208 protein-coding genes, 5 tRNA genes, 1 pseudogene and 1 riboswitch (1 of these 215 only partly in view) are annotated in these 230,686 nt (G+C 56.0%); of the genes and pseudogenes, 88 read left to right on the top strand and 126 right to left on the bottom strand.

Features of this window, described 5'->3' with window-relative positions:
* From ycaR to AC4OVS_RS14770, 11 genes are all read right to left on the bottom strand, one after another.
* Window positions 1-52, bottom strand: partial view of a protein YcaR gene (gene ycaR / locus AC4OVS_RS14720; RefSeq protein ID WP_003858220.1) — the 5' end (the start) only. It extends 131 nt beyond the left edge of the window; 52 of the gene's 183 nt are visible here — the first part of the coding sequence; its start codon is at window positions 50-52; its stop codon lies beyond the left edge, outside the window.
* A gap of 45 nt (window positions 53-97) precedes the next feature.
* Window positions 98-1,327: a winged helix-turn-helix domain-containing protein gene (locus tag AC4OVS_RS14725; protein WP_491922526.1), complete on the bottom strand. Its 1,230-nt coding sequence runs from the start codon at window positions 1,325-1,327 to the stop codon at window positions 98-100.
* Between the two features lie 43 nt (window positions 1,328-1,370).
* Window positions 1,371-2,348, bottom strand: a complete 978-nt coding sequence (gene lpxK, locus AC4OVS_RS14730) for a tetraacyldisaccharide 4'-kinase (RefSeq protein ID WP_491922527.1) — start codon at window positions 2,346-2,348, stop codon at window positions 1,371-1,373.
* Complete coding sequence (msbA, locus tag AC4OVS_RS14735; RefSeq protein ID WP_069596409.1) at window positions 2,345-4,093, bottom strand: lipid A ABC transporter ATP-binding protein/permease MsbA; 1,749 nt, start codon at window positions 4,091-4,093, stop codon at window positions 2,345-2,347. Before msbA ends, lpxK begins: the two co-directional genes overlap by 4 nt.
* Window positions 4,094-4,129: 36 nt before the next feature.
* Window positions 4,130-6,394 (bottom strand): ComEC family protein, encoded by a 2,265-nt coding sequence (locus AC4OVS_RS14740; protein ID WP_491922528.1) that lies wholly within the window; start codon window positions 6,392-6,394, stop codon window positions 4,130-4,132.
* A gap of 211 nt (window positions 6,395-6,605) precedes the next feature.
* Window positions 6,606-6,893 (bottom strand): integration host factor subunit beta, encoded by a 288-nt coding sequence (gene ihfB, locus AC4OVS_RS14745; protein WP_003858233.1) that lies wholly within the window; start codon window positions 6,891-6,893, stop codon window positions 6,606-6,608.
* 170 nt (window positions 6,894-7,063) lie between these two features.
* On the bottom strand, window positions 7,064-8,737 hold the full coding sequence (rpsA, locus tag AC4OVS_RS14750; protein ID WP_003858235.1) for a 30S ribosomal protein S1: 1,674 nt from the start codon (window positions 8,735-8,737) through the stop codon (window positions 7,064-7,066).
* Between the two features lie 111 nt (window positions 8,738-8,848).
* Window positions 8,849-9,532 (bottom strand): (d)CMP kinase, encoded by a 684-nt coding sequence (cmk, locus tag AC4OVS_RS14755; protein WP_015570968.1) that lies wholly within the window; start codon window positions 9,530-9,532, stop codon window positions 8,849-8,851.
* A gap of 185 nt (window positions 9,533-9,717) precedes the next feature.
* Window positions 9,718-11,001, bottom strand: a complete 1,284-nt coding sequence (gene aroA, locus AC4OVS_RS14760) for a 3-phosphoshikimate 1-carboxyvinyltransferase (protein WP_022647628.1) — start codon at window positions 10,999-11,001, stop codon at window positions 9,718-9,720.
* Between the two features lie 68 nt (window positions 11,002-11,069).
* Window positions 11,070-12,158 carry a 3-phosphoserine/phosphohydroxythreonine transaminase gene (gene serC / locus AC4OVS_RS14765; RefSeq protein WP_022647627.1) on the bottom strand — a complete coding sequence of 363 codons (1,089 nt, stop codon included), beginning with the start codon at window positions 12,156-12,158 and terminating at the stop codon, window positions 11,070-11,072.
* A gap of 162 nt (window positions 12,159-12,320) precedes the next feature.
* Window positions 12,321-13,013, bottom strand: a complete 693-nt coding sequence (locus AC4OVS_RS14770; protein ID WP_023299721.1) for a DUF421 domain-containing protein — start codon at window positions 13,011-13,013, stop codon at window positions 12,321-12,323.
* A gap of 127 nt (window positions 13,014-13,140) precedes the next feature.
* Between AC4OVS_RS14770 and ycaO the strand changes: the two genes are divergently transcribed.
* The 4 genes from ycaO to pflA all read left to right on the top strand — a co-directional run bounded on the left by ycaO (window position 13,141) and on the right by pflA (window position 19,442).
* Complete coding sequence (gene ycaO, locus AC4OVS_RS14775) at window positions 13,141-14,901, top strand: 30S ribosomal protein S12 methylthiotransferase accessory factor YcaO (RefSeq protein ID WP_022647625.1); 1,761 nt, start codon at window positions 13,141-13,143, stop codon at window positions 14,899-14,901.
* A gap of 405 nt (window positions 14,902-15,306) precedes the next feature.
* Complete coding sequence (focA, locus tag AC4OVS_RS14780) at window positions 15,307-16,164, top strand: formate transporter FocA (protein WP_017384832.1); 858 nt, start codon at window positions 15,307-15,309, stop codon at window positions 16,162-16,164.
* Between the two features lie 51 nt (window positions 16,165-16,215).
* Window positions 16,216-18,498 (top strand): formate C-acetyltransferase, encoded by a 2,283-nt coding sequence (pflB, locus tag AC4OVS_RS14785; RefSeq protein ID WP_022647624.1) that lies wholly within the window; start codon window positions 16,216-16,218, stop codon window positions 18,496-18,498.
* 203 nt (window positions 18,499-18,701) lie between these two features.
* Window positions 18,702-19,442 carry a pyruvate formate lyase 1-activating protein gene (gene pflA / locus AC4OVS_RS14790; protein WP_003858250.1) on the top strand — a complete coding sequence of 247 codons (741 nt, stop codon included), beginning with the start codon at window positions 18,702-18,704 and terminating at the stop codon, window positions 19,440-19,442.
* Window positions 19,443-19,478: 36 nt separating this feature from the next.
* Here pflA and AC4OVS_RS14795 read toward each other — a convergent pair whose 3' ends face one another.
* The 10 genes from AC4OVS_RS14795 to lrp form a co-directional block, all read right to left on the bottom strand.
* The gene (locus tag AC4OVS_RS14795) at window positions 19,479-20,000 is read right to left on the bottom strand and encodes an anti-virulence regulator CigR family protein (RefSeq protein ID WP_022647623.1); all 522 of its coding nucleotides are present in this window, start codon (window positions 19,998-20,000) and stop codon (window positions 19,479-19,481) included.
* 123 nt (window positions 20,001-20,123) lie between these two features.
* Window positions 20,124-21,272, bottom strand: coding sequence for an MFS transporter (locus AC4OVS_RS14800; RefSeq protein ID WP_022647622.1), 1,149 nt, complete (start codon window positions 21,270-21,272; stop codon window positions 20,124-20,126).
* Between the two features lie 274 nt (window positions 21,273-21,546).
* On the bottom strand, window positions 21,547-22,410 hold the full coding sequence (locus tag AC4OVS_RS14805) for a dimethyl sulfoxide reductase anchor subunit family protein (RefSeq protein ID WP_023299719.1): 864 nt from the start codon (window positions 22,408-22,410) through the stop codon (window positions 21,547-21,549).
* 1 nt (window position 22,411) lies between these two features.
* Window positions 22,412-23,029 (bottom strand): DMSO/selenate family reductase complex B subunit, encoded by a 618-nt coding sequence (locus AC4OVS_RS14810; protein ID WP_017384545.1) that lies wholly within the window; start codon window positions 23,027-23,029, stop codon window positions 22,412-22,414.
* Between the two features lie 10 nt (window positions 23,030-23,039).
* A complete protein-coding gene (gene dmsA, locus AC4OVS_RS14815; RefSeq protein WP_023299718.1) occupies window positions 23,040-25,484 on the bottom strand; it encodes a dimethylsulfoxide reductase subunit A in 2,445 nt (814 codons plus the stop codon).
* A gap of 211 nt (window positions 25,485-25,695) precedes the next feature.
* A complete protein-coding gene (gene serS / locus AC4OVS_RS14820; protein ID WP_003858266.1) occupies window positions 25,696-26,988 on the bottom strand; it encodes a serine--tRNA ligase in 1,293 nt (430 codons plus the stop codon).
* A gap of 92 nt (window positions 26,989-27,080) precedes the next feature.
* Complete coding sequence (rarA, locus tag AC4OVS_RS14825) at window positions 27,081-28,424, bottom strand: replication-associated recombination protein RarA (protein ID WP_032624539.1); 1,344 nt, start codon at window positions 28,422-28,424, stop codon at window positions 27,081-27,083.
* A 9-nt stretch (window positions 28,425-28,433) separates the two neighbouring features.
* Window positions 28,434-29,048, bottom strand: coding sequence for an outer membrane lipoprotein periplasmic chaperone LolA (gene lolA / locus AC4OVS_RS14830; protein WP_022647618.1), 615 nt, complete (start codon window positions 29,046-29,048; stop codon window positions 28,434-28,436).
* 127 nt (window positions 29,049-29,175) lie between these two features.
* The gene (locus tag AC4OVS_RS14835; protein ID WP_199125614.1) at window positions 29,176-32,841 is read right to left on the bottom strand and encodes a DNA translocase FtsK 4TM domain-containing protein; all 3,666 of its coding nucleotides are present in this window, start codon (window positions 32,839-32,841) and stop codon (window positions 29,176-29,178) included.
* 135 nt (window positions 32,842-32,976) lie between these two features.
* Window positions 32,977-33,471, bottom strand: coding sequence for a leucine-responsive transcriptional regulator Lrp (lrp, locus tag AC4OVS_RS14840; RefSeq protein ID WP_000228469.1), 495 nt, complete (start codon window positions 33,469-33,471; stop codon window positions 32,977-32,979).
* A 543-nt stretch (window positions 33,472-34,014) separates the two neighbouring features.
* On the opposite strand from lrp, the gene trxB reads away from it, so the two are divergent.
* The 5 genes from trxB (at window position 34,015) to infA (ending at window position 39,838) form a co-directional block, all read left to right on the top strand.
* Window positions 34,015-34,983: a thioredoxin-disulfide reductase gene (gene trxB / locus AC4OVS_RS14845; RefSeq protein WP_022647616.1), complete on the top strand. Its 969-nt coding sequence runs from the start codon at window positions 34,015-34,017 to the stop codon at window positions 34,981-34,983.
* 114 nt (window positions 34,984-35,097) lie between these two features.
* Window positions 35,098-36,864 (top strand): heme ABC transporter permease/ATP-binding protein CydD, encoded by a 1,767-nt coding sequence (gene cydD / locus AC4OVS_RS14850; RefSeq protein ID WP_225303543.1) that lies wholly within the window; start codon window positions 35,098-35,100, stop codon window positions 36,862-36,864.
* The gene (cydC, locus tag AC4OVS_RS14855) at window positions 36,864-38,585 is read left to right on the top strand and encodes a heme ABC transporter ATP-binding protein/permease CydC (RefSeq protein ID WP_491922529.1); all 1,722 of its coding nucleotides are present in this window, start codon (window positions 36,864-36,866) and stop codon (window positions 38,583-38,585) included. Before cydD ends, cydC begins: the two co-directional genes overlap by 1 nt.
* A gap of 45 nt (window positions 38,586-38,630) precedes the next feature.
* Window positions 38,631-39,335: a leucyl/phenylalanyl-tRNA--protein transferase gene (gene aat / locus AC4OVS_RS14860; protein WP_491922530.1), complete on the top strand. Its 705-nt coding sequence runs from the start codon at window positions 38,631-38,633 to the stop codon at window positions 39,333-39,335.
* A gap of 284 nt (window positions 39,336-39,619) precedes the next feature.
* Window positions 39,620-39,838: a translation initiation factor IF-1 gene (gene infA / locus AC4OVS_RS14865; protein WP_002211347.1), complete on the top strand. Its 219-nt coding sequence runs from the start codon at window positions 39,620-39,622 to the stop codon at window positions 39,836-39,838.
* 71 nt (window positions 39,839-39,909) lie between these two features.
* Here infA and AC4OVS_RS14870 read toward each other — a convergent pair whose 3' ends face one another.
* From AC4OVS_RS14870 to clpS, 3 genes are all read right to left on the bottom strand, one after another.
* Complete coding sequence (locus AC4OVS_RS14870) at window positions 39,910-40,359, bottom strand: hypothetical protein (RefSeq protein WP_045309092.1); 450 nt, start codon at window positions 40,357-40,359, stop codon at window positions 39,910-39,912.
* A 253-nt stretch (window positions 40,360-40,612) separates the two neighbouring features.
* On the bottom strand, window positions 40,613-42,892 hold the full coding sequence (clpA, locus tag AC4OVS_RS14875) for an ATP-dependent Clp protease ATP-binding subunit ClpA (RefSeq protein ID WP_022647611.1): 2,280 nt from the start codon (window positions 42,890-42,892) through the stop codon (window positions 40,613-40,615).
* A 27-nt stretch (window positions 42,893-42,919) separates the two neighbouring features.
* A complete protein-coding gene (gene clpS, locus AC4OVS_RS14880; protein ID WP_006174393.1) occupies window positions 42,920-43,240 on the bottom strand; it encodes an ATP-dependent Clp protease adapter ClpS in 321 nt (106 codons plus the stop codon).
* A 267-nt stretch (window positions 43,241-43,507) separates the two neighbouring features.
* Between clpS and cspD the strand changes: the two genes are divergently transcribed.
* Window positions 43,508-43,729, top strand: a complete 222-nt coding sequence (gene cspD / locus AC4OVS_RS14885; protein ID WP_006174390.1) for a cold shock-like protein CspD — start codon at window positions 43,508-43,510, stop codon at window positions 43,727-43,729.
* 70 nt (window positions 43,730-43,799) lie between these two features.
* Here the strand turns inward: cspD and macB are convergent, their stop codons facing one another.
* Window positions 43,800-45,740 carry a macrolide ABC transporter ATP-binding protein/permease MacB gene (gene macB / locus AC4OVS_RS14890; RefSeq protein WP_058676869.1) on the bottom strand — a complete coding sequence of 647 codons (1,941 nt, stop codon included), beginning with the start codon at window positions 45,738-45,740 and terminating at the stop codon, window positions 43,800-43,802.
* A complete protein-coding gene (gene macA, locus AC4OVS_RS14895; protein WP_022647609.1) occupies window positions 45,737-46,852 on the bottom strand; it encodes a macrolide transporter subunit MacA in 1,116 nt (371 codons plus the stop codon). The genes macB and macA overlap by 4 nt, the downstream gene beginning before the upstream one ends.
* A 159-nt stretch (window positions 46,853-47,011) precedes the next feature.
* Here macA and AC4OVS_RS14900 point away from each other — a divergent pair, with 159 nt between their 5' ends.
* Window positions 47,012-47,968, top strand: coding sequence for a VirK/YbjX family protein (locus AC4OVS_RS14900; protein ID WP_063138164.1), 957 nt, complete (start codon window positions 47,012-47,014; stop codon window positions 47,966-47,968).
* Here the strand turns inward: AC4OVS_RS14900 and AC4OVS_RS14905 are convergent.
* Window positions 47,965-49,623, bottom strand: coding sequence for an ATP-dependent endonuclease (locus AC4OVS_RS14905; protein ID WP_023299709.1), 1,659 nt, complete (start codon window positions 49,621-49,623; stop codon window positions 47,965-47,967). The two genes, AC4OVS_RS14900 and AC4OVS_RS14905, sit on opposite strands and share 4 nt — an antisense overlap.
* Before the next feature lie 291 nt (window positions 49,624-49,914).
* Here AC4OVS_RS14905 and aqpZ point away from each other — a divergent pair, with 291 nt between their 5' ends.
* The 8 genes from aqpZ (at window position 49,915) to AC4OVS_RS14945 (ending at window position 59,926) form a co-directional block, all read left to right on the top strand.
* Window positions 49,915-50,610 carry an aquaporin Z gene (aqpZ, locus tag AC4OVS_RS14910; protein ID WP_026080729.1) on the top strand — a complete coding sequence of 232 codons (696 nt, stop codon included), beginning with the start codon at window positions 49,915-49,917 and terminating at the stop codon, window positions 50,608-50,610.
* Between the two features lie 176 nt (window positions 50,611-50,786).
* A complete protein-coding gene (locus AC4OVS_RS14915) occupies window positions 50,787-51,686 on the top strand; it encodes a LysO family transporter (protein ID WP_232934316.1) in 900 nt (299 codons plus the stop codon).
* Between the two features lie 144 nt (window positions 51,687-51,830).
* Window positions 51,831-53,483, top strand: coding sequence for a hydroxylamine reductase (hcp, locus tag AC4OVS_RS14920; protein WP_491922531.1), 1,653 nt, complete (start codon window positions 51,831-51,833; stop codon window positions 53,481-53,483).
* Window positions 53,484-53,493: 10 nt separating this feature from the next.
* Window positions 53,494-54,462, top strand: a complete 969-nt coding sequence (gene hcr, locus AC4OVS_RS14925; protein ID WP_023299707.1) for an NADH oxidoreductase — start codon at window positions 53,494-53,496, stop codon at window positions 54,460-54,462.
* A 152-nt stretch (window positions 54,463-54,614) separates the two neighbouring features.
* Window positions 54,615-56,333 (top strand): ubiquinone-dependent pyruvate dehydrogenase, encoded by a 1,719-nt coding sequence (poxB, locus tag AC4OVS_RS14930; protein WP_023305792.1) that lies wholly within the window; start codon window positions 54,615-54,617, stop codon window positions 56,331-56,333.
* Window positions 56,334-56,371: 38 nt separating this feature from the next.
* Window positions 56,372-57,373, top strand: coding sequence for a low-specificity L-threonine aldolase (gene ltaE / locus AC4OVS_RS14935; RefSeq protein WP_063199556.1), 1,002 nt, complete (start codon window positions 56,372-56,374; stop codon window positions 57,371-57,373).
* 10 nt (window positions 57,374-57,383) lie between these two features.
* Window positions 57,384-58,820, top strand: coding sequence for an SDR family oxidoreductase (locus tag AC4OVS_RS14940; protein ID WP_063163398.1), 1,437 nt, complete (start codon window positions 57,384-57,386; stop codon window positions 58,818-58,820).
* A gap of 92 nt (window positions 58,821-58,912) precedes the next feature.
* The gene (locus AC4OVS_RS14945; protein WP_022647600.1) at window positions 58,913-59,926 is read left to right on the top strand and encodes a 3-beta-hydroxysteroid dehydrogenase; all 1,014 of its coding nucleotides are present in this window, start codon (window positions 58,913-58,915) and stop codon (window positions 59,924-59,926) included.
* Between the two features lie 144 nt (window positions 59,927-60,070).
* On the opposite strand, the gene AC4OVS_RS14950 is transcribed toward AC4OVS_RS14945, so the two are convergent.
* From AC4OVS_RS14950 to gspC, 15 genes are all read right to left on the bottom strand, one after another.
* Entirely contained in the window at window positions 60,071-61,897 is a 1,827-nt protein-coding gene (locus AC4OVS_RS14950) for a chitinase (RefSeq protein WP_032624555.1), read from the bottom strand.
* A 134-nt stretch (window positions 61,898-62,031) separates the two neighbouring features.
* Window positions 62,032-62,472, bottom strand: a complete 441-nt coding sequence (iagB, locus tag AC4OVS_RS14955) for a type III secretion system invasion protein IagB (RefSeq protein ID WP_023299704.1) — start codon at window positions 62,470-62,472, stop codon at window positions 62,032-62,034.
* 102 nt (window positions 62,473-62,574) lie between these two features.
* Window positions 62,575-65,298 carry a glycosyl hydrolase family 18 protein gene (locus AC4OVS_RS14960; RefSeq protein ID WP_058646187.1) on the bottom strand — a complete coding sequence of 908 codons (2,724 nt, stop codon included), beginning with the start codon at window positions 65,296-65,298 and terminating at the stop codon, window positions 62,575-62,577.
* Between the two features lie 253 nt (window positions 65,299-65,551).
* Window positions 65,552-66,349 carry a prepilin peptidase gene (locus tag AC4OVS_RS14965; protein WP_023299702.1) on the bottom strand — a complete coding sequence of 266 codons (798 nt, stop codon included), beginning with the start codon at window positions 66,347-66,349 and terminating at the stop codon, window positions 65,552-65,554.
* Window positions 66,346-66,831 (bottom strand): type II secretion system protein M, encoded by a 486-nt coding sequence (locus AC4OVS_RS14970; protein ID WP_022647595.1) that lies wholly within the window; start codon window positions 66,829-66,831, stop codon window positions 66,346-66,348. Before AC4OVS_RS14970 ends, AC4OVS_RS14965 begins: the two co-directional genes overlap by 4 nt.
* Complete coding sequence (gspL, locus tag AC4OVS_RS14975; protein ID WP_491922532.1) at window positions 66,828-67,961, bottom strand: type II secretion system protein GspL; 1,134 nt, start codon at window positions 67,959-67,961, stop codon at window positions 66,828-66,830. The genes AC4OVS_RS14970 and gspL overlap by 4 nt, the downstream gene beginning before the upstream one ends.
* Before the next feature lie 15 nt (window positions 67,962-67,976).
* Window positions 67,977-68,987, bottom strand: a complete 1,011-nt coding sequence (gene gspK / locus AC4OVS_RS14980; protein ID WP_491922533.1) for a type II secretion system minor pseudopilin GspK — start codon at window positions 68,985-68,987, stop codon at window positions 67,977-67,979.
* Window positions 68,984-69,637 carry a type II secretion system minor pseudopilin GspJ gene (gene gspJ, locus AC4OVS_RS14985; protein ID WP_045623355.1) on the bottom strand — a complete coding sequence of 218 codons (654 nt, stop codon included), beginning with the start codon at window positions 69,635-69,637 and terminating at the stop codon, window positions 68,984-68,986. Before gspJ ends, gspK begins: the two co-directional genes overlap by 4 nt.
* Window positions 69,634-70,014 (bottom strand): type II secretion system minor pseudopilin GspI, encoded by a 381-nt coding sequence (gene gspI / locus AC4OVS_RS14990; RefSeq protein ID WP_022647591.1) that lies wholly within the window; start codon window positions 70,012-70,014, stop codon window positions 69,634-69,636. Before gspI ends, gspJ begins: the two co-directional genes overlap by 4 nt.
* Window positions 70,007-70,492: a type II secretion system minor pseudopilin GspH gene (gspH, locus tag AC4OVS_RS14995; RefSeq protein ID WP_023299697.1), complete on the bottom strand. Its 486-nt coding sequence runs from the start codon at window positions 70,490-70,492 to the stop codon at window positions 70,007-70,009. Before gspH ends, gspI begins: the two co-directional genes overlap by 8 nt.
* Window positions 70,492-70,941 carry a type II secretion system major pseudopilin GspG gene (gene gspG / locus AC4OVS_RS15000; protein ID WP_023299696.1) on the bottom strand — a complete coding sequence of 150 codons (450 nt, stop codon included), beginning with the start codon at window positions 70,939-70,941 and terminating at the stop codon, window positions 70,492-70,494. The genes gspH and gspG overlap by 1 nt, the downstream gene beginning before the upstream one ends.
* Before the next feature lie 3 nt (window positions 70,942-70,944).
* Window positions 70,945-72,153, bottom strand: a complete 1,209-nt coding sequence (gene gspF, locus AC4OVS_RS15005) for a type II secretion system inner membrane protein GspF (protein WP_032624561.1) — start codon at window positions 72,151-72,153, stop codon at window positions 70,945-70,947.
* Window positions 72,153-73,631 carry a type II secretion system ATPase GspE gene (gene gspE / locus AC4OVS_RS15010; protein WP_023299694.1) on the bottom strand — a complete coding sequence of 493 codons (1,479 nt, stop codon included), beginning with the start codon at window positions 73,629-73,631 and terminating at the stop codon, window positions 72,153-72,155. Before gspE ends, gspF begins: the two co-directional genes overlap by 1 nt.
* Before the next feature lie 14 nt (window positions 73,632-73,645).
* A complete protein-coding gene (gene gspD, locus AC4OVS_RS15015; protein WP_023299693.1) occupies window positions 73,646-75,568 on the bottom strand; it encodes a type II secretion system secretin GspD in 1,923 nt (640 codons plus the stop codon).
* A 13-nt stretch (window positions 75,569-75,581) separates the two neighbouring features.
* Window positions 75,582-76,313 (bottom strand): type II secretion system protein GspC, encoded by a 732-nt coding sequence (gene gspC / locus AC4OVS_RS15020; RefSeq protein ID WP_032677223.1) that lies wholly within the window; start codon window positions 76,311-76,313, stop codon window positions 75,582-75,584.
* Window positions 76,314-76,613: 300 nt separating this feature from the next.
* Between gspC and AC4OVS_RS15025 the strand changes: the two genes are divergently transcribed.
* Together AC4OVS_RS15025 and AC4OVS_RS15030 are read left to right on the top strand one after the other, a co-directional pair.
* Window positions 76,614-78,176: an ExeA family protein gene (locus tag AC4OVS_RS15025; protein WP_271075033.1), complete on the top strand. Its 1,563-nt coding sequence runs from the start codon at window positions 76,614-76,616 to the stop codon at window positions 78,174-78,176.
* Window positions 78,176-78,808: a type II secretion system protein GspB, cryptic system variant gene (locus AC4OVS_RS15030; protein WP_045623349.1), complete on the top strand. Its 633-nt coding sequence runs from the start codon at window positions 78,176-78,178 to the stop codon at window positions 78,806-78,808. Before AC4OVS_RS15025 ends, AC4OVS_RS15030 begins: the two co-directional genes overlap by 1 nt.
* 3 nt (window positions 78,809-78,811) lie before the next feature.
* Here AC4OVS_RS15030 and AC4OVS_RS15035 read toward each other — a convergent pair whose 3' ends face one another.
* The 3 genes from AC4OVS_RS15035 to AC4OVS_RS15045 all read right to left on the bottom strand — a co-directional run bounded on the left by AC4OVS_RS15035 (window position 78,812) and on the right by AC4OVS_RS15045 (window position 80,846).
* Window positions 78,812-79,435: a helix-turn-helix domain-containing protein gene (locus AC4OVS_RS15035; protein WP_022647582.1), complete on the bottom strand. Its 624-nt coding sequence runs from the start codon at window positions 79,433-79,435 to the stop codon at window positions 78,812-78,814.
* Between the two features lie 260 nt (window positions 79,436-79,695).
* Window positions 79,696-80,526: an N-acetylmuramoyl-L-alanine amidase gene (locus tag AC4OVS_RS15040; RefSeq protein WP_023305777.1), complete on the bottom strand. Its 831-nt coding sequence runs from the start codon at window positions 80,524-80,526 to the stop codon at window positions 79,696-79,698.
* Complete coding sequence (locus AC4OVS_RS15045) at window positions 80,523-80,846, bottom strand: heavy metal-binding domain-containing protein (protein ID WP_003858361.1); 324 nt, start codon at window positions 80,844-80,846, stop codon at window positions 80,523-80,525. The genes AC4OVS_RS15040 and AC4OVS_RS15045 overlap by 4 nt, the downstream gene beginning before the upstream one ends.
* Before the next feature lie 97 nt (window positions 80,847-80,943).
* On the opposite strand from AC4OVS_RS15045, the gene AC4OVS_RS15050 reads away from it, so the two are divergent.
* From AC4OVS_RS15050 to artJ, 6 genes are all read left to right on the top strand, one after another.
* Window positions 80,944-81,462 (top strand): lipoprotein, encoded by a 519-nt coding sequence (locus AC4OVS_RS15050; RefSeq protein ID WP_022647580.1) that lies wholly within the window; start codon window positions 80,944-80,946, stop codon window positions 81,460-81,462.
* Between the two features lie 226 nt (window positions 81,463-81,688).
* Entirely contained in the window at window positions 81,689-82,417 is a 729-nt protein-coding gene (artP, locus tag AC4OVS_RS15055) for an arginine ABC transporter ATP-binding protein ArtP (protein ID WP_006809439.1), read from the top strand.
* 18 nt (window positions 82,418-82,435) lie between these two features.
* Window positions 82,436-83,167 carry an arginine ABC transporter substrate-binding protein ArtI gene (gene artI, locus AC4OVS_RS15060; protein WP_491922534.1) on the top strand — a complete coding sequence of 244 codons (732 nt, stop codon included), beginning with the start codon at window positions 82,436-82,438 and terminating at the stop codon, window positions 83,165-83,167.
* Window positions 83,168-83,173: 6 nt separating this feature from the next.
* Complete coding sequence (artQ, locus tag AC4OVS_RS15065) at window positions 83,174-83,890, top strand: arginine ABC transporter permease ArtQ (protein ID WP_491922535.1); 717 nt, start codon at window positions 83,174-83,176, stop codon at window positions 83,888-83,890.
* Window positions 83,890-84,558: an arginine ABC transporter permease ArtM gene (gene artM, locus AC4OVS_RS15070; RefSeq protein WP_022647579.1), complete on the top strand. Its 669-nt coding sequence runs from the start codon at window positions 83,890-83,892 to the stop codon at window positions 84,556-84,558. Before artQ ends, artM begins: the two co-directional genes overlap by 1 nt.
* A 173-nt stretch (window positions 84,559-84,731) precedes the next feature.
* Window positions 84,732-85,463 (top strand): arginine ABC transporter substrate-binding protein ArtJ, encoded by a 732-nt coding sequence (gene artJ / locus AC4OVS_RS15075; protein ID WP_015571008.1) that lies wholly within the window; start codon window positions 84,732-84,734, stop codon window positions 85,461-85,463.
* 75 nt (window positions 85,464-85,538) lie between these two features.
* Here artJ and AC4OVS_RS15080 read toward each other — a convergent pair whose 3' ends face one another.
* The 11 genes from AC4OVS_RS15080 to nfsA all read right to left on the bottom strand — a co-directional run bounded on the left by AC4OVS_RS15080 (window position 85,539) and on the right by nfsA (window position 96,254).
* Window positions 85,539-87,008, bottom strand: a complete 1,470-nt coding sequence (locus tag AC4OVS_RS15080; RefSeq protein ID WP_023299687.1) for a sensor histidine kinase — start codon at window positions 87,006-87,008, stop codon at window positions 85,539-85,541.
* On the bottom strand, window positions 86,992-87,699 hold the full coding sequence (locus AC4OVS_RS15085) for a response regulator transcription factor (protein ID WP_058676903.1): 708 nt from the start codon (window positions 87,697-87,699) through the stop codon (window positions 86,992-86,994). The genes AC4OVS_RS15080 and AC4OVS_RS15085 overlap by 17 nt, the downstream gene beginning before the upstream one ends.
* Window positions 87,700-87,771: 72 nt before the next feature.
* Window positions 87,772-88,899 carry a 23S rRNA (uracil(747)-C(5))-methyltransferase RlmC gene (gene rlmC / locus AC4OVS_RS15090; RefSeq protein WP_046618486.1) on the bottom strand — a complete coding sequence of 376 codons (1,128 nt, stop codon included), beginning with the start codon at window positions 88,897-88,899 and terminating at the stop codon, window positions 87,772-87,774.
* 40 nt (window positions 88,900-88,939) lie between these two features.
* On the bottom strand, window positions 88,940-89,437 hold the full coding sequence (locus tag AC4OVS_RS15095; protein ID WP_087878582.1) for a YbjO family protein: 498 nt from the start codon (window positions 89,435-89,437) through the stop codon (window positions 88,940-88,942).
* Between the two features lie 42 nt (window positions 89,438-89,479).
* Window positions 89,480-90,325, bottom strand: coding sequence for a putrescine ABC transporter permease PotI (gene potI, locus AC4OVS_RS15100; protein ID WP_022647574.1), 846 nt, complete (start codon window positions 90,323-90,325; stop codon window positions 89,480-89,482).
* Window positions 90,322-91,275, bottom strand: coding sequence for a putrescine ABC transporter permease PotH (gene potH, locus AC4OVS_RS15105; protein WP_022647573.1), 954 nt, complete (start codon window positions 91,273-91,275; stop codon window positions 90,322-90,324). Before potH ends, potI begins: the two co-directional genes overlap by 4 nt.
* A 9-nt stretch (window positions 91,276-91,284) precedes the next feature.
* The gene (gene potG / locus AC4OVS_RS15110) at window positions 91,285-92,418 is read right to left on the bottom strand and encodes a putrescine ABC transporter ATP-binding subunit PotG (RefSeq protein ID WP_006809449.1); all 1,134 of its coding nucleotides are present in this window, start codon (window positions 92,416-92,418) and stop codon (window positions 91,285-91,287) included.
* 143 nt (window positions 92,419-92,561) lie between these two features.
* On the bottom strand, window positions 92,562-93,674 hold the full coding sequence (gene potF / locus AC4OVS_RS15115; RefSeq protein ID WP_063163409.1) for a spermidine/putrescine ABC transporter substrate-binding protein PotF: 1,113 nt from the start codon (window positions 93,672-93,674) through the stop codon (window positions 92,562-92,564).
* A 350-nt stretch (window positions 93,675-94,024) separates the two neighbouring features.
* Window positions 94,025-94,501, bottom strand: coding sequence for a YbjN domain-containing protein (locus AC4OVS_RS15120; RefSeq protein ID WP_022647571.1), 477 nt, complete (start codon window positions 94,499-94,501; stop codon window positions 94,025-94,027).
* Between the two features lie 63 nt (window positions 94,502-94,564).
* Window positions 94,565-95,467: a 30S ribosomal protein S6--L-glutamate ligase gene (gene rimK / locus AC4OVS_RS15125; protein ID WP_032621711.1), complete on the bottom strand. Its 903-nt coding sequence runs from the start codon at window positions 95,465-95,467 to the stop codon at window positions 94,565-94,567.
* A 64-nt stretch (window positions 95,468-95,531) separates the two neighbouring features.
* On the bottom strand, window positions 95,532-96,254 hold the full coding sequence (nfsA, locus tag AC4OVS_RS15130; protein WP_023299683.1) for a nitroreductase NfsA: 723 nt from the start codon (window positions 96,252-96,254) through the stop codon (window positions 95,532-95,534).
* Window positions 96,255-96,439: 185 nt separating this feature from the next.
* Between nfsA and AC4OVS_RS15135 the strand changes: the two genes are divergently transcribed.
* Window positions 96,440-96,709 (top strand): GrxA family glutaredoxin, encoded by a 270-nt coding sequence (locus AC4OVS_RS15135; RefSeq protein ID WP_014169305.1) that lies wholly within the window; start codon window positions 96,440-96,442, stop codon window positions 96,707-96,709.
* 30 nt (window positions 96,710-96,739) lie between these two features.
* On the opposite strand, the gene AC4OVS_RS15140 is transcribed toward AC4OVS_RS15135, so the two are convergent.
* Window positions 96,740-97,114, bottom strand: a complete 375-nt coding sequence (locus AC4OVS_RS15140; RefSeq protein WP_023299682.1) for an inner membrane protein YbjM — start codon at window positions 97,112-97,114, stop codon at window positions 96,740-96,742.
* A gap of 274 nt (window positions 97,115-97,388) precedes the next feature.
* On the opposite strand from AC4OVS_RS15140, the gene AC4OVS_RS15145 reads away from it, so the two are divergent.
* On the top strand, window positions 97,389-99,074 hold the full coding sequence (locus AC4OVS_RS15145) for an aspartate:alanine antiporter (protein ID WP_001024855.1): 1,686 nt from the start codon (window positions 97,389-97,391) through the stop codon (window positions 99,072-99,074).
* Window positions 99,075-99,496: 422 nt separating this feature from the next.
* Here the strand turns inward: AC4OVS_RS15145 and AC4OVS_RS15150 are convergent, their stop codons facing one another.
* Window positions 99,497-100,141, bottom strand: coding sequence for a hypothetical protein (locus tag AC4OVS_RS15150; RefSeq protein WP_046618550.1), 645 nt, complete (start codon window positions 100,139-100,141; stop codon window positions 99,497-99,499).
* Window positions 100,142-100,338: 197 nt separating this feature from the next.
* On the opposite strand from AC4OVS_RS15150, the pseudogene AC4OVS_RS15155 reads away from it, so the two are divergent.
* From AC4OVS_RS15155 to arsC, 4 genes and pseudogenes are all read left to right on the top strand, one after another.
* Window positions 100,339-100,640: pseudogene (locus AC4OVS_RS15155) on the top strand (tlde1 domain-containing protein); the annotation flags it as partial.
* Window positions 100,641-101,046: 406 nt separating this feature from the next.
* Complete coding sequence (locus AC4OVS_RS15160) at window positions 101,047-101,367, top strand: metalloregulator ArsR/SmtB family transcription factor (protein WP_023299680.1); 321 nt, start codon at window positions 101,047-101,049, stop codon at window positions 101,365-101,367.
* 40 nt (window positions 101,368-101,407) lie between these two features.
* The gene (locus AC4OVS_RS15165; protein WP_063149647.1) at window positions 101,408-102,697 is read left to right on the top strand and encodes an arsenic transporter; all 1,290 of its coding nucleotides are present in this window, start codon (window positions 101,408-101,410) and stop codon (window positions 102,695-102,697) included.
* Window positions 102,698-102,709: 12 nt separating this feature from the next.
* Entirely contained in the window at window positions 102,710-103,135 is a 426-nt protein-coding gene (arsC, locus tag AC4OVS_RS15170) for a glutaredoxin-dependent arsenate reductase (protein ID WP_491922536.1), read from the top strand.
* A 27-nt stretch (window positions 103,136-103,162) separates the two neighbouring features.
* On the opposite strand, the gene AC4OVS_RS15175 is transcribed toward arsC, so the two are convergent.
* On the bottom strand, window positions 103,163-103,714 hold the full coding sequence (locus AC4OVS_RS15175) for a TetR/AcrR family transcriptional regulator (RefSeq protein WP_032624580.1): 552 nt from the start codon (window positions 103,712-103,714) through the stop codon (window positions 103,163-103,165).
* 82 nt (window positions 103,715-103,796) lie between these two features.
* On the opposite strand from AC4OVS_RS15175, the gene AC4OVS_RS15180 reads away from it, so the two are divergent.
* On the top strand, window positions 103,797-105,011 hold the full coding sequence (locus tag AC4OVS_RS15180; protein ID WP_023299676.1) for an MFS transporter: 1,215 nt from the start codon (window positions 103,797-103,799) through the stop codon (window positions 105,009-105,011).
* Window positions 105,001-105,813 (top strand): Cof-type HAD-IIB family hydrolase, encoded by an 813-nt coding sequence (locus AC4OVS_RS15185; protein ID WP_491922537.1) that lies wholly within the window; start codon window positions 105,001-105,003, stop codon window positions 105,811-105,813. The genes AC4OVS_RS15180 and AC4OVS_RS15185 overlap by 11 nt, the downstream gene beginning before the upstream one ends.
* Before the next feature lie 524 nt (window positions 105,814-106,337).
* On the opposite strand, the gene AC4OVS_RS15190 is transcribed toward AC4OVS_RS15185, so the two are convergent.
* On the bottom strand, window positions 106,338-107,570 hold the full coding sequence (locus AC4OVS_RS15190) for an MFS transporter (protein ID WP_022647557.1): 1,233 nt from the start codon (window positions 107,568-107,570) through the stop codon (window positions 106,338-106,340).
* A gap of 167 nt (window positions 107,571-107,737) precedes the next feature.
* On the opposite strand from AC4OVS_RS15190, the gene AC4OVS_RS15195 reads away from it, so the two are divergent.
* The 3 genes from AC4OVS_RS15195 to deoR all read left to right on the top strand — a co-directional run bounded on the left by AC4OVS_RS15195 (window position 107,738) and on the right by deoR (window position 109,908).
* Window positions 107,738-108,466: a phosphatase PAP2 family protein gene (locus AC4OVS_RS15195; protein WP_032624581.1), complete on the top strand. Its 729-nt coding sequence runs from the start codon at window positions 107,738-107,740 to the stop codon at window positions 108,464-108,466.
* A gap of 7 nt (window positions 108,467-108,473) precedes the next feature.
* On the top strand, window positions 108,474-109,082 hold the full coding sequence (gene ybjG, locus AC4OVS_RS15200) for an undecaprenyl-diphosphate phosphatase (protein WP_045308522.1): 609 nt from the start codon (window positions 108,474-108,476) through the stop codon (window positions 109,080-109,082).
* A gap of 67 nt (window positions 109,083-109,149) precedes the next feature.
* The gene (deoR, locus tag AC4OVS_RS15205; protein WP_022647554.1) at window positions 109,150-109,908 is read left to right on the top strand and encodes a DNA-binding transcriptional repressor DeoR; all 759 of its coding nucleotides are present in this window, start codon (window positions 109,150-109,152) and stop codon (window positions 109,906-109,908) included.
* A gap of 86 nt (window positions 109,909-109,994) precedes the next feature.
* On the opposite strand, the gene dacC is transcribed toward deoR, so the two are convergent.
* On the bottom strand, window positions 109,995-111,200 hold the full coding sequence (gene dacC / locus AC4OVS_RS15210; protein WP_023299674.1) for a serine-type D-Ala-D-Ala carboxypeptidase: 1,206 nt from the start codon (window positions 111,198-111,200) through the stop codon (window positions 109,995-109,997).
* A 243-nt stretch (window positions 111,201-111,443) separates the two neighbouring features.
* Here dacC and AC4OVS_RS15215 point away from each other — a divergent pair, with 243 nt between their 5' ends.
* Window positions 111,444-112,070 carry a glutathione S-transferase family protein gene (locus AC4OVS_RS15215; protein ID WP_063841944.1) on the top strand — a complete coding sequence of 209 codons (627 nt, stop codon included), beginning with the start codon at window positions 111,444-111,446 and terminating at the stop codon, window positions 112,068-112,070.
* On the opposite strand, the gene AC4OVS_RS15220 is transcribed toward AC4OVS_RS15215, so the two are convergent.
* The gene (locus AC4OVS_RS15220; RefSeq protein ID WP_491922538.1) at window positions 112,071-113,189 is read right to left on the bottom strand and encodes a PQQ-dependent sugar dehydrogenase; all 1,119 of its coding nucleotides are present in this window, start codon (window positions 113,187-113,189) and stop codon (window positions 112,071-112,073) included. It lies immediately after the preceding gene.
* A 106-nt stretch (window positions 113,190-113,295) separates the two neighbouring features.
* The gene (gene bssR / locus AC4OVS_RS15225) at window positions 113,296-113,679 is read right to left on the bottom strand and encodes a biofilm formation regulator BssR (protein WP_038415734.1); all 384 of its coding nucleotides are present in this window, start codon (window positions 113,677-113,679) and stop codon (window positions 113,296-113,298) included.
* A 217-nt stretch (window positions 113,680-113,896) separates the two neighbouring features.
* Between bssR and rimO the strand changes: the two genes are divergently transcribed.
* Window positions 113,897-115,222, top strand: coding sequence for a 30S ribosomal protein S12 methylthiotransferase RimO (rimO, locus tag AC4OVS_RS15230; RefSeq protein ID WP_022647549.1), 1,326 nt, complete (start codon window positions 113,897-113,899; stop codon window positions 115,220-115,222).
* 119 nt (window positions 115,223-115,341) lie between these two features.
* Here the strand turns inward: rimO and gsiD are convergent, their stop codons facing one another.
* The 5 genes from gsiD to iaaA are packed head-to-tail and all read right to left on the bottom strand — an operon-like array spanning window position 115,342 to window position 121,564.
* Complete coding sequence (gene gsiD, locus AC4OVS_RS15235) at window positions 115,342-116,253, bottom strand: glutathione ABC transporter permease GsiD (protein WP_023299670.1); 912 nt, start codon at window positions 116,251-116,253, stop codon at window positions 115,342-115,344.
* Window position 116,254: 1 nt separating this feature from the next.
* Window positions 116,255-117,175: a glutathione ABC transporter permease GsiC gene (gene gsiC, locus AC4OVS_RS15240; RefSeq protein WP_006809475.1), complete on the bottom strand. Its 921-nt coding sequence runs from the start codon at window positions 117,173-117,175 to the stop codon at window positions 116,255-116,257.
* Window positions 117,176-117,180: 5 nt separating this feature from the next.
* The gene (gsiB, locus tag AC4OVS_RS15245) at window positions 117,181-118,719 is read right to left on the bottom strand and encodes a glutathione ABC transporter substrate-binding protein GsiB (protein ID WP_491922539.1); all 1,539 of its coding nucleotides are present in this window, start codon (window positions 118,717-118,719) and stop codon (window positions 117,181-117,183) included.
* A gap of 23 nt (window positions 118,720-118,742) precedes the next feature.
* Window positions 118,743-120,614 (bottom strand): glutathione ABC transporter ATP-binding protein GsiA, encoded by a 1,872-nt coding sequence (gsiA, locus tag AC4OVS_RS15250; protein WP_063138196.1) that lies wholly within the window; start codon window positions 120,612-120,614, stop codon window positions 118,743-118,745.
* An 11-nt stretch (window positions 120,615-120,625) separates the two neighbouring features.
* Window positions 120,626-121,564 (bottom strand): beta-aspartyl-peptidase, encoded by a 939-nt coding sequence (gene iaaA / locus AC4OVS_RS15255; RefSeq protein ID WP_126503625.1) that lies wholly within the window; start codon window positions 121,562-121,564, stop codon window positions 120,626-120,628.
* A gap of 189 nt (window positions 121,565-121,753) precedes the next feature.
* On the opposite strand from iaaA, the gene moeA reads away from it, so the two are divergent.
* Complete coding sequence (moeA, locus tag AC4OVS_RS15260) at window positions 121,754-122,986, top strand: molybdopterin molybdotransferase MoeA (RefSeq protein WP_491922540.1); 1,233 nt, start codon at window positions 121,754-121,756, stop codon at window positions 122,984-122,986.
* Window position 122,987: 1 nt separating this feature from the next.
* Complete coding sequence (gene moeB, locus AC4OVS_RS15265) at window positions 122,988-123,740, top strand: molybdopterin-synthase adenylyltransferase MoeB (protein ID WP_038415730.1); 753 nt, start codon at window positions 122,988-122,990, stop codon at window positions 123,738-123,740.
* A gap of 98 nt (window positions 123,741-123,838) precedes the next feature.
* Here the strand turns inward: moeB and fsa are convergent, their stop codons facing one another.
* Window positions 123,839-124,501 (bottom strand): fructose-6-phosphate aldolase, encoded by a 663-nt coding sequence (gene fsa / locus AC4OVS_RS15270; protein WP_491922541.1) that lies wholly within the window; start codon window positions 124,499-124,501, stop codon window positions 123,839-123,841.
* 127 nt (window positions 124,502-124,628) lie between these two features.
* On the opposite strand from fsa, the gene AC4OVS_RS15275 reads away from it, so the two are divergent.
* From AC4OVS_RS15275 to AC4OVS_RS15290, 4 genes are all read left to right on the top strand, one after another.
* Entirely contained in the window at window positions 124,629-125,528 is a 900-nt protein-coding gene (locus AC4OVS_RS15275; RefSeq protein ID WP_023305754.1) for a glycyl-radical enzyme activating protein, read from the top strand.
* A gap of 4 nt (window positions 125,529-125,532) precedes the next feature.
* Window positions 125,533-127,965 (top strand): formate C-acetyltransferase/glycerol dehydratase family glycyl radical enzyme, encoded by a 2,433-nt coding sequence (locus AC4OVS_RS15280; RefSeq protein WP_491922542.1) that lies wholly within the window; start codon window positions 125,533-125,535, stop codon window positions 127,963-127,965.
* A 166-nt stretch (window positions 127,966-128,131) separates the two neighbouring features.
* Window positions 128,132-128,947 carry a Cof-type HAD-IIB family hydrolase gene (locus tag AC4OVS_RS15285; protein ID WP_032624595.1) on the top strand — a complete coding sequence of 272 codons (816 nt, stop codon included), beginning with the start codon at window positions 128,132-128,134 and terminating at the stop codon, window positions 128,945-128,947.
* Between the two features lie 150 nt (window positions 128,948-129,097).
* Window positions 129,098-130,354: a DUF1479 domain-containing protein gene (locus AC4OVS_RS15290; RefSeq protein ID WP_038415728.1), complete on the top strand. Its 1,257-nt coding sequence runs from the start codon at window positions 129,098-129,100 to the stop codon at window positions 130,352-130,354.
* On the opposite strand, the gene AC4OVS_RS15295 is transcribed toward AC4OVS_RS15290, so the two are convergent.
* The gene (locus AC4OVS_RS15295; RefSeq protein WP_491922543.1) at window positions 130,351-131,424 is read right to left on the bottom strand and encodes a LacI family DNA-binding transcriptional regulator; all 1,074 of its coding nucleotides are present in this window, start codon (window positions 131,422-131,424) and stop codon (window positions 130,351-130,353) included. The two genes, AC4OVS_RS15290 and AC4OVS_RS15295, sit on opposite strands and share 4 nt — an antisense overlap.
* Before the next feature lie 285 nt (window positions 131,425-131,709).
* On the opposite strand from AC4OVS_RS15295, the gene AC4OVS_RS15300 reads away from it, so the two are divergent.
* The gene (locus tag AC4OVS_RS15300; protein ID WP_023299659.1) at window positions 131,710-133,011 is read left to right on the top strand and encodes an MFS transporter; all 1,302 of its coding nucleotides are present in this window, start codon (window positions 131,710-131,712) and stop codon (window positions 133,009-133,011) included.
* 17 nt (window positions 133,012-133,028) lie between these two features.
* Window positions 133,029-135,392: a glycoside hydrolase family 31 protein gene (locus AC4OVS_RS15305; RefSeq protein WP_023299658.1), complete on the top strand. Its 2,364-nt coding sequence runs from the start codon at window positions 133,029-133,031 to the stop codon at window positions 135,390-135,392.
* A 92-nt stretch (window positions 135,393-135,484) separates the two neighbouring features.
* Here AC4OVS_RS15305 and AC4OVS_RS15310 read toward each other — a convergent pair whose 3' ends face one another.
* Window positions 135,485-137,080 carry an ABC-F family ATPase gene (locus AC4OVS_RS15310; RefSeq protein WP_023299657.1) on the bottom strand — a complete coding sequence of 532 codons (1,596 nt, stop codon included), beginning with the start codon at window positions 137,078-137,080 and terminating at the stop codon, window positions 135,485-135,487.
* 222 nt (window positions 137,081-137,302) lie between these two features.
* On the opposite strand from AC4OVS_RS15310, the gene ldtB reads away from it, so the two are divergent.
* On the top strand, window positions 137,303-138,223 hold the full coding sequence (gene ldtB, locus AC4OVS_RS15315) for a L,D-transpeptidase (RefSeq protein ID WP_003858435.1): 921 nt from the start codon (window positions 137,303-137,305) through the stop codon (window positions 138,221-138,223).
* A 41-nt stretch (window positions 138,224-138,264) separates the two neighbouring features.
* Here ldtB and AC4OVS_RS15320 read toward each other — a convergent pair whose 3' ends face one another.
* The 9 genes from AC4OVS_RS15320 to mntR form a co-directional block, all read right to left on the bottom strand.
* The gene (locus AC4OVS_RS15320; protein WP_015571043.1) at window positions 138,265-138,981 is read right to left on the bottom strand and encodes a GntR family transcriptional regulator; all 717 of its coding nucleotides are present in this window, start codon (window positions 138,979-138,981) and stop codon (window positions 138,265-138,267) included.
* Window positions 138,982-138,995: 14 nt separating this feature from the next.
* Entirely contained in the window at window positions 138,996-140,318 is a 1,323-nt protein-coding gene (locus AC4OVS_RS15325) for a PTS sugar transporter subunit IIC (protein ID WP_023299655.1), read from the bottom strand.
* A 51-nt stretch (window positions 140,319-140,369) separates the two neighbouring features.
* Entirely contained in the window at window positions 140,370-141,746 is a 1,377-nt protein-coding gene (locus AC4OVS_RS15330; protein WP_023299654.1) for a glycoside hydrolase family 1 protein, read from the bottom strand.
* A 161-nt stretch (window positions 141,747-141,907) separates the two neighbouring features.
* Window positions 141,908-142,948 (bottom strand): aldo/keto reductase, encoded by a 1,041-nt coding sequence (locus AC4OVS_RS15335; RefSeq protein WP_058646138.1) that lies wholly within the window; start codon window positions 142,946-142,948, stop codon window positions 141,908-141,910.
* A 102-nt stretch (window positions 142,949-143,050) separates the two neighbouring features.
* Entirely contained in the window at window positions 143,051-144,574 is a 1,524-nt protein-coding gene (locus AC4OVS_RS15340) for an efflux transporter outer membrane subunit (RefSeq protein ID WP_058646137.1), read from the bottom strand.
* Window positions 144,574-146,145, bottom strand: coding sequence for a DHA2 family efflux MFS transporter permease subunit (locus AC4OVS_RS15345; RefSeq protein ID WP_022647529.1), 1,572 nt, complete (start codon window positions 146,143-146,145; stop codon window positions 144,574-144,576). The genes AC4OVS_RS15340 and AC4OVS_RS15345 overlap by 1 nt, the downstream gene beginning before the upstream one ends.
* Complete coding sequence (locus AC4OVS_RS15350; protein WP_022647528.1) at window positions 146,142-147,236, bottom strand: HlyD family secretion protein; 1,095 nt, start codon at window positions 147,234-147,236, stop codon at window positions 146,142-146,144. Before AC4OVS_RS15350 ends, AC4OVS_RS15345 begins: the two co-directional genes overlap by 4 nt.
* Before the next feature lie 101 nt (window positions 147,237-147,337).
* On the bottom strand, window positions 147,338-148,447 hold the full coding sequence (locus AC4OVS_RS15355; protein WP_045308536.1) for an anion transporter: 1,110 nt from the start codon (window positions 148,445-148,447) through the stop codon (window positions 147,338-147,340).
* The gene (gene mntR, locus AC4OVS_RS15360; protein ID WP_022647526.1) at window positions 148,444-148,917 is read right to left on the bottom strand and encodes a manganese-binding transcriptional regulator MntR; all 474 of its coding nucleotides are present in this window, start codon (window positions 148,915-148,917) and stop codon (window positions 148,444-148,446) included. Before mntR ends, AC4OVS_RS15355 begins: the two co-directional genes overlap by 4 nt.
* Before the next feature lie 182 nt (window positions 148,918-149,099).
* Between mntR and mntS the strand changes: the two genes are divergently transcribed.
* Both mntS and AC4OVS_RS15370 read left to right on the top strand, forming a co-directional pair.
* Window positions 149,100-149,228: a manganase accumulation protein MntS gene (mntS, locus tag AC4OVS_RS15365; protein WP_022647525.1), complete on the top strand. Its 129-nt coding sequence runs from the start codon at window positions 149,100-149,102 to the stop codon at window positions 149,226-149,228.
* Between the two features lie 268 nt (window positions 149,229-149,496).
* Window positions 149,497-151,080, top strand: coding sequence for a phosphoethanolamine transferase (locus tag AC4OVS_RS15370; RefSeq protein ID WP_022647524.1), 1,584 nt, complete (start codon window positions 149,497-149,499; stop codon window positions 151,078-151,080).
* 116 nt (window positions 151,081-151,196) lie between these two features.
* Here AC4OVS_RS15370 and ompX read toward each other — a convergent pair whose 3' ends face one another.
* Entirely contained in the window at window positions 151,197-151,715 is a 519-nt protein-coding gene (ompX, locus tag AC4OVS_RS15375; protein WP_003858450.1) for an outer membrane protein OmpX, read from the bottom strand.
* 355 nt (window positions 151,716-152,070) lie between these two features.
* On the opposite strand from ompX, the gene rhtA reads away from it, so the two are divergent.
* The 6 genes from rhtA to ybiO all read left to right on the top strand — a co-directional run bounded on the left by rhtA (window position 152,071) and on the right by ybiO (window position 158,668).
* The gene (rhtA, locus tag AC4OVS_RS15380) at window positions 152,071-152,958 is read left to right on the top strand and encodes a threonine/homoserine exporter RhtA (protein WP_491922544.1); all 888 of its coding nucleotides are present in this window, start codon (window positions 152,071-152,073) and stop codon (window positions 152,956-152,958) included.
* A 298-nt stretch (window positions 152,959-153,256) separates the two neighbouring features.
* Window positions 153,257-153,760, top strand: coding sequence for a DNA starvation/stationary phase protection protein Dps (dps, locus tag AC4OVS_RS15385; RefSeq protein ID WP_000100801.1), 504 nt, complete (start codon window positions 153,257-153,259; stop codon window positions 153,758-153,760).
* A gap of 361 nt (window positions 153,761-154,121) precedes the next feature.
* Window positions 154,122-154,865: a glutamine ABC transporter substrate-binding protein GlnH gene (glnH, locus tag AC4OVS_RS15390; RefSeq protein ID WP_003858455.1), complete on the top strand. Its 744-nt coding sequence runs from the start codon at window positions 154,122-154,124 to the stop codon at window positions 154,863-154,865.
* 93 nt (window positions 154,866-154,958) lie between these two features.
* A complete protein-coding gene (glnP, locus tag AC4OVS_RS15395) occupies window positions 154,959-155,618 on the top strand; it encodes a glutamine ABC transporter permease GlnP (RefSeq protein ID WP_010428919.1) in 660 nt (219 codons plus the stop codon).
* Complete coding sequence (glnQ, locus tag AC4OVS_RS15400; RefSeq protein WP_022647522.1) at window positions 155,615-156,337, top strand: glutamine ABC transporter ATP-binding protein GlnQ; 723 nt, start codon at window positions 155,615-155,617, stop codon at window positions 156,335-156,337. The genes glnP and glnQ overlap by 4 nt, the downstream gene beginning before the upstream one ends.
* A gap of 120 nt (window positions 156,338-156,457) precedes the next feature.
* The gene (gene ybiO / locus AC4OVS_RS15405; protein WP_155019058.1) at window positions 156,458-158,668 is read left to right on the top strand and encodes a mechanosensitive channel protein; all 2,211 of its coding nucleotides are present in this window, start codon (window positions 156,458-156,460) and stop codon (window positions 158,666-158,668) included.
* A 43-nt stretch (window positions 158,669-158,711) separates the two neighbouring features.
* Here the strand turns inward: ybiO and rlmF are convergent, their stop codons facing one another.
* Window positions 158,712-159,623, bottom strand: coding sequence for a 23S rRNA (adenine(1618)-N(6))-methyltransferase RlmF (rlmF, locus tag AC4OVS_RS15410; RefSeq protein WP_045621950.1), 912 nt, complete (start codon window positions 159,621-159,623; stop codon window positions 158,712-158,714).
* A gap of 242 nt (window positions 159,624-159,865) precedes the next feature.
* Between rlmF and mcbA the strand changes: the two genes are divergently transcribed.
* From mcbA to ybiJ, 3 genes are all read left to right on the top strand, one after another.
* On the top strand, window positions 159,866-160,129 hold the full coding sequence (mcbA, locus tag AC4OVS_RS15415) for a DUF1471 family periplasmic protein McbA (protein ID WP_022647519.1): 264 nt from the start codon (window positions 159,866-159,868) through the stop codon (window positions 160,127-160,129).
* 118 nt (window positions 160,130-160,247) lie between these two features.
* Window positions 160,248-160,514 carry a DksA/TraR family C4-type zinc finger protein gene (locus tag AC4OVS_RS15420; protein WP_022647518.1) on the top strand — a complete coding sequence of 89 codons (267 nt, stop codon included), beginning with the start codon at window positions 160,248-160,250 and terminating at the stop codon, window positions 160,512-160,514.
* Between the two features lie 285 nt (window positions 160,515-160,799).
* Window positions 160,800-161,060 (top strand): DUF1471 family protein YbiJ, encoded by a 261-nt coding sequence (gene ybiJ / locus AC4OVS_RS15425; RefSeq protein ID WP_003858474.1) that lies wholly within the window; start codon window positions 160,800-160,802, stop codon window positions 161,058-161,060.
* A gap of 116 nt (window positions 161,061-161,176) precedes the next feature.
* On the opposite strand, the gene ybiB is transcribed toward ybiJ, so the two are convergent.
* Window positions 161,177-162,139: a DNA-binding protein YbiB gene (ybiB, locus tag AC4OVS_RS15430; RefSeq protein ID WP_022647517.1), complete on the bottom strand. Its 963-nt coding sequence runs from the start codon at window positions 162,137-162,139 to the stop codon at window positions 161,177-161,179.
* 256 nt (window positions 162,140-162,395) lie between these two features.
* Here ybiB and AC4OVS_RS15435 point away from each other — a divergent pair, with 256 nt between their 5' ends.
* The 5 genes from AC4OVS_RS15435 (at window position 162,396) to AC4OVS_RS15455 (ending at window position 167,763) form a co-directional block, all read left to right on the top strand.
* Window positions 162,396-162,932, top strand: a complete 537-nt coding sequence (locus AC4OVS_RS15435) for a fimbrial protein (protein ID WP_022647516.1) — start codon at window positions 162,396-162,398, stop codon at window positions 162,930-162,932.
* A 69-nt stretch (window positions 162,933-163,001) separates the two neighbouring features.
* Window positions 163,002-163,676: a fimbrial biogenesis chaperone gene (locus tag AC4OVS_RS15440; RefSeq protein WP_022647515.1), complete on the top strand. Its 675-nt coding sequence runs from the start codon at window positions 163,002-163,004 to the stop codon at window positions 163,674-163,676.
* 22 nt (window positions 163,677-163,698) lie between these two features.
* Window positions 163,699-166,242 (top strand): fimbria/pilus outer membrane usher protein, encoded by a 2,544-nt coding sequence (locus AC4OVS_RS15445; RefSeq protein WP_139153951.1) that lies wholly within the window; start codon window positions 163,699-163,701, stop codon window positions 166,240-166,242.
* 22 nt (window positions 166,243-166,264) lie between these two features.
* Entirely contained in the window at window positions 166,265-167,254 is a 990-nt protein-coding gene (locus AC4OVS_RS15450; protein WP_022647513.1) for a fimbrial protein, read from the top strand.
* A gap of 5 nt (window positions 167,255-167,259) precedes the next feature.
* On the top strand, window positions 167,260-167,763 hold the full coding sequence (locus tag AC4OVS_RS15455; protein WP_023299643.1) for a fimbrial protein: 504 nt from the start codon (window positions 167,260-167,262) through the stop codon (window positions 167,761-167,763).
* On the opposite strand, the gene dinG is transcribed toward AC4OVS_RS15455, so the two are convergent.
* Entirely contained in the window at window positions 167,750-169,927 is a 2,178-nt protein-coding gene (gene dinG / locus AC4OVS_RS15460; RefSeq protein ID WP_038415719.1) for an ATP-dependent DNA helicase DinG, read from the bottom strand. The genes AC4OVS_RS15455 and dinG overlap by 14 nt on opposite strands.
* A gap of 96 nt (window positions 169,928-170,023) precedes the next feature.
* Complete coding sequence (rhlE, locus tag AC4OVS_RS15465) at window positions 170,024-171,406, bottom strand: ATP-dependent RNA helicase RhlE (RefSeq protein ID WP_491922545.1); 1,383 nt, start codon at window positions 171,404-171,406, stop codon at window positions 170,024-170,026.
* 204 nt (window positions 171,407-171,610) lie between these two features.
* Here rhlE and cecR point away from each other — a divergent pair, with 204 nt between their 5' ends.
* The 5 genes from cecR to AC4OVS_RS15490 are packed head-to-tail and all read left to right on the top strand — an operon-like array spanning window position 171,611 to window position 177,299.
* The gene (gene cecR / locus AC4OVS_RS15470) at window positions 171,611-172,288 is read left to right on the top strand and encodes a transcriptional regulator CecR (protein ID WP_022647510.1); all 678 of its coding nucleotides are present in this window, start codon (window positions 171,611-171,613) and stop codon (window positions 172,286-172,288) included.
* Window positions 172,285-173,280 carry a secretion protein HlyD gene (gene hlyD, locus AC4OVS_RS15475; protein ID WP_491922546.1) on the top strand — a complete coding sequence of 332 codons (996 nt, stop codon included), beginning with the start codon at window positions 172,285-172,287 and terminating at the stop codon, window positions 173,278-173,280. Before cecR ends, hlyD begins: the two co-directional genes overlap by 4 nt.
* Window positions 173,273-175,012 carry an ATP-binding cassette domain-containing protein gene (locus AC4OVS_RS15480; RefSeq protein WP_199159775.1) on the top strand — a complete coding sequence of 580 codons (1,740 nt, stop codon included), beginning with the start codon at window positions 173,273-173,275 and terminating at the stop codon, window positions 175,010-175,012. The genes hlyD and AC4OVS_RS15480 overlap by 8 nt, the downstream gene beginning before the upstream one ends.
* The gene (locus AC4OVS_RS15485; RefSeq protein ID WP_022647507.1) at window positions 175,002-176,135 is read left to right on the top strand and encodes an ABC transporter permease; all 1,134 of its coding nucleotides are present in this window, start codon (window positions 175,002-175,004) and stop codon (window positions 176,133-176,135) included. Before AC4OVS_RS15480 ends, AC4OVS_RS15485 begins: the two co-directional genes overlap by 11 nt.
* 57 nt (window positions 176,136-176,192) lie before the next feature.
* Window positions 176,193-177,299, top strand: coding sequence for an ABC transporter permease (locus AC4OVS_RS15490; RefSeq protein WP_022647506.1), 1,107 nt, complete (start codon window positions 176,193-176,195; stop codon window positions 177,297-177,299).
* Here the strand turns inward: AC4OVS_RS15490 and AC4OVS_RS15495 are convergent.
* Complete coding sequence (locus tag AC4OVS_RS15495; protein WP_003858499.1) at window positions 177,261-177,671, bottom strand: YbhQ family protein; 411 nt, start codon at window positions 177,669-177,671, stop codon at window positions 177,261-177,263. The genes AC4OVS_RS15490 and AC4OVS_RS15495 overlap by 39 nt on opposite strands.
* 133 nt (window positions 177,672-177,804) lie before the next feature.
* Here AC4OVS_RS15495 and AC4OVS_RS15500 point away from each other — a divergent pair, with 133 nt between their 5' ends.
* Genes AC4OVS_RS15500 through AC4OVS_RS15510 form a run of 3 tightly spaced genes read left to right on the top strand, consistent with a single transcriptional unit; the run spans window position 177,805 to window position 180,763 of the window.
* Entirely contained in the window at window positions 177,805-178,566 is a 762-nt protein-coding gene (locus tag AC4OVS_RS15500) for an endonuclease/exonuclease/phosphatase family protein (RefSeq protein ID WP_022647505.1), read from the top strand.
* Window positions 178,563-179,801, top strand: coding sequence for a cardiolipin synthase ClsB (clsB, locus tag AC4OVS_RS15505; protein ID WP_022647504.1), 1,239 nt, complete (start codon window positions 178,563-178,565; stop codon window positions 179,799-179,801). Before AC4OVS_RS15500 ends, clsB begins: the two co-directional genes overlap by 4 nt.
* On the top strand, window positions 179,801-180,763 hold the full coding sequence (locus AC4OVS_RS15510) for a lysylphosphatidylglycerol synthase domain-containing protein (protein WP_023299637.1): 963 nt from the start codon (window positions 179,801-179,803) through the stop codon (window positions 180,761-180,763). The genes clsB and AC4OVS_RS15510 overlap by 1 nt, the downstream gene beginning before the upstream one ends.
* Window positions 180,764-181,295: 532 nt before the next feature.
* Here the strand turns inward: AC4OVS_RS15510 and AC4OVS_RS15515 are convergent.
* The 6 genes from AC4OVS_RS15515 to moaA form a co-directional block, all read right to left on the bottom strand.
* Window positions 181,296-182,003 carry a Bax inhibitor-1/YccA family protein gene (locus AC4OVS_RS15515; protein ID WP_015571081.1) on the bottom strand — a complete coding sequence of 236 codons (708 nt, stop codon included), beginning with the start codon at window positions 182,001-182,003 and terminating at the stop codon, window positions 181,296-181,298.
* Between the two features lie 58 nt (window positions 182,004-182,061).
* On the bottom strand, window positions 182,062-182,514 hold the full coding sequence (gene moaE, locus AC4OVS_RS15520) for a molybdopterin synthase catalytic subunit MoaE (protein WP_022647503.1): 453 nt from the start codon (window positions 182,512-182,514) through the stop codon (window positions 182,062-182,064).
* Between the two features lies 1 nt (window position 182,515).
* A complete protein-coding gene (gene moaD, locus AC4OVS_RS15525) occupies window positions 182,516-182,761 on the bottom strand; it encodes a molybdopterin synthase sulfur carrier subunit (RefSeq protein WP_022647502.1) in 246 nt (81 codons plus the stop codon).
* Complete coding sequence (gene moaC, locus AC4OVS_RS15530) at window positions 182,754-183,239, bottom strand: cyclic pyranopterin monophosphate synthase MoaC (protein ID WP_032624619.1); 486 nt, start codon at window positions 183,237-183,239, stop codon at window positions 182,754-182,756. The genes moaD and moaC overlap by 8 nt, the downstream gene beginning before the upstream one ends.
* A gap of 3 nt (window positions 183,240-183,242) precedes the next feature.
* Window positions 183,243-183,755 carry a molybdenum cofactor biosynthesis protein B gene (gene moaB / locus AC4OVS_RS15535; RefSeq protein WP_022647501.1) on the bottom strand — a complete coding sequence of 171 codons (513 nt, stop codon included), beginning with the start codon at window positions 183,753-183,755 and terminating at the stop codon, window positions 183,243-183,245.
* Between the two features lie 24 nt (window positions 183,756-183,779).
* Window positions 183,780-184,769, bottom strand: coding sequence for a GTP 3',8-cyclase MoaA (moaA, locus tag AC4OVS_RS15540; RefSeq protein WP_017384935.1), 990 nt, complete (start codon window positions 184,767-184,769; stop codon window positions 183,780-183,782).
* Window positions 184,757-184,890: riboswitch (molybdenum cofactor riboswitch) on the bottom strand. It overlaps the preceding gene by 13 nt.
* Window positions 184,891-185,116: 226 nt before the next feature.
* On the opposite strand from moaA, the gene yvcK reads away from it, so the two are divergent.
* The gene (yvcK, locus tag AC4OVS_RS15545) at window positions 185,117-186,025 is read left to right on the top strand and encodes a uridine diphosphate-N-acetylglucosamine-binding protein YvcK (RefSeq protein WP_023299636.1); all 909 of its coding nucleotides are present in this window, start codon (window positions 185,117-185,119) and stop codon (window positions 186,023-186,025) included.
* A gap of 516 nt (window positions 186,026-186,541) precedes the next feature.
* On the opposite strand, the gene uvrB is transcribed toward yvcK, so the two are convergent.
* A complete protein-coding gene (uvrB, locus tag AC4OVS_RS15550) occupies window positions 186,542-188,557 on the bottom strand; it encodes an excinuclease ABC subunit UvrB (RefSeq protein ID WP_003858519.1) in 2,016 nt (671 codons plus the stop codon).
* 748 nt (window positions 188,558-189,305) lie between these two features.
* Between uvrB and AC4OVS_RS15555 the strand changes: the two genes are divergently transcribed.
* Window positions 189,306-190,028, top strand: coding sequence for an ABC transporter ATP-binding protein (locus AC4OVS_RS15555; protein ID WP_023299635.1), 723 nt, complete (start codon window positions 189,306-189,308; stop codon window positions 190,026-190,028).
* Here the strand turns inward: AC4OVS_RS15555 and bioD are convergent.
* Genes bioD through bioB form a run of 4 tightly spaced genes read right to left on the bottom strand, consistent with a single transcriptional unit; the run spans window position 189,991 to window position 193,618 of the window.
* Window positions 189,991-190,692, bottom strand: a complete 702-nt coding sequence (gene bioD, locus AC4OVS_RS15560) for a dethiobiotin synthase (protein WP_074148407.1) — start codon at window positions 190,690-190,692, stop codon at window positions 189,991-189,993. The genes AC4OVS_RS15555 and bioD overlap by 38 nt on opposite strands.
* Complete coding sequence (gene bioC, locus AC4OVS_RS15565) at window positions 190,685-191,440, bottom strand: malonyl-ACP O-methyltransferase BioC (RefSeq protein WP_353416908.1); 756 nt, start codon at window positions 191,438-191,440, stop codon at window positions 190,685-190,687. Before bioC ends, bioD begins: the two co-directional genes overlap by 8 nt.
* Complete coding sequence (gene bioF / locus AC4OVS_RS15570) at window positions 191,424-192,581, bottom strand: 8-amino-7-oxononanoate synthase (protein WP_491922547.1); 1,158 nt, start codon at window positions 192,579-192,581, stop codon at window positions 191,424-191,426. Before bioF ends, bioC begins: the two co-directional genes overlap by 17 nt.
* On the bottom strand, window positions 192,578-193,618 hold the full coding sequence (gene bioB, locus AC4OVS_RS15575; RefSeq protein ID WP_017384942.1) for a biotin synthase BioB: 1,041 nt from the start codon (window positions 193,616-193,618) through the stop codon (window positions 192,578-192,580). Before bioB ends, bioF begins: the two co-directional genes overlap by 4 nt.
* An 86-nt stretch (window positions 193,619-193,704) precedes the next feature.
* Here bioB and bioA point away from each other — a divergent pair, with 86 nt between their 5' ends.
* Both bioA and AC4OVS_RS15585 read left to right on the top strand, forming a co-directional pair.
* Window positions 193,705-194,994: an adenosylmethionine--8-amino-7-oxononanoate transaminase gene (gene bioA, locus AC4OVS_RS15580; RefSeq protein ID WP_058677404.1), complete on the top strand. Its 1,290-nt coding sequence runs from the start codon at window positions 193,705-193,707 to the stop codon at window positions 194,992-194,994.
* A 47-nt stretch (window positions 194,995-195,041) separates the two neighbouring features.
* Window positions 195,042-195,518, top strand: coding sequence for a kinase inhibitor (locus AC4OVS_RS15585; protein WP_003858531.1), 477 nt, complete (start codon window positions 195,042-195,044; stop codon window positions 195,516-195,518).
* A 103-nt stretch (window positions 195,519-195,621) separates the two neighbouring features.
* Here the strand turns inward: AC4OVS_RS15585 and hutH are convergent, their stop codons facing one another.
* From hutH to hutI, 5 genes are all read right to left on the bottom strand, one after another.
* On the bottom strand, window positions 195,622-197,142 hold the full coding sequence (hutH, locus tag AC4OVS_RS15590) for a histidine ammonia-lyase (protein ID WP_491922548.1): 1,521 nt from the start codon (window positions 197,140-197,142) through the stop codon (window positions 195,622-195,624).
* Entirely contained in the window at window positions 197,139-198,827 is a 1,689-nt protein-coding gene (hutU, locus tag AC4OVS_RS15595; RefSeq protein ID WP_003858533.1) for a urocanate hydratase, read from the bottom strand. Before hutU ends, hutH begins: the two co-directional genes overlap by 4 nt.
* A 127-nt stretch (window positions 198,828-198,954) precedes the next feature.
* Window positions 198,955-199,689, bottom strand: a complete 735-nt coding sequence (locus AC4OVS_RS15600; RefSeq protein WP_046618841.1) for a histidine utilization repressor — start codon at window positions 199,687-199,689, stop codon at window positions 198,955-198,957.
* Between the two features lie 19 nt (window positions 199,690-199,708).
* Window positions 199,709-200,647, bottom strand: coding sequence for a formimidoylglutamase (hutG, locus tag AC4OVS_RS15605; RefSeq protein ID WP_491922549.1), 939 nt, complete (start codon window positions 200,645-200,647; stop codon window positions 199,709-199,711).
* Window positions 200,644-201,867 carry an imidazolonepropionase gene (hutI, locus tag AC4OVS_RS15610; protein WP_023299627.1) on the bottom strand — a complete coding sequence of 408 codons (1,224 nt, stop codon included), beginning with the start codon at window positions 201,865-201,867 and terminating at the stop codon, window positions 200,644-200,646. Before hutI ends, hutG begins: the two co-directional genes overlap by 4 nt.
* A gap of 223 nt (window positions 201,868-202,090) precedes the next feature.
* Between hutI and AC4OVS_RS15615 the strand changes: the two genes are divergently transcribed.
* Window positions 202,091-203,374, top strand: coding sequence for a putative acyl-CoA thioester hydrolase (locus tag AC4OVS_RS15615; protein ID WP_017384948.1), 1,284 nt, complete (start codon window positions 202,091-202,093; stop codon window positions 203,372-203,374).
* A gap of 103 nt (window positions 203,375-203,477) precedes the next feature.
* Here AC4OVS_RS15615 and pgl read toward each other — a convergent pair whose 3' ends face one another.
* A complete protein-coding gene (gene pgl / locus AC4OVS_RS15620) occupies window positions 203,478-204,473 on the bottom strand; it encodes a 6-phosphogluconolactonase (protein ID WP_491922550.1) in 996 nt (331 codons plus the stop codon).
* 119 nt (window positions 204,474-204,592) lie between these two features.
* Here pgl and AC4OVS_RS15625 point away from each other — a divergent pair, with 119 nt between their 5' ends.
* Entirely contained in the window at window positions 204,593-205,411 is an 819-nt protein-coding gene (locus AC4OVS_RS15625; RefSeq protein ID WP_022647486.1) for a pyridoxal phosphatase, read from the top strand.
* On the opposite strand, the gene modC is transcribed toward AC4OVS_RS15625, so the two are convergent.
* The 4 genes from modC to AC4OVS_RS15645 form a co-directional block, all read right to left on the bottom strand.
* Window positions 205,412-206,470, bottom strand: a complete 1,059-nt coding sequence (modC, locus tag AC4OVS_RS15630; protein WP_491922551.1) for a molybdenum ABC transporter ATP-binding protein ModC — start codon at window positions 206,468-206,470, stop codon at window positions 205,412-205,414.
* Window positions 206,470-207,162: a molybdate ABC transporter permease subunit gene (modB, locus tag AC4OVS_RS15635; protein WP_045309132.1), complete on the bottom strand. Its 693-nt coding sequence runs from the start codon at window positions 207,160-207,162 to the stop codon at window positions 206,470-206,472. The genes modC and modB overlap by 1 nt, the downstream gene beginning before the upstream one ends.
* Entirely contained in the window at window positions 207,159-207,935 is a 777-nt protein-coding gene (gene modA / locus AC4OVS_RS15640; protein ID WP_023299624.1) for a molybdate ABC transporter substrate-binding protein, read from the bottom strand. The genes modB and modA overlap by 4 nt, the downstream gene beginning before the upstream one ends.
* A gap of 178 nt (window positions 207,936-208,113) precedes the next feature.
* The gene (locus tag AC4OVS_RS15645) at window positions 208,114-208,266 is read right to left on the bottom strand and encodes an AcrZ family multidrug efflux pump-associated protein (protein WP_003858549.1); all 153 of its coding nucleotides are present in this window, start codon (window positions 208,264-208,266) and stop codon (window positions 208,114-208,116) included.
* Between the two features lie 127 nt (window positions 208,267-208,393).
* On the opposite strand from AC4OVS_RS15645, the gene modE reads away from it, so the two are divergent.
* From modE to gpmA, 7 genes are all read left to right on the top strand, one after another.
* Window positions 208,394-209,182 carry a molybdenum-dependent transcriptional regulator gene (modE, locus tag AC4OVS_RS15650; RefSeq protein WP_491922552.1) on the top strand — a complete coding sequence of 263 codons (789 nt, stop codon included), beginning with the start codon at window positions 208,394-208,396 and terminating at the stop codon, window positions 209,180-209,182.
* A gap of 67 nt (window positions 209,183-209,249) precedes the next feature.
* Window positions 209,250-210,722, top strand: coding sequence for a molybdate ABC transporter ATP-binding protein ModF (gene modF, locus AC4OVS_RS15655; protein WP_491922553.1), 1,473 nt, complete (start codon window positions 209,250-209,252; stop codon window positions 210,720-210,722).
* A gap of 201 nt (window positions 210,723-210,923) precedes the next feature.
* Window positions 210,924-211,940 carry a UDP-glucose 4-epimerase GalE gene (gene galE, locus AC4OVS_RS15660; protein WP_023299622.1) on the top strand — a complete coding sequence of 339 codons (1,017 nt, stop codon included), beginning with the start codon at window positions 210,924-210,926 and terminating at the stop codon, window positions 211,938-211,940.
* Window positions 211,941-211,949: 9 nt separating this feature from the next.
* Complete coding sequence (gene galT / locus AC4OVS_RS15665) at window positions 211,950-212,996, top strand: galactose-1-phosphate uridylyltransferase (protein WP_022647481.1); 1,047 nt, start codon at window positions 211,950-211,952, stop codon at window positions 212,994-212,996.
* Window positions 212,997-212,998: 2 nt separating this feature from the next.
* A complete protein-coding gene (gene galK, locus AC4OVS_RS15670; protein WP_045309135.1) occupies window positions 212,999-214,147 on the top strand; it encodes a galactokinase in 1,149 nt (382 codons plus the stop codon).
* Window positions 214,141-215,184, top strand: a complete 1,044-nt coding sequence (gene galM / locus AC4OVS_RS15675; protein ID WP_491922554.1) for a galactose-1-epimerase — start codon at window positions 214,141-214,143, stop codon at window positions 215,182-215,184. Before galK ends, galM begins: the two co-directional genes overlap by 7 nt.
* Window positions 215,185-215,457: 273 nt before the next feature.
* On the top strand, window positions 215,458-216,210 hold the full coding sequence (gene gpmA, locus AC4OVS_RS15680) for a 2,3-diphosphoglycerate-dependent phosphoglycerate mutase (RefSeq protein WP_003858562.1): 753 nt from the start codon (window positions 215,458-215,460) through the stop codon (window positions 216,208-216,210).
* 61 nt (window positions 216,211-216,271) lie between these two features.
* Here gpmA and aroG read toward each other — a convergent pair whose 3' ends face one another.
* On the bottom strand, window positions 216,272-217,324 hold the full coding sequence (gene aroG, locus AC4OVS_RS15685) for a 3-deoxy-7-phosphoheptulonate synthase AroG (RefSeq protein ID WP_022647478.1): 1,053 nt from the start codon (window positions 217,322-217,324) through the stop codon (window positions 216,272-216,274).
* A 304-nt stretch (window positions 217,325-217,628) separates the two neighbouring features.
* On the opposite strand from aroG, the gene AC4OVS_RS15690 reads away from it, so the two are divergent.
* Together AC4OVS_RS15690 and zitB are read left to right on the top strand one after the other, a co-directional pair.
* Window positions 217,629-217,988 (top strand): protein YbgS, encoded by a 360-nt coding sequence (locus AC4OVS_RS15690; RefSeq protein ID WP_023305715.1) that lies wholly within the window; start codon window positions 217,629-217,631, stop codon window positions 217,986-217,988.
* A gap of 99 nt (window positions 217,989-218,087) precedes the next feature.
* Window positions 218,088-219,026, top strand: a complete 939-nt coding sequence (gene zitB, locus AC4OVS_RS15695) for a CDF family zinc transporter ZitB (RefSeq protein WP_022647476.1) — start codon at window positions 218,088-218,090, stop codon at window positions 219,024-219,026.
* Here the strand turns inward: zitB and pnuC are convergent.
* The 18 genes from pnuC to cydA all read right to left on the bottom strand — a co-directional run bounded on the left by pnuC (window position 219,023) and on the right by cydA (window position 230,655).
* Complete coding sequence (pnuC, locus tag AC4OVS_RS15700) at window positions 219,023-219,742, bottom strand: nicotinamide riboside transporter PnuC (RefSeq protein WP_479426546.1); 720 nt, start codon at window positions 219,740-219,742, stop codon at window positions 219,023-219,025. The two genes, zitB and pnuC, sit on opposite strands and share 4 nt — an antisense overlap.
* 22 nt (window positions 219,743-219,764) lie before the next feature.
* Window positions 219,765-220,808, bottom strand: coding sequence for a quinolinate synthase NadA (nadA, locus tag AC4OVS_RS15705; RefSeq protein WP_126314717.1), 1,044 nt, complete (start codon window positions 220,806-220,808; stop codon window positions 219,765-219,767).
* 330 nt (window positions 220,809-221,138) lie between these two features.
* Window positions 221,139-221,214 (bottom strand) — tRNA-Lys (locus tag AC4OVS_RS15710).
* Window positions 221,215-221,245: 31 nt separating this feature from the next.
* A tRNA-Lys gene (locus tag AC4OVS_RS15715) sits at window positions 221,246-221,321 on the bottom strand.
* Window positions 221,322-221,362: 41 nt separating this feature from the next.
* Window positions 221,363-221,438: transfer RNA gene (locus AC4OVS_RS15720), tRNA-Lys, on the bottom strand.
* A 3-nt stretch (window positions 221,439-221,441) separates the two neighbouring features.
* Window positions 221,442-221,517: transfer RNA gene (locus tag AC4OVS_RS15725), tRNA-Val, on the bottom strand.
* 27 nt (window positions 221,518-221,544) lie between these two features.
* Window positions 221,545-221,620 (bottom strand) — tRNA-Lys (locus AC4OVS_RS15730).
* 161 nt (window positions 221,621-221,781) lie between these two features.
* Window positions 221,782-222,570 carry a cell division protein CpoB gene (cpoB, locus tag AC4OVS_RS15735; protein ID WP_003858574.1) on the bottom strand — a complete coding sequence of 263 codons (789 nt, stop codon included), beginning with the start codon at window positions 222,568-222,570 and terminating at the stop codon, window positions 221,782-221,784.
* A gap of 9 nt (window positions 222,571-222,579) precedes the next feature.
* Window positions 222,580-223,101, bottom strand: coding sequence for a peptidoglycan-associated lipoprotein Pal (pal, locus tag AC4OVS_RS15740; protein WP_003858578.1), 522 nt, complete (start codon window positions 223,099-223,101; stop codon window positions 222,580-222,582).
* 34 nt (window positions 223,102-223,135) lie between these two features.
* On the bottom strand, window positions 223,136-224,428 hold the full coding sequence (gene tolB, locus AC4OVS_RS15745) for a Tol-Pal system beta propeller repeat protein TolB (protein ID WP_022647472.1): 1,293 nt from the start codon (window positions 224,426-224,428) through the stop codon (window positions 223,136-223,138).
* Window positions 224,429-224,557: 129 nt separating this feature from the next.
* The gene (gene tolA / locus AC4OVS_RS15750) at window positions 224,558-225,811 is read right to left on the bottom strand and encodes a cell envelope integrity protein TolA (protein ID WP_023299616.1); all 1,254 of its coding nucleotides are present in this window, start codon (window positions 225,809-225,811) and stop codon (window positions 224,558-224,560) included.
* Between the two features lie 28 nt (window positions 225,812-225,839).
* Complete coding sequence (gene tolR, locus AC4OVS_RS15755) at window positions 225,840-226,268, bottom strand: colicin uptake protein TolR (RefSeq protein WP_003858589.1); 429 nt, start codon at window positions 226,266-226,268, stop codon at window positions 225,840-225,842.
* Between the two features lie 3 nt (window positions 226,269-226,271).
* Window positions 226,272-226,964, bottom strand: a complete 693-nt coding sequence (gene tolQ, locus AC4OVS_RS15760) for a Tol-Pal system protein TolQ (RefSeq protein WP_022647470.1) — start codon at window positions 226,962-226,964, stop codon at window positions 226,272-226,274.
* A complete protein-coding gene (ybgC, locus tag AC4OVS_RS15765) occupies window positions 226,961-227,365 on the bottom strand; it encodes a tol-pal system-associated acyl-CoA thioesterase (protein ID WP_003858593.1) in 405 nt (134 codons plus the stop codon). The genes tolQ and ybgC overlap by 4 nt, the downstream gene beginning before the upstream one ends.
* Before the next feature lie 148 nt (window positions 227,366-227,513).
* Entirely contained in the window at window positions 227,514-227,804 is a 291-nt protein-coding gene (gene ybgE / locus AC4OVS_RS15770; protein ID WP_003858596.1) for a cyd operon protein YbgE, read from the bottom strand.
* A complete protein-coding gene (gene cydX / locus AC4OVS_RS15775; protein ID WP_014169181.1) occupies window positions 227,804-227,917 on the bottom strand; it encodes a cytochrome bd-I oxidase subunit CydX in 114 nt (37 codons plus the stop codon). Before cydX ends, ybgE begins: the two co-directional genes overlap by 1 nt.
* Before the next feature lie 14 nt (window positions 227,918-227,931).
* On the bottom strand, window positions 227,932-229,071 hold the full coding sequence (gene cydB, locus AC4OVS_RS15780; protein WP_491922555.1) for a cytochrome d ubiquinol oxidase subunit II: 1,140 nt from the start codon (window positions 229,069-229,071) through the stop codon (window positions 227,932-227,934).
* Window positions 229,072-229,086: 15 nt separating this feature from the next.
* Window positions 229,087-230,655, bottom strand: coding sequence for a cytochrome ubiquinol oxidase subunit I (gene cydA / locus AC4OVS_RS15785; protein WP_023299615.1), 1,569 nt, complete (start codon window positions 230,653-230,655; stop codon window positions 229,087-229,089).
* Window positions 230,656-230,686: the final 31 nt, after the last annotated feature.

Genomic DNA, 230,686 nt, shown 5'->3' on the forward strand with positions numbered 1-230,686 from the left:
GTTTGCCGTTGCACACCGGGCAGGCAATAATTTCAAGTAAACGGTGATCCATAGTTCCTCCGTATGGGTAATTGCTAAAGCTTACCACATTCTTTTTTCAGGGAGTGCCTGTTTCCCAGCCACCTCGACAGGTCGTAAACAGCCCCGCAGGCACGCGACCGAGTACTATTTCATACGCCCCCTGCCAGCGCGCAAATTCACCGAGCGCAGACGTTAGCCCTTTTTCCAGGCCTGCCGTCACTTTTATGCCCTCTGCCAGCCAGAGCGCGATAATTTCAAGCGTGCCGGTTTTACGGTGCATTTTAGCGTCCATGCGCCCGACAAGCTGCCCTTTATGAAGCAACGGCAAAACAAAATAACCGTACTGACGTTTTTGCGCCGGGGTGTAGCATTCCAGACGGTAGCTGAAATCAAACAGCTGTTCGGCCCGCTTTCTGTCCCAGACTACGGGGTCGAATGGCGAGAGCACGGCACTGTGGGTCGCGTGGAGTTTGCCCTCTTGCGCCTGCGCCAGCAGAGGGAACAAATCCGCATGCAGCCACATTTCACCTAACGACTCAACCGAGACCGGCATCACGCGCTGTTCACGCTGCCACGTTTCCAGCAGCGGTTTTAGCTGCGGTTGACGCAGGCGATAATAATCCGCCAGCCACTGTGGGCGGAATATGCCCAGGCTGCGGGCGCTGTTCCCGAGCATGATGGCTTCGGCTGCGTCCTGAGACAGCAGGTCACGCGTATCGTCCCAGTGAGGCATAACGCGGTGCGTGAGGTCATAGACGCGCTGAAAGTTGCGGCGCTCGACCACCATCACTTTGCCCGACGTAAACAGCCCTTCAAGATGGCGTTTGTGCGGTTTCCACTCCCACCATCCGCTTGCGCCTTTTCGCGGGTGTTCAAAATCCGCGGAGCGTACCGGACCGTTTTTCTGAATATGGGCAATCAGTTGCTCTATTTCATCCGCGTGTTCCGCCATCCATTCCTGGCGGTATTTCCAGCCCATTTTGTCCGGGGCGAGCATGCGGTGACGCACCAGTGCAAAATCGCTGCGCGGGAGAAAACAGGCTTCATGCGCCCAGTATTCCATCAGTTCGCCCTGACTTAGCGCATTATCCAGCCACTGCGGAGGATAGTTTCCCAGGCGGCTAAACAGGACCAGATACGGGCTACGCGCCACGATGTTAATGGTGTCGATTTGCAGCAACGACATGCGTTGCACGGTAGAGAGGATATCAGCTGGCTGCGCGCGGCGGCGGGGCTTTTTCAGAAGCCCCTGGGCGGCAAGATGCAAGTTTCGTGCGGCTGCAAGTGAGAGTTGCGGTAGAGACATGCGTTTTCCTGTCAGTCAAAGCGCCACCGGAACCGCGTAGAAGTTACTGCACTAACGCGAGCAGTTCCTTGAGCAAATGTTCCGGCTGTTCGCCGCTGAGTTCAGCGTCAACCGGCAGATACCACCAGTTTTCTTTCGCAAAGGCCCGGCATTTTACCGCGTCTTTTTCCGTCATGATCAGCGTCTGGCCCGGCGCTGCCAGCCTTTCAACCTCTTCGGCAACTAACGCCTGGTGATCGGCCAGCGGCACCCGTTTTTCCAGCCGAGCGCCGCACTGCTCCAGCGTCGCGAAGAAACGCGGCGGATGACCAATCCCAGCCATCGCAATCAGATGATCCAGTAACGCGACGTCTTTACGCTCGCCGGTCAGCATATTCACTGCCTTTCCGGGACGAAGATGCATCGGGATCTCACCCGCTCTGGCTTCACCACCGTTTACAATCACGGCATCGACGCTCTTCAGGCGCGACGCACGCTCACGCATTGGACCGGCTGGCAGCCACCAGCCGTTGCCAAAACGCCGCACGCCGTCAATAACCACGATCTCTTTGTCACGCGCCAGCGCGTAATGCTGCAAACCATCATCGGTAATTATGATTTGTACGTCATGCTCTGCAAGCAGTGCCTTTACGGCATCACTGCGCATCGGCGATACCGCAACCGGCGCGCCAGTACGTTGGTAAATCAGTACCGGCTCATCACCGGCTTCAGCGGTTGTCGTAGCTGGGCTCAGCACCAGTGGATACTGCGCCGCTTTACCACCGTAACCGCGTGAGACAACTCCCGGGCGGATACCGCGCTTCTGGAGCTGTTCTACCAGCCAGATCACCACCGGCGTTTTGCCGTTTCCACCCGCCGTCAGGTTGCCGACCACCACTACCGGTACCGGTGCGCGCCAGGCGCGCTTGATCCTGAGGCGATAAAGCAGACGAATAGCACCGCTCACCAGGCCATACAGCCAGGAGAGCGGGAGAAGCAGCACCCACAGAGGGGATTCACCCGACCAGATGCGTGCAATCATTGACCGAACTGCATTTTATGAAGCTGCGCGTAAACACCACGTTGTTCCAGCAGGTCCGCATGGCTGCCGCGTTCAACGATAACGCCGTCTTCCACCACCACGATTTCGTCAGCCTGTTCGATGGTCGACAGACGGTGCGCGATAACCAGCGAGGTACGGTTTTTCTGTAATTCATCCAGAGCCGACTGGATAGCGCGTTCAGATTCCGTATCCAGTGCGGACGTTGCTTCATCGAGGATCAGAATCGGGCTGTTGCGCAGCAGCGCTCGGGCAATCGCGATACGTTGACGCTGACCACCGGAGAGCAGCACCCCGTTTTCGCCAATGATCGTATCCAGACCGTTATCCATTTTGTTAATGAAGTCCATCGCATAGGCCATACGCGCCGCATTCTCGATCTCTTCACGGCTGTACTCTTCGGTACGGGCATACGCAATGTTGTTCGCCACCGTATCGTTGAACAGATGCACGTTCTGCGAAACCAGCGCGACCTGGTTACGCAACGACTGTAGGGTATATTCCCGCAGGTCGTGACTATCAAGCAGGATTTCGCCCTGGTCGATATCGTAGAAACGGGTAATCAGGCTGGCAATAGTCGACTTGCCCGAACCGGAACGACCGACCAGTGCAACGGTCTTACCCGCCGGGATGGACAGGCTGATATCACGCAGCGCCGGCACTTCACGGCCTGGATAGGTAAAGGTCACGTTGCGGAATTCCAGGTCACCTTTAGCGCGCTCTATCACGCGTGTACCTTCATCTTTTTCTTGTTCGGAATCGAGGATGCTGAACAGCGTCTGACAGGCTGCCATCCCGCGCTGGAACTGGGCGTTGACGTTAGTCAGCGATTTCAGCGGACGCATCAGCGCAATCATGGATGAGAACACCACGGTAATGGTACCCGCAGTCAGGGTTTCCATGACGCTCGGGAAGCTTGCTGCATACAGGACGAAGGCCAGGGCCAAAGAGGCAATCAGCTGAATGATCGGATCGGAAATCGACGAGGCCGATACCATTTTCATCCCTTGCAGGCGCATTTTGTTGCTGACCTTGTCAAAGCGTTTGGTTTCGACTTCCTGACCGCCGAAGATCAACACTTCCTTATGGCCTTTCAGCATCTGCTCGGCGCTGGTAGTCACCTGCCCCATCGTATTCTGCATATTTTTACTGATGTTACGAAAACGCTTTGATACCACGCGGATCGCGATGGAGACAATCGGCGCCAGCACAATAAGGATCAGCGACAGTTGCCAGCTGTAATAGAACATCATCGCAAAAAGACCGATGATGGATGCGCCTTCACGCACAACGGTAATCAGTGCGCTGGAAGAGGACGACGCCACCTGCTCTGAATCGTAGGTAATACGCGACAGCAGGGTACCGGTTGACTGTTTGTCAAAGAATGAGACTGGCATCCCCATCATGTGGCTGAATAACCGACGGCGCATGGTCATCACCACTTTACCGGATACCCAGGAGATGCAGTAGCTGGATACATAGCTGGAGATTCCGCGTAAGATCATCAGCCCAATAACCACCAGCGGCATCCATAGCAGCACTGAACGATCCGTTTTACCAAAACCGTCATCCAGTAACGGTTTGAGAAGCGATAACATAAACGTATCGCTGGCTGCGTTGAGGATTAACGCTACGCCCGCCACGATCAAGCCTGCTTTGAAAGGTGCAATCATCGGCCAGAGCCGGCGGAACGTTTGCCACGTGGAGAGATCTTTGTCGTTATGCATTCAAAAAACCAGCATTTGTTGAAATAGCCGCATATTCTACCCGTTATCTACGGGCGCGCCAAACCACTGATGATACCAACGCGGTAAATAGTGTTCACGTAAGCGGCGAATTTGCCGACTTTGGTGCGAAAACGTCACAGTTATCTGTCCGGACTGCGGGGTATCAAGCCAGAGATATCCCTCAGTTCGATAGCGCCTGACTACTTTGATGGAAGGGAAACGCCACGCGTTATAGCGGGCCATCGAGGCCAGCGAAACCTGCCCCTCCACGCGCTGTAGCAGCGGTGTTGAAGATGAAGTGTTACTCCCATGATGCGGCACCTGAATCAGTGTAGCCGCAAGTTGACGCCAGCGGTGGCTCATCATTGCCAGTTCTGCCTGCGCTTCAATATCTCCGGTCAGTAAAACGCTCTGTTCGCCGTCATCGATTTTTACCACACAGGAGCGGTTGTTACCTTTCGCCGAGGTGTTTTCGGGTGGCCAATGCACGGAGAACGTTAACCCATGCCACTGCCATCGCTGTCCACGAAAGCACGGAAGATGTCCGGTCCAGGCTAAGGGGCTTCTGATCCACATTGCAGGCCAGGCAGCTTTTAGCGATGCCAGTCCCCCCGCGTGGTCGAGATGTTCATGGCTCAGGATCACCCCTTCCGGCCTCAGATGATGCCAGCGTAGCCAGGGGATAATCAGCTGCTGCGCGCTGTCCCCACCGGGCCATGCCAGCCCGGTGTCATACAGAATGGCCTTCCCGTGACGCTCAATGACCATCGCCAGCCCTTGCCCTACATCCAGCATATGCAGGGACCAGCTGTCAGTTTTAATCCTGTGCCAGAGGGGAAATGCCATCACCACGCTGCCTGCCAGACAGACTGCGGGTACTGCGCTGAAGGCCCTGAATCGCCAGCCAATGATCAGCAGCCACGGCAGTAACGTCAGGTATTGCCAGCGTTCATCCACGTCCTGCCAGCCATTCGGTAAACGCATCAATAGCCAGAAAAGTCCTGCCAGAGACTTATCGGCAGCCAGCCAGACGATACTTTCCAGCGTCGCCACCGGAAACAGATGCAGAAACATGCCGAGCAGGATCAGTGGAACTGAGATAATCGTTACCAGAGGAACAGCAAACAGATTCGCCACCAGCGAGGAGAGACTGAAACCATGGAAAATCAGTACCTGAAGCGGCAACAGGAGCAGCAGCATTCCAACCTGCAAATACAACAGCGTAACCAGCGGCCGCAGGCACCGGCCACGTTGCCAGTGCGGGAGAGGCAACCACTGATACCAAAAAATAAGCGCGGCGACCGCAAACGCGGATAACGCCAGGCTTTGTGACAGTACCGCCAGCGGATCGAAAAACAGGATCGCCGCCACGCAGGTAAGCCATACCTGCCAGGGCGACCACTGGCGACCACTCATTTTTAATGCAGCCAGTACCACAAGCGCCATAACCGTACGCAGCGCGGGCGGCTGCAATCCCGTTAGCCATGCGTAAAAGGCGGCAAAAAGCAGACCTGCCAGTAAGGGCACTTGCCAGATAATCCAGCGGCCCGGCAGGAAAAACTGGATGCCCCGAGCCAGTAGCCAGACAGCAGAAGCTGCCAGCGCAATATGCAATCCCGAAATGGCCATGAGATGCATCGTTCCGGTCTCACGCATCAGGTTTTTTATCTCCCGCGAGACCGATAGCCGCTCCCCCATTCCCAGCCCCAGGATCACGGGCCCCCACTGATATGCTGAAAGCGTATTCTGTAGTGATGTCAGGTATTGCGAACGCAGGCTACAGCGTGCGTCGATAATCTCCGCATGGGTAAACCGTCCGCTCAGCGTCTGGTGTCGGGCAAAGGCGTTTTTCTGCGAATCATAGCCGCCATCGTTGAGTTCTCCGTGTACCGCCCTGAGCCGCAGGGTCATCGCCCAGCGTTGACCCACGCAGACATTTTGAGGCAGGTAGTTGCCGTAGAGTGACACGCCCATGGCAGCCCACACGCGTTCTCCATTGAGGCTGATAATCCTTCCCTGATGCATCGTTGCGCCGTCCGTTGCGGTAATGACCACCTCGGCCTGCTGAGGTGCTTTCGTTAAATGGTTCATCGGCCACACGCTTTCCTGAGCGGCCAGGATCCCCCAGCACATAAAAAGCAATGCGAGGCCTGAAAACCTGAGCCATTTTCTCTTCTGTACGGATAACGCAACTCCTGCGGCAATCAGCAACCAGACAATATGCAAATCTGGCAAAACGGGTAACCAATAGAGCGGGATTATGGCCAGAATGGCGCACATACTGATAACGTGGATCCCCATCTTCACCTCCATGTTTCAGGCGATTATGCGGCGGGACTGATGCGTCGTCAGACAGAAAAGGCGTGATTTACAGCGGGCGCTGCAACGTTTTTAAGCGTTTACAGCAAAGAGGAAATTTAAATGCGGCGCGTATTCAGAAATGCAGGGCGGGATACAAAAAAAGCACCCTAAGGTGCTTTCTTTAAACTCAGTTTAACCCTGATGATTAAACTCAGTTACCGTAAATATTGGCGCGATCGCGCAGTTCTTTACCCGGCTTAAAGTGCGGAACATACTTTCCTTCCAGCTCCACTTTATCGCCAGTCTTCGGGTTACGCCCGGTACGTGGTGCACGATAGTGCAGGGAAAAACTACCGAAACCGCGGATTTCAATGCGCTCGCCCTGGGCAAGAGTGGTAGCCATATGCTCCAGCATCTCTTTAACGGCATCTTCCACAGCCTTGGCAGGGATATGCGGTTGCTGACTGGCAAGTCTTTCAATCAATTCTGACTTGGTCATGATTCCTCCGGTTCCTTTCAAACCCATTAGCTGAACAGCTTATTAAACAAGGGCGGCCGTAGCCGCCCTTTGTTATTGATTACAGGACGAATCCTGCAATCTGTCAAGTCTGCTCTCCATCCTTCGCGCTGTAAATGCGTTACAGCTCAAATGATGGTGCGAACCTGAACTTACTCGCCTTTAGCTGCTTTGAAAGCTTCAGCCATTGCGTTGTTAGAGAAGTTTGCATCTTCCTGTTTGTTCACAGTTGCGATTGCATCTTTCTCATCAGCTTCGTCTTTAGCACGAACAGACAGGCTGATTGCACGGTTCTTACGGTCAACACCGGTGAACTTAGCTTCAACGTCGTCACCAACGCTCAGAACCAGAGTTGCATCTTCAACGCGGTCACGTGAAGCTTCGGAAGCGCGCAGGTAACCTTCAACGCCGTCAGCCAGTTCTACGGTTGCGCCTTTAGCGTCAACAGCAGTCACTTTACCGTTTACGATTGCGCCTTTCTTGTTCAGTGCAACCCAGTTGTTGAACGGATCTTCTGCGAGCTGTTTAACGCCCAGGGAGATACGTTCACGCTCTGCGTCAACCTGCAGAACAACTGCTGCGATTTCGTCGCCTTTTTTGTATTCACGAACTGCTTCTTCGCCTGCAACGTTCCAGGAGATGTCAGACAGGTGAACCAGGCCATCGATGCCGCCGTCCAGGCCGATGAAGATACCGAAGTCAGTGATAGACTTGATTTTACCTTCAACACGGTCGCCCTTGTTGTGGGTTTCCGCGAACTGCTGCCATGGGTTGTTTTTGCACTGCTTCAGGCCCAGGGAGATACGACGACGTTCTTCGTCGATATCCAGAACCATCACTTCCACTACATCACCAACGTTAACAACTTTGGATGGGTGGATGTTTTTGTTGGTCCAGTCCATTTCGGAAACGTGCACCAGGCCTTCAACGCCTTCTTCGATTTCAACGAAGCAGCCGTAGTCGGTCAGGTTGGTAACGCGACCAGTCAGTTTAGTACCTTCTGGGTAACGCTTAGCGATAGCTACCCATGGATCTTCACCCAGCTGTTTCAGGCCGAGGGATACACGAGTACGCTCGCGGTCGAACTTCAGCACTTTAACAGTGATTTCGTCGCCCACGTTCACGATTTCGCTTGGGTGCTTAACGCGTTTCCACGCCATGTCGGTGATGTGCAGCAGGCCATCAACGCCGCCCAGGTCAACGAATGCGCCGTAGTCAGTGAGGTTCTTAACGATACCTTTGACTTCCATGCCTTCCTGCAGGTTTTCCAGCAGCTGATCGCGTTCTGCGCTGTTTTCGGATTCGATAACGGCACGACGAGAAACAACAACGTTGTTACGCTTCTGGTCCAGCTTGATTACTTTGAACTCAAGCTCTTTGCCTTCGAGGTGCAGGGTGTCACGGACTGGACGAACGTCTACCAGAGAACCTGGCAGGAACGCACGAATACCATTCAGCTCAACAGTGAAGCCACCTTTAACTTTGCCGTTGATAACACCGACCACAGTTTCAGCTTCTTCGTAAGCTTTTTCCAGCGTGATCCATGCTTCGTGACGTTTAGCTTTCTCACGAGACAGCAGGGTTTCGCCGAAGCCGTCTTCTACTGCGTCCAGAGCAACGTCAACTTCGTCACCTACCTGGATTTCCAGCTCGCCCTGGGCGTTTTTGAACTGCTCAGCCGGGATGGCGGACTCAGATTTCAGACCGGCGTCAACCAGTACTACGTCTTTGTCGATAGCAACAACAACACCGCGAACGATGGAACCCGGACGGGTTTCGATTTCTTTTAAGGATTCTTCAAACAGTTGAGCAAAAGATTCAGTCATGTTTAATCTTCAGGTTAATATTAACGTCCACCTGGCTCCGTGCCGGATGGGGTTGTTTCACATACCCGCCGTCAATCCATTGCAGCGGGGGTACTGCTAAATCGGTCGCGATTACGCGAGTGCCAGTTTTTGGCGCGCATATTGTAGCGCTTTTTCAATCACTTGCTCAATAGTTAAACTGGTTGAATCCAGCACTAATGCGTCTTGCGCGGGAACAAGTGGTGCGACGGCGCGGTTACGATCGCGGTCATCGCGCTCTTTTATCTCGGATAAAAGGCGATCAAAGTTAACACTAAACCCCTTTTCCTGCAACTGAAGCATGCGGCGTTGAGCACGTTCTTCCGAAGAGGCGTCAAGGAAAATTTTCACTGGCGCATCAGGGAATACCACGGTTCCCATGTCGCGGCCGTCGGCGATCAGCCCCGGCGCTTCGCGGAAACCGCGCTGGCGACGTAACAGCGCTTCACGAACGCGTGGGAAAGCCGCCACCTGAGAGGCCGCATTGGCCACTTCCTGCGTACGGATTTCACCGCTGACATCTTCCCCTTCCAGGATCACTTCAAGGTTGCCATCAGTAGAGACAAAGCGCACATCCAGATGTGCAGCCAGCGGTACCAGCGCTTCTTCAGACGCAACATCTACATGATGATGCAGCGCAGCCAGCGCCAGCACGCGATAGATTGCTCCCGAATCTAAAAGATGCCATTGCAATGCTTCCGCCATCGCTTTGCACAGAGTACCTTTCCCTGCGCCACTTGGCCCATCAATGGTGATTACCGGGGCAATTGCCGTCATCTTTTTCTCCTTAATTAAGGCATACCGTTTACATGAACGCCGCGCATTATACGCGCCAACGTGCGCAACTGTTACCTTTGCGTGCAAATTACGGAATGATTGAAGCAGAGTGTAGAAGAAATGAAAGAGGATGACTGTCAGAAAGCGTAAGGAAATGCCGCATCAGGAGATGCGGCATACGATCGTCAGGCCAGGGTGCTAATGCGCGCCAGCTGTTCGAAGTAGTCCGGGAAGGTTTTCGCCGTGCACTTCGGGTCAAGGATGGTGACTGGCGTATCTGACAGCGCCACCAGCGAGAAACACATCGCCATGCGGTGATCGTTGTAGGTGCCAATTTCTGCAAATTGCAGTTTTGCCGGCGGCGTGACGCGAATGTAGTCTTCGCCCTCTTCTACCACCGCCCCCACTTTACGCAGCTCGGTTGCCATTGCGAACAGGCGGTCAGTCTCTTTTACGCGCCAGTTATAGATGTTACGCAGCGTGGTGGTGCCTTTCGCAAACAGCGCAGCGGTGGCGATGGTCATTGCCGCGTCAGGAATATGGTTCATGTCCATGTCGATGGCGTTCAGCTCACCGTGCGTACAGGAGATGAAGTCATCGCCCCAGGTCACAACCGCGCCCATTTTTTCCAGCACGTCGGCAAAACGAATGTCGCCCTGCACGCTGTTGCGACCAATACCCGTCACTTTTACCGTACCGCCTTTAATCGCACCCGCGGCCAGGAAGTAGGACGCGGATGACGCATCCCCTTCAACCAGGTAGTTGCCCGGAGACTGGTACTGCTTTGCCCCGCGCACCACGAAGCGCTGATAAGACTGGTTTTCCACCTCAACGCCGAAGGTTTTCATCAGGTGCAGCGTGATATCAATGTACGGCTTAGAGACCAGATCGCCTTTAATGCTAATCACGGTATCATTTGGAGCCAGCGGTGCGGTCATCAGCAGTGCCGTCAGGAACTGGCTGGAGACGCTACCGTCAACCTCAACATTACCGCCAGTGAAACCACCGCGCAGACGCAGTGGCGGGTAATTTTCTTGCTCAAGATAATCAATCTGCGCGCCGCCCTGACGCAGGGCATCGACCAGGTGGCCGATCGGACGCTCTTTCATGCGCGGCTCGCCGGTCAGCACAATATCGTTGCTCCCAAGACACAGCGCAGCGGCCAGAGGACGCATCGCCGTACCGGCGTTACCCAGGAAAAGCTCCAGCGCTTCAGCGGAATGTAATGCGCCGCCGTTACCGGTGACTTCACAACGGGTACGATCGTCTGACAGCGCATACTGAACGCCCAACGCTTTCAGTGCATTGAGCATATGGCGCACGTCATCGCTGTCCAGCAGGTTGGAAAGGACGGTGGTGCCGTTTGCCAGAGCTGCCAGCAGCAGAGCGCGGTTCGAGACACTTTTTGAACCAGGCAGATTAATGGTGCCATCTACCCGCGCGATAGGTTGTAACGTCAGGGATTCCATGAAACTTAACTCTCAACTCAACATAATAAAAACCCCGCAGGAACGCTGCGGGGGTGAAAAACAGCCAATTAACCGTGACGACGTTCGAAGTCGATCATGAAATCAGTCAGGGCTTTAACGCCTTCCAGCGGCATCGCGTTATAGATAGAGGCACGCATACCGCCTACCACACGGTGACCTTTCAGCGCATGCAGACCCGCCGCGAAGGACTCTTCCAGGAACACGTTATCCAGGTTGTTGTCCGCCAGCTGGAACGGCACGTTCATGCGCGAACGGTTAGTTTTGGCGACATCGTTACGGTAGAAATCGCTCTTGTCGATCACGCCGTACAGCAGTTCAGCTTTTTGCTGATTGATCTTGTCCATCTGCGCCACGCCGCCTTTTTGCTTCAGCCATTTGAAGACCAGGCCGGAGAGATACCAGGCGAACGTTGGTGGAGTGTTGAACATGGAATCGTTGTCGTTCAGGACGGTGTAATCCAGAATTGACGGGCAAGACTTATGGGCTTTCCCCAGCAGGTCTTCACGCACGATAACGATAGTCAGACCCGCAGGACCGATGTTTTTCTGGGCACCCGCGTAGATGACGCCGTAGCGGCTGACGTCCAGCGGCGTGGACAGAATGGTGGAGGAGAAGTCCGCCGTCACAATGACATTTTCGCCAAAGTCTGGCTCTTCGTGAATAGCGATACCGTCGATGGTTTCGTTCGGGCAGTAATGAAGATACGCGGCGTTGTCAGAAAGCTGCCACTCACTCATCGGCTTCACGGCGCGCATACCGTCAACGGTCACTTTGGCATCGATAACGTTCGGCGTGCAATATTTGTGCGCTTCTTTTACCGCACTGGCCGCCCAGTAGCCGGCATCAACGTAATCAGCGGTGGATTTGTCGCCCAGCAGATTGAGCGGAATACCCGCAAACTGACCGCGTCCACCGCCGTGACAGAACAATACTTTGTAGTTCGAGGGAATGTTCAGCAGATCGCGAAAATCCTTTTCTGCCTCTTCCGCCACCTGAATAAACGCTTTACCCCGGTGGCTAACTTCCATCACCGACGTACCCAGACCGTTCCAGTCACACAGCTCCTGTTGAGCCTGTTTGAGCACGTCTGCCGGTAACATTGCCGGACCTGAACTGAAATTAAAGACTTGAGCCATTTCCCCTCACCACGCTAAAAGCCATAAGTTATAACTGTGGATATCGGTTTTATCATTCAGTGACACGCGCCGCAATGTCTAAAACTTATGGCCGAAGAAATGTGCCCCTCGTCACACAAAACAATCTGCCGTACCGTTGTCGCAAAACCGACAAAATCGCTGTCAGGTAATGCGTTTAGCCCGGCTAACCTTCGTCCATTCTGGATTTGTACAGCGAGGGCATAATTGATGATCGCCCGCCTGCATGACCACCACGTGGCTGCATTTTATGCAGGCATACTGGCCCGCATCAGGGACGGTTTTGTATCGCTCGATAAGCATATCCGGCAGTATGCACAGGCCGGGCTTGACCTCATCGTCAGGATAGTAATAAACGCTGATTTGACCGTTCGTTTCCATAATCGCCAGACGCACCTGCCCCAGCTGTTCAACGCTGCTTATACGTAGCTCCATAAAGAACTCAAACTCCGTCATATTGGCGCTTTGCACATTCTCCCAGGCCAGTTGACCATCTTCGACAATCACCACCGGTTTTCCTTCGAACAGATCTTCCAGTTTTTCACTTTTCGACATCAGCCACATGACCAGCCGGTACAGCAGCGCAAGCGTCACGAAGACGATAAAAACCGGCACCATCGGCACATCGTCATAAAAGGCAACGTCCCCTGCCGCCGAACCCAGCGTCAGGATAATCAGCACTTCAAACAGTGACATCTGCCGCACGCCGCGACGTCCGGTGATTTTCAGAAACAGGAAGACGAGTACAAAGGTGTACAGGCTACGCAACGCCACTTCGCCTAAAAACTCAGGTGGGACTTTATCAAACGCCATCCGCTGGAGATCAAATGCTTTCATTTTTTTATGCCTTAACAGTAGGTTACTGCTTATAAGCATAGCCCAGCCATTTATTTTCGCCGGAGATAGCACCCGTCACGCAAAACCCGTATCATTGCGCGCTTTACGTACGATAAAAGTGAACGCCATGACTCAAACGTTTATCCCCGGCAAAGACGCCGCTCTGGAAGATTCCATCGCTCGCTTCCAGCAGAAACTGACCGACCTGGGCTTTAATATCGAAGAAGCCTCCTGGCTGAATCCGGTGCCTCACGTCTGGTCCGTGCATATTCGCGACAAAGACTGTGCGCTGTGCTTTACCAACGGCAAAGGCGCGACCAAAAAAGCGGCACTGGCCTCTGCGCTGGGTGAGTATTTTGAGCGTCTGTCCACCAACTATTTCTTCGCCGACTTCTGGCTGGGTGAAACGATTGCCAACGGCCCGTTCGTTCACTACCCGAACGAAAAATGGTTCCCGCTACCCGAAGACGACGAACTGCCGGAAGGCATTCTTGATGCCCGCCTGCGCGCGTTCTACGATCCGGAAAACGAACTGACCGCCAGCATGCTGATCGACCTGCAATCCGGCAATGAGGATCGTGGTATCTGCGCCCTGCCGTTCACCCGTCAGTCTGACGAGCAGACCGTTTACATTCCAATGAACATCGTTGGCAATCTGTATGTGTCTAACGGTATGTCTGCCGGTAACACCCGTAACGAAGCGCGTGTACAGGGGTTGTCTGAAGTTTTCGAGCGTCACATCAAAAACCGTATTATTGCTGAATCCATCAGCCTGCCGGAGATCCCGGCTGACGTGCTGGCGCGCTACCCGGGCGTGGTGGAATCCATCGCCAAACTGGAAGCAGAAGGTTTCCCAATCTTTGCTTATGACGGCTCTCTGGGCGGCAAATATCCGGTTATCTGCGTGGTACTGTTCAACCCGGCAAATGGCACCTGCTTCGCCTCTTTCGGCGCGCACCCGGACTTCGGCGTGGCGCTGGAGCGTACCGTGACCGAACTGCTGCAAGGTCGTAGCCTGAAAGATCTCGACGTGTTCACCCCGCCAACCTTTGATGACGAAGAAGTCGCCGAGCACACCAACCTCGAAACGCACTTCATCGACTCCAGCGGTTTGATCTCCTGGGATATGTTCAAACAGGACGCAGACTATCCGTTCGTGGACTGGAGCTTTGCCGGTACGACGGAAGAAGAGTTCGCCACCCTGATGGCGATCTTCAACGCGGAAGATCAGGAAGTCTATATTGCCGACTATGAACACCTTGGCGTTTATGCGTGCCGTATTATTGTGCCGGGTATGTCGGACATCTATCCGGCAGAAGATCTGTGGCTGGCGAACAACAGCATGGGCGCGCATCTGCGTGAAACCCTGCTGGCCCTGCCGGGCAGCGAGTGGGATAAAGAAGATTATCTGAACCTGATCGCCCAACTGGACGAAGAAGGACACGATGATTTCACCCGCGTACGCGAACTGCTGGGTCTGGCAACCGGAAAAGATAACGGCTGGTACACGCTGCGCATCGGCGAGCTAAAAGCGATGCTGGCGCTGGCGGGCGGCGATCTGGATCAGGCTTTGGCCTGGACCGAGTGGACGATGGAGTTTAACCAGTCCGTCTTCTCCGCCGAGCGCACTAACTATTACCGTTGCCTGCAAACGCTGCTCTTGCTTTCTCAGGAAGACGACCGCGAGCCATTGCAGTATCTGAACGCCTTCGTCCGCATGTACGGTGCAGATGCCGTTGAAGCTGCCAGCGCGGCGCTGAGCGGTGAAGAACCGTTCTATGGCCTGCAAGCGGTTGACAGCGATCTGAAAGCCTTCCCGGCGCATCAGTCGCTGCTGAATGCGTATGAAAAATTGCAGAAGGCTAAAGCCGCTTACTGGTCAAAATAAGCGCATATAACATTAATGGCTGTAGGCGTATTCAATCGCCTGAGCTATATTACGGGGCAATTTCATTGCCCCTTTTTTTTATTTTTCCGCAATGACGTTTAATTGTAATAATTAAGTTAACCACGGGTAAATATAAAAACGCTTACCTGGGCTTTACTGTTACTAATTCTAATAAATACTCCATTTTAATTAACTGTTCCACGGGAGGCTGAAGGAAAAAATTCAACTCTTTTCATAACTTTTAAAATTTATTTTTATACGGATAATCAAATACTTACTCCGCTTTTGCTGTAAAACCATACACACTGCGGGCCCATAAGCCAGGCGAGATATGATCTATATCAATTTCTCTTCTATAATGCTTTGTTAGTATCTCGTCGCCGACTTAATAAAGAGAGAGTTAGTGTGAAAGCTGACAACCCTTTTGATCTATTACTCCCCGCTGCGATGGCGAAAGTTGCCGAAGAAGCGGGTGTCTACAAAGCAACGAAACATCCGATGACGACGTTCTTTCTGGCCATTACGGCTGGGGTGTTCATCTCCATCGCTTTCGTCTTCTATATCACAGCCACCACCGGCACTGCCGGGATGCCTTTCGGCATAGCGAAACTGATTGGTGGTATTTGCTTCTCACTGGGCCTGATCCTCTGCGTCATCTGCGGCGCCGACCTCTTCACCTCAACGGTGCTGATTGTTGTTGCAAAAGCCAGCGGAAGAATTACCTGGGGTCAACTGGGGCGCAACTGGCTCAACGTCTACGTTGGCAACCTGATTGGCTGTCTGCTCTTTGTTCTGTTGATGTGGCTTTCTGGCGAGTACATGACCGCCAACGGCGGCTGGGGGCTTAACGTCCTGCAAACCGCCGACCACAAAATGCACCATACATTTATCGAAGCCGTTGCTCTCGGCATCCTTGCAAACCTGATGGTCTGCCTGGCGGTCTGGATGAGCTACTCTGGTCGTAGCCTGATGGATAAAGCCATGATTATGGTTCTGCCGGTTGCGATGTTTGTTGCCAGCGGCTTTGAGCACAGTATTGCGAATATGTTCATGATCCCGATGGGGATTGTTATCCGCAACTTTGCAAGCCCGGAGTTCTGGACTGCTGTTGGTTCAACCCCGGAAAGTTTTTCACACCTGACTATTATGAATTTCATTACTGATAACCTGATCCCCGTCACTATCGGGAACATTATCGGTGGGGGTCTGTTAGTTGGGTTGACATACTGGGTCATTTACCTGCGTGGCGGCGATCATCATTAATGGTTGTCTCAGGCAGTAAATAAAAAATCCACTTAAGAAGGTAGGTGTTACATGTCCGAGCTTAATGAAAAGTTAGCCACAGCCTGGGAAGGTTTTACGAAAGGTGACTGGCAGAATGAAGTCAACGTCCGTGACTTCATTCAGAAAAACTATACCCCGTATGAAGGTGACGAATCCTTCCTGGCTGGTGCGACTGATGCAACCACCAAGCTGTGGGACAGCGTAATGGAAGGCGTTAAACTGGAAAACCGCACTCACGCGCCAGTTGATTTTGACACCTCCGTTGCTTCTACCATCACTTCTCACGATGCTGGCTACATCAACAAAGCCCTTGAGAAAATCGTTGGTCTCCAGACTGAAGCACCACTGAAACGCGCAATCATCCCGTTCGGTGGCATTAAAATGGTTGAAGGTTCCTGCAAAGCGTATAACCGCGAGCTGGACCCAATGCTGAAAAAAATCTTCACCGAATACCGTAAAACCCATAACCAGGGTGTATTCGATGTTTACACCAAAGACATTCTGAACTGCCGTAAATCTGGCGTTCTGACCGGTCTGCCAGATGCCTATGGCCGTGGCCGTATCATCGGTGACTACCGTCGCGTTGCGCTGTACGGTATCGACTTCCTGATGAAAGACAAATACGCGCAGTTCGTCTCTCTCCAGTCTGACCTGGAAAACGGCGTAAACCTGGAAGCGACTATCCGTCTGCGTGAAGAGATTGCTGAACAGCACCGTGCGCTGGGTCAGATCAAAGAGATGGCGGCTAAATACGGCTGTGATATCTCTGGTCCTGCAACCAACGCTCAGGAAGCTATTCAGTGGACCTACTTCGGCTACCTGGCCGCGGTTAAGTCTCAGAACGGTGCAGCAATGTCCTTCGGCCGCGTATCCACCTTCCTGGATGCGTATATCGAACGCGATATCAAAGCAGGCAAAATCACCGAGCAAGACGCTCAGGAAATGATTGACCATCTGGTCATGAAACTGCGTATGGTTCGCTTCCTGCGTACTCCAGAATATGATGAGCTGTTCTCTGGTGACCCAATCTGGGCAACCGAATCTATCGGCGGTATGGGCGTAGATGGCCGTACGCTGGTAACCAAAAACAGCTTCCGCTTCCTGAACACCCTGTACACCATGGGTCCTTCTCCGGAGCCGAACATCACCGTTCTGTGGTCTGAAAAACTGCCACTGAACTTCAAGAAATTCGCCGCTAAAGTGTCCATCGACACCTCTTCTCTGCAATACGAGAACGATGACCTGATGCGTCCGGACTTCAACAACGACGACTACGCTATCGCGTGCTGCGTAAGCCCAATGGTTGTTGGTAAGCAAATGCAGTTCTTCGGTGCGCGTGCAAACCTGGCCAAAACCATGCTGTACGCAATCAACGGCGGCGTTGACGAAAAACTGAAAATGCAGGTTGGTCCTAAGTCTGAACCGATCAAAGGCGACCTTCTGAACTTCGACGAAGTGATGGAGCGCATGGATCACTTCATGGACTGGCTGGCTAAGCAGTATGTCACTGCGCTGAACGTCATCCACTACATGCACGACAAGTACAGCTACGAAGCCTCTCTGATGGCGCTGCACGACCGTGACGTCGTTCGCACCATGGCGTGTGGTATCGCAGGTCTGTCCGTTGCGGCTGACTCCCTGTCTGCAATCAAATATGCGAAAGTTAAACCAATTCGTGACGAAGATGGTCTGGCTATCGACTTCGAAATCGAAGGCGAATATCCGCAGTTTGGTAACAACGACGCTCGCGTTGATGACATGGCGGTTGACCTGGTAGAACGTTTCATGAAGAAAATTCAGAAACTCACTACCTATCGTAACGCTATCCCGACTCAGTCTGTTCTGACCATCACCTCTAACGTTGTGTATGGTAAGAAAACCGGTAACACCCCAGACGGTCGTCGTGCTGGCGCGCCATTCGGCCCAGGTGCTAACCCAATGCACGGTCGTGACCAGAAAGGTGCGGTTGCCTCTCTGACCTCCGTTGCTAAACTGCCGTTTGCATACGCGAAAGATGGTATCTCTTACACCTTCTCTATCGTGCCAAACGCGCTGGGTAAAGACGACGAAGTACGTAAAACTAACCTCGCGGGTCTGATGGATGGTTACTTCCACCACGAAGCGTCCATTGAAGGTGGTCAGCACCTGAACGTGAACGTGATGAACCGTGAAATGCTGCTCGACGCGATGGAACATCCTGAGAAATATCCTCAGCTGACCATCCGCGTATCTGGCTACGCAGTACGTTTTAACTCCCTGACGAAAGAACAGCAGCAGGACGTTATCACCCGTACTTTCACTCAGTCCATGTAAGTGGAATTGACTGAAATCACGCGTTAAAAAGCGTACAATAAAGGCTCCACGCAAGTGGGGCCTTTTTAACACCCTCGCTTCATCAGTCTCTTTTGTCCGCTATCTATACTTAATGGATAACAGCCAAAACAGACTCGACATAGCCTTTGAGCTGTGCATCTACATAGGCCCCCGGATGGGCCAAATTCGGAGATATCACCGCAATGTCAATTATTGGTCGCATTCACTCCTTTGAATCCTGTGGCACCGTCGATGGCCCGGGGATCCGCTTTATCACTTTCTTCCAGGGCTGCCTGATGCGCTGCCTGTACTGCCATAACCGTGACACCTGGGACACCCATGGCGGTAAAGAAGTCACCGTTGAGGATCTGATGAAAGAGGTGGTGACCTATCGCCACTTCATGAACGCGTCCGGTGGTGGCGTGACGGCATCCGGCGGTGAAGCTATTCTTCAGGCTGAATTTGTGCGCGACTGGTTCCGCGCCTGCCATAAAGAAGGTATTCATACCTGCCTCGACACCAACGGCTTTGTGCGCCGTTACGATCCGGTTATTGATGAACTGCTTGAAGTGACCGATCTGGTGATGCTCGATCTCAAGCAGATGAACGATGAGATCCACCAGAATCTGGTTGGCGTCTCAAACCACCGTACGCTGGAATTTGCCAAATACATTGCCAACAAAGGCGTCAAGACCTGGATCCGCTACGTGGTGGTACCGGGCTGGTCAGATGATGATGATTCTGCACATCGTCTGGGCGAATTTACCAGGGATATGGGTAACGTGGAGAAAATTGAACTCCTGCCCTATCACGAGCTGGGCAAACACAAATGGGTGGCAATGGGTGAAGAGTACAAGCTCGATGGCGTGAAGCCGCCGAAAAAAGAGACGATGGAGCGCGTCAAAGGTATTCTTGAGCAGTATGGCCACAAGGTCATGTATTAACGAAAAGGCCCGGTGAAAACCGGGCCTTTTTATATTCTATTTAAAGACGCCGTTAATCACCGAAGTCACAATCGCGGTACTCAGCGCAATTAAGACCAGGTCGTCACCCACCACGCGCCATTCATAGCCCGGATAAGAAGGAAGCTGACCCAGCATATCGGCTGGCACGGTTTTCTTCGCAATGCCCGGAGGCAGTGGCTTACCGCGCGCCAGGTTTTTCGCAATACCCGGAGGCAGAGAGTCGTAGCCCGTTAAGCCGTAATTCAGTGCCAGATGGCGGGCATGATCGAAGCTCACGCGGACGTCAACATCATGACCAACATCGTTGCTGTTTTTAAAGCTCTTATCCGATTTTCCTGGATTATCCTGGCCGGTATTGTGCTTATTACCATGGTTACCAGCGTTCCCGTTACCATGATTGCCGCTATTACCTTGTCCGCCACCGTTTCCGTGACCACCGCCATTCCCGTTTCCTGGATTAGCCATGGCCGGAGCCGTTGCAAACGTTAAAGCCAACACTACGGCAAGTGCGGTAGTGGAAAAACGACGAGTAGACATGATTGCTGCCTTTTAGTGGTAGAACTCATTTGAATTATCGCCAGGCAGTAAAAACTCACAATAAGTAAAAGTCTTATATGTGACAGGGACAAAAAAGCCTGTCATCGACAGGCTTTTATTTAATCAGGCATGTGCCACTGGCGTTGGGTGCTCGCCCGCTTTGCGCAGCAGCATTAACAGATAAATAAACGATACGCTGGCGATCATGATAAACAGCAGATTATCAGAGTAATTTTGCATGAGCATAGCGGTAAAAGTCGGCCCCAGTAAACTGCCGATGGTGTAACTCAGCAACAATGCCTGGTTCATCGCCACCAGCTGGTGATGCTCAACTTTCTCACAGGCCCAGGCCATCGCGACCGGATAGAGCGTAAAACCCGCAGCCCCCAGAATGAACAGCGCAGGCGCCATCGCGGCGTTGCTGAGCATGGCGAGACAGCCCATGATGACCACGAAAACCTGGACGCGCAGCACCAGCAGACGACCAAAGCGGTCCGCCAGGCGGCCAATCGGCCACTGACCGACAATCCCCGCGCTGACCATCACCGCCATCCAGAAACCGATCCCGGAATCGCTGACGCCCTGATGGTTGAGATAGAGCGGCATCAGGCCATAGAGCGACCCCAGCACAATCCCGGAAATAATACAGCCGTTAATCCCCAGGCGCGCCTGACGCAGTCTCAGCATCGGCCAAACGTGCGTGGCCTCCTGATGCTCACTGCTCTGGTTCACGATACGGGTAAAGAGCAGCGGCAGAATTGCGGCCAGCACCATCCCTGTTACCCATGGCAGAACGCTCATCAGGTCGGTTGGGAATTTGCTGACCATCAGTTGTCCCAGAACGGTACCGACGTAGTAAACCATCATATAAGCCGCCAGCAGACGCCCGCGATTACGGGACGTGCCGCTGCACATCAGCGCACTTTCAACCACCACCCAGATCATGGCGCAGCCAACGCCCGCAATAAAGCGCCAGACCATCCAGCTCCAGAAGCCGACCATCAGTCCTAAACCGGCGCATCCGACGGCAAAGATCAGTGACGCCAGATAATAACTGCGGTTAAAACCAAAGCGCTTAATAAGGCTGCCCGTTAATAAGGTACCCAGCAGATTGCCCGTAAAAAAGGACGAGCTAACCATACCCACCTGCCAGGTTGGTAAGTTTTCATGGGCGAGCCATAGCGGGACGAGTGTGTTCAACACCGCGATCGCCAGGGTCAGCAAAAGCAGGCCACAGAGCAACAAAAGCACCGGGCGGGTATAGGTGGTCATGGATTAAAAACCGTGAGGAAGTTCAGATTTCGTGCGCATCATGCCACTGGCAAAAACAAAGTCAATCCACCGATTCAGGCGTCACGCACGATATGCGCCTTGTCGATTTAAAAAACTCATCCTGCTAATGCAAAGCCTGCTACCAATATTAATTATCTATTTGTTTTTATTTATTTCCGGGAATTTTTACAACGAAACATCAGTCGAAAAATTTCATGAATGAAAAAAGAAAAGCCGGGCACTATGTCCCGGCTTTTTATAACAAAATCTAAAATTAGCTGGCGACAGCCATACCGACCGTCATATGCAGACCGTAAAATACGCCGCGACCAATTAACTCCCCTGCCAGCACCAGCACAAAGGCCAGTGACAGCAACGGTAGCGCAGGCGCGTAACCTTTAAGCTGAGGGGCAATCCAGCACACCAGCGCCGCCGTCAGCAGCACCACACGCCAGGCCATCAGAGAACCGTAATCCGGTACCAGCGCCGAAGCCTGTTGGATAGAGCTGTGAATCGTCGCCAGCTCCGCTCCCTGCATAAGCGCTACAACGGTACTGATGACCAGTGCCAGCAGCGAGACCGCGGGCAGCAGGCGCATCGCCCAACCATTAATGCCAGCTACACGCAGAAGCAGATAACCCAGCAGCGGCCCACCAATAAACATGGTCAGGAAGAAGCTCATCGGCGTCCAGACGCTGTACCAGGTCGGAACGGTATCGATGGTGTTGTACACCCGGACCATCATCCAGACGAAGACAACGCCCAGTACCATGGTGACGATGAGCCACAACGCACGTAACCCTGACGGCAGCTTTTTCAGCGCTGCCAGTAACCACCCCAGCCCGCCAACTGCAAAGAAGATTGCGCCGCTGGCAATCTCGTTACTCAGCGAAGAGGCACCTACGCGGTTCAGGGAGTTAAACGCGCGCATCGGTGAGCCCAGGTGCAGCGTAGAGGCGATAAACCCAATCCCCATCAACACCCACAGGCCAAACATGCTCAACACTAAACGCTGCTGCTGTTCAGCATTGAGGTTCCCTTTTAACAGCGCCAGCGCAAGGACGATAAACCCGCCTGCAACACACTGCCCAAAGACCGTGAAGATCATAAGCGGCCATTCATGCCATCCACTTCCCATCTCACACCTCCTTCGGGTTTGCCAGGTAGCCGGTGGTGTCACCCGTCGGACGGCTGTTGGCGTTAGGTTTAATCACAATACTCGGCTTCGTGAAGTGCGCAGACGGCAGCGGCGCGACCGCAGCAAGCTGACCGTGTTTTTTACGCAGCTCTTCAATCGGGCCAAAGTCCAGCGCGCGCAGCGGGCAGGACTCGACGCAGATGGGCTTTTTGCCGTCCGCCACGCGGCTGTGGCAGCCGTCGCACTTGGTCATGTGGCCTTTAGCCGCGTTATACTGCGGCGCACCATACGGGCAGGCCATGTGGCAGTAGCGACAGCCAATGCAGACATCCTCGTCCACCACCACAAAACCGTCGTCGCGCTTGTGCATTGCCCCGCTCGGGCAGACCTTGGTGCAGGCCGGATCTTCGCAGTGGTTGCAGGCAATCGACAGGTAATAGGCGAAGACGTTCTGATGCCAGACGCCGTTATCCTCCTGCCAGTCGCCGCCCGCGTATTCATAAATACGACGGAAGCTGACGTCCGGGGTCAGGTCTTTATAATCCTTGCAGGCCAGCTCGCAGGTTTTGCACCCGGTGCAGCGGCTGGAATCAATAAAAAATCCATACTGGGTTGTCATCGGTTACTCCTTACGCCTTTTCAACCTGAACGAGGTTTGTGTGGGATGGGTTGCCCTTCGCCAGCGGCGATGGACGCTGCGTAGTGAGAACGTTGATGCAGCCCGCCTGATCGATACGGTTCGCATCCGGGTTATACCAGGCCCCTTCCCCCAGCGCGACAACGCCAGGCATCATGCGCGGAGTCACTTTAGCTTCGATATGCACTTCGCCACGTCCGTTGAAGATACGTACGCGATCGCCATTACTGATGCCGCGCGCTTTCGCATCCATCGGGTTGATCCACATCTCCTGTCGGCAGGCCGCTTTCAGAACGTCAACGTTGCCGTAGGTGGAGTGAACACGCGCTTTGTAGTGGAAACCGGTTAACTGAAGTGGGAATTTCTCCGTCAGCGGATCGTTGTAGTTTTCGAAGCCAGGCGTATAGATCGGCAGCGGATCGATAACGTCCCCTTCCGGCAATTCCCACGTTGCGGCAATTTTTGCCAGCTCTTCGGAGTAGATCTCGATTTTGCCCGACGGCGTGGTCAGCGGATTGGCCTGCGGATCGTCGCGGAAGGCTTTATACGCCACGTGATGCCCTTCCGGATCGCGCTGCTTGTACATGCCCTGCTTGCGGAAGGTATCGAAGTCCGGCAGGTCTGGAATGGCTTTGCGTGAGAGCTCGTGCAGATGGCGCATCCACTCTTCCTGAGTACGCCCCTCTGTGAACTGCTGCTCAACGCCAAGACGTTTCGCCAGCTCGGACGTCATCTCATAGATGGTTTTGCACTCGAAGCGCGGTTTGATGGCCTGGTCTGTGAAGATCACATAGGACATGTTGCCGCAGGAGGCGTCCAGCGCGAAATCCATCTGCTCAGAGGCGGTGCAGTCTGGGAGCAGAATATCGGCATACTTCGCCGATGAGGTCATGTGGCAGTCGATCACCACAATCATTTCGCACTTCTTGTCGTCCTGCAAGATTTCGTGGGTGCGGTTGATCTCTGAGTGCTGGTTGATCAGGCAGTTACCGGCATAGTTCCAGATCATTTTGATCGGCACATCCAGCTTATCTTTGCCCCGAACACCGTCGCGTAGCGCGGTCATTTCCGGGCCGCGCTCGATCGCGTCCGTCCACATAAACATGGAGATGCTGGTCTGAACCGGGTTATCCAGCGTTGGCATACGTTCAAACGGTACTTCATACGAGCCTTCACGCGCCCCGCTATTACCGCCGTGAATGCCGACGTTGCCAGTCAGAATCGAGAGCATAGAAATAGCGCGGGTGGCAATTTCGCCGTTCGCGTGACGCTGCGGTCCCCAGCCCTGGCTGATATAAGCCGGTTTTGCTGAACCAATTTCACGGGCCAGCTGAACAATACGTTCGACTGGAATGCCGGTGATGGTGGATGCCCACTCAGGGGTTTTCGCTACCCCGTCGCTGCCCTGACCAAGAATATACGCTTTGTAATGCCCGTTAGCCGGTGCGCTGGCTGGCAGCGTCTTCTCGTCATAGCCGACGCAGTATTTATCAAGGAACGGCTGATCGACGAGGTTTTCAGTGATCATCACATACGCCAGCGCATTGACCAGCGCCGCATCGGTACCAGGGCGGATAGGGATCCACTCGTCTTCTCGCCCCGCGCCGGTATCGGTGTAGCGCGGATCGACGATGATCATACGTGCGTTGGATTTGGCGCGCGCCTGCTCAAGATAATAGGTTACCCCACCGCCGCTCATACGCGTTTCGCCCGGGTTGTTGCCAAACAATACCACCAGCTTGCTGTTTTCTATATCCGACGGGCTGTTACCGTCTGCCCAGCCGCCATAGGTGTAGTTCAGGCCCGCGGCAATCTGTGCGGAAGAGTAGTCGCCATAATGGTTGAGATAGCCGCCGCAGCAGTTCATCAGGCGCGCTACCAGCGTTTTACCCGGCGGCCAGGAGCGGGTCATGGTGCCGCCCAGCGTCCCGGTGCCATAGTTCAGGTAGATGGATTCGTTGCCGTATTCTTTGATCAGGCGCTGCATGTTGGTCGCGATAATATCGTAGGCTTCGTCCCAGCTAATGCGCTCGAACTTCCCTTCCCCACGCTTACCGACACGCTTCATCGGATATTTCAGACGATCCGGGTTATAAACGCGACGGCGCATTGAGCGGCCACGCAGACAGGCACGAACCTGGTGTAACCCTTCGTAGTTATCATCGCCGGTATTGTCGGTTTCAACGTATTTGATTTCACCGTCCACAACATGCATACGCAGCGGACAACGGCTACCACAGTTAACGGTACAGGCACTCCACACCACTTTTTCCGGGGCTGAAGCGGGAGACAGAGCCTCCGCCGCCGACGCCAGACGGGTAAAAGGAAGCGTAAAGGCGCTGCTGGCAACCGCCAGACCACCTATTGCCGTGGTTTTCATCAACCCACGGCGAGTGACCTCGGCAGCCATTAACGCTTCAGGCGCTTTGATTTTCATAAAGACTCACTTTGGTTGCTCACAAAGAAAAGAGAGGCGGCGCATACCGCTATGTAGTTTTATATATAACGAATTCCTTCGTTACAGGTGTTTTATGCTAACTTTCGTTCGGAGGAGTATTACTACTTTAGAGGGAGGGAATATTGCGTCGTATCAAATCAAAGATATAAAAAAAGCGCCCTGAGGCGCTTTTTTGTTTTGCAGCAAAATATTAGCCGATGAACTGCTGGCCTTTCATGTAAGGACGCAGCACCTCAGGGATCTCAATACGACCATCTGCCTGCTGGTAGTTCTCCAGCACGGCAACCAGCGTACGGCCAACCGCCAGACCAGAACCGTTCAGGGTATGAACCAGACGGGTCTTCTTGTCGGACTTGCTGCGGCAACGCGCCTGCATACGACGCGCCTGGAAATCCCAGACGTTAGAGCAAGAGGAGATTTCACGGTAGGTGTTTTGCGCAGGCACCCAGACTTCGAGGTCGAAGGTTTTGCAGGCGCCGAAGCCCATGTCACCGGTGCACAGCGCCATACGGCGGTATGGCAGCCCCAGCAGCTCCAGCACTTTCTCTGCGTGACCTGTCATCTCTTCCAGCGCGTCCATAGACTCTTCCGGACGAACGATCTGCACCATCTCAACTTTATCGAACTGGTGCATACGGATCAGACCGCGCGTATCACGACCGTAAGAACCGGCTTCAGAACGGAAACATGGAGAGTGCGCAGTCAGTTTGATTGGCAGATCGTCTTCGTCGATGATCTCATCACGCACGAGGTTGGTCAGCGGCACTTCCGCGGTTGGGATCAGCGCGTAGTTGCTGCTGTCAGCTTCTTCGTCCAGCGGACGGGTATGGAACAGATCGCCGGCAAATTTCGGCAGCTGGCCTGTACCGTACAGCGTATCGTGGTTAACCAGATACGGAACGTAGGTTTCGCTGTAGCCATGCTGCTCGGTGTGCAGATCCAGCATAAATTGCGCCAGCGCGCGGTGCAGGTGAGCAATCTGACCTTTCATTACCACGAAGCGAGAACCGGTCAGCTTAACCGCAGCCGCAAAGTCCAGGCCCGCGTGCATTTCGCCCAGCGTCACGTGATCGCGCACCTCGAAGTCAAACTCGCGAGGCGTACCCCAGCGTTTCACTTCAACGTTGTCGTTTTCGTCTTTGCCGACAGGGACGCTGTCGTCAGGAATGTTCGGAATCGCCAGAGCGATATCACGAATTTCAGCCTGAAGAACGTCCAGTTCAGCTTTCGCCTGATCCAGCTCTTCACCCAGTTTGTTCACTTCCAGGCGTAATGGCTCAATATCTTCCCCGCGCGCTTTCGCCTGGCCAATGGATTTCGATCGAGAATTACGCTCTGCCTGCAGATTTTCTGTTTGTACCTGCAAAACTTTACGACGCTCTTCAAGAGCGCGCAGCTTATCTACATCCAGCTTAAAGCCCCGGCGTGCCAGTTTTTCAGCGACTGCGTCTGGCTCATTACGCAGCAGATTGGGATCGAGCATGCTTATCCTGTGCTTATCGAATTAAAAGAGGAAAAAGTGACCACAGCCTGCGGCCACAGAGATATATTGCCAACATTACCGCAACGATTGAACTAACGGTAGCGTTTTATAGGGCTATTTTGATCCTGTCCGGCAAGCCAGGCGAGCTTTTCGCCAATCTTACCCTCAAGACCTCTATTTGTGGGGTGATAATAGCGGGTTTGTGCCATCTCCTGCGGGAAATACTCCTCGCCGGCGGCGTAGGCGTTGGGTTCGTCATGGGCGTAGCGATACTCCTGCCCGTAACCCATCTCTTTCATCAATTTGGTTGGCGCATTGCGCAGATGAACCGGCACATCGTAGTCCGGACGTTCACGTGCATCCGACATCGCCGCTTTGAAGGCGGTATACACCGCGTTACTTTTCGGTGCGCAAGCCAGATAGACAATTGCCTGCGCAATGGCACGCTCGCCCTCCGCAGGCCCGACGCGAGTAAAGCAGTCCCAGGCGGAAATAGCGACCTGCATGGCGCGTGGATCGGCATTACCGACATCTTCTGACGCAATCGCCAGGCAGCGACGCGCGACATATAACGGATCGCCACCGGCGGTGATGATACGCGCATACCAGTAGAGCGCCGCATCCGGAGCGCTGCCGCGCACGGACTTGTGTAATGCAGAGATGAGGTCGTAAAAACGATCGCCTTTATTATCGAAGCGCGCGCTGCGCTCACCGGCAATTTCGGTGAGCAGTTCAGGCTTTAATACGCGCTTGCCCGCATCGTCCACTTCGGCCATATCGGCCATCATTTCGAGCGTGTTCAACGCACGACGGGCATCACCGTTAACCAGTTCGGCGATAGCAAGACGCGTCTCGTCCGGCAGAACGATATCCTGCCCGCCGTAACCGCGCGCTTTGTCCTCCATCGCCTGCGTCAGAACTTTTTCAATATCTTCCGTGGTCAGCGATTTAAGCAGATACACGCGCGCCCGGGAGAGCAGCGCAGAGTTCAGTTCAAACGACGGGTTTTCCGTGGTGGCGCCAATAAAGAAAATCGTACCGTCTTCAATGTGCGGCAGAAAGGCGTCCTGCTGGCTCTTGTTGAAGCGGTGAACTTCGTCGACAAACAGAATGGTGCGACGTCCGGCATTGCGGTTTTGTCGCGCCCGCTCGATCGCCTCGCGGATCTCTTTCACCCCCGACGTGACCGCCGAGATGCGCTCAACGTCCGCGTTGGCATAACGGGCGATCACTTCAGCGAGCGTGGTTTTTCCGGTGCCGGGTGGCCCCCAGAGAATCATGGAGTGCAGATGCCCCGCCTCAATAGCGCGCGGCAATGGTTTCCCCGCAGCCAGCAGATGTTGCTGACCGATGTACTGCGCTAAATTTTCTGGCCGCATACGGGCGGCCAGAGGTTGAAACGCATTATCTGAAAAATCGAGCGACAGGTTGCTCACTCATGCCTCTTACTTATTGCGTTGGTCGTCCACCGTTACGCCCTGCGGCGGGGTAAAGGTGAATTTCGATGCATCAATGGCGCCGTTTTGCTGAGACTTCAACTGATAGCTGCTGCGCTGATCGTCCTGCTCAACCGCGCCGAACTGATTGATGGTACCGTTGCTGCTCACGTTAATGGTGAACTGCTTCAGATTACCGTTGCTGCCTTTTGGCGTCAGGACGAACTCATCACCGTTTTGTTTGATGTTGTACTGCTGCCAGTCGCTGGACTGGTTACGGGCAATGAGCATAAACGGCGTATTGCTGGTCGCGTCTTTGAGCCAGGTGGCGGTCGCCTGCTCAACAAACGGATTGTAGAACCACAGGGTTTTACCGTCAGACACCAGAACGCTTTCATCCGGCTGGGTCATGTGCCAGTTGAACAGATTTGGGCGTTTTACCCACAAATCTCCCTGGCCTTCCTGCACCGCGTTGCCGCTGCCGTCAGTCACTTTTTGCGTGAAGCTGGCGTGGAAACTGCTCACTTTATCCAGTCGGCTTTTAAGGTCGCTGGCTGCATCAGCCCAGACGCTGCTGGCAACAAAACTGGAGAGTAATGCACAGGCGATGGCGATTTTTTTCATTGTTATTCCTTAAAATACGTCTTCCCGATATGGGGGTTCCGTTTCTATTCTGTACCTGCCCGAAGGCAGGCGACAGAAGAATATGCTTAATTTTTGCTGATTTACCCTTCTTTGCAATCGCTGAAGATTACTCAAAAGGCGGTGGCGCCAGCACCTCACGGTTACCGTTGTGCCCCTGTTCGCTCACGATGCCCTGGGCTTCCATCTGCTCAATGATACGCGCCGCGCGGTTGTAACCGATACGGAACTGGCGCTGCACGCCGGAGATGGACGCTTTGCGTTTTTCGGTGACGAAATTAACCGCCTGGTCGAATAACGGATCCAGCTCTTCGCCGCCGTCAAAACCACCGCCGCCACCTTCGTTTTCGCTGTCAGAGGTGATGCCGTCAACATATTGCGGTCGCCCGCGCGCTTTCCAGTCCTGCACAACCGCGTGCACTTCCTGGTCGCGAACAAACGCACCGTGAACACGCACCGGCGAGGTGGAGTTCGGCCCGGAATAGAGCATATCCCCCATCCCCAGCAGCGACTCTGCTCCGCCCTGGTCAAGGATAGTACGGGAGTCAATTTTACTCGACACGGTAAACGCGATACGGGTCGGGATGTTTGCCTTAATAAGACCGGTGATTACATCCACGGACGGACGCTGCGTTGCCAGTACCAGGTGGATGCCCGCCGCACGCGCTTTCTGTGCCAGACGCGCAATCAGCTCTTCCACTTTCTTGCCAACGGTCATCATAAGGTCGGCAAATTCATCCACCAGCACCACGATGTAAGGCAGTTTTTCCAGCACCGGATGCTGGGCATCCATGCTGTCACCCGGCTTCCAGTATGGGTCCGGAATCGGACGGCCCATACGCGCCGCCTCGGCGATTTTCTCGTTATAACCGGCCAGGTTACGCACGCCCAGCGCCGACATCAGCTTGTAGCGACGCTCCATTTCATTGACGCTCCAGCGTAATGCGTTGGCGGCGTCCTTCATGTCGGTAACCACTTCCGTTAACAGATGCGGAATGCCTTCATAGACGGACAGTTCGAGCATTTTTGGGTCGATCATGATGAAACGCACGTCTTCAGGCTGCGCTTTGTAGAGCATACTGAGGATCATGGCGTTCACCCCGACCGATTTACCGGAGCCGGTAGTACCCGCAACCAGCAGGTGCGGCATCTTCGCGAGATCGGCAACCACCGGATCGCCTGCGATATCTTTACCCAGCACCACGGTCAGCGGGGACGGGTTGTCGCGGAATTTGGTGTTATCCAGAACTTCACGCAGATAAACGGTCTGGCGTTTCTTGTTTGGCAGCTCAAGGCCAACGTAAGGCTTGCCTGGGATCACTTCCACCACACGTACCGCCACGGTGGACAGAGAACGCGCCAGGTCGCGGGAGAGGTTAGAAATACGCGCCGCTTTTACGCCCGGTGCCAGGTTCAGTTCGAAACGGGTGATCACCGGGCCCGGTGAGTAGTTCACCACGTCCGCTTTAATGCGGAAGTCAGCCAGACGCGCTTCCACCAGACGGGCCATCTGCTCAAGGGCAAAGGTATCCACCGGCTCGACTTCCGCTGGCGGTGGCGTTAACAGATCCAGCGACGGCAGCGGCGTACTTGGTCGTTGCAGCGGTCGGCTGTCTCCGTTACGCATCAGCAGCGGGTGAATCAGGCTCTCCTGCGGCTGTGGTGCTGGCTGCTGGAACTGTGGCTGAGGCGGTTGAGAAGGTGTCTGCGGCTGCGCATACGCCTGCGGCGCCGGCTGTTGCGGCTGCACGTAAGCCTGTGGTGCAGGCGGCTGACGCACCGGCTCCGCTTCCGGCATTACGCTCGGCGTGAACAGCGGTTCGCTTGGGCCATCATCCACCAGATCTTTCATTGGTGAGAATTCGAAATCCGACAGCGAGAACGGGTTTGCCCCCGAAGGTTGCTCACCGGAATAACGCTGCTGCTGCGTTGCTGCAAACTGGCGCGCCAGCTCCGCTTCGGCCGCATCATCCTCGTCCTGCTGTGAAGGCACGTCATGCTGATACTCTTCGCCGTAACGCTGATTCTGCTGGGCAGCAAACTGACGCGCCAGCTCATCCTGATGCAGTTCGTCGGCATCATCTTCGTAGTCGGACTCACGGGCTTTTTCTTCCGCCATACGCTGGGAAGGCAGTTTAATGCCATAAGAGGCCAGCTCCCGGCGAGTCGGTACGCGCACGCGGTTAGGGCGCGGCAGCTGTGGACCAATGCCCTCTTTCACCTGAGGACGCGGGGCGCTGTCGGCTGCCGGGCTGAATAGCGAAGCGGACGCGGCAGCGGCTGCCGTTGCCTGCTTCACGGCTTCTGCACCCGACGCAACGGCTGGCGTAGGTTCTACAGGTGGAACGCTGACCGAAGGCGCTTTTGCAACAGGCTCCTGCACCGGCTCGGGCACGGGCTGATACCAGGCGGCAAGCTGCTCGCGCTCACGGGCGCGGCGCTCTTCCACTTCTTCAAAATAGTATAATGGCGGACGGGATGGCTTCGCTTCCTCCACCACTTCGGGTTCAGACACCGGTGCAACGTATGGCTGTTCAGGTACAGCGGGTTCGGGCGTATAAGCCTGATACGGTTGTTGCGGCACGCTGGCAGGCTCAGGCGGCTGAGACGTTTGCTGCCACTGTTCCTGCTGCACAGGAATATAACTTTCAGGCTCAGGCGCAATGGTCGGTTCAGGCGTATGGACGCCTGGCGCAGTCTGCCAGTCTACCTGCGGTTGCTGGATCGCGGACTCCGGTGCCGGAACAGGCGAGGACGGCATCACGGCTTCAACAGGCGCAACATGGGCCTGCGCAGCCGTCGTTGCGGCAGCAGCAGCGGCTACCGGTTCAGTCACGGAGTGGCCATTCAGCAGCGGATCATATTCGTCATACTCTCCCGGCGTGGCTCGATGGCCAGAGAACAGTACGTCATCAGGGTCGACGGCCGCACCGCGATACTCAATCTGCTCGTCTTCATCCATACGTTTGCCGGAGAACAGCGCGGCATCCGTTTTACGGCCTAACGGGTTAGCAAATTTTTCAGCGACGCGCTGGCGGCGCGCCAGAGCACCGCGCAGAATACGCGCGCGGCGAGATTCACGCCGCTGTACAGGCGCCTCGTCTTCCTCTTCGTACTCATCTTCATACTCGTCTTCATCGACCCACGTATCGTCACGACGGGTACGGTTGCTGGCGAACGTCAGCAGCGTCAGAATAAAGCTGCCGATCTTCTCAGCAATGCTCACCCAGGACCAGCCGGTAAACAGCGTCAGGCCCGCCGCCCAGATACAGAGCAGCGCCAGCGTGCCGCCGCTGCTATGAAGCATCGGTTGCAGCGCGGAGCTCAACAGGCTGCCGATCACCCCGCCGGAGGCGAAGTACCAGATATCATCAGCGTTGATCGCCGCCAGCCCACAGGAGGTGAGGATCAGCGCCAGGGCGCCAATCAGGCGCAGCGAAACGGCAAAATAATCGATGTAGTCGTCGTTCTGTCGATGACGCCAGGCAAACCAGCATCCGCCAATAATGATGACGGGAAGGGTATAAGCCATCACTCCGAAAATGAAAAAGAGCGTGTCCGCAAGCCAGGCACCGGGAACGCCACCTAAGTTATGAATAGGCTCATGCCATGCGGTTTGCGACCAGCTGGGATCTGAGGGGTTGAAACTGAGTAAGGCGGCCATCAGCCAGACGGCAAAAAGGGCAATAACAATCAGTAACGCCTCGAGGAGACGACGTCCGCTGCTTAGCTTAGATAATGTGACTTCTTTGTCTTCAGTGTATTCCTGGCTCAAGAAAGGCTCTCCAGGTATCAGGCATGTCCTGCCTGTGTGCTAAAACGGACAACAGCGCCGGGTATCCCCGGCACTGTTGCTGTATGGATTAACAGGAGTGTAATCAAACTACACTGATTTTGCACCTGTTCCGTGTTAGCGCGTCTTAATAACCAGACGATTGCTCTGTTTGACCTCTTCCATCACCACATAAGTACGGGTGTCGTTCACGCCTGGCAGACGCAGCAGGGTTTCACCCAGCAGCTTACGGTAGGCGGACATATCAGGCACACGGGTTTTTAACAGGTAGTCAAAATCACCGGAAACCAGATGACACTCTTGAATTTCTTCAAGTTTTTGTACAGCGGCGTTAAATTGCTCAAACACATCCGGCGCACCACGATTCAGAGTAATCTCAACAAATACCAGAAGTGAGGCATCCAGATAATGCGGGTTTAGCAGAGCCGTATAGCCCTGAATAAAACCCTGTCTTTCCAGTCGACGCACACGCTCAAGGCACGGCGTCGGGGAAAGTCCCACACGTTTTGAAAGCTCGACGTTGGAAATACGCCCATCCTTTTGCAATTCATTAAGAATGTTACGATCGATACGGTCGAGATCTTTGCCAGGGCGCTTCTTGCTATCTACCATTATTATTGTCTCTCTGTATTCCTTCCCTACTCCTGCCTGGACCCTGTGCACATCACTGTTCAGAGCCTGCACCCGTTATTCATCACATCGCCTGGTTATGTATTAGACGCGATGTGGATTCGGGTTCTGCGGTAAGAAGACCGTTGCCCGAAAGCAGTCACAGACATCACGTATGGCGTCTGTCCACACCATGCGTAGATTTCACTGACCCGGTAAAAATGGCATTTACGTGCATGTCTATTCGGCATGCAGTTCATGCGTCTTTTTTTCTTCCTTGAATGTTTTCGCAAAAGCGCAGGGGATTGTCAAAGCAAAACATCGATTTTTAGTACAAGATGCCGGATATTCATTACGGGGGGGTATTAATCATCATTTTATTGCCTTATAAACGCGCGATTTTCAGTAGCAGACGTGATATGACCGTGTCTGATCCATAGGGCGTGACTATTGCATATATCGGAAGCAAAACTGTCGTGCTCTTTTTTTACGGCAACAAATTCCCTACAATCCAGCCCATTGCCTGCCAACAACAATGGGGATCTCATGGGCACGACCAAACACAGTAAGCTGCTAATCCTTGGTTCTGGACCTGCGGGATATACCGCAGCGGTCTATGCTGCACGCGCTAACCTGCAACCGGTACTGATTACCGGGATGGAAAAAGGCGGTCAGCTGACCACCACCACGGAAGTGGAAAACTGGCCGGGCGACCCGAACGACCTGACCGGGCCGCTGCTGATGGAGCGCATGCACGAGCATGCTGCTAAATTCGAAACCGAAATCCTGTTCGACCACATTAATAAAGTGGATTTGCAGAACCGTCCGTTCCGTCTGACCGGCGACAGCGGTGAATACACCTGCGATGCGCTGATCATCGCTACCGGTGCCTCTGCCCGTTATCTCGGTCTGCCGTCTGAAGAAGCATTCAAAGGGCGCGGCGTATCAGCCTGCGCGACCTGCGACGGTTTCTTCTATCGCAACCAGAAAGTTGCGGTGATCGGCGGCGGCAACACCGCTGTGGAAGAAGCGTTGTATCTGGCGAACATCGCCTCAGAAGTACACCTGATCCACCGTCGCGACACCTTCCGCGCCGAGAAGATCCTGATCAAACGCCTGATGGATAAAGTGGCGAGCGGCAACATTGTGCTGCATACCAACCGTACGCTGGAAGAAGTGACCGGCGATCAGATGGGTGTGGCAGGTCTGCGAATTCGTGATACGCAGAACACCGACACCGTCGAAACGCTGGAGGTGGCAGGCCTGTTTGTGGCAATCGGTCACAGCCCGAACACGGCCATTTTCGAAGGCCAACTTGAGCTGGAGAACGGCTACATCAAAGTGCAGTCTGGCATTCACGGCAATGCGACGCAGACCAGCATCCCAGGCGTCTTCGCGGCTGGCGACGTGATGGACCATATTTATCGTCAGGCGATCACCTCTGCGGGGACCGGCTGTATGGCCGCGCTGGACGCAGAACGCTATCTGGACGGACTGGCAGAACAAGGTAAATAATCTTTACAAGTCAGTAACAAACGTAAATAAAGGCGGCCACTGGTCGCCTTTATTTTTGCTCACGTGTAACATGCAGATGTCTAATTTCTTATAACGTCACCTGCAAAGTACGCAATGGAAAAAACCCGTCAACAAGAGTTAACGCGCTGGCTGAAACAGCAAAGCGTTCTGTCCCGCCGCTGGCTTATGATTTCCCGCGTTCTGGGATTTATCAGCGGTCTGTTGATTGTTGCCCAGGCATGGCTGCTGGCCCGCATTCTCAATCATATGATCATGGAGAGCATCCCGCGCGAAGCGCTGCTGCTGCCGTTTATCGTTCTGGTGCTGGTTTTCGTCCTGCGTGCGTGGGTGGTCTGGCTGCGCGAACGGGTTGGGTTCCATGCCGGCCAGCACATCCGCTATGAGATCCGCCGCAAAGTGCTCGACCGGCTTTCGGAAGCCGGGCCTGCGTGGATCCAGGGCAAACCGGCCGGTAGCTGGGCGACGCTGATCCTTGAGCAAATCGACGATATGCACGATTACTATGCGCGTTATCTTCCACAGATGACGCTGGCAGTGTTTGTGCCTCTGATGATTGTTATCGCCATCTTCCCTGTTAACTGGGTAGCGGCTCTGATCCTGATGGGGACCGCCCCGCTCATCCCGCTGTTTATGGCGATGGTCGGCATGGGTGCGGCAGATGCTAACCGTCGCAACTTCCTTGCGCTGGGTCGGTTGAGCGGTCATTTCCTGGACCGTCTGCGCGGAATGGAAACCCTGCGGATCTTTGGTCGTGGTGAAGCGGAAACCGAAAACATTCGCCTGGCGTCGCAGGATTTTCGTCAGCGCACCATGGAAGTGTTGCGCATGGCCTTCCTTTCTTCCGGCGTGCTCGAGTTCTTTACCTCCCTGTCGATTGCGCTGGTGGCGGTTTACTTTGGCTTCTCCTACCTCGGCGCGCTGGACTTTGGCCACTACGGTACGGCGGTCACGCTTTCCGCCGGGTTCCTGGCGCTGATCCTGGCCCCGGAATTTTTCCAGCCGCTTCGCGATCTCGGCACCTTTTACCATGCCAAAGCGCAGGCGGTGGGTGCTGCCGATAGCCTGAAAACCTTTATGGAAACGCCGCTGGCGCATCCGGAGCGTGGTGAGGTGACGCTGAATACGAACGATCCGGTGACCATTGAAGCACAGGATTTTTCTGTTCTGTCGCCTGAAGGCAAAGTGCTGGCCGGCCCGCTGAACTTTACCCTGCCTGCCGGGCAACGTGTGGTGCTGGTGGGTACCAGCGGCTCAGGTAAAAGCTCATTGTTGAATGCGCTGTCAGGTTTTATGGCGTACACCGGATCGCTGCGTATCAACAAAACGGAGCTGCGCGAGCTCGATCCTGATGCCTGGCGTAACCAGCTAAGCTGGGTGGGTCAAAACCCTCAACTGCCTGCCCCGACGCTGCGCGAGAATGTGCTGCTGGCAAGGCCGGATGCACGTGACGATGAGCTGCAATCGGTCCTCGACCGCGCCTGGGTCAGCGAGTTTTTGCCGCTGCTTGCGCAGGGTGTCGATACCGTCATTGGCGATCAGTCTGCCGGGCTGTCAGTGGGCCAGGCACAGCGCGTGGCGGTTGCCCGTGCGCTGCTGAACCCCTGTTCGTTAATGCTGCTGGACGAACCCGCCGCCAGCCTGGACGCTCACAGCGAGCAGCGCGTGATGGATGCGCTTAACGCAGCCTCACGCCAGCAAACTACCCTGATGGTGACCCACCAGCTGGAAGGTATTGCCGACTGGGATCAGATCTGGGTGATGGAAAACGGACACATTGTTGAGCAAGGCGATTACGCCGCGCTTGTTGCCGCGCAGGGGCCCTTTGCGACCCTGCTGGCGAACCGTCAGGAGGATATCTGATGCGCGCCCTGCTTCCCTATCTTGCTTTGTATAAACGCCACAAATGGATGCTGACGCTCGGGATCGTACTGGCGATTATCACTCTGCTCGCCAGCATCGGCCTGCTTACGCTTTCTGGCTGGTTCCTCTCCGCGTCTGCGGCCGCAGGCTTTGCCGGGCTATACAGCTTTAACTACATGCTGCCTGCCGCCGGGGTGCGCGGCACGGCGATTACGCGAACTGCCGGGCGCTACTTCGAACGCCTGGTCAGCCACGACGCGACCTTCCGCGTGCTGCAACACCTGCGTATTTATACGTTCAGCAAATTGCTGCCCCTCTCCCCTGCCGGGCTGGCACGTTTTCGGCAGGGCGAATTACTTAACCGCGTAGTTGCGGATGTGGATACGCTGGATCACCTCTATCTGCGCGTCATCTCGCCCATGGTGGGCGCGTTTGTGGTGATTGTCGTGGTCACGCTGGGGTTGAGTTTCCTGGATGTTCCCATCGCACTGACGCTCGGCGGCATCATGCTGATGACGCTGATTATTCTGCCGCCCCTGTTTTATCGTGCAGGTAAAACCACCGGGGAAAACCTGACGCGTTTGCGCGGGGAATACCGCCAGCAGCTCACCTCCTGGTTGCAGGGTCAGGCCGAGCTCACCATTTTTGGTGCCAGCAAGCGCTACCGCACCCGTATGGAAAATACGGAACTGAACTGGCATGAAGCCCAGCGTCGCCAGTCTGAACTGACCGCGTTTTCTCAGGCGCTGATGATGTTAATCGGTGGGTTTGCCGTTATCGCCATGCTCTGGATGGCCTCCGGTGGCGTGGGCGGTAACCCGCAGCCTGGCCCGCTGATTGCGCTGTTTGTTTTCTGTGCCCTGGCAGCCTTCGAAGCCTTAGCCCCGGTCACCGGCGCCTTTCAGCATCTCGGCCAGGTGATTGCCTCTGCGCTGCGCATTACGGATATTTCAGAGCAGGAGCCGGAAGTGAAGTTCAGCGCGGGTCAAACCATCGTGCCGGAGCAGGTCGCGCTGACGCTCAGCAACGTCACCTTCGCCTACGACAAGCAGGCGCAAAACGCGCTGGAAGATATCAGCCTTTCTGTTGATGACGGGCAGCGCATTGCGATCCTTGGCCGTACGGGATGTGGCAAATCGACGCTTCTGCAACTCCTCACGCGCGCCTGGGACCCGCAGCAGGGCGAGATTCGGTTTAACGACCTTCCGCTGTCTGATTATAGCGAAGCGGCCTTGCGTAAAACGGTCAGCGTCGTGCCCCAGCGTGTGCACCTGTTCAGCGCTACGCTGCGCGATAATCTTCTTCTGGCGGCACCGGACGCCTCTGACGATACGCTGCGGGCGATGCTGGAACAGGTTGGGCTGCACAAGCTGCTTGAGGACGACGGGTTGAACAGCTGGCTGGGTGAAGGGGGCCGACAGCTTTCCGGCGGCGAACTGCGTCGTCTGGCCATCGCGCGCGCCTTGCTGCACGATGCTCCGCTGATGTTGCTGGATGAACCGACAGAAGGTCTGGATGCGACAACCGAGAGTCAAATTCTTGATTTACTGACAAAGGTGATGAAAGGCAAAACCGTGCTGATGGTCACTCACCGCCTGCGCGGGCTGGTGAATTTCGATCGAATAATTGTGATGGACAACGGACACATAATTGAGCAAGGTAATCACGCAGAGCTGCTGGCAAAACAGGGTCGCTACTACCAGTTTAAACAGCGCCTGTAGACTATATTTGTAGCGTCCTCTCTCGCGTACTGGAGTTCTGTTGTCATGCGCCTGGTGCAGCTTTCTCGCCATAATATTGCGTTCCCTTCTCCGGAGGGGGCGCTGCGTGAACCTAACGGATTGCTGGCTTTGGGCGGCGATCTCAGCCCGGCGCGTCTCTTACTGGCTTACCAGCGCGGCATCTTCCCGTGGTTTTCTCCCGGCGACCCGATTTTATGGTGGTCTCCGGACCCGCGAGCCGTGCTGTGGCCCGGGCAGTTTCACCTGAGCCGCAGCATGAAACGTTTTCACGCAAATTCGCCCTATCGCGTCACGCTCAATCACGCCTTCGGGCAGGTAATCGAAGGCTGCGCTGAAGATCGTCATGAAGGCACCTGGATAACCCGCGACATCATTATCGCCTACCACCAGCTTCAAGAGCTGGGCTACGCGCACTCCATCGAAGTATGGAAAGATGATGACCTCGTTGGGGGGATGTACGGGGTGGCGCAGGGCACGCTTTTCTGCGGTGAGTCGATGTTCTCCCGCGCCACGAATGCGTCGAAAACCGCGCTGCTGGTTTTTAGCCAGGAATTTGCCCAACGCGGCGGACAACTGATGGATTGTCAGGTGCTGAATGAGCACACCGCCTCGCTCGGCGCGGTTGAAATTTCCCGCCGACGCTATATCGAACACCTTGAACAGTGCCGACTGGAGACTCTTCCGCGCGATTTTTGGGTTCCCAGAATGCTCTTTATGCCCAATGCCTAAATGTTTTCCGCATATTTTTTATGAGGGTGTTATAATTACGCCGCAGAGTAGCTTCTGCCTGTTGCCCCGCCGCCGTTTGGGACCCTCGCTTCAGATAACGTCCTGACGTTTATCCTGTCGTATCCCCTTTACGAATGCGCTTTCCGTTCGGTTGTACCGTGACGCTTGGGCAATACGCTGAAATTGTTTTGCTGCGTTTTAAACGCGCAATTCTTTACTTAATTGATGAATTTCGGCATTATCTTGCCGGTTCAAAACTTGGTAGTGATACCCCAGAGGATTAGATGGCCAAAGAAGACAATATTGAAATGCAGGGTACCGTACTTGATACGTTGCCTAATACCATGTTTCGCGTAGAACTGGAAAACGGTCACGTGGTAACTGCGCACATCTCCGGTAAAATGCGCAAAAACTATATCCGCATTTTGACGGGCGACAAAGTGACTGTTGAACTGACCCCGTACGACCTGAGCAAAGGCCGCATTGTCTTCCGTAGTCGCTAATTGTTTTCGCCTGTAATGGCAGATGAATATTTAAAAGGTCGGGACAATCCCGGCCTTTTTTATTTATGGCCTTAGTGTGGCTGTGTCGGCAAATGTATTGTCATGCACGGGTTCATGGGTACGATTAAATCTTCAGCTATCGCGTGGGTAATGTCATGCAACAGTCCCGTCAGGTGCGGCAACATATCGCGGTCAAAATGCGAAACCAGCAGCACGTGGTTTAACGCCCGGCAGTAGTCACATTTCGTTTCTGTATCTTCCAGCAACCACTCTTTTTGTCGCGGCTGTTCCGCTTCGTCCTCAAATTCCACCACCTGAAAATCACGCATGGATTCTGTGAGGCCGGATTTTACCTCTTCCAGATAAGCTCCGAGACAGCGGCAAACGGGCTGCGTTTGTGGGAGAGATTTGCAGTCGAGAAGGATTTCGGTGAGCAGCTTGCAGCGCTCGGCCAGGGTTGGGAGATCGGGGTTGAGGGAGAGTTCGGTGTAGAGCTGGGCGAAGCTATTAATATTAGTCATATGTAATCCTTTATGCACGCAAGATTGTCTGTGCACACACTTTCAGGACGCCAATCCCGGCACCCGATTTTGCAGGTGCGACACCATTTTATTACTGTATATTTATCCAGCAACTGACTTCGAAAGAATCTGGAAAGCGCCTCGCAAAATTCCTCTGCGGCCTGATGCCCTCACCCCAGCCCTCTCCCACTGGGAGAGGGAGCAAACAAAAAAAACGGCAACCGAAGTTGCCGTTTTGCTTTTACCTTTCAACTCAGTGAGCCGCTTCCGGCTTGTGCTTCGCCGCACTCTGGAAATCGTACGTCAGTTCGTTCTTCGCCTGATCCAGCGCCACGGTCACCTGGCCGCCGTCCACCAGCGAGCCAAACAGCAGCTCGTTCGCCAGCGGTTTCTTCAGGTTGTCCTGAATCACGCGCGCCATCGGACGGGCACCCATCGCACGGTCGTAGCCTTTCTCGGCCAGCCAGTTGCGGGCCTCCTGGCTCACTTCCAGCGACACGCCTTTCTGATCCAGCTGAACCTGCAGCTCGACGATGAACTTATCCACCACCTGATGGATCACCTCGGTAGACAGGTGATCGAACCAGATAATGTTGTCCAGACGGTTACGGAACTCCGGCGTGAAGATCTTCTTGATCTCCTCCATCGCATCGGTGCTGTTATCCTGATGGATCAGGCCGATGGATTTGCGCTCGGTTTCACGCACCCCGGCGTTGGTGGTCATCACCAGCACCACGTTGCGGAAATCGGCCTTGCGCCCGTTGTTATCGGTCAGCGTCCCGTTGTCCATCACCTGCAACAGGATGTTGAACACGTCCGGGTGCGCTTTCTCAATTTCATCAAGAAGCAGTACCGCGTGCGGATGCTTGATCACCGCGTCGGTGAGCAGGCCGCCCTGGTCAAAGCCCACGTAGCCCGGAGGCGCACCAATCAAACGGCTGACGGTGTGACGCTCCATATACTCGGACATATCAAAGCGCAACAGCTCAATGCCCAGCGCTTTGGAGAGCTGCACCGTTACCTCGGTTTTACCCACACCGGTCGGGCCGGCGAACAGGAAGGAACCGACAGGCTTGTGGTCATGCCCCAGGCCAGCACGGGCCATCTTAATCGCTTCGGTTAAGGCCTCAATAGCTTTATCCTGACCAAAGACCAGCATTTTCAGGCGATTGCCGAGGGTGCGCAGCGTATCACGGTCGCTCTGAGAGACGCTCTTCTCAGGGATACGTGCGATACGGGCCACCACGGACTCGATATCCGCTACGTTCACGGTTTTCTTACGCTTGCTCGCTGGCATCAGGCGCGCACGCGCACCCGCTTCATCAATCACGTCGATCGCTTTATCCGGCAGATGACGATCGTTGATGTATTTCACCGCCAGCTCCACCGCCGCACGCACCGCTTTCGCGGTGTAACGCACGTCATGGTGCGCTTCGTACTTGGTTTTCAGGCCGTTGATGATCTGCACCGTTTCGTCAACCGACGGCTCGGTTACGTCGATTTTCTGGAAACGACGCGCCAGCGCACGATCCTTCTCAAAGATGTTGCTGAACTCCTGGTACGTCGTAGAGCCCATCACGCGGATCTTGCCGCTGGAGAGCAGCGGTTTGATCAGGTTGGCGGCATCTACCTGACCACCGGAAGCCGCGCCTGCGCCGATGATGGTGTGGATCTCATCGATAAACAGGATGCTGTTGGTGTCCTGCTCCAGCTGTTTTAACAGCGCTTTGAAACGTTTTTCAAAATCACCGCGGTATTTGGTGCCCGCCAGCAGCGAGCCGATATCCAGCGAGTAGATGGTGCAGTCGGCAATCACTTCCGGCACGTCGCCCTGCACAATGCGCCAGGCCAGACCTTCGGCAATCGCGGTTTTACCCACGCCAGATTCCCCCACCAGCAGCGGGTTATTCTTGCGGCGACGGCACAGCACCTGGATGGCACGCTCCAGCTCTTTGTCGCGGCCAATCAGCGGGTCGATACCGCCAACGCGAGCAAGCTGGTTAAGGTTGGTGGTGAAGTTTTCCATACGATCCTCCCCGCCTGCTTGCTCTTCATTGCTGTTGATCTGTCCGCTGGGATCCGATGCCTGGTTAGGCTCGTCTTTTCGCGTTCCGTGAGAGATGAAGTTGACCACGTCGAGCCGGCTGACTTCGTGTTTACGCAGCAGGTAGGCCGCCTGGGACTCCTGCTCACTGAAGATGGCGACCAGCACATTGGCGCCCGTCACTTCGCTACGTCCGGAAGACTGGACGTGGAAAACCGCGCGCTGCAGCACGCGCTGGAAGCTGAGCGTCGGCTGTGTGTCGCGCTCTTCTTCACTGGCTGGCAGCACCGGTGTGGTTTGTTCGATGAAGGCTTCGAGTTCCTGACGTAGCGCCACCAGATCCACGGAGCAGGCTTCCAGCGCTTCGCGGGCAGATGGGTTGCTAAGCAGTGCGAGCAGCAAATGCTCGACGGTCATAAACTCATGTCGGTGCTCACGCGCTCTGGCGAAAGCCATGTTTAAACTGAGTTCCAGTTCTTGATTGAGCATAGGCACCTCCCCCAATTTTATGCCTTATCAGGCCTTTTCCAGCGTACACAGCAACGGATGCTCGTTCTCCCTTGCATAGTCGTTCACCATCGCTACTTTGGTTTCCGCTACTTCGGCAGTAAAGATGCCGCAGATCGCTTTGCCACGATAATGAACGGTAAGCATCAGTTGCGTTGCACGTTCAACATCATAAGAAAAGAACTTTTGTAGCACGTCAATAACAAATTCCATCGGCGTGTAATCATCGTTCATTAACATAACTTTATACATAGATGGCGGTTTTAGCGCGTCGCGCACTTTATCTTCCGCCAGCTGGTCAAAATCCAGCCAATCGTTGGTCTTACCCATTATGCATAACCACTTTGAATCTACCTCAGATGTTAGATAACAATCATCTATTACTGTCATCCGCGATGTCTGTCACAAACTGTTGCAATAGCGTTAACTGCCTCAAATTTTGGTTGATTATTGTCCCAACTCCAGCGCCAAACGCTTGACGGCTTCTTCCGTTTCTCTAAATTGTACAAGCGTGAGTTGGCGAGGTTTTGAACAGCCCCCACTCCACCACCGGTTCATTCCATCTTAATTTATAAGATTTACGAAGGATGTCGAAGCATGGAAATGGGTACTGTTAAGTGGTTCAACAACGCCAAGGGGTTTGGCTTCATTTGCCCCGAAGGCGGCGGCGAGGATATCTTCGCTCACTATTCCACCATTCAGATGGATGGTTACAGGACGCTCAAAGCCGGGCAGTCCGTCCGGTTCGATGTACACCAGGGGCCAAAAGGCAATCATGCCAGTCTGATCGTCCCCGTTGAAGCAGAAGCGGTTGCATAGCTCTCTGATTCATTGTGTACACCCTGCAGGCAAAATGCCAGCCCGATCGGCTGGCATTTTTATTTTCGGGTTATTCGCGCGCCAGCGCATCCACCGGATCCAGCCGCGCCGCGTTTCGCGCCGGTAGCCAGCCGAACAGAATACCGGTGAAGGTGGAACATAAAAACGCCGTCAGGATCGCCATCGGCGAGAAGCCAATCTCCCAGCCCGGTAAGAAGAGCTGGAGCGCAAAGGCGATCATCATCGAGAGCGCAATCCCCATCGCACCGCCCACCAGACACACCAGCACCGCTTCAATCAAAAATTGCTGCAGCACGTCGCTGGCTCTGGCTCCGACCGCCATACGGATGCCGATCTCCCGCGTACGTTCGGTCACCGACACCAGCATAATGTTCATCACCCCTATCCCGCCGACGACCAGCGAAATCACCGCCACCAGCGTCAGGAACAGCTGAAGAGTACGTGTGGTCTTTTCCGCCGTTTTCAAGAGGCCATCCATATTCCAGGTGAAGAAATCCTTTTTCCCGTGGCGCAGGGTTAACAGCCGCTCCAGCTGCTGTTCCGCCAGCCCGCTGTCGTAGCCCTCCTTCACTCGAACGGTAATAGAGTTAAGCCAGGACTGCCCCATGATGCGCCCGGAAATGGTGGTGTACGGCAGCCAGACGCGCAGGATTTTACTGCTGCCGAACATCGACTGCTTCTCTTCCGCCACGCCGATCACCGTCGCTGGCATGTTGCCTACGAGGATCACTTCCCCCACCACATTGGTCTTATTCGGGAACAGCTGCCTGCGGGAGTTAGCGTCTAACACCACCACCTGCGCCCTGCCCGCCAGTTGTTCAGCGTTGAAGGTCGCCCCTTCGCTGAAGGTCATGCCGTAGACGTTGAAGTAATCTCCGCTGACGCCGTTAGCGCTGGCCGCCACGTCGATGTTGCCGTAGCGCAGACGCAGGTTTTGCGAGACGGCAGGCGTGGCGGAGTTCACCCACGGCTGCTTCTGAATAGCCGCCAGATCGTCATACTTCAACGCCTGCTGATACTGCGGCTCGTCGTCGCCAAAATCTTTGCCGGGGTAAACGTCGATGGTGTTAGTCCCGATGGCGCGAATATCTGCCAGCACCAGCTGTTTCGCCGCATCGCCCACCACCACAATCGACACCACTGAGGCAATACCAATAATGATGCCAAGCATGGTCAGCAGAGTGCGCATTTTGTTGGCCGCCATCGCCAGCCAGGCCATGGTCAGCGCCTCGCGGAAACCGCTGGAAAACTGGCCCCAGCCGGTTGCGGCCGGCAGCGGCTCTTTCGGCGCCGCCGCTCTGGACTGACGTGGCGGCGGGTTGCTGACCAGCTCGCCGTCGTGGATCTCGATAATGCGTTCCGCCTGCGCTGCCACCTGCGGATCGTGGGTGACGATAATCACCGTATGCCCCTGATCGCGAAGCTGATGCAGGATCGCCATCACCTCTTCACCGGAATGGCTGTCGAGCGCACCGGTTGGCTCATCGGCGAGGATCACCTGCCCACCGTTCATCAGCGCGCGGGCAATACTCACGCGTTGCTGCTGACCGCCGGAAAGCTGCGAAGGCTGATAATCAACACGCTCCGCCAGCCCAAGACGCGTTAACAGCGCCTTCGCGCGTTCGAGGCGTTTTTTGCGCTCGACGCCCGCATACACCGCCGGCACTTCCACATTCTGCGCCGCGCTCAGGTGTGAAAGCAGATGGTAACGCTGGAAGATAAAGCCAAAATGCTCGCGACGCAGCTTCGCCAGCGCGTCGCCGTCCAGGGTGGAAACATCCGTCCCGGCCACGCGATAGGTGCCGCTGGTAGGCTTATCCAGACAGCCGAGAATGTTCATCAGCGTTGATTTACCCGAGCCCGATGCCCCGACAATCGCCACCATTTCACCGGCTTCAACGCGCAGGGAGATGCCTTTCAGCACCTCCACCGGCCCGTCGCCGGACGGATAGCTGCGACGAATGTCATTCAGCTCAAGCAGCGCCGTCATTGCGCGGCTCCAGGCAGGCTTTCGCTGGTGACCACTTCCTCACCCTCTTCCAGCCCTTTTACCACCACCACGTCGGTGTCGTTACGTGCGCCAATCACCACTTCCCGCTCGCGGGTTTCACCGTTGCGCAGCACCTTAACTTTGTAGCGATTGTCCCCGGCGGATTCGCCCAGCGCGGAGAGCGGAACCGTCAGCACGTTTTTCACGCCGGTCAGCTGGATATGCACCTGAGCGGTCATGTCCAGACGCAGCACGCCCTGCGGGTTTGGCACCTCAAAACGCGCATAGTAGAAGATGGCGTCGTTGACCTTCTCCGGCGTCGGCAGGATATCTTTCAGCACCCCTTCATAGCGGGTTTGCGGATCGCCCAGCACCGTAAACCAGGCTTTCTGCCCCGGCTTAAGGTGAATGACGTCCGCTTCAGATACCTGGGCTTTCACCAGCATGGTGCTCATATCCGCCAGGGTCAGGATGTTCGGCGCCTGCTGCGCGGCGATGACCGTCTGGCCTTGCAGGGTGGTTATCTGCGTCACTTCCCCGGCCATTGGCGCAACGATTTGCGTGTAATCGAGGTTGGTTTTCGCCGTATCCAGCGAGGCCTGATTCCGCTTGATTTGCGCATCGATGGTGCCAATCTGCGCCTGCTTCACCGCCAGCTCCGTGGCGGCTGTGTCCAAATCCTGTTTCGAGATGGCCTGCGTTTTCGCCAGCGCCTGCTGGCGCGACAGGGTGACCTGAGCGAGATTACGCTCCGCCTGAGCCTGAGCGCGCTGCGCGCGCAACTCCATCAGCGTCGCTTCCACTTCGCGGATCTGGTTTTGCGCCTGCTCAGGATCGATCACGCCAAGCAACTGGCCTTTTTTAACCTTATCGCCAATCTCAACCGACAGGGTTTTAAGCTGACCGCTGACCTGCGCGCCCACGTCAACCTTACGCAGGGCATCCAGCTTCCCCGTCGCCAGCACGTTTTGTTGCAGCTCGCCCGGACGAACAATCAGCGTTTGATACTGTGGTACCGGCGCGTTCAGTACCTTCCATAACCAGAATCCGCCTGCTAACACCACTACCGCCAGCAGCAGAAACAGCTTTCTGCGTTTTCCCTTTAGGTTCATAAATATTCCAAATAATTGTTCTGGCTATCATCACCGTTGATTTTATCTAAACCACTCCTCAACGAAACCCCCGATCCCCGTTATCGTCGGGAATTGTTTACCCGATGTTGATAAAGCGCCTGCTGAAATAGCGAAATTCCACCAGAAGCAGGATCTAACATGTCTTCCATCGTCGATACACCTTATTCAACGCTGTCCCAGCCTAAATCGGGCTGGCAACTGTTTAAAAGCCTGGCATCGGGTTCCCTCACGCCGGGGCTGGCGTGGCAAAATCCGGCCTATCGACGTAAGTTTATGTTGCGCTCGCTGGCAACGCCGTTCACCACTGCGCGCCTGCTCGGAAACCTTGCAAAACAGCCCCGTCTGATGCAGATCCTGCGCGTGCAGCCCGGCCTGCCGTGCCGCCTGCACCGACCGTGGCTGACCGTCAATATGGGCCGTCAGAATACGCTGGACGCATTGGACAATCACTATCAGATGATGAGCCGCCATCTTCCGGCGTCACTGCTGAACGGCTACCTTTCCAGCCAGGGCATCACGCTGGTGACGTTAACGGGCAAAGAGGAGCAGCAGTTTAGCGTTCGCCTGAGCGCGGATGCGTTTCTGGACAAAGAAGGGGAAGCGACCCTCACTTTTTGTGACCACCAGAACACGGTGCTGGCCGAGCTGACCTTTACGCTGTGCAAATACCAGGGCAAGTCAACGCTCTTCATCGGCGGAATGCAGGGGGCGAAAGCGCATGTGCCGCACGAGCACATTCAGCTGGCGACCAAAGCCTGTCACGGACTGTTTCCAAAACGTCTGCTGGTTGAAGCGGTCATGACGCTGGCAGGCGCCTTCCCCGTCGAGCAGATCCTCGCGGTGAGTAACGCCACCCACATCTACCGCAGCTGGCGCTATCGCAAGAAAAAAGAGGGAAAATTGCTGGCTGACTATGACAGCTTCTGGCGCTCCCTTGGCGGACAGCAGCAGGAGAACGGCAACTTTGCCCTGCCACTGACCATGCCACGCAAACCGATGGAAGAGATTGCGAGTAAAAAACGGTCCGAGTACCGCCGCCGCTATATCCTGCTTGATAGCCTGCTCCAACAGGTATCGCAGGCGACTGCCCGTTAATCGGCTCTCCCGCGTGCCAGCCAGAGGACGCGGGAGAACATTTTACGCAGCAGCGTGGGCACCGACTCTACGCCCCGCCTGCCCGCTTCCGTCGCGACTTCAATGGCCAAATCCGGTTTTGACGACCGATGGATAGCTTTGGCGATCACCCGACGCATATTCATGGGCACATCCACCGGGATCATCGCCACGCGGTGAAAGACGTCGTCAAATCCCTGGCGGTACATAAAGTGCTCCATGTCCATCGCGGGCAGCGTGGTCAGATGTTCCCGCTCCTCTTCACGATCGTTATTGAGCAGGCTACGCACGGTCGCCGCATATTTTTTACCCGCCTCATCGCCATCCACCAGCACGTGCCACTCTATCCCCATCCGGCGCGCAAATTTGATCAGCGGCTTTAAGCCAGACTGAGCAAATTCGATCACTTTGATGCCTTCGGCATCAAAGTGGTGTCCGCACTGGCGAGCCAGCTCGTTTATCACCCAGGTTTCAGTTTCACCTTCCACCAGCAACCAGCAGCGGGCAAACAGGGAAGAGGCTCGGTTAAAACGGATATGAAACGCAATGCGTCGGCCATCTTCGGCATTTAACCCGCCGGGCCCGAGCCGGTAGGCGGTGACCCGCGAGGATTCACGCACCAGGCGGCAGACATACTCCACCGGCGTCAGGGAGAGCAGCTCGCCGGAATTCGTGGTGGTGACACGCTGCAACGGCAGCAGATTAAGAAGATGCCACGCCACGGAAAGCATAATCGGGTGCAGCCGCGTTTCCGGATCTTCTACCAGCAGCAACGGGCGCGCGTCCCGATCCAGGCGCACCGTCCCTTTCGCCTGTAACAGCGTGGAGAATAATCCCAGCAGGATCACCCGATGCGTGCGCCCGCTGGGGCGGTCGATCATGCGGTTGATAATATCGAGATAGCGCCAGCTTCGTTGCTCGTCGTGCGAGCGGCGGCGCATCAGGCGGTGGCGCGCCTGCCCCGTTCCCTGCTCGGAGAAGTAGTGCTCCAGCAGTTGGACCATGGCAGACAGTCCCTGACGGATCTGGCCGTCGGTGAGGTTCTGCGGCCGCGAGACCAGTTCACGGGCGAGGAAATCCAGCTCGCGGGCGGTTACTTCCACCTCGGGCATATTCGGTACGGTGCCGTTACGGATCCGCCGCATAAAGCGCGCGTCTCGTAAGCGCAACACGGGGGAGAGGCGGATAAGATGGCGGGCAAGCTCGTCAATATTATCGAGCGGGATCGGATTCCCCTTCTCATCAAGAAATTCACGCAGGGTTAATACCCCGTCGTTTTGCGCCATTTCGCCCTCAAGGCGATAGAAAATACGCTGGAACCCATCTTCACAGGGCACCCAGCAGGGCGACATAGGGCGAAAACGACGCACGCGATGGCGACCGGGCTCGGATTCGCGGAAGGTCAGAATGATATGCAGGTGTTTCTCGCGCCCATTGACATCCCCCGGCGGAAACCAGAAGTCATCATGGACAAAGTGGTACAAGTTCTCTTCGGGCGAAAGCAGCAGCGTCAGGGCATCCAGCAGGCTGGATTTACCCCAGGCGTTTTCGCCTATCAGGACGTTGTTCTGTTCCAGTTGCAGCGACAGGCGGTTAATCCCGCGAAACCCGACAATCTCCACACGTTCGAGTAGCATACATCCCCCGCATTTCGGCCACTTTTTCCTTCAAGTTATCAGCAGTATAGCGGCAGGCTGTAGGTCACGACAGCAGAATATACGCCCCCTTAAATATTGGGCTATGCTCTAATTACCTCCGTTCTGAACAAGGATTGACATCACATTGCCTTAAATCAAATTTAGTGAATTTATTTGAGTGGCGAAGGGATGTTGATGGTTTCAAAATACTGGCTCTTTGAGTCGTCATCCCTTTATGGCGATATAACCCGCGCGCAGGAATGGGCGCGGACGTTTATTATTGAGGTGGTTATGTTCAGAAAATTAGCGGCAGAATGCTTTGGTACATTCTGGCTGGTGTTTGGTGGCTGCGGTAGCGCAGTACTCGCAGCCGCATTTCCGGAATTAGGTATTGGATTTGTCGGCGTCGCGCTGGCATTCGGTTTAACCGTATTAACCATGGCATTCGCCGTGGGGCATATTTCCGGCGGTCATTTCAACCCGGCCGTCACGTTAGGTTTATGGGCGGGCGGACGTTTCCCGGCGAAAGATATTATTGGCTATATTATTGCCCAGGTTATTGGCGGTATTATTGCCGCGGCGGTGTTGTACGTCATTGCCAGCGGGAAAGCCGGGTTTGACGCCGCGGCCAGCGGATTTGCGTCAAACGGCTTCGGCGAACACTCTCCAGGCGGCTACTCAATGCTGTCTGCTATCGTGATTGAAATTGTGCTCACCGCAGGTTTCCTGTTGGTGATCCACGGCGCAACGGACAAATACGCGCCTGCGGGCTTTGCCCCCATTGCTATTGGTCTGGCGCTGACGCTTATCCACCTGATCTCCATCCCGGTGACCAATACCTCCGTTAATCCGGCACGTAGCACCGCGGTGGCTATTTTCCAGGGCGGCTGGGCGCTTGAACAGCTGTGGCTGTTCTGGGTGATGCCAATTATTGGCGGTATTCTGGGCGGCGTGCTGTATCGCACCCTACTGGAAAAACGCGATTAATTAAGTGCGGCCTGTAATGTCGGGTGGCGCTAAAGCTTACCCGACCTACGTGAGTGTGCACTTTGTAGGCCGGGTAAGGCGCAGCCGCCACCCGGCTTTTTTTGTAGCTTTACCTCACAGCCTTTATTGGGTAGTGTCTCTGGCGCTTAAATGATACTCAAAAGGACCGGCTGTTCATGTTCTCAGGACTCCTCATCATTCTTCTGCCCCTGATTGTGGGCTATCTTATTCCGCTGCGTCATGAATCGGCCTTAAAGCTTATTAATCGTTTTCTCAGCTGGATTGTTTACGTCATTCTGTTCTTTATGGGGATCAGCCTGGCCTTCCTGGATAATCTGGCGACGAACTTGCTTTCCATCCTGCATTATTCTGCGGTTACGGTAGTGGTTATTCTGCTGTGCAATATTGCCGCGCTGTTCTGGCTGGAACGCACTATTCCCTGGAAAAATCACCACCATCAGGAAAAGCTTCCCTCCCGAGTTGCGATGGCGCTGGAATCATTAAAGCTGTGCGGCGTGGTGGTGCTCGGTTTTTTACTGGGGCTAACCGGATGGGCTTTTTTACAGCACGCTACGGAAGCCAGCGAATATACGCTGATTTTCCTGCTCTTCCTGATCGGTATTCAGTTGCGAAATAATGGCATGACGCTGAAACAGATTGTCCTTAACCGCCGGGGCATGATGGTTGCCGTTATCGTTGTGGCCAGCTCAATGGCGGGGGGAGTGATTAACGCCTTTATTCTCGATCTGCCGCTGAAAACCAGCCTGGCGATGGCATCCGGTTTTGGCTGGTATTCGCTCTCCGGTATTCTGCTGACCGAATCGTTTGGTCCGGTGATCGGCAGCGCCGCCTTCTTTAACGATCTGGCGCGCGAGCTGATAGCCATCATGCTGATCCCCGGCCTGGTACGCCGCAGCCGCTCTACCGCGCTGGGCCTGTGCGGGGCCACCTCAATGGACTTTACCCTGCCGGTGTTACAGCGCTCGGGAGGTCTGGAGATGGTTCCTGCCGCTATTGTACACGGCTTTATTCTGAGCCTGCTGGTCCCCATTCTGATGGCGTTCTTCTCAGCCTGATACTGCTTTGGCGGTAGTGAACCTGCCGCCAAAATTGCGCTAAATCAATAACCCTCCACTTAGTATAAGAAAGCACTTTTCTCCGTTGTGGCACAGGCATAACCTTAAACATGTATCTCAAATATAACTTTAACAGGTGTGATTATGTTTTGTGTGCAATGTGAACAAACCATCCGTACCCCGGCAGGCAACGGCTGCTCTTACGCGCAGGGTATGTGCGGCAAAACCGCAGAAACGTCCGATCTCCAGGACCTGCTGATTGCGGCGCTGCAAGGCTTATCCGCCTGGGCCTACAAGGCCCGTGAATATGGCCTTGTCGATCACTATGTCGACAGCTTTGCGCCGCGCGCATTTTTCTCCACGCTGACTAACGTTAACTTCGATTCGCCACGCATTGTGGGCTATGCCCGCGAAGCGATTGCCCTGCGTGAAGCCCTGAAAGCGCAATGCCTGAATGCCGACGCCAGCGCCCGCGTGGACAACCCGATGGCGGAACTACAGCTGGTGAGCGACGACCTGGGCGAGCTACAGCGTCAGGCCGCCGAATTTACTCCCAATAAAGACAAAGCGGCGATTGGCGAGAACATCCTCGGCCTGCGCCTGCTGTGCCTGTACGGTCTGAAAGGTGCTGCGGCGTATATGGAGCACGCGCACGTACTCGGCCAGTACGACAACGACATTTATGCCCAGTACCACAAAATCATGGCATGGCTGGGCACCTGGCCTTCCGACATGAACGCCCTGCTGGAATGCTCGATGGAAATCGGCCAGATGAACTTCAAAGTGATGAGCATTCTGGATGCCGGTGAAACCAGCACCTACGGCCACCCAACGCCGACGCAGGTCAACGTCAAAGCGACCGAAGGTAAATGCATCCTGATCTCCGGCCATGACCTGAAAGATCTCTACAACCTGCTGAAGCAGACCGAAGGCACCGGCGTTAACGTTTATACCCACGGCGAAATGTTGCCCGCGCACGGCTACCCGGAACTGCGTAAATTTAAGCATCTGATCGGTAACTACGGCAGCGGCTGGCAGAACCAGCAGGTGGAGTTCGCCCGCTTCCCTGGCCCAATCGTCATGACCTCTAACTGCATCATCGACCCTACCGTGGGCGCGTATGACGACCGTATCTGGACCCGCAGCATCGTCGGCTGGCCGGGCGTGAGTCACCTTGAAGGCGATGATTTCGGTCCGGTTATCGCGCAGGCGCAGCAGATGGCAGGCTTCCCGTACAGCGAAATTCCGCACCTCATCACCGTCGGTTTTGGCCGTGAGACCCTGCTGGGTGCGGCGGATTCCCTGATTGACCTCGTCAGCCGTGAAAAACTGCGTCACATCTTCCTGATCGGCGGCTGTGACGGCGCGCGCGGGGAACGTAACTATTTCACCGATTTCGCCACCCGCGTTCCGGAAGACTGTCTGATCCTGACCCTGGCCTGCGGTAAGTACCGTTTCAACAAGCTGGACTTCGGCAACATCGAAGGTCTGCCACGCCTGGTGGATGCTGGTCAGTGTAACGATGCATATTCAGCCATCATTCTGGCGGTCACGCTGGCAGAGAAACTGGGCTGCGGCGTGAACGATCTGCCGCTGTCGCTGGTGCTCTCCTGGTTCGAGCAGAAAGCGATCGTTATTCTGTTGACCCTGCTCTCTCTCGGCGTGACCAACATCGTCACCGGGCCGACCGCGCCAGGCTTCCTGACGCCGGACCTGCTGGCCATCCTGAACGAGAAATTTGGTCTGCGTTCCGTGACCAACGTTGAAGATGATATGAAGCAACTGCTGAGCGCGTAAGGAGTAACTCATGACCATGCCAACCTCACAATGTCCGTGGCGGATGCAGGTTCATCACATCCAACAGGAGACGCCGGATGTGTGGACACTGTCGCTGCTGTGCCATGACTACTACCCGTACCGCGCAGGTCAGTATGCGCTGGTGAGTGTGCGTAATTCGGCGGATACCCTGCGCGCCTACACGATCTCCTCCACGCCGGGCGTGAGCGAATACATAACGCTCACCGTCCGTCGTATTGATGACGGCGCAGGCTCCCGGTGGCTGACCCGTGACGTGAAGCGCGGGGATTACATCTGGCTGTCTGACGCGCAGGGCGAGTTCACCTGTGACGACAAGAAGGAAGACAAATTCCTGCTTCTGGCGGCAGGCTGTGGTGTAACGCCGATTATGTCGATGCGCCGCTGGCTGGCGAAATACCGTCCTCAGGCCGACGTGCAGGTGATCTTTAGCGTGCGTTCCCCGGAAGATGTGATTTTTGCCGAGGAATGGCGAAATTATCCGGTGACCCTGGTGGCTGAGCACAACGCGACGCACGGTTTTGTCGCGGGGCGTCTGAGCCGCGAAATGTTGCAAAGCGTGCCGGACATTGCGGATCGTACCGTGATGACCTGCGGCCCGGCGCCGTATATGGAGATCGTGGAGAAAGAAGTGAAAGCGCTCGGCGTGACCCGCTTCTTTAAAGAGCAGTTCTTCACGCCTGTAGCGGCAGCGGCGACCAGCGGGATGAAGTTCACGAAGCTGCAACCGGCGCAGACCTTCTTTGGTCGCGTGGGCACCACGCTGCTTGAAGCGCTCGAAAGCAATAACGTGCCGGTAGCGGCAGCCTGTCGCGCGGGTGTGTGCGGCTGCTGTAAGACGAAGGTGGTTTCCGGTGAATACACCGTCACCAGCACCATGACGCTGACCGATGCGGAAATTGCAGAGGGTTACGTGTTGGCGTGTTCATGCCATCCGCAGGGGGACCTGGTGCTGGCATAATCTGGCGCAGTGCCCCCATTTGTTGCCGGGTGACACTGCGTTTACCCGGCTTACGTTGTGCCTACTGCCTGTGCGTATGGAATACCAGGCAGCCAATACAGTGACTTTCTTCTAAGCTTGTAAGCGATATCACATAAAGGAGAAGGACCACCATGAAACAAACCGTGGCTGCATACATAGCGAAAACCCTGGAGCAGGCTGGCGTAAAGCGTATCTGGGGCGTCACCGGCGATTCGCTGAACGGACTCAGCGACAGCCTCAACAAGATGAAGACCATTGAATGGATGCCCACCCGCCATGAAGAGGTCGCCGCCTTTGCCGCGGGTGCCGAAGCGCAGCTCACGGGCGAACTCGCCGTCTGTGCAGGTTCCTGCGGACCGGGAAACCTGCACCTTATCAACGGTCTTTTCGACTGTCACCGCAACCATGTTCCGGTGCTGGCGATTGCCGCACATATTCCGTCATCCGAAATCGGCAGCGGCTATTTTCAGGAGACGCATCCTCAGGAGCTGTTCCGTGAATGCAGCCACTACTGCGAGCTGGTCTCGTCGCCGGAGCAGATCCCACAGGTGCTGGCGATAGCCATGCGTAAGGCGATCCTGAATCGCGGGGTTTCGGTGGTTGTGCTGCCGGGGGACGTGGCGCTGAAGGCCGCACCTGAAACCGCCACCACCCACTGGTACTCTGCGCCACAGCCAACCATTACCCCTGCGGATGAAGAGCTTAAAAAGCTGGCGCAACTGCTGCGATACTCCAGCAATATCGCCCTGATGTGCGGCAGCGGCTGTGCCGGCGCGCATAAAGAGCTGGTGGAATTTGCCGCTAAGCTGAAGGCGCCAGTTGTGCACGCCCTGCGCGGGAAAGAGCACGTTGAATACGATAACCCGTACGATGTGGGCATGACCGGGCTGATCGGTTTTTCCAGCGGCTTCCATACCATGATGAACGCCGATACGCTGATCCTGCTCGGCACCCAGTTCCCGTACCGCGCGTTCTACCCGACGGATGCGAAAATTATCCAGATCGACATTAATCCCGGTAGCATCGGCGCGCACAGCAAGGTGGATATGGCGCTTATCGGCGATATTAAATCCACCCTCGCCGCCCTCCTGCCGCTGCTGGAAGAAAAAACGGACCGCAAATTCCTCGATAAAGCCCTGAGCGACTATCGCGATGCGCGTAAGGGGCTGGACGATCTCGCCAAACCTAGCGAAAAAGCGATCCACCCGCAGTATCTGGCGCAGCAGATCAGCCACTTCGCCGACGACGATGCCATCTTCACCTGCGACGTGGGTACGCCCACCGTCTGGGCCGCGCGCTATCTGAAAATGAACGGCAAACGACGCCTGCTTGGCTCGTTCAACCATGGCTCAATGGCCAACGCCATGCCGCAGGCGCTGGGCGCGAAAGCAACGGCACCGGAACGTCAGGTGGTGGCGATGTGCGGCGACGGCGGGTTCAGTATGCTGATGGGGGATTTCCTGTCGGTGGCGCAGATGAAGCTTCCGCTGAAAATCGTGGTCTTTAACAACAGCGTGCTGGGCTTTGTGGCGATGGAGATGAAGGCCGGAGGCTACCTCACGGACGGCACCGAGCTGCACGACACCAACTTCGCCCGCATCGCCGAAGCCTGCGGTATCACCGGTATTCGGGTGGAGAAAGCCTCAGAGGTGGACGAAGCCCTGCAACGTGCCTTCGCCATCGACGGCCCGGTGCTGGTGGATGTGGTGGTCGCCAAAGAAGAGCTGGCAATCCCGCCTCAAATCAAGCTGGAACAGGCTAAAGGTTTTAGCCTCTACATGCTGCGCGCCATCATCAGCGGGCGCGGTGACGAAGTGATCGAACTGGCAAAAACCAACTGGCTCAGGTAAAACATTTCACAAGACCTCTTAAATGATAGGGATGTGAAATGATTGATTTACGTAGTGATACCGTTACCCGTCCGGGCCGCGCCATGCTCGAAGAGATGATGGCCGCCCCGGTCGGGGACGACGTCTACGGCGATGACCCGACGGTCAACGAACTCCAGCGCTATGCGGCCGAGCTGAGCGGTAAAGAGGCTGCCCTGTTCCTGCCCACCGGCACGCAGGCTAACCTGGTGGCGCTGCTGAGCCACTGCGAGCGCGGCGAAGAGTATATCGTCGGCCAGGGGGCGCATAACTACCTGTACGAAGCCGGCGGCGCGGCGGTGCTTGGCAGCATTCAGCCGCAGCCGATCGATGCTGCGCCGGACGGTACGCTGCCGCTGGACAAAGTCGCGGCAAAAATCAAAGCCGACGATATTCACTTCGCCCGCACTAAACTGCTGAGCCTTGAAAACACCCATAACGGTAAAGTTCTGCCGCGCGAATACCTGAAAGCGGCATGGGATTTTACCCGCGAGCGCAAGCTCGGCCTGCACGTTGACGGCGCACGTATCTTCAACGCCGTGGTGGAGTACGGCTGCGAGCTGAAAGAGATCACCCAATATTGCGACTCGTTCACCATTTGCCTCTCTAAAGGGCTGGGTACGCCGGTGGGTTCCCTGCTGGTTGGCAGTGCAGACTACATCAGACGCGCCAACCGCTGGCGTAAAATGACCGGCGGCGGGATGCGTCAGTCGGGTATTCTGGCGGCTGCCGGACTGTACGCCCTGAAAAATAACGTGTCACGCCTGAAAGACGATCACGACAATGCGGCGTGGATGGCAGCGCAGCTGCGTGAAATCGGCGCTGATGTCATGCGTCATGACACCAACATGCTGTTTGTCCGCGTCGGCAATGAGCATGCTGCCGCGCTGGGCGAATTTATGAAAGCCCGAGGCGTGCTGATCAACGCCTCCCCGGCCGTGCGACTGGTGATGCATCTTGACGTTAACCGCGAGCAGTTGACCGAGGTGGTGAAACACTGGCAGGCGTTTTTACAGCGTTAAGGAGCATACCGTGCCGCAACGTATTCTGGTGCTCGGTGCCAGCGGGTATATCGGTCAGCATCTGACCACTGCGTTAAGCCAGCAGGGGCACCAGGTGCTGGCAGTGGCACGCAACACGGAACGCCTGCAAAAGCTACATTTGCCTGGCGTGACGTGTCACAACGTTGACCTTAACTGGCCGAAAGCGCTTCCTGCGCTGCTGGCAGGGGTCGATACGCTTTACTACCTTGTTCACAGCATGGGCGAAGGCGGCGATTTTATCGCCCACGAGCGTCAGGTGGCGATGAACGTACGTGATACGCTGCTGCAAACGCCGGTAAAGCAGGTGATCTTTCTAAGCTCGCTTCAGGCGCCTGAGAACGAGCAGTCAGACCATCTGCGCGCCCGGCAACTGACGGCAGAGACATTGCGAAGCGCCCGTATCCCCGTCACCGAACTGCGGGCAGGGATCATCGTCGGCGCGGGTTCCGCCGCGTTCGAAGTGATGCGCGATATGGTCTACAACCTGCCTGTGCTGACACCGCCGCGCTGGGTACGCTCGCGCACCACGCCCATTGCGCTGGAGAATTTACTCCACTATCTGGTGGCATTGCTGGATCATCCGGCGGCGGCGCATCGTGTGCTGGAGGCGGCTGGCCCGGAAGTGTTGAGCTATCAGGCGCAGTTCGAACATTTTATGCGGGTGAGTGGCCGCCGCCGCTGGCTGGTGCCCGTCCCCTTCCCGACCCGCTGGATTTCGGTGTGGTTTTTGAATGTGATCACCTCCGTGCCGCCGACGACTGCCAAAGCGCTTATACAGGGACTGAAACACGATCTGCTGGCGGACGATCGTGAACTGCGTGCCTTGATCCCTCAGGAATTGATCCCCTTCGACGATGCCGTACGCAATACGCTGAAAGAAGAAGAGAAGCTGGTGAACTCCAGCGACTGGGGCTACGATGCGCAGGCGTTTGCCCGCTGGCGGCCCGAGTACGGCTATTACCCAAAACAGGCGGGCTGTACGGTAAAAACCACTGCCAGCCTCACAGCGCTGTGGGACGTTGTGAACCAGATCGGCGGCAAAGAGCGCTATTTCTTCGGCAATATCCTCTGGCAAACGCGCGGCGCGCTGGATCTGCTGGTGGGTCACCGGCTGGCAAAAGGCCGTCCTGCCGCCCCGTATCTGAACGTGGGCGATACGGTCGACAGCTGGAAGGTGATCATCGTTGAGCCGGAAAAACAGCTGGCGCTGCTGTTTGGCATGAAGGCACCGGGGCTGGGGCGGCTCTGCTTCACCCTTAAAGACAAAGGCGATCACCGCGAGCTGGACGTTCGGGCGTGGTGGCACCCGCACGGAATGCCCGGGCTGTTCTACTGGCTGCTGATGATCCCGGCACACCTGTTTATCTTCCGCGGAATGGCGAAACGGATTGCGCAACTGGCAGAAGAAAAGCGGGAAAGTAACTAAATAAAACTCTTAATCTTTCACCTTTCCCATTGCAACACATCGTAATTCACGAAAGAATGCGCACGAAATTCTTTTCAACACAGTGGATTGTTATGAAGGTACTGGTTACCGGGGCGACCAGCGGCTTAGGCCGAAATGCGGTCGAATTTCTGCGCAACAAAGGCATCAGCGTGAGGGCCACCGGTCGCAACGAGGCGATGGGCAAGCTCTTGCAAAAAATGGGCGCTGAGTTTGTCCATGCCGACCTGACGGAGCTGGTCTCCTCTCAGGCCAAGGTGATGCTCGCCGGTATCGATACGCTGTGGCACTGCTCCAGTTTTACCTCCCCGTGGGGTACCCAGGAAGCCTTCGATCTCGCCAACGTGCGCGCCACGCGCCGTCTGGGCGAATGGGCCGTCGCCTGGGGCGTGCGTAACTTTATTCATATCTCTTCCCCGTCGCTCTATTTTGATTATCACCATCATCGTGATATTCAGGAAGATTTCCGCCCTGCGCGCTTTGCCTGTGAATTTGCCCGCAGTAAAGCGGCTGGCGAAGAGGTGATCGACCTGCTGGCCCAGTCAAATCCGCACACCCGCTTTACCGTGCTGCGACCACAGAGCCTGTTTGGGCCGCACGACAAAGTCTTTATCCCGCGACTGGCCCAGATGATGCACCATTACGGCAGCGTGCTGTTACCGCGCGGCGGCGATGCGCTGGTAGACATGACCTATTACGAAAATGCCGTTCACGCCATGTGGCTGGCGAGCCAGCCGGAGTGCGATAAGCTGGTGTCGGGCCGCGCCTATAACATTACCAACGGCGAACCCTGTACCCTGCGCAGCATTGTGCAAAGGCTGATTGATGAGTTAAAAATCGACTGCCGGATCCGTTCCGTTCCCTACCCGATGCTGGACATGATTGCCCGCAGCATGGAGCGCTTTGGCAGTAAATCGGCGAAAGAGCCTGCGCTGACGCATTACGGTGTGTCGAAGCTCAACTTTGATTTTACGCTGGATATTTCTCGGGCGGAGAACGAGCTGGGGTATAAACCGATTATCTCGCTGGATGAAGGGATAGTGCGTACGGCGGCGTGGTTACGGGATCACGGGAAGTTGCACCGGTAAGCGTTCCAGCCTCATGTAGGCCGGGTAAGCGCAGCGCCACCCGGCAAAAAACAGAGAGTGCGGACTGATGCCCTCACCCCGGCCCTCTCCCACAGGTAGAGGGTGCAAACATTAAAACGGCAACCCGAGGGTTGCCGTTTGCTTTTACAGAGCCGTCCAGGCTTCAGCCCATGCCAGGCCTGCACCCGGCTCATAGTACGTCGGCGCACTGTTACACCAGCCGCTGTACGGGAACGGTTTGCACTGGAACAATTTACCGTGGTTGTTCACGATATCACCGGCGTTGTACTTGCTGTTCGCGCTCCATGCCGGGTAAGACGTATCTTCTCCGGATGGCGTTGTCGCTTTCGCTTTCACGTTCAGCAGGTAAGACGTGGTGCTGCTCAGCTCGCCATCGCTGACGGTCAGGCTCACTTCATACTGCTGCGCCGTTGTAGACTCAGGCGCCTTAAAGGTCACCACCGCTTTATCTTCGCCGGTCACGGTCTGGCCATCCTGAGAACGCCAGGTGTAGGTCAGCTTGTTGCCGTCTGCGTCGGTAGAGCCTTCCGCGCTCAGAGAAACCTGCGCGCCCGCTTCAACGGCACCGATTGGGCCCGCAATCTGCGCAACCGGCGCGTGGTTCACCGCGACAGGTTCAACCGGAGTTTCATCCGGAACTGGCGCTGGCGTTGGGGCCGGCGTAACATCTTCAGAAGGTGTTGGCGTTGGCGTGACCGGGGTTTCGTCCGGCGTCACCGAGGAACCGTCGTCATTCACGATATTCACGTTATAGAACTTCTGCACGCACTTGCTGTAGTCGCCCTCTTTGAACGCGCTGAACGGTGTCTGATAGCCCACCAGCTGGCAAGAGTAAGTCTTGCCGTCCGGGGTATCCGCGCTCCATCCCCAGTCCTGTTCCCAGTAAATCTTCAGGGCGCCTGCGCCACCTTCGTCGAACTGCTTCATGTTGGCGCAACCCAACACTTCGTTCGCCGGAACAGGGACTTTCAGGTAGTTCGCAAATTCTTTGTAATACTTGATACGGTTCTGAGACTGCGCAATTTCAGTCGGGCCGCCGCACTCAACGCCGCCGTTGATGATCTGGGTTGTTACACCGAAGCCCGGGACCAGGCCGTTGGCTTTATCGTGATCGTTCGGCTGCCATGTACCGTCGATCACCTGCAACATGCTTGGTTTTGGCGGCTGTGGATAGGCGAAGAAGAAGATAGCACTGGCCAGGTTCAGCCAGGTGTCCGCCACCAGCTCAGGTTTATCGAGCAGAGTACGCACGTCGCCGTACATCGCTTCAGAGAATGGACCGTAGTTGTAGTTGTAGGACAACTGTTTCGCACCGCGTCCGAAATAGCTCAGGAAATCGCCGTCTTTGTCTTTACCGCAAGGCCAGGTCTGTCCCTGCCAGACGTCCGGGTTACATTCGCCGTTATAGCCGCCCTTTTGCCCTTCGCTCCAGCCCATTTCACGCACGTGGACCAGCGCCTGACGCCATTCGGCTTCCGGACGCCAGCTTTCGTGGCCGCCGGTTTCCTGGGCAAAGTGGGCAAACATGGTCGCCAGCTCTTTGCGGCAGATAGCGTCGCTGTCACGACCGTCGTTGTAGGTCTTACACAGCGCCGGGAATTTACCCACGGCTTTCAGGAAGTTGCTGTAGGTATAAGCCTGTGCACGCAGCGGGAAGAGATATTCCCAGTCGCTGGCTTTCACAATCCCTTCAACGCGTTTGACGTTGTCCGGGTTCGCCGCGCGGCCTGGCTCAATCAGTTCGACCTGCGCGTTGTCCAGGGTCTGAATAGTCTCTTTAACGGAGGCCATCAGCGGGAAGTTAGTGAGCTCATGCTCTTTCTTCGCCAGATCGCTGGCTTTCATGGTGTACGGCTCGCCGGTGGTCGCCTGCAAAGAGGCGGCCTGCGCCATAAAAGGTGCAACGCAAGCACCAGCAACAAGTACACTCAGTAACGTCCTTTTGTTCATTTCAGTTTTCCTGTTCGTTTCAAATTAAATGTTAATATCCCGGCTTAGGTATTATTCCGTTAATACATAAACCACATTCAGCTGTTTTCACTTTTCGAAGAACACCTTCAGGAATTCTTCAAAAATAAAAAACGTTAATCACGTGCTGCTAATTTTAATTGCTGATATTTAGCCCAGACCTTATGGGCATATTTCATCCGCTGCGGATAATTCTCTTTCTTCAACCCGGCGTTATAAGCGCCTACCGCTTCCCAGTTATAGCCATATACTCTTATCATTCCGGAGAGAATGGAGGCACCCACCATGATGGAGGTACACGGCTCGGTCATTAAGCGATACTCATCGATGCCTCTGCTTTCCAGCGCGGTAAAATGCGAGCTGTTGATTTGCATCAGCCCGACATCCCGCGTGCCATCGCGGTTTTTCCCAACCGCGTACGGATTCATACCGGATTCCACATTCGCTATCGCGTACAGTAAATAAGGGTCGACATGATAATAACGCGCCGCTTTATCCCAACAGTTTGCCAGAGCACCCTGGCTTATTATTAATAACAACAAAATGAGCTTTTTCATTTTTACCTGCTGACTTTATTGGTTATTTCTCCTTAGAAACATCCTGTAAAATGAATTTTTAATTACTCCCCCTCAGAAGGGGGGAGTAATTAATGGGTTAGATTATTTGCAATCTGTTGATGCGCCTTCTTTTACCCATACGTCGCTATTTGCTGGGTTATCACCACGGGTCCACCATTTCGCACGGTAAACGTTACCTTCATAGGTGGTGGTGTCGCCGCCGTTGTAGACCAGGTCAGAACGCCAGTTCATCTTCACGTTGCTTACCAGCTCCCACGCGTCCATACCGAAGCCAGGCTGATTGCCCTGAGTCCAGTATTTCGCTTTCCACACGAGGTGGTCGAAGCTTACGGTATCGCCGTTGTTATAGATTTTGCTCGCGTCCCACGCAGCGTATTTGCTGGCGTTGTCATCGACAGGTGCGTCGCAGCTGCCGGCGGTATCATCAGCTGGAGGGGTTACGTCGTCAGCCGGTGGTGTGACGTCATCGGCAGGAGGCGTTACGTCGTCAACCGGTGGGGTTACGTCATCGGCAGGAGGCGTTACCTCGTCAGCCGGCTTAGGCTCCACCGTCACCTGCACGTCAGACTGCACGCTGGTTTTACCGTCCGTCACAATAACGCTCAGGGTGTAGGAAGAGGTATTGTGCACTTCTGGCGCAGTGATGCGAACGTTCGCCGAATCAGTGCCGGTCGCGTTCATATCAGCCGGTACGCTCCAGCTGTAGGTCAGCGCGTCACCATCAGGATCGGATGCCTGTGCGTGCAGAGAAATTGCTTCACCGGACTGAACGGTAACGGCTTCCATAGCATTGATTACCGGCGCCTGGTTGGCTTTAGGCGCTTTATTCACAACCTGGACGTCAACAGCATTGCTCAGCCCTTTAGCGTCGGTTACGGTCAAACGGAAGACCAGGTTCTGGTCGCTTGTCACAGCCGGAACGCTAAAGCTGGCTTTTGCTTTGGTGCTATTGGCGATGGTCACAGAAGGGCCTGAAACCTGCGTCCATTTATAGGTCAGCGCATCGTCGTCCTGGTCGCTAGAAGCAGAGCCATCCAGGGTCACGGTTGCAGGACCGGTGACATTTTGATCGGCAGCTGAAGCCACTGGCGCATGGTTAGTCTCAACAGGCAGATCCGGGATGGAACTTCCGCCCAGCAGGCTTTCGTTCATGGCGTTCAGGATATCGCCGTTATCAGACTCGATAGACCATGCGAACAGTCCGCCCAGGTTTTTGTTCAGTACGTATTTGCCTTTCGCCATAACGGAACGGGCGTTATCGTACGTCACCAGCTCACCGGTGGACTTGTTGAACACGTACGGCGCTTCAGCCGCTTCGTCATATTTGTATTCCCAGCCCGGTTTGCCCAGCATCTGGTTGACGATTTGACGATAGTCAACGATACCGTTTTCCCATGTCCCTTTAATTGGTCCGGTTGCGGTGCCGGTAAATGGATTATCGCCGGTATAACCATGAACGCCGGTCCAGCCGCGGCCATACATACCTGCGCCTACCACGATCTTGCCTGGCTTAACGCCCTGCTCCAGCATCGCTTTCACCGCGTTATCGGTGGTGTAGTTAGTGTCTGGTTTCCAGGAAGCACCGTACAGGGCGGTCTGGTGGCCCAGATCGGTATTGCTCCAGGCACCGTAGAAGTCGTAGCTCATCAGGAAGATATGGTCGAGGTACTGCTGCGTGGTGTTATAGTCCACGTCTTCGATCTTATCTTTACCGGCACCGATTGCAGTAGTCAGCTCGTAGGTACGACCGGTTTCCGCAGACAGTTCATTCAGCATCTGACGCAGGTCGTGCATCAGCGCGGTGTAGGTGGCTTTATCGGTCTGAGGATTGCCGAGTTTGGCGTTTTCACCGCCGCCGCCCGGGAATTCCCAGTCAATATCCACGCCGTCAAACACTTTCCAGGTGGTCAGGAAGTCTTTTACCGACGCCACGAAACGGTCACGCAGTACTTTGTTATCCATCTGATAGAACGGATCGGACAGGGTCCAGCCACCAATGGATGGCAGAATTTTCAGGTCAGGATGGGCTTTTTTCATCGCCATCAGCTGCCCATAGTTACCTTTGTAGGGATCGTCCCAGTTGCTTACGCCTTTCTGCGGTTTCTGCAACGCAGCCCATGGATCGTGAATGGCCACGGTGTAGTCCTGACGGCCAGCACAGGCGCGTTTCAGGGATTCCAGTGCACCTGAAGATTTGGCGCTGTCGTTAATACCGTCGCCACCGCAAATTGGAATAAAGCCGTACAGCAGGTGGTTAATGTTCGCGACCGGGATCTTATCCGCAGAGAAGTTTCGATCGTAAACGCCCCACTCAGGGAAATAGGCACCGACGACTTTATCGGTATGCTGAGCGAAAGCTTTGTTATTTTCCAGCAGCGGCGTATTCAGCGGCAGCAAATGGCTTCCGTCGGTATCCGCCACGATAATCAGTTTGCTTGCGCTTTTGGTACAGCCGCTGTCGTTACACAGTTCGACCTGTTCCTGATAGCGGCCCCCTTTTTTGACTTTGAAGGTCGCAGAACCCGCCGCGCTGCCCGCGCCGGTCCAGACGGTCTTGCCGTCCAGCAGCACTTTTGCAGACGTTGGGGCGTCACCGCTCCAGACGTTCCATTCCACTTTTACATCAACACCCTCTTTATGCACTTTGATGAGGTTGTTGTAATCCTGTGCCGCCTGATCCACTTCTACCAGCGCAAATTTATCATTGCCCGATGTAATAGAAGGCGTACCCGGCGCAGCTGCAAATGCGGAGCTGGTGGCCGCCGCAATAAAGAGCGCCAGATATTTTGGTTTCATAAATTTCATTTTTATTTCCTGATAAATTTATTTATAACGTAATAACCCATGCCTTCCGTGAGATCATGGATGCGTTTCGCGTAATGCGTATTTAACCAACGTGAGTGCCGTGAACAAAAAATTGTTGCTGCGCTGTATTCCTCCATAAAAAGATACAAGCCAAATCCCGTGTAGCTTATATCTCCTACGATACACCGAGCGTAAAGAGTCGTCCTTCTCTCCCAGCATCAAAAAGATTTATAAAAAACCTTGACCAGTATATTTAAAATGTGAAAGCAAACTGCTGACTAATAAACACCACGATTCCAGAAAAGGCGAGGTAAGGACCAAAAGAAATAGTGAGGTTATTTTTATTTAAATTATTGACGGCGAAATAACCGACAATACCGCTTAACGCTGCCGCCAGTTCAATGGAGGGTAATGCCTGCCAGCCGCACCAGGCGCCCAGCGCCGCCAGTAGCTTAAAGTCCCCGTAACCCAGCCCTTCTCGTCCGGCGATCAGACGAAAAGCCCAGTAGAGCAGCCAGAGCGACAGATAGCCCGCCACCGCGCCAAACAGCGCATCACGTAGCGGCAATGTGTGGTCAATAGCATGGAGCACTAACCCCGCCCACAGCAGCGGCTGGGTCAGGCAGTCCGGCAACAACTGATGCTGCCAGTCGATCATGGCCAGCGGCAGTAAAAAAGCCGCCAGTAACCACAAAGAGAACAGCGCCTGAACGTCCGGCATGCACCAGGCCGTGATGCCAAAAAACAGCGCGGAGAACAGTTCCACCAAAAAGAGTCGCAGCGGGATCGCGCTGCCGCACTGGTGACAGCGCCCCCGTAATAACAGCCAACTGAGCAGCGGGATATTTTCCCATGCAGCAAGCGTGTGCTGACACACCGGGCAGTGCGAGGCAGGAAAGAGCAGATTGCCGCTCCCCTCCTCATCCATCACCATTCCCGGTACGCGCTCGGCAACAACGCCGAGAAAACTGCCCATAATCCCGCCCAGGATAGCACTCATCATCGGGAAACCGAGCGGACAGGCCTCCCGCATCAGCGTGAAGGTATTCATGCGCTTTTTGACCAGGTAAGCTGCACCTGTGCTTTCACATCGCTGAGGTGGTCAACCGGCGTGAGGTTTATTTTTTGCAATGTCACGCCGGAGGTCTGATTAATTTCACGCAGCCAGCTTTTTAATTCATATACATTTACCCGATTCACCACGAACGATAAAGTTTGCCCCTCCTGGCGCACATCCGTCAGTGAAAGATTAATTTCATGAGCGCTGTTCTCGACCACCGTACGCGGATTATTCGTTTTAACTAACTGGACCTGAAGATGATTTTTATCAATTTCACTGCGCATCCAGTTGAGCGTCTCTTTTTGTCTTTTAAGCGTCGATTTACTATTTTGAATCATATTATCCAGGGGAATTACTCCTGTGTAATACACCGCAGCCCCCACAATGGCAACGGCACATATTTTTAAAATGATTTTTTCCCGGGCGCTGTAATTCTGATAGCGTGATTTCAGCTGCGCGATTCGCTCTTTCATTTATGTTTCCCTGCGATCATGGCGGTATACGGTTCGGTTGTTGAAACAGGTTGTAAGGTAAAATCAAAATTCTCACTGGTCTGGTTCACAAACGCCTGCAACGCGGGCTGGCTTTGCGCGCTAACGCTCAGCGTCAGGGTGTTTTGCTGCGCATCGTATTCCAGCAGATCGATCTCCATCGCAGGGACTGACTGCCGGGCTTTCTCCAGCTCCTCAAGCTGAAGAAAGAACCCCTTGCTCTGTTTTTTCAGGCTTTGGCCAAAGTGATATTTGATATTGGTCTGCTGGCGCATGCTGGGGAAATGGTGCTGATAAACCTGAACGATCTCCTGCTGAACCCGATTTTCCTGCTGCACCAGCATCCAGGCCATCGCAATGCGCGGCCCCAGCAGCAGACCAACGGACAGCAGGCCCGCCGCTATCATCGCTGCTTTCATGCTTTTTGCGGCCTGGTCATGACCGGCCTTAAGGCTGAATTCACCGTGAAGCAGATTCACACGACAGGTTCTCCACTGCGGCTGGATCAGCACCAGCGGGTGCTGCCAGGCATGCTGTACGTCAACGTGAATGTCCGCAGGCGCGTCGCCGTAGCAACACACTTCCCCGTCTCCGGCTTTCTGCATCAACAGCGGCAGCAGGGTTCCCTCCATTTCACCCGCCACGTGGGGAGATAAACGCAGCCAGTAGCCTTTATCCTGTGCGACCAGCGTGCTGCCCCCTGCCGCCACGGGCAGCAGCCAGGCATCAGGCAGGGCCTGAATCACGTTTAACCCGGCCTCGTGACAGCGGGTCAATGCCGCACGCAGGCGGTCGGCGTCAATGGCAACGGCGTCGACGTCAGCGCCTTTTTTGTAGAGCACTGTCCAGTGGAGGTTGTCCACGTCGCCAATCAGCGTCTCTTCCGCCATCCACGAGAAGGCCATCGCCTGAGAAGCCACCTTCTTCGGCAGCGTGAAATGGCGGAAAATCATGTCGCTGGCGGGCAGCAGGAGACAAACGCGTGTAGCCAGCGGGTGTTCGGCCAGCATCTCCAGGCTGTCGAGCACCTCGACGCGCTCGCTGCCGGACTCACAGCACATTATTTTCCCGCCCTCGCGGCTGTCGGGGCGAACAAAAAGTACCTGTTTCATAACGTTCTACTTTTCTTATTCAATCATTCGGTAACGACGCTGCCACGTCACGATCTCACCGGCTTCGTTATTCATCTGAAGCTGGCTGACCACGCGAAGCGTTAATTCATCGGTATTGCCGCTGTAATTCACGCGGAAGTACCGGCTGTTTATAGAAAATTGATCTGCCACCTGCGGGAGATCGTCTTTTAACTGCGGGAAGGTCTGCTCCAGCGCTTTGCTGAACGCGTCCATATTTTCCCAGCCCGATTCCGGACGTGTATCCAGCAGACGAACGGCGTCATCCTGCGTGAATTTTCCCGGAAACATGGCCGCCAGCACAGCGGCCTGTTCCGGTTGCAGGGTGTTAACGTCCACCTTGCTGGCGGCGTCCGGCAGCGCGCATAACAGCTTGCTCACCTTCGGATATGCCGTAACCGGGAACGCTGGCAGCAGTTTGATCTCCGCGATGCTGCGCATCATCTGGTTTGCCGGTTGCCGGGCGGGCACGACGCCAGCCCACGCATCGCTTTCGGCACCCTCTTTCGCCGTGGTGCCGTCACCATCGAGATAATCCACCAGCTGGAAATAGACCGCCTCCGCCGTGCCCGGACTGAGCCCGCTTTCCGTCAGGAGTTGTTCAACAATCCGCTCTTTACGCGGTTTTTCCGCCACCGCGGGAGCGTTTTGCCCCTGGGGCGCGACGTCGGCGGTCAACAGGTTATTGACGTTAAAGCAGTCCTGAGCGTCTTCCACCTGGCTCACGACCGTGTAGTCTTCTCCCTGCGTCTCCAGCGGCTGATGCCAGTCGCCGTCCAGCGCCAGCGGCTTGCTCTCGCCGCTGGCATCGGTCTGTAACCTGTCCTTCACCACTTTTTCCTGGGCCTGCATCGCCCAGCGCAGCTGCTGCTGGCTTATCTGATAATGCGTTTTCTGCAAATTACGGCAGAACTGCTGGCTGATTTTGGCGGCCAGCGCCGACATCATCACCAGCAAAATCAGCACCACCAGCAGGGCGACGCCCTTTTGTTGACGGATTCGGTTCATGGTCTGGTCTCCGGCGAAGGCGCAGGGGCTGCGTCCGGAGTCGTCGCAGGCGCGTCGGCGGCTTTCTCTGGGGCCGCGGCAGCGGCCACCTCCGGCATATCCCCCGGCGTGGTGAACACCCAGCGCCAGGTATCCCCGTTTTCCATCGTCAACGTAACCTCCACGCCGTCCGGCAGATGGGCGGCGTCGTGCCAGGCTGTCTGCCAGCCCTGACGATAAAACCGCCACTGCAATGCTTTAACACCGCTGACAATCGGCACTTCGTCAGGCTTAACGTCCACCGGGCCATCAATGACCGGCCAGACGTCGCGGTACAAACGCCCCTCTTCCAGCCGCCAGCGCACGCGCTCCAGCTGGACCGTTCCGCTCACGCCATTCAGGGTGGTCAGTTCAAGGGCATCGCCCTCCTGACGGAACCGCTCTGGCTCATTACGCGGCGCTCGCGCCTGTAGCTGGAAAAAGTCGCGCTCCATCAGACTCCAGCCGCGCTGAAGCTGGTTGAGCTTAGCGGCGCTGGCATCGGTGGCCGAGCTGGTACGCATCGCGCCGTCCAGAATTTGCCAGGCCAGGGTGCTGATTACCGCGAAAATAGTCAGCGCAATCATGATCTCCAGCAGGGTAAATCCGCGCTGGCGTCGCGTTTTCTTCACTTGCTCTCTCCCGGCGGAATGATGTGCAGGGAAATAACCGGCTGGCTCTCATCGCCTTCCGCATAGACGCGAATGGAGTTCGCCCAGCCGTTGTCGGCGGTTTTCACCCGCTGCTTACGCCAGTTCCAGCTGCGCCCGCCCATGATTTCCGTCCCCTGCTGCTCAGCATCCGGGAAGTCGGTTTTGGTGAGTTGCGCTTCCGCCAGCTGATTTTCCGCCACCCAACTGGCCTGCAAGGTATCGGCCAGACCATGGGTAAAACGCACGTTCAGGGAGACCGAGTTCATTAGCGCCAGCGCGGCGGTGGAGAAAATCACCAGCGCGACCATCACCTCCAGCAGCGTCATCCCCTTTTGCTTTGTGTTGTCGTTAGCCATCGTTTTCTACCGATACCGGCGCCGCACCCTGCGACACCACGCGGAAATGGTGCTGTTTGTCGTAACTTTGCAGCGTCAGCGTAAAGCGGCTGATTTCACCGTCCGGTAAAAAGATCACCTGTGGCTCGGACGCCACCGTCGCGGCCAGGCGCTGCGGCGAGAGCGACACGTGCATCTCTTCCGGAAAATCACCTTTGGTGGTAATACGTCCGGCAGATAATGGCACCCAGTGACGCTCGCCATTTTTATCCGCGATCGTCACCAGCTGATATTTATCAGTGGCGATCACCAGCCCGACAATATTTCCGTCCATCACCGCACGGTCTGAACCATAATCAACGAGCGCTTTTAATTGCTGGCCAAATATATCCGCGCCGCTGCGCGAAGGAATGGTGGACACCACCATCATGGCGCAGCTGGCAAATATCACCAGCGCCAGAATAATTTCCAGCAACGTAAAGCCGCGTTGATTTTTCATTACTTCTCGTTCTTATCCAGAGACCAGTTGGTAATGTCATCGGCAGTATTCGCTTCGCCGTCCGGACCCGCAGAGAAAATGTCCACCGCACCGTGTTCACCTGGGCTGACCAGAATATAATCGCTGCCCCATGGATCCTGCGGCAGGCGGCGAATATAGCCATCCGCGCGATAGCCGTTCGGGATTGGTGCGATTTCCGGCTTCGTCACCAGCGCCTGCAAACCCTGCTCTGTGGTCGGGTAGCGGTGGTTGTCCAGCTTATACATATCCAGCGAGCCTTCGAGCGCGACAATATCGCTGGTCGCCTTTTGCGTATCCGCTTTTTCTTTATTACCCATTAAGTTTGGCACTACCATACTCGCCAGAACGCCGAGAATAACAATCACCACCATTAATTCGAGCAATGTGAAGCCCGCCTGGCGAGCCAGGTTTTTACGTTTTAGAGCCATGATTTAACCTACCATATTATTAAGTTGCAGAAGCGGTTGTAATATTGAAAGAACGATGAATAAAACAATCGTCGCCATGGATACCACCAGCGCCGGTTCAAATACCGACAGCGTTAATGTAATTCGATGCTGTAATGCCGATTCCTGATTTTCCGCCGCGCGATCCATTAAATTACCTAATTCCCCGCTCTCTTCACCGGAGGCAATCATATACAGCATGGTTGGCGGGAATAATTTCGCCTGTTCCAGCGCCGCATACAGCGACGCCCCCTGACGTACGGTATCGGCGGCCTGCTCAAGCACCTGACGGGCATAGAGATTTTCAATACCGTCCATCGCGATATACATCCCCTCCAGCAGCGGCACGCTGCTGGCCTGCAAAATGCTCAGGGTACGGATATAGCGGGCGCTGTTGATGGCGCACACCAGCTTTTTAATCGGCGAGCCATTCACCAGCCAGCTGTGCCAGCGAAAACGGTTTTTCACGTTTCGCACCCAGGTTTTGAAGCCGACGAACGCCCCCGCCAGGCTGCCGACAATATAGATACCCCAGGCTTGCAGGAAATCACTTACCGCAATCAGCGTCCGGGTGGTGATCGGCAGTTGCTGTTTCATGTGGGTAAACTGCTCAATCACCTGCGGCACCACCGCCACCAGCAGAATGCCGATCACCGCGATAGCGACCACGGTGAGGGTAATCGGGTAGACCATCGCCTGCGTCAGCTTGCTTTTCATCTTCTGGCGCTGTTCGTTGTACTCCGCCAGCTTCTCCAGCACGTCGCCCAGATGGCCGGTCTTCTCACCGGCCATCACCAGCGTGCAGTAGAGTTTGTCGAAGGTGCGTGGAAACTGGCTAAAGGCGTCGAACAGCGTATGCCCCTCGACCACCTTCTCGCGGATCTCCATCACCATCGCCGCCAGCTTTTTATCTTCCGTCTGCTTAGAGATCGCCTTCAGCGCACTTTCCAGCGGCAGCGCGGCGTTCACCAGCGTCGAAAGCTGACGGGTAAACATCGACAGCACCGGGGTAGAGAGCTTTGCCCCGGTTTTCGCTTTCCCGCCTGTCGCCGTTTCGCGGGTTTCGGTGATGCTCACGGGCATCAGCTTTTGCTCGCGAAGCCACTGGCGAACCTGCTTTTGCCCCTCGGCCTGTAACGTCCCGCGCTGGGTTTTTCCCGCGGCACTCGTCGCCGTCCAGGCGTAGAAGGCCATTACGCATCCCCCCCACGCTCGGCGGTGACGCGCATGACTTCTTCCAGAGACGTCACGCCGCCGATCACCTTCAGCAGCCCGTTTTCACGCAGGCTGTAGGCCTGCTTAAAGAGCTGCGTTTCTATGGACATTTCGTCCTTATCTTCATGGATGGCGCGGCGCATGGTACTGTCCACCACCAGAAACTCATGAATACCGGCGCGGCCCTGATAGCCGCTCTGACGGCAGTGTTCACACCCCACCGCGCGATAAATCGCTTTTGGCGGCGCGTCCATAAAGCTGAACAACGCTTTTTCATTGGCATCCAGCGGACTGGTGGTCCGGCAGTGCGTACACAGCCGACGCACCAGACGCTGGGCAATGACACCGAGCAGCGATGAACCGATTAAAAACGACTCCAGCCCCATATCCCGCAGACGGGTTATCGCCCCTGCGGCACTGTTGGTGTGCAGCGTCGACATCACCAGGTGACCGGTCAGCGACGCCTGCACCGCGATCTGGGCGGTCTCACCGTCGCGAATTTCCCCGATCATCACCACGTCCGGGTCCTGACGCAGAATCGCGCGCAGCCCGCGGGCAAAGGTCATGTCCACGCGCGGGTTAACCTGCGTCTGCCCCACGCCTTCCAGCTCGTATTCGATCGGGTCTTCCACGGTCAGAATGTTGCGCTCGTGACCGTTCAGCGCCGAAAGAATGGCGTACAGCGTGGTACTTTTACCGGAACCCGTCGGGCCGGTAACGAGGATGATCCCATGCGGGCGGTCAATCAGCCCTTTCAGCTTCTCCAGCTCTTCATCAATCAGCCCAAGCTTGTTGATGTCGGGCTTGAGATTGCTTTTATCGAGCAGGCGCATGACCACGCGCTCGCCGTACTGGGACGGAATGGTCGACACACGCACATCGATGGCCTTGCGGCCGATGCGCAGGGAGATACGTCCATCCTGGGGGAGACGTTTCTCGGCGATGTCGAGTTTCGACATCACCTTAATACGCGACACCAGCAGCGGCGCGAGCTTACGCGCCGGTTGCAACACCGGGCGCAGCACGCCGTCAACGCGGAAGCGGATGCTCAGCGTGCGCTCGAAGGTTTCGATATGAATATCCGACGCGCCGTCCTTCACCGCCTCGCCGAGAATGGCGTTGATCAGGCGGATCACCGGTGAGTTTTCGTCGTTATCGAGCAGATCTTCGTTATCCGGGATCTCCTCGGTTAAAGCCATCAGATCGATATCCGCGTCCATGTCGTCCACCAGCTGCTGCGACACGCCGCTGCTCTGCTGCCAGATTTTGGCCAGCATCTCGTCAAACGCTTCCGGCGTCACAGTGACGGGGATGAAAGCACGGCCCAGCACCCGGCGCACCTCCAGCAGAGCATGCGCAGGAGTGTCATCCCGGATATAGACATCATTGTTGTAAAACAGAACGCCGTTATCTTTTGCGTAGTTGCTGCTACACAGTGTTTTACTCAGTTCGTCCACGTTACCCCTCCGCGCTATTCTTTAAACGGATTGCGCGTGGCGCTGGTTTTCACCGGTGCGGCGCCAGTGCTTGCAGAGGGAAACGCGGGCAGGACGGCGTTGTCAGTCGGCTCAACAATACCGAGCTTTTTCTCCTCCACTCGCTGCATCTGGCGCACCCGGATCTGGTCATATTTCTCTTTCGAGGCCGCGCTGTAGTTGTCGTCGTCACGCAGGACGGTGGTATGAATAAACACCATCAGGTTGCGTTTGGAAGTATCCTGCGAGGTGTAGCGGAACAGCTGACCGACCAGCGGGATATCGCCGAGCAGGGGCACTTTGGACACGGACTGTTTGGTCACATTTTCCATCAGACCGCCGAGCACCACCGTCTGACCACTGTGGACCATCACTTCGTTATTAATCGTGCGCGTGTTGAAGGTTGGGCCGAGGCTGGAGTCTTCCGTCGCGCTGTTGTCGACACTCGACACTTCCTGCTCAATCTTCAGATGGATCATGTCGCCATCGTTTATCTGCGGCACAATCTTCAGCTTGGTCCCTACGGTTTTACGCTCAACCGAGTTAAAGACGTTGTCGCCGCTGGTGGTTTGCGAACCGGAAAGCACCGGCACATCCTGACCGACGTTGAACGACGCTTCTTTGTTATCCAGCGTGACCACGCTTGGCGTGGAGAGGATGTCATTTTTGCCGTCAGTGGAAAGCGCGGTCACCAGCGCACCGAAGTCACCGTTAAAGAAGCCGGTCGCAAGGCCAGTGAAACTTGCCCCTTTCATGGTGCCATTTTTAATCTGGCTGATTGGCAGGCCGGTGGAGCCAAACTGCACCCCGCCGTGCTTGCTGGTCCACTGCACGCCAAGATCCAGGCCGTTACCGTCCTGCACTTCGGCAATGATCGCTTCCACCAGCACCTGCGGACGGCGAATATCCAGCTTGTCGATCACTTTCTCGAGGGAGTTCATCACGTTAGGCTGTGCGGTGATCACCAGGGAGTTGGTTGACTCGTCGGCGGTAATATTCAGATCGGTTGAGGCGCTCGCGGATTTCGCTTTGGCCGCACCCGGCTTGTCTTTCAGCTGCTCACCAATCCCGGTGAGAACCGGCACCACTTTGGTGGCGCTGGCATACTTGAGGTAGAAGACGCGGGTATTGCCCTCGTTATTCTGCTCACGATCCAGCTGATGAATAAGGGAACGGGTGCGCGCCCGCGCATCTTCCGCGCCGCTGATCACCAGGCTGTTGGTTTCGTCATCCGCGACGACTTTAGTCGCCAGCTGCGGCGCGTTCTGCCCTTTCTGTTCTTCATTGTTGAGGTTATTCAACATCTCCGAGAGTTCTTTGGCGGACGCAAAGCGCAGCGGGATGATTTCGCGACGCTGGATGCCGTCTTTATCGACGCGCTGCACCAGATCCACCAGCCGGTTCACCACCGAGGCTTTACCGGTTAACAGCAGGACGTTGGACGGCTCAAAGTGGACCACATTCCCGATACCGGTGGCATCGTTGAGCTGACGCAGCAGCGGGGCCAGCTCACGAACAGGCACGTTTTCCATGCGCACCACGCGGGTGATGATCTCGTCACCTTTGCCCGGATTTTTGCTGTCTGCCAGCGGCGCACCGGCGGTACGCGCTACGCTTGAGCGCACCACTTTGACCATGCCGTTGTCCATCGGGATCACCGACAGGCCGTAGAGATCCAGCACGCTCAGAAAGAATTGATAGTACTCATCTTCCGTCAGCACGTTGTAGGTTCGGACCGAGACGGTTCCCTGGACGGACGGATCGACCAGAATGGTTTTATTGAGATTGCGGCCTACCGTATCGATAAACTCGCGAATATCAGTATTTTTAAAACTCGCGCTAAAGTTAGCTGCAAGCAGCGAACTGGAATATAACGACAATGCGGTCAGCGCCACGCACGCCCAGGGAATTTTTTTCATGTCTGCACACTTTTTAATTGTTTAGAACATTAATCCGAATATTTTCAAGGTGAGCGTGACGTCGTACGATGACCTCCGCTTCTTTCATTTTTGACCAGTTGGCAATAATGCTTTTCGCTTTTGCTTCATCGGTCATATCGACAGAGTTAACCTGAACCGCCACATCGCCTTTTTCCAGACCTGACTGGCTGTAAAAGGCGGAGGCATTCCTTGGGTTTATCCTGTAGCCTTCCAGTCGGCCCTTTTCAATTATGGGTTTTAACACTAGATAATCATCAAGATGCACACTCTCTGCGCCAACATCTTTTGTCGATTTCGTTACCGGGCCGCTATCCACGCCACCCTTAAAATAGTCCGGTTTATTTAATGCCAGAACCTGCGTAGTACCTTCATAATTAACCACCACATTATCTTTGTTTATTTCCTGAATAAATGCGTCGTTAAATCCAGAGAGAGGTTCACCCTCACGGTAGCTTCTCTGACCGCCTGGCGTTTTGATGACAGCAAAGGAGAGCCAGGCGTCATCGCTGTTCACAATACCTTCGATTTCAGCTGCCAGCGGGGCTTTCACCGCACCCGTTAAGATTTCCTGACGCACGGCTGCCGTAAAAAGCGAAAAGGATTTCTCTTCGCGCGTTTTTTTCAGCGGCTGTTGATCGGCATTAGCCAACTTATTCATAACTTTTTTATAATCTTTAAAGGTGAGATACCCTTGCTGGCCGCAAAAGATCAGCAGCACAAACATAATACAAGGCGTTATCCACCGTGAAAGAAATGAGAACCTCATTTTTTATCCGGCCTATAGCAAAGCAAAAATAAGCAGCGTCATACTGCGCCAATATGGATGAAAATAGTAATAAGCTGGTGCAAATGCGACCACTGACTTCGCCGCTAACTTTCATAAAGTAAAATATTGACCGTATAAAATCCAAATGTTAGACGCTGCCAGCAGGATATTTTTACCCTGTTTGCAAATTGACCGTTCAGGGGCGTTACCTTACTTTCTGATGCTGTTGCTATTCCTAATCAGAGACGGTAAGTCGTTATGTATCAGAGCCACTTTAATTTTAAAAATCCGCCATTCAGATCGATCGCCCGTTTATCCGGGGGTTTTCTGGTGCCTTATCATCAGGATGTGTTCAACCTGTTGAAAGAGAAAACCCAGCAGGCGGGAATTATCGGGCTCTTTTGCGACGACGCCCCGCTTCTGGGTCACTTCAGCGATGCGCTAAAAACCCGCCACAGTAACGTCCTTGTTATCAATGCGTTTCCCAAACTGAGTGCCAGTAGCCTGCTGTACAAGCTCAATCCGGTAACGAAAGAGAGCAAGAATCGCCTGCAGGCGGTGGATGCCATCCTGCGCCAGTGGCACGAGGGAAAAGCGAAAACCAGAGTGCTGGTGATTTCACACGCCGAAGCCATGAAAGAGAGCTGCCGTGAAGTCCTGGGTACGCTGCTCACGCGAGCCCAGGAGCTGAACTTCCGGCTCTCCGTGGTGCTGACGGGCACTGCGGATCAGGAAATCCTGCTTAAGCAACCTGAACTGCGCGAATATACACACACTCGTCATGTCCTGCGCCCCCTGACCTGCCGCGAATTCCTGGGCTATGTGCAGGCGCAATGCGAAGAACACGGCTGTGAAAATTCGCCGTTAACGCCGGCCCGCGTGCGCAAAATGCACACGTTGACCAAAGGCAACATCAGCAAACTTAACGAACTGGCGCACCTGTCAATGCTCGCTGCCTGGACGGAACGCGCGTCGCAGGTCAGCCCGCGTCATTTACGCCTGGCGGCGGGAGAGATCCTGCCCGCGAAAAAACACGGTAAGCGTCTGGCAACCGTGGGGCTGTTCGCTTCGGTGCTGTTTGCCGCCTGCGGCTGGTATTTAACCTCGTCCATCAGCGGGCACCTTCCCATCCAGCTGCCGGTCCCCGTCAGCTGGAAACAGCCGACGCGAAAAACGGAGGCGCCCGTGGTGCCGGTTATCGACAATGAAATGGTTAATCAGCCGGATGCGATGCACCAGCTCTATCTGATGTGGGGATATGACGCCTCGGCCGAAGATGCGCTGTGCCAGAATGCCGCTAAAGTGAACCTGATGTGTAAACAGGGGAACGCGTCGCCGGAGACGCTGGCGCAGGAAGGGTATCCGTGGGTCAGTGAGCTGAAAACTAGCGGTCACCTTAACTATGCGGTGGTCGCCAGGGTCGGAGATACATCAATAGACCTGTTAATGAATAACCGGACCTGGCAGGTGAGCCGCAGCTGGTTTAACCGGCATGCGACCGGCAACTTCACCCAGTTGCACCGCCTGACACCGGAAGGAAAAGACGCGATCGGCGCGGCCAGCGACAGCAAAGACATGGCCTGGCTCGATCAGCAGTTAAGCATCGCGCTGAACCAGCCCGAAACGCATGCCCGGATCTGGACCGCAGAGATGATGAAACGCACCCGTGAGTTTCAGCAAAAAATGCATCTGCACGTGGATGGCATCCCCGGCGAAGAAACGCTGATGCAGCTGATGCGCGTAACCAACAGCACGCCGAGCGTACTGATTCAGGCCACCCGCACTACCCCGGACGCAAAAATGCAGGAGAAGAAAGCCTAATGTCGACCATCTGCCTTGCGGCCCAGCGCAGCTATACAACCGGGGAAGCGGTCTGGTTTTCGTATCGCCTCCCCAGCCTGAAAAACGTATTCGGCAAAACAGCATTATGGATGGTCGGCCTTTGCGCCATGCTGGTTGTCGGCCTGTATATGCATGTCTACTGGAACATGCGCCATCCGGCGCCTGAACCGGTCAACGCCAGCGTTGCCAAACCGGAAACCCAGCTTTCGGAGATGCACTACGTGTACGTGAGTAAACCGTTCCCGCATCCGCAGCCTAAAGCTGCGCCAGTGCCTGTTGATGTTCCACCGATGCAGGATCTGCCGATCATCAGTGATGATGCCGACTGGCAGCAGGCGCCCGACGGCGCGGTGCCGCAAGACCCCTCGCGGGATACCCTACCCGGAACTGAGGCGCATGAGCACGATACCGCCCCCGCCAGCACGAGCAGTGAAGAGTCATCATTAACGGAATTATTTAAACAGGCATTAAAAGAGCAGGAGCAGGATTATTCTCAAGGAAAAATTCCCGCACCGCCGGTTGACGAAACGCAGGATAATTCACAAGCAAGTGTTAAAAACAGTGAAAACAGCCGTTCCCCTTTCAGTGATAAAGGAGACCGGCGGGAGTAGGCATTAATATTTTTCAGGCAGTGCGGTGAGGTTAAGCAGTCGACCTTTTTCCACCACAATATATTGACCTTTTTTCAGATCGGAGAGGATTTTAATAATGGTGCTACGTGCCAGGTTAGTGTATTCCTGAATGTAATCATAAACGTTAATATCACGCTGATGCTGTACAATCAGGTCGTTGATCTCATATAAAAATTCGCGAACAACAGAATATGCGCTGCGAGCGACCAGAATATCATCGCGCTTGCTCATCAGGCATATGTACCAGGAAAGCACTTTTGTCAGTTCAGGCCACAGGTTTTTCTCGGTCATCAGCTGGGCGAAGACCTCTTTCTTGATCGAGCGAACAACCGTATTCGACCGAACAAGGCCGTACATATGGGTGGCGTTGTAATACATCGACGACAGGCCGAAAATGCATTGCCCGGTAACGGTGAACAAGCACAGTTCGTCAGAGTCACGTCGAAATTCGACTTCGCCGCTGACAATAATATGAATTAAACCGGAATCAGCAGTGGAAATCTTCTGCCATTTTTTTAACGTTCTTTCTTCAACGCATGAGGTTGCAGAAATAATCTTTTCCATTTCATGTTGCGGACGTAATTTTTTTCCATAGATGCTTAACATTGTTATACCCGTTTTAAGATGTGATTTTAAAAAAACATGGCAACGGCATTCATACCGAACCATAAATATTTTCCTGATGAAAAACTCAAGAATTAAAAAAGAGTAAAGTTTTTTATTCGCTAAATTGCTTAGCGTGCTATGTGTCCATCTTAAATCCGAATAATTTTAAGTCAATTAACTAAAAATGAAATGAGATTGTACTTAGGATTAATCTAATAGAAACTTGCGGAAATATACTCATTTGGGGGTAAGCCAAAGGTTTACCCCTGCCCGTATTTCTCTAAAAGTGCTTCGGCAATCGCCATGGTTTCAACATCCGCTACGCCATTCCATAACTGCGGACGGAAATGCATCTGGAACACCATGATGATGCGTTTTTGCTGTGCAGGCGTGCTGTTTTCTGGCACCTCGTAACCGTAGCGCGCCAGCAGATCGAGCAGTGCTGCGGTATCAACCTGCTGATAATGCGGTCGCCCGTTGATATAAAAATTCACCCGCGCCGGTTCGGGCCAGGCTCCGATGCCCTGCTGCGCCAGTTCGCGCCACGGAAACAGCGGGCCAGGGTCGTCTTTACGCTGCGGGGCGATATCCGAATGGGCCACAACGTTCTGCGGTTTAATGTCGTAGCGGGCGATGATGTCTCTGGCAAGCGGGATCAGCGCCGCAATTTGCCCCGGTTCGAAGGGGGTAAAGGTTTTCACACCATCGGTTTTCCGCCAGCCGCGGTTTTCCAGCTCAATGCCGACGGAGGTATCATTTATGCGGTTGGTCCCACGCCAAAAGCTAATACCTGCATGCCAGGCCAGCTCGCTCTCCGGCACCAGCTGCCAGATACGCGGTTTGCCCTGCGGAGCTGGGGGCTTTGCGGGGATGAGATAGTGAGAGCTGACGTTTTTATCGGTTAAGGTCGCAAGCGAGGTGTCGAAATCATCGGCGGTGTAATGGATCACCAGCACCTTTATGCGCGGGTAGGCCGCCTGCGCCTGATGGCGCGTATCAAGTTCGTACGCGCCTTTATCAACAATGCCCTCTTCCGAGGCGCATCCTGCCAGCAATAATGCCAGCAGGAGGGTTGAGAGCGAACGCTTCATCGACGGGTTTTCACCGCCGTGCCGCTTACGCTCACCATCAGCATGCTGGCATCTTTCCCGACCGTTTCGTAGTCGATATCAATGCCCACCACCGCATCCGCGCCCAACGCTTTGGCCTGCTCGCCCAGCTCCTTAAACGCAATGTCACGCGCTTTACGCAGTTCTTTCTCGTAGGCACCGGAGCGCCCGCCGACGATATCCCGAATGCCGGCAAAGAAGTCCCGGAAGATGTTGGCGCCCAGAATCGCCTCACCGGTGACCACGCCGCAGTACTCGGTAATGGGTTGACCTTCCAGGGTTGGTGTTGTTGAAAATTGCATACTTCCTCTCCGTCTTTAGCGTTCAATGCGTTAGCAACTGCATTATCGGTTCGTTACGCTATGATTGAAAGGATAGTTAATAAATAAGGAAATCAACATGCGCTACTCTGCTTTAACGCTTTTAGTGCCCTGCGCGCTGGTGCTCAGCGCCTGCACTACGCCGGTCACGCCAGCCTTTAAGGATATCGGTTCCCGCAGCGGCCCCTGCATTGAGGGCGGCCCGGACGCCGTGGCGCAACAGTTCTATGATTACCGCATTCAGCATCGCGGTAATGACCTCACCGCCCTGCGCCCGTACCTGAGCGATAATCTGGCGAAACTGCTTAATGACGCCTCGCGCGATCCGCAGCAAAACGCGCTGCTTTCATCCGATCCGTTCTCCAGCCGCGCCACGCTGCCGGACAGCGCCGACGTCGCCAGCGCGTCCACCATTCCGAATACCGACGCACGGAATATTCCTCTGCGCGTGAAGCTAACCCAGGGGACGCAAACCTGGCAGGATGAGGTGCTGATGATCCGTGAAGGCCAGTGCTGGGCAATAGATGATGTGCGCTACATTGGCGGCAGCGTTCATGCTCCGGCGGGCACCCTTCGCCAGTCGATTGAGAACCGCTAACGCATACGATAAATAAACGTAAACCCCGTAAAATGTCCGGCATTTCATGCGGAATGCCGACATTTATTCTCGCCCCCCTTTCCCGTCGCTATTTTGTGCTATGTTTAAGAGGAAACACGGGTTATATTTAACTTTTAACGCAGAAATATTGCATAACTATTCTGTCAACGGTACTATCTGCGGCCTCAATTGCTATAGATTGCCTGGATGAGTAAAGACTGCCCCGATGAGTATTAAACTAAACGGCATTAACTGCTTCTACGGCGCACACCAGGCGCTGTTCGACATTACGCTGAGCTGCCCGGAGGGCGAAACGCTGGTTTTGCTTGGCCCAAGCGGCGCGGGAAAAAGCTCCCTTCTGCGTGTTTTAAATCTGCTTGAAATGCCCCGTTCGGGAACGCTGGCCATCGCCGGTAACCATTTTGACTTCGCGAAAACCCCTTCAGATAAAGCGATTCGTGAACTGCGTCAAAACGTGGGCATGGTTTTCCAGCAATATAATCTCTGGCCGCATCTGACGGTGGTGCAAAACCTGATTGAAGCCCCGTGCCGCGTGCTTGGCTTAAGCAAAGACCAGGCGATGGCGCGAGCTGAAAAGCTGCTGGAACGTCTGCGTCTGAAACCGTACAGCGACCGTTATCCTCTGCATCTCTCTGGTGGTCAGCAACAGCGTGTGGCGATCGCCCGTGCGCTGATGATGGAGCCAGCGGTGCTGCTGTTCGACGAACCAACCGCAGCGCTGGACCCGGAAATTACTGCCCAGATCGTGAGTATCATTCGTGAACTGGCGGAAACCAACATTACCCAGGTCATCGTGACCCACGAGGTGGAAGTGGCGCGCAAAACCGCCAGCCGCGTGGTCTACATGGAAAACGGGTATATCGTTGAGCAAGGTGATGCGAGCTGCTTCACCAACCCGCAAACCGATGCCTTCAAAAACTACTTATCACACTGATGTGTTAGGGAAATTATAATGAAAAAAGTATTGATTGCCGCGCTGCTTGCTAGCGTCAGCCTTTCCGCTACCGCAGCCCAGACCATCCGTTTCGCCACTGAAGCGTCCTACCCTCCGTTTGAATCCATTGATGCGAACAACAAGATTGTTGGCTTCGACGTGGACCTGGCAAATGCCCTGTGTAAAGAGATCGACGCGACCTGTACCTTCAGCAACCAGGCGTTCGACAGCCTGATCCCAAGCCTGAAGTTCCGCCGTATCGACGCCGTGATGGCCGGTATGGACATCACTCCGGAGCGTGAAAAGCAGGTTCTGTTCACCACCCCTTACTACGACAACTCGGCGCTGTTCATTGGTCAGAAAGGTAAATACGCCTCCGTTGACCTGCTGAAAGGCAAGAAAGTCGGCGTGCAGAACGGCACCACGCACCAGAAATTCATCATGGATAAGCACCCGGAAATCACCGCCGTGCCGTATGACAGCTACCAGAATGCGAAGCTGGACCTGCAAAACGGCCGTATCGATGCGGTGTTCGGGGACACGGCTGTCGTGACTGAATGGCTGAAAGCGAACGACAAGCTGGCCACCGTGGGTGACAAGGTGACAGATAAAGACTACTTCGGTACAGGTCTGGGTATTGCCGTACGTCAGGGCAACACCGAGCTGCAGCAGAAATTCAACGCTGCGCTGGAAAAAGTGAAGAAAGACGGCACCTACGAAACCATCTACAAAAAATGGTTCCAGAAGTAATTCCTGATGAATGAAATTTTTCCTTTAGCAAGCGCCGCCGGGATGACCGTCGGCCTTGCCGTTTGTGCACTGATTATCGGCCTCGTACTGGCGATGTTCTTTGCGGTGTGGGAGTCCGTTAAGTGGCGCCCTGTCGCATGGCTCGGTTCAGCGCTGGTAACTGTGCTGCGTGGACTGCCGGAAATTCTGGTGGTCCTGTTTATCTATTTCGGCTCCTCACAGCTGCTGTTAACGCTGTCGGACGGCTTTACGATTAATCTCGGCTTTGCGCAGATCCCGGTGCAAATGCAGATTGAGAACTTCGACGTCAGTCCGTTCCTGTGCAGCGTAATTGCGCTCTCCCTGCTCTATTCGGCCTATGCGTCACAAACGCTGCGCGGCGCGCTGAAAGCGGTACCGCAGGGACAGTGGGAATCCGGTCAGGCGCTGGGCCTGTCGAAAGCGGCGATCTTCTTCCGCCTGGTGATGCCGCAGATGTGGCGTCATGCCCTGCCAGGGCTGGGCAACCAGTGGCTGGTACTGCTGAAAGATACCGCGCTGGTGAGCCTGATCAGCGTGAACGATTTAATGCTGCAAACCAAAAGTATCGCCACCCGTACGCAGGAGCCATTTACCTGGTACATCGTCGCGGCGGCTATCTACCTGGTGATCACGTTGCTGAGCCAGTACGTTCTGAAGCGTATTGATCTGCGCGCAACGCGTTTTGAACGGAGACCAGGCTGATGCTGGATTATTTACCCGAACTGATGAAAGGGCTGCACACCAGCCTGACGCTGACCGTTGCGTCTATCATCGTAGCGCTGATCCTGGCGCTGTTCTTCACCATCGTCCTGACGCTGAAAACGCCGGTGCTGGTGTGGATTGTCCGTGGCTACATTACGCTCTTTACCGGTACGCCGCTGCTGGTGCAGATCTTCCTGATTTACTACGGTCCAGGGCAGTTCCCGTCGTTACAGGAATATCCGGTTATCTGGCATTTGCTCTCTGAGCCATGGCTCTGCGCCCTGATAGCTCTCTCACTGAACAGCGCGGCCTATACCACGCAGCTGTTTTACGGCGCGATCCGCGCGATTCCGGAAGGCCAGTGGCAGTCCTGCGGTGCGCTGGGCATGAGCAAGAAGGACACGCTGGCGATCCTGCTGCCATACGCCTTTAAGCGTGCGCTCTCTTCCTATTCCAATGAAGTCGTTCTGGTGTTCAAAAGCACCTCTCTGGCCTACACCATCACCCTGATGGAAGTGATGGGCCACGGGCAGCTGCTGTACGGACGTACCTACGACGTGATGGTGTTCGGTGCGGCGGGTCTGGTCTATCTGGTGGTCAACGGTCTGCTGACGCTGATGATGCGTCTTATCGAGCGTAAGGCGCTGGCGTTTGAGCGCAGGAATTAATCACGCCAATGCATAAAACGGTATTCATTGAGCGGGTAACCTGATGGGTTATCCGCTTTTTTTTGCAACAAAGGTAATATTTAATCATTTTTATTGCATATAAATTCAGTAGATGGCATTGTATATCCAGGCCGCAGACACGGCGCATAAATAAGACAGACGGGAGCATTACAATGAAAAAGTTAGTTCTGGCCGCATTACTCGCAACCTTCGCCGCAGGCGCATCCGCCGCAGATAAAATCAATTTTGGCGTTTCTGCCACCTATCCGCCGTTTGAATCGCTGGATGCCAGCAACCAGATTGTCGGCTTTGACATTGACCTGGCGAAAGCGCTGTGCAAGCAGATGCAGGCCGACTGCACCTTTACTAACCACGCGTTTGACAGCCTGATCCCGTCCCTGAAATTTAAAAAATACGATGCGGTGATCTCCGGCATGGATATCACCCCAGAGCGCAGCAAGCAGGTCGCGTTTACCGACCCGTACTACGCGAACTCTGCGGTAGTGATTGCGAAGAAAGGAGCTTATAAGTCTTTCGACGAACTGAAAGGCAAGCGCATCGGCATGGAAAACGGCACCACGCACCAGAAATATCTCCAGGACAAGCATCCTGAAGTGAAAACCGTGGCCTATGACAGCTACCAGAACGCAATTATCGACCTGAAAAATGGCCGTATCGATGGCGTATTTGGCGACACCGCGGTCGTGAATGAGTGGCTGAAAACCAATCCGCAGCTGGGTACAGCGACGGAGAAAGTGACCGATCCGCAATACTTTGGTACCGGCCTCGGCATCGCGGTACGTCCGGATAACAAAGCCCTGCTGGAAAAACTGAACGGCGCGCTGAAAGCGATCAAAGCTGACGGCACATACCAGAAAATCAGCGAGCAGTGGTTCCCGCAGTAATCTCTTTTTGCCGGGTGGTCTGGCCTACGGGGGTGGTCTGTAGGCCGGGAAAGCGCAGCGCCACCCGGCAATTTCTCATAGCGGCACAAAGAACCTGAACCGCGCCCCGCTCACGGACTCCATCAGCCTGATCCCGCCACCGTGCAGCTCCAGCATTCTCTTCACGATTAACAGCCCTAATCCCCCACGGTTCTCCCGCGACGCCTGAGGATTTAACGCTGACGGTCGCTGGAACAAATCGTCGCGCAGCGAGGCATCTACGCCCGTACCATTGTCTGCCACTTCGACCTGAAGTCGTTCATTCTCCTGCCAGACCGCCAGACGAATTTCTCCGCCGCTCGGCGTATGACGGATGGCGTTATCCAGAAGATTAGTGACCACGCGCTCGATCATCGACACGTCGGCGTTCACCAGCGGCAATCGCCCCGGCACATCAATACGCAGGTTCACCTCGCGCGTGCGGGCGGTAAGTTCAAACTTCTGCGCCACGTCGGAAATCAGTTCAGCCATGGCAAAACGCTCGCGCTGGGGCTTGATGCCGCCGTGCTCAAGACGCGCCAGCTCGAACAGCTGCTGCGACAGATGGCGTACCTTTTGCCCCTGACGCAGCGCGGTAGCGAGGTACTGCTGATGCTCCTGCGGCGACAGCGTGGCGGATTTCAGCGACAGCGTTTCCAGATAACCCAGCAGCGACGTCAACGGGGTGCGTAAGTCGTGCGAAATGTTGGCGATAAACTCCCGGCGCTGGCGGTCGCTGTCGGCCAGCCGATCCCACTGAGAGGTGATTTTGCGCGCCAGCTCGATAAAGGTATTGCGCAGGATCGCCACTTCATCCTGGCCGGCAGGCTCGAGCGGCTGGGCCGCCAGCTGCTTAATCGCGCTGATACTGTCCTGCTCCAGCCCGGCCACGTCCAGCGTGAGTTGTTTAACCGGGCGCGTCACCCAGTACCAGAGCAGCAACCCGGCCAGCAGACCAAACAGCGCCACCAGCAGCATCGACCACAGCGCCGTACTCCAGAGCGCTTTGTGCCAGGCCATCTCCGCCAGCGCGTTGGACTCCTCCCCCTGCAAAATAATGTACAGATACCCCTTCAGCTCACCGTCCTGCCGCAGCGGGGTGGCACTGAAGACTTTCTTATTCTGGCTTCGGGGATCGTCGCCAAACACCGGCATCACCGTCCCGCTCAGGAAATTCTGTATCGGCGCGAGGTCAATTTTTTGCCGCTGAATGTGCCCCGGCGGGGCGGCATCGGCCAGGATATCGCCATCAGGCGAGACAACATACAGCTCGACGCTCGGATTAAAGGTCATCAGCCGGTCGAACAGCGGCTTTAAGGCGCTGCGATCCACCCTGCCCTGCGTATCCAGAATCGCTTCCCGCTGCGCAATCTGCTGCGCCAGCCCGCCTGAGAGACGCTGCACCATCGCATTGCCGTACTGCATGCTAACGTAGAGCTGCACCGCACAGGCGACGGTGGCGCAGAGCAGCAGTAACACCGTAAACAGCAGCGTCAGGCGCTGGCTCAGGCTAAAGCGACGCATTATGATTCTGCTCCGCAAATTTGTAGCCTTTGCCCCAGACGGTGCGAACGATCTCCGGCTCGGCGGCATCTTTCTCTATTTTGATGCGCAGGCGGTTAATATGGGTGTTGACGGTGTGTTCGTAGCCTTCGTGCTGATACCCCCACACCTGCTCCAGCAATGCCAGCCGTGAAAAGACCTCTCCGGGATGGCGGGCAAAAAAATAGAGCAGTTCAAATTCACGCGGGGTGAGATCGACGTGTTGACCGTTAAGACGCACGGTGCGCGCCAGCGGATCGATAGTCAGACCGTGCGCCTGAATAATGCCGTCCGTCTGCGCCTGGCCCATCGCCTGCTGACGACGAAACAGCGCCTTAATGCGGGCAATCAGCTCCTGCACCGAGAAAGGTTTTGCCAGATAATCATCCGCCCCGGTTTCCAGGCCGGTAATACGGTCAGTTTCACTGCTGCGGGCGCTAATGATGATAATGGGCAGGTAGCGGGTCATCTGGCGGATACGGCGGCAAATCTCCAGACCATCAACATTCGGCAGCATCAGATCGAGGATCACCGCGTCCCACGGCTGTTTTTCAAGACGCTGTAAGGCGTTGCCCCCGTCCGGCTCGTGGGTAATGGCGTAGCCTTCATCTTCCAGGTTAAGACGCAGGAGTGCAGCGATATCGTGGTCGTCTTCTACCAGCAGGATCTGCTTCATGGGTAAGCCTTCAATCATTTGTTATGACGTAAGCTTACCTGATTTCGAGCGGGGGAAGAGTTCACATTTTGTTTAAGATTTCACGAGCAACGTCAGCACTTCGTAATGCGCAGTGTGCGGGAACATATCAAAGAGCTGAACGCGCGCAATGCGGTAGCCCGGCAGGCTGGCGATATCCTTCACCATGGTCTGCGCGTTACAGCTGGAGTAGACGATGTACTCCGGCGCCATCTGGCTCAGGTAGTCGCAGAGCGCCTGGCCGATACCCCGGCGCGGCGGGTTCACCAGCACCAGCTCCGGCACGTTGCCCTGGCCGGTGGCGAACCGGGTCGAGTCCAGCGCCTGGAAGTGCAGATTCGTCAGCCCCAGCTCCGCGGCGGACTGTTTCGCGCAGGCGATGGCCTCCGCAGAAATTTCAATCCCGGTGAGCTGCATGTCTGGCGTGGCACAGTGCAGGCCAAAGCCGCCGACGCCGCAGAACAGATCCCACATGTGATGAACCTGTAACGCACGCACCCAGTCGCGCGCGGTCGCGTACAGCGCGCTGGCGACGGTGGGGTTAGTCTGGAAGAAGCTTTGCGGACGGATCCACAGCGGCACGCCGTTGAAATTCTCCGCCAGCGCATGCTGTTCGGTGAAGAAAATCTCTTTCTCTCCTTCCATGATCGCCATATGCACCGGCTGAATATTAGCGGTAATGACCTTGAGCTGCGGAAGCTGTTCCTGCAGCCACGGCAACACCGCGCGAAGCTGCTCCAGTTTGGTTTCCGAACGCAGCACAAAGCGCAGCATCATCCCGCCGTCGATTTGGCTTTCGGTCAGCAGAAGGTATTTCAGCTCGCCGCGCCTGCGGGCAACGTTATAGGGCGTTAACCCCGCGCGGGCGATAAAGGGTTTCAGGGCGGTAAACACCGGCTCAAACGAGGCGGGATACAGCGGACAGCCGGTGAGATCGACGGGCGTGCCGTCACGGTGCAGCATGCCCAGCAGCGGCTTTTCGACGCTGCCGCTGACCACCATTTTGGCTTTATTACGAAAGCCCTGCTCCGGCCCGCTGACGGGTGCGCACCACTCGCCCACCGCGTGTGCTGCCAGCAGCTGTTGCAGGTCGGCCATTTTGGCGGTGAGTTGTTGAGGGACCGGCTGTTCTATCCACTGACAGGAGCGGCAGCGTCCGGCGTCATAGAGTGCGCACTGCATATGAAAACCTTAAGAATCACGAGGGCTGCGATTATACACATTATTGCAGGCGGAAGAACCGCCGACTGGAGGCGGGAACATAGAGCAGGCAGAGCACCAGCATGTCCGGCAATTTTTGCATCACTAAGGAATGGAAAATCTCGCGGCGGGAGCCGCCGGGAATGCTGAACAGCTCCGGATAGCCATAGCCCAGCGAGGCGGCCCACAGATAGCTGGCGGCGGTGATCTGCGTAAGAAAATATACCCAGCGCGCCCAGTTGCGCCCCTTTACCAGCGAGAACGCACAGTAGATCTCAATAAACACCAGCATCAGGCTGCTGAGAAACACCAGCGTCAGATTCCACGTCTGCGCGCTGCGGTGAATGAATTCCCCCATGCCTCGCGGGCCCAGCGTGTTCATAATCATCAGCACATCCAGGCAGCGGATCATAATAATGGCGAGCGCCGCCACCTGCACCAGCGCAGGGACGTTCGGACGGGCGTGCGAATGACGTGTTTTTTGCAAGAATCCCAATGTTTTTACTTCCCTGAAAAACAGTGCCGCGTCATACGCGGCACATCACTGGAAATAATAATTCCTTCAGCCGCGTCTTGCACGCTGGATATCGCGCACGCGCTGCTTTTCCGCGCGCGCCATCAAATACCAGGCGATAAATCCGACAATTCCGACCACGCCGAGGATGATGGAGGCCAGGGCATTAATCTCCGGATTCACCCCCATGCGCACGCTGGAGAAGACCAGCATCGGCAGCGTCGTCGCGCCTGGGCCCGAGACAAAACTGGCAATAACCAGATCGTCGAGCGAGAGCGTGAACGCCAGCAGCCAGCCGGAGATCACCGCCGGCATAATCATCGGCAGCGTAATGATAAAAAAGACCTTCAGCGGCGTGGCGCCAAGATCCATCGCCGCCTCTTCAATGGAGCGATCCAGCTCGCGCAGCCGCGAGGAGATGACCACCGCCACATACGCCGTACAGAAGGTGACGTGCGCCAGCCAGATGGTGAGCATCCCGCGATCCGCTGGCCAGCCGATGGCGTGCGCCAGCGCGACAAACAGCAGGAGCAGCGACAGACCGGTGATGACGTCCGGCATCACCAGCGGGGCGGTGATCATAAACGCAAAACCATTTGCTCCGCGAAAACGGCCGAAGCGCACCATCACCAGCGCGGCAATCGTGCCCAGCACGCAGGCCATCGTCGCCGCCAGCGCCGCAATGGTCAGGCTCAGCCCCACCGCACTCATCATCGCATCATCGTGGAACAGCTCGCTGTACCAGCGCGTCGACCAGCCCGCCCAGACGGTGACCAGCTTAGAGCTGTTGAACGAGTAGATCACCAGCATCAGCATCGGCGCATACAGGAAGGTAAAGCCGATAATCAGGATCAGAATTCGCCACGGGGAGCGTACTACCGGTAAGTTGTTCATCCGTGGTCTCCCATCTGTTTCTGCTGATGTTTGTGGAACCACATGATCGGCACGATCAGCAGCAGTAACATGACAATCGCCACCGCCGAGGCCACCGGCCAGTCGCGGTTATTGAAAAACTCCTGCCACAGCACGCGGCCAATCATGATGCTGTCCGGCCCGCCGAGCAGTTCGGGGATCACAAACTCCCCGACCGCCGGGATAAACACCAGCATCGATCCGGCGATGATCCCGCCTTTGGTGAGCGGCACAATGACGCTGAAGAACGTCTTCAATGGGCGTGCGCCGAGATCCAGCGAAGCTTCCACCAGCGAGTAATCGATTCGCGTCAGCGCCGTATAGATTGGCAGCACCATAAACGGCAGATAGGCATAGACAATCCCGATATACACCGCAAGGTTGGTATGCAGGATCGTCAGCGGCTGGTCGATCACCCCAAGCCACAGCAGGAAGTTATTCAGTATGCCGTTATTCTTCAGGATCCCCATCCACGCGTACACGCGGATCAGGAACGATGTCCACGACGGTAAAATGACCAACAGCAGTAAAATATTTCGCGTCGACGGCTTGCTGTGCGCCACTGCCCACGCCAGCGGGTAGCCCATCAACAAGCAGCATATCGTTGAGATCGCCGCAACCTGTAACGACTGTAAATAGGCTTCGAAATAGAGCGGATCCTCAGTCAGTTGCAGGAAATTCCCAAGGTTTAAGGTCAGCGTCAGCTGCCCGTCGGCCCACTCCCACAGATCGGTATACGGTGGGATCGCCCGCGCCATCTCCGCCAGGCTGATCTTAAAGACGATCAGGAACGGCAGCAAAAACAGCAGGATCAGCCAGATATAGGGCATGGCGATGACCAGCTTGCGGCCATGCGCCATCTGCACGCGCGCCAGCCAGTGCGAGAAACCGCCCGGTTTTTTGACGCGGGCTGGAGGTTCAAGTGTGCTCATGACCGCTCCTTATACCGTCAGGACTACGCAACTGTCCGCATCCCAGCACAGGCTCACTTCGTCGCCCCAGGTTGGCTGTCCCTTGCGATACCGGTGTTCGTTCTGTAACTGGGCGCTGAGCATCTGGCCGCTTTTCAGGCGGACATGGTAAATCGACAGATCGCCGAGATAGGCAATGTGTACCACTTCGCCCACGGCAAAGTTATAGCCATCGGCGGGCGGCTCATCGCAAAGCATGATTTTTTCCGGGCGCAGGGCAACGTAAACCGGCACGTTGTCCACCACGGAATTATCAGAATCAACCTTAAGCGGGTGCACCAGCCCCGGCGATTCAATCACCAGACCGTCTTCCTGGCGTTCCTTCAGCAGCCCTTCGAAGACGTTTACCGAGCCGATGAACTCCGCGCTGTAGCGGGTTGTCGGGTGTTCGTAAATCTCCTCCGGCTCGCCTATCTGCACGAACTTACCGCGATTCATGATCGCAATGCGCCCGGCCATGGTCATCGCCTCTTCCTGGTCGTGCGTCACCATCACGCAGGTCACCCCTACGCGCTCAAGGATATCCACCACTTCCAGCTGCATCCGGTCGCGCAGCTTTTTATCCAGCGCGCCCATCGGCTCGTCGAGCAGTAATAATTTTGGACGCTTCGCCAGACTTCTTGCCAGCGCCACACGCTGACGCTGGCCGCCGGAAAGCTGATGCGGCTTACGCTTCGCGAACTCCTGCATGTGCACCAGGCTCAGCATCTCCGCCACGCGCGCGGTGATTTCGGCTTTCGGCAGTTTGTCCTGCTTCAGGCCGAAGGCGATGTTCTGCTCGACGGTCATGTGCGGGAACAGGGCATAGGACTGGAACATCATGTTAATGGGCCGCTGGTACGGCGGCACGCTGGAGAGGTCTACCCCATCCAGCACGATCTGCCCGGCGGTAGGTTGTTCAAACCCGGCCAGCATACGCAGCAGGGTCGATTTACCGCAGCCAGATGCGCCGAGTAAAGCAAATATTTCACCTTTGTAGATCGTCAGGCTGACATCGTCCACGGCATGCTGGCCGTCGAAGGATTTGGTGAGGTTTCGAATTTCAAGAAGCGGGGTCAGCGCTTTACGGACTTTCGCCTGCGGGCGGGGGATCGCGTCATTCACGGGGTGCTCTCCGGCATAGATCAACACTGGTGCAAACGCACCGTCAGGGTGCGCATCGCCGGGCGGCGCTAACGCTTGCCCGGCCTACGGGATTTGTCGGCCCGGTAAGCGACAGCGCCACCGGGCAACGATATCAAACGCCGTTACTTACCGCTTTTCACCTTCGTCCACGCGCGGGTACGCACACGGTCAATTTTCGGTTCCTGCACTTTCAGGGTGAAGAGCTTGGCAAACACATCGGCTGGCGGGTAGATCGCCGGATTATTGCGGATTTCTTCGCTCACCAGCGGCACGGAGGCCTTGTTACCGTTGGCGTAGTAGACGTGGTCGCTGATGTGGGCAATCACTTCCGGACGCATCAGGTAGTTGAGGAACTGATACGCTTCCTCTTTGTTTTTCGCATCAGCCGGCATCGCGAAGACGTCGAAGAACGCCAGCGCCCCCTCCTTCGGAATGAAGTAGGAAACATTCACACCGTTTTTCGCCTCTTTCGCACGGTTCGCTGCCTGCCAGACGTCACCCGCCCAGCCGATGGCCACGCAGATATCCCCGTTAGCCAGGTCGTTGATGTACTGAGAGGAGTGGAAGTAGCGAATATTCGGACGCAGCTTTAATAGCAGGTCGGTCGCCGGACCGGTGTAGTCGTCGGCCTTGCTGCTGTTTGGATCTTTGCCAAGATAGTTAAGCACGGTGGCGAAAATCTCTTCCGGCGCATCGAGGAAAGAGACGCCGCAGCTTTTCAGCTTCTCGAGATTTTCCGGCTTCAGCACGACGTCCCAGCTGTCCAGCTTGACGTCCGGGCCCAGCGCCGCTTTGACTTTATCCACGTTATAGCCAATACCGGTGGTCGCCCACAGGTAAGGCATGGCGTATTTGTTGTCCGGATCATGCTTCGCCACCAGCTTCAGCACTTCCGGATCGAGGTTTTTCCAGTTCGATAACTTGTTCTTGTCCAGCGGCTGGAAGACACCGGCGGTCAGCTGACGCTCCAGGAAGCTTGCAGAGGGCACCACCAGGTCGAAACCGGTACTGCCCGCCATCAGTTTGCCTTCCAGTACTTCGTTGGAATCGAATACGTCGTAGACAACCTTAATGCCGGTCTCTTTTTCAAAATTCGCGACGGTGTCCGGCGCAATATAGTCAGACCAGTTATAGACGTGCAGCGTTTTTTGTTCCGCAGCGAGCGTGCCGGCAGAGACGGCCATCAGAGCACCCGCAACCAGACCCGATAACCATTTTTTATTCAAGGCGATCATATTGTTATTCCTTCTGAAAGCTCGTTAACAAACGAACCAAAACTGTGCAGCCTGAAGATATGCAATATTCATGCATAGTTTGTCGCTCTGCCCGAAATAAAATACACCCCTCTTCCCGGCAGGTTCCGCTCGCTTTTTTAAGCACCGCAAGAATAACTGTAGCCCGTGTCTCCGGCTATAGCCCAGACGAAAAAACGCCTTTTATCAATTTTTTATGCAGATTATGTCTACGTGATAAGCCGAAACGGCCCGAGAGGAGGTGAAAAATTCTTTAAAGAAAGGTTAAAAGCAGCAGAAAAAGCGGTGTTATGCAGCCGCTCTGGTAGCGACTGCGCAAAAGTCAGACAGGCTTAGTGGAGAAAATTGGAAGATGCATCATTATTCTCGGCATCATCTTCCGCGCTATACAGCAGGTGATGTGCGTTGGCTTCCATCATTACCATGGAAATTTGCTCTTCGCTCAGGCGCATAAACCAGGCGAACTGTTTGAAGGAGAGCCCCGCGCCGGAGAATAAAGACTGGCAAACCACCAGCTTCGGCAGATTATCATCCTGTATGTCGAGAAACGCTTTCACGGTCAAAGAACTGGCGTTAATCGCTGACAGATCGGATGCCAGTGCAAGCAGCGCTGAAGGCTTCACTTCAGCCAGCGCCGAGAACAGGATCACGTCGTTAATCAGATCGATTTTGGCATCAAAAATACCATCGAAATTTTGCATGTGAGGCAGATGCAGCGCCTGGCAGGAGTCGCATTCGAAAAAAGTAATACCGGCATCATCGAGCCATTGACGTAACGTATCCAGTGTAGGTACGACCTGTAAATCCATCGCTGTGCAGCCTCTTAAATAAAAACGTTGTCCAGCTTACGCAAAAAGTGCGCGCCGATCCATTTAACCGCCCGTTTTCAGGCAAAATCCCGGCGTCGCATGGCGTTCAATCCATGCGATCATTTTACCTGCAATATCGACGCCTGTGGTTTTTTCCACCCCTTCCAGCCCCGGCGAGGCGTTAACTTCCATCACCAGCGGCCCGCGGTCGGCACGCAGCAGATCGACCCCCGCCACGTCCAGGCCCAGCGTCTGCGCCGCTTTCACCGCAATCTCGCGCTCGCGCTCGCTGATAAGGGCCACCCGCGCGATACCGCCGCGGTGCAGGTTAGAGCGGAAGTCGCCCTCTTTCGCCTGCCGCTCTATGGCGGCCACCACTTCATCGCCCACCACAAAGCAGCGGATGTCGCACCCTTTGGCCTCTTTAATATACTCCTGCACCAGAATATGGGCATTCAGACCGCGAAAGGCGTCAATCACGCTTTCCGCCGCCTGACGCGTCTCCGCCAGTACCACCCCAATACCCTGCGTGCCTTCCACCAGCTTAATGACCAGCGGCGCGCCGCCCACCATGTCGATTAAATCGCTGGTGTCGTCCGGGGAGTGAGCAATCCCGGTGACGGGCAAATCGATCCCCTGGCGCGCCAGCAGTTGCAGCGAGCGCAGCTTATCGCGGGCGCGTGAGATCGCCACGGATTCATTGAGCGGATAGCTTCCCAGCATTTCAAACTGGCGCAGCGCGGCCGTGCCGTAATAGGTGATCTGGGAGCCAATACGGGGAATTACCGCATCAAAATGCGGGAGTTTGCGGCCTTTGTAATGAATCGACGACGCCGCAGGGTCGATGTTCATATAGCAGGACATCGGATCGAGGATCTCAACCTGATGTCCGCGTTTCGCCGCCGCTTCTCGCAGGCGTTTACATGAATAGAGCGTTCCATCCCGGGACAATATGGCAATTTTCACCCTGCACCTCTCTAAAGACATGGGAAAAGCCTGCCTATCATACACGAGGCGCAGGAGGAAGGGACTATCGCGTTGCCCAGCCCTGTTTGTGCAGGTAATCAAGAATGAACGGGCGGTTTTCTTTAATGATGGTGCGACGAATATGGTCGCTCCAGGTATCGCGGCGGTTGTTGCTGTCGCGCGTCAGATAGTAGTTCGCCAGCTCTTCATCGTATTGATGCAGAACGTCCTGATCGACCGGCTGGTAGTGGTTTTCATGCACCAGCATCGCAGCAGGAATACGCGGCTTCAGATCCGGGTTATCCGCCGGCCAGCCGAGGCACAGACCAAACAGCGGCAGCACGTGTTTCGGCAGCTTCAGCAGTTGCGTCACGCTTTCGATGTTATTACGCAGCCCGCCGATATAGACGCCGCCAAGCCCCAGCGATTCCGCCGCCGTGAACGCGTTTTGCGCCATCAATGCCGTATCCACCACGCCCAGCAGCAGCTGTTCCGCCAGCCCCAGCTCCGCCTCAGGACAGATTTGCAGGTGACGGTTAAAATCGGCGCAGAACACCCAGAACTCAGCCGCCTGGGCAACGTGCTTTTGTCCGCCCGTCAGCGTTACCAGCTGTTCACGCATCGCCGGATCGGTGATGCGGATAATGGAGCTGCACTGCAAAAAGCTGGAGCTGGAGGTGCCTCTTGCGCTGTCGATGATCGCGTCCCGCTGCGCCTGGGTGATCGGCTCATCGGTGAAATGGCGAATGGAACGGTGGGAACGAAGCAGGTCAATGGTTGGCGTCATTTTGTCTCTCTTTGTATTGCGTAAAACGTATGGCAGCCAGTATAGGCAATGATCCACCTGATGTAATTGGCGAAACATAGCCTGACTGTATCAAAGTGACAGGTGAAACCTTCTTTCCATGACGGCAGGTTATCGTGCACTATAGGGATTATTCGCCGTCAGGCTTGTTTTTTGAGGAGAGAGAAATGTTTGCAGTAATTTTTGGTCGTCCAGGATGCCCTTACTGTGTGCGCGCGAAAGAGCTGGCTGAGAAACTGACTGAAGAACGTGATGATTTCAACTTCCGTTACGTGGATATCCACGCGGAAGGCATCAGCAAAGCCGATCTGGAAAAAACCGTGGGTAAACCGGTTGAAACCGTGCCGCAAATCTTCCTCGATCAGAAACACATCGGCGGCTGCACCGATTTCGAAGCGTACGCCAAAGAGCACCTGGGCCTGTTTGCCGCTCAGTAATGCTAAGACGCCCTCACCCTGAGGGCGTTTTTATTTATGATGCTTCCGCTGTTGCAGCAGGCTGCGCATAAATAAGAAACAGAGCGCCCCCAGCGCACACCAGAAAACGCCACTTAGTAGCCACGCCACTTCCTGCCAGACGCTTCTCGACGAGAGAAACAGCACGCGCATCAGAAGCAGGCAGAGGGGCGCCGCAAGGATGGCCCCCAGCAGCGGCATTACCACCTCGCCTTTGCGCGAGAGAAAACTGGCCACTACTCCCGGCAGGATAAAGAACAACAGGCCCAGCTCGGGATGACCGGACGCTCTGAAGGCGCCCTTCACATTAAAAGCAAGCGACATGCAAACGACCGTAAACAGCAAAAAGCAGCTGATTACGCCAACCCAGTTTCGTTTAAAGTTCAAACTATCCTCCTGACTTATCTCTATCAAATACAAAAATCGTCCGGTGGACGCCCAGTCAGATAAAGCATTGCGGCAATCCTTGCCAAAGCACGCACACAAGTCGTGCGATAATAGGTGGCTGTCGGTAGCTATTACGATTAAACTAACCGCCTGCTAGTGTTTAGGGTATTTATCAGGAAGCAGGGAGGTGCAAAGTGATTCCCTGACTCTGAAAACAGTAGCCCAAATAGTCCTTTCATTCAACAACTTACTGGTAAACAAGAAGTTAGCCTCCGTGAATATAAACGTCGCAGACTTGTTAAATGGGAATTACATCCTGTTATTATTTGTGGTACTGGCACTGGGCCTTTGTCTGGGTAAATTGCGCCTGGGTTCAGTTCAACTTGGTAATTCCATTGGCGTTTTAGTCGTCTCCCTGTTATTAGGTCAGCAACATTTCAGTATTAACACGGACGCGCTTAACTTAGGTTTCATGCTGTTTATTTTCTGCGTTGGCGTGGAAGCCGGTCCGAACTTTTTTTCCATTTTCTTCCGAGACGGCAAAAATTATCTGATGCTGGCGCTGGTGATGGTCGGCAGCGCCCTGCTGATTGCGTTAGGGCTGGGCAAACTGTTTGGCTGGGACATCGGCTTAACGGCCGGTATGCTGGCAGGCTCGATGACCTCCACGCCGGTGCTTGTTGGCGCGGGGGATACGCTTCGTCATTCTGGCATGGCAGGCACGCAGCTTTCCGCCGCGCTGGATAACCTGAGCCTGGGCTATGCCCTGACCTATCTGATTGGTCTGGTGAGCCTGATTGTTGGCGCGCGCTATCTGCCAAAACTTCAGCATCAGGATCTCCAGACCAGCGCCCAGACCATTGCCCGAGAGCGTGGTCTGGATACGGACTCCAAACGTAAAGTTTACCTGCCGGTGATCCGCGCCTACCGCGTCGGGCCAGAGCTGGTTGCCTGGACCGACGGGAAAAACCTGCGCGAGCTGGGGATCTACCGTCAGACCGGCTGCTACATCGAACGTATCCGTCGTAACGGCATTCTGGCAAACCCGGACGGTGACGCAGTACTCCAGATGGGCGATGACATCGCTCTGGTTGGCTACCCGGACGCCCACGCGCGTCTCGATCCGAGTTTCCGCAACGGGAAAGAGGTGTTTGACCGCGACCTGCTGGACATGCGTATCGTCACCGAAGAGATTGTGGTCAAGAACCACAACGCCGTGGGCCGCCGTCTGGCGCAGTTGAAGCTGACCGACCACGGCTGTTTCCTCAACCGCGTGATCCGCAGCCAGATTGAAATGCCTATCGACGATAACGTGGTGCTTAATAAAGGCGATGTGTTGCAGGTCAGCGGCGATGCCCGACGTGTTAAAACCGTTGCCGACCGTATCGGCTTTATCTCGATTCACAGTCAGGTGACGGACCTGTTAGCCTTCTGCGCCTTCTTCATTGTTGGCCTGATGATCGGAATGATCACCTTCCAGTTCAGTAACTTTAGCTTCGGCATCGGTAACGCTGCCGGTCTGCTGTTCGCCGGGATCATGCTGGGCTTCCTGCGAGCGAACCATCCCACCTTCGGCTACATCCCTCAGGGAGCGCTGAACATGGTGAAAGAGTTCGGTCTGATGGTCTTTATGGCGGGTGTCGGCTTAAGCGCCGGGAGCGGCATTGGCAATGGCCTGGGTGCGGTCGGCTGGCAAATGTTGGTTTCCGGACTTATCGTCAGCCTGGTACCGGTAGTCATCTGCTTCCTGTTCGGCGCCTACGTGCTCCGCATGAACCGCGCCCTGCTCTTCGGCGCGATGATGGGCGCGCGCACCTGCGCACCGGCAATGGAGATCATCAGCGACACCGCGCGCAGCAACATCCCGGCGCTGGGCTATGCAGGCACCTACGCCATCGCAAACGTGCTGCTGACGCTGGCAGGTACGCTGATCATCATTATCTGGCCAGGACTCGGATAAATCTCAAGATTGCGTGTGGCTGAAAAAATTTTCGTTACGCGCAGAACTTTTTACGCAGGGTGCAGTCATAACTAGTGCCACTGCTTTTCTTTGATGTCCCCAATTTGTGGAGCCCATCAACCCCGCCATTTTTGGTTCAAGGTTGATGGGTTTTTTGTTTCCCTAAAAAATAGCTTTTAAATTCAATCAATTGCATATTTTCGGGTTATTGGCGACATTATGCGACGGATTTTTTGTATGTCAGGTTTGATTCGACAAAATCGAGCGATAAAGCTCACCCGCCTCTAATTTTTGCGGCTCCGTATGAAAGCACATAGCCAACTATCAACGCCCCAAAACACCCGGTGAATTTCATCCATGTACTTTCAAACCAGAAGAATGACCCCATAGCAAAAAGCACAGCCAGAAAGGTGATAGTTCCCTCAATTGCGTGGGACATTAACGATTTTACAAATTTCATTCTGTATTCCTTTGCAATCAATAGGGTGTCCTTCAATGAACACCAGGTAAGGCTCTAACTGCTGTTCAACGAGAAAGTAGACCATATCCAGACTCTCTTTTGACACCCTGGCGTATGTAGAGGGATATTTGGCTTTCATCCGTCTTGACGCTCTGGCTGATTCTTCAATGATTCCCTGAAACATCACGACGTTTAACGCTGCTGAAGCGCTGAACCGAATAAAATGCTTGTACGCCTGATCAATCGCCAAACGATTCAACATCAGACTTGCGGTTGTCTGTGCCAAAGCTATTTGCCCTGCTGCTCGCCCACCAACGCTCCCGGCTCCGTAACCCAATTTATTGTTTACGGCCTCTTTACCATCATCATTGAGTTTCTGATAGAACGACGTGAAAACGATAGTTATCAGTCTGCGTAATGGTGACTCAGCATTACCCAGGCTCTTGAGCATATAGAAAAAACGCTCTGTCTCAGCCTGGTTTCTTTGTTTAGCGCTATCCCCGGCAAGCCCGCTTCCCTCCCAGCTTCTTACAACGCCCATGTAAGCTGTGTTCGGTATGGAGGAGATCCCATCGAGAATCCCTAATGCAACCTGTTTAATATCCATATCTCATACGTATTGTTCTGAACCCGAACAAAGAATAACCAAAGCTCACGGGCGCTTCCAGACGTAATTTTTCAGTTTCCCAGAAATCCTTAAATTCCCCTTGTACCGTGCCAGCTCTGCCCTGTCGCCCGGTTGCGCCGTTAAAACAAGAAACCCAAACGATCCTCCAAATCTCACATAAAATTATTTTTTATCTTAACCAATGGAACAAAATAAGATCCGGTGCGGAATTTGGCCGTGATGAGTGGTTTGCTTTATATAAGGATGACTGGGGAATCGACGATGGAACATGGATTGATCACGTCTATCGCGGGCTGTTCAGACTCCATCCCGGTACAGTGTCAGAAGGGTGTATATCAATCGCCCATAACTCCGATTAGCATTAATCCGTAACGCTCTTATGAACACAGAGCTTATTCAGGTTCCATGTATGCGTTCACATATGGCTCGCGGCTGTATTGAGGTTATTGACGGTGGATATCACTACCCTTGCCCGTAAATGGGGCTCAAGACTACTTAAGGCCGTCTGGTTTGTGTTAATTAGCTTCCTGGCAGGACGTATGCTGGGTCCTTCAACAGCTTATATTAACCACGACGTTGCGACTGCTATTTGCGGCTTCATCTATGGTGATATTAATGCGGAGACAATGTACGAAACATATACAAATATTGATATTTTGATTCTGTTAACATCTGCAACGATCGTCTGTCTCATTACATTGAAGATATTCAACAAAACCAGGAATCATTAATCTTCTAATCCCGCCCTGTCTGTGGCTCAAAGACGACGGCTCAACGTAATGGTACTTCACTGAGGACATTTATTTGCCCTTATTGCCCTTCCCTCACTCGCCACAAACATATATGATTTAGTGTATATGACAAAAACCACGCAGGATCGCCAGATGCTTCACCCCGTTCAGCTCTTCAAAACCCTCTCCGACGAAACGCGCCTCTCCATCCTCATGCTTCTGCGTGAAGCGGGCGAGCTGTGCGTCTGCGATCTCTGCTCCGCTACCAACGAGCCGCAGCCGAAAGTCTCCCGCCATATGGCATTGCTGCGTGAGGCCGGGCTGGTCATCGATCGTCGTGAGGGTAAATGGATCTACTACCGTCTCTCTCCCAACATGCCCGCGTGGGCGGCAACCGTTATCGATAACAGCTGGAACTGCCTGCGAGAAGAGACACGTATGAAGCTGAAAAACCGCCTCCCGGGCTCGTGCTGACCACAACACATTCACAAAAACAGATATAACGGAGTAAAAGATGTTTCTGGCAGGGGCTATTTTTCTGTTTACGCTGGTACTGGTTATCTGGCAGCCCAAAGGGCTCAGTATCGGCTGGAGTGCCACCATTGGCGCCGCGCTGGCGCTGGCGAGCGGTGTGATCCACGTTAACGACATTCCGGTGGTCTGGAACATCGTCTGGAATGCGACGGCCACGTTTATCGCGGTAATCGTTATCAGTTTGCTGCTGGATGAGTCCGGTTTTTTCGAGTGGGCGGCGCTGCACGTTGCTCGCTGGGGAAACGGTCGCGGGCGGTTGCTGTTTACCTGGATCGTGCTGCTGGGTGCGGCCGTGGCGGCGCTGTTCGCCAATGACGGTGCGGCATTGATCCTGACGCCTATCGTTATCGCCATGCTGCTGGCGCTGGGGTTCAGCAAGCAGGCCACGCTGGCGTTCGTGATGGCGGCGGGATTTATCGCCGATACCGCCAGCCTGCCGCTGATTGTCTCCAACCTGGTCAACATCGTCTCAGCGGACTTCTTTAAGCTGGGCTTTAGCGAATACGCCTCGGTGATGATCCCGGTTGATATCGCCGCAATTGCCGCGACGCTGGTGATGCTGCATCTGTTCTTCCGCAAGGAAATACCGCCGGAATATGACCTGGCAAAACTCCGCGAGCCCGCACGGGCCATTCATGACCTGCCGACGTTCAGAACGGGCTGGATCGTGCTGCTGCTACTGCTCGTCGGTTTCTTTGTGCTTGAACCTCTGGGTATCCCGGTCAGCGCTATCGCAACAACTGGCGCGCTGATTTTATTTGCCGTTGCTAAACGCGGGCACGCCATTAACACCGGGAAAGTGCTGCGCGGCGCACCCTGGCAGATCGTTATCTTTTCGCTGGGGATGTATCTGGTGGTGTATGGCCTGCGTAATGCCGGGCTGACGGAGTCTCTTTCAGGCGTTCTTGATCGCTTAGCCGGACACGGACTCTGGGCCACTACGCTGGGAACCGGATTTATCACCGCCTTTCTGTCATCCATAATGAACAATATGCCAACGGTATTGATCGGCGCGCTCTCCATTGAGAGTAGTGCGGCAACAGGCTTGATTAAGGAGGCGATGATTTACGCTAACGTGATTGGCTGCGATCTGGGGCCGAAAATCACCCCCATTGGTAGCCTGGCTACCCTGCTATGGCTTCATGTGCTGGCACAGAAAAACATGACCATTACCTGGGGCTACTATTTCAGGACGGGCATCATAATGACGCTGCCGGTTCTGTTTGTGACGCTCGCCGCGCTGGCGCTACGTCTCTCCTTCACACTGTAATGAGTAACGGATATGAGCAACATCACTATCTACCACAACCCGGCCTGCGGCACGTCGCGCAATACGCTGGAGATGATCCGCAACAGCGGTACGGAACCCGAAATTATTCTCTATCTTGAGAACCCACCGTCGCGTGATGAACTGACCACGCTGATTGCAGACATGGGGATTCCCGTGTGCGATCTGCTGCGCAAAAACGTCGAGCCTTACGAGCAACTGGGCCTTGCCGGGGGAAATTTCACCGATGACCAGCTTATTGATTTCATGCTGCTATACCCCATTCTGATTAACCGTCCGATTGTGGTGACGCCGCTGGGTACACGTCTGTGCCGCCCTTCTGAAGTCGTTCTCGACATCCTTCCGGACGCGCAAAAAGGGGCATTTACAAAGGAAGATGGCGAAGTCGTCGTTGACGCCAGCGGGAAAAAAATCTCCTGACATCAGGCGTGGCCGGGGCGAGCGCTATCAGACGGTATCCTCGCCTGCAATCCGTCCCACTATCGCCCGGATCTCCTCCCGGGTTAACGGCGACCGGTCGGTTACAAAATGCAGCGTCATCCCCTCGATAAACGCATCCAGCGCACGGGCGGTGGCCGGATCAAACCACTGCTCAAGCGTAGTCTGGCTCATCTTCATCCAGTCCTGCATCACCGTTTTCAGCGCGGCGCTGCGGTGCATAAAAGCGTACAGCTGATACATCAGCGCCATATTGTGTGGCGTGGTCACGGCTGAACTGTGGATCAGCGTGGTAATGGCCTCGCACGCCCTCTCCCGCCCGGTCACCCCCGCGAAGAAATCCCGGTACTGCTGAGACATCTGCTGCGTAAACCACGTGAACGCCTCCTCCAGAAGCGACTCCATCCCGTCGAAATAGTAGGTCATCGACCCCAGCGGCACGCCTGCGCAGGTGGCAATTTTGCGGTGCGTGACGGCATGAATACCGTGCTCAGCAATGGTGTCCAGCGTCGCCTGGAGTATCTTCTCGCGGCGGTTAGGGTCGTTCGGTGGTCTGCTCATAAAATCCTCATCCAGTTTGTGTACAAATGTACACAAAGTTGCTAGTGTTGTCGCTATTGTTGTACTTCTGGTGCTGATCCCAATGACGCTAACTTCTCCTCGCAAAGCCCTGCATCTACGCATGTGGGCGCTGTTTATGTTCTTCTTCATCCCCGGGCTGCTGATGGCTTCCTGGGCAACGCGCACCCCGGCAATCCGCGATACGCTGTCCGTCTCGACGGCGGAGATGGGGATCGTACTGTTTGGCCTGTCGATTGGCTCGATGAGCGGCATCCTCTGCTCGGCCTGGCTGGTGAAGCGCTTTGGCACGCGCGCGGTGATCCGCACCACCATGTGCTGCGCCGTGGTGGGAATGTTCGCTTTGAGCGTGGCGCTGTGGTTCGCCTCGCCGCTGATGTTTGCCCTTGGGCTGATGGTATTTGGCGGCAGCTTTGGTGCGGCTGAAGTGGCCATTAACGTCGAGGGGGCCGCCGTCGAACAGGCGATGAACAAAACGGTGCTGCCCATGATGCATGGCTTTTACAGTCTCGGCACGCTGGCGGGCGCGGGCGTGGGGATGGCGCTGACGGCGCTGGGCATTGCGGCCAATGTGCACATTTTGCTGGCGGCGCTGGTCTGTATTATCCCGATCCTCACCGGTATCAGGGCTATTCCCGCAGGCACAGGACAACACGCCTCGGACGAACAGAAGTCTGCGGCAAAAGGGTTGCCCTTCTATCGTGATTTCCAGCTAATGCTGATTGGCGTGGTGGTGCTGGCGATGGCATTTGCTGAAGGCTCCGCCAACGACTGGCTACCGTTGCTGATGGTGGACGGGCACGGATTTAGCCCCACCTCCGGCTCGCTGATCTACGCTGGATTTACGCTCGGCATGACCGTCGGACGCTTTACCGGCGGCTGGTTTATCGACCGTTACAGCCGCGTGGCGGTCGTCCGTGCCAGCGCCCTGCTGGGTGGGCTGGGCATCGCGATGATCATCTTTGTGGATGTGGACTGGATTGCCGGTGTGTCGGTGATCCTGTGGGGGCTGGGCGCCTCCCTTGGCTTCCCGCTGACCATTTCCGCTGCCAGCGATACCGGCCCCGATGCGCCGACGCGCGTGAGCGTTGTGGCGACCACGGGCTACCTTGCCTTCCTGGTGGGGCCACCGTTGCTTGGATTCCTCGGTGAGCACTACGGGTTGCGCAGCGCCATGCTGGTGGTGTTAGGGTTAGTGATTATTGCCGCCCTGGTGGCGCGTGCGGTGGCAAAACCGGAAGCAGAACAAACGACAATGGAGAAGGGATATGAGCGTTAAACTGATTGCAGTCGACATGGATGGCTCCTTCCTGAGCGATGCGAAAACCTATAATCGCGCGCGTTTTCTGGCGCAGTACGCGCGCATGAAAGCGCAAGGCATCCGTTTTGTGGTCGCCAGCGGAAACCAGTACTACCAGCTGATCTCATTTTTCCCCGAGATCGCCCATGAAATCGCCTTCGTCGCCGAAAACGGCGGCTGGGTGGTGGATGCGAGCGAAGACGTGTTTAACGGCGAACTGTCGAAAGAGCATTTTCTGACCGTCGCCACCCTGTTAAACGACGTGCCCGGCATTGAGATAATTGCCTGCGGAAAAAACAGTGCCTACACGCTGAAAACGTATAACGACCTCTTCAAAGAGATTGCGGCGAAATACTATCACCGCCTTGAAAGCGTCAGCAGCTTTGACAACCTCAACGATATTTTCTTCAAGTTCGGGCTTAACGTCTCTGACGACGAAATACCGCGCATTCAGGCGCTGCTGCATGAGAAGCTTGGCGACATCATGGTGCCGGTGACCACGGGTCACGGCAGTATCGACCTGATAATCCCTGGCGTGCACAAAGCTAACGGCCTGCGGATCCTGCAAGCGCGCTGGGGCATTGAGGACAGTGAAGTGGTGGCCTTTGGCGACAGCGGTAACGACGTGGAGATGCTGCGCCAGGCTGGGTTTGGCTTCGCGATGGCCAACGCCAGACCGCATATTAAAGCGGTAGCCCGCTATGAAGCGCCAAATAATAATGACGAAGGGGTGCTGGAGGTGATTGATATGGTGCTGGAGGGGAAGGCGCCGTTTAATTGATTCCGTGCGGTCTGGTGCCCTCACCCTAACCCTCTCCCACAGGGCTGAGGGATCCCCACAAAATAATGCCTGCACAGATGGCCCCCTCTCCCTTGAGGGAGAGGGCTGGGGTGAGGGGGAACATACGGCTCTGGTGGTCATTCCGTTCACTTTATGTTCCTTGCTACTCTGTCACGACATGACCGGTGAACGTGCCAGGGTGGCTCAGTCGCCACCACCCTGGCGACCCGGGCTTCCGGCGGAAAATCGCCGCTTCGCGGTGCCTTCGGCTTATTCCTTCCAGCTTATCGGGGACGGGCGGAGGTAACATCCCTGTAAAGCCCGCCCTCTCGGCGCATCCCTGCGCCTCGCCCCGGCCTACAGGAAACGCCTCAGCGATTTACAGCCGGACCGAGGCATCGCTGAAAGCCCTCAGTTATTCTGAGGCAACGTTATCGCTTTTGCTTTCAAATTACTGGGGATCCCTCAGCCCACAGGGAGAGGGAACTGTCCCGAGCTCGCCCAGCAGGGAGAGGGAATAAGGATTACGGTTGCAGTGCGCTTCCGACGCGTTTGTCCTTCAGGAACACCACCATCAGCCCTACCCACAGCACACCGTTTGCGAGGTTGAACAGGCTGAACAGCCCGTTACCGCCGAAAGCATAGGCATGTTTGCTCACCTCAATACCGACAGTGAAAATCAGCATTTGCAGCATCCCCATCGCGGCAGACACCGTGCCTTTACTCATTTCACTGGCGAACAGCGTCAGGCGCACCAGGCCAGCATTCGCCACGCCGATACCAAACGCGTAAACACTCAGCCCCGCCGTCATCCACAGGTACGCATGAGACGAGGCTACGGTCGCCACCGCCGCGATAATCAGCCCTGCCGCTATGGGCCAGCCGCCCAAAATAATCAGCGAACGCACGGTACGGCGTGACGTCAGACGCGCCAGCACCAGGTTACCGATAATCAGCGCGCCAAAAATCGGCACCTGTAACAGGCCATACTCATAGCTGCTAAGCTGTTCGCCGCTGATGATAATGACCGGCGACTGGGCAATCCACGCCAGCAGCGGCAGGCTGACAAAGCCCGTCGCCAATGCGCCCGCGACAAAACGACCGTTTTTCAGCACCGCCTTATAATCCCGCCCAAGCTCTTTAAGCGAGAGCTTTTCGCCCAGGCGGGTGGCGGTTTCCGGCATCGCACGGTGCAGGCCAAAGAAAGAGATAGCCGCAAGCGCGGCAAAGAGGACGAACATCCCCTCCCACGGCGCGACGTGAACCCATGCGGCTCCCACCAGCGGCCCAAGAAGCGGTGCAATCAGCGCCACGTTTGCCATCAGCGCGGTAATTTTGATACACACCGCCTCCTCAAACGACTCCTGAATAGCGGCATAGCCCACGGCGCCAATAAAGCACAGGCTCACGCCCTGAAGGAAACGCAGCAGTGTGAACTGCTCAATACTCTGCGCCAGCAGCGTGGCGAGACAGGTGACGATAAACCACACTACGCCCGTCAGCATCACCGGACGGCGGCCAATACGATCCGACAGCGGCCCTAACAGCCACTGTAAAAACATGCCGCCCGCCAGATAGGCGGTCATGGATGTCGGCACCCACTCAATACCTGCGTTGTACTGCTCAACCACAGCCAGCATGCCGGGCTGGATCATGTCGTTGCCGATGTAGGTAGAGAATTCGTAAAGCACCAGACACAGAGGAAAAAGTAACGCCTGACGACCCAGACGATTACCGGAAGAAGAACGGTTTATCATGCAATCTCTTTAGTATGAAAAAATCGCGATGAGTGTAATGAATTGCCGCTGTCTGAGATAGCAAATTAACGTGAAAAAACAGAAATAACGCACTTATCGTTGTTGTTTAAGGTTTCCTTAAGTTGCCCTCCCTATGATAGTGCTATTTCACGTTATTGACCGAAACTATGACACACGCCGTCAGCCCTTCAGAATTATCTAAGTTACCGACAAATAAGACAAAACGTCTTTACCGTTTGCCTGCCCGCTTTTATGGTTATCAACTTTTCGTGCTTATTGCCCTTGCGGTGCTTTTTACCTGGCTTTCGCGCGATGAATCGCTTGACCGATGGATAACCGGTTTCTGGTATGACGCAGCGACGCATCATTTTCCGCTACAGCAAAACCCGCTGCTGGATCTGCTGAACCATCGGCTGGCGAAATATGTGACCATTGTTATCGCTGCCGCATCGCTGATTTACGGCGCTTACAAACGCAATGCCCGACTGGTAACGGCCGCGCTTCTGATGGGGCTGGGTGCGCTGGTAGTAGGGGTGCTGAAAAGCATAAGCCACCACAGCTGTCCGTGGGATCTGGTGGAATATGGCGGCAGGTCCGTTTCGTATCCCCTGTTCAGCGCCGTTCCGGCAGACAGCGGACCGGGACGCTGCTTTCCCGGCGGCCACGCCTCCAGCGGGTTTATGGTGATGGGGCTGTTTTTTGCCTTCTGGCGTGAACGTCCGCGCCTGGCATGGTCCTTTGTCGCGTCAGGCGTTGTTATGGGGCTGGTAATGGGCTTCGGGCAGGTCATGCGCGGCGCGCATTTTTTCTCTCACAACCTGTGGGCCGGGTGGTGGGTCTGGTTTTCCCAGGTGCTGGTTTACGGGCTGGTTTCCGCCCGGTTTGCTAAAGAGTAACGAGATTATGTTAGAAAATCTGAACTACGAACTGTTTTACCTGCTCAACGCCACACCGTCGTCACCGGAATGGATGATCGATCTCGCCACCTTCATTGCGAAAGATCTGATTAGCATTGTACCGGCGCTGGCGGTGATCCTCTGGTTATGGGGACCTCGTACACAGGTCACCGCCCAGCGCCATCTGGTGATCAAAATGGCGATGGCAATTGGCGTGAGCGTGCTGGCAAGCTACGTGCTGGGTCACGCCTTCCCGCACGATCGTCCGTTTGTCGATCGCGTCGGCTACAACTTCCTGCACCATGCGCCGGATGACTCGTTCCCGAGCGATCACGGCACGGTGATCTTCACCTTTGCGCTGGCCTTCCTGTTCTGGCATCGCCTGTGGTCCGGCGTAGTGCTGATGGGCGTGGCAGTCGCCATCGCCTGGTCCCGCGTCTACCTGGGGGTGCACTGGCCGCTGGATATGGTCGGTGGTTTCCTGGTGGGGCTGATGGGCTGCGTCAGCGCAGCCATCCTGTGGAGCCTCTTTGGCCCGGCGCTTTATCGTGCATTATCACAGGCCTATCGCGTTCTGTTTGCCCTTCCGATCCGCAAAGGCTGGATACGTGACTAACCCCGGTCCGTCAGGTTACACTTGAGCCCCCGCCCTGCGGGGGCTCACTTTTTTAGCCCGAGGATCTATGGAAACACGTCGCGATGACCGCATTGCTCAGCTGCTTCAGGCGCTGAAGCGCAGCGATAAGCTGCATCTTAAGGAAGCCGCTTCCCTGCTTGGCGTGTCTGAAATGACCATTCGTCGCGATCTGAACAGCGACAGCGCCCCCGTTGTGCTGCTTGGCGGGTATATTGTTCTGGAGCCGCGTAGCGCCAGCCATTATCTGTTAAGCGATCAAAAAACACGCCTGGTGGAAGAGAAGCGCAAAGCCGCGCGGCTCGCCGCCTCGCTGGTGCAGCCGCATCAAACGCTGTTTTTTGACTGCGGTACGACAACCCCGTGGATCATCGAGGCCATCGACAGCACCGTTCCCTTTACCGCCGTCTGTTATTCGCTAAATACCTTCCTGGCTTTGCAGGAGAAACCAGCATGCCGGGTGATTTTGTGTGGCGGCGAGTTTCATGCCAGCAACGCCATCTTCAAGCCGCTGAATATTCAGGACACGCTGAGCAATGTATGCCCTGATATCGCCTTTTACTCTGCGGCGGGCGTGAATGTTAAACAGGGGGCAACCTGTTTTAATCTTGAAGAGTTACCGGTGAAACAGTGGGCGCTCAACGCCGCGCAGCAGCATGTGCTGGTGGTTGATCACAGTAAATTTGGCAAGGTCCGTCCGGCAAGGATGGGAGAACTGTCGCGCTTTGACGCCATCGTCAGTGATTGCCGCCCGGATGACGAGCTGGTGGCATACGCGAAAGCGCAGCAGGTGAAGTTGATGTATTGAGGTTATGCCGGGTGGCACTGCGCTTACCCGGCCTACGTTCGAGCCGTTGTAGGCCGGGTAAGGCGAAGCCGCCACCCGGCAAAAACTTAGCTGAACCAGCTGCCAAACCAGCCGTGGAATTTCATTAACACAAAGTCCCACATCCGGCTGAAGAAGCCGCCCTCTTCCACCGCTTCCATTACCACCAGCGGACGCTGCTCAATAGATTTGCCGTTAAGCTGGAAATCTATCGTCCCGACCACCTGACCTTTTTTCAGCGGTGCGGTGAGCTGTGGCTCGGTCAGGGTATAGCTGGCTTTCAGGTTTTTCAGCTGACCGCGTGGAATGGTGACGGAACCCGCTTCACCCGCTCCCAGGTTCACTTCACTTTTATCACCAAACCAGACGCGCTGACTCACGAAGGTAGCGTCCGGCTTAATCGGCGTGACGGTTTCAAAGAAGCGGAAACCCCAGGTCAGCAGTTTTTCGGATTCGTTAAAACGAATACGGTCGGTTTTCGTTCCCAGCACCACTGAGATCAGGCGCATATCGCCCTGCGTCGCAGAAGCCACCAGGTTGTATCCGGCCCCGGCAGTTGTACCGGTTTTCATGCCGTCCACGTTAACGTTACTGCTCCACAGCAGACGGTTACGGTTAGGCTGGCGGATATTGTTGAAGGTAAACTCTTTCTCTTTATGGATAGCGTACTCATCCGGCACGTCATGGATCAGCGCTTTGCCCAGCAGCGCCATATCGCGCGCGGTACTGAACTGACCCGGCGCATCCAGGCCGTGAACAGTTTTAAAAGTGGTATTGGTCAGACCCAGTTTTTTCGCGTAGCCATTCATCAGCCCAATAAATGAGTCCTGACTGCCCGCAACGTAATCGGCCAGCGCAATACAGGCATCATTTCCCGACTGAATAATGACCCCTTTATTCAGATCGGACACGGAGACCTGGTCGCCAGGCTTCAGGAACATCACGGACGAGCCGCGCAGCGCCGGGTTACCAGTCGCCCAGGCATCTTTCCCGACGGTGACCATGTCATTCAGCTTGATCTTGCCCGCTTTCAACGCCTGGCCGACCACATAGCTGGTCATAATTTTCGTCAGGCTCGCCGGGTCGAGTTTCTCGTCGGCGTTACCTTCCGCCAGCACTTTCCCGCTGGCGTAATCCATCAGGATCCAGGCGCGCGCATCAACAGGCGGCGCTTCGGGCGCTGTCTGTTCCGCCGCATGGAGCGTTGGGGCAAAAAGGAAAAGCAGCGCCGAGCCTGCCGCCAGGCTGCGCAGAGAGGAAGTTTTTTGCGTCATAAATGCCACCCGAGTGTCCATTCTAAAAATCACGTCACAATCACCGTGTCGCAAGAAGCGATGAGTAATAGCGCACTACAGCCTTCAAAGAAACCTGTTCCAGGTAAAGTTTTTAAAGTTTATGCAATAACATTCAGATACGCTTTGATTGCGGTGTTTTTTTTAGCATCTGTTGCGTAATTGTTAGGTTTATCTCACCATGGCGAAAAGCTGACTCGGATTCACATCTCATCGGGAGTAAATATGATTACGCTGTGGGGCAGGAACAATTCGACCAACGTGAAAAAAGTGCTCTGGACGCTGGAAGAGCTGGATTTACCGTTCAAGCAGGTTATGGCGGGCCTGGAGTTTGGCGTGAATAAAGACGCGGACTACCTGGCGATGAACCCAAACGGACTGGTGCCGCTACTGCGCGATGACGAGACAGACGCCACGCTGTGGGAGTCTAACACTATCGTGCGATACCTCGCCGCGCAGTACGGCCAGGGTCGGCTGTGGGTAGAAAATCCAGCCCAGCGCGCGCAGGGCGAAAAATGGATGGACTGGGCAAACCAGACGCTTTCCCCAACGCACCGCGTGATCCTGATGGGGCTTATACGTACGCCGGAAGCCGATCGTGATTATCCCGCCATTCATGCCGCCCAGGACGCGTGCGAGTCGCTGTTTGCGATGATGAACGACGAACTGGCGAAGCATACCTGGTTCTCCGGCGACACGTTCGGCGTGGGCGATATCGCCGTCGCCCCTTTCGTCTGGAACCTCACTAACATGGGTCTCAGCTGGACCCCGCGCCCTCACCTTGAGCGCTGGATCCAGCAGCTCAGCGAGCGCCCGGCGTATCGCAACGTGGTGATGATCCCGGTGACCTGATTACGACCCGGACGGGCTGACTTTCCAAAGCTGCCCGTCCGTCTCGTCGGTCAGCACGTACAGATAACCATCCGGCCCGACGCGCACATCGCGAATTCGATGATCTTTATCCCCAAGAATGCGCCCGTCCTCCGTCACGGTATTGCCCTTCACGCTCAGCACGATGACGTCTTTCTCCTTCAGCGCGCCGATAAACAGCTTGTTTTTCCACTGCGGGAAGACGTCGCTGTTGTAGAACGCCATGCCGCTGACGGCGGGCGACACTTTCCAGACAAACAGCGGTTTTTCAGTGCCCTCAACGTGCTCGCCTTTCGCTTCCGGGATTTTCAGGCCGCTGTAGTTGATCCCGTGCGTCGCCATCGGCCAGCCGTAGTTTTTGCCTTTTTCAGGAATGTTGATCTCATCCCCGCCGCGAGGGCCGTGTTCATTAAGCCACAGCGCGTCGCTCCACGGGTTCATCGCCATCCCCTGCGGGTTGCGAATGCCGTAAGACCAGATTTCAGGCCGTGCACCGGCGGTGTTCACAAACGGGTTATCCGGCGGCACTTTCCCGTCCTCCGTCAGGCGCACCACCTTGCCCTGAAGCTTATCCAGATCCTGCGCCGTCGGGCGCTGGTTGTTTTCACCCAGGCCAATAAAGAGATGGCCTTTGCCGTCGAACACCAGCCGTCCGCCAAAGTGGTTGCCAGTAGAGAGCTTCGGCATCTGTCGGAACACCACCTGGAAGCCCTCAATGCGCGAGAGGTCATCGCTCAACCGCCCGTAGCCCACCGCGGTACCCGCTTTTCCATCATCACCCGCCTCGGCGAAGCTGAGCCAGATCCGCCGTGATTGTTCAAAATCCGGGGCCAGCACCACGTCCAGCAATCCGCCCTGGCCGCTCGCCCAGACCTTCGGCACGCCGACAATCGGGTCGGAGAGCCCTTTCCCTGCCTGCCAGTGCTTAAGCTGCCCGTCTTTTAGCGTGATCAGCAGCCCCTTATTATCAGGCAGAAACGCCAGCGACCAGGGGTGATCCAGTTTTGTCTGTAGCACGTCGACCTTAACCGTCTCGGGCGCCGCAAGCAGCGAAAGCGGGAATAACAGTGCAGGGAGGAAAAGCAGCGAGGATCGAGGCATAACGCACTCCTTTATCGGCATATGGCTTAAAGATTAGCCACTGTTCCCGGGTGCGTTAACACTTTTACAAAAGCTTAATCAAAAGGGGGAGTTGCCTCCCCCGGGTTCAGTGTCGGGCAAGCGTTTCCGGCTTGTTCAGACACATGATGCAAAGCGCGAGCGTGGTCAGGCAGTTTTCAAGCTTCTCCGCGTTAACGGCAATAAAATTCGGGCAGTCGTGACGTCCGTTCATCAAACAGACCCCTGCGATGGAAAGCACCTCGGCGGCGCGGCGCAGCGCCACTAATTCGTTTTCAGCGCAGTGCGCTTTCAGGATGGGTGCTTTTTCACGCATGAAATTGCAAAGTTCAAAGAAATTTTCACGCAGATTTTCGCTTTCGCTGACTGACATATACCCTTTCGCCTTGCGGAGTTGCAGATATGCAGCCAGGTCGATTCGGGCGTTGATCAGCTTGTTAAGCAGATCGCGTTTCAGTCTGTCAACGGACATGCTATTTCCTCCTCTGTCAGCCATGTTACCCTATTAATAATAAGGTCATTTTTTGTACAATGTGATGCCTGAGATCAATAAACGATAACTGATTAACATTCTTTACAATGTTACAACGATTGCCCGCCTCAACTGCGCCATCAAGAGTGTATAAATCCCCCGCGATTCGCTGTAAAATCCCGCCCTGATAACTCCATAATTGATGAATTTTTAACCTATGAGCAATGTTACGCACCCGCCGAAAATCGGCTTTGTCTCCCTGGGCTGCCCGAAGAACCTGGTGGATTCCGAACGCATCCTGACTGAACTTCGCACTGAAGGCTATGACGTGGTGCCAAGCTACGACAACGCCGACATGGTGATCGTCAACACCTGTGGGTTCATCGACAGCGCGGTCCAGGAGTCACTGGAAGCCATTGGTGAAGCCCTGACGGAAAATGGCAAAGTGATTGTCACCGGCTGCCTGGGCGCGAAGGTGGATCAGATCCGCGAAGTGCACCCGAAGGTACTGGAGATCACCGGCCCGCACAGCTACGAGCAGGTGCTGGAACATGTTCATCACTACGTACCAAAGCCAAAGCACAACCCGTTCCTGAGCCTGGTGCCGGAACAGGGCGTGAAGCTGACGCCGCGCCACTATGCTTACCTGAAAATTTCCGAAGGCTGCAACCATCGCTGCACCTTCTGCATCATCCCGTCGATGCGTGGCGATTTGGTGAGCCGTCCGATTGGCGAGGTGCTGGCAGAAGCCAAACGCCTGGCCGACGCGGGCGTGAAGGAGTTACTGGTCATCTCCCAGGACACCTCCGCCTACGGCGTGGACGTCAAACACCGCTCCGGCTTCCATAACGGCGAGCCGGTAAAAACCAGCATGGTTGGCCTGTGCGAGCAGCTTGCTAAGCTCGGGATCTGGACGCGTCTGCACTACGTCTACCCTTACCCGCACGTTGACGACGTGATTCCGCTGATGGCGGAAGGCAAAATACTGCCGTATCTGGATATCCCGTTACAGCACGCCAGCCCGCGCATTCTGAAGCTGATGAAGCGTCCTGGATCCGTTGACCGCCAGCTGGCGCGCATCAAGCAGTGGCGCGAGATCTGCCCGGATCTGACCCTGCGCTCCACCTTCATCGTTGGCTTCCCGGGTGAAACCGAAGAAGATTTCCAGATGCTGCTCGACTTCCTGAAAGAAGCGCGTCTGGATCGCGTGGGCTGCTTCAAGTACAGCCCGGTTGAAGGCGCAACGGCCAACGAGTTGGCGGACCAGGTACCGGAAGAGGTCAAAGAGGAACGCTGGAACCGCTTTATGCAGCTGCAACAGCAGATCTCTGCTGAACGCTTGCAGGAGAAAGTGGGCCGCGAAATTCTGGTCATTATTGACGAAGTGGACGAAGAAGGCGCGATTGGCCGCAGCATGGCGGATGCGCCTGAAATCGACGGCGCGGTGTACCTGAACGGGGAAACCAACGTCAAGCCGGGCGATATTATTCGCGTGAAGGTTGAAAACGCCGACGAGTATGATTTGTGGGGCAGCCGGGTTTAATCTTTAACCCCTCACCCCGGCCCTCTCCCCAAAGGGGCGAGGGGGAACAGACCGCACCGAGCAGTCCCCTCTCCCCTCAGGGGAGAGGGTTAGGGTGAGGGGTAAGTTCCTGCAAAAACCTACCCCTTAATCCTCGGATCCAGCGCGTCGCGCAGCCCATCCCCCAGCAGGTTAAACGCCAGCACGGTCAGGAAAATCGCCAGGCTCGGGAAGATCGCCACGTGCGGGGCGATCACCATATCCGCCCGCGCCTCGTTCAGCATCGCGCCCCACTCCGGCGTCGGCGGCTGTGCGCCTAACCCCAGAAACGACAGGCTGGCCGCCGAGATAATCGACACGCCTATGCGCATGGTGAAATAGACCACGATAGACGAGACCGTTCCCGGCAGAATATGGCTGAACAGGATTGTGGCATCGCTGGCTCCCATGCTGCGGGCCGACTCGATAAAGGTCTGCTGCTTCAGCACCAGCGTGTTGCCACGTACCAGGCGCGCGAAAGCGGGAATCGTGAATACCGCCACGGCGATGATGACGTTCGCCATGCCGCTGCCCATCACCGCCACCACGGCAATCGCCAGCAGAATACCGGGAAAGGCAAACAGCACGTCGCAGATACGCATGATGATGCGGTCCCACCAGCCTTCATAGTACCCGGCCACCAGCCCCAGCACGGTGCCAATTGCTGCGCCCATCAGCACCGCAAAGACCCCGGCCGCCAGCGAGATCTGCGCCCCTACCAGCACGCGGCTAAAAATATCGCGCCCGAGCGAGTCCACGCCAAACCAGTGCATCATCGACGGTCCATCGTTCAGCCGGTCGTAATCGAAGTAATTTTCCGCATCAAACGGGGCTATCCAGGGGGCGATAATCGCCACCAGGATCAGCAGTAACACAAACAACCCGGCGACCATAGCGACGGGCTGACGACGGAATCGACGCCAGAACTCAACCCACGGGGTGCGAATATGGTCCGGCCTGATCCCCGGCATAGCGTTTAAAATGGCCTGGCGACGCCAGTTCAGTAATCGCATCTTACTTATACCTGATGGCCGGGTTAATGGCGGCGTACAGCACATCCACCACTAAGTTGATAAGAATAAACTCCAGCGAGAAAAGCAGAACTTCAGCCTGAATAACCGGATAGTCACGCATATCGACCGAGTCGACCAGCAGGCGCCCCAGCCCCGGCCAGTTAAAGACCTTCTCTACCACGATAGAGCCGCCCAGCAGGAAGCCGAACTGTAGCCCCATCATCGTGACCACCGGGATCATCGCATTACGAAAACCATGCTTCAGAATGACCCATTTCTCACTCACCCCTTTTGCCCGCGCGGTGCGAATGTAATCTTCGCTCAGCACGTCGACAAAGGAGGCGCGGGTGAAACGGGCCATCACTGCCGCAACGGCTGCGCCAAGCGTCATAGAGGGCAGAATGTAGTGCTTCCAGGTGTCGGCCCCGACGGTGGGCAACCAGCCCAGCTCGACGGAGAAAATCTGCATCAGCAGCATACCCAGCGCAAATGCCGGGAAAGAGATACCGGTGACCGCCAGCGCCATACCGAGCTTATCCGGCCAGCGGTTGCGCCAGACGGCGGCGACAATCCCCGCGCCCAGGCCAAACACAACCGCCCAGCTCATACTGGCAATCGTTAACCAGAAGGTGGGCATAAAGCGGCTGGCAATCTCCTCCGACACCGGACGACGCGACACCATCGAGATGCCGAAATCGCCCTGAAGGACATTGCCAATGTAGCGCAGAAATTGCCGATACAGCGGCTGGTCAAGACCGAGCTGTTTACGCACCAGTTCGATAACCGTGGCATCCGCTTCCGGTCCGGCAATCAAACGCGCCGGATCGCCGGGCAGCATGTGGACAAACAAAAACACCAGCACGGCCACAATCAGCAGCGTCGGGATAAGCCCCAGCAGGCGTTTACACACATAATTCAGCATGAGTTTTATTTTAGATCCGCGTCATCAAAGCTAAAGCCCGTATCCGGCATGATGTAAAAACCGGTCAGCGCTTTATTGTGGGCTGAGACCAGTTTTTCCACCACCAGCGGCACCCACGGCGACTCTTTCCAGATAATGTCCTGCGCCTCTTTGTACAGGCGCGCTTTCTCTTCCGGTTTGGTGGTTTTCAGGGCATCGGCCAGATCCTTATCCACCTGCGGATTACTGTAGAACGCGGTATTGAACAGCGTTGGCGGCCAGTTCTGGGAAGCAAACAGCGGCGACAGGGACCAGTCCGCTTCACCGGTTGAAGCCGTCCAGCCGGTGTAGAACATCCGCACGCCGCTCTCTTTCTGTCCTTTGCCTTCCACTTCCGCCGCGCGCTGTCCGGCATCCATCGCCGTGACCCTGGCTTTAATGCCCACCTGTGCCAGCTGCTGCTGGGTAAATTGCAGCACCTTCTGCGCGGTACTGTGGTTATGCGACGACCACAGCGTGGTGCTAAAGCCGTTCGGATAGCCCGCCTCTTTCAGCAGTTCCCGCGCTTTCGCCGGATCGTACGGCCACGGCTGATAGCTCTGCGCGTACTCAATGGTTGGCGGCATCACGCCCGTCGCCGGGGTGGCGTAGCCGGCAAAGGCCACCTTCACCAGTGCCTGGCGGTTAATGGCGTAGTTGATGGCTTCGCGCACCTTCGGGTTATCAAACGGTTTCTGCGTGACGTTCATGCTGACGTAGCGCTGCATAATCGACGGGCTGGCCACCAGCTCCAGCTTGCTGTTTTTCGCCAGCAGCGCTGCCTGTTCGTAGGGGATCGGGAAGGCAAACTGCGCTTCGCCGGTTTGCAGCATCGCGGCGCGGGTATTGTTGTCCACGACCGGCCGCCAGGTGAGGGTATCCAGCTTCGGCAGCCCCGGCTGCCAGTATCCGGCGAATTTCTTTACCTTCACATAATCGGTCTGGTTCCAGGTAAGCAGTTCGTACGGTCCGGTCCCCACCGGGTGGAAGCCAATCTCTTTGCCGTATTTCTTCAACGCCGCAGGGGAAATCATCACCGTCGCGGGATGCGCCAGGATATTGATAAACGCCGAGAACGGCTCTTTGAGGGTGATCTTCACCGTCGCCGGATCAACCACCTCGGTTTGGGCGATATTTTTATACAGGTTGTAGCGCTTAAGACCGTTTTCCGGATTGCTGGCTCGGTCCAGGTTGACCTTAACCGCCTCGGCGTTGAAGTCGGTGCCGTCCTGGAACTTCACGCCGGTACGGAGCTTAACGGTATAGACCAGCCCGTCGTCCGACACGGTATAGCCTTCCGCCAGCACGTTTTTCAGCTTCATCTCGCGGTCCAGGCCGAACAGCCCCTGGTAGAAGGATTTTGCCACCGCCTGAGAAAGGGTGTCGTTAGCGTCATACGGATCCAGCGTCGTGAAGTTAGACCCCACAGCCACCACCACGTCTTTCGCTGCGAACGCGGGGGCGGCGGCCAGCGCAGCCGTCACGCTCGCGGCCAGCAGCCATTTACGAGCAACAAAAGGAACCATTGTGTTCTCCTGCCTGTTGTAAGTTATAACCGCGAGAATGCATTGCCCTGACGCGGGGGTGCGACAAAATGACCGGGACCCACCTCACGCAGCGCCACGCGCTCCAGGGTTTCGCCCCGTTTACGAATATTGCTCGGCATTTCGTCCTGCAACAGCACGCGCTGGGCGTGACGATGCTCAGGATCGGCAACCGGTACGGCGGCCATCAGCTTGCGGGTGTACGGGTGCTGTGGGTTTTCAAACACCGCCCGACGGGGGCCGATTTCAACAATTTGCCCCATGTACATCACCGCCACGCGATGGCTGATCCGCTCCACCACCGCCATATCGTGGGAGATAAACAGAAACGCAATGCCCAAATCCCGCTGTAAATCGAGCAGGAGATTGATGATTTGCGCGCGGATAGAAACATCCAGCGCTGACACGGACTCATCCGCAATCACCACTTTCGGATTCAGGGCCAATGCCCGGGCTATGCAGATACGCTGACGCTGACCGCCAGAAAATTCGTGCGGATAGCGCCAGGCATGCTCCGGCTTCAGGCCCACGCGCTCCAGCAGCCACGCGACGCGGCGCTGCGCGGCTTCACCGTCGAGCAGGTTGTGCACCCGCAACGGCTCCATAATCGAGTACCCCACCGTATGGCGCGGATCGAGCGACGCATAAGGATCCTGGAATATAAACTGAATATCCCGGCGCACCGCCTGCAATTTACTGTTAGGGAGCGTGTCGATGCGCTCACCGTTGAAGGTGATGCTCCCCTCCTGCGACGCCACCAGCCTGAGCAGCGCCCGCCCGGTGGTGGATTTACCGCAGCCGGACTCCCCCACCAGCGCCAGCGTTTCGCCCGGCCAGAGATCAAAACTGACGTATTCAACCGCATGCACTTCGCGCTTCACGCGGTTAAGGATCCCGCTGCGCAGCGGGAAACGGGTCACCAGGTCACGCACTTCAAGGATCGGCCTGCCGGAAACCACCGTGTTCTGCTCGGTTTCGTCTTCCTGCTGGCCCTGTTCGGTCTGAGAGAACAGCGGAAAACGGCGCGGAAAATCACTGCCATTCATGGCGCCCAGACGCGGGACCGCCGCCAGCAGCGCTTTAGTATAAGGATGCACCGGCGCATGAAAGACCTGCTCCACCGTGCCGGTTTCCACGGCATTGCCCTGATGCATAACCAGCACCCGATCGGCAATATCCGCCACCACCCCCATATCGTGGGTGATGAATATCACCCCCATCTCCATCTCCTGCTGCAACACCTTAATCAGTTGCAGGATCTGGGCCTGAATGGTGACATCCAGCGCCGTGGTGGGTTCGTCCGCAATGAGCACCGCCGGACGGCACGACAGCGCCATCGCAATCATCACCCGCTGGCGCATGCCACCGGAAAGCTGATGCGGATAGCGGGACAAAATCGCGTGCGCCTCAGGGATACGTACCAGCTCCAGCATCCGTTTAGCTTCGTTGAGCGCCTCATCACCGCTCAATCCCTGATGCAGGCGGATAGATTCGGCAATCTGCTCGCCCACCGGGAAGACCGGGTTCAGGGAGGTCATCGGCTCCTGAAAAATCATCGCAATATCCGCCCCGCGCACCCCCTGCATCCGGGACGCGCTCAGCTCGTTGAGATCGATAACCTGACGGTTGCGACGGCGCAACAGCATCCGCTCGCTGGTGACCTGCCCGCCCGTCTGCTCAAGCAGACGCATCAGCGCCAGCGCGGTAACCGATTTACCGGATCCGGACTCGCCGACAATCGCCAGCGTCTCGCCGCGCCTGAGTGAAAACGATAAATTCTGTACTGCAGGGATGAACTGCCGCTCTTCCTGAAAGGCAATATTCAGTTGGTGGACTGCCAGCACTTCGCAGTTGTCCAGCTCTTCACTGTGCGGCACGCAATGCCCCCTTATTCACGATAAATGCCTGTGCTGGGCGCATCGCCGGCATACCCCCACGCCCGGTACATCCCTTCACTGTTGAACGGCAGCGCCACGTTGCCCTCCCGATCCACCGCGATTAAGCCACCTTCTCCGCCCAGGGCTGGCAGTTTCTCCATTACCACCCGCTCGCAGGCCTCACTCAGGCTTAATCCGCCGTAATCCATTAGCGCGGTAATGTCGTAGGCCGCCAGCGCGCGGATAAACACTTCGCCGGTTCCGGTGCATGACACCGCCGCCGTGGCGTTATTAGCGTAACACCCGGCCCCCGGCAGCGGACTGTCGCCGACGCGTCCGGGAAGCTTGTTGGTCATACCGCCTGTCGACGTCGCGGCGGCGAGGTTACCGGCTTTATCCAGCGCCACCGCGCCTACCGTGCCCATTTTGCTGCGTTCATCGAGCGGCGCGGCATGGTCCAGCTGCGTCATCCACGCTGTACGGGCCTCCAGCAACTGCCGGTAACGCTCCTCGGTGGAAAAAAGATCGGGCGAGACCGTATCCATCCCGTGCTCGACGGCAAATTTCTCCGCCCCCGCCCCGGTCAGCAGCACATGCGGGCTTTGATCCATCACCAGACGCGCGGCCAGTACGGGATTGCGCAGTCGGCTGACGCCCGCCACCGCCCCCGCTTTCAGGGTGATGCCGTCCATCACGCAAGCATCCAGTTCATGCGTTTCATCGCGCGTAAAGACCGAGCCAATACCGGCATTAAACAGCGGACACTCCTCCAGCAGGCGCACCGCTTCGGTCACCACGTCCAGCGCGCTTTCGCCCGCTTCCAGCATGCGCTGGCCTGTTTCCACAATGGCGTTCAGCGCATCAATATAACGCTTCTCCTGCTCGGGACTGAGCTGTGCACGGGTGATTGCCCCGGCACCGCCATGAATTGCGATAACCGCTTTACTCATTTCGCATCACCCATCAGCCTGGCTGGCTGCTTTTTCTATAAATATCATTATCGTCGACGAATCTTCAGATGATTTTTGAATATAGAAAGACGCAACTGTGATGTAAAGCGTACACCCATCGGGTCATACAGTTAGCCGCACTTTTCTGCCATAATGAGCGCTTTCGTTGTTACTCCGCAGGAGCCCACCATGGATTTTACCGCCGGACTGATGCCGCTTGAGACGGCACTCTCGCAGATGCTTGATCGTATTACTCCCCTGCACGACGTTGAGACGCTGCCGCTTGTGCGCTGTTTTGGCCGTATTGCCGCGCGCGATATCGTCTCGCCGCTGAACGTGCCGGGGTTCGATAACGCGGCGATGGACGGCTATGCCGTACGTCTGGCGGATTTGCAAACGGGTCAGCCGCTGCCGGTGGCAGGTAAAGCCTTTGCCGGGCAGCCGTTCAACGGTGAGTGGCCAGCGGGCACCTGCGTGCGCATTATGACCGGCGCGCCGGTGCCAAAGGGCTGTGAAGCCGTGGTGATGCAGGAAGAGACCGAACTAACGGACGACGGCGTGCGTTTTACCGCCAGCGTCAAAGCGGGACAGAATATCCGCCACATCGGGGAAGACATTACCTTCGGCGCAACGGTCTTTGCCGCCGGGCAAAAACTGACGGTCGCCGAACTGCCGGTGCTGGCATCGCTTGGCATCGCGGAGATTGACGTTGTCCGCAAGGTACGCGTGGCGGTGTTCTCAACGGGAGACGAGCTACAGCTTCCGGGTCAGCCGCTGAACGAGGGGCAGATTTACGACACCAACCGTCTGGCGGTGCACCTGATGCTTGAGCAACTGGGCTGCGAGGTGATTAACCTCGGCATCATTCCTGACGATCCGGAGAAACTGCGCACGGCGTTTATCGACGCGGACGCCTCTGCCGACGTGGTGATTAGCTCCGGCGGCGTTTCGGTTGGCGAAGCGGATTACACCAAAACCCTGCTTGAAGAGCTGGGTGAAATCGCCTTCTGGAAGCTGGCGATTAAACCGGGCAAACCGTTCGCGTTTGGCAAACTTCCGCACAGCTGGTTCTGTGGCCTGCCGGGTAACCCGGTCTCTGCCGCGCTGACCTTCTACCAGCTGGTGATCCCGCTGCTGGCGAAGCTTTCAGGCAACAATGCCGACCCGCTGCCGGAACGTGTGCGCGTACGGGCGGCAACGCGCCTCAAAAAATCTCCGGGCCGTCTCGATTTCCAGCGCGGCATTCTGGCGCGCAACGCCGATGGCGAGCTGGAGGTGAGCACCACCGGGCATCAGGGTTCGCACATCTTTAGCTCCTTCAGCCAGGGTAACTGCTTTATCGTGCTGGAGCGCGATCGCGGCCACGTTGAGGCGGGCGAATGGGTTGAAGTGGAACGCTTTAACCACCTGTTCGGAGGCTGACATGACGGTGGAACTGAGCGACCCGGAGATGATGCGCTATAACCGCCAGATCGTGCTGCGCGGGTTTGATTTCGAGGGTCAGGAAGCGCTCAAGGCGGCCAGCGTGCTGGTTGTCGGCCTTGGCGGGCTGGGCTGCGCGGCGGCGCAATATCTGGCTGCGGCGGGCGTCGGCCGCATGACGTTACTGGATTTCGATACCGTGTCGGTGTCGAACCTGCAACGCCAGACGCTGCACAGCGACGCGACGGTTGGTCAGCCGAAAGTGGAATCTGCGCGCACGGCGCTGGCGCGAATTAACCCCAACGTTCAGTTCACCCTGATTGACGCGATGCTGGATGACGACGCGCTGTTTGCGCAGATTGCACGGCATGACCTGGTGCTGGACTGCACCGATAACGTCGCCATTCGCAACCAGCTCAATGCGGGCTGCTTTGCCCATAAAACGCCGCTAATTTCCGGCGCGGCCATCCGCATGGAGGGGCAAATCAGCGTTTTCACCTACGCTGAGGGAGAGCCCTGCTACCGCTGCCTGAGCCGTCTGTTTGGCGAGAATGCGCTGACCTGCGTCGAGGCGGGCGTGATGGCGCCGCTGGTTGGGGTTATCGGTTCCTTGCAGGCGATGGAGGCGATCAAGGTGCTGGCGCATTACGGCACACCCGCCGCGGGCAAAATCGTGATGTATGACGCGATGACCTGTCAGTTCCGCGAGATGAAGCTGATGCGTAATCCGGGGTGTGAGGTGTGCGGAGGTTAAACCCTGCTGCGGCCTGATGCCCTCACCCCGGCCCTCTCCCACAGGGAGAGGGAGAAAATCGTAGGCCGGGTAAGCGTCAGCGCCACCCGGCAACAGCATCAAATAGACGTCCGCCCAAACGCCCCCTGCCAGTCCTGCTCAAACTTCACAATTGCCGCATCTACTGCCGGAGAGGTAATAAACTGCTGCGCCACGTCCAGCGGCAGCGTGATGGACTCGCACCCTGCCAGCAGGCAGTCCAGTACCTGGCGCGGGGTTTTAAAGCTCGCGGCGAGCACTTTTGACTGCGGTGCGTGCAGCGTCAGCAATTGTTGCAGTTCAATCACCGTCTGGATCCCGTCCCCGCCCTGCGCGTCCACGCGGTTCACGTAAGGGGCGACATACTCAGCACCCGCCAGCGCGGAGAGCATCCCCTGCGCTGCGCCGTATACCGCGGTACCCAGGGTCGGGATCCCTTCTGCTTTCAGCATTTTGATCGCCGCCAGCCCTTCAGCGGTCACGGGCACTTTCACCACCAGGTCATCGATTATCGCGCGCAGCTTACGTGCGTCTTCCACCATCCCCTCGGCGGTCTTCGCCATCACCTGGGCGAACAGCCGGCCCTTGCCGCCCAGCGCGTCGTGCAGCGCGGGCAGCAACTCTTCCAGGGGGGTTTTACCCGCCGCCACAATGCTTGGGTTAGTGGTCACGCCCGCCAGCGGGAAGATACGCGCCAGCTTTTTGACTGCCGCAACGTCAGATGTGTCGAGATAAAGTTCCATGATGTCACCCTCAAAATTAGCCTGCATTTACCCTATCACGAGAAAACCTGCTCATGAATTGACCCATATCAAGATAACTTTCATTCGAAAGTAATTTAATCTTCATATGTAATTAGAGGGCAAAAAAATGATCTTCAACATACAGCGTTACTCCACCCACGACGGCCCCGGTATTCGAACCGTGGTGTTCCTGAAAGGCTGCTCGCTGGGCTGTCGCTGGTGCCAGAACCCGGAAAGCCGCTCCCGCACGCGGGACGTCCTGTTTGACGCCCGTCTGTGTCTGGACGGCTGTGACCTGTGTCAGCAGGCCGCGCCAGGGTGTGTTGAACGCGCGCTGAACGGGTTGACCATCCATCGTGAAAAATTAAGTGAAAAGACGCTCACTGCCCTCACCGACTGCTGCCCGACGCAGGCGCTTACCGTCTGCGGTGAAGAGAAGCAGGTGGAGGAGATTATGGCCACCGTGCTGCGCGACAAGCCCTTCTACGACCGCAGCGGCGGCGGGATCACCCTTTCCGGCGGCGAGCCGTTTATGAATCCTGACCTGGCGCACGCCCTGTTTAAAGCCAGCCATGAACAAGGCATTCATACTGCGGTTGAAACCTGCCTTCACGTGCCCTGGCATTATATCGAGCCTTCACTGCCGTATGTCGATCTGTTCCTGGCGGACCTGAAACATGTCGACGGCGAGGTGTTCAAGCAGTGGACCGATGGCTCTGCTAAGCGGATCCTGGACAACCTGAAGCGCCTGGCTACCGTCGGGAAGAAGATCACCATCCGCGTGCCGCTGATCCAGGGCTTTAACGCCGATGAAGCGTCGGTTACCGCCATTACCAACTTCGCCGCCGATGAACTCGGCGTCGATGATATTCATTTTCTGCCGTATCACACGCTGGGCATGAACAAATACACCCTGCTCGGCCAACCCTACTCTGCCCCTGACAAACCGCTGGATAACCCTGCCCTGCTGGACTTCGCGCAGCAGTATGCCTGCCAGAAAGGGTTAACCGCGACCTTACGAGGATAAACTTATGACCACCCTGAATCTCAACACCCTCAGCGAGCGCATCAAGGCGCACAAAACGGCTCTGGTGCATATCGTTAAGCCGCCGGTCTGTACCGAACGCGCGCAGCACTATACCGAAATGTATCAGCAGCATCTGGACAAGCCGATCCCGGTACGTCGCGCGCTGGCCCTCACCCACCACCTGGCAAAACGTACCATCTGGATCAAGCACGACGAGCTGATTATCGGTAACCAGGCCAGCGAAGTGCGTGCCGCGCCGATCTTCCCGGAATATACCGTCTCCTGGATTGAGAAAGAGATTGACGATCTGGCGGACCGTCCAGGTGCAGGCTTTGCGGTGAGCGAAGAGAATAAACGCGTTCTGCATGAAATCTGCCCGTGGTGGCGCGGCCAGACGGTACAGGATCGCTGCTACGGTATGTTTACCGACGAGCAGAAGGGCCTGCTGGAAACCGGCATCATCAAAGCGGAAGGCAACATGACCTCCGGTGACGCACACCTGGCGGTGAATTTCCCGCTGGTGCTGGAGAAAGGGCTCGACGGCCTGCGCGCGAAAGTAGCCGAGCGCCGCTCGCGCATCAACCTGACGGTACTGGACGATCTGCACGGCGATCAGTTCCTGAAAGCCATTGATATCGTGCTGGAAGCCGTAAGCCTGCACATCAGGCGCTTCGCCGATCTGGCTCGTGAGATGGCCGCCAGCGAAACCCGCGACAGCCGCCGCGACGAGCTGCTGGCGATGGCGGAAAACTGCGACATCATCGCCCACCAGCCGCCAAAAACCTTCTGGCAGGCGCTACAGCTGTGCTACTTCATTCAGTTGATCCTGCAAATTGAGTCCAACGGTCACTCCGTCTCCTTTGCCCGTATGGACCAGTACCTTTACCCGTACTATCGCCGCGACGTGGAGCTGGACCAGAGTCTGGATCGCGAGCACGCCATTGAGCTGCTGCACAGCTGCTGGCTGAAGCTGCTGGAGGTGAACAAAATCCGCTCCGGCTCGCACTCCAAAGCCTCTGCGGGCAGCCCGCTGTATCAGAACGTTACCATCGGCGGCCAGAAGCTGGTCAACGGTGAGCCGATGGACGCGGTCAACCCGCTCTCCTACGCGATTCTGGAGTCCTGCGGTCGCCTGCGCTCCACCCAGCCGAACCTGAGCGTGCGCTACCACGCGGGCATGAGCAACGACTTCCTCGACGCCTGCGTGCAGGTGATCCGCTGCGGCTTCGGGATGCCAGCGTTTAACAACGATGAAATCGTCATCCCGGAATTTATCAAGCTCGGCGTGGAACGAGAGGACGCGTATGACTATGCGGCGATTGGCTGCATCGAAACCGCCGTCGGCGGAAAGTGGGGCTATCGCTGCACCGGCATGAGCTTTATCAACTTCGCCCGCGTGATGCTGGCAGCGCTGGAAGGCGGTCGCGATGCCACCAGCGGCCAGGTATTCCTGCCGCAGGAAAAAGCGCTTTCGGCCGGTAATTTCGGCAATTTCGACGAAGTGATGGCGGCGTGGGATAACCAGATCCGCTACTACACCCGCAAATCTATTGAAATCGAGTACGTGGTGGACACCATGCTGGAAGAGAACGTCCACGATATTCTCTGCTCGGCGCTGGTGGACGACTGCATCGAACGCGCGAAAAGCATTAAGCAGGGCGGCGCGAAGTATGACTGGGTTTCCGGCCTTCAGGTGGGGATCGCCAACCTCGGTAACAGCCTGGCCGCGGTGAAGAAGCTGGTGTTTGACCAGGGCGTTATCGGTCAGCAACAGCTGGCGGCGGCGCTGGCGGATGACTTCGAGGGGCTGACCCACGAGCAGCTGCGCCAGCGCCTGATCAACGGCGCGCCGAAGTACGGCAACGACGATGACAGCGTGGACCTGCTGCTGACCCGTGCCTACGAAACCTACATTGAAGAACTGAAGCAGTATCACAACCCACGCTATGGCCGTGGCCCAATTGGGGGTAACTACTACGCGGGCACGTCGTCTATCTCCGCAAACGTGCCGTTTGGCGCAGCAACCATGGCGACGCCGGACGGACGTAAAGCGCACACCCCGCTGGCGGAAGGGGCAAGCCCGGCCTCCGGTACCGACCACCTCGGCCCGACGGCGGTGATTGGCTCCGTGGGTAAACTGCCGACGGAAGCGATCCTCGGCGGCGTGCTGCTTAACCAGAAGCTGAACCCGTCGACGCTGGAAAACGACAGCGATCGCCAGAAGCTGATGGTGCTGCTGCGCACCTTCTTCGAGGTGCATAAGGGCTGGCATATTCAGTACAACATTGTCTCGCGCGAAACGCTGCTGGAAGCGAAGAAACACCCTGATCAGTATCGTGACCTGGTGGTGCGCGTCGCGGGTTACTCGGCGTTCTTCACCGCCCTGTCACCTGATGCGCAGGACGATATTATTGCCCGTACCGAGCATACACTGTAAAAAAACGCCCGGTGGCGCTGCGCTTACCGGGCCTACATTGTCTCCCCTTAGGCCGGGTAAGGCGAAGCCGCCACCCGGCTTTCTGACTTTCATTCGAAATTAAATTTGTGCTCCCCGTCACCTTGTTATTAGAATGTTTCAAAACGCAGTGACCCAGGAGCACAGTATGACCGTAAAAGTTATCGTCACCGATATGGACGGAACTTTCCTTGATGATGCCAAGCAGTACGATCGTGACCGCTTCCAGGCACAGTTTGAGCAGCTTAAAGCCCGTAACATCGAATTTGTTGTCGCCAGCGGCAACCAGTATTACCAGCTCATCTCCTTTTTCCCGGAGCTGAAAGATCAGATCTCCTTCGTCGCGGAAAACGGCGCGCTGGTCTTCGATCACGGCGAACAGATTTTCCACGGCGAGCTGACGCGCCATGAGTCGCAGATCGTCATTGGCGAACTGCTGAAAGACAAAGGGCTGAACTTTGTGGCCTGCGGGCTGGAGAGCGCGTACGTCAGCGATAAGGCTCCAGAAGCGTTCGTGAAGCTGATGTCGAAACACTACCATCGCTTAAAACCCATCAGCGATTACCGCGACATTGACGACGTGCTGTTTAAATTCTCCCTGAACCTGCCGGACAGCGATATCCCGAACCTGGTCGATAAACTGCATGTCTCCCTGGACGGCATCATGAAGCCGGTTACCAGCGGCTTCGGTTTTGTCGATTTGATTATCCCGGGCCTGCACAAAGCCAACGGCATCAGTCGTCTGCTGAAACGCTGGAAAGTCTCCCCGCAGGCGTGCGTGGGCATTGGCGACAGCGGCAACGATGCGGAAATGCTGAAGCTGGTGAAATATTCATTTGCGATGGGCAATGCGGCGGAAAGCATTCAAGCGGTCAGCCGTTACACTACTGACGATAACAACCATCAGGGCGCGCTGAATGTGATTCAGGCCGTGCTCGACGCCCACTCCCCGTTCGACGTCTGATCCCCTACCTGCCGGAGCCTCACTCCGGCCCCTTCACTCTTTTTCCATCCTGTGGCGCCCGTCAAGGTTTTAAACTTGCATTAACTTATTTTTAACTTAAAGTATCACTTGTAGACACTTTTACTTTCGAATGAAAGATGCGAGGCAGTTATGACCTTTACCAGCGAAACGTTGCCAGCGGACCACAAAGCGGCAATTCGTCAGATGAAACGCGCGCTACGGGCCCAGATCGGTGACGTGCAGGCAGTGTTCGACCGGCTTAGCGACAAAATCGCCGCCCGCGTGGCGGAAATTAATGCCCTTAAAAATAAAGGTGAATCCGTATGGCCGGTAATCCCCTTTACGGATGTGAAAAACGGTACGATCACCGCCGAACAGCGCGAAGCGGTTAAACGTCGCGGCTGCGCGGTGATCAAAGGCCACTTCCCGCGCGAGCAGGCGCTGGCATGGGATCAATCGATGCTCGACTACCTCGATCTGAATAAGTTTGACGAGGTTTACAAAGGACCCGGCGATAACTTCTTCGGCACCTTAACGGCCTCTCGCCCGGAGATTTATCCGATCTACTGGTCTCAGGCGCAAATGCAGGCGCGCCAGAGTGAAGAGATGGCACAGGTACAGTCGTTCCTGAACCGTTTATGGACATTTGAGAGCAACGGTAAGCAGTGGTTCGACCCGGACGTGAGCGTAATTTATCCGGACCGCATTCGCCGCCGCCCACCAGGAACAACCTCGAAAGGACTTGGCGCACACACCGATTCCGGCGCGCTGGAGCGCTGGCTGCTGCCCGCTTATCAGCAGGTCTTTGCCCGCGTGTTTGACGGCAACGTTGAGAAATACGATCCGTGGAATGCTGCGCACCGTACCGAGGTGGAAGAGTACACGGTGGATAACACCACCAAATGCTCCGTGTTCCGCACCTTCCAGGGCTGGACGGCACTGTCGGACATGATCCCCGGCCAGGGGCTGCTGCACGTGGTGCCGATCCCGGAAGCGATGGCTTACATTCTGCTGCGTCCGCTGCTGGACGACGTGCCGGAAGACGAACTGTGCGGCGTGGCGCCGGGGCGCGTGCTGCCGATTTCTGAGAAGTGGCATCCGCTGCTCATCGAAGCGTTGACCAGCATTCCCGCGCTGGAAGCCGGTGATTCTGTCTGGTGGCACTGCGATGTGATCCACTCGGTCGCGCCGGTGGAAAACCAACAGGGCTGGGGCAACGTGATGTATATTCCTGCCGCGCCGATGTGCGAGAAAAACCTCGCCTACGCGAAAAAGGTCAAGGAAGCGCTGGAAACCGGCGCGTCACCGGGAGATTTCCCGCGCGAGGATTATGAGAAAAGCTGGCAGGACCGTTTCACCGTGAACGATCTGAACATCCACGGCAAGCGCGCGCTGGGCATGGCTTAACTGTCGTAAAGCCCTTCCCGCTCAACGGCGGTGCGTCGTTTTCCCTGACGTATCCGCCGTACCGATTCCCGCACGGCCAGCGTGCCGTTCAGCAGCAATGTTCCGACCGGCGCGTCCGGGCGCATCAGCCGCTGCTGGAGCATATATACCGCTTCTGTTCCCAGCTCATCGCGCGGGACATGCACCGCCGTCAGAGGCACATCCTGAATCGCCGCGAGATTAAAGCCGTCGATGCTCATCACCGAGACATCCTGCGGCACGCGCAGACCGTGTTTTTGCAGGGCGCTGATGGTCCCCGCCGCCATAAAGTCGCCGCCCACCAGGAACGCCGTCGGCAGATCTTTCCCTTTTTGCTGGTGAAGCCACTCACTCACCAGCTGCTCCGTCTCTTTGGCGCTGAAGCTTGGCACCATCAGCAGATCGCGCCGGTCGCTAAACCTGAGGTTATGGCCGTGCCACGCGTCGCGGATCCCCGACAGGCGCAGCTCCATGGTATAGCGACGCAGACACAGCACATTCATCACCTCCCGGTGCCCCATCTCGAACAGGTACTCCGCCGCCCGCTCGCCAATGGCGCGATGATCCGGCGCGACGGCGGGCAGGCGCATGTGGCGGTCCCGGCAGTTAATCAGCATGCAGGGTTTGCCCACGTCTACCGCCAGATCGTGGATATGCGGATCGTCGATACCGAGGAGGATCGCCGCCTGGGTGTCCACTTCGTTCATGCGGGCCAGAAACAGCTGGGCGTCGCTGTCGTTCTCCTCCAGCGCACAATAGCGCAGGCGAACCTCGTGCGAGGCCAGCCCTTTGCTCACGCTCTGGATGACGCGGTAGTAAAAGATGTCAGACCGCTCGTCAAACGCCCGCTGCGGGGCAAACACCATCAGGCTGTTAAGCAGCAGACGCCCCGCCGCCATGCCCTCCATTACCCCCAGCTCCCGCGCGCATGCCAGCACCATTGCCCGTGCTTTTTCGCTGGTGTTTGCCTTCCCCGCCAGCACGCGGGAAACGGTGCTGATGGAGAGCCGGGTACGGGCGGCGATTTCGGTGATTTTAAGCCTTTTATCCATTTTGTGATCTGGCTCCGGATGTGAAATGAAAAAATTTTCACAACATCTTTATCAGGTAATAACTTGCGAGAAGGCCATAATGCCGAAAATTAAACCTCGGTTATGAGAAAGTTTGCACAAAATCCACTATTTCCTGCTCAATTTCTCTCTTAAGGTGAACCTGTCACACAACTTCCATACTAGTTGTATAGCAGCTTAGCACTCTAAAACAGATAACTTTCAAACGCCTGACGCTGTGTGACACCTGAACCTTTGTCCCTTACCGTCCGTCTTGTGGAGAAGAAAATGAGTCAGGACATCAACAACACCGTTGCGACAAGCAAAACCCGTCGCGTCATTAAGAATCTGCGCTGGTACGTACTGGTGCTGTTTCTTCTTGGCGTGACCGTAAACTACATCACCCGTAACTCGTTAGGTATTCTCGCCCCCGAGCTGAAAGAGAGCCTTGGTATCACCACCGAGCAATACTCGTGGATCGTCGGCGCGTTCCAGATCGCCTATACCATTTTCCAGCCCCTTTGCGGCTGGCTGATTGACGTTATCGGCCTCAAGATTGGCTTTATGGTCTGCGCCGGGATTTGGGCGCTGATGTGTATCTTCCACGCAGGTGCCGGGAGCTGGCTGCATCTCGCGATCCTGCGCTTCTTTATGGGCGCGTCCGAAGCCGCCGCCACGCCAGCGAACGCCAAAACCATCGGTGAATGGTTCCCGAAATCAGAGCGTCCTGTTGCCGCCGGTTGGGCGGGCGTGGGCTTCTCCATCGGTGCGATGCTGGCTCCGCCAATCATTTACTTCGCTCATGCGTCGTTCGGCTGGCAGGGTGCGTTTATGTTTACCGGCGTGCTGGCGCTGCTGTGGGTGATCCTGTGGTGGATCTTCTATCACAACCCGGAGCAGCACCCGAACCTGAGCCGCGACGAGCTGGCGTTTATCAAACAGGATAACGAGCCCGCACCGGTCAGGCTGCCCTTTCTGACCGCGCTGAAAACCGTCTCGAAGAACAAACGGTTCTACGGTATCGCCATTCCGGCCTTTATGGCGGAACCCGCCTGGGCGGTGCTGAGCTTCTGGGTGCCGCTTTACCTCGCCAAAGAGCACGGCATGGATTTGAAACAGATCGCGATGTTCGCCTGGCTGCCGTTCCTCGCCGCCGACCTCGGCAGCGTGGCGAGCGGCTACCTCACCCGGCTTTATACCCGCTGGTTCGGCTGCACCCGCGTCAACTCGGTGGTGGCAAGTTCAGTGACCGGCGCGTTTTTGATGATTTCTCTGGCCGTTGTGGCCGTGACCCGCGACCCGTATATCACCATCGTGCTGATCTCCATCGGCGGTTTCGGCCACCAGATCATCTCCTGCATGCTGAGCGCGCTGGTCGTGGAGTCGTTCGACAAGGGCCAGATGGCGACGGTTAACGGCATGCGCGGCTCGGCGGCGTGGATCGCCAGCTTCCTGTTCTCTCTTTTGATTGGGGTGACCGCCGACAAAATCGGCTTCAACCCGCTCTTTATCGCCATGGGCTTCTTTGACCTGATTGGCGCTTTCTTCCTGGTGGCATTTATTGCTGAACGTCGCGCCAAGCGCGCCTGATAGTGGATGTATTGCATATGAAAACCCTGAAAAACTGGACCATCGATACGCAGTCAGCGAATCATCTGGAACTGCTGGTGGATAACCAGCACCGTCTGTGCCTGTATGTGCTGGAAGAGAATCTGTTCCGCGTGCTGATCAAGCGTAAAGGCCAGCTGGCGCTGGACCGCACCTGGAGCATCGCGCCGGAACAAGACGTACCGTGGGAAGGCCGCCGTCGTGACGATGTCAGCGGCTTCACCTGCCCGGCCTGGACACTGACGCAGCAGGGCGATGCGTTAACCGTAGCGACCGAACAGCTGCGCGTCACCGTCCACCAGCCCCTGTGGCTGGAGTGGCACTACCGCAATGAGGCGGGCGAGTGGCAGCCGTTGGTCAATGACCGCCCGACCAGCGCCTACCTGCTGAACGCCCACGGTGACGGCGTGGCGCACTATCTCAGCCGCCGTAAGGATGAACGTTTTTACGGTCTGGGTGAGAAAGCGGGTGATTTACAGCGCAACGGCAAACGCTATGAGATGCGTAACCTGGACGCGATGGGCTATAACGCCGCCAGCACCGATCCGCTTTACAAGCACATCCCGTTCACCCTCACCCGTCGCGATGACGTGAGCTACGGCCTGTTCTACGATAACCTGAGCAGCTGCTGGCTGGATCTGGGTAACGAGATCGACAACTATCACACCGCCTACCGCCGCTGGCAGGCGGAAGCGGGCGATATTGACTACTACCTCTTCACTGGCAAGCGCGTGCTGGACGTGACGAAAACCTTCGTGCGCCTGACGGGGAAAACGCTGTTCGGACCGAAGTGGAGCCTGGGCTACAGCGGCTCAACCATGCACTACACCGACGCGCCGGACGCGCAGGACCAGCTGATGAACTTCATCCGCCTGTGCGATGAGCATGCCATTCCGTGCGACTCGTTCCAGCTCTCCTCCGGCTATACCTCGATTAACGGCAAGCGCTACGTCTTTAACTGGAACTACGACAAAGTGCCGCAGCCGAAGGTGATGAGCCAGGCGTTCCACGACGCGGGGCTGCGGCTTGCGGCAAACATCAAGCCGTGTCTGTTGCAGGATCATCCCCGCTACGGCGAAGTGGCGGAACGCGGCCTGTTCATTCGCGATTCAGAAACCGATGCGCCTGAACGTTCCAGCTTCTGGGATGACGAAGGATCGCATCTCGATTTCACCAACCCGCAGACGGTGCAGTGGTGGCAGAACGGCGTGACCACGCAGCTGCTGGAGATGGGCATCGACTCCACCTGGAACGACAACAACGAGTATGAAGTGTGGGACGGGGAAGCGCGCTGCTATGGCTTCGGCCAGGAGATCGCCATCAAGCATATTCGCCCGGTGATGCCGCTGCTGATGATGCGCGCCTCGCTGGAAGCACAGCAGCGCTTTGCGCCGGATAAACGTCCGTATCTGATCTCCCGCTCCGGCTGTGCCGGAATGCAGCGCTACGTTCAGACCTGGAGCGGCGACAACCGTACCAACTGGGACACCCTGCGCTATAACATCCGCATGGGCCTGGGCATGAGCCTGTCCGGACTGTTCAACGTCGGTCACGACGTCGGCGGTTTCTCCGGCGACAAGCCGGATGCCGAGCTGTTCGTGCGCTGGGTACAGAACGGCGTGATGCATCCGCGCTTTACCATCCACTCGTGGAATGACGATCGCACCGTGAACGAACCGTGGATGTACCCGGGCGTGACCCCTGCGATTCGCAGCGCCATTGAACTGCGCTATCGCCTGCTGCCGTATCTCTACACCCTGCTCTGGCAGGCGCACGCCGACGACGAGCCGATGCTGCGCCCGACCTTCCTCGATCATGAACACGATGCGCAGACCTTTGAAGAGTGCGACGACTTCCTGCTGGGCCGTGACCTGCTGGTGGCTAGCGTCGTCGAAGCCGGGCAGCGCGAGCGCCGCGTCTGGCTGCCGGATAACGAAACCGGCTGGTACGATTTTTACACCCACGCGTGGTATGCGGGCGGGCAATCGATCGTCCTTGATGCGCCGCTGGAAAAACTGCCGCTTCTGGTACGCGCCGGGGCCGGTTTGCCGCTCAGCGAACGCATCCGTCACGTGAGCGCCGATAAAGACGATACCCGTGAGCTAAAACTGTTCCCGGTGAAAGGCGTCGGCACCACCTCCGGGCTGCTGTTTGAGGATGACGGCGAAAGCTGGGACTACCTGAACGGCAATGCGCTGTGGGTGGAATGGGAGATGGTGTGCGACGGCACAAGTATCAACCTGAAGGTGAATGCGCGCGGCGACTATCGTCCGGCATGGAAGGCACTGAAGGTGTCATTACCGACGGGGGAAAAACGTACGCTGCGGGTGAACGGGGTTGAAGGGGGCGAGTGGGTGGTTTAGTGCGGCCTGATGCCCTCACCCTAACCCTCTCCCACAGGGAGAGGGGATAGAGCGTAGGCCGGGTAAGGCGAAGCCGCCACCCGGCTATTTTTTTAACTCTCGATACCTTTACTGCGCAGGTAATCTTCGTAGTTACCGGTGAAGTCCACCACGCGCTCTGGCGTGATTTCGATCACGCGGGTCGCCAGGGAGCTGACGAACTCACGGTCGTGAGAGACGAAGATCAGGGTGCCCTGATACATCTCCAGCGCCATGTTCAGGGATTCGATCGATTCCATATCCAGGTGGTTGGTTGGTTCGTCCATCACCAGGATATTCGGTTTTTCCATCATCAGCTTGCCGAACAGCATACGGCCCTTTTCACCACCGGAGAGCACTTTGGCGGGCTTTTTGATGTCGTCCTGGCTGAACAGTAGACGCCCCAGAATGCTGCGTACCGCCTGCTCGTCGTCGCCTTCCTGCTTCCACTGGCTCATCCAGTCGAAGACGGTCAGATCGTTTTCGAACTCATATTCATGGTCCTGCGCGTAGTAACCAATCTGCGCGTTTTCAGACCATTTCACGGTACCGTTATCCGGTTGCATTTCGCCCACCAGAGTTTTCAGCAGGGTAGATTTACCCACGCCGTTGGCGCCCAGGATAGCAATCTTCTCGCCCACTTCCAGCAGCAGGTTGAAGTTTTTGAACAGCGGGCCTTCATCGAAGCCTTTGGTGAGGGCTTCCACTTCCAGCGCGTTACGGAACAGCTTCTTGTCCTGCTCGAAGCGGATGAACGGGTTCTGACGGCTGGAGGCTTTTACCTCTTCGAGTTTGATTTTGTCGATCTGACGGGCACGCGACGTTGCCTGGCGCGATTTAGAGGCGTTGGCGCTGAAGCGGCTCACGAAGGATTGCAGGTCCGCAATCTGCGCTTTCTTCTTGGCGTTGTCGGCAAGCAGACGTTCACGCGCCTGGGTTGCCGCCGTCATGTACTCATCGTAGTTGCCCGGATAAACGCGCAGCTCGCCGTAATCCAGATCCGCCATGTGGGTACACACCATGTTCAGGAAGTGACGGTCGTGCGAGATGATGATCATGGTGCTGTCGCGATCGTTCAGCGTCTGCTCCAGCCAGCGGATGGTGTCGATGTCCAGGTTGTTGGTCGGTTCGTCGAGCAGCAGGATGTCTGGATTAGAGAACAGCGCCTGCGCCAGCAGCACACGCAGCTTCCAGCCTGGCGCAACTTCGCTCATCGGACCATAATGCTGTTCAACAGGAATGCCGACGCCCAGCAGCAGTTCGCCCGCACGCGCTTCCGCAGAATAACCGTCCATTTCGCCGTACTGCGTTTCCAGGTCGGCCACTTTGTAACCGTCTTCTTCGCTCATCTCAGCGAGACCGTAGATACGATCGCGCTCCTGCTTCACTTCCCACAGCTCCGCATGCCCCATGATCACGGTGTCGAGCACGGTGAACTCTTCGAAGGCGAACTGATCCTGACGCAGCTTACCGATACGCTCGTTCGGGTCGAGCGACACGTTGCCCAGCGTCGGCTCCAGGTCACCGCCGAGGATCTTCATAAAGGTGGATTTTCCGCTACCGTTGGCACCAATCAGGCCGTAACGGTTGCCGCCGCCAAATTTGACGGAAATATTTTCGAACAGCGGCTTACTGCCAAACTGCATAGTGACGTTGCTGGTAACTAACACGGAGAGATTCCTGCGAAAAGTGTGATAAACGCGGCATTATGCCACAATTCCGAATTGAGATCCTGTGTTGCGGTAATCCACTAAACTTTAACAAAATCGAAAAAAATGTGATTTCGTACACATCTGAATTCCCAGTTAACGGGAATGCACATATAATGCGCTCCCATTACAGATTCAGACTTCTCAACTCATCGCCAGAATGGCTTAGATACCTCGCATAACATGAACATGAAATTAACAACGCTTTTTGCGGCGGCGTTAGCCGTAGTAGGTTTTTGTAAGACCGCGTCTGCGGTGACGTATCCCCTGCCGACAGACGGAAGCCGTCTGGTGGGTGAAAACCAGGTGGTGACAGTTCCGGAAGGTAACACTCAGCCGCTGGAATACTTCGCGGCGCAGTATCAGCTCGGCCTGTCTAACATGCTGGAAGCGAACCCGGGCGTTGACCCGTATCTGCCGAAAGCGGGTACCGTACTCAACATTCCACAGCAGCTGATCCTGCCGGATACCGTGCACGAAGGTATCGTGATTAACAGCGCCGAAATGCGTCTGTATTACTACCCGAAAGGCACCAACACCGTGATCGTTCTGCCTATCGGTATCGGTCAGCTGGGTAAAGACACCCCGCTGAACTGGACCACCAAAGTGGAGCGTAAGAAAGCGGGCCCAACCTGGACGCCGACCGCCAAAATGCACGCTGAGTACATTGCTGCCGGTGAACCGCTACCGGCGGTTGTGCCTGCTGGCCCGGATAACCCGATGGGTCTGTACGCGCTGTACATTGGCCGTCTGTATGCCATCCACGGTACTAACGCCAACTTCGGTATCGGCCTGCGCGTAAGCCACGGCTGCGTACGTCTGCGTAATGAAGACATCAAATTCCTGTTCGATAACGTGCCGGTCGGTACGCGCGTGCAGTTCATTAACGAACCGGTGAAAGCGACGTCAGAGCCGGACGGCAGCCGTTACATTGAAGTGCATAACCCGCTGTCCACCAGCGAAGATCAGATCAACAACAACGAAATCGTACCGATTAAGCTGACCAGCGCGGTGCAGTCCGTTACCTCTCAGGCGGATGTTGACACGACCATCGTTGACCAGGCGATTCAGAACCGTTCCGGTATGCCGGTGCGTTTGAACTAATCGCGAGCACGAACAAAGCGGGCCTCGAGGCCCGCTTTTTTTTATCCGTTATTCACAATTACGATGCCGCCATGGTCATAGCGATAGTGACAATGGGCGTACTCCAGCGGCGTACCATCTTCCAGATAGATCACCTGCTCCACCTCCAGCACCGGGTCGGTTGGCTCACAGACCAGATGCTGCATATCCAGCGCACTGGGCTTCAGCGCCCGCACCACACGATACGATCCCATGATCTTCAGCCCCAGCGTCTCCTGCACATACCGGAATACCGAACTTTCAAGATGGGTTTTGTTCAGCCCGGGCACCAGATTGAGCGGCATCACCGTGGCGTCCAGGGACATCGGCTCACCGTTGAGTAAACGCAGACGGATGAAGTCATAGATCGGCGTATCCGGATTTATCATCAGCGAGGCCTGCTCTTTCTCGTTCGGGAAGCGAAGTTCGAAGTGCACCACCTGGCTCGTCACCGTGCCTAAATGTTCCCAGGTTTTGGTCGCCCCAAAGTAGTCGCTGCCGGAGAGATCCCACTGGGAAAGCTGGAGGAAATTTTTGCGGATAAACGTGCCCTGTCCCTGCCGGGTATAGACCAGCCCTTCTACGATCAGCTGACGCATCGCCTGCTGAATGGTCATCCGGCTGGTGCTGAATTCCGCCGCCAGCGCGAACTGGTCCGGCAACGGTTCATTGGCGGCGTACTGCTGGGTAATAATGCGTTTCTTAATTTCCCGCGCTATGGTGATGTACTTCGCCGCCATCTTCCTTCCTTAAATTAGTTTTCTGTCCCGCTGTTTTTCACGGCCACTCGCTCGGCCACCTTGAGGAAAGGCAGGTAGAAGAATACACCAAATACGATGATTGCCAACTGCACCACCACCGCCCGCCAGTCCCCCGCCGTCGCCAGCCAGGCGCTGAGGATCGGCGGCGTGGTCCACGGGATCATCACCACGCAGCGCGACATCAGACCCAGCGTGGTACAGAGCCACGCAAAGTAAATCCCGATGGCGGGCAGCAGCACAAACGGGATCATCAGCGGCAGGTTAAAGACAATCGGCAGGCCGAAAATCACCGGCTCGTTGATGTTGAACAGACCCGGCGCCAGTGACAGACGCGCCACCTGCTTCGCTGATTTCTGTCTTGAGAAGATGAAGATAGCGATCAGCAATGAGATAGTGCTGCCCGTCCCGCCCACCATGCCAAAGGTCGGCACAAAGATGTTGTTGATGATGTGTGGGATCGGCTGGCCGTTGGCAAAGGCCAGCATGTTCTCGTTGGTGTTGATCAGCAGAAACGGCTCCAGCACCACGCTGTTGACTACCGACTGATGAATACCGAGCGTGAACAGGAAGTTACCGAAGCTGTAAATGAAGATCGTCCCGGGCAGACTGGTGTTGATCAGCCGCAGCGGCTGCTGAATGAATGTCGTAATGAGATGGATCAGATCCGTATGCAGCACGTTCGCCAGTATGGCCGCCAGCACCGCAAACAGGGAGAGCGTGAGGATTGTCGGGATCAGCGCGGTAAAGGATTTGCTCACCGCCGGAGGCACGTTCTCCCCCAGCGAAATGTGCAGCGCCTTCAGCCGTGAAATGGCGATAAACAGCTCGGTTGAGAGCAGCCCAATCAGCACCCCGGCGAAAATGCCGGTCGAGCCGATATTGGCGAACGTCAGCACCTGGGTGACGTTCACCGTGGCGTCGCTGCCGACAGGCGTAATCTGTAAGCGCATCGGCATCATGATGATGAAGCTGCTGACGGCGATAACCACTGCCGAGACCGGATTGTCGAAATCTTTGTTACGCGCCAGCGACCAGGCGATCATCGGTGCCAGCAGCAGCGCGGCGATGTTCAGCGTGCCGTTGATAATCGCCTCGCCCCACACCTTAAACTGCGTGAGCGTGTCGCCTTCCAGCACCCATGGAAACACGACGTTGTTCACCAGCACCGCCAGACCGGCGAGGATGAAAATCGGCATCACCGTGGCGAAAGCGTCCCGCAGGGATCGCAGGTGTACCTGGTTTGCCAGGCGCGCCGAGAACTCAACAAATTTATCGACAAAAGACTGCATGTGCGGTGTTATTTTTGTTTCAGACATAGCGGAGTATTCCCATCAATCAGTCACAAAAACGGCCCGGCAGCGTACGGCTTACATCTCGCGTCCGTTAGTATGGATAACCTGTTTTAACCACCCGTAGCTCTTCTTCGGCACGCGCTTAAGGTCTTTCAGGTCGTGATTTTCACGGTTGACGTAGACCACGCCGTAGCGCTTACGCATGTCACCCTGCGAGCTGAGAATGTCGATTAAGCCCCAGCCTAGGTAGCCCATTACCTCTGCCCCGTCCTCGAATATTGCCGCTTTCATCGCCTCGATGTGCGCCCGGTGGTAGTCGATGCGGTAGGTGTCCTCGATCGGGTTTACCCCGTCCCAGGACTCGATCACGCCGATGCCGTTTTCAATCGGGAATACCGGCATCCGCCAGTCGTTGGCATAGCGGGTGATGATGGTGCGAAAGCCCAGCGGGTCGATCTGCCAGTTCCACTCGGTGGCTTTCAGGTACGGGTTATTTTTCTCGCCATGCAGCAGGTAATGGTTCACCGGCGTGCCTTCCGGGATGGCATCGCTGTCCAGCGTTTTGCTGGCGTAATAGCTGAAGGCCATAAAGTCGTTCTTCGTACGCGCAAACAGCGCGAGATCGTCTGCGCGGTAGATATCACCGAAGCCCTCCTGCTCCACCACCGCCATCACCGCCGGGCTGTAGCCCTGTCCCGCGAAGACGCGCAGCAGGTTCTGGTTGAGGAATTCGTCGTACTGCTGGGCGCAGAAGATATCGCGCGGTTTGCAGGTGGCTGGATAAATCAACTGGTGCGCCAGCATGCCGCCCATCAGCTTGCCTGGCTTAGTCTGGTGCAGGTATTCGGTAAGAGTCATGTGCGCCACCATCGCATGGTGCTGAAGCTCATACAGCTCGCGCAGGGTTTGCTCGCCTTTCATGTAACCGGAAATGCGAAAAGCTTCCGGCATATGGAAAATGTTCTGCTCGTTGAAGGTCAGCCAGTACTTCACGCGATCGCCGTAGCAGTCGATCATCTTCTTGCCGTAGCGGATAAAGGCCTCCATCACCCGGCGGTCGTTGAAGCCGTTGTACTCCTGCGCCAGCGCCAGCGGCATATCGAAGTGGTAGAGGCAGACCATCGGCTCAATACCGCGGGCGAGCAGATCGTTAATAAAGCGGTCGTAAAACGCGATACCTTCGGCGTTGAACTCGCCGTCACCCTGCGGGCAGACGCGGCTCCAGGAGATCTGGAAGCGGTAGCAGTTCATGCCCAGATCCTGCATCAGATCGAAATCTTCCCGGTAGCGGTGGTAGGAGTCGGTCGCCACTTTCCAGTCGGAGATGTTTTCTCCTGCTTCCCGAATGTCATATACCGACATCCCCTTCCCGCCCTCATTCCATGCCCCTTCCGTCTGCATGCTGGATACCGAGTTGCCCCATAAAAAGTTGGCTTGCAGTGATTTGTTCATGGTTGCTCCCTATATGACTAGTCATTTAAATTTCATGACTAGTCATATAGATCGAGATGAAACATCAGGCAAAGAGAAGGAGTATTTTTTGTGAGGTGGGTTGAAATAAAGACCAGAGATAGTAGCCCCGGTAAGCGAAGCGCCACCGGGGAAAAGGAAGGTTACTGCTGCGCGAGCTGACTACGACGGTATTCCCCCTGCCGCTCCAGCATCCAGCCTGGATATTCGCGCGGCAGCGCGCTGACGGCATCAAGCTGTTTAAGCTCGTCTTCGCTTAAGCGGATCCCGGTGGCGGCAATATTATCGTCCAGCTGATCGACGCGTTTCGCACCAATAATGACGCTGGTCACCGCTTTTTGATGCAGCAGCCATGCCAGCGCGATTTGCGCCACGGAGACGCCCCTACGCTCGGCAATGACGCGCATTACGTCCACGCAGTCGAAGGCGCGATCTTTATTCACCGGCGGGAAGTCAAATTCCAGACGGCGGCCTCCGGTTTCGCTCTGCCCGTCACGACCGTATTTTCCGCTCAGCAGGCCGCCCGCCAGCGGGCTCCAGACCATCAATCCGACGCCTTCGCTCTGCATCATCGGCACCAGCTCGCGCTCCAGGTCACGTCCGGCAATGGTGTAATACGCCTGCAACGATGCGAAACGCGCCAGCCCAAGACGTTCAGAAATACCGAGCGCTTTGGCAATCTGCCACGCAGTCCAGTTCGAGACGCCGATGTATCGCACGTGACCGTGCTGCACAAGGTTATCCAGTGCGTAAAGCGTCTCCTCGATGGGGGTCGCGGGGTCGAAACCGTGCAGCTGATAGAGATCGATATGATCGAGCTGCAGGCGGCGCAGGCTGTTCTTTACGCTGTCGATAATGTGATAGCGCGAGCCGCCGCGTGAGTTCACTCCCGCCGTGCCCGTTTCACCAAACACCTTTGTGGCAACCACCACGTTTTCACGTGGAACGTTCAGGTTTTTCAGCGCCTGCCCGAGGATCTCCTCCGAGCGTCCTTCCGAATAGACGTCGGCAGTGTCGATAAAGTTGATGCCCGCGTCCAGCGCGCGGCCCACCAGCTGCTCGGCTTCGTTTTGCCTTAGCTGGCCAATCTTGCCCCACATGCCGCCCTCGCCGCCGAAGGTCATGGTGCCGAGGCAGAGTTCAGAAACAAACAGTCCGGTATTGCCCAGTTTTTGATAACGCATAACGCTTTCCTCGCATGTCGATTGGGTGTCTGTTAGTTATACCCGCCCCCCAGCCATCGCGAATGTGGCGTTCCTGTCCGTTTCTTGCCCAATCCTCTGAATCTATCCGCGCGGGGCATCGCCAAAGACGCTGTAGTCTGGCAGCTGAACCTGCTGATACGGCTCCCAGCCGCCGCCGAGGGCTTTGTAGAGCGCCACCAGGTCAAGCGCGCTCTGCACCTGCGCCTGCGCCCGCTGCTGTTCGGCCTGAGCGAGCTGACGCTGGGCGTCCAGCACGTCAATAAAACTGGCGATCCCCTGCCGGTAGCTGTCGCTGGCGAGATCAAAAGCGTTTTGCAGCGCGTCGATGGTTTTCGCCAGGCCCGCCTCACGCTGCTGGTCAGTGCGATAGCTCACCAGCGCGTTTTCAACGTCGCCGAGCGCCGTCAGCACCGTCTGACGGTAGTCCAGCACCGCCGCCCCTTGCTGTGCGCGGGCCACCTTGACGCTGGAGACCAGCCGACCGCCCTGGAAGATGGGGATGGAGACCTGCGGACCGAAGCTGTAAAAGTGGCTGCTCCAGTCGGTCAGCCAGCCGGATTCGCTGTTACGCAGGCCAAACTGCCCGGAGAGGGTGAAGCTTGGGAACAGTTCGGCTACCGAGACGCCAATTTGCGCCGTAGCGGCATGGAGGTTCGCCTCAGCTTCGCGCACGTCCGGGCGACGACGCGCCAGCGTTGACGGAATGCCGGTTTGCACAATATCCGGCAACGCTGGCATCGGCTGCACGGATTGTAATTCGGCATCCAGCGCCCCCGGCGGTTTGCCGAGCAGGATGGCCAGCCCGTTCATCGCCTGGCGTTCCTGCGCCTGATACTGCGGCAATTGGGCTTCAAGATTGCCCAGCTGCGCCCGGGCGTTTTCTACGTCCATCTGCGGTGACAGCCCGCCCCGCTGGCGGCTTTCGGTCAGATCCAGCGTCTGCTGCGCGCTTTCAATTTGCGTATTAAGCGTGGCAATGATGCTCTGCGCCCCTCGCAGCTGTAGCCACGCCCGCGCCACTTCGGCTTCCAGCGAGACCAGCGCATCGTTACGCTGCTCGATCGCCGCCCGCTGCTGCGCCTCGGCCGCTTCTACCTGACGGCGCACCTTGCCCCACAGGTCGATTTCCCACTGAGCGTCGAAGCTGCCCTGATAGAGGTTAATCGGCTGCGTCAGCGGGCCTAACGCGCTTCGCAACTGCGGATCGACATTATTCAACTGGTCATACACGCCGTGGGATTTCAGCTCCCCTTCCAGCCCAAGCTGCTGGCGCGTCGCCTGCACATTGCCATTCACCGACGGGAAAAATGCCCCGCCGGCCTGGTTAATCTGTTCGCGCGCGCCGGCAATGCGCAATACCGTTTGCTGTAGCGTCAGATTTCCGGCGATGGCGCGTTCAATCAGGCTGTCGAGCTGCGGCGAGCCGAAAGTTTTCCACCAGCGCGGGTTAGTTGCCGCGGAGGACGTTTGTGATTTCACCGCGCCGTCGCCCTTATCGTTCCAGTGCGTGGTGGCGGGCGGTGCAGGCTGTTGGTAGTCCGGCCCGACGGCGCAGCCCACCAGCAGCATCATTATCATCAGGGGGTGTAAACGTCTGTGTATCATCAGTGTGCTCCTGCACTCCCCTCGCTCTTAACCGGCGAGAGCAACAAACAAAACGGAATCAGTAAGAAGGCCACCGCGCTCAGAATGGTGAAGACGTCAATGTAGGCCAGAAAGCGCGACTGCTCGATCATGGTCTGGTACATCCGCCCGGTGGCAATGCCGGTCGGATCGCCCACCTGAGTGGTGAAGTTCTGGATCGCCTGGGCGCTTTCGCGTATCGCCAGCTGGAACTGCTCATTAAACGGCGAAGCGTGGTAAGCCAGATGCGCGCTGTGCGCCTGCGAGCGCTCGGTGATCGCCGCCGTCGAGAGCGAAATCCCAATCGAGCCAGCCACGTTGCGGAACATGGTAAACAGCGCCGCCGCGTCGGCGTTAAGCCGCCTCGGGATCGAGATAAAGGCGATGGTGGTGAGGGGCACAAACAGGAACCCGAGTCCAATCGACTGGGCGCTGCGGAACAGCACCAGCGTTTCGAAATCGATATCCGGTGTCAGCGTCCGGGACCAGAAGAACGACACCGCCAGGCAGGTAAAGCCGAAGGCGATGATCCAGCGCGTCTGCACCACCGGCATCAGCTTCAGTACCAGCGGAATAGTCAGCACAATCAGCACCGCGCCGGGCGAGAGCACCAGCCCGGACCAGGTGGCGGTATAGCCCAAATCCTGCTGCGCCAGTTGCGGAATAACCACCGAACTGCCGTACAGGATCATCGCCATCCCCGCCATCAGCAGGCTGGAGATCGCAAAGTTGCGATCCTTCATACAGTGCAGATCCACCACCGGCTTTTTGGCATACATCAGCCAGTAGATCGCGCCGATAATGCCGACCAGCGTCAGTACCGCGAAGGTGCGGATAAAATTCGAATAGAACCAGTCATCATCTTCGCCCCGGTCGAGCATCACCTGCAAACAGCCAAGTCCGAGAGCGATCAGGCCGATCCCCGTCCAGTCGACGGTGAGCTTCTCTTCCGACTTTTTCTCCCACGGCGGATCTTCCAGCAGCTGATAGATGGCCAGCACCGTCACAATCCCTACCGGAATATTGATAAAGAACACCCAGCGCCAGGAGTAGTTATCGGTGATCCAGCCTCCCAGCGTCGGGCCAAGTACCGGCGCGACGATAATGGCAATGGATGAAAGGCCAAAGGCTTTGCCCCTGTCCTCCGGCTTGAAGTAATCGAGCAGCACCGATTGCTGCGTGGGCTGCAACCCGCCGCCAAAGAAGCCCTGCATCACGCGGAACAGGATGATTTGCCAAAGCTCGGTGGCGATGCCGCACAGGAACGAGCAGATGGTGAACATCACAATGCAGATCAGGAAGAACTGCTTGCGGCCAAACAGCCGGCTCAGGAAGGCCGAGATCGGCAGCACGATGCCGTTCGCCACCAGGTAGCTGGTGAGCACCCAGGTGGATTCGTCATAGCTGGCCGAGAGCGACCCCGCGACGTGGGGCAGCGCCACGTTGACGATGGTGGTGTCCAGAATTTCCATAAACACCGCCAGGGTGACCACAATCGCCACCGCCCACGGGTTACTGGCGGGCTTCCAGTTTTCGTGGCTGCTGTCCGTCATTCCACGGTGACCTTCGGTTCAACCGACAGCCCCAGCGGCAGCGGTTTGTTCGGATCCAGCCCCTTATCAATGACGATTTTCACCGGCACGCGCTGAACGATCTTCACAAAGTTACCGGTGGCGTTTTCCGACGGGAAGGCGGAGAAGCGCGAGCCGCTGCCCTGCTGGATGCTGTCAATATGGCCTTCGAGCGCCATATCCGGCCAGGCATCGACGGACACGGTCACTTTGTCGCCCGGCTTCATACGTTCAAGCTGCGACTCCTTGAAGTTCGCCACCACCCACACGTTCGGGGAAACCAGCGAGAACAGTGCCGTGCCTGCCTGCACCAGCGTACCAGGCTGGACGTTGCGTTTGGTGACAAAACCGTCGAACGGGGCGCGGACTTCGGTATAAGAGAGGTTCAGGTTGGCGGTTTCCAACTGCGCTCTGGCCTGATCGACCTGCCGTTCGCGGGCTTCGACGTTAGTCTCCTGCTGGCGGATTTGCAGCTGGACCTGCTCCGCCACCTCCAGCTGCGCCTGCGCGCTGGCCAGACCCGCCTGTGCACTCCGCAGTTGAGCGTTCGCGGCATCGATGCTTTGTTGTGTGGTCGCGCGGGGGTCAACGCCGCGCTGACGGCGGTACTCCGCCTGAGCGTTGGCCATATCCGCCTGGGCTTTCAGTACCTGGGCTTTGGCTTCATCGCGCTGGGCGGGATATTGCACCTTCGAGAGCGCCAGCTGCGCCTGTGCCTGATGCAACTGCGCAACCGCCAGCCCAAGCTGGGCCTGAGCCTGATCGCGCTGGGCGGTGGTATCACGCGGATCGATCACCACCAGCACATCCCCTTTCTTTACACGCTGGTTATCCCGCACGCGAAGTTCGGTAACGTAGCCTGCCGTTTTTGGGGCAATGGTCACTACGTCGCCGTCGGTGAAGGCGTCGTCGGTGGTCTCTTCGTTACGGGTTAAAAACCACCAGACCAGCGCCACGATCACCATCACGATGACCACGATGCCAAGGATAATTAACGGTTTTTTGCCCGGGCGCTTGCGCTCGTTATTGTTTTGATCCTGCTCGTCAGCAGGTGGATTTTGATCTTCTGCCATAGTTCAGCAACGGTCCTGTCAGTGAGCGGCATCACACTATGCCGTTCACTAAAGCTAGGACGTTGCTATACATTTGCCAGGAAAAACTGACAAATTGCGCACTATATGAGAAGGAATAGTCCGAAACCGACCGCCGCAGACCAGAGCAGCATCGGGATTGACCATAAATGGAAGCGCCACCAGATGCGGCGATCGTTGGCCATCCGCAGGGCGATGAGGTTGGCCAGCGAGCCGGGCAGCAGCCCAAAGCCGCCGACGTTGACCGCCCACGCCAGCAGTACCGTTGGGGGAACATAGTTAAGCAGCAAAATGGTGGACGGCACGTTACTGATCACCTGCGAGAGACCAATCGCCGTCAGCCATAGTCCCGGCTGCGACAGACCGCTGACGCTATGAAGAACGGTCTGCAATACCGGGAGCTGGACCAGCAGATGCACGTCAATAAACATCGCCATAAACACCAGCAGCAGCGTCCAGTCAACACTCACCAGCACCCGCCGGGCGAGGAACAGGAAGCCACACGCCACCAGCAGCGCGCCCGCCAGCGCCTGGTTTAACTCCAGCGCGGTAATGAAAACGATATACAGTCCCAGGCAGCTCCAGACGAGACGCGGTTGCCACTGGGGGCCGGTGGTACCGCTGTGGTACTGCAACGATTTATTCGGGAAAGCAAACCAGCCCACCACCAGCAGCGTCGCCACGATCGCCAGCGCCAGCGGCGCCATCTGCCAGGTAAATGCGGTAAACGACAGGCCGGAGCGTCCCCACAGCAGAATGTTCTGCGGGTTACCGATCGGCGTGAGCAGCGAGCCTGCATTGACGGCCAGCGCTTCAAAGATAATCAGACGGGTAACCGGTATTTCGCACAGCTTACGCAGCGTGAGCGTAAGCGGCACCACGATAAACAGCGCTACGTCATTAGTGAGGAACGTCGACAGCAGCGCCGCCGAAAAGACCATGAACAGAGCCAGTTTGCGCTCGGTGGCGAAGCGGCGCACCATTTTGCGCCCCAGCACGTCAAAATAGCCGCTCAGCTCTACGCCTTTGGTGAGCATCATCAAACCGCTCAGGGTAATAATGGTGCGCCAGTCTATGGCCGCCGGCCAGGTGTGCGGCGTGAAGGGCACAAAGACGCTGAGCCCAACGCCAGTGATAAGTAAAAGATGGAAAAAACGATCGCGTTTCAGGGCCTGCAAGCCGGGGATGTTCATTCAGCGGCGGGGCCATATTTGAGCGTAAATTCGCGGAACTTCACCAGCGTCTCTTCGCTGACGTGGTGTTCCATACCTTCGGCATCCCGACGGGCAATTTCCGGGCTGACGCCCAGCACCAGTAAAAAATTCTCGACGATCTGATGGCGCTCGCGGCTCTCCTGCGCCAGCTTTTCGCCTTCAGCGGTGAGAAACACCCCGCGCCAGGGGATCATCTCGATCAGCCCGACCGACGCCAGACGTTTTAACATTTTGGCAACGGTTGGCTGCGACACCCCCAGGCGTGCGGCCATATCCACCTGGCGCGCTTCTCCAACTTCACGAATCAGATCGGAGATCAGTTCGACATAATCATCAATCAGCTCCCGGCGGTGCGCCTCACGCACCTGGCGGAAGCCTTCCACATGTTCTTCAACGTTCACCAGTTGCGTCGTTTTTTTTGTTGTTGGCTTACCTGCGCGACGGTTCATTGTGCTTCCTCAATGGGTTGACGCTTCCAGCGCCCTGTAACGGAGCGCACATTGTAAACCATAGCTCTACAAGCACAAAAAATTAACGAATTAGCCATAGCTATACAATATAGCCTGTGCTATATCTGTATGTAATGCAGTCACCCTTCACGGATCGAAGGGATCATGAATCAGGAGGTCTTATGAATGAATTCAAGAGGTGTATGAACGTGTTTACCCACTCTCCTTTTAAAGTGCGTCTAATGCTGTTGAACATGCTGTGCGATATGTTTAACGCCAAACCGCATCAGGACGACAAATCTTCTCACTAAGCGGCGTCGCGGCACGCCGCTTCATTTTCCTGTCACACTTTCGTTGTAAACTCGCTTTTTCCTGATTATTTTTGCGGATTTGCAGCCCCCTTCGCAAAACATCTGTTTAGCAACTGTTGACCTTAATTCACGCTCGCACTATCTTCTTGCAGCCCTGCACAATTTGCGGCTCGCTGAAGCGGACCTCCATTCCCTTTCCACGCACTGTCCGGCAGGCTTTGACCCTTGACGCCAGGGTGAGCACATGGCGTTTTCGTGATAGTGATCTATGAACGTAACCCTGATTGATACACTTGTTACCCGCAGCCGGGCCCTAAGCCCGTGGACGGGATTTTATTTTTTGCAATCGCTGTTAATTAACTTTGCTCTTGGCTACCCCTTTAGCCTGCTTTATGCCGTCGGGTTCACCTGCATTCTTCACCTGCTATGGCGAAGCGCACCGCGCATGCAGAAAGTGCTTATCGGGATCTGTTCTCTGGTGGCTGCCGCCTATTTCCCGTTCGGCCAGGCCTATGGCGCGCCGAACTTTAATACCCTGCTGGCGCTCCACTCCACCAATATGGAAGAGTCTACAGAGATCCTGACGATCTTCCCGTGGTACAACTACGTGGTTGGCCTTTTCATTTTTGCTCTCGGCGTGATTGCGGTTCGCCGTAAGCAGGTCGGGAAAAAAACATGGGGTAAAATTGAAAGCCTGTGCCTGGCCTTTAGCGTAGTGACGTTTTTTGTTGCGCCGGTACAAAATCTGGCCTGGGGCGGCGTGTTTAAGCTTAAAGATACCGGGTATCCGGTGTTTCGCTTCGTTAAAGACGTGGTAGTGAATAACGAGGAAGTGCTCGACGAGCAGGCGCGTATGGCCGAGCTTTCCACCATGAAAGATACCTGGAACGTGCTGGCGGTGAAACCGAAGTATCACACCTATGTGGTGGTGATCGGTGAAAGCGCGCGTCGCGATGCGCTCGGCGCGTTTGGCGGTCACTGGGATAACACGCCGTTTGCCAGCTCCGTCAACGGTACGCTGTTTACCGATTACGTGGCGGCCAGCGGTTCGACGCAGAAATCTCTCGGTCTGACGCTCAACCGTGTCGTGGATGGAAAACCGCAGTTTCAGGATAATTTTGTCACCCTGGCCAACCGGGCAGGTTTTCAGACGTGGTGGTTCTCCAACCAGGGGCAGATCGGCGAGTATGATACCGCCATTGCCAGCATCGCGAAGCGTGCCGACGAGGTACAGTTCCTGAAAAGCGGTGATTTCGAAGCCGATAAAAACACAAAAGATGAAGCGTTGCTAAAAATGACCGCGCAGGTCTTTGCCACTCAGCGCACCCAGCCGCAGCTGATCGTCCTGCACCTGATGGGGTCACACCCGCAGGCATGCGATCGTACCGGGGGAAAATATGCGGAGTTTGTGCAATCCAAAGAGACCTCGTGTTATCTGTACACCATGACGCAAACCGACGATCTGCTCAGCAAGCTGTACGCGCAGCTGCGCAACAGCGGCGATAGCTTCTCGATGGTCTATTTCTCTGACCACGGTCTGGCGTTTAAGGAGCGCGGTAAAGAGGTGCAGTATCTGGCCCACGATGACAAGTTTCAGCAGAACTTCCAGGTACCGTTTATGGTGCTGTCGAGTGATGACAAAACGCATCGCATCATCAAAGCGCGCCGTTCCGCGAACGATTTCCTGAAATTCTTCTCACAGTGGACGGGGATTAAGGCGAAAGAGATAAAAAATGATTACCCGTTTATCTCCGGGAAGAAGGGCCCGCCAGTTTACATTACCAACTTCAGGTTACAGAAAGTTGACTATAACCATCTGGGGACGGATATTTTCGATATTAAGAGTAAGTGATCTCTGCCGTCTCGTGCAGGCTGATGCCCTCACCCTGGCCCTCTCCCACGGGGAGAGGGTACAAACAAAAAAAATCCGCCACATTGGGCGGATTTTTTACTGGCTCACCGAAGTGATTAGAAGCGGTAACCTACGCCCGCGATCCAGGTGCCAACGTCAACGTTGCGGATACGGCTCTGCTCATAGGAGAAGTCCAGAGCAACGTTTTCGATTGGGTTAAACTGCATACCTGCGCCATAGGAGAAACCGTAGTCGCTGTTGCTTGCAGTACGGTTCAGACCCTGGTTTTCGGTCTGCTGGAATTTACCGTAGCCAACACCTACAACACCGTAGATGCTTGCCCAGTCATTCAGGCGGTAAGCAGGACCCGCGGTGATGCCGTAGTACTGACCTTTATTGTAAGAGCCATTTTCAGTACGATCTTTCTCGGTGTAAGTGAAAGAACCGATCACACCCAGCGGGTTGTTGTCTTGCTCGTAACGGTACTTCAGGTTGAAACCGTTGGTTTTGTTCATCACGCCCTGCATATCGCTCTGAGCGTAACCACCAGTTACAGTTGAAGTTGCCGCTACAGCGGTACCTGCGGAAACAGCCAGAACAGCTGCCAGTGCTGAAAGACATGCAATTTTTTTCATAACCACCTCAAATGTGCTTCAAGTAAGTCCGTAAGTTTTAAATATATCAAAAAAATCTGTGAAACTCTTTGTCATTCACGATGTCTAATGCGACCTTTCCTGTAACAGAACATTTCCAGCATCAGCTATCTCGTTCAAATAACTCCAGATTTTCACCTGTAAATGCTAATAGTGCGCGTCATCGCCATTTAGTTCATCCAGATTATTCCTAATCTTTCAGGCGATAAAATCAGCAACGTTTTCTCATTTTACGGATTTTCCCTGGATTTTTTTTCAACAGTAGCTCAACCGTTGCAGGTTATTTCCATTACACTGCGACTTTTACCTCTTTTGACAAAAATTGACAGGAGAAAGGATGCCAGGTTTACCTCGTAAATCGTCGGTCTGGATGCCGGTGGCAGTCATACTTATCGCGATGATGTCCATACAAAGCGGCGCGTCGCTGGCAAAATCGCTGTTTCCGCTGATTGGTGCGCCCGGCGTCACGGCGCTGCGTATCGCATTAGGCACCCTGATCCTCGTGGTTGTCTTTAAACCCTGGCGGCTACGGTTTAAAAAGGAGCAGCGACTGCCTCTGCTTTTTTATGGGCTGGCGCTGGGAGGGATGAACTACATGTTCTACCTCTCTATTCAGACTATCCCGCTGGGGATCGCGGTCGCGCTTGAATTTACCGGCCCGCTGGCGGTTGCCCTCTTTTCTTCTCGTCGCCCGGTAGACTTTATCTGGGTCATACTGGCCGTGCTGGGGCTATGGTTCCTTCTGCCGCTCGGCCAAAGCGTTTCACAAATCGATTTGACAGGGGCCGCTCTGGCGCTGGGCGCAGGGGCGTGCTGGGCGGTGTATATTCTCACTGGTCAGCGTGCGGGCGAAGAGCACGGCCCCGCGACAGTCGCCTTAGGCTCGCTGATTGCCGCGGTTATCTTTGTCCCGATCGGCATGGCACAAGCAACGGACTCAATATGGCAGTGGTCAATCCTGCCGGTTGGGCTGGCGGTCGCCATTCTTTCCACGGCGCTGCCCTACTCTCTGGAGATGATCGCCCTGACGCGTCTGCCTACGCGTCTTTTTGGTACGCTCATGAGCATGGAGCCCGCGCTGGCTGCCATCTCTGGAATGATGTTCCTCGGCGAAACCCTGACACTGGTGCAGACGCTGGCGCTCTGTTCCATTATCGCGGCGTCAATGGGCTCTACATTGACCATGCGCCAGGAACCAAAAGTACATAAGATTGACCTCAACTAGCCCTTAAATTCTGCATGGCTTACCGGCCATGCAGAATATAGGCCTCGTCAGCCCTTCAAATAATTTCTTACAAACTCTCTTATATTGCCAAAATATTTCACCTGCCCGCCTTGTCACTTAATGAATTAAGATTGATCTGCATCAATTTATATAAAAAACTTTAAAATCATTAAGTTAAAACTTCAACCATCCTTTCGCTATTAAACCGATAGGCAGCGCCAAACCGCAAAGAAAAAATCCGGTGCTATAATTAATCCCGTAATTACCTGGGACACAAACATCAAGAGGATATGAGATTATGAGTACCGCTAAACTGGTGAAAACGAAAGCGTCTAATCTGCTTTATACCCGTAACGATGTATCGGATAGCGATAAAAAAGCGACCATTGAGCTGCTGAATCGCCAGGTGGTCCAGTTCATCGATCTTTCGCTGATCACCAAACAGGCCCACTGGAATATGCGCGGTGCAAACTTTATTGCCGTTCATGAAATGCTGGATGGCTTCCGCACAGCACTGGTGACTCATCTGGATACCATGGCCGAACGCGCCGTACAGCTGGGCGGTGTGGCTCTGGGTACCACGCAGGTGATCAACAGCAAAACGCCACTGAAAAGCTATCCGCTGGATATCCATACCGTTCAGGATCACCTGAAAGAGCTGGCGGACCGTTATGCGATTGTCGCGAACGATGTTCGTAAAGCGATTGGCGAAGCAAAAGATGAAGACACCGCTGATATCTTCACTGCCGCGTCACGCGACCTGGATCAGTTCCTGTGGTTCATTGAGTCAAACATCGAATAATCCCTGCGGATTGTCTGAATAACCCTCGCCCCTGGCGGGGGTTTTGCACATTTATGGTGCACACTTTTGTCCGCAACGGCCGCAAAAGTGAATAAAATGTAATAATCACCTCACACAACCGTTAACAGAAGATTGTTTTTTCGTCAGATTCTGCGCTAAATATCCCCCTGTCAGAAGACCTTAACGAAGCGCACCAAAACGGTGCTCCATTCTGGTGCAACCTGACAGAATTGCCACGCTTTTTGTGCAATGCGTGACATTATCCCCTTTGCAAAACAACAGCTTGTAAAACTGGCACGATTTTTTCATTGTGCCTGAGGTTCTCGCAGGGGATCGCCCCGTGGATATAAAAGGAAATGCTATGAAGTCTGTATTAAAAGTTTCACTGGCTGCACTTACCCTGGCGTTTGCGGTGTCCTCGCAGGCTGCCGACAAACTGGTTGTGGCGACTGACACGGCGTTCGTACCGTTTGAATTCAAACAGGGTGATAAATACGTTGGTTTTGACGTTGATCTGTGGGCCGCTGTCGCAAAAGAACTCAAACTGGATTACACCCTGAAGCCAATGGATTTCAGCGGTATTATCCCGGCACTGCAAACCAAAAACGTTGACCTGGCGCTGGCGGGCATCACCATTACCGAAGAGCGTAAAAAAGCGATCGATTTCTCTGATGGCTACTACAAAAGCGGCCTGCTGGTGATGGTGAAAGCGGATAACAACGACGTGAAAAGCGTGAAAGATCTCGACGGTAAAGTGGTCGCCGTGAAGAGCGGCACCGGTTCCGTTGACTACGCGAAAGCCAATATCAAAACCAAAGACCTGCGTCAGTTCCCGAACATCGACAACGCTTACATGGAACTGGGCACCAACCGCGCAGACGCGGTGCTGCACGACACGCCTAACATCCTTTACTTCATCAAAACCGCCGGTAACGGCAAGTTCAAAGCGGTAGGTGATTCTCTGGAAGCTCAGCAGTACGGTATTGCGTTCCCGAAAGGCAGCGACGACCTGCGTAATAAAGTTAACGGCGCGCTGAAAACCCTGAAAGAGAACGGCACCTATAACGAAATCTACAAAAAATGGTTCGGTACCGAGCCTAAATAATTTCACCTGACTTCAGGTTTGTAACGCCCGGTGGCGCTACCGCTTACCGGGCCTACGTTTTTCGTTTTTCACCACGGTATACAGGAATACATCATGCAGTTTGACTGGAGCGCCATCTGGCCTGCCATTCCTCTCTTGCTTGAAGGCGCTAAAATGACCTTGTGGATTTCGGTCCTCGGTCTGGTTGGCGGGTTAATTATCGGTCTGGTGGCCGGTTTCGCCCGCACCTACGGCGGCTGGATTGCAAACCACATCGCGCTGGTTTTCATCGAAGTGATCCGCGGCACCCCCATTGTGGTGCAGGTCATGTTTATCTACTTCGCCCTGCCGATGGCCTTCAACGATCTGCGCATTGACCCGTTCAGCGCAGCTGTCGTCACCATTATGATCAACTCCGGCGCCTACATTGCGGAAATCACCCGCGGTGCGGTGCTGTCGATTCATAAAGGCTTCAGCGAAGCTGGCCTGGCGTTAGGTCTTTCCCGTCGCGAAACGATCCGTCACGTGATCCTGCCGCTGGCGCTGCGCCGCATGCTGCCGCCGCTGGGCAACCAGTGGATCATCAGCATTAAAGACACCTCGCTGTTTATTGTTATCGGCGTGGCCGAGCTGACCCGTCAGGGCCAGGAGATCATCGCGGGTAACTTCCGCGCCCTGGAAATCTGGAGTGCGGTCGCCGTTGTCTACCTGATTATCACGCTTGTCCTGAGCTTTGTTCTGCGTCGTCTTGAAAGAAGGATGAAAATCCTGTGATTGAATTTAAAAATGTTTCCAAGCACTTTGGTCCAACCCAGGTGCTGCACAATATCGATTTGAACATCAGGCAGGGTGAAGTGGTGGTGATCATCGGGCCGTCGGGTTCCGGAAAATCCACCCTGCTGCGCTGCATTAACAAGCTCGAGGAGATCACCAGCGGCGATTTGATCGTCGATGGTCTGAAGGTGAACGATCCGAAAGTGGACGAGCGCCTGATCCGCCAGGAAGCGGGCATGGTGTTCCAGCAGTTCTACCTGTTCCCGCACCTGACGGCGCTGGAAAACGTGATGTTCGGTCCTTTGCGCGTGCGTGGGGCCAGCAAAGCGGCGGCAGAAACGCTGGCAAAAGATCTGCTGGCGAAAGTGGGTCTGGCGGAGCGTGCCCACCACTATCCTTCCGAGCTGTCCGGTGGCCAGCAGCAGCGCGTGGCCATTGCCCGTGCGCTGGCGGTGAAGCCAAAGATGATGCTGTTTGATGAGCCAACGTCCGCACTCGACCCGGAGCTGCGTCACGAGGTGCTGAAAGTGATGCAGGATCTGGCAGAAGAAGGCATGACGATGGTGATCGTTACCCACGAAATCGGCTTTGCCGAAAAAGTGGCGTCCCGTCTGATCTTCATTGATAAGGGCCGCATCGCGGAAGACGGTAATCCGCAGGCGCTGATTGCGAACCCACCGAGCCAGCGCCTCCAGGAGTTCCTGCAACACGTCTCCTGATAGCCATACACAGAGCCGGGCATGCCCGGCTTTTTTATGCCGGATTGTTCCCAAAAACTCCCCTCCGCTCCGCGCGCTCTATACTTATCATTTTGCACGATATTTTTGTCGGAGGACGCCGTGCCGTGGATCCTGTTGCTACTGTTTACCCTGTTTAGCGCGCCATCACTTGCTGTAACCATTCCCGGCGTCACCACCGGAGCCACCGCCACCCAGCAAAATGCGCCGCCAGAACCCGACGCTGAAAAGAAAAAAGCCGCTTACAGCGCACTTGCCGACGTGCTTGAGAACGACACGTCCCGGCAGGAGCTTATCGATCAGTTGAGGAAAGTGGCCGCCACACCGCCTCAGGATCCGGTTCCGACTATCGCGCCGCCGGAAGTCGAAGACGAAAAGACGGTACTGGAAAACGTCACCGATATCAGTCGCCGCTACGGGGAAGCCCTGTCGTCGCGTTTTGCCCAGCTCTATCGCAACCTTGTTGGCACCTCGCATAAGCCTTTTAATCCCCACACCTTTTCTGCAGCCGCGACCCAGTTTTCTATTCTGGCCGCCGCGGTATTCATTTTTTACTGGCTGTTGCGCCTGTCTGTCTGGCCGCTTTACCGGAAGATGGGCCACTGGGGACGTAAAAAGAATCAACATAAAAGCAGCTGGCTGCATCTTCCGGCAATGATTACCGGGGCCTTTATCATCGATTTGCTGCTGCTGGCGCTGACGCTGTTTGTCGGCCAGATGCTGGCCGACCGTCTTAATACCGGGAACAAAACCATCGCCTTTCAGCAGGGGCTGTTCCTGAACGCCTTTGCCCTGATCGAGTTCTTTAAGGCGCTCCTGCGGTTAATATTCTGTCCGCGCGTGCCAGAACTTCGCCCGTTCGCCATTTCGGATCGGAGCGCCAAATACTGGGCGGTTCGGCTCAGCGTGCTGAGTGGGTTAATCGGCTATGGCCTGCTGGTTGCCGTCCCGATTATTTCCAACCAGGTTAACGTGCAGTTCGGGGCCCTGGCGAACGTGCTGATCATGCTCTGTATTACCGTCTGGGCGCTGTACCTCATCTTCCACAATAAAAAAGGGATCACCGACAGTCTGCTTCACCTGGCCGATCGCTCCCTCTCCTTTTTCAGCCTCTTTATTCGCGCCTTTGCGCTGGTGTGGCACTGGCTGGCCAGCGCCTATTTTATTGTGCTGTGTTTCTTCTCGCTGTTCGATCCGGGCAACAGCCTGAAATTTATGATGGGGGCGACGTTCAAAAGCCTGGCGATTATCGGCATCGCGGCCTTTGTTTCTGGCCTGCTCTCCCGCTGGCTGTCGAAGACGATCACCCTGTCGCCGCAGGTTCAGCGTAATTACCCCGAGCTGCAAAAACGGGTAAATGGCTGGACATCGGTGTCGCTGAAGGTGGCGCGTATTTTGACGGTCTGCGTGGCAATTATGCTGCTGCTGAATGCGTGGGGACTGTTTGATTTCTGGAACTGGCTGCATAACGGTGCGGGAGAAAAGACCGTCGATATTCTTATTCGTATCGCGCTGATCCTGTTCTTCTCCGCCGTCGGCTGGACGCTGCTGGCAAGCCTTATCGAAAACCGTCTGGTGTCGGATGTCCACGGCAGGCCCCTGCCAAGCGCCCGCGCCCGCACACTGCTGACGCTGTTCCGCAACGCGCTGGCGGTGATCATTAGCACCATTACCATCATGATTGTGTTGTCGGAAATCGGCGTAAATATCGCCCCACTGCTGGCGGGTGCCGGTGCCCTGGGACTGGCGATCTCCTTTGGTTCGCAGACGCTGGTGAAGGATATTATCACCGGTATTTTTATCCAGTTTGAGAACGGGATGAACACCGGGGATCTGGTGACCATTGGACCGCTCACCGGAACGGTGGAGAGGATGTCCATTCGCTCCGTCGGCGTACGTCAGGATACCGGGGCGTACCACATTATTCCGTGGTCATCGATCACCACCTTTGCCAACTTTGTGCGCGGCATTGGTTCGGTGGTGGCGAATTATGATGTCGATCGTCACGAAGATGCAGATAAGGCGAAACAGGCGCTGCGGGATGCGGTGAGCGAACTGATGGAGATGGAGGATATTCGCGGGCTGGTAATTGGTGAGCCGTCGTTTGCGGGCATCGTCGGGCTGACAAACACAGCCTTTACCCTGCGCGTGTCGTTCACCACCCAGCCGCTTAAGCAGTGGACGGTGCGCTTTGCTCTCGACAGCATGGTGAAAAAACACTTCGATCTGGCGAACGTGAGAGCGCCGGTGCAGACGTATCAGGTATTGTCGCCGCCCGCTTCGCCGCTCCCTCCACAGGAGCCGACGCTGTAACCGAGCCGGGTGGCGGCTTCGCCTTTCCCGGCCCGAGAAACGATTATTTGCGACGTTTGTTATCGTCCATAAAGGACCAGGCAATAAAGCGGCTCTGCTTCTGGCCCTGCGCCATCTCTTTTTTGACCACCTTCACCGCGCCGGCTTCGGTCAGCGCGCGGTAAAGCGGCGGCAGGTTATCGCCACGAGAGACCAGCGTGGTAAACCATTTCACCTGACGACCGAAGCCTTTACTCTCGGCAATCATGCGCAAAATAAAGGCCACTTCCCCGCCCTCGCACCACAGCTCCTGCTGCTGGCCGCCAAAATTCAGCGCGCCATCTTCGGCCTGGCCCAGGTTACGCCGCTTGCGTTCACTTCCCGCACGCGCGGAGGCGGCGGAGTCGTGGAATGGCGGGTTGCACAGGGTGGCATCATATTGTTCGTTCTTATGAATAATGCCGGTGAAAATTGCAGCGGCATCCTTCTGACGACGCAGACGAACGGCCCGGCTTAACCCCGGGTTAGCGTTGATAATGGCCTGCGCGCTGGCGAAGGCCTCATCACCGATCTCGCTGCCGGTAAATCGCCACTGGTACTCATGTGCGCCTATCAGGGGGTAGATCAGGTTCGCGCCCGTACCGATATCAAGGACGGTAGCCTGTTTCGGCACTACGCCATCGTGGTCATCCGCCAGCAGATCGGCAAGATGATGGACGTAATCCGCACGGCCCGGGACCGGCGGGCAGAGAAAGCCATCAGGGATGTCCCAGTGCGTCACACCATAAAAATGGGCCAGCAGCGCTTTGTTCAGCGTTTTAACCGCCAGCGGATCGGCAAAGTTTACCGACGGTTCACCGGCTGGTGTCTGAACGATAAAACCCTGCAATTCAGGGCAGCTCAGACACAGGGCTTTCATATCGTAGCGGCTACGGTGGCGGTTACGCGGGTGCAATCCCGGCTTGTGGGAAGTCATGGCATTCTCCTTTAAACAGCCGCGTAAGATACCCTGTGACGGCGCGGGGGTAAATATCTGTCTGAGTCGCACAAAAAAACGACAAAAATCAGCGACCTGTATGTCTATGATCTGTCAACAAATTGTCAGAATTTATCGTTCAAAAAATAAGCAGATCATCATCAAATTTTTGCGCTAAATCACACGCATCAGGCTTCTAAACTTAACAGGAATCACCTGTTGTTTCCCCTGAGGATGTGATTATGAAAAAGTATCTGACCTTTATTATTGCGGGTGCGCTGGCAGGCGCATCATTCTCTGCCTTGTCCGTTCAACCTCTGACCGACAGTACCGACACCAGCCAGCTACGCGCGGCCGGGACGGTCTCTGTCAGCCGGGCAAGCAACCTTGATGACCTTCAGGACAAGCTGGCCGAAAAAGCCCGTCAGGAAGGCGCTAAAGGCTTCGTGGTGAACGCCGCCGGTGGCGATAACCATATGTACGGTACCGCGACTATCTATAAATAACTTACCGCCTTCCAAACTGCATCTGTCCGGCAGATGCAGTTCTCTCTGCCTGCGCCTTGACTGTGCGTTTTTTCACCCCATATTAAAATGCATGACTTGACCCTTTCAGGAGAACATCATGGCTTCCGGCTGGGCGAATGACGACGCCGTTAACGAACAGATCAACAGTACCATTGAAGATGCGGTTGCGCGTGCTCGCGGTGAAATTCCGCGCGGCGAAAGTTTGACGGAATGCGAAGAGTGCGGGGATCCCATTCCTGAGGCACGACGTAAAGCCATTCCCGGAGTACGGCTTTGCATCACCTGTCAGCAGGAGAAAGATTCAAAAAATGCTTCACATTCAGGATATAATCGTAGAGGATCGAAAGACAGCCAGTTACGTTGACTTTCCTTTACCGTAGTTAACCGCACCAACAGTTTACTTTACGCTCACGACTTTCAGCGAAGCGCGTAGCAAAACGTGCCCTTCTGATTGTGTCTGTAAAGCGTATCCGCAAGAAGTGTCAATTGCGCTTCTGATTTTATTAATAATCAATAAGTTATTTGTCATTCAATTTTTTTGACCAACCACGTCAATTCTCTTCGATTTTATCTTCCGCTAAAAAGCGTGATACTTATCACATCGACGGAACATCGTCCCCTTAACAGAATAACCTGCGAGAATTGACCTATGAAAACCATCAAATATGCTGTTGCCGCTGTTGCCCTGTCCGCTCTGTCTTTCGGCGCTTTCGCTGTAGAGCCAGTCTCCTCTACTCAGGCACAGGATCTGAACAAAATCGGTGTGGTGAGTGCTGAAGGCGCGACCACGCTGGACGGTCTGGAAGCAAAACTGGCTGAAAAAGCTGCCGCCGCGGGCGCAAGTGGATACACCATCACTTCCACTAACGGTAATAACAAACTGAGCGGTACTGCGGTTATCTACAAGTAATCGAACAAATTATGCTCCACCCTCGCCATACCCTCTGGTGAGATGCTCCAACCCTCATTGACCCTGTTGTTGTTACCCTTGTTTGCCCGTCCGCCACTGGACGGGCTTTTTTTTGCTTAAAATGACTGCGCCACGCGCTGCAACCCGGCTTCCACGGACTCGACTTCCCCTGCAGCCAGCAGGCAGCAGGCCATTTGCAGCTTGATTGACTGCGGAACCGGCACCTTCCCGGCCAGACACTGCACAATCCAGCGCGCGGTGACCTGCGGATCTTTCGACTCAGGCAGGATCGCATCTCTGTTCTCTTCCCCACGTTCGACAACGACCCGCGTCCCGGCGGGCTCAATCAGCATCAGCTGTGGACAACGCTGCGGGTTGGCGTAAACCTCGCCTTCTGTACCGTGCATCAGCAGCGCGCGTCCACCGATTTCGGCAAAGAATTGCCCGACTCGCGTCACGTATTCCGGATGGGAGACGCTGGAAAGACGCAGCGCGGCGTCTTCGGCAAACGGCGTCGCCAGCTTCGCCAGGGTGTGAGCGCTGTTACGTACGCCCATGCGCCAGCGCATGTCCAGCTGCTTTTCCAGCGGTGGGCAGAGCGCGCTAACGGGGATATAGACCGGCTGATTCCCCTCCAGCTTTGCCTGTGCCTGACCGGCATGGAGGGTCGGTTCAATACCTAACAACGCCAGGATGGTTTCTGTCAGCACGCGCGTCGGATCTTCGCTCACGCCATGCACTACTACCGGGAAACCGAGTTTCTGCAACAGAATAGCCAGCAGCGGCGTGAGGTTTGCCTGCTTACGCGCGCCGTTGTAGGTCGGGATCACAATTGGCATCGGCTTCGTGACGGGCGGGGTTAAGCGCATGGTCTGCGACTGCATGGCCTCATAAAAGCCGCGCATCTCCGCCTCACCTTCCCCTTTAATACGCAGCGCAATCAAAATGCCGCCCATTTCCAGTTCCGGCACGTCGCCATTCAGCATATGCGTGTACAACGCGCGGGCTGTTTCCTGGTCCAGATCGCGAGCGTGGTTTTTCCCACGCCCTACCTCTTTGATAATTTTGCGGTAATCCACGACATTTCTCCTGACTGCATTATCTTGTTAACAATATAGCCCGATGAACACAGACCCGATAGTGTTTTGTGATCATTATCAACCTGCTGTTTTCATATAAAAAAATTAAACTCAAGCACTATTTACATTATTTGTGATTGGGACAAAAGATCCGCAGCGACCCTTTTTTTGATTAAATAAACATCGAAAAATCATTAAGGGTCAACGGTAAAAACGTCCAGGCAACGCTTTTACCAGAATCACATCAGGATTAACTATGAACAAGGTTGCATTAGGTTTTTTTATCGCCGCAACGGTGGGATGTTCTGCATCCGCATTTGCGGCAACTAACGGTGAAGGTCAGATTAATTTCACCGGTGAAATTATCGATTCTGCTTGCCAGGTCGTGAATGGATTAAGTAATCCATTAAACGTTCAGTTGGGTAAGGTGTCTAAAACGGTATTTACCGGCGCAGGCTCTACCAGCACATCAACGAAGTTTGATATTAAGTTAACCAATTGTCCGGAAACAGTGACCTCGGCTGCGATTAACTTCGGTGGTACCCCGGATGCGGATAATAATGCCGCGCTGGCATTAACGCCAGATACCGATGCGGCAACCGGTGTAGCCATTCAGTTGATGGATGCTTCCGGGCAGCCTGTCACTCTGTATACGCCTTCGCAGCAATATCCTTTAGCCTCCGGCACGGCAGTTAACGACCTGGAATTCGGTGCGCGTTATATTCAAACTCAGGCCGCCATTACCGCAGGCCCTGCCAACTCTGTATCGACTTTCACCGTTATTTATAACTGATCTTATCAATCCTGAGATATTAATGCTTTTGCGGGCATTAATATCTCTTCTATTTATTGAGAAATCTTTATGCGCCACGGTTATTTACTGAGCACTCTTTTACTGATAGCAGCCTCTGCACATGCGGGCGTCGTGATTAATGGTACCCGGCTGGTCTATCAAGGAGATAAAAAGGAATCATCTCTTGGCCTGTCAAACCCAGATACGACGGATTATCTGGTACAGTCCTGGGTCGATTCTGGCGGTAAAAACCCGGCCAAAGCCCCATTCCTGATCACCCCGCCGCTTTTCCGTCTGGATGCAAAAGAAGATAACGTTCTGCGCGTGGTACGCACGGGCGGAAATTTACCGGAAGACAGGGAATCTCTGTACTGGTTGAATATCAAAGCGATCCCTTCCTCAAAACACGTTGAGGGAGTAAATACGCTGCAAATTGCCATTAATACCCGCATTAAATTGCTGTATCGCCCGTCCGCGGTAAAAGGCCGACCAGAAGATGTGGCGGATAAGCTTGAATGGCATCGCGAAGGTAACGACCTGGTGGTGAATAACCCTACGCCTTTCTATATGAATTTCCAGACCGTCACGCTTAACGGTCAGAAAGTCACAAAAGCGACCTGGGCTGTTCCGAAATCAGAAACACATTTTGCCATACCGGGTAATGTCGGGGGCTCAAACGTGACGTATTCCATTATTAATGATTACGGCAGCATCAGCCATTCCTGGTCGAAATCCGTTCATTAATCGTTCCGGTAATAAAATAATCATGTACAGCCACAAAAAGCCGTTCACCTGCCGAATGTCTTCATTGCTGGTCATTCTCTGTGGCCTGGCAATAGCCATCTTTGCGCAGCAGGTTATGGCTGATGATTATTTTAACCCCGCCCTGCTGGATATAGATAATCCCCAGCAGGGTAAAACCGATCTGTCCGTCTATGAAAAAGGTCCCGGCCAGGCACCGGGGAAATATGAGGTCGCGGTGTTTATCAATAATAATAAAATTGATACCCGCAACGTGACCTTTACGCTTGAGAAAGATTCGCAGGGCAACGACACGTTACAACCTTGCTTTAGCATGGGTGAGTTAAAAAGTCTCGGTATCAGGACCCAAAAGTTTCCTCAGCTCATGGCCAAAGGCCAGTGTGCCGATCTAGGTGTCATCCCTGCTTCATCTGCAATCTTTCACGTTCGCAACCAGCAGCTGCTGCTGAGCATTCCGCAAAAGGCGCTCGGACAGGTGCCACGCGGTTACATCGACCCGAAAGAGTTTGACGAAGGGATCAACGCGGGCTTGCTTAATTACAGCGTCAACGCCAGCCAGAGCCATGCGCGCCAGCAGGGTGAAGAGGATAGCAGTAGCCAGTACGTGAACCTGCGTCCGGGTTTAAACGTTGGCGCATGGCGCCTTCGCAACTATTCCACCTGGAATCGCAGCACCACAGGCAATGAGGAGGAACAGAAATTCACCTCCGTTTATACCTATGCGCAACGCGATATTGTGGCGATGAAAAGCGATATCACCGTTGGCCAGAGCTCATCACCTGCTGATGTTTTTGACAGTGTCCCTTACACCGGCGTGGAGCTGAAATCCGATAACGACATGCTTCCCGACAGCGAAAAAGGCTATGCGCCTATTATTCGTGGCACCGCCCACAGCAACGCGCTGGTGATGGTGCGCCAGAACGGGTACGTGATTTATCAGAACACGGTCGCGCCGGGGGCCTTCGAAATTAACGATCTCTACCCCACCGGCAGCAGCGGCGACCTCCAGGTCACGGTGAAAGAAACTGACGGCAGCGAAAGCCATTTCGTGGTGCCGTTTGCCTCCGTTCCGGTATTGCAGCGTGAAAAAAACCTGCGCTACAGCGTAACTGCCGGGCGTTATCGTTCTTATGACAAAGATGTTGAAAAGACCCCGTTTGCTCAGGGGAGCGCCATCTATGGTTTACCCCACGGCTTCACGGCCTACGGCGGCGTACAGCAGAGCAGTCATTATCAGTCGCAGGCGATAGGCGCCGGGAAAAACATGGGTGATTTAGGGGCGTTCTCCATTGACGTGACTCGCGCCAGAGCCCTGCTGAAAAAACAGCAGTCCAGCACAGGCAAATCGTGGCGCGTACGCTACAGCAAAGATTTCGCCGGTTCAGGCACCAACTTTTCGCTTGCGGGCTATCGCTACAACAGCAAGGGGTTTTACACCCTGGACGACACCATGGAGTCGTATACCCGCGCCGACAACTGGTCTGCGCCACAGCAGCGCCGCGCCCGTACCGAAGCCACCATCGACCAGACGCTACCAGAAGGCTGGGGATCGGTCACGCTGAGCATGGTGAAGGAAACCTACTGGAGCCAGAATCAGGACATGACCTCCATGAGCGTCAGCTACAACAACAGCTGGCACGGCGTTAGCTACAGCCTTAGCTACAGCATGAATAAAAACACTCACGACAGCGATCTGGACGGTAATGCGGTGACGAACGACAACCAGTTCTCGCTGAGCGTTTCGGTTCCGCTGGATCGCTGGATGCATAACACCTGGGCCACGTACAACCTGAACAACACGAAAGATGGCACCACGCAGAACATCGGCCTGAACGGTACGGCCCTGAAAGAAGACAACCTGAACTGGAATCTCCAGGAGGGGCTGAGCAGCACCGGCAGCGGTAACTCCACCAGCGTTAACGCCGACTACAAAGCGACATACGGTGAAGTGAGCGGTGGCGTCAGTCAGGATAAATATCAGCAAACACTGAACGTCGGCTTGCAGGGAGGCGTGATTGCCCATGCAAACGGCATCACGCTGAGCCAGCCGCTCGGTGAGACCATTGCGCTCGTGAAAGCCCCGGGTACGCACGGCACGCATATCACTAACCAGACCGGCGTTGAAACCGACTTCCGCGGCTACACCGTCGTACCGTTCGTCACCGCGTATCGCCACAACACTATTGCGCTGGATACGGAAACGCTGCCGGAGGACGCCGACGTCACCCATGCGGCACAAATTGTGACGCCAACCCGCGGAGCCATTGTGCGCGCCAGCTTCACGACGCGCGTGGGCAATCGCGTCCTGATGACGCTCACGCAAAACGGTAAACCGCTGCCGTTCGGCGCAACGGTTACCACCGAGGACAAGGACAGCGAATTTATCGTCGGGAATGACGGCCAGACCTATCTCTCGGGTCTGCCACAGCAAGGGCATCTCCGCGTTTCCTGGGGACAGGAGGCAAACGAGCATTGCGTCGCTGACTATGTGCTCACGGATGAGAAAGCGAAAACCAGCATCATTAACGCTGCCGCGCAGTGTCACTGATCTCCCCTAAAGGCAAAACATTATGCAAATGATTAAACAGTGCTTTTTCTTACTGATTCTGGGAACCGCTGCGTTATTCATGCCGCATGCGAAGGCGACCTGCACCACGCCGGATCTCCCCAAAATGATCAACGTGGCATCCATTTCTGTCCCGACGACGCTGGCAGTTGGCGCAACTATCCCGGGTACAGAGCAGAGCGTTCATGTTGCCGGGCATTGCGATCAGAGTACCGACAGCGGCCTGGAGATTGTCTCCTGCTACTACGGCACCGGAGCGGAAATGCCAGGGCTCAGGGGGGTATACGAATCCGGTGTGCCGGGGATTGGCGTAGCATTGATGAATGATCACGGGCAGCGAATTAGCGGCGCTGGCGGCGTGCAGTGCGATTCACGTGGAACGCCTGTTGGCTACGTCTCTACCGATGGAACACAGACTTTTAGCTTTGAAATAACGCTTGAGCTGGTTAAAACGAGTGACACCGTGACATCCGGTACGCTGGTGCAGTCTCAAACCGAATTTGGCATTGGCGTTTTCGGCCATGAAGGGATCGGCAACCCTAACCACATCGCCTATGCAGGTAATGTTATTCTTCATCAGGTCACCTGCTCCGTTTTACCGAAAAATCTCACCGTTAATTTGGGCGATTTTCCCGTCAGTGATTTCATCAGCGTAGGTTTTTTATCCAGCCCTGCTCAAAAATTTAATATCACCGTCAACTGTGACACAACCGTACAGCCTGAGCTAAAAATCACCAGCGCGAATGGATATGACACAGCATTTGAGGGGGTGATCAAACTCACGCAGCAGACCGGCATGGCTACAGGCGTCGGAGTAAGAATGCTATTTGATGACCATCTCGCCACCTTCGGTACCTATGTAAGTACCCAAAATCAGGCCGTAGCCAACGAAACGCTGGTGATCCCGTTTGAGGTTCGCTACGAGCAGGTCAGCAATGTAGTCACCCCCGGGCCAGCCAATACTGTGGCAACCATCACCCTCGCTTATAAGTGAACGTCATGAAAAAAACCGCATTGATTCTCGCGCTGGGGCTGATCGCCCAGGCCCACGCCGATGATATACAGATCCAGATGACGGGTAACATTTACGCCAACACGTGCGTCATTGACAGTGCCAGCCGCAACCTGACGGTGGACTTAGGCCAGGCGGCATCGGGTAGTTTTAAAGACGTGGGCGATACCGGCGAGTGGAAGGACTTTTCCCTTTCGGTGTCGCACTGCCCGGCCACGCTGGCGCTTGCCACCGCCTTTTTCTACGGTCAGGCCGACAGCACCCATCCCACCAAATTTGCCAATCTCGGTAGCGCAAAGGGGCTGGCACTGGAGCTGGCAGATCGTCAGGACAAGATACTGATTGCCCCGCAGGCCGCCTTTAACGCTGCCATAAACCCGTCAGACCACACGGCCACGTTCCCGCTGGCCGCACGCTATTACGCCACCTCGATGCCCATCTCTGCCGGCACGTTCAGCAGCGTGATCCAGGTGACCTTCACTTACCAGTAGGACCGCGCCCCTTAGCACGGAAGCTTTTTCGACGCCCGGCAGCCAGTTTTGTCGGGCGTTTTTTTACTTCCGGCACGTCCGGCTGCTCAATCGGGAAGATCGGCAGCGCATTCAGCAGCCGCTGGCCGTAGTTTTTGGTGAGCAGTCGTTTGTCATAAATCACCACCTCGCCCCAGCAGCCGTGGCTACGGATCAAGCGCCCGACCTGCTGAATCAGGTTAAACGACGCTGCAGGCAGGCTTTGTACTTCAAACGGATAACGGTTAAGGCTTTTCAGCCATTCGCCTTCGGTGATCACCACCGGGCTGTCGATGGGCGGGAAGGCGATTTTATGGATATGCACCTGCGTCAGGTAGTCGCCTTTCAAATCAAGCCCTTCCGCAAAGGACTGTAACCCCACCAGCACGCTGCGCTCGCCGTTATCAATGCGTTTACGGTGGGTTTCCACCAGCCGATAGCGCGGCTGATCGCCCTGCACCAGCAGGAGTAAGCGCAGATCCGTGACGTGCTCCAGGAAGCGTTGCATCGCCCGACCGCTGGCAAACAGCACCAGCATACCGGGGTATTTTTTACTCTCAACCTGCTCGCGGAAGTAGGCCGCCATTTCCGCAATATGCTGCTCTTCGTTATCGATAAGCGGCTCATAATTCATGCGCGGAATGACCAGCTTGCCCTGCTCACAGTGGTTGAACGGCGAGTCCAGGGCCACAAAGCGGTCGCCCGCTTTCTCTTTCAGGCCGCTCATCTCCTGCAACCTTGAAAAGCTGTTCAGGGAACGCAGAGTCGCTGACGTCACTACCACGTGCGGCACGCTGCGCCAGATCAGCTTTTCCAGCTGATCGGCCACGCGGATGCCCACGCAGTGGAAGAAGAGATGTCCCTGCCCGTCTCGTACTTCGCGGGTGGCCCACTTAGTCACCGGCGCGCCGGACGCCTGCGCCATCGAAGCCAGCCGCCAGAGTTTGCTCTGCGCTTCAAACATCCCCAGCGCGCGATTCATTTGCAGCAGAATGCGGTGCAAACGCACCACGTCGTGGGTACCGGTTTTCTCGCTGAGATCGTTTAAGAACATCTCCGCCAGCCCGCGCAGCTTTTCCAGGTGCTTCGCCAGCTGCTGGCAAATCTCCATCACTTCCTGCGGCAACTCACCCATCGCAAAGCGATGTTCCGCCTCCTGGGTGGCGGGGAGATACAGGTTAAGGATGTTATTCAGCGAGGCGATGAGGCTGTACACCTCTTCACAGTGCTCGCTCAACCGCTCCGGGACCGCCAGCGGCGGCGTGGTTTTCGGACGGAACTGCTCCATGCAGGTTGCCACCAGTTTGCAGAACAGATCCAGTTGCAGGCGAAACCACGGGGCGGTAATTTCCGCGCTCATCTCCAGCGCATCTCGCGCCACGTCGGGCAGATGATGACCTTCATCAAGCACCAGCAGCAGGTTTTTGGGCTCCGGCAGGACCGCTTCACTCTCCAGTGCAGCCATGACCAGCGCGTGGTTGGCGACAACCACCTCCGCTTCCTGAATCTCACGCCGGGCGACAAAGAACGGGCACTCGCGATAGTAGTGACAGTTACGGTTCAGGCAGCTTGCTTTATCGGTGCTGAGCCTGCGCCACAGGTCGTCGCCGATCGCCTGGTTGGTGTGATCCCGCAGGCCGTCCCACTTGTAACCGTCGAGATCGGCCTTCAGCTTTGCGCACTGCTCCTGCTCCGCCTTGTTGTTTGGCGTCAGCTCGTCATCAAGAAACGCGAGCAGATCCTGTTGGGAGGGTTCACTGCTGGCCAGAGCCGCCAGATTGCGCGGACAGACGTAGCGCCCGCGACCAAAGGCGGCGGTAAACCGTAAATCGGGGATAATTTTGCGCAGCAGCGGCAAATCTTTGCTGAAGATCTGATCCTGCAAGGCCACGTTAGCGGTACTGACCACCAGCGTTTTATCTTCTTCCCGCGCGATGGCAATGCCGGGAATAAGATACGACAGGGTTTTCCCGACGCCGGTCGGGGCTTCAATCGCCAGATGTCGCCCGTCGTCCCCGGCGAGCGTTTTTGCCACGTCGGCAATCATCTGCCGCTGCGGGGCTCGGGGAATAAAATCGGGGATCTGCTGTTGTAGCGCCTTATACCATGCGCCAATTTGCGCCTTGAGCGCAGCGGTTAAAGCCATCGGAAACCTGAAATACTGTATAAACAGCCACTATTGTGGCACTTTCTCTCCGCTGCCGCAAAAAGAAAAGCCCGGCTTTACGACCGGGCTTCCAGATTACTGCGGGTTAGCAGGCTTACGCGGGCGGCGTCGGCGCTGCCCCTCGCCTGCCGGTTTCCCTTCGCCGCTACGCCATGGGTTTTCACCGGCCGGTTTGCGGTCGTTATTACGACGCGGCGGTTTGCCCGAAGATTTCGGCGCGCCGCCTTCGGCACGACGCGGCTGCTGACCGCGACCACCGCCGCCCTGACCGCGCCCGCCACCCTGACGACCGTTCTGAATTGGCTCGGCTTTGATTGACGGGTCAACTTCATAGCCCGGGGTTTCAATGCGCGGGATCTCTTTCTTCAGCAGGCGTTCGATGTCGCGCAGCAGCTTGTGCTCATCCACGCAAACCAGAGAGAGCGCTTCCCCGGTTGCCGCCGCGCGTCCGGTACGGCCGATACGGTGAACGTAATCTTCCGGCACGTTTGGCAGCTCGTAGTTCACCACGTGCGGCAGCTCTTCGATATCCAGACCGCGTGCGGCGATGTCGGTTGCCACCAGCACGCGTATGTCGCCGGACTTGAAGTCTGCCAGCGCGCGGGTACGCGCGCCCTGGCTCTTGTTGCCGTGAATGGCCGCGCTGCGGATGCCATCTTTATTCAGCTGTTCCGCCAGGTGATTGGCGCCGTGCTTGGTGCGGGTAAACACCAGCACCTGCTGCCAGTTGCCCTGGCCGATCATCTGGGAGAGCAGTTCCCGCTTGCGCTTCTTATCTACAAAGTGCACGTGCTGCGTCACCTGCTCGGAGGCGGTGTTGCGGCGCGCGACTTCCACTTCCAGCGGGTTATGCAGCAGCTTTTCCGCCAGCGCCTTGATCTCGTCGGAGAAGGTCGCGGAGAAGAGCAGGTTCTGACGACGCGTCGGCAGCTTCGCCAGCACGCGGCGAATGTCGTGGATGAAGCCCATGTCCAGCATACGGTCGGCTTCGTCCAGCACCAGAATTTCGATGTTATCGAGCTTCACCGCGTTCTGGTGTTCCAGATCCAGCAGACGCCCCGGCGTTGCCACCAGCACGTCCACGCCGCCGCGCAGCTTCATCATCTGCGGGTTAATGCTTACCCCGCCGAAAACTACCAGCGAACGAATGTTGAGATAGCGGCTGTATTCACGCACGTTCTCACCAATCTGGGCCGCCAGCTCGCGGGTTGGGGTGAGGATCAGCGCACGCACCGGACGACGGCCTTTGGCGTGTGGCTGGTTTTTTACCAGCAGCTCCAGCAGCGGCAGGGTAAAGCCCGCGGTCTTACCAGTACCGGTCTGCGCGCTTGCCATCAGGTCACGGCCCTGCAAAACGGCCGGGATAGCCTGCTGCTGAATAGGGGTTGGCTCAACGTAGCCCTGCTCTGCGATGGCGCGCAGAATTTCCGGGTTCAGACCAAGGGAATCAAAAGACATAAAAACTCCGAACCGCCCCGACCATCACAGGTGTAGTTTTCAGGGAGATATAACGAATAGAAGGACAAAAACCACAATGTCGCGAAGGAGCGGAGTGTAGCAGCTTTTGTGACGTGGCGCATAAAATATCCCCGGCGATGACTCGACGTTTGCGCAAATCAGGCATAATCTTAATCAATCGATTGATTAATTTTTAATGCTGCTATGAATACAACCCCAACGACAACCAAAGGCGAACAGGCGAAAAGTCAGCTTATCGCCGCTGCGCTGGCGCAGTTTGGCGAGTATGGTCTGCATGCCACCACGCGGGATATCGCCGCGCAGGCCGGGCAGAATATTGCGGCCATTACCTACTATTTTGGCTCAAAAGAGGATTTATACCTCGCCTGCGCCCAGTGGATCGCGGATTTTATCGGCACCAGCTTTCGCCCACACGTGGAAGAAGCCACCGCGCTGTTCAGCCAGACAGAACCGGACCGGGTTGCCATCCGCCAGCTGATCCTTAACGCCTGTCACAACATGATTCGCCTGCTGACGCACGACGATACGCTGAACCTGAGCAAATTTATCTCCCGCGAGCAGCTCTCCCCCACTGCCGCGTACCAGCTGGTGCACGATCAGGTGATCGCCCCGATGCATAGCCATCTGACCCGGCTGATTGCCGCCTATACCGGACGGGACGCCAGCGATACGGACACCATTTTGCATACCCACGCCCTGCTGGGCGAAGTGCTCGCCTTCCGTCTGGGGCGTGAGACCATCCTGTTACGTACGGGCTGGACACAATTCGATGAGGATAAAGCCGCGCAAATTAGCCAGGTCATTACCTGTCACGTTGATCTGATCCTGCAAGGCTTAACGCAAAGGAGCCAGAAGTCATGAAAAAACCTGTCGCCATCATTCTGGTGGTTGTTGTCTTGCTTGCTGCGGGAACAGGCGGCTGGCTGTGGTATCAGAGCCAGCAGGATCGTGGCCTGACGCTGTACGGCAACGTGGATATCCGCACCGTGAACATGAGCTTCCGCGTCGGCGGACGGCTGGCCTCGCTGAGCGTTGACGAAGGCGATGCCATCAAAACCGGGCAGACGCTGGGGATGCTGGACAAAGCCCCGTTTGAAAACGCGTTGATGCAGGCAAAAGCGGGCGTCGCCGTCGCACAGGCGCAGTACGACCTGATGCTGGCGGGCTATCGTGATGAAGAGATCGCCCAGGCGGCCGCTGCCGTTAAGCAGGCAAAAGCCGCCTATGACTATGCGCAGAATTTCTATAACCGTCAGCAAGGCTTATGGAAAAGCCGCACCATTTCCGCCAACGACCTGGAAAATGCGCGCTCATCCCGCGACCAGGCGCAGGCGACGCTGAAAGCTGCCCAGGATAAGTTAAGCCAGTACCGCACCGGTAACCGCGCGCAGGACATTGCCCAGGCGAAGGCCAGCCTTGAGCAGGCGCAGGCGCAGTTAGCCCAGGCGGAGCTGGATCTGCACGACACCACGTTAATCGCCACGTCTGACGGTACGCTGATGACCCGCGCCGTGGAGCCGGGCAGCATGCTCAGCGCGGGCAGCACCGTGTTAACGCTCTCCTTAACCCGTCCGGTGTGGGTGCGCGCTTACATTGATGAGCCGAATCTTGGCCAGATGCAGCCGGGCCGCGAACTGCTGCTCTACACCGATGGTCGCCCGGACAAGCCGTATCACGGCAAAGTGGGCTTCATCTCCCCAACGGCCGAGTTCACGCCAAAAACCGTTGAAACCCCGGATCTGCGTACCGACCTGGTGTATCGCCTGCGCATCATCGTCACCGATGCGGACGACGCGCTGCGTCAGGGCATGCCTGTTACCGTGACCTTAAACGACGGGGAACAACATGAATGATGCGGTTATCCAGCTCAATAATCTGGTCAAACGCTTCCCGGGAATGGCTAAACCGGCGGTCGCGCCGCTGAACTGTACGATTCAGAAAGGCTATGTGACCGGGCTGGTGGGGCCGGACGGCGCGGGTAAAACCACGCTGATGCGGATGCTGGCGGGATTGCTGAAGCCGGATGAAGGCGGCGCCAGCGTGCTTGGCCTCGATCCCATCAAAGACGACGCGGCGCTCCACGGCATACTCGGCTATATGCCGCAGAAGTTTGGTCTGTATGAAGATCTGACGGTAATGGAAAACCTCAACCTGTATGCCGATCTGCGCAGCGTTACCGGCGAAACCCGGCAGAAAACCTTCGAGCGTCTGCTGGCGTTTACCTCCCTCGGCCCGTTCACCGATCGGCTGGCGGGCAAACTTTCCGGCGGGATGAAGCAGAAGCTGGGGCTGGCCTGCACGCTGGTGGGCGAACCGAAGGTGCTGTTGCTGGATGAACCCGGCGTCGGCGTGGACCCGATTTCCCGCCGCGAGCTGTGGCAGATGGTGCACGAGCTGGCGGGTGACGGCATGTTGATCCTCTGGAGTACCTCTTACCTTGATGAAGCAGAGCAGTGCCGTGACGTGCTGCTGATGAACGAAGGCGAACTGCTCTATCAGGGCGAGCCCACCGAGCTGACGCAAACCATGGCCGGGCGCAGTTTTCTGCTACACAGCGCGCAGGAATCCAACCGCAAGCTGCTGCAACGGGTGCTGAAGCTGCCCCAGGTGAGCGACGGGATGATTCAGGGCCGTTCGGTGCGCGTGATCCTCAAAAAAGAGGCCACCGCCGACGATATCCGGCGTGCGCAGGGGATGCCTGAAATCGACATGACAGAGACCGCGCCGCGCTTTGAAGATGCGTTTATCGATCTGCTGGGCGGGGCGGGAACCTCAGAATCACCGCTTGGTGCCATTCTGCACACGGTGGAAGGCACGCCGGGTGAAACGGTCATTGAAGCGAAATCGCTCACCAAAAAATTCGGCGATTTCGCTGCCACCGATAACGTCAATTTTGCCGTGAAGCGCGGCGAGATATTTGGCCTGCTCGGGCCGAACGGTGCAGGGAAATCCACCACCTTTAAAATGATGTGCGGCCTGCTGGTACCGTCCTCCGGCAAAGCGCTGGTGCTGAACATGGATCTCAAAGTCAGCTCCGGCAAGGCGCGCCAGCATCTGGGCTATATGGCGCAGAAGTTTTCGCTCTACGGCAACCTGACGGTGGAGCAAAATCTGCGATTTTTCTCCGGCGTCTACGGCCTGCGGGGACGGGCGCAGAACGAGAAAATCGGCCGCATGTGCGACGCCTTTGGCCTGACCGATATCGCCTCACACGCTACCGACGCGCTGCCGCTTGGCTTCAAACAGCGGCTGGCGCTGGCCTGTTCGTTGATGCACGAGCCCGATATCCTCTTTCTTGATGAACCTACGTCAGGCGTGGACCCCCTCACCCGCCGTGAATTCTGGTTGCATATCAATAGCATGGTGGAAAAAGGCGTGACCGTGATGGTCACCACCCACTTTATGGACGAGGCAGAGTACTGCGACCGCATCGGGCTGGTCTATCGCGGCAAGCTGATTGCCCACGGCACGCCGGACGACCTGAAAGCGCAGGCCGCCGACGACGCACAGCCGGACCCGACCATGGAGCAGGCGTTTATCACCCTCATCCACGACTGGGATAAGGAGAATCCTCATGCGCAGTAACGCCCTCTCCTGGCGCCGGGTGCGCGCCCTGTGCGTCAAAGAGACGCGGCAGATTGTGCGTGACCCCAGCAGCTGGCTGATTGCGGTGGTGATCCCCCTGCTGCTGCTGTTTATTTTTGGCTACGGGATTAACCTCGATTCCAGCAAGCTGCGGGTCGGGATCCTGCTGGAGCAGCAGAGTGAAGAGGCGCTGGACTTCACCCACGCCATGACCGGCTCGCCCTACATCGATGCCACCATCAGCGACAACCGGCAGGAACTGATCCAGAAAATGCAGGCCGGTAAAATTCGCGGTCTGATCGTCATCCCGGTCGATTTCGCCGCCAACATGGCACGCCCGGGCGCCGATGCGCCAATTCAGGTGATCACCGACGGCAGCGAACCGAACACCGCCAACTTCGTGCAGGGCTATGCGGAGGGGATCTGGCAGCTCTGGCAGATGCAGCGCGCCGAAGACCGGGGGGAGAAGTTTGAACCGCTGATTGACGTGCAGACGCGCTACTGGTTTAACCCCGCCGCCATCAGCCAGCATTTTATTATCCCGGGTGCAGTCACTATCATCATGACGGTGATTGGCGCGATCCTCACCTCGCTGGTGATCGCCCGCGAATGGGAGCGCGGCACCATGGAGGCGCTGCTCTCCACCGAAGTGACGCGCGTCGAGCTTTTGCTCTGCAAGCTGATCCCCTACTACTTCCTCGGCATGCTGGCGATGCTGCTCTGTATGCTGGTCTCGGTATTTATTCTTGGCGTGCCGTACCGCGGTTCGCTGGTGGTGCTGTTCTTTATTACCAGCCTGTTTTTACTCAGCACGCTGGGAATGGGGCTGCTGATCTCCACCATCACCCGCAACCAGTTTAACGCCGCGCAGGTGGCGCTTAATGCCGCCTTCCTGCCGTCGATTATGCTCTCCGGCTTTATCTTCCAGATTGACAGTATGCCAGCGGTGATCCGTGCCGTGACCTACATCATTCCGGCACGTTACTTTGTGAGCACCCTGCAAAGCCTGTTTCTGGCGGGGAACATCCCGGTAGTGCTGATTATCAACACCCTGTTTTTGCTGGCGTCGGCGGTGATGTTTATCGGGCTGACGTGGATGAAAACGAAAAGAAGATTAGATTAGCCATCGGATTTTGTAGGTCGGGAAAGCGCAAGCGCCACCCGACAGGAGGACGACGCGATGTTTCACCGTTTATGGACATTGATCCGCAAAGAGCTGCAATCCTTGCTGCGCGAGCCGCAGACCCGCGCCATTCTGGTGCTGCCGGTGCTGCTTCAGGTTGTACTGTTTCCGTTTGCCGCCACGCTGGAGGTCACCAACGCCACCATCGCCATTTACAACGAAGACAATGGCAAGCATTCCGTCGAGCTGACACAGCGTTTCGCCCGCGCCAAAGCCTTTACCCATGTCCTGCTGCTGCAAAGCCCGCAGGCGATCCAGCCCACCATCGACACGCAGAAAGCATTATTGCTGGTGCGCTTCCCGGCGGATTTCTCCCGCAATCTGGACACCTTCCAGACCGCGCCGATGCAGCTGATCCTCGACGGACGTAACTCCAACAGCGCCCAGATAGCGGCGAACTATTTGCAGCAGGTAGTGAAGGACTACCAGCAGGAGCTGATGGCGGGCAAACCCAAACCCAACAACAGCGAGCTGGTGGTGCGCAACTGGTACAACCCGAATCTGGACTACAAGTGGTTTGTGGTGCCGTCGTTAATCGCCATGATCACCACTATTGGCGTGATGATTGTCACCTCGCTGTCCGTGGCACGCGAACGTGAGCAAGGTACGCTGGATCAGCTGCTGGTCTCGCCGCTCGCTACCTGGCAGATATTTGTCGGCAAAGCGGTGCCAGCACTGATTGTCGCGACGTTCCAGGCCACCATCGTGCTGGGGGTGGGAATATGGGCGTACCAGATCCCGTTTGCCGGATCGCTGGCGCTGTTTTACTTCACGATGGTGATTTACGGCCTGTCGCTGGTGGGGTTTGGGCTGCTGATTTCCGCGCTCTGCTCAACGCAGCAGCAGGCGTTTATCGGGGTGTTTGTCTTTATGATGCCGGCGATTTTGCTTTCAGGGTACGTGTCGCCAGTGGAGAACATGCCGGTGTGGTTACAGGATCTGACATGGATAAACCCGATTCGTCACTTCACGGATATCACCAAGCAAATCTATCTGAAGGATGCGAGTCTGGATATTGTGTGGGGAAGTTTGTGGCCGCTACTGGTCATCGCGGCCACAACGGGCTCAGTGGCCTATGCGATGTTTAGACGAAACATCGCGTAGCTTTTTCTCTTTGGTGAGCAACGACACCACCGCAGGCCCTGCGAGGATAGCCAGACCCGCCAGGGCCAGCAGCAGGTTGTTTTGCAGCACGCGTGACAACAGCCACAGGACGATCATTGCCGCACCAAAATACCAGGTGGTGGTGAGCTCTTCGAGCACATCACCCACTTCACGCCAGCGCGCGTCGTGGTGACGCTGTAAAAACAGCATCGACAGCACGGTCACGCCGTAAACCACACATAACCCTAAGCCGACACGCACCAGCGTGCCGCTCATCCAGCCCATCACCAGTACGGCCACGACCAGTAAATGCAACATTATCTGCCAGCAACTCAAACCGGTTGCGACACGAACGCGTTGTTGCCACTTCATGGCTTCTCTCCTGAAGGATTTTTCTCTGCTAATTCAGACTACCGCACTTTACGGAAAATTCCGTAACGCCGCATCTTTTTGTGACGCCTACTACACTTTATTTTCATCGGGATAGTCACCCAGGAAGGTGTTTATGAGCAAAAGAACGCAGCATTTCTCGCTTAAGGTGCTGACGATAAATATTCATAAGGGCTTCACAGCATTTAACCGCCGCTTCATTTTACCGGAGCTGCGCGACGCGGTACGCACCGTCAGCGCCGATATTGTCTGCCTTCAGGAGGTCATGGGCGCGCACGAAGTGCACCCGATGCATTTCGAAAACTGGCCCGACACGCCCCATTACGAGTTTCTGGCGGATACCATGTGGAGCGATTACGCCTACGGGCGCAATGCGGTCTACCCGGAGGGGCATCACGGTAACGCAGTGCTGTCGCGTTTTCCTATCGAGCATTATGAGAACCGGGACGTCTCCGTTGGCGAGAGCGAAAAACGCGGGTTGTTATACTGCCGCATCACGCCACCGGCGCTCGATTTTCCCATTCATGTGGGCTGCGTTCATCTTGGCCTGCGTGAGGCCCACCGTCAGGCTCAGCTACAGATGCTGGCAGACTGGACCAATGCGCTGCCGGAGGGCGAGCCCGTGGTAGTGGCCGGTGATTTTAACGACTGGCGACAGCGGGCCAATCATCCTCTGAAGGTGAATGCGGGGCTGGAGGAGATTTTTACCCGCTCACGCGGTCGTCCCGCGCGGACGTTTCCGGTGCGCTTCCCCCTGCTGCGCCTTGACCGCATCTACGTAAAAAATGCCCACGCCAGCAGCCCGACGGCGCTGGCTTTACTCAACTGGCGACATCTCTCCGACCATGCCCCACTCAGCGCGGAGATCCACTTATGAAATGCACATGGCAGGAAGGTAACCGTATTACGCTGCTGGAAAATGGCGATAACTTTTATCCGGCAGTCTTTGAGGCGATTAGCCACGCACAGCAGAAAGTCTTTCTGGAAACGTTTATCTGGTTTGAAGACGACGTGGGCAGGCAGTTGCACAGCGCGCTGCTGCAAGCCGCTCGTCGCGGTATAAAAATCGAGGTCCTGCTCGACGGATATGGTTCGCCGGATCTCAGCGACGAATTTGTTAACGAGCTCACCGCCGCAGGGGTGGTATTCCGCTATTACGATCCCGGCCCGCGTCTGTTCGGGATGCGCACCAACCTGTTCCGCCGAATGCACCGCAAAATTGTGGTGGTGGACGAAACGGTGGCCTTCGTTGGCGGCATTAACTACTCCGCCGAGCATATGTCGGATTATGGTCCCGAAGCGAAACAGGACTACGCGATCCGTATCGAAGGGCCGGTGGTTCAGGACATCCAGCTGTTCGTGCTGGAAAACTTACCCGGCAAAGAGGCCGCACGCCGCTGGTGGCGACGCCGCCATCGCCCGGAAGAGAACCGCAAGCCCGGCGAGGCGCAGGCGCTGTTCGTCTGGCGGGATAACGAGGAGCACCGGGACGATATCGAACGTCACTACCTGAAGATGCTGGCGAACGCGAAGCGCGAGGTGATTATCGCCAACGCCTATTTCTTCCCCGGTTACCGGATTTTGCACGCCATGCGCAACGCGGCCCGACGCGGCGTGAGCGTGAAGCTCATCGTCCAGGGTGAGCCCGATATGCCGATTGTGAAGGTGGGCGCGCGTCTGCTCTATCGCTATCTGGTCAAAAGCGGCGTGCAAATCTATGAATATCGCCGCCGCCCGCTGCATGGCAAAGTGGCCGTGATGGATGACCACTGGGCGACCGTTGGCTCAAGCAACCTCGATCCGCTGAGCTTATCGCTCAATCTGGAAGCGAACCTGATCATCCACGATCGCCAGTTTAATCAGACCCTGCGCGATAACCTTCAGGGTCTGATCAATAAAGACTGCGTGCGTGTGGATGAGTCCATGGTGCCGAAACGCAGCTGGTGGAACGTTGGCATCGGTGTGGTGGTGTTCCACTTCCTGCGCCACTTCCCGGCCATGGTGGGCTGGCTGCCCGCACATACGCCGAAACTGGCGCTGGTGGATCCGCCAGTGCAACCCGAAATGGAAACCCAGGACCGCGTAGAGGCGGAAGATGGAGGGAAAACCTGATGTCGAAATCTCATCCTCGCTGGCGGCTGGCGAAAAAAATCCTGACCTGGCTGTTCTTCATTGCCGTCGCGGTCCTGCTGGTGGTGTATGCCCAAAAGGTGGACTGGGAAGAGGTGTGGAAGGTTATTCGCAACTACAACCGGACAGTCCTGCTGGGGGCGGTTGGCCTGGTGATTGTGAGCTACCTGATGTACGGCTGCTATGACCTGTTGGGACGCGCCTACTGCGGGCATAAGCTTGCCAAACGGCAGGTTATGCTGGTGTCATTCATTTGCTACGCCTTTAACCTGACGCTGAGCACCTGGGTGGGCGGGATTGGTATGCGCTATCGCCTGTACTCCCGCCTTGGCTTACCGGGCGGCACCATCACGCGTATTTTCTCCTTAAGCATCACCACCAACTGGCTGGGGTATATCCTGCTGGGCGGGGTGATTTTCACCATCGGCGTGGTGCAGCTGCCTGCGCACTGGTACATCGATGAGGCTACCCTGCGCATCCTGGGCATCGTACTACTGCTGATCATCGCCGCCTACCTGTGGGCCTGCGCCTTTGCCAAACGTCGTCACATGACCATTAAAGGCCAGAAGCTGGTGCTGCCGTCATGGAAGTTTGCCGTCCTGCAAATGGTGGTTTCCAGCGCTAACTGGATGGCGATGGGGGCCATTATCTGGCTGTTGATTGGCGAAGATGTGAACTACTTCTTCGTGCTGGGCGTGCTGCTGGTAAGCAGTATTGCCGGGGTGATTGTGCATATACCGGCGGGGATCGGCGTACTGGAAGCGGTGTTTATCGCGCTGCTTGCGGGGGAGCATGTGTCTCACGGGACGATTATCGCTGCCCTGCTCGCGTACCGCATGATCTACTACTTCCTGCCGCTGGCGCTGGCAACGATCTGTTATCTGGTGCTGGAGAGTCGGGCGAAGAAGCTGCGCGCGAAGAACGAGAAGGCGATGGCAAAATAAAAGCAAAACGGCAACTTCGTTGCCGTTTTTAGGGTTTGTTCCCTCTCCCTGTGGGCTGAGGGATCCCCAGTAATTTTTTTATGCAGAAGCAATAAAGTTGCTTTCTAAATGACTGAGGGCTGTCAGCGATGCCCTGGTCCGGCTGTAAATCGCTGAGGCGTTTGCCTTCCGGCCGGGGCGAGGCGCAGGGATGCGCCGAGAGGGCGGCTTTACAGGGACGTTGCCTCCGCCCGTACCCGATAAGCCGGAAGGAATAAGCCGAGGGCACCGCGAAGCGGCGATTTACCGCCGGGAGCCCGGGTCGCCAGGGTGGTGGCGACTGAGCCACCCTGGCACGTTCACCGGTCATGTCGTTACAGAGTAGCAAGGAACATAAAGTGAACGGAATGACCACCACCGCCGTATGTTCCCCTCACCCTAACCCTCTCCCCGGAGGGGCGAGGGGATTGCTCAGTGCTCGCATTAATTTGTGGGGAACCCTCAGCCCTGTGGGAGAGGGTCAGGGTGAGGGCATCAGACAGCGCCACCCTCACTAACGCCGGTTGCCAAAAATACGCAGCAGCATCAGGAACAGGTTGATGAAGTCCAGATACAGCGTCAGTGCGCCCAGAATCGAGTATTTGCGCAGGTTTGAACTGTCGCGAACATCAATTTGTTCACCGATGTTTTTCAGCTTCTGGGTGTCGTAGGCGGTTAAGCCCACGAAGATCACCACCCCGATATAGGTCACCGCCCACATCAGCGCGTCACTCTTCAACCACAGGTTCACCAGCGACGCCAGCACAATCCCTATCAGCCCCATAAACAGCATGTTGCCGAAGCCGCTCAGGTCACGTTTGGTGGTGTAACCGTACAGGCTCATCACACCGAACATCCCGCCGGTCACCACAAAGGTGCTGGCGATGGAGGAGTAGGTGTAAACGATGAAAATACTGGAGAGCGTCAGCCCGGTCAGCGCCGAATAGAGCATAAACAGCGTGGTCGCCATGCCCGCGCTGAGCTTGTGCACCAGCCCGGAGAGCACGAATACCAGCGCCAGTTGCGCAATAATCAGCCCAAAGAAGGTGATTTTGCTGGAGAAGATAAACATCATCAGTTCAGGCGTGTTTGCCGCATACCACGCGATAAACGCGGTAAGCAGCAGGCCAACCGTCATCCAGCCATATACCTGAGCCATGTAGGTTTGCAGCCCGCTACGGGTCTGCTGAACTATCGAATCGGAACGCGGAAATCGGTCCATGATTCACTCCTGATTAAGTAAACACACACGTTAAGACTAACACATCCACGTAAACCTGTTACCAGCGGCTGGCAGCCTGTTTGTCGCTGTCCCGCGATTCCACCCAGCGCTCACCTTCCGGCGTCGCTTCACGCTTCCAGAACGGCGCTTTAGTTTTGAGGTAATCCATGATGAACTCCCCCGCCGCAAAAGCACTCCCGCGATGGGCGCTGGTGACGCCGACAAACACAATTTCTTCGCCGGGCCACATTTCGCCGATGCGATGGATAACCGTAACGCGCCCCAGCGGCCAGCGGCCTCGCGCCTCTTCGACAATGGCCGCCAGCGATTTTTCGGTCATTCCCGGATAATGCTCCAGCGTCAGCGCTTTTACGCTGTCGCCGAGATTATGATTACGCACTTTCCCGGTAAAGGTCACGACCGCGCCGTCTTCGTCGCGCCCGGCCAGCCAGTCATATTCCGTGCCCACGTTAAAACGCTCATGGCCAACCAGAATTCGGGTTTCCGTCATCTCAACCCCCTGTGACCGGCGGGAAGAAGGCCACTTCATCCCCATCAGCCAGCGGGTGGGTCAACTCCACCAGCGTCTGATTCACGGCGGCCAGCAATTTGCCTTCATCCAGCGCCAGCGCCCAGCGGTCGCTTTGCGCCGCCAGATGCGCACGCAGGGCGGCGACGTTTTCGAAAGAGCCGTCCAGCGTCAGGCTGTCGGTATTGATCAGCTCACGGACCTGGGCAAAAAAGAGCACCTTAATCATGGCTTTCCACCTTAAAATCACCGGATTTGCCGCCGCTTTTTGCCAGCAGACGCACCGGGCCAATCACCATATCTTTCTGCACCGCTTTACACATGTCGTAGATGGTCAGCGCCGCCACGGAGGCTGCCGTTAACGCCTCCATCTCCACACCGGTTTTCCCGGTTAAGCGGCACAGGGACTCGATACGCACGCGGTTATGCTCCGGCTGCGCCTGCAAATTTACCTCCACTTTGCTAAGCATCAGCGGATGGCAGAGCGGGATGAGGTCCCAGGTGCGTTTAGCGGCCTGAATACCGGCGATGCGGGCGGTGGCAAACACATCACCCTTGTGATGGCTACCGTCGATAATCATCGCCAGCGTCTCCGGCAGCATGGTGACGAACGCTTCAGCACGCGCCTCGCGCACCGTTTCGGCTTTGGCGGAGACATCCACCATATGCGCTTCGCCAGCGTCGTTTATGTGGGTCAGTTGTGACATAGCTTATTTCTTTAAATGGGGATGGAAATTACACGGACGGGTACGGGCATCCAGCTGCGGGGCAATAATGTTTTCCCACGCGGTGCGGCAGGCTTTGGTCGAGCCCGGCATGGCGAAGATCAGCGTCTTGTTCGCTACCCCCGCGACGGCACGGGACTGGAGCGTAGAGGTGCCAATCTCTTCAAATGAGAGCATGCGGAACACTTCGCCGAAGCCTTCTACTTCGCGATCGAACAGCGGAAGCAGCGCTTCCGGCGCCTGGTCGCCTGCGGTAAAGCCGGTGCCGCCAGTGATCAGTACAACCTGGACGTCATCACTCGCAATCCACTGTGAAACCTGAGCGCGAATGGCGTAACGGTTCTCTTTGACGATCGCTTTATCAACAATCTGGTGCCCGGCTTCGTGTGCCGCCTCGCGCAGCCAGTGGCCGGAGGTATCATCCTCTTCACCACGACGTTCGGAAACGGTAAGAATAGCAATGCGTGTCGGGATAAATTCCGCGCTTACCTGACTCATCTTCTGGTTCCTTCTAAAGCCTGATTACCCGCCGATATAGGACAGGTTCTGAGTAATGCCGGTGTTGCCCTGATGCAGGAAATGGGTCTGCTTTTTGTGCGTCAGCGCCTCGGAAATGCGTGCTTCAAGCGCGTCCTGTTGGGCGTCGTCTTCCAGCAAATCGCGCAGATCGACGCCGCCATCCCCGAACAGGCAGAGGTGCAGCTTGCCAACAGAGGAGACGCGCAGGCGGTTGCAGCTGGCACAGAAGTCTTTTTCATAGGGCATGATCAGGCCGATTTCGCCTTCATAATCCGGATGACAAAAGACCTGCGCCGGGCCATCGCTGCGCTGGCGGATCTGGTGGATCCAGCCGCGTTTCAGCAGTTCGTCACGCAGGACCATGCCGGAGATGTGATGGCGACGGAACAGCTCGCTGCCCTCCCCGGTCTCCATCAGCTCAATAAAACGCAGTTGAATGCGGCGCGGTTTGATCCACGCCAGAAAGGTGTCCAGCTGATGGTGGTTCACATCACGCATCAATACGGTATTGACTTTGACCTTGTCGAAACCGGCGGTGAACGCGGCATCGATGCCGTCCATTACCTGCTGGAACTTATCCTGGCCGGTAATGGCGTGGAACTGACGGGCGTCCAGGCTATCGACGCTGACGTTGATCGCCGTCAGCCCCGCATCGCGCCAGTTCGCCACGTCACGCGCCATGCGGTAACCGTTGGTGGTCACCGCTATCTGGCGGATACGTTCGTTTTCACGCACGGCGGCAATGATGTCAGGGAAATCACGGCGCAGGGAGGGCTCTCCCCCGGTAAGACGCACTTTTTCCGTACCGAGTTCAGAGAACGCGCGCGTGACGCGGCGTACTTCATCCACGGAGAGAAAGCCGTTGTTGGTGACGCTGCCCGGCTTGTAGCCATCGGGCAGGCAGTAGGTGCAACGGAAGTTACACACGTCGGTAATCGACAAACGTAAGTAGAAAAACTTACGCGCGAAAGCATCAGTAAGTTGTGAAGCCATGTACACCTTTCCAGATCGGGAGGCACAGTCATTTCTTTCTGTACCCTGGTGGCAAATCCGCCACGGCCAGGGCGCCATATCTCTCGACACAGGCGCCAGGGCTAGAGTGTATGTTTTCAGTTTTGAAAACGTGGTTATGGCGATAGTAGCGTGGAAATCGCCACTTCGCCATTGTCGCTTTTCGCTATATAAATTTATACATAACGATGTTATCGTGCATTTTCACTACAGAATACGCAAAAACAGCGCTTTCGCATTGATATACGTCATTATGGTTTGTGAGAGGCATCGTCTTTTAGGAGTAGTTGCGTTACTGTGACGCAAGCTTAACAGGATAAGGAATAGGTATGCGCAATCGCACTTTTGCGGATCTGGACCGCGTGGTCGCTCTTGGAGGAGGTCACGGTCTGGGACGGGTTATGTCGTCGTTATCGTCACTGGGCTCACGCCTGACGGGCATCGTGACAACAACGGACAACGGCGGCTCAACCGGGCGGATCCGACGTGCTGAAGGCGGGATAGCCTGGGGTGATATGCGCAACTGCCTCAACCAGCTCATCACTGAGCCAAGCGTGGCCTCGGCGATGTTTGAGTACCGTTTTGGGGGAAATGGCGAACTTTCAGGCCATAACCTTGGAAATCTGATGTTAAAGGCGCTGGATCACCTGAGCGTGCGCCCTCTGGAAGCGATCAATTTAATTCGTAACCTGCTAAAAGTGGATGCGTTCCTGATCCCGATGTCCGAACAGCCGGTAGATTTGATGGCGATCGATGCTGACGATCACGAAGTGTATGGTGAAGTGAATATCGACCAGCTTCTCCTTCCGCCAAAAGAGCTGATGACCTACCCCAGCGTACCCGCAACGCGTGAAGCGGTTGAAGCGATTGGCGAGGCCGATCTGATCCTGATTGGGCCGGGGAGTTTTTATACCAGCCTGATGCCGATCCTGCTGGTGAAAGAGCTGGCGCAGGCGCTGCGCAGAACGCCTGCGCCCATGGTCTATATCGGTAATTTAGGCCGCGAACTCAGTCCGGCGGCGGCAAGCCTGTCGCTGGCGGATAAGCTGGACCTGATGGAACAGTATGTTGGTAAGAAAATTATCGATGGTGTCGTGGTCGGGCCAAAAGTAGATGTGTCGGGGATTGGCGATCGCGTGGTGGTGCAGGAGCCGCTGGAAGCCAGCGATATTAAATATCGCCACGACCGCCATCTGCTGCGCGAGGCGCTGGAGAAGGCGATTCAGGCATTAGGTTAGGTTCGTTTTGTGCGGCCTGATGCCCTCGCCCCGGCCCTCTCCCACAGGGCTGAGGGTTCCCCACAAATTAATGCGAGCACTGAGCAATCCCCTCGCCCCTCCGGGGAGAGGGTTAGGGTGAGGGGAATATACGGCGGTGGTGGTCATTCCGTTCACTTTATGTTCCTTGCTACTCTGTAGCGACATGAGCGGTGAACGTGCCAGGGTGGCTCAGTCGCCACCACCCTGGCGACCCGGGCTCCCGGCGGTAAATCGCCGCTTCGCGGTGCCCTCGGCTTATTCCTTCCGGCTTATCGGGTACGGGCGGAGGCAACGTCCCTGTAAAGCCGCCCTCTCGGCGCATCCCTGCGCCTCGCCCCGGCCGGAAGGCAAACGCCTCAGCGATTTACAGCCGGACCAGGGCATCGCTGACAGCCCTCAGTCATTTAGAAAGCAACTTTATTGCTTCTGCATAAAAAAATTACTGGGGATCCCTCAGCCCACAGGGAGAGGGAGAAAACCCCACCGGGCAAAAAACTACGATGCCGCAATAAACAGATCCCGCAGCTGATGAAGCTGATCGCGGATTTGCGCAGCCTCTTCGAACTCCAGATTCTGCGCGTGCTGCATCATCTGCCCTTCCAGCTCGTGGATCTTTTGCTGCAACGCTTTCGGGGTCAGCGCGACGGTATCCTCTTCCACCACTGAACGGGCCTTGCCGCGCCCTTTCGCTTTGGTCTTCGCAATGTTCTGACCCAGCGCCAGGATATCCACCACTTTCTTGTTCAGCCCCTGCGGCGTGATGCCGTGCTCTTCGTTATAGCGCTGCTGCTTCTCGCGACGACGTTCCGTTTCGCCAATCGCTTTGGCCATCGACGGGGTGATTTTATCCCCGTACAGAATCGCCTTCCCGTTGACGTTACGCGCGGCGCGGCCAATGGTCTGGATCAGCGAGCGCTCGGAACGCAGGAAGCCCTCTTTGTCCGCGTCCAGAATCGCCACCAGCGACACTTCCGGCATATCCAGACCTTCCCGCAGAAGGTTGATACCCACCAGCACGTCGAACTCGCCCAGGCGCAGGTCGCGGATGATCTCCATACGCTCCACGGTATCAATATCCGAGTGCAGATACCGCACCTTCTCGCCGTGTTCTTCCAGATACTCCGTCAAATCCTCCGCCATACGTTTGGTGAGCGTGGTCACCAGTACACGCTCGTTGATGGCGGAACGGGCACGTATTTCCGAGAGCAGATCGTCCACCTGCGTCGCCACCGGACGCACCTCGATAATCGGATCCAGCAGCCCGGTCGGACGCACAACCTGGTCCACCACGTCATCACCGGATTTCTCCAGCTCGTAGTTGCCCGGCGTCGCCGATACGTAGATGGTCTGCGGAGCAAGCGCCTCAAATTCTTCAAACTTCATCGGACGGTTGTCCAGCGCTGACGGCAGCCGGAATCCGTACTCCACCAACGTCTCTTTACGCGCGCGGTCACCGCGGTACATCCCGCCGATCTGGGGGATCGTAACGTGGGATTCGTCGATCACCAGCAGGCCGTCCGCCGGAAGGTAGTCAAACAGCGTCGGCGGCGCTTCGCCCGGCCCGCGTCCGGAGAGGTAGCGCGAGTAGTTTTCGATGCCGGAGCAGTAGCCCAGCTCGTTCATCATCTCCAGATCGAACTGGGTACGCTGGCTCAGGCGCTGCTCTTCCAGCAGCTTGTTGTTCGCCAGCAGCACCTTGCGGCGGTCTGCCAGCTCAATTTTAATCTCTTCCATCGCCTGTACGATACGCTCGCGTGGCGTCACGTAGTGCGTTTTTGGGTAGATGGTGAAGCGCTGGATCACCGACTCCACATGACCGGTCAGCGGGTCGAACAGCGACAGGCGTTCAACCTCTTCATCGAACAGCTCTACGCGCAGCGCCATGTCGTCCGATTCCGCCGGGAAGATATCAATCACCTCACCACGTACGCGGAAGGTCCCGCGCTGGAACGCCTGATCGTTACGGGTGTACTGCAGCTCCGCCAGACGGCGCAAAATTGCACGCTGATCGATGATCATCCCCTGCGTCAGGTGCAGCATCATCTTGAGATAGAGATCCGGATCGCCCAGGCCGTAGATCGCCGACACCGAGGCCACCACCACCACATCACGACGCTCCAGCAGCGCCTTGGTCGCCGACAAACGCATCTGCTCGATATGTTCGTTCACCGAGGCATCTTTCTCGATAAACGTGTCGGAGCTGGGAACGTAGGCTTCCGGCTGGTAGTAGTCGTAGTAGGAGACGAAATACTCCACCGCGTTTTCCGGAAAGAACTCTTTCATCTCACCATACAGCTGCGCCGCCAGCGTTTTGTTCGGCGCAAGAACCATCGTAGGACGCTGGAGATCGGCAATGACGTTGGCAATAGTGAAGGTTTTACCCGAACCGGTTACCCCCAGCAGGGTCTGGTGCGCCAGCCCGTCTTCCAGCCCCTCTTCCAGGCGACGAATGGCCTCGGGCTGATCCCCGGAAGGACGGAAAGCAGAATTCAATTTGAACGGTTTACTCATGGGCGACGACCTGATGACAGAATAAGCGGCAGGTGAGTAATTTTACTCGTTGTGGCCAGGATTGCCAGTAAAAAACACTGGATGGAAAACCAGTAGCGTGTCAGGATATTTAGCGTAGCGCAGAGAGGATTAGTGCGTTCGCGAGCTAAATTTCAACTGTGACAATATAAAACACCAGCCTCAGGGGGTTATCCCCAGAACTATTACTTTTTTAACATTTGTCAAGGGCGGTTATGAAAGTTTTATGGCAACAGGTGTCGCTGGCGCTGAGGGAATTGCTTTTATCTAATTCGTTAAAAAATATAGACTATTTCCTAAAGCCGCGTTTCGCATCAATTTGGGCGTAACCCGCGTATTCTCTCGCTTATCGCGTGTTTTCTAACTCTAATGCACAAGGTTATCCACAGGAATAGTGGATAACTGCCTCCAGCCCGTACAGCATGCACTCCAGCAAATTCCCGGTTTTTCCCACGAAGCGGCAGTAAAAAATTTTTATCACTCTTTTTTGCCTGGAAAACGTTCATTTTTTCATAAGTAACCGGCGAGATCTTAATCACAATTCCGTCATTTTCCCTGCACCACGATTCGACACGCACGGCACCGGGAGCGTGCAATTCGAACAAACGTTAAGCTTTTAGCAGTGGGTTATTCCTAAAAATGGCTCTTTTTTAATCATTATTTTGTTTCTGGCAGGCGTTTTGCAGATATCAGCCTGAGCATTACCCCACACATTTTTAAGGAGAGAAAGATGTTGAGTCTGCGTGCTGTAAATCAGTTTTACGGAAGCCAACATACGCTATGGAACGTGAATATCGATTTCCCGCAAGGCATCTGTACGGGCATTGTTGGCCTGCCTGGCATGGGTAAATCCACGCTCATGAACTGCATTACCGGAAAGGTGCCCGTTGAGAGCGGCACCATCATATGGCATGAGGCTGGCGCGCCGCCGCGTAATTTGCTCAGCCCTGCGTCAGCATTCACGGCGCCGCCAACGATAGGCTACGTCCCGCAGGATCGGCGGATATTTTCCCAGCTGACCGTCGATGAAAATCTGCATATCGCTATGCGGGCGACGGGGAAATCCGACCCGACATCAAAAAATGACGTGTACGCCCTGTTTCCGGAACTCTATCCGCTGCGACAAATGCGTGCCTCTGCGCTGTCCCCCGACGACCAGTATCAGCTGGCCCTCGCCAGTGCGCTGGTTAATCGCCCGCGCGTGTTGATTCTGGATGAGCCCATGTATGGCGCAGGGCAAGGCTTCGCCCGCAGGCTGGGTCAACTGCTGGTACGGTTGAATCGGGAGCTGGGAATGACGGTGCTGTTAGCGGAGCAACAGCTGTCGTTCATCCGCCGGGTCGCGGATCGCTTCTGCATGCTTTATCGCGGGCGTAACGTGGCACAGGGCCACGTTAACGAGCTGGATGACGACCTTATTGCGCACTGGATGGCGCGGGACATAAGGCGCTGAGGTCAAGATAGCGTCCGGTTTCCGCCTGCTCTGCGCCGTCGGCAAGCCACGGGATTTCGCCGAGAAACGGCGCAGGCAGCACCCGCTTCAGCGTCGCCAGATACTCAGCATGACGTTTACCCGGCGCAACCACGTCATTGGCAATCCACCCTGCCAGACGCAACCCGGCCTGCTGCACGGCCTGAGCGGTCAGCATGGCGTGATTGATACAGCCAAGCTTCACGCCCACCACCAGAATGACCGGAAGCTGTTCGGCCTGCACCCAGTCAGCAAATGTCTGCTCGTCGGACAGCGGGGTAAACCAGCCGCCAGCCCCCTCCACCAGCACCCAGTCGGCCTGCGTTTCCAGGTTGCGTAATCCGGAAGAGAGCACCGAAAAATCAATCGGACGATCTTCATCGGCGCTGACGATGTGCGGCGAGGTGGGTTCAGCAAAGGTATAGGGGTTCACCGCAGAATAGGCCAGCGCAAGGCTGCTGTTACGCTGTAGCGCCAGCGCATCAGTATTGCGTAAGCCTTCCGGCGTCATCTCGCTGCCGGAGGCTACGGGCTTATACCCGGCCGTTGTTTTCCCCAGCAGACGCGCCGCCTGCAACAGCGCGGCGCTGGCAACCGTTTTACCGACTTCGGTGTCCGTACCGGTAACAAAATAACGTTCAGTCACGTTCAATAATCCCATGAAAAAGATGATAAGAGAGCGGGAACCGGCCCCGATCCTGCGGCCAGGCCAGCCCGAGACGCTGGAGTTGTCCGCGGGTAAGGGGTTTCTTCTCCCGACCGGCGTGCAGGTGCGTCGCGCCTATGCCCTTAAGAGAGCGCATGGCGCTTAACGCATCGCTAAATTCGAGGGTGACGGTCTGGACCTCACTGCGATAGCGCCAGCCTGCCAGCGCCTGAGTGACCTGTTCGTGCGAGAGAAACCGGTTGGCGTGCGGCTGCGCATCCACCGCCCTCCACGCCTGATTCAGCTCCGGCAACGAACTTTCCAGCAGGGTGGTAAAGGCCACCGCTCCGCCGGGCCGTGCCACGCGGTAAAGCTCGCGTAGCGCCTGCGACAGGCTGGTGCACCACTGCACCGCCAGATGGCTCCAGACGAGGTCAAACAGCGCATCCTCCAGCGGGATGGCCTCGATATCGGCCACCAGATAACGGTCTGCTGACTGCTGCTGGCGGGCTTCATCCAGCATCTGCACGGATAAATCCAGCGCCGTGACGTGGCTGCCCGTTGCGCGCCAGTAGCGGCTATTGCCGCCTGGCCCGCAGCCCGCGTCCAGCACCTGCATAAAATGCCCCTCACCGAGCGCGGCCAGCAGCCCGCGCGCGCTCAGGCGTTGCAGCTCATCGTGCTGTGAATAGCTTTGCGCTGCCCGGCCAAACGCGGCGGCAACGGCCTGTTTATTGACGGGAGACATACAGTGCCTCCAGAAGCGTATCGATATCCTGCGGCTCGTGCGCTGCCGTAAGCGTCAGACGCAAGCGCGCGGTGCCTGGCGGCACGGTGGGTGGGCGGATCGCCGTGACCCACTGCCCGCGTTCTCGTAGAGCCTGTGCCAGCATCAGCGCCCGATGGTTTTCACCCACAATCACGGGCTGAATGGCGCTGCGGGAGTCGGTAAGCCGGTAAGGCAGTTCGCTTACCCCCCGGCGAAAACGCTGAATATGGTCGGCCAGGCGAGCCCGGCGTTCAGCGCCGTCTTCGCCGCGGATCACCGTAAGCGACGCAGAGAGTGCCACGGCCTGCGCCGGGGGCATGCTGGTGCTGTAGATCAGGTGCCGGGCGAACTGCACCAGGTAGTCGGCCACCGGCTCGCTGCACAACACCGCGGCACCGCTGACGCCGAAGCCTTTGCCGAAGGTGACCACCAGCAGTTCCGGCCTGACGCCCTGCTGATAAGCGCTTCCGCGCCCCTCCTCGCCGGTGACGCCAATGCCGTGGGCATCGTCGACCAGCAGCCATGCGTTTTGCTGTTTTGCGGCGTCGTGCAACGCGGCCAGGGGCGCGCTGTCGCCGTCCATGCTGAATACCCCTTCCGTGACCGCCAGCTGAAGCCCTGAACAGGGTTTACCCAGCAGGACGTTCAGCTGAGAGGCATCGTTATGGGCAAAACGCCGCAGCTGTGCCGGGCTGAGACTGGCGGCTTCAAGCAGGGAGGCGTGGCTCAGGCGGTCCGCGATGATGCGGTCGTCTTTGCCCATCAGGGCGGCAATCACCGCCTGATTCGCGGCAAAACCGGAGATAAACAACAGCGCCCGCGGGTAGCCCAGCCAGTCGGCCAACGCTTCCTCCAGCGCCTGATGCGCCGTGGTGTAGCCGCTGACGTGCCCGGAGCCACCGCTGCCCACGCCGTAACGATCCGCGCCCTGCTGCCAGGCACGAACGATCTGCGGGTGCTGGCTCAGGCCCAGATAATCGTTGCTGGAGAAATTACAGAACCGCTCTCCTTCCCGGGTGAGAAAACGGCCTGCACCGTTTTCCACTACCCTGCGTACCCGAAACGCATCCGCCGCCCGCCGCTCGTCGAGCGCGGTCCTGATACGTGCCTGCCAGGTCATACGGCTGCCGCGTTGTAGAACTGGTCAGTGTCGGCGTTGAATATCTGCTGCTCCAACTGCTGTTGTTGCTCGTTATCCCCCGCCTGTACCCCGGTCTGGTGTGGGTTCAGCCCCAGCTTGCGGAACAGCTGAACGTCTTTGTCCTCTTCCGGGTTTGGTGTGGTCAGCAGTTTGCAACCGTAGAAGATGGAGTTGGCCCCGGCCATAAAGCACATTGCCTGGGTCTGCTCGCTCATCTGCTCGCGACCGGCAGAGAGGCGAACGTAAGAGGTTGGCATCATGATGCGCGCCACCGCGATGGTGCGGATGAAATCGAAGGCATCCACGTCCTCATTATCCGCCAGCGGCGTGCCTTTTACCTTCACCAGCATGTTGATGGGCACGCTTTCCGGAGGGGTCGGCAGGTTCGCCAGCTGTAACAGCAGGCCGGCACGATCTTTTACCGTTTCGCCCAGTCCCACGATCCCGCCGGAACAGACCTTGATCCCCGCATCACGCACTTTATCCAGCGTGTCCAGACGCTCCTGATAGGTGCGCGTGGTGATGATGTTGCCGTAGAATTCCGGCGAGGTATCGAGGTTGTGATTGTAGTAATCCAGCCCTGCCGCCGAGAGGCGCTGCGCCTGCTCCTCGTTCAGCGTACCCAGTGTCATGCAGGCTTCAAGCCCCATCTCCTTCACCCCCTTCACCATCTGCTCCAGATAGGGCATGTCGCGGTCATGCGGGTTTTTCCACGCCGCGCCCATGCAGAAGCGGGTTGAGCCAGCGTTTTTGGCCTTGCGCGCGGAGTCGAGCACCTGCTCGACTTCCATCAGGCGCTCGGATTCGAGACCGGTTTTATAGCGCGCGCTTTGCGGGCAATATTTGCAGTCTTCCGGGCAAGCCCCGGTTTTAATCGACAGCAGCGTGCTGACCTGAACATGACGCGGATCGAAGTGCTGGCGGTGCACCTGTTGCGCTTCAAACATCAGCTCCAGGAAAGGTTTGTTGAATAATTCAGTGACTTGCGACATCGTCCAGCGTGCGTGGTGAGCCATCGGGCTTCTCCAAAGGGTTTTGTTAATTGTCGGTTCGGTTTATACTTGTAAACCTAAAACTTTTCAAAATGGTTTACAAGTCGATTATGACCCAGGACGATCTCGCCTTCGACAAGCAGCATATCTGGCACCCTTACACCTCCACGACCCGCCCCCTTCCCGTCTATCCGGTAGCCTCGGCCCACGGCTGCGAGCTGCATCTCGCCAGCGGCGAGCGGCTTGTTGACGGGATGTCCTCCTGGTGGGCGGCGATCCATGGCTACAACCACCCGCGTCTGAACGCGGCGATGAAAGCGCAGATTGACCAGATGTCACACGTGATGTTTGGCGGGATCACGCATCAGCCCGCGGTGGATTTATGCCGTCGCCTGGTAGCGATGACGCCTGAATCGCTGGAGTGTGTTTTCCTTGCTGATTCCGGCTCGGTGGCCGTGGAAGTGGCGATGAAAATGGCGTTGCAGTACTGGCATGCGAAGGGCGAAACGCGCCAGCGGTTCCTCACCTTCCGCAACGGCTATCACGGCGACACCTTCGGGGCGATGTCGGTGTGCGATCCGGACAACTCCATGCACAGCCTGTGGAAAGGCTACCTGCCGGAAAACCTGTTTGCGCCAGCCCCGCAGAGCCGCTTCGACGGCGAATGGGACGAGATGGACATGGTGGGCTTCGCGCGGTTGATGGCGGCCCATCGCCACGAGATTGCCGCCGTTATTCTCGAACCGATTGTGCAGGGCGCGGGCGGAATGCGGATGTATCACCCCGAGTGGCTGAAGCGCATTCGGAAGATGTGCGACCGCGAAGGAATTTTGCTGATTGCCGATGAGATCGCCACCGGCTTTGGCCGTACCGGGAAGCTGTTTGCCTGCGAGCATGCGGGGATCGCGCCGGATATTCTGTGCCTGGGGAAAGCGCTCACCGGCGGCACCATGACGCTCTCCGCCACGCTCACCACCCGCCAGGTTGCCGACACCATCAGCGACGGCGACGCGGGCTGCTTTATGCACGGCCCGACGTTTATGGGCAACCCGCTGGCCTGCGCAGTGGCAAGCGAAAGCCTCGCCATTCTGGAGAGCGGCGAGTGGCAGACGCAGGTGGCGGCGATTGAGGCGCAGCTGAAGCAGCAGCTAAGCGTGGCGGCGGATGCGGAATACGTCGCGGACGTCCGCGTGCTGGGCGCCATCGGGGTGATCGAGACAACGCATCCGGTGAACATGGCCGCGTTGCAGCGCTTCTTCGTTGACCAGGGCGTTTGGGTGCGACCTTTCGGTAAGCTGATTTACCTCATGCCGCCGTACAGCATTTCTCCGGATCAGCTCCACAAGCTGACCGGGGCAGTGGTTAAAGCCGTTAACATATCAGCGCATTTCACGATTTAACCCCATGCGTTACACTTTCTGAATGAGTGAGTAACGAGGGAAATAGGATGAAAATCATCAGTAAAGATTTGCGCGACGGCGAAAAGCTGCCGGAACGTCACGTGTTTAACGGAATGGGTTATCAGGGAGATAATATCTCTCCCCATCTGGCGTGGGACGATGTACCAGCGGGAACTAAAAGTTTTGTCGTGACCTGCTACGATCCGGATGCGCCAACCGGCTCGGGCTGGTGGCACTGGATCGTGGCAAACCTGCCCGCCGACACCCGCGTGCTGCCGCAGGGTTCCGGTTCCGATCTGGTTGCCCTGCCCGACGGTGCGATTCAGACCCGCACGGACTTTGGCAAAGCGGGCTACGGCGGCGCGGCGCCGCCAAAAGGGGAAACGCACCGCTATATCTTCACGGTGCACGCGCTGGATGTGGACAAGATTGAGGTCGACGAAGGGGCGAGCGGCGCGATGGTAGGCTTTAACGTGCATTTCCATTCGCTGGGCAGCGCGTCGATTACGGCGATGTATTCGTAATCGTGCGGGCTGATGCCCTCACCCCGGCCCTCTCCCACAGGGAGAGGGAGAAAACCTAACAATCCCCTCTCCCACAGGGAGAGGGTTAGGGTGAGGGTAAAAATCACAGCACGGAAGGTAGCAGTCCTGCAAGGGTTTCTTCTTCCAGAAGCTGTATCGCCTTATCAATATCCGGCGCAAAGAAGCGGTCCTCATCGTAGTGCGTAACGTGCTCGCGCAGCGTATGACGCGCCTGCTCCAGCAGCGGGCTGGATTTTAGCCCTTCGCGTAAATCAATACCCTGACACGCCGCCAGCCATTCCACCGCCAGCACGCCGCGGGTGTTGGAGGCCATCTCCCACAGTCGACGCCCGGCAGCCGGGGCCATCGAAACGTGATCTTCCTGATTTGCTGACGTTGGCAGGCTGTCCACGCTGTGCGGATGCGACAGGGCTTTGTTTTCGCTTGCCAGTGCTGCGGCGGTGACCTGGGCGATCATAAAGCCCGAGTTCACGCCGCCGTTGCGCACCAGGAACGGCGGCAGCTGGGACATGTGTTTATCCATCATTAGTGCGATTCGACGCTCGGACAACGCTCCGATTTCGGCAATCGCCAGCGCGATATTATCTGCGGCCATCGCCACCGGCTCGGCGTGGAAGTTGCCGCCGGAGACCACCTCGTTTTCCTGAGCAAACACCAATGGGTTGTCGGACACCGCATTGGCCTCCACCAGCAGCACTTCTGCCGCCTGGCGAAGCTGCGTCAGGCATGCGCCCATCACCTGCGGCTGGCAGCGCAGAGAATACGGATCCTGCACCTTCTCGCAGTTGTGATGCGAATCGGCAATGTCGCTGGTATCGGTAAGTACGTGGCGGTACATGGCTGCGGCATCAATCTGACCACGCTGGCCGCGCACCTCGTGGATGCGGGCATCGAACGGACGACGCGAGCCGAGCACCGCTTCAGTGGTCAGCGCACCACACACCACCGCGGAGGCGAACAGATCTTCCGCTTCAAACAGGCCGCGCAGCGCAAAGGCCGTCGACGCCTGCGTGCCGTTGAGCAGCGCCAGCCCTTCTTTTGCCGCGAGGGTGATCGGCGCTAAGCCGGCTTTTTTCAGCGCCTCTTTCGCAGGCAGCCACTCCCCTTGCCAGCGCGCCTTGCCTTCACCCAGCAGGAGCAGCGACATATGCGCCAGCGGTGCCAGATCGCCGGAAGCTCCAACGGAGCCTTTTGCCGGTATCCACGGATAAACTTCCGCATTCACCAGCGCCTTCAGCGCCTGGATCACGCTCAGACGAATGCCGGAAAACCCACGCGCCAGGCTGTTGATTTTCAACACCATCATAAGGCGGACAATCTCATCGTCCAGCGGCTGGCCAACGCCCGCCGCGTGCGAGAGCACCAGCGAACGCTGTAAATTCTCCAGATCGTGCGTGGCAATGCGGGTCTGCGCCAGCAGGCCAAACCCGGTATTGATGCCGTAGGCGGTGCGCCCCTCCGCTACAATCGCCTCCACGCAGGCCACGCTGTCGTTAATGGCACGGTGGGCGCTTTCATCAAGGGCGAGTGTCACCGGCTGACGCCAGACGTGACGCAGCTGTTTGAGCGACAAAGAGCCGGGAGTAAGTGTTAACGCGTTCATGCAGGCTTTCCTTGTGTGGCGGGGATCATCGGCAGGTTCAGGCCCTGCTCTTTGGCACAATCAATGGCAATCTCGTAACCCGCATCCGCGTGGCGCATCACGCCGGTTGCCGGGTCGTTATGCAGCACGCGAGCAATACGTGCCGCCGCTTCGTCGGTACCGTCACAGACGATGACCATCCCGGAGTGCTGGGAGAAGCCCATCCCGACGCCGCCGCCGTGGTGCAGCGACACCCAGGTTGCGCCGCTGGCGGTGTTCAGCAGGGCATTCAGCAGCGGCCAGTCGGAGACCGCATCCGAGCCGTCGCGCATGGCTTCGGTTTCACGGTTCGGACTGGCGACAGAGCCGGAGTCCAGGTGGTCGCGGCCAATGACGATCGGCGCGGAGACTTCGCCGCTGCGCACCATTTCGTTAAAGGCGAGGCCGAGTTTTTGCCGCCACTCCAGCCCGACCCAGCAGATACGCGCTGGCAGGCCCTGGAAATTAATGCGCTCGCGCGCCATGTCCAGCCAGCGGTGCAGGTGCTCGTCGTCGGCGACAATTTCCTTCACTCTGGCGTCGGTTTTGTAGATATCCTCCGGGTCGCCGGACAGGGCAACCCAACGGAACGGCCCGATGCCGCGGCAGAACAGTGGACGAATATAGGCAGGCACGAAGCCGGGGAAATCAAAGGCGTTATTCACCCCCATCTCTTTCGCCATCTGGCGGATGTTATTCCCGTAATCAAAGGTCGGAATCCCCATCTTACTGAAGGCGAGCATCGCGGAGACGTGTTCCGCCATGGCGCGTTTAGCCGCCAGTACCGTGCCCTCAGGATCGGTTTCCGCTTTTTGCTGGTAATCTTCCCACGTCCAGCCTTTTGGCAGGTAACCATGAAGCGGATCGTGAGCGCTGGTCTGGTCGGTGACCAGATCCGGACGCACGCCGCGCGCCACCAGTTCCGGCAGAATATCCGCCGCGTTGCCGCACAGGGCAACCGACACGGCTTTGCCTTCAGCGGTGTACTTTTTGATGCGCGCCAGCGCGTCATCGAGGTTGTCGGCCTGTTCATCAACATAGCGGGTACGCAGACGGAAATCGATGCGGCTCTGCTGGCACTCAATGTTCAGGGAGCACGCGCCGGCCAGCGTCGCGGCCAGCGGCTGCGCGCCGCCCATGCCGCCCAGTCCGGCGGTGAGCACCCAGCGGCCTTTCAGTGAGCCGTTATAGTGCTGTCGGCCCGCTTCCACGAAGGTTTCATAGGTGCCCTGCACAATCCCCTGGCTGCCGATGTAGATCCAGCTACCCGCGGTCATCTGGCCGTACATGGCCAGCCCTTTTGCGTCCAGCTCGTTGAAGTGTTCCCACGTCGCCCAGTGCGGCACCAGGTTGGAGTTGGCAATCAGCACACGGGGCGCATTTTTATGGGTTTTGAATACGCCAACCGGCTTGCCGGATTGCACCAGCAGCGTTTCGTCGTTTTCGAGATTCGTCAAAGACTCAACAATCGCGTCATAGCACGCCCAGTTGCGCGCGGCGCGGCCAATGCCGCCGTAGACCACCAGCTCATGGGGATTTTCTGCTACCTCAGGATCAAGGTTGTTCATCAACATGCGCAGCGGTGCTTCGGTGAGCCAGCTTTTTGCGGTGAGCGTGGTGCCACGCGCGGCGCGGACATCCTGCTTGCGGTATTTATCTGACGACATTATGTGTTCCTCATAAGGGACAGGTGATGCATTTAGATATACTTGTATAGACAAGCACACACAAGGTTGGATTTAACAAAAAAGATACAATTTTGCTATATTGCGTTAGCGATCACGCTTATAAAACTTATGACATAAAGTGGCCCTGCAACCGGTAGCGATTCCCCGGGAACAGCAGCTTCGCATGCGACACGATCTGCGAGGATGACCAGGTACGACGGCGGATCAGCAGGCAGGGATCGTGCTCTTTAATACGCAACAACTCGCACTCCTGAGGCGTGGCGCGCACGGCCTCCACGATATGCTCCCCTTCCGTCAGCGGGGCGACGAGCGAGAGATACGCATGCGGTGTGGTTTGGGTGTAATCCTGGTTCAGGTAGTCCGGGATCCGCTCCGCGTTGACGCAGCGATCTTCAATCTGGACCGGAATATCGTTCTCATAATGCACCATCACCGAATGGAAGATCCGGGTGCCCTCTTTAACGTTCAGCTCGATGGCCTGTTCGGCGCTGGCCTGCGTCTCTTCAAGCACCAGCACTTCGCAGTGGTGCTGATGGTTGCGGGCGGCAATTTCATCGGCAATGCTGCGGATTTCAAACAGCGCCGACTGTCCTTTTGGCTCGGCGACAAAGGTTCCGACACCCTGCAAACGCACCAGCAACCCTTCATCGGTCAGTTCCCGCAGCGCCCGGTTAATGGTCATTCGACTAAAGCCAAACTGCGCGACCAGTTCAGCTTCGGAGGGAATACGGTCGTGCGGACGCCAGACGCCGGCAGCAATTTTTTCGCTGATCGCCTGCTTCACCTTTTCGTAAAAAGGCGCGGGAGGGCTCGGCTGCGGCAGGGGCGAGCGTGAAAACATCATGACTCCTTGAATGTTGTTATGCCCACCAGTGAGCAATTTGCCAGGCCAGTCGGGCGGCAAGCTTCGCCCCCTGACCGTCCCGGTCGTAGTGCGGATTATATTCCACCAGATCCGCCGCCTGTAGTTTACCGCTTCGGCAGATACGCTCAATCACCGGGAACAGATCCAGCGCCGGGATCCCCAACGCCGCAGGGGCGGATACGGCGGACATTTCTGCGGCGGGCAGCACATCAAGGTCAATGGTGAGATAAACCCGGTCTGCCTGCGCAAGCACGCTATCCAGCGCGGATAGCGCATCCCGGCGAAAATCGAGATCTTCAACCAGCATCACGTTCAACCGTTCAGCTTCCTCCCACAGCGCCTGGGTATTCGCCGCACGGCTTACCCCCAGGCAGGCATAGTGAAACGCCCGCGACTGAGACGCGCAGTAGTGCGCCAGCTGGCGGAACGGCGTGCCGGACGTAGCCCGTTCAGCCTTACGTAAATCGAGGTGCGCATCCAGGTTGATCACCGCAATGCGATCGTTCGGAAAGGCATCCAGCACGCCGCGCCCGTGCGCCCAGGCGGTTTCATGTCCACCGCCGAAAACCAGAGTACGCATCCCGGATTGCTGGCACGCGGTAATGGCCTCGCTCAGCCCCTGCTGTGCCGCCTCCAGCGCATTGCCTTCAACATAAATGGAGCCCATATCCACGAGGCGCGCATGCCCCTGATGGCTCGCCATATTCGCCAGCGCGCCGCGCAGAACATCGGGAGCCTGTGCAGCACCGGGCCTGCCCTGGTTACGCTTAACCCCTTCATCACATTCAAAGCCCAGCAGGGCGATGCCTGACGGCACGGGTGCAAAGTGTACGCGCTGCTGTATGGTCTGGAAGAGACGTTTCGCGGTGCTGGATTCGGCGCTGTCGTCACGACCCTGCCAGACCTGCGGGGAAACGGGATGCCACAATTTCATGCTACCTGCCCCCGAAACACGCGTTGATATAAAGGATTCCGCCCCGGCTCGTAAACCATCTCAACCGGATGATTCGCCTCCCAGACGACGAAATCAGCCACATAACCGGGCTTTAACTGCCCGTGTGTCGCACCACGACCTAGCGCCTGCGCCGCATGCCGCGTCACGCCAGCCCAGGCCTCTTCCGGCGTGAGGCCAAACTGGACGCAGGCCATGTTCATTGCCAGATGCAGGCTGGCAAACGGGCTGGTGCCCGGGTTGTAGTCGGTAGCCACCGCCATCGGCACGCCCTGCTCTCTGAGCTGCGCCACCGGTGGACGCTGGCGCTCCTGAAGAAAATAGAACGCGCCGGGGAGCAATACCGCCACCGTGCCGCTTTGCGCCATCGCCTGAATACCTGCATCATCGAGATACTCAATATGATCGGCCGACAGCCCCTTATACTGGCTGACCAGCGCCGCGCCGCCCAGATTCGACAGCTGCTCTACATGCCCTTTAACCGGTATCCCGAGCGCGGCGGCGGCTTGGAACAGGCGCTCGGTTTGCGCCGGGGTAAAGCCGACGTTTTCACAAAACACGTCCACCGCTTCAAATAACTCTTTTTGCCACAGCGTGGGCATGATCTGCTCACAGACCAGCGTGAGATAGGCATCCGGATCCTGTCGGTACTCGGCAGGAACGGCGTGCGCGGCCAGCAGCGTCGGGCTGATATCGACCAGATTGTTCAGGCTGAGCTGGCGGGCAACCAGCAGCATTTTCTCTTCGGCCTGGGCATTCAGCCCGTATCCCGATTTGATTTCAATGGTCGTTACGCCTTCATTCATCAGCCGCTGGAGCCGCTGCTGTGCCACCGTCAGGAGCATTTCCGGCGAACTGTTGCGGGTCGCCGTGACCGTGGCGTTAATACCGCCGCCCTGCGCGCTGATGGTCTGATACGACACGCCGTTAAGCCGTTGTTCCCATTCCGCTGCGCGATCGCCGCCGAACACCAGATGGGTGTGGCAATCGATCAGGCCGGGAGTAACCAGACGCCCGTCGAGATCGACACACTGACGATGCCCGGAGGGGATCTCGGCTTCAGGAATAACGGCCGCAATCGTCTGGCCGCGCACGACGAGGGCATGTTGTTCTTTCAGGCCGTAGGGTTCCGGCTCACCTGTTGCCAGGGTCGCCAGTCGCGCATTTCGCCATATCACATCATCGGGATGAAGCTGCTGCATGTGCCTTCCGCTTGTCATGGGTTGTATAGACATTTATTTTCATCTGTCACCTGCTGTCAACCGCCTTGCAGAAAAATGTTATTTATTTGTGATGACTTTCCCGTCGCCTGCGGGCAAAAATGCAACTTTTCCCGTTTTTATCTTCCCGTTTCGCTCAACTTAGTATAAAAAAGCAGGCTATTTCGTCTATTCAGATAAGACTTGCATACCCAGGAGCATTACCTTGAATATTTCCAGGATTTCCCGTCTGGCGTTGGCACTCGCCTTTGGCGTGACTTTATCCGCTTGCAGTTCAACACCACCGGATCAGCAACCTTCTGAGCAGGTTGCTCCGGGCACCGCTTCCCGTCCGATCCTGTCAGCGGCTGAAGCGAAGAACTTCACCCGTGCGCACTATTTCTCGGCGATGGATCCCAATGCAGCCCCATGGACGCCTTCTTCTATTAACCTGCCGAAACAGCCAGACTTCGTTGTCGGCCCGGCCGGAGCAGAGGGCGTTACGCACACCTCAATTCAGGCAGCTGTTGATGCCGCAATCACCAAACACAGCGCATCTCGTCAGTACATTGCCATCCTGCCGGGTGAATACGAAGGAACCGTTTATGTTCCGGCTGCACCGGGAAGCATTACGCTTTACGGACTTGGCGAAAAAGCGGTCGACGTGAAAATTGGCCTGGCGATTGATTCAGAGATCGACAGCACCACCTGGCGCCATCTGGTGAACCCGGCCGGTAAATACATGCCAGGTAAACCGGCGTGGTATATGTTTGATAACTGCCAGCGCAAACGTGCCGCCACCATTGGCGTGATGTGCTCGGCAGTATTCTGGTCACAGAACAACGGCCTGCAATTGCAGAACCTGACCATTCAGAACACCCTGGGCGACAGCGTTGACGCCGGTAATCACCAGGCCGTGGCGCTGCGTAGCGATGGCGACAAGGTACAGATTAACAACGTCAATATCCTGGGCCGCCAGAATACCTTCTTCGTGACCAACAGCGGCGTGCAGAATACCCTTCAGAACAATCGTCTGACGCGTACTCTGGTCACCAACAGCTACATTGAAGGCGACGTGGATATGGTCTCCGGTCGCGGCGCGGTGGTATTTGATAACACCGACTTCCGCGTGGTGAATTCACGTACGCAGCAGGAAGGTTACGTCTTTGCCCCGGCCACGCAGTCCAATCTGTTCTATGGCTTCCTGGCCGTGAATAGCCGCTTTACTGCTGCTGGCGATGGCGTGGCGCAGCTTGGCCGCTCTCTGGACGTGGACTCCGCCACTAACGGCCAGGTCGTGATCCGCGACAGCGTGATTAACGAAGGCTTTAACATGGCGAAACCGTGGGCGGATGCGGCGATCTCGAAACGTCCTTTCTCCGGCAACACCGGCACGGTGGATGATAAAGACAACGTGCAGCGTAACCTGAACGACGCTAACTTCAACCGCATGTGGGAATACAACAACCGCGGTCTGGGTAGCAAAGTGGTTGCTGAACCGAAGCAGTAAAATGCCTGCTGCCGGGTGGCGGCTACGCCTTACCCGGCCTACCTCATGCATTAACCACGCATAAAAAAACCTCGCATGTGCGAGGTTTTTTTTCGTCTACGGATCAGTGAGCGTTAATTACAACCCACATCGGCCCTTGTCCGACCGCATAGCGTCCTTTCTCTTCCAGTAGACCCTGCACGCCTTTGATTTCATAGAGCGCGATGTGGTGGGATTTCTGCCCCGCCGCAATCAGGTATTTGCCGCTGTGGTCGACATTAAAGCCGCGCGGCTGGGTTTCTGTCGGCTGGAAGCCCTCAACTGCCAGAACGCTGCCGTCTTCAGAGACGCTGAAGATGGTGATCAGACTGGAGGTACGGTCACAGGCATACAGGTGGCGGCCATCCGGCGTGATGTGAATGTCTGCCGCCCAGCGTGTGTCGGAGAAATCAGCTGGCATCATGTCCAGCGTCTGTACGCACTCGATCTGCCCGTTAGGATCGTTCAGCTCCCAGACATCTACCGAGCTGTTCAGCTCGTTAACGACATAGGCATACTGCTGATTCGGGTGGAAGACCATATGGCGCGGGCCTGCGCCTTCCACGGTGGTGACTTCCGCCGGGCTCTGCGCGGCCAGATGACCGTCATCGCTCAGGGTAAACAGGCAGATGCGATCCTGCTTCAGCGCTGGCACCCACAGCGTGCGGTTATCCGGCGAAATGTTGGCGGAGTGGCAACCCTCAAGCCCTTCTACCACGTCGACGGTTTCAACGGGAATACCGTCTTCCAGGCGGGTGACGCTCACGCAGCCTGCATTGTAGGAGCCGCTGAAGATAAAGTTGCCTTTATGGTCGGTAGAAATATGGGTCGGGCTGCCCGGCAGCGGCGCTTCTGCGGTATAGGTCAGCGCGCCGTCATCCGGGGAGATGCGGTATGCGAGTACGCGGAATTCCGGGCGTACCCCGACATAAAGAAAACGTTTATCCGGGCTGACGACCATCGGCTGCACCTGGCCTGGCACATCAACAACCTGAACCAGCGTAAGCGAACCTTCTGTATTCAAACGCCAGACATGGATCTGCTGACTTTCAGGACTGGCGGTACAAACGGTTTGTTTCATGAATACTCCTGATTATTTTTAACGGTGAATGCTGAATTGTAGTCCGGGATTTTGCAGGGTTCCGCTCTCGGTGTACCATCCCGACAGACCTTAAATTCAACATTAACCCGGAAGAAAAAATGACCTCGCGAGTGATTGCCCTGGATTTAGACGGAACACTGCTTACCCCTCAGAAAACCCTGCTCCCCTCTTCTCTTGAGGCCCTCAAACGAGCCCGGGAAGCGGGGTATCAACTTCTCATCGTAACGGGTCGACATCACGTAGCCATTCATCCTTTTTATCAGGCACTGGGCTTAGATACACCTGCAATTTGTTGTAATGGCACTTATTTGTATGATTATCAGGCAAAAAAGGTTTTAACCTCTGATCCGCTTCCCGTTCCGCAGGCGCTGCAATTGATTGATTTACTGGATGAGCACGCGATTCACGGCCTGATGTATGTGGATAACGCCATGCTGTATGAACGCCCTACCGGCCATGTGATCCGCACCAGCAACTGGGCCCTGTCTTTGCCGGAAGCGCAGCGACCGGTGTTCACTCAGGTTTCCTCCCTGCGCCAGGCGGCGGAAGACGTCCAGGCAATCTGGAAATTTGCCCTGACCGATGAAGACACCGCCAAACTGAACACCTTCGCAAAACATGTCGAGCATACGCTGGGTCTGGAATGTGAATGGTCCTGGCACGATCAGGTGGATATCGCCCGTAAAGGCAACAGCAAAGGAAAGCGTTTGACCCAGTTCGTTGAGTCACAGGGCTGGTCAATGCAGGACGTGATTGCCTTCGGCGATAACTATAACGACATCAGCATGCTGGAAGCGGCCGGAACGGGCGTGGCGATGGGCAACGCCGATGATGCGGTGAAAGCGCGTGCTAACGTGGTGATTGGCGATAACACCACCGACAGCATCGCGCAGTATATTTATACCCACCTGCTGTAATCAGGCGGTGATAGAGACGCTCTTGATTTGCGCGTAAAGCCACAGGCCAGGCTTGATGCCCAGCTCATCCCTGGCCCACGGGCTGATGCGCGCCCACAGCGTTCTGTTGCCCACTTCCAGTTGCACTTCTACCTGGCCGTTATCATCAAAACACTGCGCCACTTTTGCGCGCAAAATATTGCGGATACTGGTTTGCAGCGGCGGTTGCAGCACCAGGGAGACATCCGACGCCTGAATGCGGATCCGTAACGTGGACTGAATCGGCGTATCGATTTTATTCACCCACAAATGCTGGTCACCCAGCGCCAGCGCGGTCATCGCATAATGTGGATGGTGCTCCAGCACGCTCACCTTCAGAATGCTGCTCTGCTGCTCCTTTGGCAGCCACGGATGCATAACGCTGCTCCCCCATACCTCTTCCAGATTGCCGAATGCCTTCACCCTGCCCGCCTCCAGCACCAGCACTTTGTCGGCCAGATGTAAGATCTCATCCAGCGAATGGCTGACGTACAGCATGGGCACGTTGATTTCCCGCGCCAGACGTTGCAGATACGTCAGCAACTCGCGCTTGCGCGGAATATCCAGCGAGGCCAGCGGCTCATCCAGCAGCAACAATTCCGGCGCGGTTAACAGGGCGCGGCCAATCGCCACGCGCTGTTTTTCACCACCCGACAGCGAAGACGGGAGACGATCGAGCAGCGGTTCGATGCCCAGCAGCGCCACCAGCTTATCGAACTGTCCGGCCATGCTTTTTGCCATGCCATAGCGCAGATTTCCGCGCACGCTGTAGTGCGGAAACAGGCGCGCATCCTGAAACACATAGCCGATGCGGCGCTTATCCGGTGACAGGCAGACTTTCTTCTCCGCGTCGTTTAAGACGCGGTTATTTAACACAATTCTGCCAGACTGGGGACGCGTCAGGCCGCTAATCGCATTAATCAGCGACGTTTTCCCTGCCCCGGAAACGCCAAAAATGGCGGTGATACCGCTGGCAGGCAGCGTTTCGTTAAGCGTCAGAGTGTGGCTGCCCAGGGTTTGCGTAAAGTTGAGTTCCAGCATCACGGTTTCCCCATCCGTTCACGGCTGAGGCGCGCCAGCCATTCAGACACCAGCAGCGAGACCAGGGCGAGTACAATCGAAATAATACACAGCCGGGCCGCCGCACTTTCGCCACCCGGGGTTTGAATCAGGGTATACATGGCCGACGGGATGGTCCGCGTCTCGCCGGGAATGTTGGACACAAAGGTGATGGTCGCGCCGAACTCACCCAGTGAGCGGGCGAAGGCTAACACCGTACCGACGATAATGCCCGGTAAGGTGAGCGGAAGCGTAATGGTCAGGAATACCCGCCAGCGGCCTGCGCCCAGCGTGCGGGCGGCCTGCTCTAGCCGGATATCCACCCCCTCCAGCGCCAGGCGGATAGCGCGCACCATTAGCGGGAAGGACATTACTGCCGCGGCCAGAACCGCGCCGCGCCAGCTGAAAGCAAAGGTCAGGCCGAACCAGTCGTACAGCCATTCGCCGATAAAACCGCGTCGCCCCATGGAGATCAGCAGCAGATAGCCGACCACCACAGGCGGTAACACGAGCGGAAGATGGAGAACACTGTCGAGCAGGGCTTTGCCTGGAAACTTCACGCGAACCAGTAACCAGGCAAAGAACACCCCAAAGGGCAAACTCAGCGCAACCGCCAGGGAAGAGACTTTCAGGCTCAGCAGCACGGCCTGCCATTCAGGTTCGGTCAATATCATTCGTGAGTCGTAAATCCGTAACGTTTAAAGATAGCGGACGCTTCAGGCCCCTTCAGGTAGTCAACGAAGGCCGTCACGGTCGCATTTTTATGTCCATCAACTATCGCAACAGGATATTCTACTTTCTTATGCGAGTCTTCCGGGAAGGTACCGACCACCTTCACACCTTTACTGGCGACGGCATCGGAGCCGTAAACGATCCCGAGTGGCGCTTCGTTACGCTCCACCAGCGCCAGCGCGCCGCGCACATCTTCTGCGGGAGCCAGCTTCGGCGATAAGGTCTCCCATGCGCCCAGTTTTTGCAGCGCTTCTTTCGCATAAATCCCGGCAGGGACATGCTCCGGATCGCCCACCGCCAGACGGCCACCGTTGAGCAGACGGGTCCAGTCCGTCTGTTTGTTGATGGCGATGTCGCCCTGCTTGCTGTTTGCGGGCGCGACCACCACCAGGCTATTTCCCAGCAGCGTTTCGCGGCTAGCCGTATCAACAGATTTTTTCTCCACCGCGTAGTCCATCCATTTCTGATCGGCAGAGATGAACAGATCAGCCGGTGCCCCCGCTTCGATCTGGCGGGCCAGCGTCGACGAGGAGGCAAACGACGATACGACCTCGACGTTTTTCTCTTTTTTGTATACTGCAGCAATATCCTGCATCGCGTTAGTCAGCGACGCCGCCGCAAAGACCGTGATTTTTCCTTCATCCGCCAGCGCGTGGCCGGTGAGTGAGAGAGTCAGCGTTGCCCCTGCGAAAAGGCGTACCCATGAACGTGCCATTTGAAGCTCCTGTGCGTATCGTTATATACAAACAAATATAACGACATATCGCAGGCGTTCCTAGCGCTAAATCGTACCCATTAATGCGTAAACTCAAGGAACGTTGTAAAAGATATCGGCGGGAGAGGAATAAACTTGAGAGCAAAACGCCCGGGCTGGCCGGGCGTTTTGGAGGAAATCATTGCTGCTTTTTAGGCTGGTCACGACGATGACCAATGTTCGAAAAGACGTTGAACACTTCACCCAGGCCGTAGATGGCACCGAGGATGATAGCCATCACTACTGGCACCATGATTACCGCGAATACCAGACTTTTCAACAACTCTAACATGGTTTTCTCCAGATCTTGTGAACGGCTTATTCTACCCTGAAAAGTAAGAAAAACATCCCCTTTTGTGCGGTGCGCTTTCCGCACCCGGACATTTGGGTCACAATAACCTTTTTGCCGGGACATTGTTATGCAGGCCGAAATTCTCCTCACCCTACGACTTCAGCAGAAGCTTTTCGCCGATCCGCGACGCATCGCCCTGTTAAAACAAATAGAACAAACTGGCTCGATTAGCCAGGGAGCCAAAAACGCCGGCATCAGCTATAAAAGCGCCTGGGATGCGATTAACGACATGAACATCCTGAGCGAACAAACGCTGGTAGAGCGCGCCACCGGCGGAAAAGGCGGCGGCGGCGCCGTGTTGACGCGTTACGGGCAACGCCTGATCCAGCTCTATGACTTACTGGCGCAGATCCAGCAAAAAGCATTTGATGTGCTGAGCGATGACGACAACCTGCCGCTGGACAGCCTGCTGGGCGCCATCTCCCGTTTCTCTTTGCAGACCAGCGCCCGCAACCAATGGTTTGGTACGGTGACGGGGCGCGATCATTCGCAGGTGCAGGAGCATATTGAGATCCTGCTCGCGGACGGCACAACGCGCCTGAAAGCCGCCATCACCGCGCAAAGCGGTCAACGCCTCGGGCTGAACGAAGGTCAGGAAGTGCTGGTATTACTCAAAGCGCCCTGGATCAGCATCACGCTTAACCCTGAGCAGGCCGCCGAGGCCGACAACCAGCTACGCGGGCGTATCAGCCACATCGAGCGCGGCGCAGAACAGTGTGAAGTGCTGATGACCCTGCCGGATGGACAGTCGCTCTGCGCCACCGTTCCGGTGAACGACGCGACCGAATTAGATGAAGGTGCTGTGGTGACCGCATATTTCAATGCAGACCGGGTAATTATCGCCACATTGTGCTAAGCGCATTGACAACCCCACCAACACTGAGTATCCCTGACATCTGTTGCTGCAAAAAATGGGATAACACATGTCATCATTGCATATTTCGCAAGGCACGTTTCGTCTTAGCGATACCCGTACCTTATCGCTGCCAGAGTTAACCCTTCGCGCCGGAGAAAGCTGGGCGTTTGTGGGCACGAACGGCAGCGGAAAATCCGCGCTGGCCCGCGCTCTGGCAGGCGAATTAACCCAGCTGAAGGGTGAGCGTCAGTGCACCTTTACCCGGCTGACGCGCCTTTCCTTTGAACAGCTGCAAAAGCTGGTCAGCGATGAGTGGCAGCGTAACAATACCGATTTGCTCAGCCCCGGCGAAGAAGATACCGGCCGCACGACGGCGGACATTATCCAGGATGAGATAAAAGATCCTGCCCGCTGTCAGCAGCTGGCGGAGCAATTTGGCATTACCGCCCTGCTTAACCGCCGCTTTAAATATCTCTCTACCGGCGAGACGCGCAAAACGCTGCTGTGTCAGGCGCTGATGAGCGAGCCGGAACTCCTGATTCTGGATGAACCGTTTGACGGACTGGATGTGCAGTCCCGTGCGCAGCTGGCAGCGTTGCTGGCGTCGCTTAACCAGCAGGGATACACCCTTGTGCTGGTCCTTAACCGCTTTGATGAGATCCCGGATTTCGTACATTACGCGGGCGTGCTGGCGGACTGTAGCCTGACCGAAACCGGCGAGAAAGCCGTACTGCTCCGGCAGGCGCTAATTGCACAGCTGGCCCACAGCGAGAAACTGGACGGTATTGCGCTGCCGGAGCCGGATGCCCCTTCGGCACGCCACGGGCTGGATCCTGACCAGCCGCGCATTGTGCTGCGCGATGGGGTGGTTGCTTACGACGATCTCCCTATTCTTAATCATCTCAGCTGGACGGTTAATCCTGGTGAGCACTGGCAGATCGTCGGCCCCAACGGGGCGGGTAAATCCACGCTGCTAAGCCTGATCACTGGCGATCACCCGCAGGGTTACAGCAACGATTTGACCCTCTTCGGCCGCCGCCGCGGCAGCGGGGAAACCATCTGGGATATCAAAAAGCATATCGGTTATGTCAGCAGCAGCCTGCATCTGGACTACCGGGTGAGCACTACGGTGCGAAACGTGATCCTCTCTGGCTTCTTCGACTCCATTGGTATTTATCAGGCGGTATCCGACAAGCAGCACAAGCTGGCGCAGCAGTGGCTGGATATTCTGGGTATGGACAACCGGGTAGCCGATGCGCCATTCCACAGCCTGTCGTGGGGGCAGCAGCGGCTGGCATTGATCGTCCGCGCGCTGGTTAAGCATCCTACTCTGCTGATTCTTGATGAACCGTTGCAGGGGCTGGATCCCCTCAACCGTCAGCTGATCCGCCGCTTTGTGGATGTCCTGATTAGCGAAGGTGAAACCCAGCTGCTGTTTGTCTCCCACCATGCTGAGGATGCCCCGTCCTGCATCACCCATCGGCTGGAATTTGTGCCTGACGGCGAGCATTACCGCTACCTGCTGAGCAAAATCGATTAACGCGTGGAGGGCGCAGCCCTCCGCTTTTCAGACAACCTGCAACAATACATCTCTATCTCTTTGATCTACAATGCACTCAGTCTGTGAAAAAGCGCCTGTGAAAACCAGTGTAAACGATACCACTATTTTATCCCATGTCACACTTTTCGCGTCTCTGATATGCTATGGTTAATTCATACCATAAGCCTAATGGAGCGAAATATGCGAGTTCTGGTAACAGGTGGTAGCGGTTACATAGGAAGTCATACCTGCGTACAACTTCTGCAAAGCGGCCACGATGTCGTCATTCTTGATAACCTGTGCAACAGTAAGCGCAGCGTGCTGCCGGTCATTGAACGCCTTTCGGGTAAACAGCCGACTTTCGTGGAAGGCGATATCCGCAATGAAGCATTGATGACTGAAATCCTTCACGATCACGCGATTGAAACCGTTATCCACTTCGCGGGCCTGAAAGCGGTGGGCGAATCGGTAGCAAAACCGCTTGAGTACTACGACAACAACGTCAACGGTACCCTGCGTCTGATCTCCGCCATGCGTGCGGCAAACGTGAAAAACTTTATCTTCAGCTCTTCCGCGACCGTCTACGGCGATCAGCCAAAAATTCCTTACGTTGAAAGCTTCCCGACCGGTACGCCGCAAAGCCCGTATGGCAAAAGCAAGCTGATGGTCGAGCAGATCCTGACCGACCTGCAAAAAGCCCAGCCTGAGTGGAGCATCGCGCTGCTGCGCTACTTCAACCCGGTTGGCGCGCATCCGTCAGGCGACATGGGTGAAGATCCGCAGGGCATTCCAAATAACCTGATGCCGTATATCGCGCAGGTTGCCGTAGGGCGTCGCGACTCCCTGGCGATTTTTGGTAACGATTATCCCACCGAAGACGGCACCGGCGTGCGCGATTACATTCACGTGATGGATCTGGCCGACGGCCACGTGGCGGCGATGCAGCAGCTGGCGGATAAACCGGGCGTGCATATTTACAACCTCGGCGCCGGCGTCGGCAGCAGCGTGCTGGATGTGGTGAATGCCTTCAGTAAAGCCTGCGGCAAGCCAGTGAAGTATCACTTCGCGCCGCGTCGTGATGGCGACCTCCCGGCTTACTGGGCCGATGCCACCAAAGCGGATAAAGAGCTTAACTGGCGTGTTACCCGCACGCTTGATGAAATGGCACAGGATACCTGGCACTGGCAGTCACGCCATCCGCAGGGTTATCCGGATTAAGGATTTGTCATGACACAATTCAATCCCGTTGATCACCCGCATCGTCGTTTTAACCCGCTCAGCGGGCAATGGATTTTAGTTTCACCGCATCGCGCCAAGCGCCCCTGGCAGGGGGCGCAAGAGACGCCTGCAAAACAGTCGCTGCCGCAGCACGATCCGGACTGCTTCCTCTGTCCGGGCAACACGCGCGTGACGGGCGATACAAACCCGAACTACAAAGGCACCTTCGTTTTCACTAACGATTTTGCGGCGCTGATGACCGACACGCCGGACGCGCCGGAAAACCACGACCCGCTGATGCGCTGCGAAAGCGCCCGCGGCACCAGCCGCGTGATCTGCTTCTCTCCCGATCACAGCAAAACGCTGCCGGAGCTGAGCGTTGAGGCGCTGAAAGAGGTGGTCAGCACCTGGCAGGCGCAAACGGCGGAGCTGGGCCAGACCTATCCGTGGGTGCAGGTATTTGAAAATAAAGGCGCGGCTATGGGCTGCTCTAACCCGCATCCGCACGGCCAGATCTGGGCGAACAGCTTCCTGCCGAACGAAGCCGAACGTGAAGACCGGCTGCAAAAAGCCTATTTCGCCCAGAACGGTTCGCCGATGCTGGTGGATTACACCCAGCGTGAGCTGGCGGATGGCAGCCGCACTGTGGTGGAAACCGAGCACTGGCTTGCGGTAGTCCCTTACTGGGCGGCGTGGCCGTTTGAAACGCTGCTGCTGCCAAAGGCCCATGTTCAGCGTATTACGGACCTCAGCGACGCCCAGCGAGACGACCTTGCCCTGGCGCTGAAAAAACTGACCAGCCGCTACGACAACCTGTTCCAGTGTTCCTTCCCCTACTCCATGGGCTGGCACGGTGCGCCGTTTAACGGCGAAGAGAATCAACACTGGCAGTTACATGCACACTTCTATCCGCCGCTGCTGCGTTCTGCGACGGTACGTAAATTCATGGTGGGCTATGAAATGCTGGCGGAAACCCAGCGCGACCTGACGGCGGAACAGGCGGCAGAACGCCTGCGTGCCGTTAGCGACGTCCATTACCGCGAATCAGGAGTCTAAAAATGAGTCTGAAAGATAAAACACAATCCCTGTTTGCTGAAAAATTTGGCTACCCTGCCACCCATATTATCCAGGCGCCAGGCCGCGTTAATCTGATCGGCGAGCACACCGACTATAACGACGGTTTTGTCCTGCCGTGTGCCATCGACTACCAGACGGTGATCGCCTGCACGAAACGTTCAGATCGTAACGTGCGAGTGATCGCCGCGGATTACGGCAACGAAATTGACGAATTTTCCCTCGATGCGCCGATCGTGACCCACGACAGCCAGCAGTGGTCGAACTATGTTCGCGGCGTGGTGAAGCATCTTCTGAAGCGTAACAAGAATTTCGGCGGGGCCGATCTGGTGATCAGCGGCAACGTGCCGCAGGGGGCGGGATTAAGCTCTTCCGCATCGCTGGAAGTGGCGGTCGGCACCGTGTTCCAGCAGCTTTATCATCTGCCGCTGGACGGGGCGCAGATCGCCCTCAACGGTCAGGAAGCGGAAAACCAGTTCGTGGGCTGCAACTGCGGCATTATGGATCAGCTGATTTCCGCGCTGGGCAAGAAAGAACATGCTTTGCTGATTGACTGCCGCTCCCTCGGGACCAAAGCGGTTCCACTGCCAAAAGGTGCGGCTGTGGTGATCATCAACAGCAACTTCAAACGCACCCTGGTGGGGAGCGAGTACAACACCCGCCGCGAGCAGTGTGAAACCGGCGCGCGCTTCTTCCAGCAGCCAGCCCTGCGTGATGTCTCACTTGACGAATTTAACAAGGTTGCCCACGAACTGGATCCGGTTGTCACTAAGCGCGTGCGTCACGTGCTGACGGAAAATGCCCGTACCGTAGAAGCCGCCTCCGCGCTGGCGAAAGGTGACCTGAAACGGATGGGCGAGCTGATGGCCGAATCGCATGCCTCCATGCGCGACGATTTCGAAATCACCGTGCCACAAATCGACACCCTGGTTGAAATTGTGAAAGCCACGATTGGCGACAAAGGCGGCGTGCGTATGACCGGGGGTGGATTTGGCGGCTGTGTCGTCGCCCTGGTGCCGGAAGAGCTGGTCCCTGCCATTCAGGACGCGGTGGCTAAGCAGTACGAAGCCAAAACGGGCATCAAAGAGACTTTCTATGTCTGCAAAGCATCACAAGGAGCCGGACAGTGCTAAACGAAACACCTACTCTCGCATCGGATGGTCTGCCGTATCGCCTGTTGACCCTGCGCAACAGCGCCGGGATGGTGGTTACGCTGATGGACTGGGGCGCAACGTTACTTTCTGCCCGCGTACCAATGCCTGACGGCAGCGTGCGCGAAACCCTGCTCGGCTGCGCATCGCCCGAGCAGTATATCGAGCAGACCGCTTTTCTGGGCGCATCCATAGGCCGCTACGCCAACCGCATCGCCAGAAGCCGGTTTACGCTGGACGGCGTAACCTATTCCCTGCTTGCCAGCCAGGGTGAAAATCAGCTGCACGGCGGCCCCGAAGGGTTTGATAAACGTCGCTGGAAGATTGTGCAGCAAAATGACGGTGAGGTCTGGTTCTCTCTGGACTCCCTCGACGGAGACCAGGGCTTCCCGGGCAATCTCACCGCAACCGCGCGCTTTACCCTGACCGAAGATAATCGTATCGCCATTGAGTACCGCGCGACCGTCGACAAGCCGTGCCCGGTCAACCTGACTAACCACGCCTATTTCAACCTTGACGGCAATCAGACCGATGTCCGCAGCCACAAACTCCAGATCCTGGCGGACGCGTATCTGCCGGTCGATGAGATGGGTATCCCTTATCAGGGGCTGAAACCGGTAAGCGGTAATAGCTTTGATTTCCGTCAGCCGAAAACCATCGCCCAGGATTTCCTGAGTGATGACGATCAGCGCAAGGTGAAAGGCTACGACCACGCTTTCCTGTTGCAGGCGAAAGGCGATCTTTCTCAACCTGCCGCACAGGTCTGGTCTACGGATGAGAAGTTACAGATGACGGTCTACACCACCGCCCCTGCCCTGCAGTTCTACTCCGGTAACTACCTGGAGGGGACCACGGCGCGTGAACATAACGACTACGCCGCCTGGCAAGGTCTGGCGCTGGAGAGCGAGTTCCTGCCGGACAGTCCTAACCATCCTGAATGGCCGCAGCCGGACTGCGTGCTGCGTCCGGGTGAAGAGTACGTAAGCGTCACAGAGTATCATTTCATTCCGCGCGCATAATGTCCGGCGGCGCTACGCGTGCACGGGCCTACGAATGTAGGCCGGATAAGCGAAGCGCCATCCGGCAAAAAGCCTGGCCCTCACCGCGAGGGCTTTTTTCCGCTCAGCTTGCTGAAAATAGCGGCGATCGCAGACAAAATCATAACCCTGGATTCACATGCATCTTACACTCTCGAACTATTTTCGCTATGGTTAGGGTTAAGCGTTGCTGCTGGCACAGTCACGGCAATATAATGAGAATTGTTATCATTCAAAATGCTTGAGGAGTAAGAAATGGCTAATACTAAGCTTGTCCTGGTGCGCCACGGCGAAAGCCAGTGGAACAACGAAAACCGCTTCACCGGTTGGTATGACGTTGATCTGTCCGAGAAAGGCGTGAGCGAAGCAAAAGCGGCAGGTAAACTGCTGAAAGAAGAAGGCTTCACCTTTGACTTTGCTTACACCTCTGTGCTGAAACGTGCCATCCATACCCTGTGGAACATTCTGGACGAGCTGGATCAGGCCTGGCTGCCGGTTGAGAAATCCTGGAAACTGAACGAGCGTCACTACGGTGCGCTGCAAGGTCTGAACAAAGCAGAAACCGCAGAAAAATACGGTGACGAGCAGGTTAAGCAGTGGCGTCGTGGTTTTGCGGTCACGCCTCCAGAGCTGAGCAAAGATGACGAGCGCTACCCAGGCCACGATCCGCGTTACGCGAAGCTGACTGAGGCTGAACTGCCGCAGACCGAAAGCCTGGCGCTGACCATCGACCGTGTTGTGCCTTACTGGAACGAAACCATTCTGCCACGCCTGAAAAGCGGCGAGCGCGTCATTATCGCTGCTCACGGTAACTCCCTGCGTGCGCTGGTGAAATACCTGGACAACATGGGTGAAGATGAAATCCTCGAGCTGAACATCCCTACCGGCGTGCCGCTGGTGTACGAGTTCGACGAAAACTTCAAGCCAGTTAAACATTACTACCTGGGTAACGCCGACGAAATCGCTGCAAAAGCGGCGGCCGTGGCGAACCAGGGTAAAGCGAAGTAATTTTCGCCGGACATAAAAAAAGCGTGGAGCAATCCACGCTTTTTTATTGCCCGCGATAAACTTAACCGCGACGCGCTTTTACCGCATCCGCCAGCTGACGCAGGATCGCATCGGTATCATCCCAGCCAATGCAGGCATCCGTCACGCTCTTACCGTAGACCAGCGGCTCGCTGCCCTCCAGGTTCTGATTGCCTTCCACCAGATGGCTCTCAATCATCACCCCAATCACTGCGCGTTCACCGTTGGCGATTTGCTGACAAACGTCTGCACCAACTTCCATCTGCTTTTTGAACTGTTTGCTTGAGTTCGCATGGCTGAAATCGATCATGATCTGCGGCGCCAGTCCCGCTTTCTCCAGACCCGCCTTCACTTCCGCCACGTGTTTTGCGCTGTAGTTAGGCTCTTTACCGCCGCGCAGAATGATATGGCAATCGCCATTACCGCTGGTATTCACGATAGCCGAGTGGCCCCACTTAGTCACCGACAGGAAGCAGTGCGGCGCGCCAGCCGCATTGATGGCATCAATAGCGACTTTGATGGTGCCATCAGTGCCGTTTTTGAAACCCACCGGGCATGACAGGCCAGACGCCAGCTCACGGTGAACCTGCGATTCAGTCGTACGCGCACCAATAGCGCCCCAGCTCATCAGGTCAGCCAGATACTGCGGGGTGATCATATCGAGGAATTCTCCGGCAGCAGGCAGCCCGCTGTCGTTAATCTCCAGCAGCAGCTTACGCGCAATACGCAGGCCGTCGTTGATCTGGAAACTGTTGTCCATGTGCGGATCGTTGATCAACCCTTTCCAGCCCACGGTGGTACGCGGTTTTTCGAAATAAACGCGCATCACAATTTCCAGTTCGCCCTTCAGCTCTTCGCGCAGGGTGAGCAGACGTGACGCGTACTCTTTGGCCGCAGCAGGATCGTGAATGGAGCACGGTCCGATGACCACCAGAAGACGATCGTCGCTACCTTTCAGGATCTTGTGGATCGCCTTGCGGGCATGAGACACCGTGTTGGCGGCATTTTCGGTGGCGGGGAATTTTTCAAGGAGCGCTACGGGAGGTAATAACTCATTGATCTCTTTAATGCGTAAATCGTCGTTCTGATAATTCATCTTCTTTCCGGCTCTGCCATATCTTTAGTAATGAAAGCAATGCTTTCAATCTAACTTGTCGGTCACGAAGTGTAAACGGGATTTTACACTTCGCGCAGATAATTCCTGGAATTCGCCTAAAATACGCAACAAAATAGCGAAAAATGAGATCTCGCCTAAGCTTTTTACTTGTAACGACTGTTTTTAAATACTTATACGCGATTCCATCCTGACATAATTCAGGAATCTGGGATCTTTCGCCACTGAACAAGATGCACTGTTGGAGAATGTTATCCAGCGTAACGATAAGAACAGGAGCACCATGATGAAAATGACGAAACTGACTACGCTTTTCCTGACGGCAACCCTTACCCTGGCAAGCGGTAGCGTACTGGCAGCCGATACAGGCTCCTCCGGCAGCAACGGCGACGCGAATGCCGCTGCCGAAGCGGGCCAGGTTGCGCCGGATGCAAAACAGAATATCGCGCCAAATAATGTTGATAACAGTAATATCAACACGGGCAATACCAACACCGGCGGTACGAATACCGGCACGATGAACCATGACGGTATGAGCACTGACGAAGTTCACAAAAACTCAATGTGTAAAGACGGGAAGTGCCCGGACCCGAATGACAAAGTGGGCAGCGATGCCAATCCCAAAACGGACGGTACTACCCAGTAACCTTCCGTAAGGTAAAAGAGGGAGAGCGAATGCTCTCCTTTTTTATTTAAGCTCTTAAAAACGCTACACTAAAAATAATAATAAATCAGGAACGATACCATGGCGCACTCCCACTCCCATTCCCACTCCACTGGCGATGAAAATGCCAAACGGCTTCTGCTGGCTTTTGGCGTCACTGCCACCTTTATGATTATTGAGGTGACAGGCGGACTGATCTCCGGATCGCTGGCGCTGCTGGCCGATGCCGGGCATATGCTGACCGACGCTGCCGCGCTCCTGTTTGCTCTGCTGGCCGTGCAGTTTGCCCGTCGCCCTCCCAATGCCCGCCACACCTTTGGCTGGCTCAGACTGACCACACTTGCTGCGTTCGTGAATGCGATTGCACTGGTGGTTATTACCATTCTTATCGTCTGGGAGGCGTTTCAGCGCTTTCGTCATCCACAACCGGTAGCCGGAACGACGATGATGGTGATTGCTATTGCCGGGTTGGTCGCCAATATTCTGGCATTCTGGATATTGCACCGCGGCAGCAGCGAAAAAAATCTGAACGTACGGGCCGCGGCGCTTCACGTGCTGGGCGATCTGCTGGGTTCCGTAGGTGCCATCGTCGCCGCGCTGATCATTATGGGTACGGGCTGGACCCCCATCGACCCGATTCTTTCCGTGCTGGTATCGTGCCTTGTATTACGCAGTGCCTGGCGGCTGTTGAAAGAGAGCGTGAATGAACTGCTGGAAGGCGCTCCCACGTCGCTGGATATTGGCGAGCTAAAACGCAATCTGTGTCGTTCCATTCCTGAAGTCCGTAACGTTCACCACGTTCACGTCTGGCTGGTGGGTGAGAAACCGCTTATGACGCTGCACGTTCAGGTTATTCCGCCCCACGATCACGATGCGTTGCTTGAACGTATTCGGCACTTCCTTGAGCATCACTACGAAATTGCGCACTCCACCATCCAGATGGAGTATCAGCCTTGTAACGGGCCAGACTGTCACCTGAACGAGGCGCAGTCCGGCCACTCACACGAGCATCACCATTAGCGGGAAAGCGCGCGAGAGCCACGCTCACGCGCGCTGTTGATCCACATGCGGCTACCGTTCAGGGCAATGACGGTCAGCAGCATATACTCCAACGACATGGCATAAACGCCCTGACGGGCAAAAATCACCACGCTAATCACGTTGATGACCACCCACAGCAGCCAGTTTTCAACGTATTTACGGGTCATCAGGATCATTGCGGCAATCGAAAGCACCATCATGCAGGAATCCCAGAACGGGAAGGCATCAGGCTGAAGCTCAGGCATCGTCACGTTTAATCCCAGACCCGACATGACCGAGACCGCCACGCGCGTCAGGAAGGCAAATACCGGGTCAATAAAGATGGTCATAAAGCCGATTGCCACCACGCAGGCCGCGAGCCAGGCAAAGGCTTTTGGCAACGGCAGCCAGCGGATTTGCAGCTCCGCCTCCTGCTGACTGTTTTGCCGCGACCAGGCGTACCAGCCATAGATATTGGCCGCGAAGAAGAACAGCTGCAGAAGCAGGCTGGCGTAGAGCTGGATCTGGAAGAAGATGATCGCAAACAGCGTGACGTTTATCAGCCCGAACGCATAGTTACTGATCTTCTCAAGGCTGGCCAGCCAGATACAGAGTAAACCGGCCAGCGTACCTACCGCTTCAATCCACGACAGGTCATAGCCGCCCGCACCAATCGGGATATGAACCAGGATGTTCTGTGTGCTAAAAAAATCCATTTTTTCTCCGGGGCGTAATAAGTTAAGTACGTAGTGTAGCCGCAAAATCCAGCATACGGTTAAGCGGAATTAACGCGCCTTCGCGCAGGGCGGCGTCTACGTGGATCTCATGCGCTGCGCCCCCGTTTTCCAGCCCCTCCGCAATCGCCTTAAGCCCATTCATCGCCATCCACGGGCAGTGCGCGCAGCTTCGACAGGTCGCCCCTTCTCCGGCGGTTGGCGCTTCGAGCAGCTCTTTTTCTGGTACGGCCTGCTGCATTTTATAGAAGATACCGCGATCGGTCGCCACGATGAGCTGCTTATGCGGCAGGGTTTTTGCCGCGTTTATCAACTGGCTGGTTGAGCCGACGGCGTCCGCCATCTCAACAATCGACTGCGGCGACTCCGGATGCACCAGAATTGCGGCCTGCGGGTATAAGCGTTTCATCCTGGTCAGTGCCTGGGTCTTAAACTCGTCGTGAACGATACAGGCGCCCTGCCAGCACAGTACATCCGCACCGGTCTGTTTTTGTACGTAGTTTCCCAGGTGACGATCGGGCGCCCAGATGATTTTCTCCCCCAGGCTGTCCAGATGTTCAATCAGCTCAACGGCGATACTGGACGTTACTACCCAGTCTGCCCGGGCTTTCACCGCCGCAGACGTATTGGCATAGACCACCACGGTACGGTCAGGGTGGGCATCACAGAAGGCGGTGAACTCATCAATCGGGCAACCGAGGTCAAGAGAACATTCGGCATTCAGCGTAGGCATCAGAATCGTTTTTTCCGGGCTGAGGATTTTTGCCGTTTCACCCATAAAACGAACCCCCGCGACCAGCAGCGTGGAGGCTGAATGCTTAGCACCGAAACGCGCCATCTCCAGGGAGTCTGAGATACAGCCGCCCGTCTCTTCCGCCAGCTGCTGAATTTCCGGGTCGGTGTAGTAATGCGCCACCATCACCGCATCACGCTCTTTAAGGAGGCGCTTGATTTTTTCACGATAGAACTGCTTCTCATCCCGGCTTAGCGGAGCTGGCTTCGGCGGGAAGGGATAGATTGCGGTTTCGGGATCAAACATCACACTCATTATGGCTTCTCGTTTTACTGGCTTAACAATATTGCCTTTGTTTTGCATGAGATAACAAAAATGAGGCAATGGTGTTTTATATACTAAACAAGATAGCGAATTTGAGGGGGAATGTCATCGGGAATTGATGCCGGTAGCATCTGTCGGGCGGCGGCTTCGCCTTACCCGACTTACAAGGCACTGGCGAACGACAGATAGCAAAAAGGCGCCTTTAGGGCGCCTTTCAACACTGGTGGGTCGTGCAGGATGACTCGGCTTCGCCTCGCCCTTCGGGCCGTTGCTAAAGCAACGTTATCCTTCACGTGTAATATCTGAGTAAGACATTAAAATTGGTGGGTCGTGCAGGATTCGAACCTGCGACCAATTGATTAAAAGTCAACTGCTCTACCAACTGAGCTAACGACCCCTTACGGGATGTACTTCAAATCTATTCAGGCTGGTGGGTCGTGCAGGATTCGAACCTGCGACCAATTGATTAAAAGTCAACTGCTCTACCAACTGAGCTAACGACCCATTCGGGTGTTGCCTGAATTATCACTCGGAACCAATAAAATTGGTGGGTCGTGCAGGATTCGAACCTGCGACCAATTGATTAAAAGTCAACTGCTCTACCAACTGAGCTAACGACCCGAGTGGTGGGTGATGACGGGCTCGAACCGCCGACCCCCTCCGTGTAAAGGAGATGCTCTACCAACTGAGCTAATCACCCACTCTGTACTGCCGGAACTGCTTTAAGTGGTGGGTCGTGCAGGATTCGAACCTGCGACCAATTGATTAAAAGTCAACTGCTCTACCAACTGAGCTAACGACCCACTTTTGCGCTGCTTTCACGTTGTTTGATATCCCGTGGCAACGGCGGCATATATTACTGATTTAAGAATTCTGCGCAACAAAAATTTCGATGAAGATCACTTAACTGCTTAGGAATCATGCTGCACGACCAGAAATAACGCGATTTCTGGTCATGCGATAATCAACCCATCGAACTCAAACGTTTTTGCGCTTGTTTGGCGCCGTCTGTACCCGGGAATTTCGCAACCACCTGCTGATAAACCGCTTTGGCTTTTGCAGTGTCGCCTTTGTCCTGCATGATCACGCCGACTTTATACATCGCATCAGGTGCTTTCGGTGATTTCGGGTAATTTTTCACCACAGAGGCAAAATAAAACGCCGCATCATCCTTTTTACCCTTGTTGTAATTCAACTGACCCAGCCAGTAGTTCGCATTTGGCTGGTAAGTAGAATCAGGGTACTTCTTAACGAAGTTCTGAAACGCAACGATAGCATCGTCCTGGCGCGATTTGTCCTGTACCAGGGCAATGGCCGCGTTATAGTCCGTATTCGCGTCACCGCTCTGTACAGGCGCACCTGACGACGCGGAGGCATCTGCCGCAGGTGCAGGCGTCGCCGCACCGCTTTGATCGCCTGCTGCTGGCTGTGCTGCTGCTCCGCCGCTGTTCAGGCTATCCATCTGCAACAAAATTTGCTTCTGGCGTTCCACAACCTGATTAAGCTGATACTGACTCTCCTGGATCTGACCACGAAGGGAATCGATATCGTTCTGGTTGTCAGAAAGCTGCTGCTGGAGTTGAGTTAAAAGCTGGCTGTGAGCGTTAGAGATACGCTCGAGTTGAGTGACCCGGTCTTCTACCGAGCCTGAGCCGACACTACTGATTGGTGCCTGAGCAAAAGCGGCCCAGGGGGCCGCTATTCCAACCAGTAACGACAGACTCATCAGATGATGTCTGAAGTTACTGCTCATGCAATTCTCTTAGTAAACGAGTACGGCACGACGGTTTTTGGAGTAAGCCGCTTCGTCGTGACCCAGTACTGCTGGTTTTTCTTTACCGTAAGAAACGATGGAGATCTGGTCAGCAGAAACGCCTTTACCCTGCAAATACATTTTAACAGCGTTTGCACGACGTTCACCCAGGGAGATGTTGTACTCCGGAGTACCACGTTCGTCCGCGTGACCTTCTACGGTGACTTTGTAAGACGGGTTGCTACGCAGGAAGTTTGCGTGCGCATCCAGCATCGCAGCGAAGTCAGAACGGATGTCGTATTTATCCAGATCGAAGTAAACGATGTTGTTCTGCTGTAACTGCTGCATCTGAAGACGCGCTTGCTCTTCAGAAGACATATTGCCATTGCCGTTAGCGTCCATACCGGTGCCGGCACCCATCATGCCTTCGCCGCTCTGGTCATTGCTTGCGTTCTTGTTAGAAGAACACGCTGCGATTGCCATAACAGGCAGAGCGATCATCAGCCCCTTCAGCACTTTGTTCAGTTGCATTTCTAAGATTCCTTTAGTAATCAATTAATTATTATTACAGATACGGCGACCAGGCAGGTGATTTTACCTGTCCATCAGTTGCCGGAAGACGCGCTTTGAAACGCCCATCTGTAGAAACCAGATTCAGCACGGATCCCATCCCCTGAGAAGAGCTGTAGATTACCATGGTGCCGTTAGGTGCCAGACTTGGCGTTTCATCCAGGAACGTTGACGACAGTATTTGTACGCCTCCCGTTACCAGATCTTGTTTGGCAATGTGCTGCTGACCACCCGCAGTGCTGACCATTACCATTGTTTTACCATCGGCACTGACGTCAGCATCCTGGTTCTGAGAACCTTCCCAGGTAATACGCTGCGCTGCTCCGCCGTTGATATTCACTTTATAAACTTGTGGACGACCTGCCTGGTCGGACGTAAAGGCCAGATTCTGGCTGTCCGGGAACCAGGTTGGCTCAGTGTTATTGCTACGACCATCCGTGACCTGACGGATCTGACCAGAACCAATATCCATTACGTACAGGTTCAGGCTACCGGTTTTAGACAGGGCAAACGCCAGTTTGGTACCGTCCGGAGAGAACGCAGGTGCACCGTTGTGACGTGGGAATGACGCAACCTGACGAACAGCACCGTTAGAGAGCGTCTGGATGACCAGCGCGGAGCGGCCGCTTTCGAAGGTGACATACGCCAGCTTAGAGCCGTCCGGAGACCATGCCGGAGACATCAGCGGCTGCGGTGAACGGTGTACGGTGAACTGGTTGTAACCATCGTAGTCAGAGACGCGCAGCTCATAAGGGAACTGGCCGCCGTTGGTCTGTACCACGTACGCGATACGGGTACGGAACGCACCTTTAATACCGGTCAGCTTCTCAAACACTTCGTCACTCGCCGTATGGCCAGCGTAGCGCAGCCACTGCTTGTTCACTTTATACGTGTTCTGAGCCAGAACGGTACCCGGCGCACCGCCGGTATCAACCAGCTGATACGCAACGTTATAGCCGCCGTCTGGTGCAGGCGTAACCTGACCGACAACTACCGCATCAATACCCAGCGCAGACCATGCAGCAGGCTGAACGTCCTGCGCAGTACCCGGCTGCTGAGGCAGGCGGGAACGATCTAAGGGGTTAAATTTACCGCTGTTACGCAGGTCAGCTGCAACAATGCCGCCAATATCTTCAGGCGCAGCGCCCGGGCCTGCCCACTGGAACGGAACGACACCAATCGGACGCGCCGAGTCCACCCCTTGGGTGATTTCGATACGTACTTCTGCGTGCAGTACAGCTGCCCACAGCATTAAAAAACTAACTGCTACACGTAATGCCTGCTTCATCATATCTCCCTTATCTGGGTAACCTTACCCACGATAATTTAGCAGAATGTTAACAAACTCAAATAGACAAAACTACTTATCCTGCTTACGACCATAGACTGTTTTTCATACTTCCGTTAGAAGAGTTGATTACAGCTTAAAGTCCAGTTTGGCATCTTTTATCCTTTCATAAACAGCCTCGCTAGGCGGTTTAGGAATGTTCGCCGATCTGGCTGCGGCCAGCGCAGCCTGACAGAGCGCAGGATCGCCCCCTTCAGACGTCACGCTTTTCAACCTGCCGTCTGGCGCAAGATTGATGTGCAGTACGCATTGCTTGCCCTGATACAGGCCTGCATCAAAGAGTCGGCTCTGAATCGCAACCTGGATCTGTTTGGCATAAGCACTGATATCTGCACCTGTTGCCCCACCGTTGGCTCCGGAGGTACCGCTGTCTTTTGACGGCTGTCCATTTCCTTTCGCCCCACCGCCCGTTTTCGGTGCATTCTTACCGGAACTCAGGTCGCCAAGCAGGTCATCAACACCGGCAGCAGCGGCTGCTTTTTCAGCGGCAGCAGCCTTTTTAGCAGCGGCTTTTTCGGCTGCTGCTTTCTTATCGGCAGCGGCTTTCTCAGCTGCAGCTTTTTTATCAGCAGCGGCTTTTTCCGCAGCGGCGGCTTTTTCTGCCGCAGCTTTCTCAGCGGCAGCCGCTTTCTTCGCCGCTTCGGCGGCCGCTTTTTTCTCTGCTTCCTGGGCGGCTTTCTTCGCGGCTTCTGCTTCGGCTTTCTTCTGTGCGTCAGCAGCGGCTTTTTTCGCGGCTTCGGCTTCCGCTTTCTTCTTCGCATCAGCAGCGGCTTTCTTCGCGGCTTCTGCTTCGGCCTTCTTCTGCGCGTCAGCAGCGGCTTTTTTCGCTGCTTCTGCAGCTACTTTCGCCTGAGCATCTGCCTGCGCCTTAGCGTCTGCTGCGGCTTTGGCTGCCGCCTCCTCCGCCTGCTTCTGCTGTTCCTGCGCTTTCTTCGCTGCGGCTTCAGCCTGTTTCTGCTGCTCCGCCTGCTCTTTCGCGGCTTCCTGCGCCTGCAAACGCTCTTTCTCAAGCTGCTTCAAACGTTCCTGCTCGGCGGCCTGCTTTTCACGCAGCTCTTCCGCCTGCTGTTGCGCCTGTTTTTCACGCTGCTCTTCAGCGCGTTTTGCGCTCGCCTGCTGCTGTTGCTGACGATTATAGTTCTGCACTACCGCACCGGGATCTACCATGACGGCGTCGATGGATGAGCCTCCACCACCGCCCGATGCATCAATGTGCTCATCGAACGAACTCCAGATCAGCGCTGCAAAAAGAATCACGTGCAGCACTGCGGAGACGATTATCGCTCGCTTAAGCTTGTCGTTCTGTTCGGTTGCCTTTGACACTATCGGTTCCCAAAAACTACGCAGATGATCAAATAGGCTGAGTCATTAAGCCAACTGACTTAACGCCCGCGCTATGTAGCAAGTTCAGCGCTTTGATAATTTCATCATATGGTACGTCTTTCGCACCACCGATTAAGAAGACCGTCTTCGGATTTGACTCCAGGCGTCGTTGCGCTTCAGCAATAACCTGCTCTGGGGGGAGCTGATCCATACGATCCTTCTCGACCACCACGCTGTACTGCCCTACGCCGGAAACCTCAATGATGACCGGAGGATCGTCATTGGTGCTTACCGCCTGTGATTCTGTCGCATCCGGCAGATCAACTTCTACGCTCTGGGTGATGATGGGGGCTGTCGCCATAAAGATCAGCAGCAGCACCAGCAGCACGTCCAGTAACGGAACGATATTGATTTCGGACTTGAGCTCGCGACGACCTCGTCCACGCGATCTGGCCATGGTTTACCCCTTGTTGCTCTCGGTGCTGGTAAACGCCTGACGATGCAGAATCGCGGTGAACTCTTCCATAAAGTTGTCGTAGTTCAGTTCCAGTTTATTCACGCGCTGGTTCAGACGGTTGTACGCCATTACCGCCGGAATTGCCGCGAACAGACCGATTGCGGTCGCGATCAGTGCTTCTGCGATACCCGGTGCCACCATCTGCAAGGTTGCCTGCTTCACCGCCCCCAGGGCGATAAAGGCGTGCATGATCCCCCACACCGTACCAAACAGGCCGATATACGGGCTGATGGAGCCAACGGTACCGAGGAAAGGAATATGCGTTTCAAGATTTTCCAGTTCGCGATTCATGGAAATGCGCATCGCACGCGACGCACCTTCTACCACGGCTTCCGGCGCATGGTTGTTAGCACGGTGTAAGCGAGCGAACTCTTTGAAACCACTATAAAAAATTTGTTCGGAGCCTGAAAGGTTATCACGGCGTCCCTGGCTTTCCTGATAGAGACGAGAAAGCTCTATACCCGACCAGAACTTATCTTCAAACGCTTCGGCTTCGCGGCCAGCGGCATTGAGGATACGCGTTCTCTGGATGATGATGGCCCAGGATGCGATTGAAAAACCAATCAAAATCAACATGATAAGTTTAACCAGAAGGCTTGCCTTCAGGAACAAATCAAGGATATTCATGTCAGTCACTGCTTAAACTCCGCGACAATAGACTTAGGAAGCGCACGAGGCTTCATTATGGTTGGATCAACACAGACAATCAGGACTTCAGCTGAGTTCAGTACCGTGTTCTCTGCATTGACTATCCGCTGCGTGAAAACCAGTGAAGTTCCGCGCATTGATGTAATTTCTGTTTGGACTTCGAGCATATCGTCGAGTCTGGCAGGCGCAAAATACTCAAGCGTCATCTTGCGTACCACGAAGGCAACTCGCTCAGCCAACAGCACCTGTTGACTAAAGTGATGATGGCGCAGCATCTCTGTGCGTGCCCGTTCATAAAAAGCAACGTAGCTGGCGTGGTAGACCACACCACCGGCATCGGTATCTTCGTAATAGACACGTACCGGCCATCGAAACAGCGTTGTATTCACTTTACATCCCGGTAATACAAGAAAAGTTGGAGCTTTCAAACTTCGCTACTATACGCGCGGGAATGATGGTTTGGAATGGGGGAAAGTAAACGGAGAGTAAATTTTTATGGGCTCGGGTAAGCCCATATCATTAACGGACATTTCTTATTCAGAAGAAGAAGAAAATCAAACCGGCGAGAAGAACCAGATCGGCAATCAGCGGGCAGAAGATGCCCTGCCAGTGAAGCGCTTTCGGACGAAAGCCGACACCGTGAATCACACCTGCACACACCGCCCACATAATCAGGAAGCCGTGCCAGATCTCAAGCTCGCTGGTTTTAGCCGCGAAGCGCGACGGGTCCCAGAAGATACAGCCCGCCAGCAGTAATGCCATAATGAGGGAAAGCGCCCGCAGGGGGCGCTTGTCCATTACCGCATATAACGTTGCGATAATATTCATTAGTGCTTATCTTCACCTGCTTTAGACGCTTCTACATGCTCAAGCGCCAGGGCAGTGATGACACCAAATGCACAGGCAAGAAGCGTCCCTAAAATCCATGCGAAATACCACATATTCAGCTCCTTACTTAATACATAGAGTGGGTGTAGCTTTCGATATGTTCTTTAGTGATGCGACCGAACATTTTCCAGTAACACCAGGCGGTGTAGAGCAGGATAATCGGCACGAACACGCAAGCAACGTACGTCATCAGGTTCAACGTCAACTGGCTGGACGTTGCATCCCACATGGTCAGGCTAGCATTCATCATGGTGCTGGATGGCATCACGAATGGGAACATAGCAATACCTGCCGTCAGGATAATGCACGCCAGCGTCAGGGAAGAGAACACGAACGCCATAGCGCCTTTCTCCAGACGAGACATTAACACTGTCAGCAGTGGCAGCAGCACACCCAGAGCAGGGATAGCCCACAGCGCAGGCATATTGTTGAAGTTCACCAGCCATGCGCCAGCCTGACGCGCCACCTCTTTGGTCAACGGGTTAGACGGTGCGGTATGGTTAATGGCGGAGGTCACCACGTAGCCATCAATACCGTACACGACCCACACGCCTGCCAGCGCGAAGCAGACCAGCGTCACCAGCGCCGCCACCTGAGCGGTCGCACGGGAACGCAGGTGCAGTTCACCCACGGTACGCATCTGGAGATAGGTTGCGCCTTGGGTGATGATCATCGCCACGCTCACCACGCCAGCCAGCAGACCAAACGGATTCAGCAGCTGGAAGAAGTTACCGGTGTAGAACAGACGCATATATTCGTCGACGTGGAACGGTACGCCCTGTAACAGGTTACCGAACGCCACACCAATGACCAGCGGTGGAACGAAGCTACCAATGAAGATGCCCCAGTCCCACATGTTACGCCAGCGGGTGTCTTCAATCTTGGAACGGTAGTCGAAACCCACCGGACGGAAGAATAAAGAGGCCAGCACCAGAATCATCGCCACATAGAAGCCGGAGAACGCAGCCGCGTAAACCATCGGCCAGGCAGCGAACAGCGCGCCGCCTGCGGTGATCAGCCACACCTGGTTACCGTCCCAGTGCGGGGCGATGGAGTTGATCATGATTCGACGCTCGGTGTCATTACGACCGAGGAAACGGGTGAGCATGCCCACGCCCATATCGAAACCATCGGTGACCGCAAAACCAATCAGCAGAACGCCGATCAACAGCCACCAGATAAAACGCAATACTTCATAATCGATCATTTGATGACTCCTGTCTTAGCGTGCCGGCTGAGTAGTCGTAACAGACTGCTCGTAGTGGTAGCGACCGGTTTTCAGGCTGCTTGGGCCAAGGCGCGCGAACTTGAACATCAGGAACAGTTCAGCCACCAGGAACAGGGTGTACAGACCGCAAATCAGCAGCATGGAGAAGATCAGGTCGCCTGCGGTCAGGGAGGAGTTCGCTACCGCTGTTGGCAGCACCTCACCGATCGCCCATGGCTGACGGCCATATTCCGCAACAAACCAGCCGGACTCGATAGCAATCCATGGCAGTGGGATACCGTACAGCGCGGTGCGCAGCAGCCATTTTTTCTCACCGATACGGTTACGAATGACTGACCAGAACGAGGCCGCGATGATCAGCAGCATGATAATGCCGCAACCCACCATGATGCGGAACGCGAAGTACAGCGGCGCAACGCGTGGAATAGAGTCTTTGGTTGCCATCTGAATCTGCGCTTCCGTCGCGTCGGAGACGTTCGGGGTATAGCGTTTCAGCAGCAGACCGTAACCGAGGTCTTTCTTCACGTCGTTAAATTGATCGCGAACGGCCTGGTCGGTAGAGCCGGCGCGCAGCTGTTCCAGCAGCGAGTAGGCTTTCATCCCGTTACGGATACGCTCTTCATGCTGCACCATCAGATCTTTCAGGCCAGTCACCTGTTTGTCGACGGAGCGCGTGGCGATAATACCCAGAGCGTAAGGAATTTGAATGGCGAAGCGGTTTTCCTGCGCGTCCTGGTCAGGCACGCCAAACAGGGTAAACGCTGCCGGTGCCGGCTGGGTTTCCCATTCAGCTTCAATTGCGGCGAGTTTGGTTTTCTGCACGTCACCCATTTCGTAACCGGATTCATCACCCAGAACAATAACGGACAGAATCGCGGCCATACCGAAGCTTGCTGCGATAGCGAAAGAACGCTTGGCGAACGCGAAGTCACGGCCGCGCAGCATATAGTAGGAGCTGATGCCCAGCACGAACATCGCGCCGCACACATAGCCAGACGCCACGGTGTGCACGAATTTAACCTGGGCAACCGGGTTCAGGACTAGCTCAGCGAAGCTGACCATCTCCATACGCATGGTTTCGAAGTTGAAATCAGAGGCGATTGGGTTTTGCATCCAGCCGTTCGCCACCAGGATCCACAGTGCGGACAAGTTGGAGCCTAATGCCACCAGCCAGGTTACCGCCATATGCTGGACTTTACCCAGACGGTCCCAACCGAAGAAGAACAGACCTACAAAGGTGGATTCGAGGAAGAAGGCCATCAGACCTTCAATGGCCAGCGGCGCACCGAAAATATCCCCTACATAGTGGGAATAGTAAGACCAGTTTGTCCCGAACTGGAACTCCATGGTCAGACCGGTTGCCACGCCCAGCGCAAAGTTGATACCAAACAACTTGCCCCAGAACTTGGTCATATCTTTATAAATCTGTTTGCCGGAGAGGACGTAAACCGTTTCCATGATGGCCAGCAGGAACGCCATACCGAGCGTCAGCGGCACAAAAAGGAAGTGGTACATCGCGGTCAAGGCAAACTGTAAGCGCGACAGTTCGACTACGTCTAACATTATGACTCCTTGCTCATCGCATGAAGACTCC

The organism is Enterobacter sp. 4974935 (assembly GCF_058661735.1).

What these genes read in the sequence shown, in the direction of transcription:
- AC4OVS_RS14725 (WP_491922526.1), bottom strand. Translation starts at nt 1,327, where the DNA reads ATGTCTCTACCGCAACTCTCACTTGCAGCCGCACGAAACTTGCATCTT.
- lpxK (WP_491922527.1), bottom strand. Translation starts at nt 2,348, where the DNA reads ATGATTGCACGCATCTGGTCGGGTGAATCCCCTCTGTGGGTGCTGCTT.
- msbA (WP_069596409.1), bottom strand. Translation starts at nt 4,093, where the DNA reads ATGCATAACGACAAAGATCTCTCCACGTGGCAAACGTTCCGCCGGCTC.
- AC4OVS_RS14740 (WP_491922528.1), bottom strand. Translation starts at nt 6,394, where the DNA reads ATGGGGATCCACGTTATCAGTATGTGCGCCATTCTGGCCATAATCCCG.
- ihfB (WP_003858233.1), bottom strand. Translation starts at nt 6,893, where the DNA reads ATGACCAAGTCAGAATTGATTGAAAGACTTGCCAGTCAGCAACCGCAT.
- rpsA (WP_003858235.1), bottom strand. Translation starts at nt 8,737, where the DNA reads ATGACTGAATCTTTTGCTCAACTGTTTGAAGAATCCTTAAAAGAAATC.
- cmk (WP_015570968.1), bottom strand. Translation starts at nt 9,532, where the DNA reads ATGACGGCAATTGCCCCGGTAATCACCATTGATGGGCCAAGTGGCGCA.
- aroA (WP_022647628.1), bottom strand. Translation starts at nt 11,001, where the DNA reads ATGGAATCCCTGACGTTACAACCTATCGCGCGGGTAGATGGCACCATT.
- serC (WP_022647627.1), bottom strand. Translation starts at nt 12,158, where the DNA reads ATGGCTCAAGTCTTTAATTTCAGTTCAGGTCCGGCAATGTTACCGGCA.
- AC4OVS_RS14770 (WP_023299721.1), bottom strand. Translation starts at nt 13,013, where the DNA reads ATGAAAGCATTTGATCTCCAGCGGATGGCGTTTGATAAAGTCCCACCT.
- ycaO (WP_022647625.1), top strand. Translation starts at nt 13,141, where the DNA reads ATGACTCAAACGTTTATCCCCGGCAAAGACGCCGCTCTGGAAGATTCC.
- pflB (WP_022647624.1), top strand. Translation starts at nt 16,216, where the DNA reads ATGTCCGAGCTTAATGAAAAGTTAGCCACAGCCTGGGAAGGTTTTACG.
- pflA (WP_003858250.1), top strand. Translation starts at nt 18,702, where the DNA reads ATGTCAATTATTGGTCGCATTCACTCCTTTGAATCCTGTGGCACCGTC.
- AC4OVS_RS14795 (WP_022647623.1), bottom strand. Translation starts at nt 20,000, where the DNA reads ATGTCTACTCGTCGTTTTTCCACTACCGCACTTGCCGTAGTGTTGGCT.
- AC4OVS_RS14800 (WP_022647622.1), bottom strand. Translation starts at nt 21,272, where the DNA reads ATGACCACCTATACCCGCCCGGTGCTTTTGTTGCTCTGTGGCCTGCTT.
- AC4OVS_RS14805 (WP_023299719.1), bottom strand. Translation starts at nt 22,410, where the DNA reads ATGGGAAGTGGATGGCATGAATGGCCGCTTATGATCTTCACGGTCTTT.
- AC4OVS_RS14810 (WP_017384545.1), bottom strand. Translation starts at nt 23,029, where the DNA reads ATGACAACCCAGTATGGATTTTTTATTGATTCCAGCCGCTGCACCGGG.
- dmsA (WP_023299718.1), bottom strand. Translation starts at nt 25,484, where the DNA reads ATGAAAATCAAAGCGCCTGAAGCGTTAATGGCTGCCGAGGTCACTCGC.
- serS (WP_003858266.1), bottom strand. Translation starts at nt 26,988, where the DNA reads ATGCTCGATCCCAATCTGCTGCGTAATGAGCCAGACGCAGTCGCTGAA.
- lolA (WP_022647618.1), bottom strand. Translation starts at nt 29,048, where the DNA reads ATGAAAAAAATCGCCATCGCCTGTGCATTACTCTCCAGTTTTGTTGCC.
- lrp (WP_000228469.1), bottom strand. Translation starts at nt 33,471, where the DNA reads ATGGTAGATAGCAAGAAGCGCCCTGGCAAAGATCTCGACCGTATCGAT.
- trxB (WP_022647616.1), top strand. Translation starts at nt 34,015, where the DNA reads ATGGGCACGACCAAACACAGTAAGCTGCTAATCCTTGGTTCTGGACCT.
- cydD (WP_225303543.1), top strand. Translation starts at nt 35,098, where the DNA reads ATGGAAAAAACCCGTCAACAAGAGTTAACGCGCTGGCTGAAACAGCAA.
- cydC (WP_491922529.1), top strand. Translation starts at nt 36,864, where the DNA reads ATGCGCGCCCTGCTTCCCTATCTTGCTTTGTATAAACGCCACAAATGG.
- aat (WP_491922530.1), top strand. Translation starts at nt 38,631, where the DNA reads ATGCGCCTGGTGCAGCTTTCTCGCCATAATATTGCGTTCCCTTCTCCG.
- infA (WP_002211347.1), top strand. Translation starts at nt 39,620, where the DNA reads ATGGCCAAAGAAGACAATATTGAAATGCAGGGTACCGTACTTGATACG.
- AC4OVS_RS14870 (WP_045309092.1), bottom strand. Translation starts at nt 40,359, where the DNA reads ATGACTAATATTAATAGCTTCGCCCAGCTCTACACCGAACTCTCCCTC.
- clpA (WP_022647611.1), bottom strand. Translation starts at nt 42,892, where the DNA reads ATGCTCAATCAAGAACTGGAACTCAGTTTAAACATGGCTTTCGCCAGA.
- clpS (WP_006174393.1), bottom strand. Translation starts at nt 43,240, where the DNA reads ATGGGTAAGACCAACGATTGGCTGGATTTTGACCAGCTGGCGGAAGAT.
- cspD (WP_006174390.1), top strand. Translation starts at nt 43,508, where the DNA reads ATGGAAATGGGTACTGTTAAGTGGTTCAACAACGCCAAGGGGTTTGGC.
- macB (WP_058676869.1), bottom strand. Translation starts at nt 45,740, where the DNA reads ATGACGGCGCTGCTTGAGCTGAATGACATTCGTCGCAGCTATCCGTCC.
- macA (WP_022647609.1), bottom strand. Translation starts at nt 46,852, where the DNA reads ATGAACCTAAAGGGAAAACGCAGAAAGCTGTTTCTGCTGCTGGCGGTA.
- AC4OVS_RS14900 (WP_063138164.1), top strand. Translation starts at nt 47,012, where the DNA reads ATGTCTTCCATCGTCGATACACCTTATTCAACGCTGTCCCAGCCTAAA.
- AC4OVS_RS14905 (WP_023299709.1), bottom strand. Translation starts at nt 49,623, where the DNA reads ATGCTACTCGAACGTGTGGAGATTGTCGGGTTTCGCGGGATTAACCGC.
- aqpZ (WP_026080729.1), top strand. Translation starts at nt 49,915, where the DNA reads ATGTTCAGAAAATTAGCGGCAGAATGCTTTGGTACATTCTGGCTGGTG.
- AC4OVS_RS14915 (WP_232934316.1), top strand. Translation starts at nt 50,787, where the DNA reads ATGTTCTCAGGACTCCTCATCATTCTTCTGCCCCTGATTGTGGGCTAT.
- hcp (WP_491922531.1), top strand. Translation starts at nt 51,831, where the DNA reads ATGTTTTGTGTGCAATGTGAACAAACCATCCGTACCCCGGCAGGCAAC.
- hcr (WP_023299707.1), top strand. Translation starts at nt 53,494, where the DNA reads ATGACCATGCCAACCTCACAATGTCCGTGGCGGATGCAGGTTCATCAC.
- poxB (WP_023305792.1), top strand. Translation starts at nt 54,615, where the DNA reads ATGAAACAAACCGTGGCTGCATACATAGCGAAAACCCTGGAGCAGGCT.
- ltaE (WP_063199556.1), top strand. Translation starts at nt 56,372, where the DNA reads ATGATTGATTTACGTAGTGATACCGTTACCCGTCCGGGCCGCGCCATG.
- AC4OVS_RS14945 (WP_022647600.1), top strand. Translation starts at nt 58,913, where the DNA reads ATGAAGGTACTGGTTACCGGGGCGACCAGCGGCTTAGGCCGAAATGCG.
- AC4OVS_RS14950 (WP_032624555.1), bottom strand. Translation starts at nt 61,897, where the DNA reads ATGAACAAAAGGACGTTACTGAGTGTACTTGTTGCTGGTGCTTGCGTT.
- iagB (WP_023299704.1), bottom strand. Translation starts at nt 62,472, where the DNA reads ATGAAAAAGCTCATTTTGTTGTTATTAATAATAAGCCAGGGTGCTCTG.
- AC4OVS_RS14960 (WP_058646187.1), bottom strand. Translation starts at nt 65,298, where the DNA reads ATGAAATTTATGAAACCAAAATATCTGGCGCTCTTTATTGCGGCGGCC.
- AC4OVS_RS14965 (WP_023299702.1), bottom strand. Translation starts at nt 66,349, where the DNA reads ATGAATACCTTCACGCTGATGCGGGAGGCCTGTCCGCTCGGTTTCCCG.
- AC4OVS_RS14970 (WP_022647595.1), bottom strand. Translation starts at nt 66,831, where the DNA reads ATGAAAGAGCGAATCGCGCAGCTGAAATCACGCTATCAGAATTACAGC.
- gspL (WP_491922532.1), bottom strand. Translation starts at nt 67,961, where the DNA reads ATGAAACAGGTACTTTTTGTTCGCCCCGACAGCCGCGAGGGCGGGAAA.
- gspK (WP_491922533.1), bottom strand. Translation starts at nt 68,987, where the DNA reads ATGAACCGAATCCGTCAACAAAAGGGCGTCGCCCTGCTGGTGGTGCTG.
- gspI (WP_022647591.1), bottom strand. Translation starts at nt 70,014, where the DNA reads ATGGCTAACGACAACACAAAGCAAAAGGGGATGACGCTGCTGGAGGTG.
- gspH (WP_023299697.1), bottom strand. Translation starts at nt 70,492, where the DNA reads ATGAAAAATCAACGCGGCTTTACGTTGCTGGAAATTATTCTGGCGCTG.
- gspG (WP_023299696.1), bottom strand. Translation starts at nt 70,941, where the DNA reads ATGGCTCTAAAACGTAAAAACCTGGCTCGCCAGGCGGGCTTCACATTG.
- gspF (WP_032624561.1), bottom strand. Translation starts at nt 72,153, where the DNA reads ATGGCCTTCTACGCCTGGACGGCGACGAGTGCCGCGGGAAAAACCCAG.
- gspD (WP_023299693.1), bottom strand. Translation starts at nt 75,568, where the DNA reads ATGAAAAAAATTCCCTGGGCGTGCGTGGCGCTGACCGCATTGTCGTTA.
- gspC (WP_032677223.1), bottom strand. Translation starts at nt 76,313, where the DNA reads ATGTTTGTGCTGCTGATCTTTTGCGGCCAGCAAGGGTATCTCACCTTT.
- AC4OVS_RS15025 (WP_271075033.1), top strand. Translation starts at nt 76,614, where the DNA reads ATGTATCAGAGCCACTTTAATTTTAAAAATCCGCCATTCAGATCGATC.
- AC4OVS_RS15030 (WP_045623349.1), top strand. Translation starts at nt 78,176, where the DNA reads ATGTCGACCATCTGCCTTGCGGCCCAGCGCAGCTATACAACCGGGGAA.
- AC4OVS_RS15035 (WP_022647582.1), bottom strand. Translation starts at nt 79,435, where the DNA reads ATGTTAAGCATCTATGGAAAAAAATTACGTCCGCAACATGAAATGGAA.
- AC4OVS_RS15040 (WP_023305777.1), bottom strand. Translation starts at nt 80,526, where the DNA reads ATGAAGCGTTCGCTCTCAACCCTCCTGCTGGCATTATTGCTGGCAGGA.
- AC4OVS_RS15045 (WP_003858361.1), bottom strand. Translation starts at nt 80,846, where the DNA reads ATGCAATTTTCAACAACACCAACCCTGGAAGGTCAACCCATTACCGAG.
- AC4OVS_RS15050 (WP_022647580.1), top strand. Translation starts at nt 80,944, where the DNA reads ATGCGCTACTCTGCTTTAACGCTTTTAGTGCCCTGCGCGCTGGTGCTC.
- artP (WP_006809439.1), top strand. Translation starts at nt 81,689, where the DNA reads ATGAGTATTAAACTAAACGGCATTAACTGCTTCTACGGCGCACACCAG.
- artI (WP_491922534.1), top strand. Translation starts at nt 82,436, where the DNA reads ATGAAAAAAGTATTGATTGCCGCGCTGCTTGCTAGCGTCAGCCTTTCC.
- artQ (WP_491922535.1), top strand. Translation starts at nt 83,174, where the DNA reads ATGAATGAAATTTTTCCTTTAGCAAGCGCCGCCGGGATGACCGTCGGC.
- artM (WP_022647579.1), top strand. Translation starts at nt 83,890, where the DNA reads ATGCTGGATTATTTACCCGAACTGATGAAAGGGCTGCACACCAGCCTG.
- artJ (WP_015571008.1), top strand. Translation starts at nt 84,732, where the DNA reads ATGAAAAAGTTAGTTCTGGCCGCATTACTCGCAACCTTCGCCGCAGGC.
- AC4OVS_RS15085 (WP_058676903.1), bottom strand. Translation starts at nt 87,699, where the DNA reads ATGAAGCAGATCCTGCTGGTAGAAGACGACCACGATATCGCTGCACTC.
- rlmC (WP_046618486.1), bottom strand. Translation starts at nt 88,899, where the DNA reads ATGCAGTGCGCACTCTATGACGCCGGACGCTGCCGCTCCTGTCAGTGG.
- potI (WP_022647574.1), bottom strand. Translation starts at nt 90,325, where the DNA reads ATGAACAACTTACCGGTAGTACGCTCCCCGTGGCGAATTCTGATCCTG.
- potH (WP_022647573.1), bottom strand. Translation starts at nt 91,275, where the DNA reads ATGAGCACACTTGAACCTCCAGCCCGCGTCAAAAAACCGGGCGGTTTC.
- potF (WP_063163409.1), bottom strand. Translation starts at nt 93,674, where the DNA reads ATGATCGCCTTGAATAAAAAATGGTTATCGGGTCTGGTTGCGGGTGCT.
- AC4OVS_RS15120 (WP_022647571.1), bottom strand. Translation starts at nt 94,501, where the DNA reads ATGGATTTACAGGTCGTACCTACACTGGATACGTTACGTCAATGGCTC.
- nfsA (WP_023299683.1), bottom strand. Translation starts at nt 96,254, where the DNA reads ATGACGCCAACCATTGACCTGCTTCGTTCCCACCGTTCCATTCGCCAT.
- AC4OVS_RS15135 (WP_014169305.1), top strand. Translation starts at nt 96,440, where the DNA reads ATGTTTGCAGTAATTTTTGGTCGTCCAGGATGCCCTTACTGTGTGCGC.
- AC4OVS_RS15150 (WP_046618550.1), bottom strand. Translation starts at nt 100,141, where the DNA reads ATGGATATTAAACAGGTTGCATTAGGGATTCTCGATGGGATCTCCTCC.
- AC4OVS_RS15160 (WP_023299680.1), top strand. Translation starts at nt 101,047, where the DNA reads ATGCTTCACCCCGTTCAGCTCTTCAAAACCCTCTCCGACGAAACGCGC.
- AC4OVS_RS15165 (WP_063149647.1), top strand. Translation starts at nt 101,408, where the DNA reads ATGTTTCTGGCAGGGGCTATTTTTCTGTTTACGCTGGTACTGGTTATC.
- arsC (WP_491922536.1), top strand. Translation starts at nt 102,710, where the DNA reads ATGAGCAACATCACTATCTACCACAACCCGGCCTGCGGCACGTCGCGC.
- AC4OVS_RS15175 (WP_032624580.1), bottom strand. Translation starts at nt 103,714, where the DNA reads ATGAGCAGACCACCGAACGACCCTAACCGCCGCGAGAAGATACTCCAG.
- AC4OVS_RS15180 (WP_023299676.1), top strand. Translation starts at nt 103,797, where the DNA reads ATGACGCTAACTTCTCCTCGCAAAGCCCTGCATCTACGCATGTGGGCG.
- AC4OVS_RS15185 (WP_491922537.1), top strand. Translation starts at nt 105,001, where the DNA reads ATGAGCGTTAAACTGATTGCAGTCGACATGGATGGCTCCTTCCTGAGC.
- AC4OVS_RS15190 (WP_022647557.1), bottom strand. Translation starts at nt 107,570, where the DNA reads ATGATAAACCGTTCTTCTTCCGGTAATCGTCTGGGTCGTCAGGCGTTA.
- AC4OVS_RS15195 (WP_032624581.1), top strand. Translation starts at nt 107,738, where the DNA reads ATGACACACGCCGTCAGCCCTTCAGAATTATCTAAGTTACCGACAAAT.
- ybjG (WP_045308522.1), top strand. Translation starts at nt 108,474, where the DNA reads ATGTTAGAAAATCTGAACTACGAACTGTTTTACCTGCTCAACGCCACA.
- deoR (WP_022647554.1), top strand. Translation starts at nt 109,150, where the DNA reads ATGGAAACACGTCGCGATGACCGCATTGCTCAGCTGCTTCAGGCGCTG.
- dacC (WP_023299674.1), bottom strand. Translation starts at nt 111,200, where the DNA reads ATGACGCAAAAAACTTCCTCTCTGCGCAGCCTGGCGGCAGGCTCGGCG.
- AC4OVS_RS15215 (WP_063841944.1), top strand. Translation starts at nt 111,444, where the DNA reads ATGATTACGCTGTGGGGCAGGAACAATTCGACCAACGTGAAAAAAGTG.
- AC4OVS_RS15220 (WP_491922538.1), bottom strand. Translation starts at nt 113,189, where the DNA reads ATGCCTCGATCCTCGCTGCTTTTCCTCCCTGCACTGTTATTCCCGCTT.
- bssR (WP_038415734.1), bottom strand. Translation starts at nt 113,679, where the DNA reads ATGTCCGTTGACAGACTGAAACGCGATCTGCTTAACAAGCTGATCAAC.
- rimO (WP_022647549.1), top strand. Translation starts at nt 113,897, where the DNA reads ATGAGCAATGTTACGCACCCGCCGAAAATCGGCTTTGTCTCCCTGGGC.
- gsiD (WP_023299670.1), bottom strand. Translation starts at nt 116,253, where the DNA reads ATGCGATTACTGAACTGGCGTCGCCAGGCCATTTTAAACGCTATGCCG.
- gsiC (WP_006809475.1), bottom strand. Translation starts at nt 117,175, where the DNA reads ATGCTGAATTATGTGTGTAAACGCCTGCTGGGGCTTATCCCGACGCTG.
- gsiB (WP_491922539.1), bottom strand. Translation starts at nt 118,719, where the DNA reads ATGGTTCCTTTTGTTGCTCGTAAATGGCTGCTGGCCGCGAGCGTGACG.
- iaaA (WP_126503625.1), bottom strand. Translation starts at nt 121,564, where the DNA reads ATGAGTAAAGCGGTTATCGCAATTCATGGCGGTGCCGGGGCAATCACC.
- moeA (WP_491922540.1), top strand. Translation starts at nt 121,754, where the DNA reads ATGGATTTTACCGCCGGACTGATGCCGCTTGAGACGGCACTCTCGCAG.
- moeB (WP_038415730.1), top strand. Translation starts at nt 122,988, where the DNA reads ATGACGGTGGAACTGAGCGACCCGGAGATGATGCGCTATAACCGCCAG.
- fsa (WP_491922541.1), bottom strand. Translation starts at nt 124,501, where the DNA reads ATGGAACTTTATCTCGACACATCTGACGTTGCGGCAGTCAAAAAGCTG.
- AC4OVS_RS15275 (WP_023305754.1), top strand. Translation starts at nt 124,629, where the DNA reads ATGATCTTCAACATACAGCGTTACTCCACCCACGACGGCCCCGGTATT.
- AC4OVS_RS15280 (WP_491922542.1), top strand. Translation starts at nt 125,533, where the DNA reads ATGACCACCCTGAATCTCAACACCCTCAGCGAGCGCATCAAGGCGCAC.
- AC4OVS_RS15285 (WP_032624595.1), top strand. Translation starts at nt 128,132, where the DNA reads ATGACCGTAAAAGTTATCGTCACCGATATGGACGGAACTTTCCTTGAT.
- AC4OVS_RS15290 (WP_038415728.1), top strand. Translation starts at nt 129,098, where the DNA reads ATGACCTTTACCAGCGAAACGTTGCCAGCGGACCACAAAGCGGCAATT.
- AC4OVS_RS15295 (WP_491922543.1), bottom strand. Translation starts at nt 131,424, where the DNA reads ATGGATAAAAGGCTTAAAATCACCGAAATCGCCGCCCGTACCCGGCTC.
- AC4OVS_RS15300 (WP_023299659.1), top strand. Translation starts at nt 131,710, where the DNA reads ATGAGTCAGGACATCAACAACACCGTTGCGACAAGCAAAACCCGTCGC.
- AC4OVS_RS15305 (WP_023299658.1), top strand. Translation starts at nt 133,029, where the DNA reads ATGAAAACCCTGAAAAACTGGACCATCGATACGCAGTCAGCGAATCAT.
- ldtB (WP_003858435.1), top strand. Translation starts at nt 137,303, where the DNA reads ATGAACATGAAATTAACAACGCTTTTTGCGGCGGCGTTAGCCGTAGTA.
- AC4OVS_RS15320 (WP_015571043.1), bottom strand. Translation starts at nt 138,981, where the DNA reads ATGGCGGCGAAGTACATCACCATAGCGCGGGAAATTAAGAAACGCATT.
- AC4OVS_RS15325 (WP_023299655.1), bottom strand. Translation starts at nt 140,318, where the DNA reads ATGTCTGAAACAAAAATAACACCGCACATGCAGTCTTTTGTCGATAAA.
- AC4OVS_RS15330 (WP_023299654.1), bottom strand. Translation starts at nt 141,746, where the DNA reads ATGAACAAATCACTGCAAGCCAACTTTTTATGGGGCAACTCGGTATCC.
- AC4OVS_RS15335 (WP_058646138.1), bottom strand. Translation starts at nt 142,948, where the DNA reads ATGCGTTATCAAAAACTGGGCAATACCGGACTGTTTGTTTCTGAACTC.
- AC4OVS_RS15340 (WP_058646137.1), bottom strand. Translation starts at nt 144,574, where the DNA reads ATGATACACAGACGTTTACACCCCCTGATGATAATGATGCTGCTGGTG.
- AC4OVS_RS15345 (WP_022647529.1), bottom strand. Translation starts at nt 146,145, where the DNA reads ATGACGGACAGCAGCCACGAAAACTGGAAGCCCGCCAGTAACCCGTGG.
- AC4OVS_RS15350 (WP_022647528.1), bottom strand. Translation starts at nt 147,236, where the DNA reads ATGGCAGAAGATCAAAATCCACCTGCTGACGAGCAGGATCAAAACAAT.
- AC4OVS_RS15355 (WP_045308536.1), bottom strand. Translation starts at nt 148,447, where the DNA reads ATGAACATCCCCGGCTTGCAGGCCCTGAAACGCGATCGTTTTTTCCAT.
- mntR (WP_022647526.1), bottom strand. Translation starts at nt 148,917, where the DNA reads ATGAACCGTCGCGCAGGTAAGCCAACAACAAAAAAAACGACGCAACTG.
- mntS (WP_022647525.1), top strand. Translation starts at nt 149,100, where the DNA reads ATGAATGAATTCAAGAGGTGTATGAACGTGTTTACCCACTCTCCTTTT.
- AC4OVS_RS15370 (WP_022647524.1), top strand. Translation starts at nt 149,497, where the DNA reads ATGAACGTAACCCTGATTGATACACTTGTTACCCGCAGCCGGGCCCTA.
- ompX (WP_003858450.1), bottom strand. Translation starts at nt 151,715, where the DNA reads ATGAAAAAAATTGCATGTCTTTCAGCACTGGCAGCTGTTCTGGCTGTT.
- rhtA (WP_491922544.1), top strand. Translation starts at nt 152,071, where the DNA reads ATGCCAGGTTTACCTCGTAAATCGTCGGTCTGGATGCCGGTGGCAGTC.
- dps (WP_000100801.1), top strand. Translation starts at nt 153,257, where the DNA reads ATGAGTACCGCTAAACTGGTGAAAACGAAAGCGTCTAATCTGCTTTAT.
- glnH (WP_003858455.1), top strand. Translation starts at nt 154,122, where the DNA reads ATGAAGTCTGTATTAAAAGTTTCACTGGCTGCACTTACCCTGGCGTTT.
- glnP (WP_010428919.1), top strand. Translation starts at nt 154,959, where the DNA reads ATGCAGTTTGACTGGAGCGCCATCTGGCCTGCCATTCCTCTCTTGCTT.
- rlmF (WP_045621950.1), bottom strand. Translation starts at nt 159,623, where the DNA reads ATGACTTCCCACAAGCCGGGATTGCACCCGCGTAACCGCCACCGTAGC.
- mcbA (WP_022647519.1), top strand. Translation starts at nt 159,866, where the DNA reads ATGAAAAAGTATCTGACCTTTATTATTGCGGGTGCGCTGGCAGGCGCA.
- AC4OVS_RS15420 (WP_022647518.1), top strand. Translation starts at nt 160,248, where the DNA reads ATGGCTTCCGGCTGGGCGAATGACGACGCCGTTAACGAACAGATCAAC.
- ybiJ (WP_003858474.1), top strand. Translation starts at nt 160,800, where the DNA reads ATGAAAACCATCAAATATGCTGTTGCCGCTGTTGCCCTGTCCGCTCTG.
- AC4OVS_RS15435 (WP_022647516.1), top strand. Translation starts at nt 162,396, where the DNA reads ATGAACAAGGTTGCATTAGGTTTTTTTATCGCCGCAACGGTGGGATGT.
- AC4OVS_RS15440 (WP_022647515.1), top strand. Translation starts at nt 163,002, where the DNA reads ATGCGCCACGGTTATTTACTGAGCACTCTTTTACTGATAGCAGCCTCT.
- AC4OVS_RS15445 (WP_139153951.1), top strand. Translation starts at nt 163,699, where the DNA reads ATGTACAGCCACAAAAAGCCGTTCACCTGCCGAATGTCTTCATTGCTG.
- AC4OVS_RS15450 (WP_022647513.1), top strand. Translation starts at nt 166,265, where the DNA reads ATGCAAATGATTAAACAGTGCTTTTTCTTACTGATTCTGGGAACCGCT.
- AC4OVS_RS15455 (WP_023299643.1), top strand. Translation starts at nt 167,260, where the DNA reads ATGAAAAAAACCGCATTGATTCTCGCGCTGGGGCTGATCGCCCAGGCC.
- dinG (WP_038415719.1), bottom strand. Translation starts at nt 169,927, where the DNA reads ATGGCTTTAACCGCTGCGCTCAAGGCGCAAATTGGCGCATGGTATAAG.
- rhlE (WP_491922545.1), bottom strand. Translation starts at nt 171,406, where the DNA reads ATGTCTTTTGATTCCCTTGGTCTGAACCCGGAAATTCTGCGCGCCATC.
- cecR (WP_022647510.1), top strand. Translation starts at nt 171,611, where the DNA reads ATGAATACAACCCCAACGACAACCAAAGGCGAACAGGCGAAAAGTCAG.
- hlyD (WP_491922546.1), top strand. Translation starts at nt 172,285, where the DNA reads ATGAAAAAACCTGTCGCCATCATTCTGGTGGTTGTTGTCTTGCTTGCT.
- AC4OVS_RS15480 (WP_199159775.1), top strand. Translation starts at nt 173,273, where the DNA reads ATGAATGATGCGGTTATCCAGCTCAATAATCTGGTCAAACGCTTCCCG.
- AC4OVS_RS15485 (WP_022647507.1), top strand. Translation starts at nt 175,002, where the DNA reads ATGCGCAGTAACGCCCTCTCCTGGCGCCGGGTGCGCGCCCTGTGCGTC.
- AC4OVS_RS15490 (WP_022647506.1), top strand. Translation starts at nt 176,193, where the DNA reads ATGTTTCACCGTTTATGGACATTGATCCGCAAAGAGCTGCAATCCTTG.
- AC4OVS_RS15495 (WP_003858499.1), bottom strand. Translation starts at nt 177,671, where the DNA reads ATGAAGTGGCAACAACGCGTTCGTGTCGCAACCGGTTTGAGTTGCTGG.
- AC4OVS_RS15500 (WP_022647505.1), top strand. Translation starts at nt 177,805, where the DNA reads ATGAGCAAAAGAACGCAGCATTTCTCGCTTAAGGTGCTGACGATAAAT.
- clsB (WP_022647504.1), top strand. Translation starts at nt 178,563, where the DNA reads ATGAAATGCACATGGCAGGAAGGTAACCGTATTACGCTGCTGGAAAAT.
- AC4OVS_RS15510 (WP_023299637.1), top strand. Translation starts at nt 179,801, where the DNA reads ATGTCGAAATCTCATCCTCGCTGGCGGCTGGCGAAAAAAATCCTGACC.
- AC4OVS_RS15515 (WP_015571081.1), bottom strand. Translation starts at nt 182,003, where the DNA reads ATGGACCGATTTCCGCGTTCCGATTCGATAGTTCAGCAGACCCGTAGC.
- moaE (WP_022647503.1), bottom strand. Translation starts at nt 182,514, where the DNA reads ATGACGGAAACCCGAATTCTGGTTGGCCATGAGCGTTTTAACGTGGGC.
- moaD (WP_022647502.1), bottom strand. Translation starts at nt 182,761, where the DNA reads ATGATTAAGGTGCTCTTTTTTGCCCAGGTCCGTGAGCTGATCAATACC.
- moaC (WP_032624619.1), bottom strand. Translation starts at nt 183,239, where the DNA reads ATGTCACAACTGACCCACATAAACGACGCTGGCGAAGCGCATATGGTG.
- moaB (WP_022647501.1), bottom strand. Translation starts at nt 183,755, where the DNA reads ATGAGTCAGGTAAGCGCGGAATTTATCCCGACACGCATTGCTATTCTT.
- moaA (WP_017384935.1), bottom strand. Translation starts at nt 184,769, where the DNA reads ATGGCTTCACAACTTACTGATGCTTTCGCGCGTAAGTTTTTCTACTTA.
- yvcK (WP_023299636.1), top strand. Translation starts at nt 185,117, where the DNA reads ATGCGCAATCGCACTTTTGCGGATCTGGACCGCGTGGTCGCTCTTGGA.
- uvrB (WP_003858519.1), bottom strand. Translation starts at nt 188,557, where the DNA reads ATGAGTAAACCGTTCAAATTGAATTCTGCTTTCCGTCCTTCCGGGGAT.
- AC4OVS_RS15555 (WP_023299635.1), top strand. Translation starts at nt 189,306, where the DNA reads ATGTTGAGTCTGCGTGCTGTAAATCAGTTTTACGGAAGCCAACATACG.
- bioC (WP_353416908.1), bottom strand. Translation starts at nt 191,440, where the DNA reads ATGTCTCCCGTCAATAAACAGGCCGTTGCCGCCGCGTTTGGCCGGGCA.
- bioF (WP_491922547.1), bottom strand. Translation starts at nt 192,581, where the DNA reads ATGACCTGGCAGGCACGTATCAGGACCGCGCTCGACGAGCGGCGGGCG.
- bioB (WP_017384942.1), bottom strand. Translation starts at nt 193,618, where the DNA reads ATGGCTCACCACGCACGCTGGACGATGTCGCAAGTCACTGAATTATTC.
- bioA (WP_058677404.1), top strand. Translation starts at nt 193,705, where the DNA reads ATGACCCAGGACGATCTCGCCTTCGACAAGCAGCATATCTGGCACCCT.
- AC4OVS_RS15585 (WP_003858531.1), top strand. Translation starts at nt 195,042, where the DNA reads ATGAAAATCATCAGTAAAGATTTGCGCGACGGCGAAAAGCTGCCGGAA.
- hutH (WP_491922548.1), bottom strand. Translation starts at nt 197,142, where the DNA reads ATGAACGCGTTAACACTTACTCCCGGCTCTTTGTCGCTCAAACAGCTG.
- hutU (WP_003858533.1), bottom strand. Translation starts at nt 198,827, where the DNA reads ATGTCGTCAGATAAATACCGCAAGCAGGATGTCCGCGCCGCGCGTGGC.
- AC4OVS_RS15600 (WP_046618841.1), bottom strand. Translation starts at nt 199,689, where the DNA reads ATGTTTTCACGCTCGCCCCTGCCGCAGCCGAGCCCTCCCGCGCCTTTT.
- hutG (WP_491922549.1), bottom strand. Translation starts at nt 200,647, where the DNA reads ATGAAATTGTGGCATCCCGTTTCCCCGCAGGTCTGGCAGGGTCGTGAC.
- hutI (WP_023299627.1), bottom strand. Translation starts at nt 201,867, where the DNA reads ATGCAGCAGCTTCATCCCGATGATGTGATATGGCGAAATGCGCGACTG.
- pgl (WP_491922550.1), bottom strand. Translation starts at nt 204,473, where the DNA reads ATGAAACAAACCGTTTGTACCGCCAGTCCTGAAAGTCAGCAGATCCAT.
- AC4OVS_RS15625 (WP_022647486.1), top strand. Translation starts at nt 204,593, where the DNA reads ATGACCTCGCGAGTGATTGCCCTGGATTTAGACGGAACACTGCTTACC.
- modC (WP_491922551.1), bottom strand. Translation starts at nt 206,470, where the DNA reads ATGCTGGAACTCAACTTTACGCAAACCCTGGGCAGCCACACTCTGACG.
- modB (WP_045309132.1), bottom strand. Translation starts at nt 207,162, where the DNA reads ATGATATTGACCGAACCTGAATGGCAGGCCGTGCTGCTGAGCCTGAAA.
- modA (WP_023299624.1), bottom strand. Translation starts at nt 207,935, where the DNA reads ATGGCACGTTCATGGGTACGCCTTTTCGCAGGGGCAACGCTGACTCTC.
- AC4OVS_RS15645 (WP_003858549.1), bottom strand. Translation starts at nt 208,266, where the DNA reads ATGTTAGAGTTGTTGAAAAGTCTGGTATTCGCGGTAATCATGGTGCCA.
- modE (WP_491922552.1), top strand. Translation starts at nt 208,394, where the DNA reads ATGCAGGCCGAAATTCTCCTCACCCTACGACTTCAGCAGAAGCTTTTC.
- modF (WP_491922553.1), top strand. Translation starts at nt 209,250, where the DNA reads ATGTCATCATTGCATATTTCGCAAGGCACGTTTCGTCTTAGCGATACC.
- galE (WP_023299622.1), top strand. Translation starts at nt 210,924, where the DNA reads ATGCGAGTTCTGGTAACAGGTGGTAGCGGTTACATAGGAAGTCATACC.
- galT (WP_022647481.1), top strand. Translation starts at nt 211,950, where the DNA reads ATGACACAATTCAATCCCGTTGATCACCCGCATCGTCGTTTTAACCCG.
- galK (WP_045309135.1), top strand. Translation starts at nt 212,999, where the DNA reads ATGAGTCTGAAAGATAAAACACAATCCCTGTTTGCTGAAAAATTTGGC.
- gpmA (WP_003858562.1), top strand. Translation starts at nt 215,458, where the DNA reads ATGGCTAATACTAAGCTTGTCCTGGTGCGCCACGGCGAAAGCCAGTGG.
- aroG (WP_022647478.1), bottom strand. Translation starts at nt 217,324, where the DNA reads ATGAATTATCAGAACGACGATTTACGCATTAAAGAGATCAATGAGTTA.
- AC4OVS_RS15690 (WP_023305715.1), top strand. Translation starts at nt 217,629, where the DNA reads ATGAAAATGACGAAACTGACTACGCTTTTCCTGACGGCAACCCTTACC.
- zitB (WP_022647476.1), top strand. Translation starts at nt 218,088, where the DNA reads ATGGCGCACTCCCACTCCCATTCCCACTCCACTGGCGATGAAAATGCC.
- pnuC (WP_479426546.1), bottom strand. Translation starts at nt 219,742, where the DNA reads ATGGATTTTTTTAGCACACAGAACATCCTGGTTCATATCCCGATTGGT.
- nadA (WP_126314717.1), bottom strand. Translation starts at nt 220,808, where the DNA reads ATGAGTGTGATGTTTGATCCCGAAACCGCAATCTATCCCTTCCCGCCG.
- cpoB (WP_003858574.1), bottom strand. Translation starts at nt 222,570, where the DNA reads ATGAGCAGTAACTTCAGACATCATCTGATGAGTCTGTCGTTACTGGTT.
- pal (WP_003858578.1), bottom strand. Translation starts at nt 223,101, where the DNA reads ATGCAACTGAACAAAGTGCTGAAGGGGCTGATGATCGCTCTGCCTGTT.
- tolB (WP_022647472.1), bottom strand. Translation starts at nt 224,428, where the DNA reads ATGAAGCAGGCATTACGTGTAGCAGTTAGTTTTTTAATGCTGTGGGCA.
- tolR (WP_003858589.1), bottom strand. Translation starts at nt 226,268, where the DNA reads ATGGCCAGATCGCGTGGACGAGGTCGTCGCGAGCTCAAGTCCGAAATC.
- ybgE (WP_003858596.1), bottom strand. Translation starts at nt 227,804, where the DNA reads ATGAATATTATCGCAACGTTATATGCGGTAATGGACAAGCGCCCCCTG.
- cydX (WP_014169181.1), bottom strand. Translation starts at nt 227,917, where the DNA reads ATGTGGTATTTCGCATGGATTTTAGGGACGCTTCTTGCCTGTGCATTT.
- cydB (WP_491922555.1), bottom strand. Translation starts at nt 229,071, where the DNA reads ATGATCGATTATGAAGTATTGCGTTTTATCTGGTGGCTGTTGATCGGC.
- cydA (WP_023299615.1), bottom strand. Translation starts at nt 230,655, where the DNA reads ATGTTAGACGTAGTCGAACTGTCGCGCTTACAGTTTGCCTTGACCGCG.